Annotated in this window: 153 protein-coding genes and 1 pseudogene (1 of these 154 cut by a window edge); 78 read left to right on the top strand and 76 right to left on the bottom strand. The window is 68.3% G+C overall.

The window, feature by feature from the left end; genetic code table 11:
- From C9E82_RS04150 to C9E82_RS04125, 6 genes are all read right to left on the bottom strand, one after another.
- Positions 1 to 123: thiamine pyrophosphate-binding protein (locus C9E82_RS04150; protein ID WP_147393056.1), on the bottom strand; the 123-nt coding region annotated here is incomplete at its 3' end.
- A gap of 12 nt (positions 124 to 135) precedes the next feature.
- A complete protein-coding gene (locus tag C9E82_RS04145) occupies positions 136 to 1527 on the bottom strand; it encodes an NAD(P)/FAD-dependent oxidoreductase (protein WP_119897518.1) in 1392 nt (463 codons plus the stop codon).
- Between the two features lie 8 nt (positions 1528 to 1535).
- Positions 1536 to 1961 carry a nuclear transport factor 2 family protein gene (locus C9E82_RS04140; protein WP_119897517.1) on the bottom strand — a complete coding sequence of 142 codons (426 nt, stop codon included), beginning with the start codon at positions 1959 to 1961 and terminating at the stop codon, positions 1536 to 1538.
- A gap of 15 nt (positions 1962 to 1976) precedes the next feature.
- On the bottom strand, positions 1977 to 3317 hold the full coding sequence (locus C9E82_RS04135; RefSeq protein WP_119897516.1) for a TRAP transporter large permease: 1341 nt from the start codon (positions 3315 to 3317) through the stop codon (positions 1977 to 1979).
- On the bottom strand, positions 3314 to 3874 hold the full coding sequence (locus C9E82_RS04130; RefSeq protein ID WP_119897515.1) for a TRAP transporter small permease: 561 nt from the start codon (positions 3872 to 3874) through the stop codon (positions 3314 to 3316). The genes C9E82_RS04135 and C9E82_RS04130 overlap by 4 nt, the downstream gene beginning before the upstream one ends.
- 89 nt (positions 3875 to 3963) lie before the next feature.
- A complete protein-coding gene (locus C9E82_RS04125) occupies positions 3964 to 4974 on the bottom strand; it encodes a TRAP transporter substrate-binding protein (protein ID WP_119897514.1) in 1011 nt (336 codons plus the stop codon).
- Between the two features lie 114 nt (positions 4975 to 5088).
- On the opposite strand from C9E82_RS04125, the gene pdxR reads away from it, so the two are divergent.
- The 15 genes from pdxR to C9E82_RS04050 all read left to right on the top strand — a co-directional run bounded on the left by pdxR (position 5089) and on the right by C9E82_RS04050 (position 23671).
- Positions 5089 to 6558, top strand: coding sequence for a MocR-like pyridoxine biosynthesis transcription factor PdxR (gene pdxR, locus C9E82_RS04120; protein WP_119897513.1), 1470 nt, complete (start codon positions 5089 to 5091; stop codon positions 6556 to 6558).
- 92 nt (positions 6559 to 6650) lie between these two features.
- Positions 6651 to 7778: an extracellular solute-binding protein gene (locus C9E82_RS04115; RefSeq protein WP_119897512.1), complete on the top strand. Its 1128-nt coding sequence runs from the start codon at positions 6651 to 6653 to the stop codon at positions 7776 to 7778.
- A gap of 56 nt (positions 7779 to 7834) precedes the next feature.
- A complete protein-coding gene (locus tag C9E82_RS04110) occupies positions 7835 to 8902 on the top strand; it encodes an ABC transporter ATP-binding protein (RefSeq protein ID WP_119897511.1) in 1068 nt (355 codons plus the stop codon).
- Positions 8895 to 9776, top strand: a complete 882-nt coding sequence (locus C9E82_RS04105) for an ABC transporter permease (protein ID WP_119897510.1) — start codon at positions 8895 to 8897, stop codon at positions 9774 to 9776. The genes C9E82_RS04110 and C9E82_RS04105 overlap by 8 nt, the downstream gene beginning before the upstream one ends.
- Entirely contained in the window at positions 9773 to 10591 is an 819-nt protein-coding gene (locus C9E82_RS04100) for an ABC transporter permease (RefSeq protein ID WP_119897509.1), read from the top strand. The genes C9E82_RS04105 and C9E82_RS04100 overlap by 4 nt, the downstream gene beginning before the upstream one ends.
- A 96-nt stretch (positions 10592 to 10687) precedes the next feature.
- Positions 10688 to 11608, top strand: coding sequence for a LysR family transcriptional regulator (locus C9E82_RS04095; protein ID WP_119897508.1), 921 nt, complete (start codon positions 10688 to 10690; stop codon positions 11606 to 11608).
- A 277-nt stretch (positions 11609 to 11885) separates the two neighbouring features.
- Positions 11886 to 13514, top strand: coding sequence for an amidohydrolase (locus C9E82_RS04090; RefSeq protein ID WP_119897507.1), 1629 nt, complete (start codon positions 11886 to 11888; stop codon positions 13512 to 13514).
- The gene (locus C9E82_RS04085) at positions 13511 to 14452 is read left to right on the top strand and encodes an ABC transporter permease (RefSeq protein ID WP_119897506.1); all 942 of its coding nucleotides are present in this window, start codon (positions 13511 to 13513) and stop codon (positions 14450 to 14452) included. The genes C9E82_RS04090 and C9E82_RS04085 overlap by 4 nt, the downstream gene beginning before the upstream one ends.
- Positions 14449 to 15363 carry an ABC transporter permease gene (locus C9E82_RS04080; RefSeq protein WP_119897505.1) on the top strand — a complete coding sequence of 305 codons (915 nt, stop codon included), beginning with the start codon at positions 14449 to 14451 and terminating at the stop codon, positions 15361 to 15363. The genes C9E82_RS04085 and C9E82_RS04080 overlap by 4 nt, the downstream gene beginning before the upstream one ends.
- A 41-nt stretch (positions 15364 to 15404) precedes the next feature.
- Positions 15405 to 16976, top strand: coding sequence for an ABC transporter substrate-binding protein (locus tag C9E82_RS04075; protein WP_119897504.1), 1572 nt, complete (start codon positions 15405 to 15407; stop codon positions 16974 to 16976).
- A 67-nt stretch (positions 16977 to 17043) separates the two neighbouring features.
- The gene (locus C9E82_RS04070; protein WP_119897503.1) at positions 17044 to 18495 is read left to right on the top strand and encodes an amidohydrolase family protein; all 1452 of its coding nucleotides are present in this window, start codon (positions 17044 to 17046) and stop codon (positions 18493 to 18495) included.
- A complete protein-coding gene (locus tag C9E82_RS04065) occupies positions 18488 to 19474 on the top strand; it encodes an ABC transporter ATP-binding protein (protein WP_119897502.1) in 987 nt (328 codons plus the stop codon). The genes C9E82_RS04070 and C9E82_RS04065 overlap by 8 nt, the downstream gene beginning before the upstream one ends.
- The gene (locus tag C9E82_RS04060; protein ID WP_119897501.1) at positions 19471 to 20532 is read left to right on the top strand and encodes an ABC transporter ATP-binding protein; all 1062 of its coding nucleotides are present in this window, start codon (positions 19471 to 19473) and stop codon (positions 20530 to 20532) included. Before C9E82_RS04065 ends, C9E82_RS04060 begins: the two co-directional genes overlap by 4 nt.
- Positions 20529 to 22082: an acetolactate synthase large subunit gene (locus C9E82_RS04055; protein ID WP_240643484.1), complete on the top strand. Its 1554-nt coding sequence runs from the start codon at positions 20529 to 20531 to the stop codon at positions 22080 to 22082. The genes C9E82_RS04060 and C9E82_RS04055 overlap by 4 nt, the downstream gene beginning before the upstream one ends.
- On the top strand, positions 22079 to 23671 hold the full coding sequence (locus C9E82_RS04050) for a gamma-glutamyltransferase family protein (protein ID WP_205962152.1): 1593 nt from the start codon (positions 22079 to 22081) through the stop codon (positions 23669 to 23671). Before C9E82_RS04055 ends, C9E82_RS04050 begins: the two co-directional genes overlap by 4 nt.
- A gap of 35 nt (positions 23672 to 23706) precedes the next feature.
- Here the strand turns inward: C9E82_RS04050 and C9E82_RS04045 are convergent, their stop codons facing one another.
- From C9E82_RS04045 to C9E82_RS04035, 3 genes are read right to left on the bottom strand one after another with little or no spacing between them, the layout of a single operon-like run.
- Positions 23707 to 24417 carry a sulfite exporter TauE/SafE family protein gene (locus C9E82_RS04045; RefSeq protein ID WP_119897500.1) on the bottom strand — a complete coding sequence of 237 codons (711 nt, stop codon included), beginning with the start codon at positions 24415 to 24417 and terminating at the stop codon, positions 23707 to 23709.
- On the bottom strand, positions 24414 to 25814 hold the full coding sequence (locus C9E82_RS04040; protein WP_119897499.1) for an amidohydrolase: 1401 nt from the start codon (positions 25812 to 25814) through the stop codon (positions 24414 to 24416). Before C9E82_RS04040 ends, C9E82_RS04045 begins: the two co-directional genes overlap by 4 nt.
- A complete protein-coding gene (locus C9E82_RS04035; protein WP_119897498.1) occupies positions 25814 to 27163 on the bottom strand; it encodes a uracil-xanthine permease family protein in 1350 nt (449 codons plus the stop codon). The genes C9E82_RS04040 and C9E82_RS04035 overlap by 1 nt, the downstream gene beginning before the upstream one ends.
- A 217-nt stretch (positions 27164 to 27380) precedes the next feature.
- Between C9E82_RS04035 and C9E82_RS04030 the strand changes: the two genes are divergently transcribed.
- Complete coding sequence (locus C9E82_RS04030) at positions 27381 to 28391, top strand: substrate-binding domain-containing protein (protein ID WP_119897497.1); 1011 nt, start codon at positions 27381 to 27383, stop codon at positions 28389 to 28391.
- A 39-nt stretch (positions 28392 to 28430) separates the two neighbouring features.
- On the opposite strand, the gene C9E82_RS04025 is transcribed toward C9E82_RS04030, so the two are convergent.
- From C9E82_RS04025 to C9E82_RS03995, 8 genes are all read right to left on the bottom strand, one after another.
- Positions 28431 to 29612 (bottom strand): OpgC domain-containing protein, encoded by a 1182-nt coding sequence (locus C9E82_RS04025; RefSeq protein WP_205962150.1) that lies wholly within the window; start codon positions 29610 to 29612, stop codon positions 28431 to 28433.
- A gap of 212 nt (positions 29613 to 29824) precedes the next feature.
- Complete coding sequence (locus tag C9E82_RS04020) at positions 29825 to 30340, bottom strand: hypothetical protein (RefSeq protein ID WP_119897495.1); 516 nt, start codon at positions 30338 to 30340, stop codon at positions 29825 to 29827.
- Between the two features lie 136 nt (positions 30341 to 30476).
- Complete coding sequence (locus C9E82_RS24370; protein ID WP_170162034.1) at positions 30477 to 30641, bottom strand: hypothetical protein; 165 nt, start codon at positions 30639 to 30641, stop codon at positions 30477 to 30479.
- A gap of 266 nt (positions 30642 to 30907) precedes the next feature.
- Positions 30908 to 32530, bottom strand: coding sequence for an ABC transporter ATP-binding protein (locus C9E82_RS04015; RefSeq protein ID WP_119897494.1), 1623 nt, complete (start codon positions 32528 to 32530; stop codon positions 30908 to 30910).
- Entirely contained in the window at positions 32523 to 33437 is a 915-nt protein-coding gene (locus C9E82_RS04010) for an ABC transporter permease (RefSeq protein WP_119897493.1), read from the bottom strand. Before C9E82_RS04010 ends, C9E82_RS04015 begins: the two co-directional genes overlap by 8 nt.
- Positions 33438 to 33440: 3 nt before the next feature.
- Positions 33441 to 34355, bottom strand: a complete 915-nt coding sequence (locus C9E82_RS04005) for an ABC transporter permease (protein ID WP_119897492.1) — start codon at positions 34353 to 34355, stop codon at positions 33441 to 33443.
- A gap of 53 nt (positions 34356 to 34408) precedes the next feature.
- Positions 34409 to 35911 carry an ABC transporter substrate-binding protein gene (locus C9E82_RS04000; RefSeq protein ID WP_119897491.1) on the bottom strand — a complete coding sequence of 501 codons (1503 nt, stop codon included), beginning with the start codon at positions 35909 to 35911 and terminating at the stop codon, positions 34409 to 34411.
- 28 nt (positions 35912 to 35939) lie between these two features.
- Positions 35940 to 36821, bottom strand: coding sequence for a DMT family transporter (locus tag C9E82_RS03995; RefSeq protein ID WP_240643483.1), 882 nt, complete (start codon positions 36819 to 36821; stop codon positions 35940 to 35942).
- A gap of 245 nt (positions 36822 to 37066) precedes the next feature.
- Here C9E82_RS03995 and C9E82_RS03990 point away from each other — a divergent pair, with 245 nt between their 5' ends.
- The 6 genes from C9E82_RS03990 to C9E82_RS03965 are packed head-to-tail and all read left to right on the top strand — an operon-like array spanning position 37067 to position 43001.
- A complete protein-coding gene (locus tag C9E82_RS03990; RefSeq protein WP_119897489.1) occupies positions 37067 to 38254 on the top strand; it encodes a sialidase family protein in 1188 nt (395 codons plus the stop codon).
- Complete coding sequence (gene pdxA / locus C9E82_RS03985; protein WP_119897488.1) at positions 38251 to 39201, top strand: 4-hydroxythreonine-4-phosphate dehydrogenase PdxA; 951 nt, start codon at positions 38251 to 38253, stop codon at positions 39199 to 39201. The genes C9E82_RS03990 and pdxA overlap by 4 nt, the downstream gene beginning before the upstream one ends.
- The gene (locus C9E82_RS03980) at positions 39198 to 40109 is read left to right on the top strand and encodes a dihydrodipicolinate synthase family protein (protein WP_119897487.1); all 912 of its coding nucleotides are present in this window, start codon (positions 39198 to 39200) and stop codon (positions 40107 to 40109) included. Before pdxA ends, C9E82_RS03980 begins: the two co-directional genes overlap by 4 nt.
- A complete protein-coding gene (locus C9E82_RS03975; protein ID WP_170162033.1) occupies positions 40106 to 41215 on the top strand; it encodes an iron-containing alcohol dehydrogenase in 1110 nt (369 codons plus the stop codon). Before C9E82_RS03980 ends, C9E82_RS03975 begins: the two co-directional genes overlap by 4 nt.
- An 11-nt stretch (positions 41216 to 41226) precedes the next feature.
- Positions 41227 to 42243, top strand: coding sequence for a four-carbon acid sugar kinase family protein (locus C9E82_RS25235; protein ID WP_119897485.1), 1017 nt, complete (start codon positions 41227 to 41229; stop codon positions 42241 to 42243).
- The gene (locus C9E82_RS03965; protein WP_119897484.1) at positions 42243 to 43001 is read left to right on the top strand and encodes a FadR/GntR family transcriptional regulator; all 759 of its coding nucleotides are present in this window, start codon (positions 42243 to 42245) and stop codon (positions 42999 to 43001) included. Before C9E82_RS25235 ends, C9E82_RS03965 begins: the two co-directional genes overlap by 1 nt.
- A 43-nt stretch (positions 43002 to 43044) precedes the next feature.
- Here the strand turns inward: C9E82_RS03965 and ubiV are convergent, their stop codons facing one another.
- Genes ubiV through ubiT form a run of 3 tightly spaced genes read right to left on the bottom strand, consistent with a single transcriptional unit; the run spans position 43045 to position 45460 of the window.
- Entirely contained in the window at positions 43045 to 43935 is an 891-nt protein-coding gene (gene ubiV / locus C9E82_RS03960; RefSeq protein WP_119897483.1) for a ubiquinone anaerobic biosynthesis protein UbiV, read from the bottom strand.
- 2 nt (positions 43936 to 43937) lie between these two features.
- Positions 43938 to 44933 (bottom strand): ubiquinone anaerobic biosynthesis protein UbiU, encoded by a 996-nt coding sequence (ubiU, locus tag C9E82_RS03955; protein ID WP_119897519.1) that lies wholly within the window; start codon positions 44931 to 44933, stop codon positions 43938 to 43940.
- Positions 44933 to 45460: a ubiquinone anaerobic biosynthesis accessory factor UbiT gene (gene ubiT, locus C9E82_RS03950; protein WP_119897482.1), complete on the bottom strand. Its 528-nt coding sequence runs from the start codon at positions 45458 to 45460 to the stop codon at positions 44933 to 44935. The genes ubiU and ubiT overlap by 1 nt, the downstream gene beginning before the upstream one ends.
- A 101-nt stretch (positions 45461 to 45561) precedes the next feature.
- On the opposite strand from ubiT, the gene C9E82_RS03945 reads away from it, so the two are divergent.
- Both C9E82_RS03945 and C9E82_RS03940 read left to right on the top strand, forming a co-directional pair.
- Positions 45562 to 47031 carry a UbiD family decarboxylase gene (locus tag C9E82_RS03945; protein WP_119897481.1) on the top strand — a complete coding sequence of 490 codons (1470 nt, stop codon included), beginning with the start codon at positions 45562 to 45564 and terminating at the stop codon, positions 47029 to 47031.
- On the top strand, positions 47028 to 47606 hold the full coding sequence (locus tag C9E82_RS03940) for a UbiX family flavin prenyltransferase (protein WP_119897480.1): 579 nt from the start codon (positions 47028 to 47030) through the stop codon (positions 47604 to 47606). Before C9E82_RS03945 ends, C9E82_RS03940 begins: the two co-directional genes overlap by 4 nt.
- 369 nt (positions 47607 to 47975) lie before the next feature.
- On the opposite strand, the gene C9E82_RS03935 is transcribed toward C9E82_RS03940, so the two are convergent.
- Both C9E82_RS03935 and C9E82_RS03930 read right to left on the bottom strand, forming a co-directional pair.
- Positions 47976 to 49085 (bottom strand): ParB/RepB/Spo0J family partition protein, encoded by a 1110-nt coding sequence (locus C9E82_RS03935; protein ID WP_119897479.1) that lies wholly within the window; start codon positions 49083 to 49085, stop codon positions 47976 to 47978.
- The gene (locus tag C9E82_RS03930; protein WP_119897478.1) at positions 49078 to 50487 is read right to left on the bottom strand and encodes an AAA family ATPase; all 1410 of its coding nucleotides are present in this window, start codon (positions 50485 to 50487) and stop codon (positions 49078 to 49080) included. Before C9E82_RS03930 ends, C9E82_RS03935 begins: the two co-directional genes overlap by 8 nt.
- Before the next feature lie 517 nt (positions 50488 to 51004).
- On the opposite strand from C9E82_RS03930, the gene C9E82_RS03925 reads away from it, so the two are divergent.
- Complete coding sequence (locus C9E82_RS03925; protein WP_119897477.1) at positions 51005 to 52198, top strand: replication initiation protein; 1194 nt, start codon at positions 51005 to 51007, stop codon at positions 52196 to 52198.
- Between the two features lie 18 nt (positions 52199 to 52216).
- Here C9E82_RS03925 and C9E82_RS03920 read toward each other — a convergent pair whose 3' ends face one another.
- The 5 genes from C9E82_RS03920 to C9E82_RS03900 are packed head-to-tail and all read right to left on the bottom strand — an operon-like array spanning position 52217 to position 58384.
- Positions 52217 to 53989, bottom strand: a complete 1773-nt coding sequence (locus C9E82_RS03920; RefSeq protein ID WP_221035969.1) for an acetyl/propionyl/methylcrotonyl-CoA carboxylase subunit alpha — start codon at positions 53987 to 53989, stop codon at positions 52217 to 52219.
- Positions 53986 to 55569, bottom strand: coding sequence for an urea amidolyase family protein (locus C9E82_RS03915; protein ID WP_119899060.1), 1584 nt, complete (start codon positions 55567 to 55569; stop codon positions 53986 to 53988). Before C9E82_RS03915 ends, C9E82_RS03920 begins: the two co-directional genes overlap by 4 nt.
- A 2-nt stretch (positions 55570 to 55571) precedes the next feature.
- A complete protein-coding gene (locus tag C9E82_RS03910) occupies positions 55572 to 56363 on the bottom strand; it encodes a putative hydro-lyase (RefSeq protein WP_119899062.1) in 792 nt (263 codons plus the stop codon).
- Positions 56360 to 57133 carry a LamB/YcsF family protein gene (locus C9E82_RS03905; RefSeq protein ID WP_119899064.1) on the bottom strand — a complete coding sequence of 258 codons (774 nt, stop codon included), beginning with the start codon at positions 57131 to 57133 and terminating at the stop codon, positions 56360 to 56362. Before C9E82_RS03905 ends, C9E82_RS03910 begins: the two co-directional genes overlap by 4 nt.
- A gap of 15 nt (positions 57134 to 57148) precedes the next feature.
- Positions 57149 to 58384 carry an NRAMP family divalent metal transporter gene (locus C9E82_RS03900; RefSeq protein WP_119899066.1) on the bottom strand — a complete coding sequence of 412 codons (1236 nt, stop codon included), beginning with the start codon at positions 58382 to 58384 and terminating at the stop codon, positions 57149 to 57151.
- 298 nt (positions 58385 to 58682) lie between these two features.
- On the opposite strand from C9E82_RS03900, the gene C9E82_RS03895 reads away from it, so the two are divergent.
- Positions 58683 to 59336, top strand: coding sequence for a GntR family transcriptional regulator (locus C9E82_RS03895; protein WP_119899069.1), 654 nt, complete (start codon positions 58683 to 58685; stop codon positions 59334 to 59336).
- A 9-nt stretch (positions 59337 to 59345) separates the two neighbouring features.
- On the opposite strand, the gene C9E82_RS03890 is transcribed toward C9E82_RS03895, so the two are convergent.
- The 11 genes from C9E82_RS03890 to C9E82_RS03840 all read right to left on the bottom strand — a co-directional run bounded on the left by C9E82_RS03890 (position 59346) and on the right by C9E82_RS03840 (position 72384).
- The gene (locus tag C9E82_RS03890) at positions 59346 to 60146 is read right to left on the bottom strand and encodes an ABC transporter permease (RefSeq protein WP_119899072.1); all 801 of its coding nucleotides are present in this window, start codon (positions 60144 to 60146) and stop codon (positions 59346 to 59348) included.
- Positions 60139 to 60906, bottom strand: coding sequence for an ABC transporter ATP-binding protein (locus C9E82_RS03885; RefSeq protein ID WP_119899074.1), 768 nt, complete (start codon positions 60904 to 60906; stop codon positions 60139 to 60141). Before C9E82_RS03885 ends, C9E82_RS03890 begins: the two co-directional genes overlap by 8 nt.
- A gap of 13 nt (positions 60907 to 60919) precedes the next feature.
- Positions 60920 to 61942, bottom strand: a complete 1023-nt coding sequence (locus tag C9E82_RS03880; protein ID WP_119899076.1) for an ABC transporter substrate-binding protein — start codon at positions 61940 to 61942, stop codon at positions 60920 to 60922.
- A 129-nt stretch (positions 61943 to 62071) separates the two neighbouring features.
- Positions 62072 to 63169 carry an AbrB family transcriptional regulator gene (locus C9E82_RS03875; protein ID WP_170162115.1) on the bottom strand — a complete coding sequence of 366 codons (1098 nt, stop codon included), beginning with the start codon at positions 63167 to 63169 and terminating at the stop codon, positions 62072 to 62074.
- 109 nt (positions 63170 to 63278) lie between these two features.
- Positions 63279 to 64355 (bottom strand): tricarballylate utilization 4Fe-4S protein TcuB, encoded by a 1077-nt coding sequence (gene tcuB, locus C9E82_RS03870; RefSeq protein ID WP_119899080.1) that lies wholly within the window; start codon positions 64353 to 64355, stop codon positions 63279 to 63281.
- On the bottom strand, positions 64345 to 65760 hold the full coding sequence (gene tcuA, locus C9E82_RS03865; RefSeq protein WP_119899082.1) for an FAD-dependent tricarballylate dehydrogenase TcuA: 1416 nt from the start codon (positions 65758 to 65760) through the stop codon (positions 64345 to 64347). The genes tcuB and tcuA overlap by 11 nt, the downstream gene beginning before the upstream one ends.
- Positions 65757 to 66857, bottom strand: a complete 1101-nt coding sequence (locus tag C9E82_RS03860; RefSeq protein ID WP_170162116.1) for a 4-oxalomesaconate tautomerase — start codon at positions 66855 to 66857, stop codon at positions 65757 to 65759. The genes tcuA and C9E82_RS03860 overlap by 4 nt, the downstream gene beginning before the upstream one ends.
- Before the next feature lie 61 nt (positions 66858 to 66918).
- Positions 66919 to 68913 carry a tripartite tricarboxylate transporter permease gene (locus C9E82_RS03855; RefSeq protein ID WP_119899086.1) on the bottom strand — a complete coding sequence of 665 codons (1995 nt, stop codon included), beginning with the start codon at positions 68911 to 68913 and terminating at the stop codon, positions 66919 to 66921.
- Between the two features lie 191 nt (positions 68914 to 69104).
- Positions 69105 to 70205: a Bug family tripartite tricarboxylate transporter substrate binding protein gene (locus tag C9E82_RS03850; protein WP_119899089.1), complete on the bottom strand. Its 1101-nt coding sequence runs from the start codon at positions 70203 to 70205 to the stop codon at positions 69105 to 69107.
- A gap of 56 nt (positions 70206 to 70261) precedes the next feature.
- The gene (locus C9E82_RS03845) at positions 70262 to 71713 is read right to left on the bottom strand and encodes a sensor histidine kinase (RefSeq protein WP_119899091.1); all 1452 of its coding nucleotides are present in this window, start codon (positions 71711 to 71713) and stop codon (positions 70262 to 70264) included.
- Complete coding sequence (locus C9E82_RS03840) at positions 71710 to 72384, bottom strand: response regulator transcription factor (RefSeq protein WP_119899094.1); 675 nt, start codon at positions 72382 to 72384, stop codon at positions 71710 to 71712. Before C9E82_RS03840 ends, C9E82_RS03845 begins: the two co-directional genes overlap by 4 nt.
- Positions 72385 to 72550: 166 nt before the next feature.
- On the opposite strand from C9E82_RS03840, the gene C9E82_RS03835 reads away from it, so the two are divergent.
- Positions 72551 to 73660, top strand: coding sequence for a Bug family tripartite tricarboxylate transporter substrate binding protein (locus C9E82_RS03835; protein WP_119899096.1), 1110 nt, complete (start codon positions 72551 to 72553; stop codon positions 73658 to 73660).
- Here the strand turns inward: C9E82_RS03835 and C9E82_RS03830 are convergent.
- The 3 genes from C9E82_RS03830 to C9E82_RS03820 all read right to left on the bottom strand — a co-directional run bounded on the left by C9E82_RS03830 (position 73627) and on the right by C9E82_RS03820 (position 76803).
- A complete protein-coding gene (locus C9E82_RS03830) occupies positions 73627 to 74580 on the bottom strand; it encodes a LysR family transcriptional regulator (protein ID WP_170162117.1) in 954 nt (317 codons plus the stop codon). The two genes, C9E82_RS03835 and C9E82_RS03830, sit on opposite strands and share 34 nt — an antisense overlap.
- A gap of 94 nt (positions 74581 to 74674) precedes the next feature.
- Complete coding sequence (gene argE / locus C9E82_RS03825) at positions 74675 to 75835, bottom strand: acetylornithine deacetylase (protein WP_119899100.1); 1161 nt, start codon at positions 75833 to 75835, stop codon at positions 74675 to 74677.
- A gap of 2 nt (positions 75836 to 75837) precedes the next feature.
- A complete protein-coding gene (locus C9E82_RS03820; RefSeq protein WP_119899102.1) occupies positions 75838 to 76803 on the bottom strand; it encodes a LysR substrate-binding domain-containing protein in 966 nt (321 codons plus the stop codon).
- A 180-nt stretch (positions 76804 to 76983) separates the two neighbouring features.
- Between C9E82_RS03820 and C9E82_RS03815 the strand changes: the two genes are divergently transcribed.
- The 7 genes from C9E82_RS03815 (at position 76984) to C9E82_RS03785 (ending at position 84896) form a co-directional block, all read left to right on the top strand.
- The gene (locus C9E82_RS03815) at positions 76984 to 78597 is read left to right on the top strand and encodes an ABC transporter substrate-binding protein (protein WP_221035968.1); all 1614 of its coding nucleotides are present in this window, start codon (positions 76984 to 76986) and stop codon (positions 78595 to 78597) included.
- A gap of 69 nt (positions 78598 to 78666) precedes the next feature.
- A complete protein-coding gene (locus C9E82_RS03810; protein ID WP_119899104.1) occupies positions 78667 to 79644 on the top strand; it encodes an ABC transporter permease in 978 nt (325 codons plus the stop codon).
- Complete coding sequence (locus C9E82_RS03805; protein WP_122449199.1) at positions 79641 to 80567, top strand: ABC transporter permease; 927 nt, start codon at positions 79641 to 79643, stop codon at positions 80565 to 80567. The genes C9E82_RS03810 and C9E82_RS03805 overlap by 4 nt, the downstream gene beginning before the upstream one ends.
- Complete coding sequence (locus tag C9E82_RS03800; protein WP_119899889.1) at positions 80564 to 81562, top strand: ABC transporter ATP-binding protein; 999 nt, start codon at positions 80564 to 80566, stop codon at positions 81560 to 81562. The genes C9E82_RS03805 and C9E82_RS03800 overlap by 4 nt, the downstream gene beginning before the upstream one ends.
- Positions 81559 to 82554, top strand: coding sequence for an ABC transporter ATP-binding protein (locus C9E82_RS03795; RefSeq protein WP_240643626.1), 996 nt, complete (start codon positions 81559 to 81561; stop codon positions 82552 to 82554). The genes C9E82_RS03800 and C9E82_RS03795 overlap by 4 nt, the downstream gene beginning before the upstream one ends.
- 58 nt (positions 82555 to 82612) lie before the next feature.
- Positions 82613 to 84040 (top strand): M20 family metallopeptidase, encoded by a 1428-nt coding sequence (locus tag C9E82_RS03790; protein WP_119899885.1) that lies wholly within the window; start codon positions 82613 to 82615, stop codon positions 84038 to 84040.
- A gap of 76 nt (positions 84041 to 84116) precedes the next feature.
- The gene (locus C9E82_RS03785) at positions 84117 to 84896 is read left to right on the top strand and encodes a YggS family pyridoxal phosphate-dependent enzyme (RefSeq protein WP_205962207.1); all 780 of its coding nucleotides are present in this window, start codon (positions 84117 to 84119) and stop codon (positions 84894 to 84896) included.
- Here the strand turns inward: C9E82_RS03785 and C9E82_RS03780 are convergent.
- From C9E82_RS03780 to C9E82_RS03770, 3 genes are all read right to left on the bottom strand, one after another.
- Positions 84863 to 85999 (bottom strand): alcohol dehydrogenase family protein, encoded by a 1137-nt coding sequence (locus C9E82_RS03780; RefSeq protein ID WP_119899881.1) that lies wholly within the window; start codon positions 85997 to 85999, stop codon positions 84863 to 84865. The genes C9E82_RS03785 and C9E82_RS03780 overlap by 34 nt on opposite strands.
- 31 nt (positions 86000 to 86030) lie before the next feature.
- The gene (locus C9E82_RS03775; protein WP_119899879.1) at positions 86031 to 87419 is read right to left on the bottom strand and encodes an L-cystine transporter; all 1389 of its coding nucleotides are present in this window, start codon (positions 87417 to 87419) and stop codon (positions 86031 to 86033) included.
- 123 nt (positions 87420 to 87542) lie between these two features.
- Positions 87543 to 88592: a LacI family DNA-binding transcriptional regulator gene (locus C9E82_RS03770; RefSeq protein WP_221035967.1), complete on the bottom strand. Its 1050-nt coding sequence runs from the start codon at positions 88590 to 88592 to the stop codon at positions 87543 to 87545.
- Between the two features lie 175 nt (positions 88593 to 88767).
- On the opposite strand from C9E82_RS03770, the gene C9E82_RS03765 reads away from it, so the two are divergent.
- The 5 genes from C9E82_RS03765 to C9E82_RS24365 all read left to right on the top strand — a co-directional run bounded on the left by C9E82_RS03765 (position 88768) and on the right by C9E82_RS24365 (position 94200).
- Positions 88768 to 89793, top strand: a complete 1026-nt coding sequence (locus C9E82_RS03765; RefSeq protein ID WP_119899874.1) for an ABC transporter substrate-binding protein — start codon at positions 88768 to 88770, stop codon at positions 89791 to 89793.
- Between the two features lie 67 nt (positions 89794 to 89860).
- Entirely contained in the window at positions 89861 to 92047 is a 2187-nt protein-coding gene (locus C9E82_RS03760) for an ABC transporter permease (protein ID WP_170162137.1), read from the top strand.
- Positions 92044 to 93111 (top strand): ABC transporter ATP-binding protein, encoded by a 1068-nt coding sequence (locus tag C9E82_RS03755; protein ID WP_119899872.1) that lies wholly within the window; start codon positions 92044 to 92046, stop codon positions 93109 to 93111. The genes C9E82_RS03760 and C9E82_RS03755 overlap by 4 nt, the downstream gene beginning before the upstream one ends.
- Positions 93112 to 93122: 11 nt before the next feature.
- A complete protein-coding gene (locus C9E82_RS03750) occupies positions 93123 to 93950 on the top strand; it encodes an inositol monophosphatase family protein (RefSeq protein ID WP_119899870.1) in 828 nt (275 codons plus the stop codon).
- Positions 93951 to 94041: 91 nt separating this feature from the next.
- Positions 94042 to 94200 carry a hypothetical protein gene (locus tag C9E82_RS24365; protein ID WP_170162136.1) on the top strand — a complete coding sequence of 53 codons (159 nt, stop codon included), beginning with the start codon at positions 94042 to 94044 and terminating at the stop codon, positions 94198 to 94200.
- A 10-nt stretch (positions 94201 to 94210) separates the two neighbouring features.
- Here C9E82_RS24365 and C9E82_RS03740 read toward each other — a convergent pair whose 3' ends face one another.
- Positions 94211 to 95827 carry a Na/Pi cotransporter family protein gene (locus C9E82_RS03740; RefSeq protein WP_170162135.1) on the bottom strand — a complete coding sequence of 539 codons (1617 nt, stop codon included), beginning with the start codon at positions 95825 to 95827 and terminating at the stop codon, positions 94211 to 94213.
- 194 nt (positions 95828 to 96021) lie between these two features.
- Between C9E82_RS03740 and C9E82_RS03735 the strand changes: the two genes are divergently transcribed.
- From C9E82_RS03735 to C9E82_RS03720, 4 genes are all read left to right on the top strand, one after another.
- Positions 96022 to 97506 carry an alkaline phosphatase gene (locus C9E82_RS03735; RefSeq protein ID WP_119899863.1) on the top strand — a complete coding sequence of 495 codons (1485 nt, stop codon included), beginning with the start codon at positions 96022 to 96024 and terminating at the stop codon, positions 97504 to 97506.
- Positions 97507 to 97577: 71 nt separating this feature from the next.
- Positions 97578 to 98003, top strand: a complete 426-nt coding sequence (locus tag C9E82_RS03730) for a hypothetical protein (protein ID WP_119899861.1) — start codon at positions 97578 to 97580, stop codon at positions 98001 to 98003.
- A gap of 2 nt (positions 98004 to 98005) precedes the next feature.
- Positions 98006 to 98686, top strand: coding sequence for an ABC transporter ATP-binding protein (locus C9E82_RS03725; RefSeq protein WP_119899859.1), 681 nt, complete (start codon positions 98006 to 98008; stop codon positions 98684 to 98686).
- Entirely contained in the window at positions 98683 to 99978 is a 1296-nt protein-coding gene (locus tag C9E82_RS03720; RefSeq protein ID WP_119899857.1) for an ABC transporter permease, read from the top strand. The genes C9E82_RS03725 and C9E82_RS03720 overlap by 4 nt, the downstream gene beginning before the upstream one ends.
- 12 nt (positions 99979 to 99990) lie before the next feature.
- Here C9E82_RS03720 and C9E82_RS03715 read toward each other — a convergent pair whose 3' ends face one another.
- Genes C9E82_RS03715 through C9E82_RS03685 form a run of 7 tightly spaced genes read right to left on the bottom strand, consistent with a single transcriptional unit; the run spans position 99991 to position 107085 of the window.
- Positions 99991 to 101349: an FGGY-family carbohydrate kinase gene (locus tag C9E82_RS03715; RefSeq protein WP_122449198.1), complete on the bottom strand. Its 1359-nt coding sequence runs from the start codon at positions 101347 to 101349 to the stop codon at positions 99991 to 99993.
- Positions 101346 to 101660, bottom strand: a complete 315-nt coding sequence (locus C9E82_RS03710; protein WP_119896144.1) for an L-rhamnose mutarotase — start codon at positions 101658 to 101660, stop codon at positions 101346 to 101348. The genes C9E82_RS03715 and C9E82_RS03710 overlap by 4 nt, the downstream gene beginning before the upstream one ends.
- Position 101661: 1 nt before the next feature.
- Positions 101662 to 102681, bottom strand: coding sequence for an ABC transporter permease (locus C9E82_RS03705; RefSeq protein WP_119896145.1), 1020 nt, complete (start codon positions 102679 to 102681; stop codon positions 101662 to 101664).
- Positions 102678 to 103667, bottom strand: coding sequence for an ABC transporter permease (locus C9E82_RS03700; protein ID WP_119896146.1), 990 nt, complete (start codon positions 103665 to 103667; stop codon positions 102678 to 102680). Before C9E82_RS03700 ends, C9E82_RS03705 begins: the two co-directional genes overlap by 4 nt.
- Complete coding sequence (locus tag C9E82_RS03695) at positions 103664 to 105190, bottom strand: sugar ABC transporter ATP-binding protein (protein WP_119896147.1); 1527 nt, start codon at positions 105188 to 105190, stop codon at positions 103664 to 103666. Before C9E82_RS03695 ends, C9E82_RS03700 begins: the two co-directional genes overlap by 4 nt.
- A gap of 60 nt (positions 105191 to 105250) precedes the next feature.
- A complete protein-coding gene (gene rhaS / locus C9E82_RS03690; protein WP_119896148.1) occupies positions 105251 to 106243 on the bottom strand; it encodes a rhamnose ABC transporter substrate-binding protein in 993 nt (330 codons plus the stop codon).
- A 35-nt stretch (positions 106244 to 106278) separates the two neighbouring features.
- Entirely contained in the window at positions 106279 to 107085 is an 807-nt protein-coding gene (locus C9E82_RS03685) for a DeoR/GlpR family DNA-binding transcription regulator (RefSeq protein WP_119896149.1), read from the bottom strand.
- A gap of 186 nt (positions 107086 to 107271) precedes the next feature.
- On the opposite strand from C9E82_RS03685, the gene C9E82_RS03680 reads away from it, so the two are divergent.
- The 3 genes from C9E82_RS03680 to C9E82_RS03670 all read left to right on the top strand — a co-directional run bounded on the left by C9E82_RS03680 (position 107272) and on the right by C9E82_RS03670 (position 112055).
- Positions 107272 to 109374: a bifunctional rhamnulose-1-phosphate aldolase/short-chain dehydrogenase gene (locus tag C9E82_RS03680; protein ID WP_119896150.1), complete on the top strand. Its 2103-nt coding sequence runs from the start codon at positions 107272 to 107274 to the stop codon at positions 109372 to 109374.
- Positions 109374 to 110648 (top strand): L-rhamnose catabolism isomerase, encoded by a 1275-nt coding sequence (gene rhaI / locus C9E82_RS03675; protein ID WP_119896151.1) that lies wholly within the window; start codon positions 109374 to 109376, stop codon positions 110646 to 110648. The genes C9E82_RS03680 and rhaI overlap by 1 nt, the downstream gene beginning before the upstream one ends.
- A gap of 93 nt (positions 110649 to 110741) precedes the next feature.
- Entirely contained in the window at positions 110742 to 112055 is a 1314-nt protein-coding gene (locus tag C9E82_RS03670; protein ID WP_119896152.1) for a hypothetical protein, read from the top strand.
- A 118-nt stretch (positions 112056 to 112173) separates the two neighbouring features.
- Here the strand turns inward: C9E82_RS03670 and C9E82_RS03665 are convergent, their stop codons facing one another.
- On the bottom strand, positions 112174 to 112449 hold the full coding sequence (locus tag C9E82_RS03665; RefSeq protein WP_119896153.1) for a hypothetical protein: 276 nt from the start codon (positions 112447 to 112449) through the stop codon (positions 112174 to 112176).
- Between the two features lie 416 nt (positions 112450 to 112865).
- Between C9E82_RS03665 and C9E82_RS03660 the strand changes: the two genes are divergently transcribed.
- Positions 112866 to 113426 (top strand): hypothetical protein, encoded by a 561-nt coding sequence (locus C9E82_RS03660; protein WP_183154034.1) that lies wholly within the window; start codon positions 112866 to 112868, stop codon positions 113424 to 113426.
- Between the two features lie 155 nt (positions 113427 to 113581).
- Here the strand turns inward: C9E82_RS03660 and C9E82_RS03655 are convergent, their stop codons facing one another.
- Positions 113582 to 114787, bottom strand: a complete 1206-nt coding sequence (locus C9E82_RS03655) for an MFS transporter (RefSeq protein ID WP_119896155.1) — start codon at positions 114785 to 114787, stop codon at positions 113582 to 113584.
- A 78-nt stretch (positions 114788 to 114865) separates the two neighbouring features.
- On the opposite strand from C9E82_RS03655, the gene C9E82_RS03650 reads away from it, so the two are divergent.
- On the top strand, positions 114866 to 115828 hold the full coding sequence (locus tag C9E82_RS03650; RefSeq protein WP_119896220.1) for an AraC family transcriptional regulator: 963 nt from the start codon (positions 114866 to 114868) through the stop codon (positions 115826 to 115828).
- A gap of 224 nt (positions 115829 to 116052) precedes the next feature.
- Here the strand turns inward: C9E82_RS03650 and C9E82_RS03645 are convergent, their stop codons facing one another.
- The gene (locus C9E82_RS03645) at positions 116053 to 116598 is read right to left on the bottom strand and encodes a cupin domain-containing protein (RefSeq protein ID WP_119896156.1); all 546 of its coding nucleotides are present in this window, start codon (positions 116596 to 116598) and stop codon (positions 116053 to 116055) included.
- Between the two features lie 203 nt (positions 116599 to 116801).
- Here C9E82_RS03645 and hisD (C9E82_RS03640) point away from each other — a divergent pair, with 203 nt between their 5' ends.
- Positions 116802 to 118079 carry a histidinol dehydrogenase gene (hisD, locus tag C9E82_RS03640; protein WP_244935992.1) on the top strand — a complete coding sequence of 426 codons (1278 nt, stop codon included), beginning with the start codon at positions 116802 to 116804 and terminating at the stop codon, positions 118077 to 118079.
- A 59-nt stretch (positions 118080 to 118138) separates the two neighbouring features.
- Here the strand turns inward: hisD (C9E82_RS03640) and C9E82_RS03635 are convergent, their stop codons facing one another.
- Genes C9E82_RS03635 through C9E82_RS03620 form a run of 5 tightly spaced genes read right to left on the bottom strand, consistent with a single transcriptional unit; the run spans position 118139 to position 121988 of the window.
- The gene (locus tag C9E82_RS03635; RefSeq protein WP_240643365.1) at positions 118139 to 119476 is read right to left on the bottom strand and encodes an amidase; all 1338 of its coding nucleotides are present in this window, start codon (positions 119474 to 119476) and stop codon (positions 118139 to 118141) included.
- The gene (locus C9E82_RS24360) at positions 119469 to 119630 is read right to left on the bottom strand and encodes a hypothetical protein (RefSeq protein ID WP_170161951.1); all 162 of its coding nucleotides are present in this window, start codon (positions 119628 to 119630) and stop codon (positions 119469 to 119471) included. The genes C9E82_RS03635 and C9E82_RS24360 overlap by 8 nt, the downstream gene beginning before the upstream one ends.
- Positions 119627 to 120322, bottom strand: coding sequence for an RraA family protein (locus C9E82_RS03630; protein WP_119896159.1), 696 nt, complete (start codon positions 120320 to 120322; stop codon positions 119627 to 119629). Before C9E82_RS03630 ends, C9E82_RS24360 begins: the two co-directional genes overlap by 4 nt.
- Positions 120319 to 121020 carry an alpha/beta fold hydrolase gene (locus C9E82_RS03625; protein ID WP_240643366.1) on the bottom strand — a complete coding sequence of 234 codons (702 nt, stop codon included), beginning with the start codon at positions 121018 to 121020 and terminating at the stop codon, positions 120319 to 120321. The genes C9E82_RS03630 and C9E82_RS03625 overlap by 4 nt, the downstream gene beginning before the upstream one ends.
- A complete protein-coding gene (locus C9E82_RS03620) occupies positions 121017 to 121988 on the bottom strand; it encodes a cupin domain-containing protein (protein ID WP_119896160.1) in 972 nt (323 codons plus the stop codon). Before C9E82_RS03620 ends, C9E82_RS03625 begins: the two co-directional genes overlap by 4 nt.
- Positions 121989 to 122371: 383 nt before the next feature.
- On the opposite strand from C9E82_RS03620, the gene C9E82_RS03615 reads away from it, so the two are divergent.
- The 6 genes from C9E82_RS03615 (at position 122372) to C9E82_RS03590 (ending at position 129040) form a co-directional block, all read left to right on the top strand.
- Entirely contained in the window at positions 122372 to 123553 is a 1182-nt protein-coding gene (locus C9E82_RS03615) for a nuclear transport factor 2 family protein (RefSeq protein WP_119896222.1), read from the top strand.
- Positions 123554 to 123642: 89 nt separating this feature from the next.
- On the top strand, positions 123643 to 124884 hold the full coding sequence (locus C9E82_RS03610) for an extracellular solute-binding protein (protein ID WP_205962105.1): 1242 nt from the start codon (positions 123643 to 123645) through the stop codon (positions 124882 to 124884).
- Positions 124885 to 124978: 94 nt separating this feature from the next.
- Positions 124979 to 126007, top strand: a complete 1029-nt coding sequence (locus C9E82_RS03605; RefSeq protein WP_119896161.1) for a carbohydrate ABC transporter permease — start codon at positions 124979 to 124981, stop codon at positions 126005 to 126007.
- 10 nt (positions 126008 to 126017) lie between these two features.
- Complete coding sequence (locus C9E82_RS03600) at positions 126018 to 126899, top strand: carbohydrate ABC transporter permease (RefSeq protein ID WP_119896162.1); 882 nt, start codon at positions 126018 to 126020, stop codon at positions 126897 to 126899.
- 3 nt (positions 126900 to 126902) lie between these two features.
- Complete coding sequence (locus C9E82_RS03595; protein WP_119896163.1) at positions 126903 to 127961, top strand: ABC transporter ATP-binding protein; 1059 nt, start codon at positions 126903 to 126905, stop codon at positions 127959 to 127961.
- Between the two features lie 65 nt (positions 127962 to 128026).
- Positions 128027 to 129040, top strand: a complete 1014-nt coding sequence (locus C9E82_RS03590; protein WP_119896164.1) for a LacI family DNA-binding transcriptional regulator — start codon at positions 128027 to 128029, stop codon at positions 129038 to 129040.
- A gap of 66 nt (positions 129041 to 129106) precedes the next feature.
- On the opposite strand, the gene C9E82_RS03585 is transcribed toward C9E82_RS03590, so the two are convergent.
- Complete coding sequence (locus tag C9E82_RS03585) at positions 129107 to 129862, bottom strand: SDR family NAD(P)-dependent oxidoreductase (protein WP_119896165.1); 756 nt, start codon at positions 129860 to 129862, stop codon at positions 129107 to 129109.
- Positions 129859 to 131169 carry a histidinol dehydrogenase gene (hisD, locus tag C9E82_RS03580; protein ID WP_119896166.1) on the bottom strand — a complete coding sequence of 437 codons (1311 nt, stop codon included), beginning with the start codon at positions 131167 to 131169 and terminating at the stop codon, positions 129859 to 129861. The genes C9E82_RS03585 and hisD (C9E82_RS03580) overlap by 4 nt, the downstream gene beginning before the upstream one ends.
- Before the next feature lie 162 nt (positions 131170 to 131331).
- Between hisD (C9E82_RS03580) and C9E82_RS03575 the strand changes: the two genes are divergently transcribed.
- Complete coding sequence (locus tag C9E82_RS03575) at positions 131332 to 132315, top strand: LacI family DNA-binding transcriptional regulator (protein ID WP_119896167.1); 984 nt, start codon at positions 131332 to 131334, stop codon at positions 132313 to 132315.
- Between the two features lie 107 nt (positions 132316 to 132422).
- Here the strand turns inward: C9E82_RS03575 and C9E82_RS03570 are convergent, their stop codons facing one another.
- Positions 132423 to 133469, bottom strand: coding sequence for a LacI family DNA-binding transcriptional regulator (locus C9E82_RS03570; RefSeq protein ID WP_119896168.1), 1047 nt, complete (start codon positions 133467 to 133469; stop codon positions 132423 to 132425).
- A 158-nt stretch (positions 133470 to 133627) separates the two neighbouring features.
- Between C9E82_RS03570 and C9E82_RS03565 the strand changes: the two genes are divergently transcribed.
- The 17 genes and pseudogenes from C9E82_RS03565 (at position 133628) to C9E82_RS03485 (ending at position 149523) form a co-directional block, all read left to right on the top strand.
- Positions 133628 to 134923 (top strand): ABC transporter substrate-binding protein, encoded by a 1296-nt coding sequence (locus tag C9E82_RS03565; protein ID WP_119896169.1) that lies wholly within the window; start codon positions 133628 to 133630, stop codon positions 134921 to 134923.
- A gap of 82 nt (positions 134924 to 135005) precedes the next feature.
- On the top strand, positions 135006 to 135743 hold the full coding sequence (locus tag C9E82_RS03560; protein WP_240643368.1) for an SDR family NAD(P)-dependent oxidoreductase: 738 nt from the start codon (positions 135006 to 135008) through the stop codon (positions 135741 to 135743).
- 50 nt (positions 135744 to 135793) lie between these two features.
- Positions 135794 to 136624 (top strand): carbohydrate ABC transporter permease, encoded by an 831-nt coding sequence (locus C9E82_RS03555; protein ID WP_244935991.1) that lies wholly within the window; start codon positions 135794 to 135796, stop codon positions 136622 to 136624.
- A 1-nt stretch (position 136625) separates the two neighbouring features.
- Complete coding sequence (locus C9E82_RS03550; protein ID WP_119896172.1) at positions 136626 to 137453, top strand: carbohydrate ABC transporter permease; 828 nt, start codon at positions 136626 to 136628, stop codon at positions 137451 to 137453.
- Positions 137454 to 137455: 2 nt separating this feature from the next.
- The gene (locus C9E82_RS03545) at positions 137456 to 138457 is read left to right on the top strand and encodes an alcohol dehydrogenase catalytic domain-containing protein (RefSeq protein ID WP_205962107.1); all 1002 of its coding nucleotides are present in this window, start codon (positions 137456 to 137458) and stop codon (positions 138455 to 138457) included.
- Complete coding sequence (locus C9E82_RS03540) at positions 138457 to 139545, top strand: ABC transporter ATP-binding protein (protein ID WP_119896174.1); 1089 nt, start codon at positions 138457 to 138459, stop codon at positions 139543 to 139545. The genes C9E82_RS03545 and C9E82_RS03540 overlap by 1 nt, the downstream gene beginning before the upstream one ends.
- Positions 139542 to 140990: an NAD-dependent succinate-semialdehyde dehydrogenase gene (locus C9E82_RS03535; RefSeq protein ID WP_119896175.1), complete on the top strand. Its 1449-nt coding sequence runs from the start codon at positions 139542 to 139544 to the stop codon at positions 140988 to 140990. The genes C9E82_RS03540 and C9E82_RS03535 overlap by 4 nt, the downstream gene beginning before the upstream one ends.
- On the top strand, positions 140987 to 141919 hold the full coding sequence (locus C9E82_RS03530; protein WP_119896176.1) for a PfkB family carbohydrate kinase: 933 nt from the start codon (positions 140987 to 140989) through the stop codon (positions 141917 to 141919). The genes C9E82_RS03535 and C9E82_RS03530 overlap by 4 nt, the downstream gene beginning before the upstream one ends.
- Complete coding sequence (locus C9E82_RS03525) at positions 141916 to 142953, top strand: tagatose 1,6-diphosphate aldolase (RefSeq protein ID WP_119896177.1); 1038 nt, start codon at positions 141916 to 141918, stop codon at positions 142951 to 142953. The genes C9E82_RS03530 and C9E82_RS03525 overlap by 4 nt, the downstream gene beginning before the upstream one ends.
- On the top strand, positions 142946 to 144094 hold the full coding sequence (locus tag C9E82_RS03520; protein WP_119896178.1) for a mandelate racemase/muconate lactonizing enzyme family protein: 1149 nt from the start codon (positions 142946 to 142948) through the stop codon (positions 144092 to 144094). The genes C9E82_RS03525 and C9E82_RS03520 overlap by 8 nt, the downstream gene beginning before the upstream one ends.
- A 284-nt stretch (positions 144095 to 144378) precedes the next feature.
- Complete coding sequence (locus C9E82_RS03515; RefSeq protein WP_119896179.1) at positions 144379 to 145098, top strand: succinate dehydrogenase/fumarate reductase iron-sulfur subunit; 720 nt, start codon at positions 144379 to 144381, stop codon at positions 145096 to 145098.
- On the top strand, positions 145092 to 145424 hold the full coding sequence (locus C9E82_RS03510; RefSeq protein WP_119896180.1) for a succinate dehydrogenase: 333 nt from the start codon (positions 145092 to 145094) through the stop codon (positions 145422 to 145424). The genes C9E82_RS03515 and C9E82_RS03510 overlap by 7 nt, the downstream gene beginning before the upstream one ends.
- The gene (gene sdhC, locus C9E82_RS03505; RefSeq protein ID WP_119896181.1) at positions 145424 to 145765 is read left to right on the top strand and encodes a succinate dehydrogenase, cytochrome b556 subunit; all 342 of its coding nucleotides are present in this window, start codon (positions 145424 to 145426) and stop codon (positions 145763 to 145765) included. The genes C9E82_RS03510 and sdhC overlap by 1 nt, the downstream gene beginning before the upstream one ends.
- A gap of 2 nt (positions 145766 to 145767) precedes the next feature.
- Positions 145768 to 147531 carry an L-aspartate oxidase gene (locus C9E82_RS03500; RefSeq protein WP_170161952.1) on the top strand — a complete coding sequence of 588 codons (1764 nt, stop codon included), beginning with the start codon at positions 145768 to 145770 and terminating at the stop codon, positions 147529 to 147531.
- Between the two features lie 35 nt (positions 147532 to 147566).
- Positions 147567 to 148523 (top strand): fumarate hydratase, encoded by a 957-nt coding sequence (locus tag C9E82_RS03495; RefSeq protein WP_119896182.1) that lies wholly within the window; start codon positions 147567 to 147569, stop codon positions 148521 to 148523.
- On the top strand, positions 148520 to 149188 hold the full coding sequence (locus C9E82_RS03490; protein ID WP_119896183.1) for a fumarate hydratase C-terminal domain-containing protein: 669 nt from the start codon (positions 148520 to 148522) through the stop codon (positions 149186 to 149188). Before C9E82_RS03495 ends, C9E82_RS03490 begins: the two co-directional genes overlap by 4 nt.
- A gap of 20 nt (positions 149189 to 149208) precedes the next feature.
- Positions 149209 to 149523: pseudogene (locus C9E82_RS03485) on the top strand (NIPSNAP family protein).
- Positions 149524 to 149556: 33 nt separating this feature from the next.
- Here C9E82_RS03485 and C9E82_RS03480 read toward each other — a convergent pair.
- From C9E82_RS03480 to hisD (C9E82_RS03445), 8 genes are all read right to left on the bottom strand, one after another.
- Entirely contained in the window at positions 149557 to 150300 is a 744-nt protein-coding gene (locus C9E82_RS03480; protein WP_119896184.1) for a sulfite exporter TauE/SafE family protein, read from the bottom strand.
- Position 150301: 1 nt separating this feature from the next.
- Positions 150302 to 151201: a LysR family transcriptional regulator gene (locus C9E82_RS03475; RefSeq protein WP_280524933.1), complete on the bottom strand. Its 900-nt coding sequence runs from the start codon at positions 151199 to 151201 to the stop codon at positions 150302 to 150304.
- Between the two features lie 216 nt (positions 151202 to 151417).
- Positions 151418 to 152422, bottom strand: coding sequence for an ABC transporter substrate-binding protein (locus C9E82_RS03470; RefSeq protein WP_119896186.1), 1005 nt, complete (start codon positions 152420 to 152422; stop codon positions 151418 to 151420).
- A 72-nt stretch (positions 152423 to 152494) separates the two neighbouring features.
- Complete coding sequence (locus C9E82_RS03465) at positions 152495 to 153397, bottom strand: ABC transporter permease (RefSeq protein ID WP_119896187.1); 903 nt, start codon at positions 153395 to 153397, stop codon at positions 152495 to 152497.
- The gene (locus C9E82_RS03460; RefSeq protein ID WP_119896188.1) at positions 153390 to 154160 is read right to left on the bottom strand and encodes an ABC transporter ATP-binding protein; all 771 of its coding nucleotides are present in this window, start codon (positions 154158 to 154160) and stop codon (positions 153390 to 153392) included. The genes C9E82_RS03465 and C9E82_RS03460 overlap by 8 nt, the downstream gene beginning before the upstream one ends.
- A 300-nt stretch (positions 154161 to 154460) precedes the next feature.
- Positions 154461 to 155438, bottom strand: a complete 978-nt coding sequence (locus C9E82_RS03455; RefSeq protein ID WP_119896189.1) for a zinc-dependent alcohol dehydrogenase — start codon at positions 155436 to 155438, stop codon at positions 154461 to 154463.
- Complete coding sequence (locus C9E82_RS03450; protein WP_119896190.1) at positions 155435 to 156199, bottom strand: SDR family NAD(P)-dependent oxidoreductase; 765 nt, start codon at positions 156197 to 156199, stop codon at positions 155435 to 155437. The genes C9E82_RS03455 and C9E82_RS03450 overlap by 4 nt, the downstream gene beginning before the upstream one ends.
- Positions 156192 to 157499 carry a histidinol dehydrogenase gene (gene hisD / locus C9E82_RS03445; protein WP_119896191.1) on the bottom strand — a complete coding sequence of 436 codons (1308 nt, stop codon included), beginning with the start codon at positions 157497 to 157499 and terminating at the stop codon, positions 156192 to 156194. The genes C9E82_RS03450 and hisD (C9E82_RS03445) overlap by 8 nt, the downstream gene beginning before the upstream one ends.
- Before the next feature lie 201 nt (positions 157500 to 157700).
- Between hisD (C9E82_RS03445) and C9E82_RS03440 the strand changes: the two genes are divergently transcribed.
- From C9E82_RS03440 to C9E82_RS03420, 5 genes are all read left to right on the top strand, one after another.
- Positions 157701 to 158726 (top strand): LacI family DNA-binding transcriptional regulator, encoded by a 1026-nt coding sequence (locus C9E82_RS03440; RefSeq protein ID WP_240643370.1) that lies wholly within the window; start codon positions 157701 to 157703, stop codon positions 158724 to 158726.
- A gap of 195 nt (positions 158727 to 158921) precedes the next feature.
- On the top strand, positions 158922 to 159701 hold the full coding sequence (locus C9E82_RS03435; protein ID WP_119896192.1) for an ABC transporter permease: 780 nt from the start codon (positions 158922 to 158924) through the stop codon (positions 159699 to 159701).
- A 4-nt stretch (positions 159702 to 159705) separates the two neighbouring features.
- On the top strand, positions 159706 to 160488 hold the full coding sequence (locus C9E82_RS03430; RefSeq protein ID WP_119896193.1) for an ABC transporter permease: 783 nt from the start codon (positions 159706 to 159708) through the stop codon (positions 160486 to 160488).
- An 18-nt stretch (positions 160489 to 160506) separates the two neighbouring features.
- Positions 160507 to 161304, top strand: coding sequence for an ABC transporter ATP-binding protein (locus C9E82_RS03425; RefSeq protein ID WP_119896194.1), 798 nt, complete (start codon positions 160507 to 160509; stop codon positions 161302 to 161304).
- 61 nt (positions 161305 to 161365) lie between these two features.
- Positions 161366 to 162385, top strand: coding sequence for an ABC transporter substrate-binding protein (locus C9E82_RS03420; protein ID WP_119896195.1), 1020 nt, complete (start codon positions 161366 to 161368; stop codon positions 162383 to 162385).
- A gap of 4 nt (positions 162386 to 162389) precedes the next feature.
- On the opposite strand, the gene C9E82_RS24025 is transcribed toward C9E82_RS03420, so the two are convergent.
- The 5 genes from C9E82_RS24025 to C9E82_RS03400 form a co-directional block, all read right to left on the bottom strand.
- Complete coding sequence (locus C9E82_RS24025) at positions 162390 to 162548, bottom strand: transposase (RefSeq protein WP_147393014.1); 159 nt, start codon at positions 162546 to 162548, stop codon at positions 162390 to 162392.
- A 98-nt stretch (positions 162549 to 162646) separates the two neighbouring features.
- On the bottom strand, positions 162647 to 163198 hold the full coding sequence (locus tag C9E82_RS03415) for a hypothetical protein (RefSeq protein ID WP_119896196.1): 552 nt from the start codon (positions 163196 to 163198) through the stop codon (positions 162647 to 162649).
- Positions 163195 to 163740 carry a hypothetical protein gene (locus C9E82_RS03410; RefSeq protein WP_119896197.1) on the bottom strand — a complete coding sequence of 182 codons (546 nt, stop codon included), beginning with the start codon at positions 163738 to 163740 and terminating at the stop codon, positions 163195 to 163197. The genes C9E82_RS03415 and C9E82_RS03410 overlap by 4 nt, the downstream gene beginning before the upstream one ends.
- Positions 163741 to 163832: 92 nt before the next feature.
- Positions 163833 to 164306, bottom strand: coding sequence for a hypothetical protein (locus C9E82_RS03405; protein ID WP_119896198.1), 474 nt, complete (start codon positions 164304 to 164306; stop codon positions 163833 to 163835).
- A gap of 150 nt (positions 164307 to 164456) precedes the next feature.
- Positions 164457 to 164621: the 3' portion of a hypothetical protein gene (locus tag C9E82_RS03400; protein ID WP_119896199.1), read on the bottom strand. Its footprint extends 51 nt past the window's final position; 165 of the gene's 216 nt are visible here — the last part of the coding sequence; its start codon lies off the right edge, out of view; its stop codon occupies positions 164457 to 164459.

The raw sequence follows: 164621 nt of genomic DNA, 5'->3' as shown, positions 1-164621 counted from the left end.
GATCCCCGCCTTCGGAAAAAGATCGCTTACAGGCATCATCGCAGATCCGATGATCCCAAAGGCATGCTCGATCCCGTGCTGCTGCAAAACCTTCACAAAGGCTTCCTCAGTGGTCATTTTCATCGGCGTCGCTCCTTATCTGCGCTCGTCGCGGAAGTGGTAGAATTTGTAGAGGCCCCATTGGCCAAGCCGCCGGAACGGCGTCTTCCAGCCCTCATGCGGCAATTCGCTGTTGAAGATCGGCAGGTCGGGCAGGGTTTCCCCCGCGACAAGCTGCGCCATGCGGCGCCCGGCCATCGCGGAATACATCACGCCGTTGCCGCCATAGCCAAGCGCGTAGAACGCGCCCGGCAGGTCGGGCAGGCCGGTGATCCGGGGCATCATGTCGTGGCTGACATCCACCCAGCCCCACCAGCTGTAATCCAGCTCGATCCCGCGCAGGGCGGGGAACTTGCGGGCCATTCCTTCGCGCAGCGCCTCCAGATGCGCCGGATTGGCGGCATCGCGGCCGGTGATCGCGGCACGAGAGCCGATCTGCAGCCGGTTGTCCGGCAGCAGGCGGTAATAGTGCCGCAGCGTCCGCGAATCGGTCAGCGGCGAGAGCTTCCGGATGCCCACGGCCTCCAGTTCGGCCGGCGTCAGCTGGCGGGTGACGACGCTGTTCGACATGATCGGCATCAGCCGGTCCTTCAGCCGCGGATGCAGGTCGCGCGGCGCATAGGCCGCCGTCGCCACCGCCACCCGCCGCGCGCGGACGGTGCCGCCCGGCGTGCGCAGGTGATGCACGCCGTCGCGATATTCCCAGCCCTGGACCGGGCTGTCGGGATGCACCTTCGCGCCCAGTTCGCGGGCCACCCGCAGATAGCCGAAGGCCAGCTTCGCGGCATGGATGCCGATGCCGTCCGCCTCCCACATGGCGCCATGCGCCTCCTGGTCGCGCACCACGGTCTCGTGCAACTCGTCGCGCGAGATCATGCGGGCATCGTAGCCGAAGGTGTCGCGCAGCAGCGCGGCCTCGGATTCCAGCGCGGGCAGGACCGACGCCTTGTGGGCGATGTAGTAATGCCCGCCATCCTGCGGATCGCAGTCGATCGCATGGTCGCGGATCAGGCCGCGGAACAGCTCGAACCCCTCGCAGACCTCGGCATGAAGCCGCCGCGCCACGTCGAGGCCCCAGCGCTGGATCCACTGGCTGCGCTTCAGCCGGCCGGAGCTGACCTGCGCCTGCCCGCCATTGCGGGTCGAGCAGCCATAGGCGACGCCGTTCGCCTCCAGCACCACGGGCTTGATGCCGTGCATCTTGGCCAGGTGGATGGCGCAGGAGAGGCCGGTATAGCCCGAGCCGATCACCACCACATCCGCGTCCATGTCGCCCGTCACCGGGCCGTCGTCGTCGGGTGCGGGACCGGCGGTGCCGATCCAGTAGGTCGGCGCATAATCGCTGCGCGGACCCAGCGCGGGCGCGGTCATCGGGTCGTAGAAGGGATCGAACGCGACCGAGCCGGCGCGTTTCCGGATTGCCTGCATGGCGGTCCTCACTTGGCCGAAGCGACCGGGGCCGAAGCAGCCGGGGCGGGGATCGCCGGGCGCTGCTTGCGGATCGCCTGTTTCTCGACGATCCGGCCGTCGCGGATGCGGAACAGGTCCACGCCCTCCACCTCGGTCCGGCTGCCGTCGGGATTGGTGGCGCGGAAGGTCCACTGGCTGACGCCGCGGCTGCCGTCCTCGGACAGGAAATGGCTGTGATCGGCCCATTCCACGTCCGGCATCGCGGTCCAGACGCCCTCGAAGGCCTTGGCGATGGCGTCCCTGCCCTCGATCCGGTTGCCGTATTCGTGGTCGCCCGCGACGGTGAAGAACACGCAATCCTCGGCGAAATGGGTCATCACGCCGTCGATGTCGTGGCGGTTGAAGGCGTCGAAGGTGGCCTTCAGGTCCTCGGCGGTCAGCTTGCGGGTCATGGAATTCTCCTTTGGTCAGTAGCCCAGCACCCGTGGCAACCACAGGGCGATCTGGGGGAAGCAGGCGATGATGAAGATCGAAAGGGTCGAGGCCAGGGCGAAGGGCAGCGCGCGCATGCTGAGCCGCTCGATCGAGGCCCCCGATATGCCCGAGGCGATGAACAGGTTTTCCCCCAGGGGCGGGGTCTGGAACCCGACCGACAGCGTGCAGATCATGACGATGCCGAAATGGATCGGGTCGATGCCGACCATGTAGGCCACCGGCAGCATCACCGGGACCAGGATCATGATCGCGGCCAGCGTCTCCATGAACATGCCGATGAACAGCAGCAGCCCGATGATCAGCAGCCAGATCAGATAGATGTTGGTCGTCAGGTTCAGCACGCTTTCGGCGATCACGTCGGGGATGCCGTTCTCGACCAGGATCCGGCCGAAGATCGTCGCCGAGAACAGCACCAGGAGCACGCGGCCCGACAGCCAGGTGGTGGCCTCCAGCGCCTTGACGATCTCGGCCAGGTCCAGCTCGCGATAGATCACCGCGCCGACGAACAGCGTGTAGAAGATGGCGATGATCGCGGCCTCGGTCGGGGTGAAGAAGCCGCCATAGATGCCGCCCAGGATGATCACCGGGGCCAGCAGCGCCCAGAAGCCCTGATAGCAGGCGCAGAAGAACTTGCGCGGCGACAACGGTTCCGCCGAGCCGCGGAAGCCCTGCATCCGGCAGCGGACATAGTTCATGATCAGCAGCCCGCCGGCCATCACCACGCCGGGCAGGAAGCCGGCGATGAACAGCTTCGAGATCGAGACCGACTGGAAGGTCCCATGCGCCTCGATCGCCTCGGGGGCGGGCATGATGCCCATGGCCGAGATGCCGAAGATGACCATCGGGATCGAGGGCGGGATGACGATGCCCAGCCCGCCCGCCGCCGCGGTGACGGAGCCCGCATATTCCTTGCTGTAGCCCGAGCGCACCATGGCCGGGATCATCAGCAGCCCGACCGCGGCCGTCGTCGCCGGACCCGAGCCGGAAATCGCGCCGAAGAACAGGCAGGCCAGCACCGCGGCGGCGGAAAGCCCGCCGGTGAACGGCCCCGCAAGGCTTTCGGCCACGTTGATCAGCCGGCGCGAGAGGCCCGCGGCCTCCATCAGCGCGCCCGCCAGAATGAACGACGGCAGCGCCATCAGCGGGAAGGTCCCGACCGAGGACCAGGCCATCTGCACCATCTTGATCGGGTTGTCGCCCAGATAGAGCATGGCGGCCAGCGCGGCGACGCCCAGGGCCACGGTGATCGGCGCGCCAAGCGCCATCAGCAGGATGAAGGCGCCGAACAGGACCTCTACGAGATAATCGTTCATTTCCTGTGCTCCCGCTCATAGGCGCGCTGTTCGTCGGCGGCCAGTTCAAGCATTTCCTCGACCTCGACCTTGTCCGGGTCCTGCGGGTCCATGCCCTTGACGAGTTTGAGATAATTCACCTGCAGGATGCGGATGGTCATCAGCGCGAAGGCGATGGGCAGCACCAGGTAGACATAGCGCATCTCCCATCCCAGGGTCTGGGCCTTCACGAAGGGCCGCAGCCGGCTGATGAAGATCGTGGCCTGCCAGATGAAGACGATGTTGAAGCCGATCCAGAACAGGTCGCCGATGGCCTCGATGATCCGGGCGGTCCGGCGCGGCATGGCCTTCAGGTGGAACAGCACCCGGTTATGCGCCGACATCCGCGCGGCATAGGAGGCGCCGAAATAGGCGAACCAGACGAACAGGATGACCGACAGTTCCTCGATCCAGGTGATCGAGAAGCCGAACAGCTGCCGGGCCACGATCTGCACGAACAGCAGCGTCACGAAGACCGCCAGCAACACGCGGCAGATATAGCTTTCCAGCTTGTCGAGATGGGTCCAGAGCGCAGACATGACTGGGGACTGACCTCCGCTTGAGGGTCACGGGATTGACGGACGGCGGCGGCGGGCGGCAGGACGCCCGGCCCGCCGCGGGGGCCGGCCTATTCGACCGGATCGCGACCCAGCGCGGCCAGCGCGCCGTTCAGCACCTCCTTGCCGCCGATCTGGTCATAGAATTTCGGCCAGACATTCGCGGTGGCCAGTTCGATGAATTCCTGTTCGTCATCCGCCGGCTGGGTGATCTCCATGCCGCGCTCGACCAGTTCCGCCCGGATCTTGTCCTCTTCCTCGCGCAGGAAGGCGGCCGAGGCCTGCGTCGCCTCCTGCCCGGCCTCCAGCACCTGCTGCTGCTCGTCTGGCGACAGGCTCTGGAACAGGCTTTCCGAGACGATCAGCGGCTCGATCGAGAAGATGTAGCGCAGGTCGGTGATGTGCTTCTGAACCTCGTCGAATTTCATCGCATAGATGGTCATGTAGGGGTTGTCCTGGCCGTCCACGACGCCCTGTTGCAGCGCCGCAAAGGTCTCGCCCCAGGCCATCGGGGTGGGGTTGATGCCCCAGGACTTGTAGCTTTCGATCATGATCTCGTTGCGCGGCACACGCACCACCAGCCCCTGCAGGTCGGCCACCGTGGCCACCGGGCGCTTGGAATTGGTCAGCACGCGAAAGCCGGAATAGCCCCAGCCGATGATGCGCACGCCGGCATCCTCGACGGTCTGGTCGATCATCTGCTGGCCGATCTCGCCCTGGGTCAGGGTCTCGGCATCCTCCTGGCTGAGGATGACATAGGGCAGGGTCAGCGTGCCGACGCTGGGGGAAAACGGCGTGATGTTGTTGATCGCCAGGATCGAGAAATCCAGCGTGCCGGTCGCGGCGGCGGTGACGGTGTCCTGCTCGTCGCCCAACTGGCCGTTCAGGAACAGCCGGCCGGTGATCGCGCCGCCGGATTTTTCCTCCAGCGCGGCGACGAAGGCCTTGCCAAGCGCCTCTTGCGTGCCGCCCGCGCCGTCGCCCACGGCGATGCGGTATTCGGTGGCGGCGGCGGGCAGGGCAAGCGCGCCCAAAGACAGCGCAAGCGCGGTGCCGCCGAGGATGCGGGTAAGGAATGACATGGGGAACCTCCGTGTTGTGTATCGCGCCGCATTGTTCGCGGTCGCCGGTGTGACAAGATGTTGCAGGTGACGCCGCGTCACGATAGGTCCAGTTGAAAGCAAAGTTAGGTCCAGATGAGCAGCCGCATCCCCGTCGAGATGATCTTCCTGCGCGATCAGGATGCGCCGACGCTGCAGGGCCGGCTGGCCGCGGCGATCGTGCGGGCGATCCTGGAAACCCGCGCCCGACCCGGCATGCGCCTGCCCTCCAGCCGCGGGCTGGCCAGCGCGCTTGGCCTGTCGCGGATGACCGTCACGCTGGTCTATCAAGAGCTTGTCAGCCAGGGCTATCTGGAAACCCGGTCCCGCTCGGGGATCATGGTGGCGGGCACGGTGCCGCATCGCCGGCTGCGGGTCCAGCAGCCGCAGCAGGGCGGCGCGACGCTGGACTGGGAAAGCTGGCTGGCCGATCACCGCCCGCCGCGACGGGTCATCCGCAAGCCGCCGGACTGGCGCGACTATCGCTATCCGTTCATCTACGGCCAGCCCGACCCGGATCTGTTCGACCACAATGCCTGGCGCGACTGCGCGCGCCGCGCCTGGGGCACGCGGGATTTCGCCGCGCTGGCGGCGGATCAATACGGCGCCGACGATCCGCTGCTGATCGATTTCATCTGCTCGAACACCTTGCCGCGCCGGGGCATCCATGCCCAGCCCGACGAGGTGCTGGTGACGATGGGGGCGCAGAACGCGCTGTTCCTGGCCATCGAGCTTCTGGCCCGCCGCGACCGGCTGGCCGTCACCGAGGAACCCGGCTATCCCGATTTCGCCGAGACCCTGCGCCGGGCGCAAAGCCCGACCACCTTCCTCCAGGTGGACGAGGGCGGCCTGAACCCGGCGCTGCTGCCCGAAGGCACCCGGCTGGTCATCGTCACCCCCAGCCACAACATCCCGACCGGCGCCACCATGCCGCTGCATCGCCGGCACGAGCTGCTGGCCCGCGCCGCCGCCCATGACTTCCTGATCGTCGAGGACGATTACGATTTCGAGATGTCCTATCTGGCGCCGCCCGCCCCGGCGCTGAAGTCGCTGGATCAGGCCGGGCGGGTGATCTATATCGGCAGCTTCTCGAAATCGCTGTTTCCGGGGCTGCGCATCGGCTACATGGTCGCCCCCGCGCCGCTGATCGCGCGGGCGCGCAGCCTGCGCGCGATCATGCTGCGCCATCCGCCGAACCACCTGCAGCGCATCACCGCCTATTTCCTGGCGCTGGGGCATTACGACGCGCATATCGTCCGGTTGCGCGGCACGCTGAAGCGGCGGCGCGAGCTGATGGAGGCCGCCCTGGCGCGCACCCCGCTCAGGATCGCCGGGGCGGCGCGGTCCGGCGGCTCCAGCATGTGGATCGAGGCCCCCTCGGGCATCGACAGCCGCCGCCTGGCCCTGCGCCTGCAAGCGGACGGCGTGCTGATCGAGCCGGGGGAAGTGTTCTTCGAGACCCCGCCCGACCCCTGCCCCTTCTTCCGCCTGGGCTATTCCTCGATCCGCGATGCCGAGATCGATCCGGGCATCGCGATCATCGCCCGCCGCGCGCTGGAATCGTAAGACCCGCGCCGGGCCTTGCCGCGACTGTCGCCATATTGACTTGCGAAGCGTCTAGAGGCTGAATTCTGGTTATCCAACAAGGAGTCTCTTCCATGAACAGAATCCATCGGCGCGGGCTTCTGAAAGGCGCCGCGGCCACGACCGGCCTGTCGCTGCTGGCCACGCCCTACCTGTCCCGCCGGGCAATGGCGCAGGGCGCGGGCACGGTGAACATCTTCGCCTGGGCCGGCTATCTGAACGACGAGATCCTGAACGCCTTCCGCGAGGCCACCGGGATCACCCCGAATTACACGCCCTATGGCACCAATGACGAATTGCTGAACCAGCTGCGCGCCAACAATGGCGGCGGCTTCGACCTGATCTGGCCGACCGTGGACCGGGTGCCGAACTATGTCGAGTTCGGGCTGGTCCAGGAGCTGGACGAATCGAAGATCGAGGTCGCCAAGGTCCTGCCGAGCGCCTGGGAGAACTCGACCAATCTGGGCGCGGTGGTCGAGGGCAAGCGCTATCAGGTGCCGACCGACTGGGGCACCGAGGCGGTGGCCTTCGACCGCGACCAGATGCCGCTGGAATATGGCAGCGCCTCCTATGGCGACATCTGGGGCGAGGCGGCCGAGGGGCTGGCCACCGTGCGCGCCCATTCCGCGCTGGTGGGCCTTGGCCTGTGGCTGGAGGCCGAGGGCCGGCTGCCGCGCCCGCTGCTGGACGCCTTCACCGATCCCGATGCGCAGGTCGAGATCTTCGACGCGATCCTGGCCGAGGCCGTCGCCCGCAAGGGCAACATCATCCAGTTCTGGAACAACGAGAACGAGGCGCAGGGCGCCTTCCGCGTCAACGGCGCCGCCATCGGCCAGACCTGGGATTCCACCGCCGCCGCGCTGTCGCGCGAGGGCCTGCCGGTTGGCTTCGTCGCGCCGAAGGAAGGCGCGCTGGCCTGGATGGAAGGGCTGGCGATCCCCTCGGGCGCCGAGAACCTGGACGAGGCCTATGCCTTCATCAACTGGTTCCTGACGCCCGAGGCCGGGGCGATGTATACCAACGCCACCTCGATCAACTCGACCGCCGTGGGTTCCGCCGAGCTGCTGTCGGACGAGGCCAAGGCCTTCTTCGCCGCCGCCTATCCGGGTGACGCGCTGGACAAGCTGTGGTGGTGGCCGATCCAGGAAAACTGGTACATCACCAAGCGCAACGAATATCAGGACCGCTTCCTGTCGGCCTGACATGAACAAAGGGGCGGGACACGCATCCCGCCCCGCACATCAGCAACGGGGGAACAATGTCGCATTCGGTGGAACTGTCCGGCATCGGCATGAGCTTCGGGACGACGCGCGCGGTCAGCGACGTGTCCTTCAAGGTCGAGGCCGGGGAATTCTTCTCGATCCTCGGGCCGTCGGGCTGCGGCAAGACCACGATCCTGCGGATGATCGCGGGCTTCATCCAGCCGACCGAGGGCCGGGTGCTGATCGGCGGGCGCGACATGAAGGGGTTGGGCCCGAACCAGCGCCCCACCGCGATGATCTTCCAGTCGCTGGCGCTGTTCCCGCTGATGCCGGTCTGGGAAAACATCGCCTTCGGGCTGGAGGCGCGCGGCATCAGCCGGGCCGAGCGCCGCCGCAAGGCCGACGAGCTTCTGAAGCTGATCGCGCTGGAGGGCTACGGCGAGCGGATGCCGGGCGAATTGTCGGGCGGCCAGCGCCAGCGCGTCGCCATCGCCCGCGCGCTGGCGGTGGAACCGGGCGTCCTGCTGCTGGACGAGCCGCTGTCGGCGCTGGACCTGAAGCTGCGCCAGCACATGCGGGCCGAGCTGCGGGCCCTGCAGCGGCGCACCGGCGTCACCTTCATCTACATCACCCACGACCAGTCCGAGGCGCTGGCCATGTCCGACCGCGTCGCGGTGATGAGCGCGGGCCTGCTGCAGCAGGTCGCCACCCCGCGCCAGCTCTACGACGACCCCGCCACCCCCTTCGTCGCCCGTTTCGTGGGCGAAACCAACGCCATCCCCGGCCGGATCACCGCCATCGACGGCGGCACCGCGACGCTGGAAACCGGGCTTGGCGCGCTACGCGGCCGCGCGGGTCCGGGCGCGCAGGTCGGCGGGCAGGCGACGCTCTATGTCCGCCCCGAGGCGCTGATCCCCGGCACGGACGACGCCAACAACCTGCCCGCCACCATCGACCGGGTGGATTTCGAGGGCGCCTTCGCGCTGGTCCATGGCCGCTTCGACGACGGCGCGGCGCTGGCCGCCTCGGTTCCCAGCACGCGGCTGGCCGACGCGCCCGAGCCGGGGGCGCGGGCCAGCTTCTCGTTCCAGCCCCGGCATGGCGTGGTGCTGGCCGATGCGTGAGCTGTTCCAGCGTTTCGGGGGCTGGCTGGCCTCGTTCTTCCTGATCCTGGTGGCGATCTGGCTGGTCGGCATGGTGCTGGCGCCGAACCTGATGACGCTGGACTATGCGCTGCGCCCGAACCTGCCCCCCGCCCGGATCGGCGGCCCCGAGGACAGCTATTCGCTGGCGAATTTCGCCTATCTGGCGAACGAGGCCGTCCACCGGACCATCTTCTTCAAGACCGTCTGGGCCAGCGCGCTGGTCACGCTGACCACCTTCGTCGTCTGCTATCCGATCGCCTTCTGGATGGCGCAGCGCGCCACCCGCGCGCAGCTCTCCATCGCGCTGATGGCGCTGATCGTGCCCTTCTTCGTCAACGAGGTGCTGCGCACGCTTGGCTGGTACATCATCCTGGCCTATCGCGGCCCGCTGAACGCGGTCCTTCTGGGCCTGGGCATCATCGAGCGGCCGGTGCGCTGGCAGGGCGACCTGGGCGTGCTGGCGGGGATGGTCTATGCCTATATCCTGTTCATGCTGCTGCCGATCTACAACGCCATCGAAAGCCTGGAAAAGGCGCAGATCGAAGCGGCGCGCGACCTGGGCGCGCCGGTCTGGCGGATCCACTGGCGGGTGGTGATCCCCCATGCCAAGGCGGGCATCGCCACCGGCTGCGTCTTCACCTTCATGCTGGCGGCGGGATCATATGTCGCGCCTGCCCTGCTGGGCTCTCCGGGCAGCCGCTGGTTCACCGAGATCATCTACAACTGGTTCTTCGAGGGCGGCGACTGGAACCGCGGCGCCGCCTATGCGCTGGTGCTGCTGGCACTGTGCCTGCTGGTGGTGCTGGTCACGCTGCGGATCTTCCGCGTCAACCTGGCGGATGTCGCGAAATGAGCGGGGCGGATCGCATCTTCCGGGCGCTGTTCGTCTTCTACCTGGCCGGCTTCGCCTTCTACCTGTTCGCGCCGCTGGTCATCATGAGCGCGGCATCCTTCAACGAAAGCCGCTTTCCGACGGTGATCCCCTGGCAGGGCACGACGCTGGACTGGTTCCGCGCCATGTGGGCCGACCGTGCCATGTGGGAGGCGCTGTGGACCTCGGCCGTGGTGGCCTTCTTCGTGGTGGTCATCTCGATCCCGGCCGGCACGGCGGCGGCGCTGGTGCTGACCACGCTGCACGCCCGTGCGCGCAGCTTCGCCTATGCGCTGATGGTCTCGCCGCTGCTGACGCCGGGGGTGGTGATCGGCATCGCCACGCTGATCCTGTGGCGGCAGGTGGGCGTCGGCGGCGGCCTGCTGCTGATCGTGATAGCGCAGGCCAGCTTCATCATCTGCTATGTCATGCTGATGGTCGTCGCGCGCCTGCAACGCTTCGACCGCACGCAAGAGGAAGCCGCGCTCGGCCTCGGCGCCTCGCGTTTCATGGTGTTCCGCCGGGTGCTGCTGCCGTTCCTGCGCCCGGCGCTGCTGGCCTCGGCGGGGCTGGCCGTGCTGCAATCCTTCGAGAACTACAACACCACCCTGTTCGTGCGCGGCTTCGAGACGCCGCTGACGGTGTTCATCGCCACCAAGGTGCGCACCGGGCTGACCCCGGCGGTGAACGCGCTGGCGCTGATCATGATCGCCGTCACCGTCATCGGCGCCGTCGCCTATGAACTGGCCCGCCGCCGCCGCCTTCGCGACAACCGGGCCGCCGACCTGCCGCACTGACCATGACGGCAGCCATCGGGCGGCGGCCATCGCTGGACAAGCCGCGGATCGGGCGCGATCCTTGCCGCCGCAACCCATCCGGACCGGAGCAGCGCCATGCGTCTCGATCGCCGAAACGACCTCGACCTGCGCCTTGTCGAGGCCTTCGCGGCGGTGATCGAACGCGGCACGACCCCGGCGGCGGCCGAACATCTGGGCCTGTCGCAATCGGCGGTCTGGAACGCGATCCGCAGCTTCGAGGCGCAGCTGGGGGTCAGCCTGTTCCGGCGCAGGGGCCGCCGGCTGGAGCCCACCGACGAAGGCCGGCTGGTCTATGAGGACATCCGGCCGCTGCTGGGCCTGCTGGGCCATCTTGCCGGCCGGCTGCAGGCGCTGAAGCACGGCCGGCGCGGCCAGCTGCGCATCGTCGCCACGCCGCCCATCGGGCACGCGATCCTGCCCCCCGCGCTGCAGCCGCTGCTGGGCGAACGGCAGGGGCTGGAGATCGGCGTCGCCGTCCACGAACCCGAACAGGTGCGGCGAGCGGTCGAACTGGGGCAGGCGGATCTGGGCCTTGCGATGGGCCCGGTCGACAATCCCGGCGTGCGCACGATCCGGCTGGGCGAGGCGGAACTGGTCTCGATCCTGCCGCGCGACCACCTGCTGACCATGCGCGCCGTGGTCGGGCCCTCGGACCTGGCGCGGCACCCGGTCATCGGCACCGGGCCGGTGCTGGCGACGCTGGTGGCCGGGGCCTTCGCCCAGCAGGGCATCCGCTACCGACCGCGGCTGGAGACCCAGCAGGCGCAGACCGCCTGCGCGATGGTCAATGCCGGGCTTGGGGTCTCGGTGGTCGATCCCTATACGGCGGCGCTGTCCGCCGGGCTGGGGATCGTGACGCGCAAATTCGCCCCGGTCACCCGGATCGCCGCCGTCGCGATGCTGCCCGAGGATGCCGAACCCGACGAAACCATGTCGGCGCTGCTGGAGAATCTGGCGCGGGTCGTGGCCGAGATGGGGCCGGTCGGCTGGGGATGACCGGAACATGAAATCTGCATAATGATTTATCGTCCCGAAAAATAATACATCGGCGGCGTTGCCCGATTGCCTGCCTTGCGGGCAGGAGGCGGTGAAAATTCCCTTAAGACAATGACTTGATCGACCCGCCGCGGCAGTCCGGGCGCCTGCCCCGGCCCTTGCCCTTTCCGTTGACGCAAGCCCGACCTCGCCGGTTACGATGATGTCGTGCAAGCGACACGACCGGACAGGAGGGCGGGATGACCCCATCGGATGTTGCCAGCCAGCGGTGCGCGCGATGAGCCGCCACGCTGATATCGTTCTGACCAACGGCAGGATCTGGCGGGGCAAGGGCCTGGGCTTCGCCGAGGCGCTGGCCATCGCCGAGGGCAAGGTCCTGGCGACCGGCCCCTCGGACCGGATCGCCGCGCTGGCCGGGCCCGAGACCGCGATGCTGGACCTGCGGGGGCGGCTGGCGACGCCGGGGCTGAACGACGCGCATATGCACCTGCATCTCTACGGGCTGGCCATGGCCGAGGTCGACCTGCGCCCGCGGGCCGCGCCCACGCTGGACGCGCTGCTGGAGGCGCTGAAGGCGCGGGCCGCGCGCACGCCGAAGGGCGAATGGGTGACCGGGCGCGGCTATGACCATTTCCAGCTGGACACCGGCCGCCATCCCTGGCGCGAGGAGCTGGACCGGGCCTGCCCCGACCATCCGGTCTATATCGTGCGCACCTGCGGCCACCTGGCCGTCGCCAACAGCGCCGCGCTGCACCTGGCCGGCATCACCGAGGACACGCCCTCGCCGGAAGGCGGGCTGATCGAGCGCCAGAACGGCCGGCTGACCGGCCTTCTGGCCGAGACCGGGCGCGAGCCGGTGATCGCCGTGCTGCCGCAGTTGACCGTGGCGTCGCTGGCCGATGCCATCGAGCGCGCCGGGCGGGACCTGCTGTCCTATGGCATCACCTCCTGCATGGAAGCCGCCATCGGCATCCGCGCCGGCTGGCCCGAGATGGAGGCCTATCTGGCCGCGAAGGAACAGGGGCGGCTGCCCCTGCGGGTCTATGGCTGCATCATGGGCGACAAGACGCGCTCGATCCTGGATCGGGCGATGGCGGCGGGGATGGTCACCGGGACCGGCGACCAGATGTTCCGGCACGGCCCGGTCAAGATCTTCACCGATGGCAGCGCGGGCGGGCGGACGGCGGCGATGACCCGGCCCTATCTGGGCGGCGATCCCGAGGACCGGGGCCTGCTGTGCATCCCCGACCAGGCCGAGCTGACCGCGATGGTCGGGGCGGCGCATCGGGCGGGCTTCCAGATGGCCATCCACGCCATCGGCGACGCGGCCATCGACCAGGTGCTGGACGCCTACGAGGCCGCGCTGGCCGAGACGCCCGCCCCGGACCGCCGCCACCGGATCGAGCATTGCGGCTGGCTGCGGCCCGACCAGATGCAGCGCATGATTCGCATGAAGGTCATCCCGGTGCCGCAGCCTTCGTTCCTCTACTGGTTCGGCGATCTCTATTGCACGGTGGCCGAGAAGGATCGCGTCGAGGCCTCGCATCCGATGCGGACCTGGATCGAGGCCGGGCTGAACCCCTCGGCCTCGACCGACTGCCCGGTGACCGAGATCGACCCGATGCCGGTGATCTACAACATGGTCACGCGCAAGACCGCGCAGGGCACCCTGCTTGGGGCGGATCAGCGGATGACCATGGAAGAGGCGCTGCACGCCTATGGCTGGGCCTCGGCCTATGCCGCGCATGAGGAAGGGATCAAGGGCCGGCTGGAGCCCGGCCAGCTTGGCGATGTCGCGGTCTGGGACCGCGACCTGTTCGCCATCGATGCCGAAGAAATCACCGCCACCCGCTGCGACCTGACCATCCTTGGCGGCCGCATCGTCCACGAACGGGCGGGATCATGATCGAGACGATCCTCAACCGGATCGTCGTCTCTGTCCCGGTCCTGTTCGGGGTGCTGTTCCTGGGCTTCGCGCTGGTCCAGCTGGCGCCGGGCGATCCGGCGCGGGTGCAGGCCGGGCCGACCGCGCCGCCCGAGGTGGTCGAGCGGATCCGGCAGGAAATGGGCCTGGACCAGCCGGTCATCGTGCAGTTCGGCAAATACATGGAGCGGCTGGCGCAGGGCGACCTGGGCCGCTCGCTGATCTCGAACAAGACCGTCACCAGCGAGCTTGCGGCGGCGATCGTGCCGACGATCGAGCTGATGTTCGCCAGCCTGATCTGGTCGATCCCGCTTGGCATCGCGATGGGCACGCTGGCGGCGGTCTGGCGGGGATCGCTGCTTGACCGGATCATCATGGCGATCTCGGTCGCGGGGGTGTCGCTGCCGATCTTCTTCATCTGCCTGCTGCTGATCCAGCTTCTGGGCGTCAAGTATCCGGTCTTTCCCTTCATCGGCCGCGGCGGGCCGATCTGGACGGCCGAGGGCCTGCGCCATCTTGTCCTGCCCGCGCTGTCGCTGGGGCTGATCTTCATCGGCCCGGTCTCGCGCATGACCCGATCCTCGGTGCTGGAGGTGCTGCGGCTGGACCATGTCCGCACCGCCCGCGCCAAGGGGCTGACCGAGCCGCAGGTGATCCTGCGCCACGGGCTGCGCAACGCGCTGATTCCGGTGGTGACGCTGGTCGGGCTGCAGATCGGCTATCTTCTGGGCGGCGCGGTGGTGACCGAGACGATCTTCTCCTATCCCGGCATCGGGCGGCTGGCGGTGGGGGCGATCCTGTCCTCGGACTTCCCGCTGGCGCAGGGGACGATCCTGGTGCTGGCGCTGGGGTTCATCCTGGTGAACCTGATCGTGGACATCCTCTATGCCCGGCTTGACCCCAGGGTGCAGAAGAAATGAGCGCGACCGACATCCCGCCGGCCGAGATGCCCCCGCCGGTTCCCGATCCGCAGGCGACCGTCCCGGCGCGCCGCAGGTGGTGGCGGGCGCTGCTGGCCGACCCGACGGCGGCGCTGGCGATGCTGGTGCTGGCGGCGATCGCGCTGGCGGCGGTCCTTGCGCCGCTGATCGCCCCGCACGATCCCAACGCCAATACCCGCACCGTCATGCTGCCCCCCGCCTGGTCGGAACGCGGGACCTGGGAGCATCTTCTGGGCACCGACGGGCAGGGCCGCGATATCCTGTCGCGGGTGCTGCACGGCACCCGGCTGACGCTGCTGATCGGGCTGGTCGCGGTGGGGATCGGCGGCCTGGTCGGATCGGTGCTGGGCCTTCTGTCGGCGATGTATCCGCGGATCGACCCCTGGGTGATGCGCATCAACGACATGCTGCTGTCCTTCCCGGCGATCCTTCTGGGCCTGGCGCTGGTGGCGATCTCGGGGCCCGGCGTCCTGCCGGTCATCGTCGCGCTCGGCATCGCCTCGATCCCCGATTGCGCGCGGATCGCGCGATCCATCGGCATCGGCGTGATGGGACAGGAATATATTGAGGCCGGCCGCGCCGTTGGCCTGTCCGACTGGGCGATCCTCCGGCGCTATCTGCTGCGCAACTCGATCTCGTCGATCATGATCTTTCTCAGCCTGCGCTTCGGCCAGATCATCCTGATCGGCGCGGCGCTGAGCTTTCTGGGCCTGGGCGCGCGGCCCCCGGCATCGGAACTGGGCATGATGGCGGCGCAGGGGCGCGACTTCCTGCTGTTCGCCCCGCATATCGCCGCCATCCCCTCGGTGGTGATCTTCGTGATCGTGCTTTGCGCCAACATCACCGGCGACGCGCTGCGCGACGTGCTGGACCCCCGCCTTCAAAGCTGACCGACAAGAAGAAGAACCGACCAATGACAGGGAAACCCACCATGAAGAAATCGCTGCTTTACGGCGCCGCCCTGGCCATGCTGGCATCATCGGCCCTTGCCCAGGAGATCAACATCGTCCGCGAGGTGGACAGCAACAATTACGACCCGCACAAGTCCACCGCCCGCGCCGCGGCCGAGGTGCTGTTCATGCTGGGCGACACGCTGGTGTCGCTGGAACCGGACATGAGCACCATCACCGACGGGCTGGCCCGCGAATGGGAAATGTCCGAGGACGGGCTGGTCTATACCTTCCACCTGAAGGAGGGGATCAGGTTCTGCGACGGCAAGGAGATGACCGCCGAAGACGTGGTCTATTCGCTGAAGCGCTGGATCGATCCCGAAACCGCCTCTCCGGTCGCCTGGCGGGCGGGCGAGGTCAAGGACATCACCGCCCCCGACCCCCATACGGTGGTCTACGAGCTGGAGGCCCCCTTCTCGGAACTGCTCTACCAGCTGACGCAAAGCTTCGCGACGGTGATCGACCGGCAGCAGGTCGAGGCCCTGGGCGCGGATTTCGGCGTCACCGGCTTCAACGGCACCGGCCCCTTCTGCTGGCAGCAATGGCTGCCGCGCGACCGGCTGACCATGACCCGGCACGAGGATTACGCCTGGGGTCCCGCCTTCTACCAGAACCAGGGACCGGCCCATATAGCCAGCATCGTCTGGCAGATCGTCCCCGAGGAAAACACCCGCACCGTGGCGCTGATGACCGATCAGAGCCAGATCACCCAGTATATCCCGCAGATCGCCTTCGAGCAGATGCGCCAGGCCCCCAATGTCGAGCTGGTCCGCTCGGACGAGGCGTTCTGGACCTATTTCATCGGCTTCAAGATCGACAAGCCCACGGTGTCCGACCCCGCGGTGCGCAAGGCCATCAACCTTGCGGTGGACCAGGAGGCGCTGGCCCGCGACATCATGTTCGGCGAGGTGACGCCCGCCTATGGCTATATCTCGGAGAACGCGCTGGACTGGGATCCCGCGCTGAACGACAGGCTGCTGCGCTATGACCCCGAGGAAGCCGCGCGGCTGCTGGACGAGGCCGGCTGGACCCCCGGCCCGGACGGCATCCGCCAGAAGGATGGCGTGCGGCTGGCGCCGCTGGCCTATATCCAGGGCGGGTCCAGCTGGCAGAAGCTTGCGGAATTCGTGCAGGCCGAGCTGCTGAAGGTCGGCATCGGCATGGAGATCCAGACCTTCGACGCCACGGTGTTCTGGGGCAAGGTCTCGACCCAGGAATTCGACATGTTCGGGATGAGCTATCCCTACATCTCGGCCGGGGACGCGCTGAACCTCTATTTCCTGTCGCAGAACATCCCGACGCCGAACCGGATGAACTGGAACGACCCGGATACCGACACCTGGCTGGCCGAAGGCCGCCACGCGACCGACGACGCCACCCGCGCGGAAGCCTATGCCAGGGTGCTGGACCAGGTGCACGAGGCGGCGGTCTGGCTGCCGCTGTATCACGAGCCGATGACCATCGCGCAGTCGCCGAAGCTGGAGCCGGTGGTGCCGCACAACAACTATGGCGCCGGGCTCTACAAGGGTCTGGACCTGAAGCTGCGCGAATGACCGCCGCGGGCGGGGTGGCGCGCCGCCCTGCCCGTCCCGACCCACAAGCCAAGGACAGGGGAATGCGATGGAAGACCACAGCGGCGTCACCGTGATCCGCAATGCCGACTGGATCGTCGGCTGGGACCCGGCCTCGGGCAGCCACCGCTTCCTGCGCGGCCAGGACGTGGCCTTCGCCGGCGACCGGATCCTGCAGGTCGGTGGGCGCCATGACGGCCCCGCCGCGCGCGAGATCGACGGCACCGGGCGGCTGGTCGCGCCGGGGTTGGTGAACATCCATTCGCATCCCCTGTCCGAACCCCTGAACAAGGGCTTCCTGGACGAGCTGGGCAGCCCCGGCCTCTATCAAAGCTCGCTCTATGAATTCATGGCGCTGTTCGGCCCCGACGACGAGGGCCGCATCGCCTGCACCGAGGTCGCCCTGGCCGAGCTGATGCTGTCGGGCGTCACCACGCTGGTGGACCTGTCGGTGCCCTATGACGGCTGGCTGCGGCTTCTGTCCCGCTCGGGGCTGCGGGCGGTGGCGGCGCCGATGTATCGCTCGGCCCGCTGGTTCACCCGCAACGGCCATGTGACGGAATACGAATGGGATGCGGCGGCGGGCGAGGCCGCGATGGCGGCGGCGCTGGAGGTCGTCGACCGGGCCGAGGCCGATCCCAGCGGCCGCCTGTCGGGGATGATCGCGCCCGCGCAGATCGACACCTGCACGCCCGAGCTGATCCGCGCCAGCCATGCCGAGGCCGCCCGCCGCGGCCGGAAGATGCAGATCCACGCCGCCCAGTCGGTGGTCGAGTTCCACGAGATCACCCGCCGCCACGGCCGCACGCCGGTAGAATGGCTGGACGAGCTGGGCGTCCTGGACGCCACCACCATCATCGGCCACGGCATCTTCCTGAACGATCATCCCTGGCTGCACTGGCCGCAGGCCGACGACCTGGCGCGCCTTGCCGCATCGGGCGCGGCGGTGGCGCATTGCCCGACCGTCTTCCAGCGCCGCGGCATCGCGCTGCGCAGCTTCGGGCGCTATCTGCGCGCGGGCGTGGCCCTGGGGATCGGCACCGACACCTATCCCCACAACATGCTGGAGGAAATGCGCCACGCCCTGATCAATTCGCGGCTGATGAGCGGCGATGTCTTCGACCTGCGCACCTCGGACGTGTTCGACGCCGCCACCATCGGCGGCGCGGCGATCCTGGGGCGCGACGATATCGGGCGGCTGGCGCCCGGCGCCAAGGCGGACCTTCTGGTCGCCGACGTCACCCATCCGGCGATGCGCCCGGTCCGCGACCCGCTGCGGTCGCTGGTCTATGTCGCGGCGGAACGCGCCGTCACCGATGTCTTCATCGACGGCCGCCAGGTGGTGACGGCCGGCCGCGTCGCCGCCTTCGACCTGCCCGACGCGCTGGAGCGGCTGGAGGCCGCACAACGCCGCGCCGAAACCGCCTTCGCGGACCGCGACCATGCGGGCCGGTCGCATCTTGCCGCCTCTCCGCTGAGCTACGGGATCGCCGATGCCTGAGCCCGTCCTGTCGCTTGGCGATCTTCAGGTCCGCTTCCGCTCGAACCGGCATGTGCTGCGGGCCGTGGACGGGGTGGGGTTCGACCTGATGGCGGGGCAGACGCTGGGGCTGGTCGGCGAATCCGGCTGCGGCAAGAGCGTGACCTCGCTGGCGATCATGCGGCTGCTGCCCACGCCCCCGGCCGAGATCGCCGGCGGGCGGATCATCTTCGAGGGCAAGGACCTGCTGCAATTGTCCGAAAGGCGGATGCGGCAGTTGCGCGGCGGCCGCATCGGCATGATCTTCCAGGAACCGATGACCAGCCTGAACCCGGTCTATACCTGCGGCGACCAGATCATCGAGAGCCTGCGCCGCCATTCCGGCCTGTCGGGAAAACCGGCCCGCGACCGCGCCATCGAACTGCTGGACCTGGTCGGCCTGCCCTCGCCCGAAAGGCGGGTGGACGACTATCCGCACCAGCTGTCGGGCGGGCAGCGGCAGCGGGTGATGATCGCGCTGGCGCTGGCCAACGACCCCGCCGTGCTGATCGCGGATGAACCCACCACGGCGCTGGACGTGACCATCCAGTCGCAGATCCTGGACCTGCTGCGCGAATTGCAGGAACGCACCGGCACCGCGATCCTGATGATCACCCACGACCTGGGCGTGGTGGCCGAGACCTGCCAGGCGGTGGCGGTGATGTATGCCGGAACGGTGGTCGAGCGCGGCGAGGTCGGCGCCCTCTTCGCCGATCCGCAGCACCCCTACACGATCGGGCTGATGGCCGCCGTCCCGCGCATGGATACCGATCGCGGGCGGCTGGTTGCCATTCCCGGATCGGTGCCCCCGCCCTGGCAGCCGATTGCGGGCTGCCGCTTCGCTTCTCGCTGCCCGCTGGCCGACGACCGCTGCCGCCGCGACCGCCCGCCCCTCGACGCCATCGCGCCGGGGCACGAGGTCGCCTGCTGGAAGGCCCCCATCGACGGAGACCGGCCATGACGACGCCCCTGCTGACGGTCGAGGGTCTGACCAAGCATTTCCCGGTCCGCCGCGGCATCCTGCGCCGCCAGGTCGGCACGGTGCAGGCGGTCACCGACGTCTCCTTCGCACTGCAACCCGGCGAGACGCTGGCCGTGGTCGGCGAATCCGGCTGCGGCAAGTCCACGCTCGGCCGGGCGATCCTGCGCCTGCACGAACCCAGCGCCGGCCGGGTGCGGCTGCGCGACACCGACATCACCGCGCTTGACCGCCCGCAGCTGCGCGCGGCGCGACGGCACATGCAGATCATCTTCCAGGACCCGTTCGGATCGCTGAACCCGCGCATGACGGTGCGCGAGACGCTGGCCGAGCCGCTGCTGCTGCACGGCCTTGCCACCCCCCGCAGCGTCCGGGCCGAGGTCGACCGGCTGATCGAGCTGTGCGAGCTGTCGCGCTGGCACGCGGAACGCTATCCGCATGAATTTTCCGGCGGGCAGCGGCAGCGGGTCGGCATCGCGCGGGCGCTGGCCACGCGCCCGGCGCTGATCGTCTGCGACGAGCCGGTCTCGGCGCTGGATGTCTCGGTCCAGGCGCAGATCGTGAACCTGCTGCAGGACCTGCAGCGCGAGCTGGGCATCGCCTATGTCTTCATCAGCCACGACCTGGGCGTGGTGCGCCATATCGCCACGCGGGTGGCGGTGATGTATCTGGGCCGCATCGTCGAGGAGGCCGCGACCGAGGCGCTGTTCGCCCGCCCCCGCCATCCCTACACGCGCACGCTGATCGCCTCGGCGCCGCGCCCCGACCCCACTGCCGCGCGGCACAGGGTCCCGGTCCGCGGCGGCACCCCAAGCGCGATGGCCCTGCCCTCGGGCTGCGCCTTCCACCCGCGCTGCCCGCTGGCCATCGACCGCTGCCGGACCGAACGGCCCGAGCTGCGCCGGGTCGGCCAGTCCCGCGCCGCTTGCCATCTGGCCGAGACGGTGGAAGACAACGCTATCTCCGCCGTCAGCGCGGACAGCCCGGCCCTGCTGCGCCGGCTGGCGATTCTGGAACAGGCAAGGGCGGCCGCGACATGAAGGATCAGGAACGGATGAACGGCGCGGAAAGCCTCGTGCGCAGCCTCAGCACCGGGGGTGTCGAGGTCTGCTTCGCCAATCCCGGCACCTCCGAGATGCAGTTCGTCGACGCGCTGGACCGCACCCGGCTGATGCGCTGCGTGCTGGGCCTGTTCGAGGGGGTCGTGTCGGGCGCGGCGGACGGCTATGCGCGGATGGCCGGCAAGCCCGCGATGACGCTGCTGCACCTGGCGCCGGGGCTGGCGAATGCGGGGGCGAACCTGCACAACGCCAAGAAGGCGCGCTCGCCGATGCTGAACATCGTCGGCAACCACGCGCTGCGGCACCTGCGATACGATGCGCCGCTGACCGCCGATGTCCCGGCGACGGCCGCGGTCTTCTCGGACTGGGTGCGCACGGCGCAGGCCGCCGACAGCATCGCGCGCGACGCCATCGAGGGGCTGGCCGTCGCGACCAGCCATCCCGGCCGCATCGCCACGCTGATCGCCCCGGCCGATATCGGCTGGGACGAGGGCGGGGTGATCGCCCGCCCGATCCCGCCGCACGGCCCCCGGCCGCTGGACCCGCAGGTCATCCGCCACGCGGTCGCGGCGCTGGGATCCGGGGCGCTGATCCTGTGCGGCGGGACGGTGCTCGAGGACCCGGCCTCGACCCGGCTGCTGGCCGGCATCGCCAAGCGCACCGGCGCCCAGCTGATGGCCCCCGGCTCGAACCGCCGGATCGAGCGCGGCGCCGGGCGCGCCGTCATCCCGCGCGTCCCCTACCCCATCGACATGGCGATCGAGCGGCTGGCCCCGTTCCGCCGCGCCATCCTGATCGAGGCGCAGCCCCCGGTCGCCTTCTTCGCCTATCCCGAGCGGCCCAGCCTGCTGCTGCCCGAAGCCTGCGAGGTGATCCAGCTGGCCGAGTTCGACCAGGACGGCCGCGCCGCGGTGCGGGCCCTGGCCGATGCCGTGGGCGCAAGGCCCGCGCGCATGACCGACGCGCCGCGCCCCGAAAAACCGCAGGCCGGCCCGCTGGAGGACCTGGCCCTGTCGGCGGCCATCGCCTCGGCCCTGCCCGAGGGCGCGATCATCATCGACGAAAGCCTGACCAGCGCCAACGAGATGGAGCGGCTCTCCTCGGGCGCGCCGCCGCATTCCTGGCTGTCGATCACCGGCGGCGCAATCGGGATCGGCCCGCCGCTGTCGACCGGCGCCGCCGTCGCCTGCCCCGACCGCCCCGTCGTCGTGCTGCAGGCCGACGGATCGGCCATGTACACGATACAGGCGCTGTGGACGCAGGCCCGCGAATCGCTGAACGTCACCACCATCGTCTTCGCCAACAAGAGCTATGACCTGCTGAAGCAGGAACTGTTCAAGGTCGGCGCCAATCCCGGCCCCGACGCGCTGAACATGCTGGACCTGCGCCGCCCGGAACTGGATTTCGTCGCCCTGGCCCGCGGCATGGGGGTGCCCGGCCAGCGGGTCGATTGCGCGGCCGAACTGCATCGCGTGCTGTCCGCCGCCATCCACGAGCCCGGCCCCTTCGTGATCGAGGCCATACTATGAGCGGGTTCGACTTCCTCTCGGGGCGCCGGCCGCCGACCTATGCCAGCCGCGCGATGATCGCCTGTTCGCATCCGCTGGCGACCTCGGCCGGGCTTGCGGTGCTGGCCGAGGGCGGCAATGCCGTCGATGCCGCGATCTGCGCCAGCGCCGTGCAATGCGTCACCGACACGCACATGACCGGCATCGGCGGCGACTGCTTCGCGCTCTACGCCCCGGCCGGGCAGCCGGTGCGGGCGCTGAACGGCTCGGGCCGGGCCCCCGCCGCCGCGACGCCCGAGGCGCTGCAGGCCCGCGGCGTCACCCAGCTGACCCAGGCCAGCCCGCATTCGGTCACCATTCCCGGCGCGATTTCGGCTTGGTGCCTGCTGCATGGCGACTATGGCACCCTGCCGCTGGAGCGGCTGTTCGCCCCGGCGATCCGCTATGCCGAGGAAGGCTTTCCCATCACCGCGCGCGTCGCCCGCGACTGGGCCGTCTTTGGCAGCAGCCTCGCCCCCGATGGCCCCGCCGCGCGGCTGTTCCTGCCCGCGGGCCGCGCCCCCCGCGCCGGCGATGTCCTGCGCCAGCCCCTGCTGGGCGCCCGCCTGCGCGAGATCGCGGCCAGGGGCGCGGCGGGCTTCTACGAGGGCCAGACCGCCGCCCGCATGTGCCGCCATCTGCAATCGCTTGGCGGGCTGCACAGCGAGGAGGATTTCCACGACGGCGCCACCACGGCCCGCTGGGAACAGCCGATCCGGGCCGGCTATCGCGGCCACGAGGTGCTGGAATGCGGCCCGAACGGACAGGGGCTGGCGGCGCTGATGATCCTGCGCATCCTGGAAGGCTTCGACATGGGCCCGCAGGTGGCGCAGGCCGACCGCATCCATCTGCTGGCCGAAGCGACGAAGCTGGCCTATCACCACCGCGACGCGCTGATCGCCGATCCCGACCATTGCCGGGGCGTGACCGAGGAACTGCTGTCCGACCAGGTGATCGCGCGGCTGCGCGCCCGCATCGATCCCGCTCGCGCCGGCACGCCCGCGCTGTGGTCGGAACCCGAGCACAAGGACACGATCTATCTTGGCGTGGTCGATGCGGCGGGCAATGCAATCTCGTTCATCAATTCGATCTTCCACGCCTTCGGCTCGACCCTCCTGGACCCCGAGACCGGGGTGCTGTTCCACAGCCGGGGCTCCTCGTTCCGGCTGGAGCCCGCGCATCCCAACGCGATCGGGCCGGGCAAGCGCCCGCTGCACACGATCATTCCGGGGATGCTGTGCAAGGGCGGGCGGGCGGTCATGCCCTTCGGCGTCATGGGCGGGCATTATCAGGCGGCGGGCCATGCGGCCTTCCTGTCGGCGGTCCTGGACCGCGGGCTGGACATCCAGGCGGCCATGGAGGAGCCGCGCGTCTTCGCCTTCAACGGCGAATTGCAGGTGGAACCGACCCTGCCATCCGATGTCGTGGACGCGCTGGCCGCCCGTGGCCACCGGATCGCGCCCGTCGCAGGGCCGATGGGCGGCGCGCAGGCGATCCGCCTGGATCCGGCGACCGGGGTCCTGACCGGCGCCTCGGACAGCCGCAAGGACGGCATGGCGGCGGGGTTCTAGCGCCGCCGCCCGCGCGATCCGCCGGCCGGTCTGGCTCAGGGCTTCAGGATCAGGAACAGCCCGCTGACGATGGCGAAGGCCAGCACCGCGAAGCGCAGGAACGGGCCGTTGACCCGCGAATGCGCCATCTGCGACAGGGCGCTGCCCAGCAGCACGGCCGGCACCAGGATCAGCGCCGCCAGCAGCTGCTCGGCATGCAGCCGGCCCGCGATCGCCAGGATGACCAGCGAGATCACCTCGCCCACCAGGAAGCAGGCGGCGACGGTCGAGCGCAGGACCGGCCCCGCCGCGTGCTGATAGAGCAGCGCCAGGGGCGGGCCGCCGATGCCGGTCGCGGTCTCGGTCACGCCGGTGAACAGCCCGACCCCCAGCGCCGAGCCCTTGCCCGGCGAGAAGGGCGGCGCGACCAGCGCCGCCAGCGCGGCCAGCACGGTGAACAGCCCGACCGCCAGCTCCAGCTGCTCGATCGTCAGTGCGACCAGAACGCCAAGGCCCAGGAAGGTGCCGAAGAACCGGCCGATGGTGATCCAGCCCGCGCCGCGGCGGTCGATCCAGTGGCGCTCGCGCCAGGCGACGTGGAAGTTCAGCGGCAGCATCAGCAGCAGCAGCGTGACCGGCAGGTAGCTGGCATCGATCAGCCCCAGGACCGGCGCGACGATCAGCGCGAAGCCGATGCCGACCGCGCCCTGGACGAAGGCCGCCGCGCCGACCACCGCCGACAGCAGAAGGAAGGTGACGACGGTCACGATGCGCCCATCATCGCGCGATGGCGGTCGGCGACCGGGTGGATGCGCTGGATCGGCGCGCTGGCGATGGCCTCGGCCGTCACCTCGCGGATCTCGGCCAGCAGCGCCCTTGCGTCCCAGTCGACCGGCCAGCCCTGCCACAGCCGCAGCCGGCCATTGGTGAACACCGCGTCGATCTGGTCGCGGTTGCCGTAGCGCACCAATTCCCATGTCAGGTCGTGCGAGGGGGTGAATTCCGGCAGGTCCAGATCGACCAGCAGGAAATCGGCGGCAAGGCCGGGCGCGATCCGCCCCGTCACCCCACCCAGCCCGCTGGCATCCGCCGCCATCCGCGTGGCCGCCTCCAGCCACAGCCAGCCGCCGCCGCAGGAACTGTCGCCCGAGGCCAGACCATAGCCGGCCCGCTGCAGCGCCTCGGCCGCGTCCATCAGCCGGAAACCGTCGGCGCGGGTGCCATCGGTGCCCAGCCCGAAGCGCACCCCCGAGGCCTGCATCTGCAAGGCCGGCGCGATGGCATTGCCCTTCCAGACCGAGGCGACCGGGTTATAGGCGACGGCGGTGCCGGTATCGCGCAGGATGTTCAGCTCGGACGGCGTCACCAGCGTCGCATGGGCGATCAGCACATGCGGCCCCAGCGCGCCGATATGGGCCAGGTGCTCCAGCGGGCGGCGGCCATTGGCGACCAGCGAGCGTTCGACCGCCACCAGATGCTCGTTCACATGGGTCTGGAAGATCGCCCCCGCCTCGCCCGCCATGGCCGAGATCCGGCGCAGCATCGCGTCGCTGCCGACCTCGGGGATCGAGACCGCCAGCGACGGGTGGATCAGCGGATCGCCGTCATGGGCGGCAAGGTGGCCTTCGGCGATGGCCACGATCTGGTCCGGGTCGGGCAGCAGCGCCGCCCCGCCCAGGTCGTTGCAGATCTGCGCGACCACCAGCCGCAGCCCGCTTTCGCGCGCCGCATCCACCAGCCGGCCGATATGCCCGGCCGAACGCGTCCCGGCATCGACCGCCGTGGTGAACCCGCCGCGCAGGCATTCCAGCGCCGCCAGCCGCGAGGACAGATGCACCATATGCTCGTCCAGGCTGCCCTCCAGCGGCACCCAGATGCGGCGGAAGATCTCGGACGGCTCGCCAAAGACCAGCGACTTGCCAAGCGACTGCGTCAGATGGGTGTGGCTGTCGATGAAGCCGGGCATCAGCAGGTGCTGCGGCAGCTCGATCCGGCGCAGGTCCGGGTGGCGGGCGGCCAGTTCGCCCGCCGGCCCCACTTCGGCAAAGCGCCCGTCGCGCAGCAGCACCGCCATGCCGGGCCGGGTGCCCTCGTCCAGCAGCATCTGTCCGGGCAGGATCAGAAGGTCCTGCGTGTCGTCGAATACCTGCGGCTTGTCGGTCATCAGGCCTTCCCTTCATTGGTTTCGGCGGCGTGGTGGTTCTGCGCGCCGAAGTGGAACATCGCATTGACCACGGCGGCGGTGATCGTGCCCATGGCCAGCCCGTTGCCCAGGATCATCTGCGACCATTGCGGGAACTGGCTGTAGATGCCCGGCACCAGGATCGGCAGCATCCCCATCGCCAGCCCCGAGGCCAGGGTGAACATCGCGCCATGTTCGCGCAGGTCGGCGCGGCGCAGCAGGTCGATGCCGATCACCCCGATGATCGAGAAGACGATCACCGCCGTGCCGCCCACGACCGGCCCCGGCAGCGCCGTCGCCAGCCGCGACACCGGCGCCAGCAGCGCGATCACCACCAGGATCACCCCGGCCATCGCCGTGACATAGCGCGACTTGACGTTGGTCGCGCGGACGATGCCGACATTCTCGCCCGAGGTGATGATCAGCGAGGTGCCGAACACGCCGCCGACCAGCGAGGCCGCGGCATCGCCGCGGATGGTGCGCGGCACGATGGCCAGCGGATCGCCCTTGCGGCCGGCGATCTCGGCGGTGGCGATGGTCTGGCCGGTGGCCTCGGCCATCGAGATCACCGAGAAGACGATCAGCGGCAGCGAGGCGATGATGTCGAATTTCGGCATCCCGAAGGGAAACAGCTGCGGCATCGTCAGGACCGAGCCCTGCAGCACCCCCGACATGTCGATCCGGCCCAGGGCCGCCGCCAGCAGCGTGCCGCCGATCAGCCCCAGCATGACCGAGATGCGCTGCAGCGTGCCGGTGAAGATCCGCGCGAACAGCACGGTCAGCGCGATGGTGGCCAGCGCCAGCCCGACATTCACCGGATCGGCGAAATTCTCGCTGCCCGGCTTGCCGGTGATCGTGCCGCCATAGATGCGCACCAGGTTGACCGCCACCAGCAGCAGCATCGTCCCCACCACGATCGGCGGAAAGAACCGCAGCAGCCGCTGGAAGACCGGCAGCGCCAGCAGGTAAAAGACCGAGGTCAGCAGCACCGCGCCCACCGCCGTCTGCAGGTCGGTCTGCACCGCGATGGCCAGGAAGATCGCGATGGGCGCACCGCCCGGCACCATGATGAAGGGCAGCTTCGCGCCGAAGCCGCCCGGCCCGAAGCTTTGCAGGATCGAGCCGAGCCCGCAGATCAGGAAGGTCGCGCTGATCAGCGAAACGGTCAGCGCCGTGTCGAAATTCAGCGTCTGCGCCACCAGGAACACGGCGGTGATCGGCGATGCCGCCATCACCAGCACATGCTGGAACCCGAAGAGAAGCAGGCTGCGCGGCGGCAGCCGCTCGTCAGCCGGATCGCCTGGACTTGCGAGTCGAGTTGTCGTCGTCATTCGTTCATTCCCCGTTGAGCTTGCCACGTTCGGGCCATGCGGCCGCTGCGTGATCGTTCCGATTGGCGTGTCGTCCGGTTAGCAAAACGTTTTGCTAAAGTCCTGCATATCACTTCCGGCGATTCTCGCAAAACGTTTTGTGATCCTCTTGCGATTTTCCCCCCGAATGTGTTTCCATCCGGGCCATGACGCTCGTATCGCGGGCAAGGGAAATGGCTTGAGCAAACCCACGATCATCGACCTGGCCAAGGCCGCCGGCGTCTCGCCGACGACGATCTCGCATGCCTTCAGCGGCCGCCGCCCGGTGGATACCGAGACCAAGGAGCGGATCCTGAAGCTGGCGCGCGAGATCGGCTATCATCCCAGCAGCATGGCCCGCGGCCTGCGCAGCGGGCGGACCGGCACCATCGCCATCGCCTCGTCCATGCCCTTCTCGGTCGCCGCCGGCCCCTCGCGGCTGGGCTTTCTGATGGAGATCGCGGCCTCGGCGGCGATGTCGGCGCTGACCCGCAATATCGCGCTGTGCCTGATCCCGCCGCTGGCGCCGGAATCGAACCTCGCCTCGCTCGGCTTCGACGGCGTCATCCTGGTCGAGCCGACCTCGAAGGACCCGCTGATCGCGCATTTCGAGGCACGGCACACGCCCATCGTCTCGATCGGCAAGGTCGCCGGGCGCACGGATATTCCCGCGGTCGACCTGCGCTCGCACGAGACGGCCCGGATGATGCTGGACCACCTGCGCGACATGGGCAGCCGGCAGGTCGCGCTGATCGTCGGCGCGGCCGACCGGACCTCGCAGCTGGAGACCGAGGCCGCCTATGTCGCCTTCTGCGACGAAGGCGGCATGTCCCCGCGGATCGTCCGGCTGGACGAGGACGGCGGCGAACAGGCCGCGCAGGACGCGACGCGGGACCTGCTGGCGGCGTCTCCGCATCTGGACGGGCTCTTGGTGCCGGTCGACGCCTTCGCCAGCGGCGCGCTGGCCGCCGCCCATGCGGCGGGCCGCAGGGTGCCGCAGGACCTGCGCCTGGCGACCCGATATGACGGGCTGCGCGCCAAGCTGGCCAGGCCCGGCCTGACGGCGGTCGACCTGGGCCTGGCCGAGGTCGCCAGCCTGGCGGTGGAACTGCTGCTGGCGCGGCTGGACGGCACGCCCGCCAATGTCATGGCGCCACGGCCCCGGCTGGTCGTCCGCCGATCCTCGGACCCGACGGCACCGGCCGGCTGACCGCAAGGCTACCCGCCGGCATTGCTCCCATCGCGTCGCTCACCTGCGCCTGGCCGAGGCGTCGGCACCGCGTTGCAGGAAGCCGAACGGGCCCGCCCGTTCCCGGTAGAGCGCGGGGATGGCCAGCGAGGCGATCGCCAGAAGCGCGATCGCCGTCTTGGTCCATTCGTTGAAGGGGCCATAGTGATGCTCGACGCCCTTCAGCAGATAGATGACGATCACGTGCCAGGCATAGACCTGAAGCGAATGCCGGCCGATCAGGCGCAGGAAGGACAGGCTGAAGATCCAGCGCAACCCCTGGCCCAGGGCCCGCACGATCCGGTGCCGCGCCTCGGCGCCGGCGATCACCGTCCAGGCGACCAGATAGCCCGTGGCCATGAAGTTCACCAGGTAGATGAAGCTGAACTCGACCCGGCTGTCGAGGCTTCTGATCTGTTCGGCCATGTCCTCGGGCATCAGCTTGAAGGTGAAGCCCAGCCGGATGCCCATGAAGCACAAGACCAGGACCAGCGCCGCCCATGCCAGGACCGCCGCGCCTTGCCGCGCGAAGGCCTTCTTCCAGTCGATCTGCCCGGTCACGGTCAACGCGCCCAGCACCAGGCCGGTCATGAAGACGATCTGCCAGCCCAGCACGTTGAAGGCGGTGCGCAGCATCCGGCCTTCGTGGACCTGGTCCAGCAGCGCGCGGATCCCGCCGGCCAGCGGATAGTGCAGCCCAAGCTGGACCGTCACCCACAGCACGGCCGAGAAGGCGACCACCCACCTCCAGCGCCCGGTCACGCACAGCCAGACCAGCGGCGGCGCCACCAGCATGTAGATGATGTATTGCGGCAGGATATCCATGTAGGTGGGCTGGTAGACCAGCAGCAGCGAGGCCACCGCATAGAAGGGATCATGGCTTGCAAGCTGCCACAGCCAGGGTTCCCAATAGGTGGCGGATTCCGTCAGCACCAGGCCCAGGGCCATGATGACCAGCAGCGATCCGGCGGCATAGCGGTAGATGTCCATCGCCCGCTTGCGGATCTGCCGGGCGCCCACCGCATAGCCCTCTTTCAGCATGCGCCGCGCATAGACCATGCCCACCAGCATCCCCGACAGGAACACGAAGCCCTGCGCGTCCTGCACATAGCCCAGCTCGCCATGGTTGAACTTGACCAGCAGATAGCCGCCGGTGAATGTCAGGTGGTTCAGCATCATGAAGACGAGGAAATATCCTCGCATGCCATCCAGTATCTCCAGCCGCTGCATCGGGTCCCTTCGGCTCTGTGGTTTCGCTCTGTGGTTTCGCGGTCACGAGGGGCAACGCGCGGGCCTGCCGCCGGCTTCATCACAATCCGTTCAGGTCCCCTGCGCGGCGGTCGTGGCGCGGTTCTTCGCCTGCCGCGATGGGCAGTTCCACGGCAGGTCCCGCGCGCGGGCGGACCGGCCCGGTCTCAGCCGCAGCCGTCGCGCCGCCATTCATGGCGGGCCAGGTCGCGGCAGAAGCCCGCCGCCGTCATCGCGTCATGGATGGTGAACAGGGGCGCGATCACGGTCCCCGGCCCGCCCCCGCAGGACAGCGAGGCCAGGAAGGACTCGCCCCGCAGGATCGTCACGCCGGCCTCCGGCAGGGGATCCTCCTGCAGCCGGTCGACGCTGTGCCATGCCTCGTAGACATGGCCACCGCTGCGAAAGGCAACGCCCTCCCAGATCGCCCTGCCGACGCCGCTCCAGGGGATGGCGGTGCCGGCCGCGAATTCCTCGCGCAGGGTCAGTTCCGGCCGGCCCCTGGGGCCGAAGGCATAGGTGAAGGCGCCTTCGCCGGGCGAATTCCCCCGCTCGATGCAGACCTCCAGATGCCGGCCATCGCCGATGTCGCAGGAAATCAGCGTCTCGTCCCGGCAATCGGCCAGGGCAGCGCCTGACAGGGCCAGCAGCGCAAGGGCCGGAAGGCAGGGGAAGGAATGCATGGCGGTTTTCCCGGTTCTGGCCCGCCCATCTTGCCTTGCGCGCCCGCGCCGGCAAGCCCGAAACGACCCGGCTGCGGCTGGTGCAGGGCGTTCCCGCGTGACGGTGGCCGCAGCTGCGGCCCCTCTCCCGGCACGGTCAGTCGGCAGCGACGCGCGCCTGCGCCACGATCACCTGCCGCTGCAATTCGGTCATCTCGATCGCCAGGCGGCGGGCATCATGGTCGATCCTCGACCACAGCAGGCCGAAGCCGATATCGGCGACAAGGGCGAAGGCGATCAGGACTTTCAGGGCGTCATCCATCTGCGGGTCTTCTCCGATGAGGTCAGGCGCGGAACTGCCCGGATCGGGTCCGGGCACAGGCTCAACCAAAGCGCATCCCCGCAGTTTTTCAACCACCGCCCCCGATCCCCGTGAAGGGAACCCGCTGAAAACGCGCGCCCGCCCAATTGCCGGGCAACTCGCGGCAGGGACAATGCCGCCATGTGCGGATCCTCGCCAGGGCGGCAGCACAGCGGCAAGCAGGACCCCGCCTGTCACGCGGCAGCCGGGCAGTTCCCGGCGACCTTTCAGCCTGCCGCCATCGCCAGGCGCGCGGCCCGGCGTTCGGCCTGCACGTCCGGGTCGGGGTCCAGTCCCGCCGCCAGCAGCGCCTGCGTATAGGGTTGGCGCGGGTTGTCGAAGATCTGGCGCACGGTGCCTGCCTCGACCACCCTGCCCTTCCGCATGACCATGACGTGATCGGCGAAGTCGCGCACCACCGGCAGGTCGTGGGCAATGAAGATGAAGGCGATGCCCAGGGACTTGCGCAGCCCGTCCAGAAGCTCGATCACCTGCGCCTGGACCGACACGTCCAGCGCCGAGACCGCCTCGTCGCAGATGATCAGTTCCGGCTCCAGCGCCAACGCGCGGGCGATGGCGATGCGCTGGCGCTGCCCGCCCGAGAACTGATGCGGGTATCGCCCGGCCATCTCGGGCTTCAGCCCGACCTGGTGCAGCAATTCGGCCGCGCGAGCCTTCCATTTCGACCGGGGCAGGATGCCGGGATGGATGACCCAACCCTCGGTGATCAGCTGCCAGACGGTCATGCGCGGATTGAGGCTTTGCGTCGGATCCTGGAACACCATCTGCAAGTCGCGGCGCAGGGCGAACAGCTGGCGTTCCGGCATGGCGAACAGGTCCTGTCCCTTCCACAGGGCCTGGCCGCCGGTCGGTTCCTCCAGCCGCAAGAGCATCTTGGCCACGGTCGATTTGCCCGAGCCGCTTTCGCCGACGATGGCCAGGGTCTCGCCCGCCATCAGGTCGAAGGAGACATCCTCGACGGCGGCGAAATCGCCATAGACCTTGCGCGCACCCCGCACCGACAGCACCGGCTCGGCCGACGGCAGAGGGTCGTGCATCGCGCCCTTGCCGGGCGCCGCGCCGATCAGCTTGCGGGTATAGGGATGGGCGGGGTTGCGATAGACCTGCCGCGTATCGCCGGTCTCGACCACCTCGCCCGCATTCATCACCACCACGCGGTCGGCGATCTCGGCCACGACGCCAAGATCGTGGGTGATGATCAGCACGCCCATGCCGGTTTCCTGCTGCAATTCCTCCAGCAGGGCCAGGACCTCGGCCTGAACGGTCACGTCCAGCGCGGTCGTCGGTTCGTCCGCGATCAGCAGGTCGGGCTTCAGCGCCAAGGCCATCGCGATCATCAGCCGCTGGCGCTGCCCGCCCGAGAACTGGTGCGGATATTTCCCCATCGAGCCCTCGGGGTCCGGGATGCCGACGCGGCCCAACAGCCGCAGCGCCTCGGCCCGCGCCTGCGGGCGGGACATGCCATGGGCGGTCATCGTCTCGACGATCTGCCAGCCGACGGTATAGACCGGGTTCAGATGGCTCAGCGGGTCCTGGAAGATCATCGCGATCTTGTGGCCGTTGACCTTGCGGCGTTCCGAGGCGCTCAGCTTCAGCAGGTCGCGGCCCTCGAAGATGATCTGGCCGCTGGTGATCCGGCCCGGCGGCATGTCGATCAGGTCCATGATCGCCGAGGACGACACCGACTTGCCCGAGCCGCTTTCGCCAAGGATCGCCAGCGTCTCGCCCCGGTCCAGATCGAAGCTGACATTCTTCACCGCCCGGACGGTGCCCGCCGCCGTGTGAAACTCGACCGACAGGTTTTTCACCTGCAACATCGGCTCAGCCATTCCTGCGCCCCCTCATTTCAAGCCGCCAGCGTTGGGTCGGGTCCAGCGCGATGCGCATCCAGCCGGACAGCAGGTTCAGGGACAGCGTGGTCAGGATGATCGCAAGGCCGGGCCAGAAGGACAGCCACCACGCAGTCGTCAGATATTGCCGCCCCTGGCTGATCATCAGCCCCCAGGTGATTTCCGGCGGCTGGATGCCGATGCCCAGGAAGGACAGAGAGCTTTCGGCCAGCATCACGAAGGCGAAGTCCAGCGTGGCGATGGTCATCAGCGTCGGCAGCACCACCGGCAGGATATGGCGGAAGACGATCCGCCGGGGCGAGGCGCCCATCACCCTGGCGGCCTGGACGAACATGCGTTCCCGCACCTCCAGCACCTCGGCGCGGGCGGTGCGCAGATAGACCGGGATGCGGGTGATCGCCAGGACGATCACCAGGTTCAGGATCGACGGCCCCAGGATATACAGCACCACCACCGCCAGAAGCAGCGAGGGGAAGGACATGATCACATCGGCCAGCCGCATGATCGCCTGCCCCGTGCGCGGCCCGGCATAGCCCGCGACCAGCCCCAGCACCGTCCCGATCAGGGCCGAGAAGAACACCGCGCCCCCTGCCACCATCATCGTGTTCTGGGTCGCGACGACGATCCGCGCCAGCAGCGGGCGGCCAAGCGCATCCGCGCCCAGGATCCACAGCCAGCCGCGTTCCCACTCGAACGGCGGCGCGTTGCGCCCGCGCAGGTTCTGCTTTTGCGCCACCTCGCCCAGCCATGTCGGCCCGATCACCGCAAGGACCAGCACCAGCGTCAGGAACAGCACCGCCGCCAGCGCGAACTTGTCGGCCCAGAGCATGCGGGCGAAACGGACCAGCGGCTTCGGCTCGTCGGGGATGATGTCGATGCTGGTCATGGCTCAGTACCGGATGCGCGGATCGAGCAGCGCATAGGCCAGGTCGATCAGCAGGTTCATGATAAAGATGGCGATGGCAGTGATCATGATCGCCGCCAGCACGACGTTGAAATCGCGTTGCAGGATGGAATCGATCATCAGCTTGCCGACACCGGGAAAGCCGAAGATCGTCTCGATCACCACCGCGCCGTTCAGAAGCGCCGCCGCCTGGTCGCCGATCACGGTGATGACCGGCAGCATGGCGTTGCGCAGCGCGTGGACGAAGATGATCGGGCGCGTCCTCACGCCCTTGGCCCGCGCGGTCTTCACATAGGCCGAGGACAGCGCGTTGATCATCGAGCCGCGCACCACCTGCACGATCAGCCCGAAGGGGCGGATGAACAGCACGCCGATGGGCAGGATCCAGTGCCAGACGCTGCCCGTCCCCGAGGTCGGCAGCCAGCCCAGCCCCACGGAAAAGACCACGATGGCGACGATGGCCACCCAGAAATCCGGCGCCGAAGCCCCGATCAGCGAGGTCAGCGAGGCGATGCGGTCGAAGAACCCGCCCACCCGGAACGCCGCCAGAGAGCCGACGACGATGGCCGCCGCCGTCACCAGCGTCATGGTGATGACGGCCAGCTGCAGCGTCCACAGGAAGGCTTCGCTGACCACCTCGAAGGCCGGGCGCGCGCGGCGCACGGAATCGCCGAAATCCAGATGCAGCAGGTCCCAGACATAGCGGCCGAACTGCACCAGGATCGGATCGTTCAGCCCGTGTATCTCGCGAAACTGCCGGCGCATCTCCTCGGAGGCTTCCGAGGGCAGGTAAAGCGCCGCCGGATCGCCCGTCAGCCGCGACAGGAAGAAAACGGCGACGACCAGCAGGATCAGCGAGATCAGGCTGGCGAATGCGCGTTTGCGTATGAAACTCATCATGGCCGAAGGCTCCGGTCGGTTTGGGCGGGGATGGCCCCCGCCCGGCTGTCAGGTCACTTGAAGGCGATATCCGCCAGCGGAAGCTGCGAATTCGTCGCCATCGTCGGCGTCCAGTCCAGGCGCTCGTTCACGCGGCTGAAGCCGACCATGTGGAACAGCAGCAGGTCGGCCACCACATCGTCGTGCAGATAGGCGTGCAGCTCTTTCCACAGCGCCTCGCGCTCGTCCCCGGTCGCGGCCTGCGCGCGGTTGATCAGGTCGTCGACCTTGGGATCGCTGATCCCCGACTGCCGCCCGTCCGAGGCATATTTGAAATACATCGAGAAGGACGGATCGCCGCGCGAATTGTCATGCATGGCGACGACCACCATCGGCCCGCGCCCCTCGGGATAGGGCTTGGAATACAGGTCCTCGAACTCGGCCACTTCGTAGAATTGCAGCTGGACGGTGAAACCCGCCTCTTGCAGCATCTGCTGGACCGCTTCCAGGATCTCGACGTTGTTGGGGAAGTTCGCGGTGCGGCCGATCAGCGTGATCGGCGTATCGACGGCGACGCCATCGGCCCTGGCTTCCTCCAGCAGGCGCGCGGCCTCCTCGGGGTCATAGGGCCAGACCTCGACGGCCTCGTTCCAGCCAAGCGTGGGGGGCGGATAGACGGCACTGGCCAGCAGCGCGCCCTCGGGGACCAGCGTGCCGATGAAGGCCTCGCGGTCGATGGCCAGGTTCAGCGCCTTGCGCACCCGCAGGTCGTCGAAGGGCGCGACCGAGTGATCCAGCCGGCCATAGACCGTCTCGCTGTCCAGGTATGAAAAATCGGTCGCCGGATTGGTCGCGTCCAGCGCCGCGATCGAGGGCGAGATGTCGGCCTCGCCCGTCGCCACCATCGCCGCGCGGACCGCAGGATCGGCCCGGAACAGATAGGTCGCCCCGGTCACCGCGGGCGTCTCGCCCCAGTAATCGTCGCGCTGGCTCAGCACGATGCGCTGGCCCGGCGTCCATTCGGTCAGGGTATAGGGGCCGGTGCCGATGGGCTCGCGCACGAATTCGACCGGGGTTTCCTCGGGCACGATCGAGATCAGGGTCAGCAGCAGGGGCAGGATCGGCTGCTGGGGATCGGCCTTGAAGTCGATGGTATGGTCGTCCACCACCTCGGCCTCGATGGTCATACCGCCGAAATAGCGCGGCACCTCGCAGGTGATCGAGGGGTCCATCGCCCGGTCGAAGGAATGCTTCACGTCGCGCGCGTCGAAACCCGTCCCATCGGAGAAGGTCACGCCCTGCCGCAGGTGGAAGCGCCAGGAGCCATCCTCCAGCTGTTCCCAGCTTTCGGCCAGCTTCGGCTGCAACCCGCCGCCCTGGCGCAGGTCCAGGAAGGCCAGCGTCTCGTTGATGTTCTGAAGCGTCACCCGCCCGATATTCGAGCGCGTGGACATGCAGGGCTCCAGCAGGTCCACCTCTTCGTTCAGCACGATGCGGACGGTGCTGTCCTGCGCGAAAGCGGGGGTCAGCATCGTCGCGGCGGCAAGCGTCCCCCATATCAAGGATCTTCTGATCATTCGTTCCTCCCGTGGATATCGGATCAATTCATTCGACGGTTCTTGCGCGGCGCGAGGCGCGGGACGCGATCAGGGCCGCAAGGCAGATCAGCACGCCGCCGATCCAGACCGAGGGCTTCGCCACTTCCGAAAACAGCAGATAGCCCAGCACGGCGACCAGCGGCAGCCGCAGGAAATCGACCGGCGCGACGATGGACGCATCGGCCAGGCTGAAGGCATGGGTCATCAGCGCCATGCAGCCCGCGCCCAGAACGCCTTGCAACGCCAGCAGGCCCAGCTGTCCGGCGCTCGGCATGGTCAGGAATGGCAGCGCCAGCAGGAAGGCCAGCGGGACGGTCAGCAGCAGGTTCCAGATCACCAGCGTCGCCGTCCGGTCGCCCGAGGACATGCTTTTCAGCATCAGCTGGATCACCGCCTGCACCACGGCCCCGATCAGCGCGAAGCCGATCGCCGGCGTCAGGCCGGCACCGGCCGGCCCGGCCACCAGGAACGCCCCGCAAAAGCCGGTGGCGACAGCCAGGATCTTCATCCCGCCCAGCCTTTCGCCCAGCATCAGCGAGGCGCCAAGCACCACGAAGATCGGCGAGGTGAAGGCGATGGCCGTCACATCCGTCAGCGGTCCCCGCGCGAAGGCGGCAAAGAATGCGACCAGCGCAACCAGCTTCAGCGCCGCACGGATCAGATGCTGGCGCAGCGGATAGGCCGATTCCAGCACCGAGGGCCGCATCACCGCCATCGGCAGAACCACCAGCGCGCCGAACAGGGCGCGGGTGAAGGCAATCATCATCGGATGAACGCCGCCGTCCAGCTGCCGCACGATGGCGGCATCGACGGCAGAAAGCGCGGCACCCATCGCCGCCAGCCCGACCGCCAGCATCGCTGTCCCGCCTCGTGCAACCGTCCAGGCCATGCCCCCTCCGAAAACCCGCGCCGACACTCCTCCAGCACGGTTGCCGAACCATCGGACAGGTCATCAATTTTGTCAATAAAAAATCTCCAGAAGATCATGATCTCAGGATGCTTGCATTTATATATCTGTTTTTACTATATTAATTTACATCACGCGCAACGTATCCGTTCAGTTTTTTATCTTTCAACTTGACAACTGCTTTCGTTATGCGCTGTCTTCCCGTCAATTCGACGCAGGAGAAGCATATGCGACCAGAGGATATCGCGCAGCGCATGGACGGGCGCCTGACCAGCGCAACGGAGGGGATGCAGCAGGCATTCCTGCCCTCGCCCATGGTGCAGAATCATGCCGCCTTCCTGTCGCTGGCCGATGACGGCGCGCTGATCTGCGCCTGGTTCGGCGGCACGCTGGAGGGCAAGTCGGACATCTCGATCCATGCCTCGGTGCTGCTGCCCGGCGCGGATGCCTGGGGACCCGCGCAAAGGCTCAGCCACGATCCCGGCCATTCCGAGCAGAACCCGGTGATCTTCGCCGCGCCCAATGGCGGGCTGTGGCTGTTTCACACCTCGCAGCCCTCGGGCAATCAGGACCAGTGCCGCATCCGCATGGCGGCGCTCAGCCGCGACGGGGTGGCGATCACCGCCAAGGAGGGGCGCTTCCTGGACCTGCCGCGCGGCTGTTTCGTGCGCGCCCCGGTCCGGCTGCGCGGTGACGGCGCCTGGCTGCTGCCGATTTTCCGCTGCGTCCAGCGCCCCGGCCAGAAATGGAACGGCAGCCACGACACCGCCGCGATGGGCGTCTCGATGGATGGCGGGCAAAGCTGGCGGTTGCAGGACGTGCCGGACTCTGTCGGCTCGGTCCATATGAGCCCGGTCGATCTGGGCGAAGGGCGCATGGCCGCCTTCTATCGCCGCCGCCAGTCCGATTTCGTCCACCGCTCGGACAGCGCGGATGGCGGGCACAGCTGGGCCGCGCCGGTGGCGACGGACGTGCCGAACAACAATTCCTCGATCGCCGCCATCACCCTGCGCGACGGGCGGATCGCGATGATCTGCAACCCGGTCAATGCCGCGATGTCGCCCGACCGCCGCGCCTCGCTGTATGACGAGCTGGGCGAGGACGACGACCGCCCCGACGCCGATCCCGCAGGCGGCTGCGTGCCCGTCTGGGGTGTGCGGCGCGCGCCGGTGGCGATCTGCATATCCAGCGACGGCGGGCGAACCTTCCCGCGGCGTTACCTGGTCGAGGACGGGCCGGGCACATGCACCTCGAACGATTCCACCGACGGGCGCAACAAGGAGATGTCCTATCCCTGGCTGCTGGAAGGCCCGGACGGCACCCTGCACCTCGCCTATACCTACCACCGCCGCGCCATCAAATACCTGCAACTGCAACCCGGCTGGGAAAGCCGCCTTTCGGAGGCTCTGGCATGAGCGACATCATCGGCATCACCATGGGCGACCCCGCCGGCGTCGGCCCCGAGATCAGCGTCAGGGCGCTGGCCGACATGCCGCCCGAGGACCGGGCGCGGACGCTGATCTATGGAAACCGCGCCACGTTGGAGGCCGCGAAGGCGGTCGCAGGCATCGAGCTGGACCTGGCCGACCGGGTGGTGAACATCGACTATGACGGCGCCCCCCTGCCCTGGGGACAACTGTCCCCGGTCGCGGGCGACGCAGCCTTCCGCTTCATCCAGCGCGCCGTCCAGGACGCGCAGGCCGGCCGGATCGGCTGCATCGTCACCGCGCCCATCAACAAGGAGGCGCTGAACGCCGCCGGCCATCACTATGACGGCCATACCGGCATGTTGCGCAGCCTGACCGGGGCGAAGGCCGCCTATATGCTGCTGGCATCGGACCGGCTGAAGGTCATCCATGTCTCGACCCATGTTTCGCTGAAGGACGCCATCGCCCGCGCCACGACCGAGCGGGTGCTGGCGACGATCCGCGCAGGCAACGCCCATCTGAAGCGCATCGGCGTCAGTGCGCCACGCATCGCGGTGGCGGGCATCAACCCCCATTGCGGCGAGAACGGGCTGTTCGGGACCGAGGACGGCGACCAGATCGCCCCCGCCGTCGCCGCCGCCCGCGCCGAGGGGATCGACGCCCACGGCCCGATTTCCGCCGATACCGTGTTCCACCGCGCCTATTCCGGCGGCTTTGATCTGGTGGTCGCGCAATATCACGATCAGGGCCATATCCCGATCAAGCTGGTGGCTTTCGACACGGCGGTGAACGTCTCGGTCGAACTGCCCATCGACCGCACTTCGGTCGATCACGGCACGGCGTTTGATATCGCGGGCAAGGGCGTCGCCGATCACGGCAACATGAATTCCGCCATCGCCTATGCCCGCAAACTGGTTTCCGGAGGATCGAGATGAGCTTCGCCATCGAGGGCGTCTATTGCGCCGCAGCCACGCCCCTGAAAGCCGACGGCACCCCCGACCTGCCCCTGTTCGGCGCCCATGCCAGGGCACTGATCGAGGAAGGCTGCCACGGCATCGCCATGCTGGGCTCGACCGGCGAGGCGAACAGCTTTTCCGTGCGCGAGCGCATGGACCTGCTGGAAGCCGCGATCGCGGGCGGCACCCGGCCCGACCAGCTGCTGCCCGGCACCTCGTCCTGCGCGGTGACGGATGCGGTCGAACTGACCCGCCACGCGGTGCAGGCGGGCGTCAAGGGCGTGGTGCTGCTGCCGCCCTTCTATTACACCGCCTTCAGCGACGAGAGCCTGTTCCGCTTCTATGCCTCGATCATCGAAAAGGTCGCGGATGATCGGCTGAAGGTGATCCTCTATCACATCCCGATGCTGACCGGCGTGCCGATCAGCCACGAATTGATCGCGATGCTGGTCGAAGCCTTCCCTGACACCGTGGTCGGCATCAAGGACAGCGACGGCAAGATCGAGAACATGCACGCGATGTCCGCCCGCTTCCCCGGTTTCGCCGTGCTGGCCGGGGCCGATCCGCTGCTGCTGCCGGTCCTGCAGGGCGGCGGCGCGGGCTGCATCACCGCCAGCTCGAACCTCGTCGCACGGGAATTGCGGGTGGTTTACGACCATTGGAACGACCCGGCGAAGGCCGCCGAGGTGAAGGCCGCGCAGGACGTGATCGTCGCGTGGCGCAACCTGACCAACAGCTACACCCAGCTTCCCACCGTCAAGACCATGCTGGCCAGGCGCCGCGGCGACATGGGCTGGATGAACGTGCATCCGCCCTTCTCGCCCCTGTCCGAAGGCGAGGCCGCGAAGGTCTGGGCCGTCATGGACGAATTGGAGGGCAAGGCATGAGCATGAGCCGCACCATCACCCTGCATCAGCCGAAACGGCTGGAAATCGGGGCGGGCGCCTCGGCCCGCGTCGGCGCATGGGCGCATGACGCGCGGAATGTTCTGGTCATCGCCAGCCCGCATACCGCCGGTTTCGCGGACAGGCTGGGGCTTGCGGGCCGGGTCTCGGTCTTCGACGCCATTCCGGGCGAGCCCGACATCACCACGCTTGACGCCGCCATTGCTACAGCGCGCGAGGCCCGGCCCGACCTGGTGATCGGGCTTGGCGGCGGCTCGGTCATGGACGTGGCCAAGCTGGTCGCGGCGATGTGGGACGGCGAGCAATCGCTGGCCGACGTCGCCGGGCCGAACCGGGTCTCGGGTCGCCGCTCCGGCCTTGTGCAGATCGCGACCACGGCGGGCACCGGGTCCGAGGCGGGCATCCGCGCGCTGATCACCGATCCCGGCAAGGGCAACAAGATCGCGGTGGAAAGCCCGCATCTGATCGCCGACCTGGCGGTGCTGGACCCCGAGCTGACCTTCTCGGTCCCGCCTGCGGTGACGGCGGCGACCGGGATCGACGCGATGGCCCATTGCGTCGAGGCCTTCACCAACAAGAATGCCCATCCGGTGATCGACGGCTTTGCGCGCATGGGGATCGACCTCGTCGGCCGCTACCTTGCACGCGCCGTCCGCGACGGCTCGGATACCGAGGCGCGAGAGGGGATGATGCTGGCATCCTTCTACGGCGGCATCTGCCTTGGCCCGGTCAATACGGCTGCGGGGCATGCGCTGGCCTATCCGCTTGGCACGCTGCTGCACCTGCCGCACGGACTGGCCAATGCGATCATCTTCCCGCATGTGCTGGCCTTCAACGAACCCGTGGCCCAGGCCAAGACCGCCGAGATCGTGGCCGCTCTGGGCCTTGGCGAAGGCGATCTGCTGGCCCGCGCCCATGCCTTCTGCGCGGATCTGGGGGTCGAGATGCGGCTGTCCGCGCATGGCGCGACCGAGGACCAGCTGCCGCGTTTCGCCCAGGACGCCCATGCCATCCGCCGCCTGATGGACAACAACCCCCGCGACATGACGCCCGAGGAGGTTCTGGCCATCTACCGCGCCGCTTTCTGAGGCGCGAACCGATGAAGCTGTGCATCATCGCCGACGACCTGACCGGCGCGCTGGACAGCGCCGCGCCCTTCGCCGGGCGCGGGCTGGCGGTTCAGGTCGCGCTGTCGCCCGAGGCGGTAGCGTCAGTCGCGGCAAGCGGCGCGCAGGTGATGGCGGTCAGCACCCGCTCGCGCGACGGCAATGAGGACGCGGCACGGGCGGCAATGGCGCAGGTCGTGGCGGCGCTGCCCGCGGGCGTGCCGATCCTGAAGAAGATCGACTCGCGGCTGAAGGGGCATGTCGCCGCCGAACTCGCGGTGCTGGACCCGGCGCGGATGCTGGTCGCCCCCGCCATTCCCGATTTCGGGCGTCTCACGCAGGACGGCCATGTCCGGGGCCACGGCGTCGCCCGGCCCCTTTCCATCGCCGAAGCCCTTGGGCCGCTGGCCGGCCGCGCCATCATCCCCGACGTGACCAGCGCCGCGGAAATGACTGCCGCGCTGGACAGGATGCAACCGGGCGACCTGCTGGTCGGCGCGCGCGGGCTGGCCGAGGCGCTGGCGATCCGCATGACCGGACAACCCGCAGCCACGCCGGTCACCCCGCGCGCCGCGCGCAGCCTGCTGGTCATCGGCTCTCGCGATCCGATCACGGTGGAACAGGCGCGGCGGGTGCAGGCCTCGGGGCTGGCGGCGGTCCTGCCCGCCCCCCTGGGCGAGGCGGCGCCGGACACCACCGCACCGCATCTGCTGGTGCAGGCGGTGGCGGGGCAGGCCACGCGAACCGGATCGCAGGTCGCCGAAGCCTTGGCCCGCAGCGTCCATCCCCGGCTGACCGCCGGCCGGCAGGCGCTGCTTCTGTCGGGCGGCGCGACTGCCGAGGCGGTGCTGGCGCATATGGGCATCACCTCGCTGCGGCTTGCGGGCGAATGCCTGCCTGGGTTAGCTGTGGCATATGGGGGCGAAATCAGCATCATCGCCAAATCCGGGGGCTTCGGCGCGGCCGATACCCTCGTCACCTTGCTGGAGATGTTTCAGGGGCAGAACTGATGGCGGAGCCGGAAAAGCGGGCGCGGAAATCCCTCAGCGAGATCGTCTTCGAACGGATGGAACGGGCGATCAAGTCGGGCTCTTATCGCCCCGACGAAAGACTGCCGACCGAACATGACCTGGCCGCCGAATTCGAGGTCTCGCGCCCCGTGATCCGCGATGCGCTGAAAAAGCTGCGCGAGCGCGGGCTGATCTATTCGCGCCAGGGCGCGGGCAGTTTCGTGCGCACCATCGGGTTGAAGCAGCCGCTCGGCTTCGGGCCGCTGGAAAACGTCTCGGACCTGCTCAGCTGCTATGAGTTCCGCCTGACGCTGGAACCCGCCGCCGCCGCCTGCGCCGCCGAGCGGCGCGACGATGACGCGCTGGAACGGATCGGCGCCGCGCTGGAGCTGATGCGCGACGCCACCAACCGCCAGAGCCATCGCGAGGATGCCGATTTCCAGTTCCACCTGGCGATCGCGATCGCTTCCGAGAACAGCTATTTCTCGATCGCGATGGAGGCGCTGAAGGACCATATCGCCGTCGGAATGCGCTTCCACGGCGCCTCGGTCAAGCGCGAGGCCAGCGGGCTGGCGCGGGTCTTCGACGAACATGCGGAGATCTTCGAGGCGATCCGGCTGCAGGACGGTGCCCGCGCGCGCGACCTGATGCGCGATCACCTGACCCATTCGCGCGACCGGCTGTTCACAAGGCGCAAGCCCGCCCTCGTGTCCGACGCCGGCAACGGCCCGCCACTGGCCACCCGAGGCCAGCCCTGACCTTTCCGCCGGCCTGCTACCCTGCCGCGACGCCGCCGGGCGCTCAGCCCGCGCGGCGCAGCCCCGGCGCGGCGGCCAGGAAACCGTCCGCGAAACCCGCGCCCGGCATCAGCTCGCGCAGCCGCGCCAGCGCCTCGGCCTTGCCGGTGGGGTTCTGGGTGATCCGGTCGTAGAACGCGACGATGGCGGCGAAATCGCCGATCTGCGGCGACAGGCGCAGCGCGCCCGTGCCGATGGCCGTCAGTTCCGCGACCTGGCCCGCCACCGTCGTATGGGCCTGCCCCAGCACCTGCACGCCGTTCACCGCCAAGAAGCCGTCGCCGTCCAGCGTCTGCACCTCGCGCCCGTCGGGATCCTGTTCGCAGACGAACTGGCAGCTGTCCTTGGCCCGGTCGTGCAGCCGAGCGTGATAGCAGCGCCCCGAGATCGCCAGCGGCACGCGGCCATGGCCCCAGACCTCGATGGCGACCCCGGCACCCCGGCCCGCCCGCACCAGCGTGGCGACCGAGGCCAGCGGCAGCTCCGGCGGCAGGCAGATCCGGGTCGCGCCCTTTCTTGCCAGCCATTCCAGCGTGCCCTCGTTATAGACATTCACCATCGGGCCGACCTGGAAGGCCGTGCCCTCGGGCAGGTGCCGCAGCGCGCCCAGATCCGCGATCTCGACCGGCAGGCCGGCGGCGAACAGCTCCTCGGTTAACTTGCGCTCGCGCGCCAGCGTGATCAGCGCCAGCGAGGACAGCGCGACCTCCTTGCCCGCGGCCAGCAGATGCGCGACCGCGCCGGGGATCTCTTGCTGCCAGAAGGGCAGCCGCTTCGAGCAGACCCATTCGCCGATCACCACCCGCCGCACCGGCGTGGCCGCGATCATGCGATAGAAGGCGCGCACCCGTTTGGCGGGCCAGAAGAAGGCGATGGGGCCGATGGTCAGGTCCATGGCTACCTCCAGGTCTTGGCATAGGCGCCGGTGGTGGCGGCCTGGCCCTCGGTCAGCTTCGCCAGCAGCCCGGCGGGCATGGGGGCGCCGGCATCGGCCGCCTCGACGGCGGCGCGGAAGGCGCGCACCACCTGCGCCACATAGGCGCGCGAGCGTTGCCGCCCCTCGATCTTCAGCGCGGTGACCCCGGCCTTTTGCAGCTTCGGGATCAGCTCGGTCGCATCCAGGCTGACCGGGTCCTCGAAAAGGTGGCCGGTCTGGGCCGGGCCGCTCGGCGTGGCGGGCGCGGTGAAGCAGCCCTTGCACAGCGTCGGATAGGGCACGGGAGCCCCCTTCGGCGTGCGGTGGATCAGCAGCCCGCCAAGCCGCGCCTCGTTATGGCCGCCGACCTCGGCATAGGCGACATGGCTGGCGGGGGAACAGACGCCGTTCATGTTCGGCGACAGGCCAGTCGCCCAGGACGACAGCGAGCAGCGCCCCTCGGCCATCACGCAGAGCCCGCCGAAGACGAAGACCTCGGTTTCCACCTCGATCTCGCGGTTGGTGGCGGCAATTTCGTCAACGGTCAGCACGCGGGGCAGGACCACGCGGCGGATGCCGAAGGCCTCGGCATAGAGGTTGATCGCATCCGGGTTGGCCGCCGCGGCCTGCACCGACAGATGCAGGCGCAGGCCGGGATGGGCCTCGGCCGCATGGGCGATCAGGCCCAGATCGGCCAGGATCACCGCATGGGCGCCCGCCGCATGGGCATCCGCGACCGCCCGATGCCAGATCGCCTGATCGCCCGCGCGGGGAAAGGTGTTGATCGCGACCAGCACCCTGACACCCCGCGCCGCGGCATAGGCGATCCCCTCGGCCAGTTCGGGGCGCGAGAAGTTCAGCCCCGGAAAGTTGCGGGCGTTGGTCTCGTCCGCAAAGCCGCAATAGACCGCATGGGCGCCCGCATCCACCGCCGCGCGCAGGGCGGCGGGCGTGCCCGCGGGGCAGACCAGTTCCATCATCGCATCGCCTCCTGCCTGCTCAGCGCCAGCCCGCTCTGCCGCGCCGCGAAGCCCGAGGCCCGGCGCAGCCAGCCATCGAAAGGCCGGCCGGGGATGGCGGCCAGTTCCTCGGTCAGGTCAAGCTCGGCATCGTCCAGCGCATTGCGCAGCGCCAGCACCGCCGAGGTATCGCCGGCGATCTCCAGCTCGCCCGAGAAGAACAGCGCATCCCCGTCCTCGACCCCGTGCAGCATCGCCAGGAAGGCCGGCAGCCGCCCGCGGATCGCGGCGTCATGCCGCGGCACGGCGCGGCGCGGATGCGCGGTGATGCGGCGCGCGCCCGGTTCCATCAGCAGCAGCAGCGGCGAATCCCGCAGGTCGATCAGGAAGCGGGCGCCGCCATGCGGGCCAAGCCGCGACAGGATCGCGGGCTTGCGCCGCGCGATCCGGCGCAGCAGCCGGGTCAGCGCGAAGCCCGCCGCCTGCGCGGCAAGCGGCGGAAGGGGCAGGCGCGACGGCGCGGAAGGGCGGCGAAACCGGGTCATGCGGCAAGCCTAGGCCGAAAAACCCGCCGCCGATTTGACCAAAGTCAAGTCGGGCGCGCCAAGGCGCCCTAGATTGCCCCCTGCCCTGACCGGAGCCGACGATGCGCCGCCTTCCCCCCTTTCCCGACCTGCGCGCCTTCCTGGATCATGCGACGGCGCAGGGCGACCTGGCGCGGATCGCAGATCCGGTCTCGCTGCGCCACGAGATGACGGCGGTGCAGCTGGCCGCCCTGCGCCGCAAGGGGCCGGTGCTGCGTTTTGATACCCATGACGGGCCGGCGATGCCGGTGATCGCCAATCTCTTCGGCACGCGCGGGCGGGTCGCTGCGGGGCTGGGACTGCTGCCCGACCAGATCCCGGCCTTCGGCGAATTCCTCGCCAGCCTGCGCAGCCCCGCCCCGCCCGAGGGGATGCGCGACGCATTGTCGCGCTGGCCGGTGCTGCGGGCGGCCCTGGCCGCGCGGCCCAGGGTGATGACCCGCGCGCCGGTCCAGCAGGACGACCTGCCCGGCCTCGACGCCCTGCCGGTGCAGACGCCCTGGCCCGAGGATGGCGGGCCGCTGATCACCTGGCCGGTGGTGATGACCCGCCCGCATGGCTCGCAGGCGGGCGAGACCGCGCGCTACAACCTCGGCGTCTATCGCGCGCAGGTGCTGGGGCCGGACCGGCTGATCCTGCGATGGCTGGCCCATCGCGGCGGCGCCGCCCATCATCGCGGCTGGATGCGCGCGGGCCAGCCGATGCCGGTCGCCGTCGCGCTTGGCGCCGATCCGGCGCTGCTGCTGGCCGCCGCCCTGCCCCTGCCCGAAACCGTCTCCGAACTCGGCTTCTCGGGCGTGCTGCGCGGCCAGCGCACCGACCTGGCCAGCTGCCGGACGGTGCCGATGCTGGCCCCCGCGCGCGCCGAGATCCTGGTCGAGGGCTGGGTCCATCCCGGCGACACCGCCCCCGAGGGCCCGTTCGGCGACCATACCGGCTATTACAACGCCGTCGAGCCCTTCCCGGTGATGCGCGTCACCGCCATCACCTGCCGCGAGGCGCCCCTCTACCTGTCCACCGTGACCGGCCGCCCGCCCGACGAGCCCTCGGTGATCGGCGAGGTGTTCAACGAGCTTGCCCTGCCGGTGATCCGCGCCCAGATCCCCGAGCTGCTGGACCTGTGGCTGCCGCCCGCCGCCTGTTCCTATCGCATGGCGGTGGTCAGGATCGACAAGCGCTATCCGGGCCAGGCGCGGCGGGTGATGATGGCGCTGTGGGGGATGCTGCCGCAGTTCAGCTATACCAAGATCATCGTCGTGGTGGACGGCGACCTGGACATCCGCGACTGGGACGACATCGCCTGGGCCATGGCCACGCGCATGGACCCGGCGCGCGACGTGATGCTGGTCGACGGCACACCAATGGATTACCTGGACTTCGCCTCGCCGCTGGAGGGGCTGGCGGGCAAGATCGGCGTCGACGCCACCACCAAGATCGGACCCGAGACCGCGCGCGCATGGGGCCGCGAGATGCGCCTGGACCCCGCGCATCTGGCACGGGCCGAGGCGCTGCTGGCCGGGATCCTGCCATGAGGGTGGTGCTGGGCGTCTCGGGTGCCTCGGGCGCCGCGCTGGCGCTGGATTGCGCCGCCGCCCTGCGCCGCGCCGGGGCCAGGCTGGACCTGGTGCTCTCGGCCATGGCCGAGCGCACGCTGGCAGATGAAGTGGGGCCGGATGCGCAGGCGCGGCTCTGCGCCATGGCGGCGCGGGTCCATCCGCGCGGCGATCTGGGGGCGGCGATCGCTTCGGGCTCTTGCCCGGTGGCGGGGATGATCGTCGCGCCCTGCTCGATGCGCAGCCTGGCCGCCATCGCCCAGGGTTTCGACGACAACCTGCTGACCCGCGCCGCCGGAGTGCAGCTGAAGGAACGCCGCCCGCTGGTCCTCCTGGCGCGCGAGGCGCCGCTGACGCTGGCGCATCTGAGAAACATGCAGGCGGCCACGGAAATGGGCGCCGTGATCCTGCCGCCGGTTCCCGCCTTCTACCTGCGCCCGGCAAGCCTTGCCGAGGCCACCGCCCAGATCGCGGCCCGCGCCGTCGACATGCTGCGCCTCGCGCCACCCCAGGCGCGGGCCTGGTCGCCCGACCGGACCGCCGGAACCCCCTGACCGGCACGCCTCCCGGCCTTTCGCGGCCCCGGACGTTTTGACATGCGAGCCGGGATCGCAGGTCGGTCTCACCAGGCCCGAGGGGGGTGCAAGGCGGGGGTGACGCGCCGGGGAAAGGGCACCTGGCGAGGTCCCCAGCCGCCACCTTCGATTGAAACCCGCGACCGGATACGGCGTTCAGGACGAACGGCTTGCCCATTCAATCCGCAATATAATCAGTTAATGCGGATAACCCTGACAGCCGGCATTTCGGGGGCTTGCCATGACGGCATCGGATCTGCCGGCCATGGCGCCACCAACCCAGCTGCCCCTTGCCCTTTCGCCGCCCAGGATGCGGCCCGGATGGAGGTTTCGCGGCGAAACCTGTCGCTACCTTTCCAGCAGTGCCTGGATCTCCGCCATCAGGCTGTCCATCAGTTCCGCGGTCATCGCGGGGCCCTCGAAGCGCAGGATATAGCCCCGGCTGTCGGTCGCCCGGCGAATGGTGATGCCGCCCGAGGTGCGGATCGTCTGGCTGTCGATCCAGCCATAGCCCGCCGGGCTGGATTTCGGCCGCCCGCCGCGGCTGGCATCGCGCGGCCCCTGCTCGATCGCCCGGATTTCGGGCTCGATCACCAGCCATTCCTGTTCGGCATCCGCGGGCGGCCGGTCCGACAGGACCTTGCGCAAGCGCCCCTCGGCCCCGCGACGCAAGGCCGCCGCAAGGCGCAAGCCGCGGCGCTCGGTCAGGGCCTCGGGGAATTGCAGCATGTCGCCCAGTTCCTCGAAGATCAGCGCGAAGGACCGGACCTTCGACCGCTTGGCCTTGGAGCCGGTCGCGAACAGCTTGTCCACCGCATCCTCGGTATTGGCGAACGCCCCCTGGTTGGCGGCGATGACGGCGATCCTGCCGCGCTCGAAATGGCTCAGCTCCTCGCGGACCTCGTTCTCCTCGATCATCGAGACGAAAGCCGCATCGGCGTCGGAACGCGGCCGGATCAGCGCCCGGATATGGGTGTATTTCGGCGCCTCGGTCAGCTCCAGCAGCCCGCGCACCGCCAGCAGGCGGCGATAGCCCGACAGCAGGCCATAGCGCTGCCCCTCCCTGCCCGGCTTCTCCAGCTCGAAGACCTCGATCGGCAGCCGCAAGCCATGCGCCGCGATCGACTGGCGCAGCTCCTGCAGATCCTCCTCGCTCATCACCATGCGGTCGCGGATCATCGCGCCTTCGTCGATCTCCTCGACCGGCAGTTCGACCATCAGCAGCCCCTGCTCCTGCGCCTCGTGCAGCCGCGCCGCATCGGCCTCCAGCCGCGCCCGCGCCGCCCGCGCATCGGCGCTTTCGGTCTGCACCTGCGCGGCGCTGTCCGCCGCCACCTGCGCGATCGGCGCGATGCCGCGGGCGATCGCCGGCCGGTCCGAGGTTTCGCTGCGAAACTGCTGCTCGATCCTGTCCAGATCCGCGCTGCTCGGGGTCTCCAGACGCCTCCGTTTAACCATATTTCTGCTCCTCGGTCCGGCTTGCCTTTTCGGCCTGTTCCATCTGCAGATCGCGCCACCAGGTGCCAAGCACCAGTTCCTTCACCTCGGCCCAGGTGCGGTCGAAGGTCTCGCGGCCGCGGACATAGGTGTCGCGGTTGAATTCGCGGTAATCCGCCTCATAGATGCCGTTCACCTGCTCGCCCGCCTGGCCGACCATCGCGGTCATTTCCTGGCGATAGGTGGTCATGAAATCGCCGAAATAGGCCTGGATGACATTGGCCAGGTCCGTCTGCTGCGCCGCGTCGAAGCGGGTGATGATCGCCCGGACCGCGTCCCATTCGAAGCGCATCTCGGGCAGGCCGTCGCGGCGGCGGGCGGTATTCTCGCCGTCCTCGACGCTGGCGAAGGTCGAATAGAGCATGTCGAAGAACCGCCCCGTCGAATCGAATTCCAGGAAGCTGGCGCCAAGCGGCACCAGCAGGATATCCGCCGCCGCCAGCGCATTGATCGTCAGATAGCCAAGCGCGGGGGGGGTATCGAGGATGATGATGTCGTATTCGTCGACGATGCGGTCGTTCACCAGGCTGTTGCCGAGCGCATCCCAGAGCGGCCAGCCGCGCAGGCCCATCCGCCATACCGGCACCTGGAATTCCGCCCAGTAGAGGTTCAACTGCGCGCCCAGCAGGTCGATATTCGGCCAATGCGTCGGCTGGATCACGTCGCGGGCCGAGATCTTCAGCGCCTCGGTCAGGGTCTCGTCGAAGGGCAGGGGGGGCTGGCCGGCGGCCTCGCGCACCCGGTTCTCGTCCTGCAGCGCCAGGGCGTAGTCCTTGGCCAGAAGCGGGAAGGCGGTGGACCATTCGTCAGGCACCTGCCCACCCATGATCGAGGTCATGCTGCCCTGGCTGTCCAGGTCGACCACCAGCACCTTGTAGCCGTCCAGCGCGGCGGACATGGCAAGATGCGCGGCGGTCGAGGTCTTGCCGACGCCGCCCTTGAAATTCGCGACGGCGATGGTCTTGGCCGGCAGCCCCTCGGGGCGCCAGGGGCGGTATTCGCGATCCGCCGCGCCCTCGGTCGCGAAATGGTCGCGCAGGCGCAGCACGTCCTCCAGCGTGAACCACTTGGAATTCCCTTCGCCCATGCCCTGCGGCAGGTCGGGATACTTGCGCAGCACGCGGCGGAAATGCGCGGGCGCCACGGGGATCAGGTAACGGCAGATCTCCCAGGTGGAAAAACGGCGCAGCCGCTTGCGGCCGTCCGGGGCATAGCCGCGCTCGGCCAGGTCCTGGCGGCCGCGCGCCGCGAAGGCGGCGGCTTTCGCGAATCGGGCGGTGCCGATAGGTTCGGACAGGCGCTGCGCGGCGCGGGCCGGGTCGATGTTGAAATAGGGGGGAAGGGGTTCCTTGCCTGATGACATCTCGCTACCTCTGCGATGTGCTGCTTCGTTATGTGTTTTGGCGAAACTATTGCACATGTTTCGCCCCAAGAGAATCACCTTTGCCGGTTTCGCCGCGAAACTCCCCTCATTCCGAGGAAAGGCAGCGGCATAAAGCTTGTAGAATGTTTAAGGACTTTAGAATCTTTGGGTCCAGAAAATCATTTTTTGGCAATGCCTTGTCGGAACAATGGCACCCGGATACGGGGAATGGGGGACCCGGATACGGGATGAAGGGGACCCGGACACGGGACGAGCGGCACCGATTCGCAGGCAGAGGGGTATTCCTTTGCGGGATGGCCTGAAAACGCCGCTTTCGGGCCGGAAAAGCGGTCTTGGGTGCTGTTCGCGGTCCTGTAGACGGGTACCCATGACCGGGGTTTTCGCGGCGGGTACCCGTTTACGGGAATCCCGATCCGCCCGGATAAGGACCCAGGGAAATGTTGCGCCAAGGTACCTGATGGGTCATACTGCCGGCAACGATAAGACGGGCAGGGCAATGGACGAGATTCCTCGCGATCAGCTGACGGGCGCCTTGCGCCGCGGCGCGGTCAAGAAACATGTGGCGGCGATCCATGTCTCGGGCAAGCTGACGCTGCTGCAGCGCAAGCTGTCGAACGTGCTGCTGCTGAACGCCTATGACACGCTGACCAGCCGCACCCGCCACCAGATCGACGCGCGGACGCTGTGCCTGATGATCGGCTACAACTCGAACGACATGGAGACGCTGAAACAGTCGCTGCGCGGGCTGGCCGAGACGGTGGCGGAATGGGACATGCTGGACGAGAAGGGCCAGCAGGAATGGGGCGTGTCCAGCCTGCTCAGCTATGCCAAGCTGAAGGGCGGGATCTGCGAATACGCCTATTCGCCGGCGCTGGCCGAGAAGCTGCACGACCCGAAGGTCTTCGCGCTGATCAACCTGAACATCCAGCGGCGCTTCACCTCGGGCCATGCGCTGGCGCTGTACGAGAACTGCTATCGCTTCGTCAGGACCGGATCGACCGGCTGGTGGCCGCTGGACCTGTTCCGCCGGCTGATGGGCGTCGACGGATCAAGCTATTACGAGACCTTCAAGCACCTGAACGCCAAGGTCATCAAGCCGGCCGTGGCCGAGGTCAACAAGACCAGCAACATCCTGCTGACGCCCGAGACGCGCAAGCAGGGCAGGGTGGTCACCGACCTGCGCTTTCGCATCAAGGAGAACCCGCAGCTGGCGATCCTGGACATCGACGATGGCGAGGGGATGCGCCACGGGCCGGTCTATGCCCGGCTGCGGGGCCTGGGCGTCAGCGACCGGCTGGCGCGGCAATGGCTGTCGTCGCATGGCGAGGACCAGGTGACGGCCAAGCTGGACTATGTGGAATCGCGCAAGAACGTGAAAAGCAAGGTCGGCTATCTGAGCGCGGCGCTGGACGGCGATTTCGGCGCGGCCGCGGATGGGGAGGCGGCGACGGATGCCGTTCCCAACCTGCGGGCCGAGCGGCTGCGCCGCATCCTGGAGGCGGTCAAGGCGCGCACGCCGACGCAGCGCGATGCCGACCGGCGGCTGTTCCTGAGCCAGTTGCCCGACGGCAAGGCGCGCGAGGACTTCACCCGCCATGGCTGGATGTCGCCCCTGAACGCCGCGCGGATCGCCGCCTTCTGGGAGGAGATGTCGCCGGGGCTGCTGGCGGGGCTGGAAGAGGTTTCCTGAACGCCCCGCCGGGTCTGCCTATTCGATGCGCGCCAGGGGGGCGTCATGGGCCAGCACCTGGCCGGCATCCGCCAGGCGCGACAGGCGGCCGGCGCGATGGGCCTCGATGCGGGTTTCCATCTTCATCGCCTCGATCACCGCTACGACCTGGCCGGCTTCGACCTGGTCGCCGTCATGGGCCTGCCACAGCGTCAGCGTGCCTGCGACCGGGGCGCGCAGCAGGGCGTCGTCATGGGTGGGCGCGTCGGGCAGGGCAGGGGGGTGGTCGCCCGAGGGCCGCGCGGCCAGCAGCCCGGCGGGCAGGCCCAGCTCGTGCCGCCGGCCGTCGATCTCGATCGCGACGCGCAGCATCGGGGGCGCGGCGGCGGGCTCGACGCGGGCATGGGGGGCGACCGCGTCGGCCAGGACTTCGGCGAAATCGGTCTCGATCCAGCGGGTATGGACGCCGAAGGCGCCGTCCTCGGCGCGGAAATCGGGGGCGGCCAGCACTGCGCGGTGGAAGGGCAGGACCGAGGCCACGCCCTCGATGCGGAATTCGGACAGGGCGCGGGCGGCGCGCTGAAGCGCCTCGGCGCGGGTGGCGCCGGTCACGATCAGCTTGGCCATCATCGAATCGTAATGGCCGGGCACGGTCGAGCCGGTCTGAACCCCGCTGTCGATGCGGATGCCGGGACCCGAGGGCGGCTGCCACAGCTCGACCGGGCCGGGGGTGGGCAGGAAGCCGCGGCCCGGATCCTCGGCATTGATGCGGAATTCGATGGAATGGCCGCGCGGCGCGGGCACCTCGCCCTCGGCCAGCCGCGCGCCCCGGGCCACGCGGATCATCGCGCGGACAAGGTCGATGCCGGTGGTTTCCTCGGTCACGGGATGTTCGACCTGCAGGCGCGTGTTCACCTCGAGGAAAGAGATCGTGCCATTGGCCGACAGCAGGAATTCCACCGTGCCCGCGCCGCTATAGCCGGCATGGGCGCAGATCGCGCGGGCCGATTCGTGGATGCGGGCGCGCTGGTCGTCCGTCAGGAACGGGGCAGGGGCCTCTTCCACCAGCTTCTGGTTGCGGCGCTGCAGCGAGCAGTCGCGGGTGCCCAGCACCCGGACCGTGCCGTGGCGGTCGGCCAGCACCTGCGCCTCGATATGGCGGGGGCGGTCCAGGAACTGCTCGATGAAGCATTCGCCGCGGCCGAAGGCGACCTCGGCCTCGCGGGTGGCGCTGTCGAAAAGCTCCTCGACCTCGTCCAGCTGCCAGGCGACCTTCATGCCGCGCCCGCCGCCGCCGAAGGCGGCCTTGATGGCGATGGGCAACCCGTGCTGCTTCGCGAATTCCAGCGCCTCGGCCGGGCTGGCGACCGGGCCGGGCGTGCCGGCGACCAGCGGCGCGCCGACGGTTTCGGCGATACGGCGGGCCTCGATCTTGTCGCCGAGCGCCTCGATCACCTTCGGGTCGGGGCCGATCCAGATCAGGCCGGCATCCTGCACGGCCTGGGCAAATTCGGCGCGCTCGGACAGGAAGCCATAGCCCGGATGGATCGCATCCGCCCCGGATTTGCGGGCGATGGCGATGATCTTGTCCGCATCCAGATAGGTTTCCGCGGGCCGGTCGCCCCCCAGCGCATAGGCGTGGTCGGCCATGCGCACGAAGATCGCGTCGCGGTCGGCGTCGGAATGGATGGCGACGGTCTCGATCCCCTCGTCGCGGCAGGCGCGGATCACGCGGACGGCGATTTCCCCGCGATTGGCGATCAGCAGGCGGCGGATCGGGCGCAGCTCGCCCTGGTCGATGAAAAGCGTCATGGTTGCCTCGCGGGGGTGATGGGGGCGAAGGGGCCGGCGGCGGCGAAGCGGATGCGGGCGCCGGGCGGGATCTGGCCGGCAAGGTCCAGCGCCTGCGGCATCAGCGTCGCGATCACCGGATAGCCGCCGGTCAGCGGGTGGTCGGCCAGGAACAGCACCGGCTGGCCGGAATGGGGGATCTGGATGGCGCCGGTCTCGGTCCCCTCGGACGGCAGCTCGCGCGCGTCGTCGCGGGTCAGCGGCTGTTCGCCCTTCAGGCGGATGCCGACGCGAGAGCTTTCCGGCGTCACCAGCCATTCCTGGTCCAGGAAATGCCGGATCATGTCATCGCTGAACCAGTCCGTGCGCGGGCCAAGCGTGACCGGCAGCGTGACCAGGTCGCCCGCCACCGGCAGTTCCGGCGCGGGTTCCGGCAGGGCGAGGACGGCCCCGGCCGGACGGTTCGCGGGCTCCAGCACCGTGCCGGGCCGGGCGGCGGGCGGGCCGATGAAGGCCAGCGTGTCGGTCGCGGCAGAGCCCAGCACCGGCGCCACCCGGAACCCGCCGCGCAGCGCCAGATAGCTGCGCATGCCGCGGGCGGGGGGCGCAATCAGCAGCGTGTCGCCGGCATCCATCGCGAAAGCCAGGCCCGGCGTGACGGGCACTTCGCGGCCGTCGCGGGCGATTCGCGCGGCGTCAACGGCGCCGGTCAGCGCCAGGGTCAGGGCGCGACTGGCATGGAAGCGCACCGGGCCGAGGGTGATTTCCAGCACCGCCTCGCCCGCTGGGTTGCCAAGGGCGCGGTTGGCGCGATGCGCCGCGGACCGGTCGAGCGCGCCGGAACCCGAGACGCCCTGGCCGCCCTGGCCGGGCCGCCCGTCGTCCTGGAACAGCACCGGAAAGGCGCTGGCCTGCAATTCCAGCCCGCCATTGGGGGCCGGTGCGGGCGCGGCCTCGGGCAGCGCGGTCGAGGGGTAGGACTGCGCCTCGCCCCGCAGGAAACGCGCGCGCAGGCCGGGGCGCAGCAGCGCGGGCGGGTCGCGGTCGAGGTCCCACATGGGGACGCGGGTGCGGCCGATCAGCTGCCAGCCGCCGGGGGTTTCCTGCGGATAGACGCCGCAGAACCGCCCCGCCAGCGCCACCGAACCCGCCGGGATGCGGGTGCGCGGCGCGGGCCGGCGCGGCAGCTCGAAGCGCGGATCGTCGCAGGTCATATAGGCGAAGCCCGGCGCGAAGCCGCAGAAGGCGACCTGCCAGGTGGCCTGCTGGTGGGCGGCGATCACCTCGGCCGTGGACAGGTCCAGATGCGCGGCGACATCGTCCAGGTCCTCGCCGTCATAGATGGTGGGGATCTCGACGATCTCGGCCGGGCTGTCGCGGCGGGCGGCCGCGCCGGCGCCGCGCGACAGGATCCGCGCGGCCAGCGCCGCATCGGCCGGGATGCCCGGCGCGGTGCGGATCATCAGCGTGCGGGCGGCGGGGATGATCTCGGCCAGGCCGGGCAGGGGGTCGACTAGTAACGCGTCGAACAGCGCCAGGGTGTGGTCCAGGTCGGCCAGCTCGACCAGCAATGTGCGGGGCCCGATGGGCAGGAAGCGCATGGTCACACCTGCCAATGCGTGTCGGGGATGTCGGTGATGAACATGTGGCCCGGCGCATGGGTGATGGCGAAGGGCGGTTTCGATTCCATCAGCGCCGCCTGCGGGGTGACGCCGCAGGCCCAGAAAACCGGCAGCTCGCCCGCGCGGATCGTGACCGGGTCGCCGAAATCGGGGCGGGACAGGTCGGCGATCCCCAGGGCCTCGGGCGCGCCGACATGGACCGGGGCGCCATGGACGGCGGGCGTGCGGCCCGAGATCATCGCCGCCTCGGCCACGCGCCCGGCGGGGATCGGGCGCATGGACACGACCAGCTTGCCGCGCAGCCGGCCCGCCGGGCGGCAGTCGCGGTCGGTCAGGAACATCGGCACGTTGCAGCCCTGCGCGATATGGCGGATCTCGATCCCGGCCTGTTGCAGCGGCGTCTCGAAGGTGAAGGAACAGCCGATCAGGAAGGTCACGAGGTCGGGATGCTCGGCCCAGGCGGCGGTGGCGTCCGGGGTTTCCTCGGTCAGCACCCCGTCGCGCCAGACACGATAGAGCGGGATGTCCCGGCGCAGGTCGGCATCCGGCGCCAGCTGGCTCCGGTGGCTGCCGGGGTCGGTCACGTCCAGCACCGGGCAGGGCCTGGGATTGCGCTGCGCGTAAAGCAGGAAATCCCAGGCCCAGTCGCGGGGCAGCGCGATCATGTTGCATTGGGTGAAGCCCGGCGCCATGCCCGAGGTCGGCCGGGGCGCGTCGGTCCGGCAGGCAAGCCGGGCGGCGCGGGCGATGGCGGGATCGGGCAGGCGGCTCATGCCGGAACCCCCGCGAAGGGCGCAATGGCGACGCCGCCCGCCACCAGCGCCTCGCGGATGCGGCGGGCCATGGCCACCGCCCCGGCGCTGTCGCCATGCACGCAGATGCTGTCGGCATCAAGGCTGAGGGTCGAGCCGTCGATGGCCTCGATCCGGCCCTCGGTCGCCAGCCGCAGCATCCGCGCGGCGACCTGGTCAGGGTCATGCAGCACCGCCCCGGCCTCGCGGCGCGAGACCAGCTGGCCGTCGGGCGCATAGGCGCGGTCGCCGAAAGCCTCGGCCACGGTGGCCAGCCCGGCATCGCGGGCGCGGTCCAGGATCGGCGTGCCGGCCAGCCCCATCAGCACCAGCGTGGGGTCGATTTCGCGGATGGCGGCGATCACCGCCTCGCCCTGCCGCGCGTCATGGGCGATGGTGTTGTAGAGCGCGCCATGCGGCTTGACATAGGTGACGTGGGTGCCTGCCGCGCGGGCCAGTCCCTGAAGCGCGCCGATCTGGTAGATGACGTCGGCGGTCAGTTCCGCCTGGGTGACGTCCATCGGCCGGCGCCCGAAGCCCACCCGGTCGGGATAGGAGACATGCGCCCCCACCGCCACCCCGCGCGCGGCGGCCTCGCGCAGGGTCGCGAGGATCGCCAGCGGATCGCCGGCATGGAAGCCGCAGGCGACATTGGCCGAGCTGACGATCTGCAGCATCGCCGCGTCGTCGCCCATGGTCCAGGCGCCATAGCCCTCGCCCAGGTCGCTGTTCAGGTCGATATTGCGGGTCATGTCATCCTCCTGGGGTCAGGTGCCGAGAAAGGCGAAGATCGGGCCGATCGAGCGATAGCCCATGTACCAGGTCATGATGCAGACAATGGCACTGGCCGCCAGCAGCGGGCGGTTGTAGCGGTGCCCGCCCATCAGGTCGGACCGGGCGAAGCCGACATAGGTGAAGATGGTCAGGCCGATGGGCAGGATCAGCCCGTTGAAGCCGCCGACGAAGACCAGGATCGCCGCGGGCGCGGTCCCCAGCGACAGGTAGACCGCCAGCGAGATGGCGATGAAGACCACCGTCGCGATATTGCGGCTGCGGGTGGTCATGGGGCTGAAGACGGTCAGGAAGCTGACCGAGGTATAGGCCGCGCCGATCACCGAGGTCAGCGCCGCCGCCCACAGCACCAGGCCGAAGATGCGCATCCCCCAGTCGCCCAGCACGGCGGCGAAGGCCTGCGCGGCGGGGTTGGCGGCCTGGCTGGCCAGGTCCAGCGTCACGCCCGAGGCGACGACGCCCAGGATCGCCAGGAACAGCACATAGCGCATCACCCCCGTGACCAGGATCCCGGTCAGCGAGGCGCGGGTGACGGCGGCAAGGTTCCGCTCGCCCACCAGCCCCTTGTCCAGCAGGCGATGCGCCCCGGAATAGGTGATGTAGCCGCCCACCGTGCCGCCGACGATGGTGGTGATGGTGGCGAAGTCGATGACCTCGGGCATGACGGTCTGGCGCAGCGCCTCGCCCACCGGCGGGTTCGAGGACAGCGCGACGACCGTCACCATGCCGATCATCAGCAGGCCCAGCCCGATGATCGCCCGGTCCAGCAGCAGCCCGGCGCGGTGCGACAGGAAGATGCCGATGGCCAGAAGCGCCGACAGGCCGCCGCCGATCTTGGGGTCCAGGCCGAACATCGCGTTCATGCCCAGCCCGGCGCCGGCGATATTGCCGACATTGAAGGCCAGCCCGCCGATCAGCACCAGCACCGCCAGCAGATAGCCCGCGCCGGGGATCGCCGCATTCGCCGTGTCCGAGGCGTTGCGCCCGGTCAGCGCGGTGATGCGCCAGATGTTCAGCTGCACCACGAAGTCGATGATGATCGAGGCGAGGATCGCGAAGGCGAAGGCCGCCCCCAGCGTCGCCGTGAAGGTCGCGGTCTGGGTGATGAAGCCCGGCCCGATGGCCGAGGTGGCCATCAGGAAGATCGCCGCCATGAAACCGCCGCGTGCGGTGGCTTGGGCGGCCGAGGGGGATGGGGCGGTTCCGGCCATCAGTCATGCTCCTGCTGCAAAGGGGATATGCGTCTGCGAGATGACCCGATTGTGACGAAATGTCGCCGGATACGTCAACGATAATGTGACGAACATATCCATATTGTTCTACAATCAAGGTAATAACAGGCGGCAATCTGCCGTTTGTGCGGGCAGAACATGTCCGGAATGCCCCTTCAGGGGTCATCTCCTGTCCGGCATGGCGGGAAATTTCGGCGAATCACCCCGGCAGTTCCTTGCCCGCGCCGGCCGGCTTCGCCATGATCCCGGCAGGTGCAACGGGGGTGGGTATTCGGTGATGGATGACGCGCAGACGGTTCCGGGCCTGGCCGAGCAGACCGCGGCGAGGCTGCGCGACGAGATCACCGGCGGCGCCGTGGTTCCCGGCCAGCGGCTGTCCGAGGCGCAGCTGGCCAAGCGGCTGGACGTGTCGCGCAACACGCTGCGCGAGGTCTTCCGGCTGCTGACGCGCGAGGGGCTGCTGCGGCACGAGCCGAACCGGGGGGTTTTCGTGGCCACGCCCTCGATGGCCTCGATCCTGGACATCTATCGCGTCCGCCGCCTGATCGAGGTCCCCGCGCTGGCCCAGGCCTGGCCCCGGCACGAGGCGGTGGCGCGGATGCACGCGGCGGTCGATCATGCCGAACGGATGGCGGCTCTGCCCGACTGGCAGGCCGTCGGCAGCGCCAACATGGATTTCCACAGCGCCATCGTCGCCCTGACCGACAGCCCGCGGCTGATGGGGTTCTTCGCGCAGATCTCGGCCGAATTGCGGCTGGCCTTCGGGCTGCTGGACAGCCCCGAGTTGCTGCACGAACCCTTCATCCGGCTGAACCGCGCCATCGTGGACCGGATCGAGGCGGGCGATGCGAAGGCCGCCTCCGAGATGCTGGAGGAATACCTGACCCGATCCGAGCGCACGATCATGGCGGCCTTCGCCCGGCTGGGCTAGGCGTCGCGCCTAGCGCCAGGTGATGAAGGCGCGCTCGATCCAGCCGATCACGGCATTCACGACCAGGCCCATCAGCGACAGGATCGTCACCCCCGCGAACAGCTTTTCCAGGTCGTAGAGCGAGCCGGCTTCCAGGATGTAGGAGCCGACGCCATAGCGCGCGCCCAGCATCTCGGCCGCGACCAGCAGGATGATGGCGATGGAAATCGACACCCGCAGGCCCGACAGGATGGCGGGGAAGGCGCCGGGCAGGACGATCTTGCGCACGATGGAAAACCAGCCCAGCCCGAAGCTCTGGCCCATGCGGATCAGGGTGCGGTCCACGTTGTCCACCGCGCCATAGGTCGCCACGACCGTGGGCGTGAAGGTGCCGAAGGCGATCAGGGCGTATTTCGACGCCTCGTCGATGCCGAACCAGATCACGAACAGCGGCAGCAGCGCGATCTTCGGGATCGGGAACAGCGCCGCGACCAGAGGCACCAAGCCGGCGCGGACATGGCTGAACAGCCCGATCATCACCCCCAGCCCGATCCCCGCCGCAAGCCCCAGGCTGCCGCCGACCAGCAGCCGCTGCAGCGAGGGCAGCAGATGCGTCCACAGAAGCCCGGTATCCCACAGCCGGTAAAGCGTCAGGAAGACCGCCGAGGGGCGGGGCAGGGTCAGCGCCGAGATCCAGCCGCTGCGGGTGCCGATTTCCGCGACGATCAGCAGCAGGGCGAACAGCGCGATGGCCACGCCGCGCACCGGCACGGGCTCGAACCCGCCGCCCCGGAAGGGGACGGGGCGGGCGGTTTGCGAAGGATTATCCATCAAGCAGTTCCTGATCGGCGGCGCGCGCCTCGTCCCGCATCAGGTCCCACAGATGGGCCTGCCGGTCCTCCAGCGCGGGATGGCCGGGGCGGCGTTCGGCAAGGGGGATGTCGATGTCGACGATCTCGCGGATCCGGCCGGGGCGGCGCGACAGCACCACGACCCGGTGGCCGAGGCGGACGGCCTCGTTCAGGTTGTGGGTGACATAGACCGAGGTGAAGGGCTTGCGCAGCCACAGCCCGACCAGGTCGTCCATCAGCAATTCGCGGGTCTGGCTGTCCAGCGCCGAGAGCGGCTCGTCCATCAGCATGACGGCGGGGCGCACCGCCAGGGCCCGGCTGATCGCCACCCGCTGCCGCATCCCGCCCGACAGCTGCTTGGGCAGGGTCTTGCGGAATTCGGACAGGCGCGTGCGCTCCAGCACATCGGCGACGATCCGGTCCATCTCGCGGCGCGGCAGGCGGTGATCCTCCAGCACCAGGCGGATATTGCCCTCGACGCTGCGCCAGGGCAGCAGGGCGAAATGCTGGAACACATAGGTCAGCGGGTTCAGCGAATCCGCGGGCGGGGCGCCCAGTTGCAGCACCTGGCCCGAGGAGGGCTGCTCCAGCCCGCCCAGAAAGCGCAGCAGCGTCGATTTCCCGCAGCCCGAGGGGCCGATCAGGCAGACGATCTGCCCCTGCGGAATCTCCAGCGAGATGTCGCGCAGGACCTCGACCGGGCCATAGGAATGGCTGACGTTCCGAAGCTGCAGATCCATGGCCCGGCGCCGCTCAGACGGTCTCGACGAAGGAGCTGTCCAGCAGCTGTTCCGCCGTCACGCTGGCATCGACCATGCCTTCGGACTTGTACCATTCCAGCTGCTCGATGATGCTGTCCTGGGCCAGCGCCAGCCCCTCGTTGATGCGCTGCGCGCCGTTGATCAGGTTGTCCCTGGCGACATCGGCGGGGCTGTCGGTTTCCACGTATTTGTGGACGATGGCGGCCAGTTCGTCGATCTCCTCGGCGGGGGCCGTGCGGTCGATGAAGGCGGCGTTGTAATCGGCGATGGCGCGGGAATAGGCGGCGACGAAGGCGGCGACCAGCTCGCGTTCACTGGCGGCATTGCCGGTCGAGGTGAAGGCGGTCGTCACCTGGTAGTTCGGCGCGTAATCGGCCACGGTGCCGATCTGCTGCGCGGCGCCGTCGGCCAGAAGCTTGCCGGCGATGCTGGGCTGGATCGCCCAGGCGTCGATCTGCCCCGTCGACAGCGCGCCGACCAGCGTGCCCAGCTTCTGCAGCGGGCGCAGGTCCACCTCGGCCAGGTCGATGCCGGTGGCCTGGGCGATCTTGTGGGCCATGAAATGGAAGGACGACCCGGCGGTGGTGATGCCGAAGGACCGGCCCGCCAGCTGCGAGGGATCGGTCAGCCCGTCCGCATGGGCCTTGTTCGAGGCCAGGACCAGCGATCCGGGCGAGCCGGGCTTTTCGATCAGCGCGCCGCCGATCACCTTCACCGCGTCCTTCTGCGCCAGGCTGATCAGCCCGCCGGTCATGGCGGTGACGCCGAAATCCGCGTCGCCCGAGGCGATGGCCACGGCCATGGGCTGCGCCGCCTCGAAGAACCGCAGGTTGAGGTCGATGCCGGCATCCCTGAAATAGCCGCGTTCCCAGGCGATGAAGCTGGGCGCATGGCTGCCCAGATGCAGCACCGCCAGGTTGCGGCTGGAGGCCAAAGCCGGCGTGCCGAGCGCGGCGGCGGCGCCCATGGCGCCCATGCCCAGCAGGGTTTGACGACGGTTCAGAGCGATGGTCATGCGGGGTCTCCTGCGGATGGCGGCCCGGTGGCGGCGCCGGATCTGATCGCGTCATATAACCGCGACCGGGCGGGGCATGCCACCGTCCCGTGCCAAAAATTTCGCCATGAGGGGACGCGAGGCGGCGGGTTATGCCTGCGGATGGGGCTTCGGCTTGCCCTGGGGCGCGGGGCTGCCGCCCAGCCGCACCAGCACCGGCAGCGCGATCAGCACCAGCACCACGCGGAACAGGTGATGGGTGCTGACGAAGGCCGCGTCCAGCCCCAGCGCGATCGACACGAGGCTCATTTCCGGCAGCCCGCCGGGGACCAGCGCGATCATCGCCGTGGCGAAGGGCACGTCCAGCCAATGGGCGAAACCCGCGGCGAAGCCGGCGGCAAGCGCAAGGTTCACCAGCGTCAGCCCGCCGCCGATGGCCAGGCAGCCCAGCAGCATCCGCCAGGTGGTATGGGCGAAGAACTGCGCGACCGAGGTGCCGATCACCACCTGCGCGGCGATGATCAGCAGTTGCGGCGGATGGGCGGCGGTCAGCCCGCTGGCATGGGTGATGGCCGACAGGATCAGCGGCCCGGTCAGATGCGCGGCGGGCAGCCGGATCGCGCGGCCAAGCCGCATGCCCACCAGCAGGCAGGCGGCCAGGATCGCCACGTCCCTGGGCGGCATCGACAGCGACAGGTCGATTACCCGCCTTGCGGCGGTGACATCGACCGCGCCCGCCCCCGCCACTCCTGCCGCCATCGAGGTCGCGACAAGCGGGGTCAGCGCAAGGATGACCGCGATGCGCATGCCGTGGACCAGCGACAGGGTGCGCGGATCGGCGCCGCAGGACGGCCCCAGCGCCAGGATCTCGCTGAGCCCGCCCGGCGCGGCCGAGAACATCGCCGTGGTCCGGTCCTGCCCGCCGATCCGCCGGCAGACCGCGATCCCGATCGCGAAGACCAGCGCGCAATAGACCGCGACGCCGATCAGCGTGACGCTCCAGTCCCGCGCATGGGACAGGATGTCGGGCGTGAAGGCGCTGCCCGCCATCAGCCCGATCACCCCGATCATGACCGAGCGCAGCGACCACGACATCGGCACCCTGGCCCCCGCCATCGCACAGGCGCTGGTCGTCAGCATCGCGCCCACCAGCCATCCGAGCGGGAGGTTCAGCAGATGGCCGGTCAGGCCGCCGAGGCCGCCGATCAGCAGGGTGCGCAGGAACAGGAATGCGGAACTGGTGGTCATCTTCGATCGTTCAGGATGCGGTCGCCCATGCAGCATAGGGGTGGCACGCCGGGCTGCCCATTGCCGAAATGCAACGAGGGCTTCGCGCGTCGCGAAGCCCTGGCGCGGATCACTCGCCGCGGCGCCGCTGTTCCTCGACCACCAGCGCGGCCAGGCGGAAGAAGCCATGCACCATCTTGGTGAAGGGCAGCAGCAGGAACAGCGCCATGACCGAGCCCAGATGCAGCGCCAGAAGCGGGCCGACCAGCGCGGTCCCGGTCGCCGCGTAAAGCGCCAGCCCCGAGGCCGCGACGAAGCCCAGAAGCAGGATGAAGGCCATCTCGCCGCCCCAGGCATGGGCCGCGCCAAGCGCGGGGTCGGCCCTCAGCTTGCCCGCCGCCAGCCCGGCCGCGCCGATCACCATCAGGATGCCGCCCGGCACGCCCAGCAGCTTGGGCAGCGAGAAGAACCCGTAGGGCGCCTGGATCCCGAAGCCGTAATGCAGGACCGTCCCCGAGGCGGTCGCGCCGAAGCACAGCAGGAAGCCGTACATCATCGCCTGGTGGAACCAGCGGCGGCTGTTGGAATAGCGGTCCTCGGCCTCGAAATTGCAGCCCTGTCCCTGGCCGCCGGACAGGTTGCGCATCCCCGCCGCCTGCCGCAGCGCGCCGGTCAGATGGGCGAGCCGCGGCCGTCCGGCCCCGACCTCGTGCCAATAGCGGCGCAGGCCCCAGGCGACCGAGGCCAGTGGCAGAAGGAAGGCGGGCAGGAACAGCGCGACCATCGCGTCATGTGCCAGATGGGCATAGAAGCCGGCCCCCTGTTCGGGGCGCAGCGCCGCCAGCAGCCAGAAGAAGGCGGCCAGGCACAAAACCAGCGCCGCCGCCATCGCCCCGCCGCTGCGCTGGAACAGCGCGCCCAGCCGCGAGGGCCAGACCAGCCGTTCCCAGCTGTCGTTGCGGATCAAGGCCAGCGCGGCGGGCAGGTTCAGCGCGAATTCATGCGGCGGGGTATATTGGCAGGAATAATAGCAGCCGCGGCAGTTGTGGCACAGGTTGGCCAGCTGCGTGATGTCGCCATCCGCGAAGGCGCGCTGCCGGGTCATCGCCGGAAAGACCGAGCAGAACCCCTCGCAATAGCGGCAGGCGTTGCAGATCTCGATCTGGCGGCGGGCCTCGGCGGTCGGGGTGGTGCGTTCATCCAACATGTTTCGCGGCCTCCTGTCCCGCGATGCGGCCGAAGACGGTGCCGATGGTCATGCCGAAGCCGGCCAGATAGCCCTGTCCCAGGATCGAGCCGGCCATGATCTCGCCCGCCGCCCAGACGTTTCGCAGCGGTCCCTGGGGCGTCTGGACCTGCGCGGTTTCCGACACCTTCAGCCCCAGATAGGTGAAGGTGACGCCCGGCCGCAGCTGGTAGCCGTAGAAGGGCGGCGTATCGATGGGCCGCGCCCAGTTGGTCTTGGGGGGCGTCAGGCCCGTGGTCGCCAGCCCGTCCAGTTCGGTCGGGTGGAAGGGGCCCTCGCGGCAGCTGGCGTTGAAGTCGTCGATCGTGCGCCGCAGGGCGGCCGGGTCCAGCCCCATCTGCCGGGCCAGATCCTCGATGCTGTCGGCCTTGCCGGGCGGAAAGACCGAGGGCATGAACAGTTCGGACGATTTCGCGTCGATGATCGCATAGGCCACCTGGTCGGGCTGCGCGGCGACCAGCCGCCCCCAGATCGCATAGCGCTTGGGCCAGACATCCTCGCCCTCGTCATGGAAGCGCCGCGCGTCGCGGTTCACCACCACCGAGAAGGGCACGCAGTCCAGCCGGGTGACGATGCCGCCGTCGAATTTCGGCGCGCGCCCGTCGATGGCGACGGCGTGGCACTGGGTCGGATCGCCGACCGGCTCGCAGCCCTGGTCCAGCATGTCGCGCAGCACCACGCCGCGATTGTAGGGCGTGCCCCGGATCAGGAAATTCGCCGCCGCCGGCCCCCAGGCCTGGGTCAGCCACTCGATGTTCGACTGGAACCCGCCCGAGGCCAGCACGGCCGCGCCCGCCTCGACCTGGCGCGGCGGCCCGCCCCGGATCGAGACCTCCAGCCCGGTGAAGCGGTCGCCCTCCAGATGCACATGGCCGACCTGCGCGTCATAGAGGACCGTCACGCCCAGGTCCCGGGCGGTGTTGTAATAGGCGTTGACCAGCGCCTTGCCGCCGCCCAGGAAGAAGGCGTTGGTGCGCGACAGCGACAGCGTGCCCGACAGCGAGGGCTGGAAGCGCACGCCATGCGCCTCCATCCAGGGCAGGCAGTCCTCGGACATGCGGATGGCCATGCGGGCCAGCGATTCGTCGGTGCGGCCCTGCGTCACCAGCATCAGGTCGTCGAGATATTCGTCCTCGGCGTAGCTGCCGGTCAGCACCGACAGCGGGCCGCGATGCATGCAGCGGAAGTTGCGCGTGTGCCGGCTGTTGCCGCCCCGATAGGGCTTCGGCGCGCCCTCCAGCAGCAGCACGCGGCAGCCCGCCTCGGCTGCCGTGATGGCGGCGCAGAGCGCGGCATTGCCGCCGCCGACCACGATCAGGTCCCAGGGGCCGCCGAGATCCTCGCCATCGGGGGCCAGCGTGGTCATGCGCCGCCCCCGTCCAGCAGGTGGCCGGGCACGAAGACCTCGCCCTGCATCAGCTTGCGCGCGGTGCGGATGACGCCGCCCGAGACGATCTCCATGTTGGCGCCGCCGCCGCGGGTCTTCAGCGCCACGTCGATCAGGCCGGCGGGATGCTCGATCAGGATCAGCCGGTCGTCGCCCTCGGGTCGCCGCGCCAGCCCGTCCGAGACCGAGCCCGCCAGCATCGCGCAGCTGGATACGCAGAGCGCGCCGGTCACGGCGAAGGCGCCATGGGTCTTGTGGGGCACGAAATAGCGGGCGGCGACATGGCCCTGGCCGCGCGGCGCGGCCAGCATCGCCACCTTGGGGATCACCCGCCCGGCCACGTCGCCAAGGCCCATCCGTTCCCCCGCGATCCGCCGCATGGCCTCCATCAGCGCGAAGAAGTCGCGATCCGCGTCCAGTTCCGCCGGGCTCTCGTGGCCGGTCTTGCCCAGGTCCTGGGCGCGGAAGATCATCATCGGCACGGCGACGTCGATCAGCGTGACCTCGACGCCCTCGATGGTTTCGGTCAGGCGGCCGGTGGGCAGAAGCCGCCCGGTCTTCGATCCGACGATGTCCATGAAGTTCAGCCGCACCGGCGCGGCGGTGCCCGGCACGCCGTCGATCGCGGTGTCGCCGTCATAGACGACGCCCCGGCCGTCGGTCCTGACGACCGCCTCGATGCGGCTGTCGGTATTGGTGTTGTAGATCGTCACCAGCGTCTCCTCGCCGGTGACGGGGACCATGCCGCGCTCGATGGCGAAGGGGCCGACGCCGGCCAGCACGTTGCCGCAGGAGGGCGAGGTGTCGACCACCGCATCCGCCACCGAGACCTGCGCAAACAGATAGTCCACGTCGATGCCCTCGCGGGCCGAGCGGTTGACCATCGCGACCTTCGAGGTCAGCGGGTCCGCGCCGCCCAGCCCGTCGATCTGGCGGGCATCGGGCGAGCCCATCGCGGCCAGCAGCACCCGGTCGCGGGCGGCGGGGTCCGGGGGCAGGTCGCCGGTGACGAAATAGGGGCCCTTCGAGGTGCCGCCCCGCATCAGGATGCAGGGAATCGCGCTTTGTCTGCTCATGGAAACTCCTCCTCGCATGGATGGGAAAAGGCGCCCCCGGCCGGCCGGGGGCGCGGCCGGCTCAGCGCAGCGGCCAGATCAGGTAGTTGTGGAAATGGTCCTGCAGCAGGCCCGAAGGCATCACCATGTTCAGCGCCGAGGCCAGCAGCAGCACCAGCCCGGCGGCCGCGCCGGTCAGGACCAGCGTCTGCCCCCAGCTTGACTTCGCGACGATGCGCAGGAAGGCCACGAAGAAGGCGACCAGCGCCAGGAAATAGCCCACCAGCCCGATCGCGCCGACGAAGGCGGCCAGCCAGGCCACATAGAACAGCGGGCCGACCGGACCGTCGTCGTCGATCCTGCGGGCATCCTCGCCGTCGAAGACCTCGCGGCTGGCGCGGTTGCCGCGCCATTGCGGCCAGATGATCAGCAGCGCCGCCAGCAGGCCGACCAGCGCCACGCCGATCGGGAAGACCTTGCCCAGAAGGCTGAGGCCCACGGTTTCATAGAGCGTGAAGACGAAGACGCAGATCACCCCCGCGGTGAAAGCCACCTGCGGCCACATATGGGTGCTGTCCGAGATCGCACCGCTGCCCTCGGTCTGGACCGAGCCGCCGCCCTTGTTGGCGCGCGCGCCAAGCCAGACCGACAGGATGATGATCAGGCCGATGACGATCACGATGGGACGGCCGAAGAAGCTCCAGCCCGAGAATTGCAGCGCCTGGTACAGGTAGCGCTCGCCCTGCGTGGCCAGCACGAAGCCGATCAGGAAGGCCGGGCGCGGCCAGCCGAAGCGGCGCAGCAGGATGCCGACCACGCCAAGGACCAGCAGCGTCACCAGGTCCAGGTAGGAGCGGCTGGGCTGGAAGGCCGCGAAAGAGATCACCAGGATCATGAAGGGCGCGACCAGCGCATAGCGGATCGTGGTGATGCGGGCGATGTTCGGCGCCAGCACGATGCACAAGACGGTGCCGATCACGTTGGCGATCGCCAGCGACCAGACGATGGTATAGGTCACGCCCAGGTTCTGGCCGACCATCGCCGGGCCCGGCTGCAGCCCGATCAGGATCATCCCCGCCAGGAAGATCGCCATCGAGCCCGAGCCGGGAATGCCGAACAGCAGCGTCGGCACCAGCCCGCCGCCCTCCTTGGCGCTGGTGGTCGATTCGGGGGCGATGACGCCGCGCACGTCGCCCTTGCCGAACTGGCTGCGGTCCTTCGAGGTCTGTACGACATGGCCGTAGGCGATCCAGTCCACGACGCTGCCGCCAAGGCCGGGGATCATCCCCAGGATCGCGCCCAGCCCCGAACAGCGCAGCGTCAGCCAGCGATAGGCCCAGGTGTCCCTGATCCCCTGCAGCCAGCCGGTGCCGAGGCTGGATTTCCGCTCGGCGATGGTGCTGTTCTTGCGCAACAGGTCGCCGATCTCCGGCACGGCGAACAGCGCCAGGCCGACGATGACCAGCGGCACCCCGTCCATCAGGTAGAGCGTGCCGAAATCCATCCGGTATTCGCCCGTCGCCGGCGCCGCGCCGACCGCCCCCAGCGCCAGGCCAAGCGCGCAGGCGGCGATGCCCTTCAGCAGGCTCTGGCCCGACAGCACGCCGACCATCGACAGGCCGAACAGCGTCAGCATGAACAGCTCGGCCGCGCCGAAGGACAGGATCAGCGGCCGCGCCGCCAGCACGCAGACGGTCAGCACCGCCGCGCCGAACAGCCCGCCGAACAGCGAGGCGGTGAAGGCCGCGCTCAGCGCCCGCGCCGCCTGGCCCTTCTTGGCCATGGGAAAGCCGTCCAGGATCGTCGCCTGCGAGGCGCTGGAGCCGGGAATGCCCATCAGCACCGACGCGAAGGTGTCGGCGATGGCAAGCACCGGCAGCATCCCGATCAGCATGGCCAGCGCCGAGGTGGCGTCCATGCCGTAGACGAAGGGCAGAAGCAGCGACATGCCGACGATGCCGCCCAGACCGGGCAGGATGCCCACGACCAGGCCGACCAGAACGCCGACCATCAGATAGGTGAAATGTTGAAGCGTCAGCACATTGCCGAGCGCCTCGAACAGCGCGTCGATGACCATGATGCACCTGTGACCTTCCGTGACGCCCGCAGGCCGCCGGTCGCGACCGGGGGGTCGCGCTGCGAAAAGCGGGCCGGGTTGAGGGTGGAGAACCGCAAGCGGCGCGCGGCAGCGGGCCGGCCGCAGGGGTTCTTCGCAAGGATCGCCGATGCGGGCCGCGCGACGCCGCGCCGCCCGCAGGGCCGGGCGTGTCAGTCCAGCGTCACGCGATGATTGTCGCGCAGATAGCCGCGCACCCATTCGCGCGCCTCGGGGTCGATGCTGGTCGCCACCTGGTAGAGCGGGACGGTATCCTCGCCGACGGCCTGGTCGTATTCGCCCAGCACCTCGCCCTTGGCGGCCTGCAGGGCGGGATCGGCGACCGCCTCGGCGAAGGCCTGGCGATAGGCCTCGACGATCTCGGGCGCCGTGCCCCTGGGCAGCATCGCGGGCTTCTGCGCGGCGAAGCCGGCGCTGAAGAAGGCCATGTAGGCGTCGAAGGCCACGCCCGAGGGCGGTTCCCCGTGCATCATCTCGTAGGCTTCCAGGAAATGCGGGATGTCGGGGAAGGACGGATCGCGCTGCACGTTGCCCTCGGCGTCCAGCACGCCATAGGAAAACAGCGGCACGGCATCGCCTGCCTCGACCAGCGGCACCACATTGGTCAGATAGGCCGACGAGGTCTGGTAGTCGATCGTGGCCTCGCCGCGCTCGAAGGCCAGCCGCCCGTCGCCGCGCCCGGTCATGCCGAAGACATGGCGCACGTTCAGCCCCAGGACCTCGAAGGCCAGCATCGGCACCAGGTCCAGCGAGGTCGCGCCCTGGCTGGCATAGACCAGTTCCCGGTCGGCGATCTGGCCCAGCTCGGAGGCATCCGTGATGCCGAAGCTGGCCGGGATATAGACCACGCCGCCGGTGGGCGAGACCAGCACCGGCTCGAAATCGGCCATCTCATAGCGCACGCGGGTATCGCCCAGCAGATAGGGGAACTGGGTCGAGCCCGAAGTCCCCAGCAGCGACAGCCCGTCCGGGCGTGCCCGCGCGGCGAATTCGTTGGTGCCGGTGATCGAGCCGCCGCCCGGCACATTGCGGATGATGACATTGGGCTGGCCGGGCAGATGGCGGGCCAGGTAGGGCGCGAAGAAGCGCGCCCAGACGTCCGAGCCGCCGCCCTCGGAGAAGGGGATCCACCATTCGACGGTTTTCCCGGAAAAATCCACGGCCGCGGCGGGGCCGGGCGTGGCAAGGGCGAGGCCGGCGGCGGCGATGACGGCCGCGACCGCGCCGCGCGCAAGGCGCATCGGTGATTTCATTGCTGTGTCCTCCCAGACATGGCGCGCGCATCGCGCCAACACGTCCGGGCAATCTGTCACATGAACCTGTCCGCAAACTGTCGGGACGAATCTTTCCCGCCGGAACCGGCCGCTGCTTGCGGCGCGGCGCGCAGCGGCAGGCTGAAGCGCAGCGTGCAGCCGCGTTCCGCCGGCAGGATCCGGGCCGAGCCGCCGACCCCCTTCGCGATGGCGCGCACGATCGACAGGCCAAGCCCGCAGCCGCCATCCTCGACGGGCGACAGGCGCACGAACCGCTCGAACACCTTTTCCGAGGATTCGGCCGGGATGCCGGGGCCTTCATCGGCGACCGTCAGGACCCCCATGCCGAAGCGGCTCTCGACCCGCAATTGCAGGTGGCTGTCTGGCGGGCAGCCATAGCGCAGCGCATTGTCGATCAGGTTGTCGATGGCCTCCTCGATCAGCACCGGATCGCCCTGGACGTAAAGCGGGCCGTCGGGGCCGTCATATTCGATCTCGACGCGGGCCCGCAGCGCGGCGGGCACATGGCGGCGGGCGACATCCGCCACCAGCCGCACCAGATCGGCGGGCGGCGTGTCGCGGTCCGCGCGGCCTTCATTCGCCGCATCGAAGCGCAGCAGCTGCTGGCTCATCCGCGACAGGCGGCGGGTCGCCTCGGTCAGGTCCTGCAGGCGCTCGGCCCGGTCGGTCAGGGCATGGGAATCGCGCGCGGCCTCGGCCTGCGCCTGGATGGCGGCGACCGGGTTGCGCAGCTGATGCGCGGCGTTCGAGATGAAGCTGTTGCGCCGCTCCAGCTCGGCCGTCAGGCGCTGGAACAGGTTGTTGATGGTCCGCACCAAGGGCTCGGCCTCGCGCGGGACGGGGCGGCGGATCGGGCGCAGGTCGTTGGTGTGGCGCAGCGCCATCGCCGCGCGCAGGTCGGTCAGCGGCGCAAGCCCGCGCCGGATGCCGAACCAGACCAGCGCCGCGGCGGCGATCAGCAGCAGCATCAGCACCGTGGCCGACTGCGCCAGCATCGTCATGCTGAGCGCCTGCCGCTGGGTCACGGTCTGCCAGACCTGCACCGTGGTCCAGCCGTCGAAATCGGGGTCCGAGATGAATTCGCGCAGGACCACCGCGCGGACCGGTTCCCCGTGATAGTCGGCGTCGAAGAAGACCGGCACCCCGCCCGGCAGGTCCAGGTCCCGGTCCGGCTGGGGGGCGTCGGAATGGCCGACCAGGAAATAGCCCTCGTCGGCATGGACCCGGTAATAGATCGGATCGCCCAGGGCGCCGACCAGCGAATCCAGCAGCGAATCGGTGACCAGGTCGCCCTTGGTCAGCACCGCCTCGCGCGCGACGGTATGGGCGACGACCTTCAGCGTGTCGTCATAGAGCGATCGCGACATGTCCCGCGCCAGCCAGTGCAGCACCACGCTGGAGGCGGCGGCGACCACGATCAGCGGCAGCAGGATCATGACGAACAGCCGCGTGCGCAGGCTGCGGGCGCGGATCAGGCCCGCGATCACGCGGCCTCGTCCTCTTGCAGGATATAGCCGAGGCCCCGGATCGCCCGGATGGTCACGCCGCAGCCCCTCAGCTTGCGCCGCAGCCGCGAGACCAGAAGCTCGACGGCGTTCATCTCGACATCGGCGCCGGTGCCGTAGATGCTGTCGCAGATCCCGCTTTTCGGCACGACCCGGCCGGCATTGTCGAACAGCACCTCCCACAGCGCCATTTCGCGCCGGGGCAGGTCCAGCGCCCCCTGCGGGCCGACCAGCCTGCGCCCCGGCCGTTCATAGCTGAGCGCGCCGAAGGTCTCGGTCATCTGCGGCTTGCGGCCCCGGCGCCGTCCCAGCGCGCGGACGCGGGCGCACAGCTCGGCCATCTCGAAGGGCTTGGCGACATAGTCGTCGGCGCCCGCGTCCAGCCCGGCGATGCGGTCGTCCAGCCCGTCGCGCGCGGTCAGCATCAGGACCGGGATGTCGGCGCCGCCCACCACCATGTCGCGCACCACCTGCAGCCCGCTGCGCCGGGGCAGGTTGATGTCCACGATGGCCAGATCGGCGCCCTGGCTGGACAGGAAGGCCGCGCCGTCCAGGCCATCCTCCAGCCAGTCGACCGAATGCCCCTCCTGCCGCAGCGACTGGCTGACCGCGCGGGCCAGCATCCGGTTGTCCTCGATCAGTACGATGCGCATGTCGGATGCGCCCTCCCTATCGACATGCGGGCCGCGCGGGCCCGTCGGCGCGAACATTATAGACAGCAAAGCGGCCCGCAAGGGTAGCGGCCAATGCGCCGAATGCCTAGAAACTTCGGCAGGGACGGCGCGGGCCGGGGGAGGTCGGGCGCCGGAGGGAGGATGGATGCGGATGGAGATCCGGGGCAGGCGCATCGCGCATTGCGTGTCGATAGGGGTGGCGGCGGTCCTTCTGGGCGGGGCCGCCGGGGCGCAGCCGGACCTGTCGGGACAGACCGTCGAATGGTTCATCCCGTTTTCCGAAACCGGCGGCTCGGATACCTGGGCGCGCTTCAACGCGCCCTATCTGCAGCGCCACCTGCCCGGCAATCCCCAGATCCTGATCGTGAACGAACCCGGCGGCGGCAGCACCCGCGGCGCCAACCAGTTCGCGCAGCGGCGGCAGACCGACGGGCTTGCCATCCTGGGCACCTCGGGCTCGACCCAGTTTCCCTATCTGCTGGGCGACCTGCGGGTGCGCTATGACTATGACGACTGGGCGCCGGTGATGATCGCGCCGACCGGCGGGGCGGTCTATGTCTCGCCCGAGCTTGGCATCCGCGACTGGCGGGATGTCGCGGCATTGCGGGACCGGACGCTGATCTTCGCCAGCCAGGGGCCGACCTCGCTGGACCTGGTGCCGATGCTGGCCTTCAAGCTGCTGGGTTTCGACGTGCGCTATGTCTTCGGCTATACCGGGCGCGGCGACGGGCTGGTCGCGATGCAGCGCGACGAGGTGAACATCGACTATCAGACGACGCCCTCCTACCTGCGCAACGTCGCGCCGATGGTCGCGGCGGGCGAGGCGGTCCCGGTCATGAGCTGGGGCGTGCTGGACGCCGAGGGGCGGGTGCAGCGGGATCCGACCTTCCCCGACCTGCCCACCGTCGAGGAAGTCCATCAGCTGATCCACGGCGCCCCGCCGCAGGGGCCGCTCTATGACGCCTATCACGTCTTTTCCACCGCCGGCTTCGCGGCGCAGAAGATGGTGGTCGTCCCGAAGGACACGCCCGAGGAAATCCAGCAGATGTGGCGCGAGACCTGGCAGCGGGTCTTCGACGACCCGGAGTATCAGGCCGAGCGGCAGCAGGTCCTGGGCGCCTATGAGCAGGTGACGGGCGAGGCGGCGCGGAAGCTGTATGAGGCGGGCACGAACATCGCGCCCGAGGTGCTGGCCCATGTGCTGCAGATGCTGGCCGACGACTATTCGGTGCGGCTGCAGGATCCCGACCGCTGAGACCCGGCGGGCGGGTCCTTGGCCCGCCTGCGCCGCATCAGGTCCAGGAAGGCCGCCACCGCGCCGGGGACCTGGCTGCGCCGGCGCCGCGCGACCAGCAGCTTGCGCGCCGCCCAGTCCTCGGCCAGGGGCGCGCAGACCAGCGCCGTGCCCGCGATCAGGTGCAGCGAGGACAGGCGCAGGAAGCCGATGCCGAACCCCGCCTCGACCATGCGCACCAGTGAGGGGAAGGTCTCGACCTGCACGCGGGTGCCCAGGCTGCGGCCGATCCGGCGCGCGGCGGTGCTGACCAGCCGGTCCAGCGCGCCGGCGTGATGCACGCCGACCATCTCGAAATTCAGCGTCTCCTCGAAGCGGATCGGGCTGCGGCCGTCCAGCCGGTCGGCCAGCGCATGGTCGGGCGCGGCGATGACCCAGACGTCGTCGGCCTCGAAGACCTCGATCTCGAAGGCGCCGAAATCGTAGTTGTCGGCGACGATGGCCAGGTCGACCTGCGCGTCGGTCACCGCCAGCAGGGTCGCCGGGCCGGACATCTCGCGGATGTCCAGCACGACATCGGGGTGGTGGCGCGCATATTCGGCCAGCAGTTCCGGCAGCCTGCCCGACAGGGCCGAGCTGGAGGCCGCGATGCGCAGCTGCCCCGCCGCCCCTTGGGCGAATTCCGCCATCGCGTCGCCCAGGTCCGAGATCTCGCGGAAGACCCGCCGGCAGCCCTCGGCATAGGTGGTCCCGGCGCTGGTCAGCGTGACGCCGGTGGGCACGCGGTCGAACAGCACCACGCCCAGCCGCGCCTCCAGGTCGGCAAGGCGGCGGCTGATGGCCGAGGCGGCGATGTTCTCGCGCTCGGCGGTGCGCCCGATCGAGCCGTCGCGGGCAAGCGCAAGCACGAGGCGCGCCGTCACGGCGTCGAAATTCTGCATCATCCCCACCCATCTTCCGCCGGGCACAGCCTTAGGCGCTTTGGCGGCGGGATCAAGCCCGTGGCGGTCAGGCGCGGGAGGCAGGCGCGGGGGGTCAGGCGCGGCGGCTCCAGTCGATCAGCCGGTCGATGAACTGGTCGCAGCGCGCCAGCTGTTCCGCGTCGACGAATTCGTCGGGCTTGTGGGCATGGTCGATCGAGCCCGGCCCGCAGATGATCGTCGGCACCCCCAGCTGCTGGGCGAAACGCCCGCCTTCGGTGCCATAGGCGACCTTCACGCTGCGGTTGGTGTCGGCGAAATTCATCGCCAGCCGCGCGATCTCGGCCTCGGGCGGGGTGTCGAGGCCGGGGAAGGCGGCATAGACCTCGACGTCGATCCCGGCGGCGGGGTCGCGGGCCTGCATCCCGGCCTGCAATTCCTCGGCGCGGGCGCGCAGTTCCGCGACCAGCGCGTCCGGGTCCTCGTCCGGCAGGACGCGGAATTCGCACAGGAAATGCGCCTCGTCGGGGACGATGTTCAGCGCTGTTCCGCCGTGGAAGGTGCCGACATGGGCGGTCGAATGGCCGACGTCATAGGCCGGGTCGCAGCGGCCCGTGGCCGCCAGCCGCGCCGCGATCCGGTGCATCTCCGCCACCATCAGCGCGCCGTATTCCACCGCGTTCACCCCCTGCGGGGCCAGCGAGGAATGACACGACCGGCCGCGAATGCCGACCCGCACCGAGCGCTTGGCCTTGTGGCCCAGCCCGACCGCCATCATCGTCGGTTCTCCGACCACGCAGAAATCGGGGCGGATGGCGCGGGCATTCAGCCAGTCCAGCAGCCCGACCACGCCGACGCAGCCGATCTCCTCGTCATGAGAGAAGGCCAGGTGGATCGGCCGCGCCAGGCCGGCGCCGACCATGCGCGGCACCGCGGCCAGCACGCAGGCCAGGAATCCCTTCATGTCGCAGGCGCCGCGGGCATGAAGCCGCCCGTCGCGTTCCGTCAGCGCGAAGGGGTCCGAGGACCAGTCCTGGCCATCGACCGGCACCGTGTCGGTATGTCCCGACAGGATCGTCCCGCCGCCGGTCGCGGGCCCGATCGTCGCCCACAGATTGGCCTTCTGGCCGGTCCGGTCGGGGATGCGGTGGCTTTCGACGCCGAACGAGGCCAGGTAGCCCTCGACGAAGTCGATCAGGGGCAGGTTCGAGTTGCGGCTGGTCGTGTCGAAGGCGACAAGCCGGGCAAGCAGGTCGGTGCTGGGCGTCGGGGCCATGGTCATTTCCTGTCGGTGGAGGCAAGCGTGCCGTATCGCTCGGCCAGTTCGGAACGGATCATCGCCGCGAAATCGGCGGCGGCGGGGCTTGGCGGGCGGCTGGAGGGCGTCAGCAGCACCGAGCGGTAGCGGATCGCCGGCTGGAACGGCCGGATGGCGACGCCCTTGCCGACCTGCCGCGCGATGGGAAACGGGTTCAGCAGGGCGACGCCCAGCCCCTCGGCCACGAATTCGGCGGCGGAAACGGCGGTCGCGGCCTCCAGCACCAGCTTCGGCGACATGCCGGCGCGCTCGAAGACGCGGTCGATGGCGATGCGGCCGGAATGGCGGCGGGTCAGGGCGATGAAGGGCTCGCCCTCCAGGTCGGCGGGGCGGATCAGGTCGCGCGCCGCCAGGCGATGGCGCGAGGGCAGGGCGCAGACCGCCTCGGTCGCCAGCACGATTTCGGAACGGACGCCCTCATGGGCGGGGGTGCTGTCGGTCAGCGCCAGGTCGATGCGGCCCTCGGCCACGCTGGTGATCAGCGCGTCCGAGGCCAGCACGTCGAACACCACCTCCAGCGCCGGGTTGGCTTTGGTGAAGCGGGCGACCAGCGGCGGCATGAAGCGATGCGCGATGGTCGGGGGCGCGCCGACATGCAGCCGGCCGCTGTGCGAATCGCGCGGCCCGTCCAGGTCGTCGGGCTGCACCAGCCGCTCGATGGCGGCGAAGATCGGGCCGATCTCGGCGTTCAGCACCAGGCAGTCGGTCGTCGGCACCAGCCGGCCCCCGGACCGGTCGAACAGCGCCCGACCCAGCGTCGCCTCGAATTCGGCCACGGCGCGGCTGATCGCCGGCTGGGTCAGCCCCAGGCGGCGCGCGGCGGCCGTCGCCGTGCCGGTCTCGACCAGCGCGCGCAGCACTTCCAGTTCGCGCAGCGTCACCGCCAGGCGGCGGATCGGCTGGGTCGCCTGATCGTTTTCCGACATCTGCTGTCCTATAACATTTACTCATGAAATTTTTGCTTTGACATTCGAATAGCGCATAATATCCTTTTCGCCAAGAGATGTTTCGGCACCCACAAGACCGGACGCGCATCGCCGATGCGACGGCAGACATCCCTTCAGGTCCAACAGAAGCTGCGAATTGCAGAGACGAGGTAACGAACCATGCAGATGAACTTGCGACGCCTTGCCGGAGCCGTGCTGATTTCCTCGACCGCGCTGGCATCAGCCGCGGCGGCCCAGGAATTGCGCGTCGGACTGGCCTCCGAGCCGACCTCGATGGACCCGCAGTTCCACAACCTGGCGACCAATACGCAGGTCCGCCTGAACATCTTCGAATCGCTGATCGAGCAGGATCCGCTGCAGAACCTGGAACCCTCGCTGGCGACCGAATGGGAGGCGCTGGACGACACCACCTGGCGCTTCCGGCTGCGCGAGGGGGTGGCGTTCCACGACGGCACGCCCTTCACCGCGCGCGACGTGATCTACAGCGTCTGCCGGATCCCGCTGGTCGAGAATTCGCCCTCGTCCTTCTCGATCTACACGCAGTCGATTTCCGGGATGGAGGCCGAGGACGATCATACCGTCATCATCACCACCAACGGCCCGAACCCGCTGCTGCCGGTCGAAAGCTCGACCTGGGCGATCATGTCGGCGGATGCCAGCGGCGCCGAAGCCGAAGTCACCTTCGCCGACGGCACCTGCGAGGGGCTGGGCGAGGTGCCCCAGCAGCAGGCCTTCAACTCGCCCGAGCTGGTGATCGGCACCGGCCCCTACAAGCTGCAGGAATCCACCCGCGGGGCGCAGATCGTGCTGACCCGCAACGACGATTACTGGGGCGAGGCGCCGGACTGGGAGACCATCCGGCTGCGTCCGATCACCAGCGCCGGGCCGCGCGTCGCGGCGCTGCTGTCGGGCGACGTGGACATCATCGAATCGCCCCCGATCCAGGACCTGCCGCGGCTGGAGCGCGAGGGTTTCTCGGTCGTCGATACGCTGTCGAACCGGGTGATCTATATCGCGCTGCACCAGGAAGGCCCGCACAGCGGCATTACCGGCACCGACGGGGAAAACCCGCTGCTGGATGCCCGCGTGCGCGAGGCGATCTCGCTTTCGATCAACCGCGACGCCATCGTGGAGCGGATCATGAGCGGCTATGCCACCTCGGCGGGCGAATTGCTGCCGCCGCCGATGTTCGGCACCTCGGGCCGTCCGGCGGACCCCTATGACCCGGACCGCGCGAAGGAACTGCTGGCCGAGGCGGGCTATGCCGACGGTTTCGGGCTGGTGCTGGGCACGCCCAACGACCGCTATATCAATGACGAGCAGGTGGCGCAGGCCGTCGCGCAGATGCTGAACCGCGTCGGCATCCGCGTCACCGTCGACGCGGCCACCGCCAGCCAGTTCTTCTCGCGCCGCAACAACCAGGAATATCCCGCCTTCCTGGCCGGCTGGGGCGCATCCTCGGGCGAGATGTCCTCGCCGCTGAAATCGCTGGTCGCCAGCTTCGATCCCGATGCGGGGATGGGCGTGACCAATGCCGGGCGCTACTCGAATGCCGAGATGGACGAGCTTTTGCAGAAGGCGATGGTCACCATCGACGACGAGGAACGCTCGCAACTGCTGCAGCAGGCGGAAACCATCGTGCTGGACGAACACGGCATCGTCCCGCTGCATTACGAACGCTCGGCCTGGGCGATGTCGCCGAAGATCAGCTACGAGCCGCGGGTGGACCAGTACACGCTGGCCTATGCGGTCAGGAATGCCGAGGCGGACTGATCCGTCCCTGACGCTCCGGGCCGCGGCATCGCGCGGCCCGGACCATTCCCCCAGCCGTCAGAGAACCCCATGATCGTCTATCTTCTGCGCCGCGTGGGCCAGAGCATCCTTGCCGTCGTCACGATGGCGGTGCTGGTCTTCATCGGCGTCTATGCCATCGGCAACCCGGTCGACATCCTGGTCAGCCCCGAGGCCAGCCAGGCCGAGATCCGCGCCACCATCGAGCGGCTGGGCCTGGACAAGCCGCTGTGGGAACAGTTCCTGACCTTCGCGGGCAATGCGCTGCGCGGCGATCTGGGCACCTCCTTCGTCTATGGCCGCCCGGCGGTCGAGATCATCCTGCAACGCCTGCCCGCGACCTTCGAGCTGGCCTTCGTGGCGCTGCTGATCTCGGTGCTGATCGGCATCCCGCTTGGCGTCTATGCCGGGCTGAAGCCCGACAGCCTCGGCGGCCGGTCGGTCATGGCGGGCTCGATCCTGGGCTTCTCGCTGCCGAATTTCTGGCAGGGGATGATCCTGATCCTGATCTTCGCGGTCTGGCTGGGCTGGCTTCCGGCGGGCGGGCGCGGCCCCACGGTCGAGCTGCTGGGCATCCCGGTCAGCTTCCTGACGCCGCAGGGCTGGGCCTATCTGCTGCTGCCGGCGCTGAACCTCGCGCTGTTCAAGATGGCGCTGGTGATCCGCCTGGCCCGCGCCAACACGCGCGAGGTCTGCCTGCAGGATTACATCAAGTTCGCCAGGGCCAAGGGCCTGTCGCCGCGCCGCATTGTCTTCGTCCATGTGATGAAGAACATCATGATCCCCATCGTCACCGTTCTGGGGCTGGAGCTTGGCTCGATGATCGCCTTCGCCATCGTGACCGAAACCGTCTTCGCCTGGCCCGGCATGGGCAAGCTGCTGATCGATTCGATCAACCTGCTGGACCGGCCGGTGATCGTCGCCTACCTGATGCTGACCGTGGTCATCATCGTGACGATCAACCTGGCGGTCGACATCCTCTATTCGATCCTGGATCCCCGCGTCCGGCTGTCGGAGGTCAAGGGATGACCGACACGACCCCGACCCCGGCCCCCCTTCCAGCCCCGGCCCCGGCCCGCGCGCAATCGCCGCTGCTGCGCATCGCCCGGAACTTCGCCGAGGACCGGCTGGCCGTCCTGGGGCTGCTGCTGTTCCTGGCGGTGGTGGTGCTGGCCTTCGCGGCGCCCTGGATCGCGCCGCAGAACCCCTATGACCTGGCGCAGCTGGACATCATGGATGGCGGCCTGCCGCCGGGCGAGGCCAGTTTCTCCGGCATGACCTACTGGCTGGGCACCGACCAGCAGGGGCGCGACATGCTGTCGGCGATCCTCTACGGGCTCAGGATCTCGCTGGTCGTGGCGCTGGTGTCGCTGGCCTGCGCGATCACCATCGGCGTCGTGGCGGGCATGGCGGCGGCGTGGTTCGGCGGCCGCGTGGACAGCCTGATCATGCGCGTCGTGGACCTGCAGCTGTCCTTCCCCTCGATCCTGGTGGCGCTGATCCTGCTGGCGCTGTTCGGGCGCGGCGTGGACAAGGTCATCATCGCGCTGGTGATCGTGCAATGGGCCTATTACGCGCGCACCGTGCGCTCCTCGGCCATCGTCGAGCGGCGCAAGGACTATATCGAGGCCGCCCGCTGCCTGGCGCTGTCGCACCGGCGGATCATGTTCCGCCACCTGCTGCCGAACTGCGTCCCGCCGCTGATCGTGGTCGCCACCGTGCAGATCGCGCAGGCCATCGCGCTGGAGGCGACGTTGTCCTTCCTGGGCGTCGGCGTGCCGATCACCGAGCCTTCGCTGGGGCTGCTGATCGCGAACGGCTACGACTACCTGCTGTCGGGCCGCTACTGGGTCAGCGTGTTTCCGGGCATCGCGCTGCTGATCACCATCGTCGCGATCAACCTTGTCGGCGACAGGTTGCGCGACATCTTCAATCCGAGGCTGCAGAAATGACCCCGCTTCTTCAGGTCGAGGATCTGCGCACCCATTTCTTCACCCGCGACGGCGTGGCCCGCGCGGTGGATGGCGTCAGCTTCACCCTGAACCGGGGCGAGGTGCTGGGCCTGGTCGGCGAATCCGGTTCCGGCAAGACCGTCACCGGCTTTTCGCTGCTGGGCCTGGTCGATCCGCCGGGCCGGGTCGTGGGCGGGCGGATCCTGTTCGACGGCACCGACCTGGCCGGCGCGGACGAGGCGCGGCTGCGCAAGCTGCGCGGCAAGCGGATCGCGATGATCTTCCAGGACCCGATGATGACGCTGAATCCGGTCCTGCGCATCGACACCCAGATGGTGGAAACCGTGCTGGCCCATGACCGCGTTTCCCGCGCCGAGGCGCTGGCCCGTGCCCGCGCGGCGCTGGTGCAGGTCGGGATTTCCGCCCCCGACGAACGGCTTGCCAGCTATCCGCACCAGTTTTCCGGCGGGATGCGGCAGCGCGTGGCGATCGCGATCGCGCTTCTGCACAAGCCCGACCTGATCATCGCGGACGAGCCGACCACGGCGCTGGACGTGACCATCCAGGCGCAGATCCTGGCCGAGATCCAGAAGCTGTGCCGCGAGACGGGGACGGCGCTGATCTGGATCACCCATGATCTTGCGGTGGTCTCGGGCCTGGCCGACAAGCTGGCGGTGATGTATGCCGGCCGGGTCGTCGAGACGGGCGAGACCTCGGCCGTCATCACCGCCCCGGTCCATCCCTATACGCGCGGGCTGATCGGTTCGGTCCCGCATGGCAAGCCGCATCGGTCGATGCTGCAGCAGATCGGGGGCATGACGCCCTCGCTTCTGAACCTGCCCAAAGGATGCATGTTCCGGCCGCGCTGCCCGCGCGGCGACGATGAATGCCTGGCCGAGCCGGCGCTGCGCGAATGGCTGCCCGGCCGCTTCGCGCGCTGCGTCCACCCCCATCTCGACCCCCATCTCGACGACGCGAAGGAGCGGGTTTCGTGACCACCGTTCTTGAAATCGACGGCGTTTCCAAGCGCTTCACGCGGGACCTGGACATCGCCGAAAAGACCGCCCGGATGCTGGGCGCGAAGATCGAGCCGGCGACCGTCCATGCCGTCGATGGCGTCGACCTGTCGATCCGGCGCGGCGAGGTCCTGGGGCTGGTCGGCGAATCCGGCTGCGGCAAGTCCACGCTTGGCCGGATGGTGGCGGGGCTGATGAAGCCCTCGGAGGGTGCGATCCGCTTCCGGGGCCGCGACCTGGCAAGCCTGCGCGGCGCGGATGCCCGCGAGGCGGCGCTGAAGGTCCAGCTGGTGTTCCAGGACCCGATGTCCTCATTGAACCCCCGGCTGCGGGTCGAGGAACTGGTGGGCGAGGCGCCGCGCGTCCACGGCCTGGTCAGCCGCCGCGAGACCAGCGCCTATGTCGACGAGATGCTGCAGCGCGTGGGGCTGGACCCGACCACGCGGCGGCGCTTTCCGCATCAGTTCTCGGGCGGGCAGCGGGCGCGGATCGGCATCGCGCGGGCGCTGGCGGTCCGGCCCGATTTCATCGTCTGCGACGAATCCGTGGCGGCGCTGGACGTGTCGATCCAGGCGCAGATCCTGAACCTGTTCATGCGCCTGCGCGAGGAGCTGGACCTGACCTACCTGTTCATCAGCCACGACCTGGGCGTGGTCGAGCATATCTCGGACCGGATCGCGGTGATGTATCTGGGCCGGCTGATCGAGCTGGGCGAGGCGCAGGACCTGTTTCGGCGCCCGAACCACCCCTATACCCAGGCGCTGATCGCCGAGATCCCGACCTTCGAGCCGAAGCGGCGCACCTATTCCACCATCAAGGGAGAGATCCCCTCGCCGCTGGCGCCGCCGCCGGGCTGCCATTTCCACCCGCGCTGCCCCATGGCGATGGATCGCTGCCGCGCCGAACGGCCGCTGCTGAAGGAGATCGCGCCGGGCCGCCATTCGGCCTGCCATCTGAACGACCAGGGCTGACACCCAAGACCGGGGCCGCCCGCGCGCGCGCCTCGCAAAGACCACTGACGGAGGCAACATGCAGAATACCGATCGCATCTGGAACATCATCGACGAACGCGGCCCGGACTATACCGCGCTGAGCGACCGGATCTGGGAGATGCCCGAGCTGGCCTATACCGAGTTCCGCTCGGCCGCCGAACATCGCGCCATGCTGGAGCGCGAGGGTTTTCGCATCACCGACGATCCGGCGGGCATCCCCACCGCGGTGATCGGCGAGGCGGGGCAGGGCGGTCCGGTGATCGCCTTTCTGGGCGAATACGACGCGCTGCCCGGCCTGTCGCAAGAGGCCGGGGCCGACCGTCACAAGCCGCTGCCGGGCAACGGCTTCGGCCATGGCTGCGGGCACAACATGCTGGGCTCGGCCGCACTGCTGGCCGCGGTCGCGATGAAGACCTGGCTTGAGGAAACCGGCCAGCCCGGCACGGTGCGCTATTACGGCTGCCCGGCCGAGGAGGGCGGCGCGGCCAAGGCCTTCATGGTGCGCGACGGGCTGTTTGGCGATGTCGATGCCGCGATCACCTGGCATCCGGCCTCGATCACGCGGGTCGACGATGCGCTGAGCCTGGCCAATACCCGCATCGACTTCACCTTCAGCGGCCGGGCCTCGCATGCGGCCGCGGCGCCGCATCTGGGCCGCTCGGCGCTGGACGCGGTCGAGCTGATGAATGTCGGCGTGAACTACATGCGCGAACATGTGCCCGACGGATCGCGCATCCATTACGCGATGATCGACGGCGGCGGGATCGCGCCCAACGTGGTGCAGGCCAGGGCCACGGTGCGCTATGCGGTGCGGGCCCGCGACATCCACGGCATGAAGGCGCTGAACGAGCGCGTCGTCAAGGTCGCGCAGGGCGCGGCGATGATGACCGAGACCGAGGTATCGGTGAAGATCCTCTCGGCGGTCTCGAACCTCCTGGGCAATACCCCGATGGAGGAGATCATGTTCGCCAACATGCAGCGCCTGGGCCCGGTGCAGTTCGACGATGCCGACCGCGACTATGCGCGCCGGATCCAGGCCACGGTCGGGCAGGAGGCCATCGAGAGCGACTATCGCCGCGCCGGGACGCCCTTGCGCGCGGACACGCCGCTCTGCGATTTCCTGGTGCCGCTGGACGCGGTGGGCGAGGCGCTGATCGGCTCGACCGACGTGGGCGACGTGTCCTGGGTGGTGCCGACCGTGCAGGCGCGGGTGGCGACCCATGCGATCGGCTCTCCGGGGCATTCCTGGCAGATCACCGCGCAGGGCAAGTCGGGCGCGGCGCACAAGGGGCTGGTCTATGCCGCGAAGGTGATGGCCGGGACCGGCGTCGATTTGCTGACCGACCCCGCGAAGCTGGAGCGCGCCAAGGCCGACCTTCGCGACCGGACCCGGCGGACGCCCTACCGCTCGCCGATCCCCGCCGAGGTGGCCGCCCCGATCCAGCCCCGGCCGGTCGATCTGTAAGCGGCTGATCGCTTGCCCATCCGGCAGCGGCGTCCTATTGCTGCGCCATGATGCGATCTTGCGGGGGAACATGCGCATGGCTGCCGACCTGACGCCCGAGGACATCGCCCGTTTCGGCCCCGACCCGCGGGCGGCCTTCGCCGCCAACCTGCGCGATGTCGAGGCGCGGATCTGCGCCGCCTGCGCGCGGGCCGGGCGGGATCGGGCCTCGGTGCGGCTGCTGCCGGTGAGCAAGACCGTGCCGGCCCATGTGCTGCGGCTGGCTTATGCCGCCGGGATCCGCGATTTCGGCGAGAACAAGCTGCAGGAGGCGCGCGACAAGCACGCCGCGCTGGCTGACCTGGACGCGCGCTGGTGCATCATCGGCCATCTGCAGACGAACAAGGCGAAATACCTGGCCCGCTTCGCCGCCGAGTTCCACGCCCTGGACAGCCTGAAGCTGGCGGCCGAACTGAACCGCCGGATGGAGGCCGAGGGCCGCGACCTGCCGGTCTTCGTGCAGGTCAACACCTCGGGCGAGGATACCAAGTTCGGCCTTGCGCCCGATGCGCTGCCCGCCTTCCTGGATGCCCTGCCGGACTATCCGCGCCTGCGCCCGCAGGGGCTGATGACGCTGGCCGTCTTCAGCGCCGATGCGGACCGTGTGCGCGACTGCTTCCGGCTGCTGCGCGGCCTGCGCGACCAGGTGGCGCCCGACCATCCTGCGGTGACGGGGCTGTCGATGGGCATGTCGGGCGATTACGAGCTGGCCATCGAGGAAGGCGCCACCGTCATCCGCGTTGGCCAGTCGCTGTTCGGCGCCCGGCCGGGCAGCGACGCGCATTACTGGCCCGGACTGATCCCCGAATCGCCCTGATCCGGGCAGATCACCAGCTTGCCGATGAAGTCGCGGCCCCGGTCGGCGAAGCGCCGTTCGGCCTCGTGCAGCCTGGACAGCGGCATGGTTTCGGCCAGGACCGGCTTCAGCCGGCCCTCGCGGATCCAGGCCACCAGCTGCTCGGCCTCGGCGCGGGTCCCGTGCGAGACGCCGAAGATCCGCACCTGGTTCAGGTAGATCAGCGTCCAGGGCAGCGCCGTGACATTGCCGCCGCTGGCCCCGGCGATCGACAGGCGCGGGGGCGAGTTCCGGCGCCTGAGGTCCTGGCACATGACCTCGATCAGCGGCAGCACCATCTCGCCGCCGACCAGGTCCATGACCGCGTCGATGGTGACGCCGCCGGTCACCTGCGCGATGGCGGCGGGCCAGTCGGTGACGGTCGTGCGGTCGATCACCGTCTCGGCCCCCAGCGCCTTCAGCGCCTCGGCCTTGCCGCTGCTGGCGATGGCGTGGGGCACCGCGCCGATCACCCGGCAAAGCTGGATCAGCGCCGTGCCGACCCCGCCCGAGGCGCCGGTGACAAGGACATGCTCGCCCGCCGCGACCCCGGCCGAGGTCAGCATGTGATAGCCCGTCTGCCAGGAACACATGCCAAGCGTCGCCAGCTCGGCATCGGACAGGCGGGGGTCGGGGATGGCGTGGAACTGGTCCGAGGGAAAGGCGCCGTATTCGGCGAAGCCGCCATCCGCGCCGTGGCCGTAATAGTCCGGGGCGAGGTTCAGGTCGCGGCGGGCGTCGGGATAGATGTTGAAATCCAGCAGGCCCCGCTCGCCGATCCGTTTGGGCGACACGCCCTCGCCCACCGCGACCACATGGCCCACCACGTCCGCCCCCTGGATGCGCGGGAAGCGCAGCGTCGGCCCGGCCATCGCGAAACTGGCCACCCGCCCGTCATCGGCGGTCGAATACAGCCCCTCGCGCACCTTGCGGTCGGTATTGTTCTTGGCGCAGGCGGTGATGCGGACCAGCACCTCGCCCGGACCGGGGCGGGGCACCGGCCAGTCCCTGCGCCATTCCAGGCACTCGATTCCGCCATGGCCGGTCAGGACCATGGCGCACATCGTTTCGGGAATATCGGTCATCGCGTTCCTTTCGTCCGGTGATCCGGGCCGCCTAGGCGCCCTGCAGATCGGCGTCCTCGGGGCTGTTCAGCACCTCGCGGTCGGTCTGGCCCAGCAATTGCGACGTCACCGTCCCCGCCGTCATCGAGCCGCTGACATTCAGCGCGGTGCGGCCCATGTCGATCAGCGGCTCGACCGAGATCAAGAGCGCGACCAGCTCGATCGGCAGGCCCATGGCGGGCAGCACGATCAGCGCCGCCAGCGTGGCGCCGCCGCCGACCCCGGCCACGCCCGCCGAACTGATGGTGATGATCGCGATCAGCGTGACGATCCAGCCCGGATCCAGCGGGTTGATCCCCACCGTCGGCGCCACCATCACCGCCAGCATCGCCGGATAGAGCCCGGCGCAGCCGTTCTGGCCGATGGTCGCCCCGAAGGATGCCGAGAACGAGGCGATGGTCGCCGGGACGCCCAGCCGCCGGGTCTGGGTCTCGACGTTCAGCGGGATCGTCGCGGCGCTGGAGCGGCTGGAGAAGGCGAAGCTCAGCGCCGGAAGCGCCTTGCGGAAGAAGGTCAGCGGGTTCACCCCGGTCAGGGTCAGGAAACCCGCATGGACGCCGAACATGATCGCCAGCCCGATATAGGAGGCGATGACGAATTTCCCCAGGTTCAGGATGTCCGCCGCGTTCGAGGTCGCCGCCATCCTGGTCATCAGCGCCATGACGCCATAAGGGGTCAGCCCGATGATCAGCCGCACCAGCTGCATGATCCAGCCCTGCAGCAGGTCGATCAGCGACAGCAGGTTCTCGCCCTTCTCGGGCTTGCGGCGGACCATGCGGATCGCCGCGACGCCCAGGAAGGCCGCGAAGATCACCACCGAGATGATCGAGGTCGGATTGGCCCCGGTCAGGTCGGCGAAGGGATTGCGCGGGATGAAGGACAGGATCAGCTGCGGCACCGACAGGTCGGCCACGCGCGGCGCATAGGTGGTCTCGATGGCGGTCATCCTTGCCGCTTCCGCCGCGCCCTGCACCAGCCCCTCGGCCGTCAGCCCGAAGGCCAGCGCCATCACGACGCCGACAAGCCCTGCGATCGCGGTCAGCAGAAGCAGCGTCCCCAGCGTCAGCACCGAGATGCTGCCAAGCGCCGAGGCGTCGTGCAGCTTCGAGACCGCGCCCAGGATCGCCACGAAGACCAGCGGCATGACGATCATCTGCAGCAGCCGGACATAGCCGCTGCCGACGATGTCGATCCAGTTGACCGCGACCTGCACGGCCTGGGATTCGGGGCCGTAGACCAGCTGCAGGGCGATGCCGAACAGCGTGCCCAGGACCAGGCCGACAAAGACCCGCAGGGAAAGGGAAAGAGAGCCGTTCTGAAGCCGGAACAGCCCGAACAGAAGCACGGCGAATATGGCAAGGTTGACGATGACGAGCATCATTGCGCTTCTCCTTTGTCAGGGGGCACTGGGGTTGGTTTGGGCCGGAATCCGGCATGTTGCGCGGCCAGACTGATCCTTTCCGCGCCGAATGTCACGGCCAGGTGGAAAGCTTTTCCCGCCGTTCTACCGCCGGCCGTCATCCGAAGGCCGGATTCCGCCGGGATCGGGCGGCGCGATCCGGGCGACCGAGCCGCGCATCACCAGGGCGGGCTCGAACAGGGTCTCGGCCGGGTCTTCGGGCGCGGCGGTCGCGGACAGCCAGGCGACGGCGCGGGCGGCGATCCGGTCGATGGGCTGGCGGAAGGTGGTCAGCGCATAGCTGTCCCAATGGGCCTGGGCGATGTCGTCGAAGCCGATCAGCGACACATCCTGCGGGATGCGGAGGCCCAGCCGCCAGCGCGCGGCGTCCATGACGCCGCAGGCCATCAGGTCGGTGGTGCAGAAGATCCCGTCGGGCCGGTCGGGCCGGGCCAGCAGCGACAGGCCCAGCTCTTGCCCGGTCTCGTAGCAGGTCGCCCCGCGCCGTTCCTCGATCCAGTCGATCCCGGCGGCGCGGGCGGCCTCGCGGAAGCCGCTCGCGCGTTCGGTCAGGCTGGGCGTGTCCGCCGCCGAACTGGCCAGCGCCAGCCGCCGGCAGCCCGCCGCGATCAGGATCGCCACCGCGCGCCGCCCGGCCTCGGCATCCTGCAGGCGCAGCCGCAACGAACCGGGGCGTTCCTCGTCGCGGTTGATCAGCACCAGGCGCATCCCGTTCTTCAGGCAGGTCTCGGCCAGCGAGCGCGCGGGCATCCCCGACAGGAAGACCGCCGCGTCGGTGCGATAGCTGATCGCCTGGCGCAGCGCATGTTCGACGCTGTCGTCCGAGCGGTCGGTATTGATGACCAGCGCCACCTTGCCCGCCTGCTGCAATGCCTCGGTCAGCGCCGCCAGCAGCTCCGAGCGATAGGGGGTCGCGATGTCCGAGGCGATCAGCGCGACAAGGCCGGTCTCGTTGCGGATCAGCCCGCTGGCCAGCCGGTTGACCTGATAGCCAAGCTGGTCGGCCGCCTTCAGGATCTTCGCCCGCGTCTCGGCCGAGATGCTGGCGCCGGGCGTGAAGCAGCGCGACACCGCCGCCCGCGACACCCCGGCAAGCGCGGCCACATCCCTGGCGCTGACGGCGTTCTTGGCCAAACCGGATCCTCGCGTTCGGATTTCGTTGCACAGGTTTGCAGAATGTATAGCGGCGATTTCATCCATTGAAAGCCTCTAAATTCAGAAATTCTGTTGACAGGGTGCCGATTCGTGACCCAGCCTTGTGAACAGCTTTGCAAGAAGCCGCCCCGCAGGGGGCGAGGGGAGGGAAACGATGAAGATCACAACGACCGCCGCCGTGGCGGGCACGGCGCTGCTGCCCGCCTTCGCGGCCGGCGCCGCCGAGCTGAACCTGATCTGTTCCGCCGATGTCGTCATCTGCGAAAAGCTGGTCACGGAATTCGAGCGGGCGCATTCCGATATCGGGGTGAACATGGTGCGCCTGTCCTCGGGCGAGGCCTATGCCAAGATCCGGGCCGAGGCGCGCAACCCGCAGACCGACCTGTGGTGGGGCGGTACCGGCGATCCGCATTTGCAGGCCGCCGCCGACGGGCTGACGGTGGAATACCAGTCGCCGCGCCTGTCGGAACTGCATGACTGGGCGGTCGCCCAGGCCGAGACATCGGGCCATCGCACCGTCGGCGTCTATAGCGGCGCGCTCGGCTGGGGCTACAACACCCGGATCTTCGAGGCCAAGGGGCTGGAGGAACCCGCCTGCTGGGCCGACCTGCTGAACCCGGATTTGCAGGGCGAGATCCAGATGGCCGACCCGAATTCCTCGGGCACCGCCTATACCGCGCTGGCCACGCTGGTGCAGCTGATGGGCGAGGACGAGGCCTTCGACTATCTCAAGCAGCTGAACGCCAATGTCGCGCAATATACCAAGTCCGGCTCAGCCCCGGTTCGGGCCGCCGGGCGGGGCGAGGCGGGGCTGGGCATCGTCTTCATGCATGACGCGGTCGCCCAGACGGTCGAGGGCTTCCCGATCAGGACCATCGCCCCCTGCGAGGGCACCGGCTACGAGGTCGGCTCGATGTCGCTGGTCGAGGGCGGGCCGAATCCCGACGAGGCGGTGGTCTTCTACGACTGGGTGCTGGGCGCCGAGGTGCAGGACCTGATGCCCGAGGCGGGATCCTATCAGCTGCCCTCGAACAAGGCGGCGGTCGCCTCGGAACATGCGCCGGATCTGGGCCAGGTGAAGCTGATCGACTACGACTTTGCCGAATATGGCTCTTCCGACCGCCGCAGGGCGCTGCTGGCGCGCTGGGACAGCGAGATCGGCGGGCGGGCCACCGACTAGGCGGCGGCGCCGGGACGGCCCCGATGCCGCCCCGGTGCGTTTCGGATGACGCGACGGATTGGCCCGCATGAATGCTGACAACAGGCGGCTGGACCTGATTCTGGCGGGCGCGGTCCTGTGCCTGCTGGTCCTGCCCTGGTACAAGATACGCAGCGGTTTCTTCGGCTTCGGCTGGATCGGCGACATGCTGGCTCGGCCGGACCTGTGGCCGGGGGCGTTCCAGGCGGCGGCGGGCCGCTGGCAATTGTGGCCGGTGCTGCTGCTTGTCGCGGCGGTGGCGGGGTTGCGGCTGACCGCGCCCTCGGGGGCGGCGCGCGGCCGCTGGCTGGTGCGGCTGGGCGTGCTGGGCCTGGCCTGGCTGGTGGTCGAGGGGCTGTCGGTCGGCACGCGCGGCTGGAACTGGGGCCTTCTGGAGCGCCTGCTGGGCGAGGTCGCGGGCCAGCCCGCCTTCGGCGCCGGCGCGGTCATGCTGGGGCTGTTCTTCGCCTGCCTGATCTCTTTCGGCGCGGCCGAGCGGGGGGCGCTGAAGGGCGACGCCTTCGTGCTGACCGCCATCGTGCTGCTGATCCTGCTGGTCGCGGTCTTCGTCTTCTATCCGATCCTGTCGATCTTCACCGGCGCCTTCCAGGATTTCGACGGCTCGTTCACCGCCCAGGGCGTGCGCCGCAACATCGGCGACCCGAAGATCTGGAGCCTGTCCTGCCTGACCGGCGGCGGGCCATGCGGTGTGGCCTGGCGGACGCTGTTCCTGGCGCTGTGCACCGCCAGCGCGACGACGGTGCTGGGGCTGGCCTTCGCGCTGGTGGCGACGCGCACCCGCTTTCCCTTCAAGCGGGGGCTGCGGCTGCTGACCGTCCTGCCGATCATCACCCCGCCCTTCGTGGTCGGCCTTGCGCTGACCATGCTGCTGGGCCGGTCCGGCACGCTGACCCAGCTGATCGAGGCCGCGACGGGGCTGGAGCTTGGCCGCTGGCTCTATGGTCTGACCGGCATCTGGCTGGCGCAGGTGCTCAGCTTCACGCCGATCGCCTTCCTGGTGCTGATCGGCGTGGTCGAGGGCGTCAGCCCGGCGATGGAGGAGGCCAGCCAGACGCTGCGCGCCGGGCGCTGGCGGACCTTCCGCAAGGTGTCGCTGCCGCTGATGGCGCCGGGGCTGGCCAATGCCTTCCTGATCGGCTTCATCGAGAGCATGGCCGATTTCGGCAATCCGCTGGTGCTGGGCGGCTCGGGCGGGGTGCTGTCGACCGAGATCTTCTTTTCCGTGGTCGGCGCGCAGAACGATCCCTCGCGCGCGGCGGTGCTGGCGGCGGTCTTGCTGTTCTTCACGCTCTCGGCCTTCCTGGCGCAGCGGCTGTGGCTGTCGGGGCGCAGTTTCGCGACCGTCGGCGGCAAGGGCGACGGCGGCCGCCATGCGCTGCTGCCCGCCCGCGTCGCCGCCCCGGTCATCGGCCTGGTGGCGCTGTGGAGCCTGTTCACGGTGATCGTCTATGCGATGATCCTGTTCGGCGGCTTCGTGAAGCTGTGGGGGCTGGATCACACGCTGACGCTGGACCATTACATCCGCGCCTTCGGCATCAGCCTGGACGGCGGCTTGCGCTGGACCGGCGTGGCCTGGAACAGCTTCTGGACGACGATGACGATCGCGCTGATCGCCGCGCCGCTGACCGCCGGGGTGGGGTTGCTGACCGGCTGGCTGATCGCCCGGCAGCGCTTCCCCGGCAAGGCCGCCTTCGAATTCGCCCTGATGATGAGCTTCGCCATCCCCGGCACGGTGATCGGCATCAGCTATATCATGGCCTTCAACCTGCCGCCGATCCAGATGACCGGCACCGCGCTGATCCTGGTCGCCTGCTTCGTCTTCCGCAACATGCCGGTGGGCGTGCGCGGCGGCGTGGCGGCCATGGCGCAGCTCGACACCAGCCTGGACGAGGCCTCGCTGACCCTGGGCGCGAATTCCGGCCGCACGCTGCGCCGCGTGATCCTGCCCTTGCTGCGCCCGGCGATCCTGGCGGCGCTGGTCTACAGCTTCGTGCGGGCGATCACCTCGATCTCGGCGGTGATCTTCCTGGTCTCGGCCAAGTACAACATGGCGACCGCCTATATCGTCGGGCTGGTCGAGAACGGCCAATACGGCGTGGCCATCGCCTATTCCTCGGTGCTGATCGTGGTGATGGTCGCCGTGATCGGCATCTTCCAGCTTCTGGTCGGCGAACGCAGGCTGCGCCGGCCCGCCGCATCGGAGGCAGCAGCATGACATCGGAACGGGGCGCGGTCGAGTTCCGCGCGGTGCGCAAGAATTACGGGGGCTTTACCGCCGTCCCGCATCTGGACCTGAAGATCGCGCCGGGCCAGCTGGTGACGCTGCTGGGGCCGTCGGGCTGCGGCAAGACCACGACGCTGCGGATGCTGGCGGGGCTGGAAACCCCCAGCGCGGGCGCGATCCTGATCGGCGGGCAGGACGTGACGCGCCTGCCCGCGAACCGCCGCGACGTGACCATGGTCTTCCAGAGCTATGCGCTGTTTCCGCATATGAGCGTCATCGACAATATCGCCTATGGGCTTGAATCGGGCGGCATGAAGCCCGCGGCATCGCGCCTGGCGGCCGGGCAGGGGTTGGAGCTTGTGGGCCTGTCGGGGCTGGGCGACCGGCTGCCGTCCGAGCTGTCGGGCGGCCAGCAGCAGCGCGTCGCGGTGGCCCGCGCGCTGGTGCTGGAGCCGCAGGTGCTGCTGCTGGACGAACCGCTGTCCAATCTGGACGCCCGGCTGCGGCGGCGGGTGCGGACCGAGATCCGCGAATTGCAGCAGCGGCTGGGCTTCACGGCGGTCTATGTCACCCATGACCAGGACGAGGCGCTGGCCGTCTCGGACCGGATCGTGGTGATGAAGGACGGCCGGATCGCCCAGGACGGCACCCCCCGAGAGCTTTACGAGGCGCCGGCCTCGGAATTCATCGCGGATTTCATCGGCGAGGCGAATGTCGTGGATTGCGAGGTGCTTGGCCTGGCCGAGGACCAGGCGCTGGTCGTGGTGGGCGGGGCGCGGCTGACCCTGCCCTCGCGCGGGATCCGCCCCGGTCCCGCCCGGCTGGCGGTGCGCCCCAATGCCTTCCGCGTCGAGCCCGGCAACGGCGAGGAGGGCGATGGCGGGCTTGAGGGCCGCGTGGCCAGCGCCGCCTATCAGGGCGACCGCATCGAATACGAGATCGACGGACCCGCGGGCCGGCTGTTCGTGATCGACGGCCGCAGCTCGGTCCCGCTTGGGGTGGGGTCGCCGGTGCGCCTGCAGTTCCGTGGCGGCGGCGTGGCGCTGATCGCATGAGGGAGGTGGTGATGGCGAGTGACACCGAGCTGGCCGCCCGGCTGGCCCATCTGGAGCCGCTGGCCCGGCAGGCGGGCGCGCTGGCCCTGCGCCATTTCCACACCCGCGACCGGCTGGGGATCGAGACCAAGCGGTCGCTGACCGACATGGTGTCCGCCGCCGACCGCGAGGTCGAGCAGCTGATCCGCGACTCGCTGCGGCGGGCCTTTCCCGGCGACGCGATCCTGGGCGAGGAATATGGCCTTGATCCGGGCTCCAGCGGGCTGACCTGGGTGATCGATCCGATCGACGGCACGGCGCCCTTCCTGGCCGGGCTGCCGGGCTGGTGCGTCTCGATCGGGTTGACGGATGGCAGCGCCCCGCTGCTGGGTGCGATCCATGCGCCGGTGCTGGATCAGATGTTCCTTGGCGGGCGCGGGTATGGCGCGGCGCTGAACGGCCGGCCGGTCCGGGTGACCGAGCGGTTCGACCTGTCCACCGGCCTTCTGGGGCTGGGCGCCAATGACCGGGTGCGGCCCGAAAGGCTGGGCGCGCTGCATGGCGAGCTGGCGGCGGCAGGCGTGGCCTGGGTGCGCTATGGCTCGGGCGCGCTGATGCTGGCCTATGTCGCGGCGGGGCGGCTGGTCGGCTATGCCGAACCGCGCATGTCGCTGTGGGACTGCCTTGCCGCCTATGCGCTGATCGAGGCGGCGGGCGGGCGCGTCGCGCCGCTTGGCGCAGGGGCCGCGGGGGGCAGGCCGTTCCCGGTCCTTGGCGCGACGCGGGCGGATTTCGACCGGCTGGCCGCGCTGACCCGCTTCGACGAGGAAAGCTGGGACCTGCCGGGCGATCCGTCCTGAGCTGTGCCGATACGGGAACGAATGCCGGTCCCGTCGGTTGATGCTGGGTGGCGGCAGAAGCCGCGATCCCCGTTTCTGGAAAGGCGAAGGCATGGCAAGCGACAGCAAGACCCCGGAAAAGGATACCCCGGCCCGCCCCATCGTGGTCGAGAACGACGAGCAGGGCACGAACGACGGCTCGGGCAAGGAGAAGGCGCCCGAACCCGCGAAGCCCATCGTCGAGGAGAACAAGGAGACGCGGGGTTCCTGAGCCGGCCGTCTCAGGCGGCGGTGGCCTCGGGTGCCGGCGCCTCGGTCTCGGCCTGGTCGGTCACCCGCCACGGCGCCAGCCGCCGCTGCGCCTTGCGGCCCATCGCGCCCAGGTCGCGGATCTCCCTGGCATAGTTCAGGGCGTGGTCGGCGGCGGCCATGGGCAGCCTGCCGCTGGCCGCGCCGCGCAGCAGGCCCGCCTTGATCGTCTCGTAGATGGTTTCGCTGTCGGCGCCGATGCTTTCCAGCCGCGCCGCCACGTCCTCGCCATCCAGCTGGGTGCAGCTTTGCATCGCGGTCTCGATCAGCCGGGCCAGGTCGGGCGCGGTGGCGCTGGCCACCGGCTCGCCCGGCGGGTCGGGCAGGGCGCGGGCGGCCTGGGCCAGCTCCTCCAGGTGCTGCAGCGCGCGCAGCGTGTCGGACAGCGCATCCACGGCGGCGGGCGACAGCTGGCCCAGGTTGATCCGACCCAGATAGTCGCGGATCGCATCGCCCAGGGCCAGCACCCGCGCCGCGCTCTCACTCGGGACCGGGCGCCCGGCCAGCCGGTCATGGGCCAGGGCGAAGCTGGCATCGACCAGCCGGTCCATCTCCATCGCCAGCGCGCGCAGCGCCAGCTCGGGCAGGTCGACCAGCGTCGCGTCCAGATAGCGGGTCGGCGGCGCGGCCTTGTCCAGCCGCCGGAAGCGGGCCGACAGGAAGCGGATCAGCCAGGGCGTCAGCGGCGCCATCAGCGCAAGGCCCAGCAGGCAATAGCTGGTCTGGAACAGCGCCAGCATCAGCGCCACGTTGCCGGTGCCCCCGGCGATGGCGGCCGAAAGCCACAGCATCGGCGGCAGCAGGGCGAAGGCCGCCAATCCCGCGACCAGGTTGAAGCCGATATGGGTCGCCGCCACGCGCCTGGCGGTGCTGGTCGCGCCCATCGCCGCGAAAAGCGCGGTCGAGGTGGTGCCGATGCTGGCCCCGACGACGGCCGCCGCCGCCTGTTCCAGGTTCAGCGATCCGCCCGCGGCGGCGGTCAGGACGATGGCGATGGTGGCGCTGGAGGATTGCGTCAGCAGCGTGACGACGATGCCCAGCAGCAGGAAGGCGGGCCGTTGCCAGACGGTGTCCGCCAGCCCGCCGGTCAGCGCGACGACCTGCGGGGCAAGGCCGGCGAAGCTGGCCTGCAGGATGTCGATGCCCAGGAAGAAGGCGCCAAAGCCCGCCAGCGCCTCGCCCGCGCCGGCGATCCGGGGGCGGCTTCGCGCCAGCACCCAGGCGCCCATGCCCAGGCCCAGCAGCGGCAGGGCCAGGACGCCGATGCTGACCCGGACGCCGATCAGCGCGACCAGCCAGCCGGTCATGACGTTGCCGACATTGGTGCCATAGATCAGCCAGACGGTGCTGGGAAAGGTCATCAGCCCGGCATTGACGAAGCCGATGGTCGCCACCGTCACCGCGCTGGAGGACTGGACCAGCGCGGTGATGACGAAGCCCGTGGTCAGGGCGCGCGACCGCGACCGGGTCGCGGCGGCAAGGCCGGATTTCAGGGTCTCGCCGGCGGCGAGGGTCGCGCCCTCGGTCATCAGGCGCATCCCCAGCAGGAACAGCCCGATGCCGCCAAGAAGTCCCGTCCAGATATCCATCGTCCCGCCCGGCAAGCCTGTGTGCGACCTGAATTCGCCGAAGCCCCGCGGGAATGCAAGCGCAGCGCGCGCCCTTCGGGCGTCGCGACATCGACACGGGACGGACAGAAAGCTGTTACATTGCCGCATTAAGCATTCCGCATCGCCGCCCGAGCCATCCGGCGCGGCCGAACCCAGATGCAGGATGATCCGACATGAAAGTCACCCTTCTCGGCAGCGCCTCGCTGCTTGCCCTCGCCCTGCCCGCCATGGCCCAGCAGGCCGTCCCGCAGGCCGAGGATTCCTATTTCGTCGAAGGGCGCGAGCAGCTTGCCCTGCAGATCGAGCGCCAGCCGAACACCAACCAGGCCAAGAACGTGATCCTGTTCGTGGTCGACGGGCTGTCGATCCCGACCATCACCGCCTCGCGCATCCTGGAAGGCCAGCTGCAGGGCGTGGACGGCGAATCGAACCGGCTGTCCTTCGAGGAGCTGCTGCCCTGGTCGGCGCTGTCGCGCACCTATACCCATGACGCGCAGGTCGCGGATTCGGCGCCGACGGCGACGGCGATGGTCTCGGGCGTGAAATCGGTCAACGGCACCATCGGCGTCACCCAGGGCATCGAGGTCGATGTCTGCGCCAGCCAGGCCGGCAACGAGGTCACCACGATCTTCGAGCAGGCCGAGGAGGCCGGGCTGGCCACCGGCATCGTCTCGACCGCGCGCATCACCCATGCCACCCCCGCCGCGACCTTCGCCAAGGTCGCCGGGCGCGACTGGGAAAACGACACCAACCTGACCGACGAGGCGCGCGAGAACGGCTGCAAGGACATCGCCGCCCAGCTGATCGACTGGCCGGCGGGCGACGGTTTCGAGGTCGTCTTCGGCGGCGGCCGCGGCAATTTCATGCTGGCCGACCAGACCGACCCCGAGGACGAGACCCAGACCGGCTCGCGCGAGGATGGCCGCGACCTGATCGGCGAATGGCAGGCCAGGCACAATGACGGCGTCTATGTCTGGAACCAGGAGGGTTTCGACGCCATCGACCCGGCCAATGTCAACCGCGCCTTCGGCCTGTTCAACCGCAGCCACATGCAATACGAGGCCGACCGCGAGACGGATGCGGGCGGAGAGCCCTCGATCGCCGAGATGACGGTGAAGGCCATCGAACTGCTGCAGAAGAACGACAACGGCTTCGTGCTGATGGTCGAGGGCGGGCGCGTCGATCACGCCCATCACGCCGGCAATGCCTATCGCGCGCTGACCGACACCATCGCCGTGGCCGAAGCGGTCGAGGCGGCGCTGGCCGCCGTCGATCCCGAGGAAACGCTGGTCGTGCTGACCGCCGACCACAGCCATGTCTTCACCATCGCCGGCTATCCCGAGCGGGGCAACGACATCCTGGGCATCGCCGGCGTGGCCGATGACGGCAAGCCCTACACGACGCTTGGCTACATGAACGGGCCGGGCGCGCGGCTGGACGAGCCCCGCGCCGACCTGAGCGAGGTGGACACGACCGACCCGGACTTCCTGCAGCAGGCGCTGGTGCCGCTGGGGGAAAGCGAGACCCATGCCGGCGACGACGTGGCGATCCTGGCGCAGGGCCCCTGGGCGCATCTGTTCCACGGCATCCTGGACCAGCAGGTGATCTATCACGTCATCGATCACGCGCTGGCCCTGAACGACCGCGCCGCGAACTGACCGTTCCCGACAGGGACGCGGCCGCCGGAACCCTCCGGCGGCCTGCCCCGTTCCCCCAGCCCGAGACCGCCATGGACCGCCGCGCCTTCGCCGCCACCGCCGCCGCACTGCTGCTTCAGCCGCGCCTTGCGCTGGCCGAGGCGGTGCCGTTGCGCTTCGCGGATCTCTATGTCCGGGGGCGCGAACTGACGCCCGCCGCCGCCGCGCTGGACGGGCAGCTGGTCCAGATGACCGGCTACATGGCGCCGCCGCTGAAGCCCCAGATCGACTTCTTCGTGCTGACCCGGCGGCCGATGTCGGTCTGCCCCTTCTGCGAGACCGAGGCCGAATGGCCCATCGACATCGTGCTGGCCTATTCCGAAAGGCCGGTCGAGGTGGTCCGCTATACCGACCTGATCCGCGTCACCGGCCGGTTCGAGACCGGCTTCGAGACCGACGAGGAAACCGGCTTCGTCAGTTTCCTGCGGCTGCGCGACATCACCTACAGAAGGCTGTGACCATGCCCCGCGCGACCCTGTCGGTAAATGGTCTGCGCTTCCAGGCGGGCCGGGGCGCGGACCGGCGCACGATCATCGCCGTGGACCGGCTGGAGCTTGCATCGGGCGGGCTGGCGACGATCTCCGGGGCCTCGGGGTCGGGGAAATCGACGCTGCTCTACCTGCTGTCCGGCCTGCTGTCGCCCGGCGCCGGCAGGATCCTGTGGGACGGCACCGATCACGCGCTTCTGACCGAGGCCGCGCGCGACCGATGGCGCCGGCGCAATGCGGGCTTTGTCTTCCAGGGCTTCCACCTGATCGAGGAACTGTCGCCGCTGGAGAACGTGCTGGCCCCGGTCTGGTTCGGCAGCTTCCGCGCCGGCGACCGGCGCGACCGGGCCCAGGCGCTGCTGGACCGCCTGGGCGTGCCCATGGGGCGCAAGACCGCCGCCGTGCTGTCGCGCGGCGAACAGCAGCGCGTGGCGCTGGCGCGGGCGCTGATCTTCGACCCGGCGGTGATCTTCGCGGACGAACCCACCGCCAGCCTGGATGCCGCCGCCGGGGCGGAGGTGGCGCGGCTGCTGGCGGACCTGGCCCGGACCGAGGACCGGCTGGTCATCGTGGCCAGCCATGACGACCGGCTCCACGCCCTGGCCGACCACCGCCTGCAGGTCGCGCAAGGCGCGCTGGAGAGACTGTCGTGAACCCCTTTCCCATCATCCTCGCCGCCCTGCGCCGCAGCTGGCTGACGGCGCTGCTGTTTATCTGCATCATCGCCGCCACCGTCGCGCTGGGGATCGCCATTTCCGCGCAGGAACGCGCGCTGCGGCAGGGCAGCGGCACGGCGGCGGACGCTTTCGACCTGATCGTCGCCGCGCCGGGCAGCCAGACGGATGTGCTGTTCTCGGTCGTCTATCTGGACCCGACCGCGGGCGGCTTGCTGTCGCCCGAGCTGCTGGCGGCGCTGATGGCCGAGGAACGGGCGGATTTCATCGCGCCCATCGGCTTCGGCGACAGCTATCTGGGCCGGCAGGTGGTGGGCACGACGGCCGAATTCGTGGATCACCTGGGCGGCGGGTTGGCCGAGGGCCGCCTCTTTGCGGCAAGGCAAGAGGCGGTGGTCGGCGCGGCGGCGGGTATCCCGCTTGGCACCACCATCGACATCGCCCATGGCGACGCCGGAGAGGTGGGCGATGCGGATCATGCCGGGGACGCGCATGACCACGACCATGACGACGATCACGGCCATGCGCATGACGACGACCATGCCGAGGAGGCGCAGCAGCCGCATCAGCATCTGCATGACCCGGTGACGGTGGTGGGGCGGATGCAACCGACCGGCACGTCCTGGGACCGGGCGGTGATCGTGCCAATCGAATATACCTGGCACGCCCATTCCCTGCCGCTGGGACACGCCCCCGAGGAGGGCGAGCGCATCGGCCCGCCCTTCGCGGCCCAGCATCTGCCCGGCGTCCCGGCGGTCGTGGTCAAGCCCCAAAACTATGCCGCCGCCTATGACCTGCGCTCGCGCTGGCGCGGCGAGGGCAGCACGGCCTTCTTCCCGGCCGAGGTGCTGGCCGAGCTTTACGGCCTTCTGGGCGACGTGGCGCGGATCATGTCGGCGCTGACGCTGGCGGCGCAGCTTCTGGTGGTGGCGGCGATCCTGGCGGGGCTGCTGGCGGTCCTGGACCTGCAGCGGCAGCGCTTTGCCGTGCTGCGGGCCCTGGGCGCGCCGGGGCGGTTCATCTTCCTGACGGTCTGGCTCTATGTCGCGCTGCTGATCTGGGCGGGCACGCTGATCGGGCTGCCGCTGGGACTGCTGGTGGCGGGCGGCGTCTCGTCGGTGATTTCTGCCGAAACCGGCATCGCCATGACGCCCCGGATCGGGCTGGTCGAGCTGCGCCTGATCGGGCTGCTGCTGGCGCTGAGCCTGATCCTGTCGCTGGTCCCCGCGCGGCTGATCTATCGCCGGCCGGTGGCCGAGGCGCTGCGGTAGGGCGATCCGGCGTCAGGCCAGCGCCGCCTGCCAGGCATCGCCATAGGCGCGCAGGGCCGCGGCATCGGCGGGGGGCGCGACGGGCCGGGTCTGCACCGGCATCGCGCGGTCCAGCGCCAGCATCGCCGCCCCGGCCGAGGTCCCGGTCGCGGAGGCGGAGGCGGCGCAGCGCACGCCCTGGGGGTGGCGCGCGGCCAGCATCGCCAGGAAATCGCGGTTGCGGGCAAAGGGGCCCTCGACGATCACCGGCCCGCATGCCCCGACCAGCCCGAGGCAGGTTTCGGTCATCAGCGCTAGATACCAGGACAGCGCGACCATCCGCTCGCCATCGCTGTGCGCATCAGTGCTCCAGCGCATCGCGCGGCCCCGGAACGGCCCCGATTCCGGCTCGATCGCGGGCAGGATCGCCAGCCCGTCGCGCAGCACCCGCGCGCGGTCGGCATCGCCGGGGACGGCGTTTGATCCCGCGCGGATCACCTCGAATTCCCGCCCGCCCATGAAGCGCCCCGAGGGCACCGGCTGGCCAAGCGCGTTCACGTTCACCAAGACGTCGCGCGCCGGGTCCAGCGCGACCGGGTCCCCGCCCACCGCCATCGCCACCACCCATGTCCCGGTCGAGACCACCGCGAAAGGCGCCGCCTGGCCAAGCACATAGGGGTAGAGCGAGGCATTGCTGTCATGGATGCCGACCATCACCGGCGTTCCGGCGCGCAGCCCGGTCCGCGCCGCGACAGAGGGGCGCAGCCGGCCCAGCACCTCGGCCGGGCGGCGGGCGGGCGCGATCCGATCCGCCAGCCCCAGCCGCGCCGGCAGCTCCGAGAATTCGCCCCGCCACGGGTCCCACAGATCGGTATGGCATCCCAGCGAGGTCACGTCGCTGGCCAGCTCTCCGGTCAGGCGCCAGCCCCAGTATTGCGGATAGGTGACGATATGGGCGATGCGGTCGCGCAGGTCCGGCTGCGTATGCAGCAGCCAGTGCAGCTGCGCGCCCAGGTTCAGCCCGGCGGGCAGGCGCGGAGAACCGCTGCGCGCGAAATCGGGCCGGATCGCGTCATAGGCGGCGGCCAGCGCATCGGGGCCGGGATGTTCGTAATCCAGCATCGGCAGCGCGCCTCCGCTCGCGTCCAGCAGCACCGCCGAGGCGCCATGCGTGGTGACCGAGATCGCGTCGATGCCGTGGCGCTGGTGGAAGCCCGCCAGGTGGTGCAGGAAGAACCGCCAGTGCCCGTCCAGATCGGCATGCGGCCAGGGCGGGCCGGGCAGGGGGCGGTTCGGGCGGGTGACCACCTCGATCTCGGACAGGGTGGCGGCATCGACCAGCGCCAGCTTGGCATTGGTCTTGCCGATGTCGATGACGGCGATGCGCGTCATGGCAGATGGAACATCGGGATCAGCGGGACGGCGACGGGCTGGCCGTCCGGGTGGGTCTGCATCAGGTCGGCCATATGCGCCCACCAGCGCCGCATCACCGGATGGCCGGGCAGATCGTCCATGCCGTGATCGTCGCGCCGCCACAGCACCGCGAACAGCGCATCCGTTTCCGGGTCCAGGTGGATCGAGTAGTCCCGGATCCCCGCCGCGCGCAGCAATTCGGCCAGTTCCGGCCAGATCGCGTCGTGGCGGCGGCGGTATTCCTGGGCCATGCCGGGCTTCAGCATCATGCGGAAGGCGTATTTCTGCATCCTAGCGCCCCCTGGCCATGGCCAGCAGGCGCGGCAGGGCGATGACGCCGATCAGCAGCGCGCCGACGACGATCGACATGACGATGCCCGGCACGTTCATCAGCCCCAGCCCGAAGGTCACCAGCCCCATGACCAGCGCCGCCAGCACCACGCCGGGGATCGTCCCCGACCCGCCGAGGATGCTGACCCCGCCCAGCACGACGATGGTGACCACCTCCAGCTCGAATCCCGAGGCGATCGAGGGCCGGGTGGAGCCCAGCCGCGAGGTCAGGCAGATCGCGGCGACCCCGCTCATCAGCCCGGTCAGCAGGAACAGGATGAAGCGGATGCGGTCCACGCGGATGCCGGAAAACCGCGCGGCGGTGGCGTTGTTGCCGATGGCATAGACCATGCGCCCGAAATTCGTGCGGTGCAGCAGGATGCCGAATGCCAGCGCGGCAAGGGCGAAGATCACCAGTTCCACCGTGACGACCCAGAAGACATAGCCCTGCCCGAACCAGGCGAAGCCGGCCGGATAGCCGGTAAAGGCGCCGTCGCCCAGCACGATATAGCTGATGCCGCGAAACAGGCTCATCGTGCCGATGGTGACGACGATCGAGGGCAGGCCGAAGCGCGCCACCAGAAGCCCGTTGAAGGCGCCGCAGGCCAGCCCGGTGCCCAGCCCCAGCAGAACCAGCACCGGCACCGGCGCCCCCGCCGACATCGCCACCCCCATCACCGTCGAGGCCAGCGCGATGATCGCGCCGACCGACAGGTCGATTTCCCCCGCCACGATCAGCATCGCCATGGCGAAGGCGATCATCGCCTTTTCGGTGAAGTTGAAGGTGGCGTCCGACAGGCTCCACGGATCGAGGAACCAGGGCGAGGCCATCGCGTTCATGATGAAGATGGCGATGGCCACGACCAGCAGCAGCGCCTCCCAGCTTTTCAGCGCGCGGGCGGCGGGGCTGGTCAGGCGATCGGGGATGTGGCGGCCGGCGGTCGTCGGGTGGTCGGGAAGGCGGGAATCATGCGGGCTCATTGGCCGGCCTCCTGCAGCTGGCGGGCTTCGGCCTTCTTCAGGATGATCCGGCCCGGCTCGCGCCGGCTGGCGGCGTTGAAGGCGATGGCGATCAGGATCGCGCTGCCCGAGATCGCCATCTGCCAGAAGGGCGAGATGCCGACCACCGGCAGGGCGTTCTTGATGATCCCCAGGAACAGCGCCCCCATCACGCAGCCCGCGACGGTGCCCGCGCCCCCGGCGATGGCGATGCCTCCGATCACGCAGGCGGCGACCACGTCCAGCTCGAACCCGCCGGCGATGTCGACATAGGCGACCGCATAGCGCGCCACCCACAGATAGCCGGTCAGCCCGGCCAGCGCCCCGGCCAGCACGAAGGCCAGGAACTGCGTCCGCCCGACCGAGATCCCGGTATAGACCGCCGCATGGGGATTGCCGCCCGCCGCGTAGAAGGCGCGCCCCAGCGGCGTGCGGGTCATCAGCAGCGCGAAGCCCGCCGTCACCGCGACGGCGATCCAGGCCATGACCGGCAGGCCGGCGATGACCGTGCGCGGGAAGGCCTTGAAGGCCGCGCTCATCTGGTGGGCGTTGACCCATGCGCCGCCGGTCAGCAAAAAGATCGTGCCGCGATAGATGGTCATTGTTCCCAGCGTCACCACGATCGAGGGGATGCCCAGCTTCCAGACCAGCACCCCGTTGAAGGCGCCAAGCGCCGCGCCAAGCGCGATCACCGCCAGCAGGATCAGCGGCAGCGGCACGCCCGCCCCGTTCAGCAGCGCCGCGACCATGCCGCAGAGCGCCAGGTTGGCCGCCACCGACAGGTCGATGCACTTGGTCAGGATCACCGCCATCTGGCCAAGCGCCAGCAGGATCAGCGGCGAGGTGTCGGTCAGCACCCGCGCCAGGCTGCGCGGGCTGACGAAGGAGGGAAAGCGGCTGGCGATCAGCCCCAGCAGCGCCAGGATGGCCAGCGCCAGGATCGCCTCGCGTGATTTCAGCAGGCTCATGCGGCGGCTCCTTCGATGCCCACGGCGGCGCGGACCAGGTTTTCGGGCGTCATGTCATCGCCGGTGAATTCGGCGGCGATGCGGCCTTCGCGCATGACGATGACGCGGTCGGACATGCCCAGCACCTCGGGGATCTCGCTGCTGACCATGATGACGGCCAGCCCCTGGGCGGCCAGTTCCGACATGAAGTCGTGGACGGCGGCCTTCGAGCCGATGTCGATGCCCTTGGTCGGCTCGTCCAGGATGATGATGCGCGGCTTCGTGGCCAGCCATTTGGCGATCACCACCTTCTGCTGGTTGCCCCCCGACAGCAGGCCCACGTCCTGGTCCAGGCTGGCGGCGCGCAGATCCAGCCTCTGCGTGTATTCGCGGGCCAGCGCGAATTCCTCGGCCAGCCGCAGGAAACCCGCCCGGCTGGTCCGCGCCAGCGAGGGCAGGGTGACGTTCTGGAAGATCGGCAGGCCCTTGACCGTGCCCTGCCGGCCGCGATCCTCGGGGACATAGACGATGCCCGCCGCCACCGCCTGGGCGGTCGAGCGGATGACGCGCACCTGATCGCCCAGGCGGCAGGCGCCCTTCGAGGGCCGGGTGATGCCGAACAGCGCCTGCATCACCTCGGAGCGCCCGGCGCCCACAAGGCCGTAGAAGCCGAGGATCTCGCCCTGGTGCAGGGTGAAGGTGATGTCCTCGAATTCGGTGGGGTGGCAGTAGCCGGCGACGGTCAGGGCCGGCGGGCCGATCCGGGCGGGGCGCTTGGGATAGATCTGGTCGACGGACCGGCCGACCATCATCCGCACCAGCCCGGCTTCGGTCGCCTCGGCCATCAGCCCCTCGGCCACGAAGGCGCCGTCGCGGAAGACGGTCCAGCGGTCGGCGATGCGGAAGATCTCGTCGAACTTGTGGCTGATGAACAGGATCGCCTTGCCCTGCGCCTTCAGCTTCTCGACCAGCTCGTAAAGCTCGGCGATCTCCTTGTGGGACAGGGCCGCGGTGGGTTCGTCCATGATGACCACGCGGGCGTCGATGGACAGCGCGCGGGCGATGGCGACCAGGTGCTTGCTGGCGATGCCCAGGTCGCGCAGCCGCGCAGCCGGGTTCAGGTCGGCGCCGATGCCGGCCAGGATTTCCTTCGCGCGCCGGCGCATGGCGCGGCGGTCGATCAGGCCCCAGCGCGTGCGCGGGGCGTGGCCGATGAAGATGTTCTCGGCCACGGTCATCTCGTCGAACAGCACGGTTTCCTGGTGGATCGCCGTCACCCCGGCCGCCCCTGCCGCCTGCGCGGTCGGGAAGCGGGTTTCCGTGCCATCGACGATGATCCGCCCCTCGTCGGGCTGATGGATGCCGGTCAGGATCTTGACGATGGTCGATTTTCCCGCGCCGTTCTCGCCGATCAGCGCGGTGACCTGGCCGGGGAACAGGTCCAGCCGCACGCCGTTCAGCGCCCTGACGCCGGGAAATGTCTTGACGATGTCGCGCAGCGACAGCACCGGGGCGCCGTCTGCGGCCGGGGGCGTGGCTTGCATGGGACTGGTCCTTCGGGATGGGTCGGCCCGGCGAAGCGGCCGCCGGGCCGGGGACAGGGCTCAGAAGACGCTGCTGAACTCGTCGATATTCGTTTCGTCATAGACGAAGGGATCGGCCATCGCCGCCTCGGCATTGTCGTCCAGCACCACCTCGCCCATCCGGCCGATGGGGATCGTCGCGCCCGGCTCGGCGGTGGCGTGGTCCTTGGCCAGGTGATAGGCGATCATGGTCGCCGAATAGCCCAGGTCGATCGGGTTCCAGATCGCGAAGCTTTTCGAGGCGCCCGATTTCACATGCCCGGCCATTTCCGAGGGCAGGCCAAGCCCGGTCACGTTCACCTGGCCCACCTTGCCGGCATCGGTGACGGCCTGCGCGGCGGCGACGATGCCCACCGAGGTCGGGGCGATGATCGCCTTCAGGTCCGGATGCGACTGCATCAGCCCCTGCGCCTCGCGATAGGACTTGTCGGCCAGGTCGTCGCCATAGACCGTCGCCACGACATTGATGTCGGGATAGTCGCCCTTGATCTTGTCCATCTCGGCGATCCAGGTGTTCTGGTTGGTCGAGGTGGTGGTGGCCGACAGGACCGCGACATCGCCGCCCTCGGGCAGCTCGTCCGCGGCCAGCTTGATGATCATGTTGCCGATCAGCGGTGCCGAGGACGGGTTCAGGTGCATCTGCCGCCCCTCGGGCGCGACGCCGCTGTCCCAGCTGATGACGGTGATGCCGCGATCCATCGCGCGCTTCAGCGTCGGCACCAGCGCGTCGGTGTCGTTGGCGCTGACGGCGATCGCGTCCACCCGCTGCGCGATCAGGCTGTTGATGACCTCGATCTGGCCTTCGGCGGTGGTGTCGGTCGGGCCGGTATAGATGATCTCGACATCGCCCAGCTCGGCCGCCGCCTCTTGCGCGCCCTTGTTGGCGGCCTCGAAGAAGCCGATGCCAAGCGCCTTGGCGACGAGCGCGATCCGCAGCTGTTCGGCCTGCGCCGCCCCCGCCATCAGGGCCGAGGCCATCGCGGCCGTGGCCAGCGCCTTTCTCAGAATGCTCATGTGTTCCTCCCCTCTGAGCCTTGTCTTGTCGCGCGTCACTCCTCGGCGCGCTTCCTGCGGTCCGACGCGGCCGGTTCGACCACGATCAGACGGATTTCGGCCGCTTCCAGCATCCGGGCGGCGCGATCCTCGATCCCGTCATCGGTGATGACGGTGTGAATGCGGTTCAGCGGGCACAGCAGCAGGCTGGAGCGCTGCGCGAATTTCGAGCTGTCGGCCAGCACGATCAGCTCGTCCGCCTGCCCGATCAGCTTCTGCTCGGCCTGCACCAGCAGCGGGTCGCCCTCCATCAGCCCCAGCGGGCCAAGGCCGCGGCAGCCCATGAACATGCGCCGCGCATAGAAATGGTTGCTGCCGTCGGCGTCGAAGGGCGACAGGATGATGTTCTGTTCGCGATAGATCGCACCCGCCGGCAGCAGCACGGTGTTCTTCGACTGCTTCAGCAGATGCTCGGCGATGGGAAAGCTGTTGGTGAAGACCTGGAGCCGCTTCGTGGTCAGCGGATGGACCATCTGGAAGGTGGTCGTGCCGCCGTTGATGATGATCGCGTCGCCATCCTCGCACAGGTCCACGGCGGCCTGCGCGATGGCGCGCTTCTGGGCGATGTGCAGGGTCTCGTTCACCGCGAAGGGCCGGGCGTTGATGCCCACGAATTGCGGCGGCGCGATCGCCTCGGCCCCGCCGCGCACCCGGCGCAGCTTCTTGGCCACATGCAGCTGCGCGATGTCGCGCCGCACCGTCGCCTCGGACACGCCGGTCAGCGCGCAGAGATCGGCCACCGTGACCACCGGCCGTTCCTGGACCGCCGACAGGATGATGCGATGACGTTCGGTTTCCAGCATGAGCCCCTCCGTTCGGCCACCAGTCTCCATCATTTTCGATCACTGTCAATCATTTTCAGTCGCAGAAACGGTTTCTGCAGCTGCACAATGATTGAATATGATCGAAATTGATTGACATTTGGCGATTCCCGGACCTATTTCAGGGGTCGAAGGCGCGGCGTCCTGCCGGCTGCAAGGGAGGCAACCATGACCACGACCATCGCCGCCAACCGGCTTGAAAACCTGTGGGACGACGCCCGCGCCGCGTCGATGAGCGAATCGGAAAAGCTGCTCTACCGGTCGAACCTGCTGGGCTCGGACAAGCGGGTGACGAATTACGGCGGCGGCAATACCAGCGCCAAGGTCCAGGAGGTCGATCCGCTGACCGGCGCGCCGGTCGAGGTGCTGTGGGTCAAGGGTTCGGGCGGCGATATCGGCTCGATGAAGATGGACGGTTTCGCGACGCTCTACATGGACCGGCTGCGGGCGCTGAAGGGCAAGTATCGCGGCCCGGCCTTCGAGGACGAGATGGTCGGCTATCTGCCGCATTGCACCTTCGGGCTGAACCCGCGCGCCGCCAGCATCGACACGCCGCTGCATGCCTATGTGCCCCGCCGCCATGTCGATCACGTCCATTCCGACGCGATCATCGCCATCGCGGCCTCGACCAATTCGCGCGAACTGACGGCCGAGATCTTCGGCGACGAGATCGGCTGGCTGCCCTGGAAGAAGCCCGGCTACGAACTGGGCCTGTGGCTGGAGAAATTCGCGACCAAGAACCCGCGGGCCAGGGGCTGCGTGCTGGAAAGCCACGGGCTGTTCACCTGGGCGGATGACGCGAAGGACTGCTATCTGACCACGCTGGAGATCATCAACAAGGCCGCCGCCTGGCTGGAGGTGAAGACCGCCGGCAAGCCCGCCTTCGGCGGCGCGAAGCGGGTCACGCTGGAGGCGGATCAGCGCCGCGCGATAGCCGCGCGGCTGATGCCGGTGATCCGGGGCCTGATCTCGGGCGATCGTCACAAGGTCGGCCATTTCGACGACCAGCCCGCCGTCCTGGAATTCGTCGGATCGCAGATGCTGGAGGCGCTGGCGCCGCTTGGCACCTCTTGCCCCGACCATTTCCTGCGCACCAAGATCCGGCCGCTGGTGGTGGATTTCGACCCGGCCAATCCCGACCTGGACGCGACCATCGCCGGGCTGGACAAGGCCGTCGCCGATTACCGCGCGGATTACACCGCCTATTACGAACGCTGCAAGCATCCCGACAGCCCGGCTTTGCGCGATCCGAACGCGGTCGTCTACCTGGTGCCCGGCGTCGGCATGATCACCTTCGCGCTGGACAAGGCGACGGCGCGGATCTCGGGTGAGTTCTACGTGAACGCGATCAACGTGATGCGCGGGGCCAGCGCGGTGTCGACCTATCAGGGCCTGCCGGAACAGGAAGCCTTCGACATCGAATACTGGCTGCTGGAAGAGGCGAAGCTGCAGCGGATGCCCAGGCCGAAATCGCTGGCGGGGCGGGTGGCGCTGGTCACTGGCGGGGCGGGCGGCATCGGCGCGGCCACGGCCGAGCGTTTCCTGCGCGAAGGCGCCTGCGTGATGCTGGCCGATATCGACGCCGAGGCGCTGGCGGCGACGGTAGAAAATCTTTCCATCCGCTACGGAAAGGACGTCCTGCGCGGCGTGCCGATGAACGTGACCAGCGAGGCGCAGGTGGGTGATGCCTATGCCGCGATGGGGGTCGAGTTCGGCGGCATCGACATCCTGGTCTCGAATGCCGGGATCGCCTCCTCGGCGCCCGTCGAGGAGACCTCGCTGGCCTTGTGGAACCGGAACATGGACATCCTGTCCACCGGCTATTTCCTGGTCAGCCGCGAGGCGTTCCGCATGATGCGGGTGCAGGGCATCGGCGGCTCGGTCGTCTTCGTGGCCTCGAAGAACGGGCTGGCGGCCAGCCCCAATGCCAGCGCCTATTGCACCGCCAAGGCGGCCGAGATCCACCTGGCTCGCTGCCTGGCGCTGGAAGGGGCCGAGGCGGGGATCCGCGTCAACGTGGTCAATCCCGACGCGGTGCTGCGCGGCTCGAAGATCTGGGAAGGCGAATGGCTGGACCAGCGCGCCTCGACCTATGGCACCGACAAGCAGGGGCTGGAGGAGATGTATCGCCAGCGGTCGCTGCTGAAACGCTCGGTCCTGCCCGAGGACATCGCCGAGGGGGTGTATTTCTTCGCCGCCGACCTGTCGGCCAAATCGACCGGGAACATCCTGAATGTCGATGCCGGCAACGTCCAGGCCTTCACGCGGTGATGGCCATGAAATCGGTGATCGAACAGGAAAACGCCGCCCGCGAAGCCGACCTTGCCGCCGATTACGACGCGCTTGGCGCCCAGCTGGCGCGGCGCGGCGTGGAGATCGAGGCGCTGACCGCCCGCGCGATGGCCTTTGGCGTCGCGGTCCCCAGCTGGGGCACCGGCACCGGCGGCACCCGCTTCGCCCGCTTTCCGGGCGACGGAGAGCCGCGCGGCATCATGGACAAGCTGGAGGATTGCGGCGTGATCCACCAGCTTGGCGGCGCGACGCCGCGCGTCAGCCTGCATGTCCCCTGGGACAGGGCCGACCCGGCCCTGCTGCGCGAAAAGGCCGCGGCGCTGGGGCTGGGCTTCGATGCGATGAATTCCAACACCTTCCAGGACCAGCCGGACCAGGCGCTCAGCTACAAGTTCGGGTCGCTGTCCCATACCGATGCGGGCGTGCGGCGGCAGGCCGTCGAGCACAACCTGGAATGCATCGAGATCGGCCGCGCCATCGGCGCGAAGGCGCTGACGGTCTGGATCGGCGACGGCTCGAACTTTCCCGGCCAGACCTCGCTGTCGCGGCAGTTCGATCGCTATCTGGATTCGATGAAGGCGATCTATGCCGGGCTGCCCGAGGATTGGCGGATCTTTTCCGAACACAAGATCTATGAGCCGGCCTTCTATTCGACCGTGGTGCAGGACTGGGGCACCAGCCTGATGACCGCGCAGGAGCTGGGCCCGCAGGCGCAATGCCTGGTCGATCTGGGCCATCACGCGCCCAATGTGAATATCGAGATGATCGTGGCGCGGCTGATCCGGGCGGGCAAGCTGGGCGGCTTCCACTTCAACGACAGCAAATATGGCGACGACGACCTGGACGCCGGCACGATCGAGCCCTTCCGGCTGTTCCTGGTCTTCAACGAGCTGGTCGAGCTGGAGGATACGCCCGGCCTGGACCTGGCCCACATGATCGACCAGAGCCACAATGTCACCGATCCGATCGAAAGCCTGATCGTCTCGGCCGCCGCGATCCAGCGCGCCTTCGTGCAGGCCAGCCTGGTCGACCGGGCGGCGCTGGAGGGCTATCGGCAGGATAACGATGCGCTGATGGCGGCGGCGGTGCTGCGGCAGGCGTTCCGCACCGATGTCGAGCCGATCCTGCAAATGGCGCGGCTGCGCAAGGGGGCCGCGATCGATCCGGTCGCGACCTTCCGCGCATCCGGCTATCGGGCGCGGGTCGCGGCGGAACGGCCCCGGATCGCCGGCGGCGGGGGCGGCATCGTCTGAACCGGCGGGCGTTTCGCGCCGCATCGGCGGGACTTTTCCGGTCGGCGGGCCAACGGCTTGCCGTCGGGCGGATCCGTTGCGATCCTGCGGCCCATGCCCGATCCCCTGCGCCCCGATCCGCTGCGGCTTGTCGGCCGGCATGTCGCGCTCAGCGCAAGCCTGCTGCGCAGCTACGGGGCCGCGCTGGCGGCGCTGTGGATGGGCGGGACGCTGTTCAAGCTGATCCTGATGCGGGCGGCGGTCGAGATCGGCTTTCTCAGCCGCGTCGCCGGGCTGATCGCGCTGGTGCCGGTGATCCTGCTGCAGCTGGTGGTCTTCGTCGCCATGTTCGTCATCCTGCGCGACGGGCTGCCCAATATCCGCCTGCGCCGCCGCCGCAGGCAGGCGCGCGAGGCCATGGCCGCGCCGGAACCGGAGGGGCGCGCGCCCCGCGCCGGCCTCCTTGCCGGGGCGCTGCTGGCGGTGCTGATCCCCTTCTATGCCTATTACGCGGGCTGGGGCCTTCTGGGGAACACGCTGCGCGACTATTCGCAGATCTTCCTTGCCGCGCAGATGGAGCGGATCGACTTTGCCGATCCCGAGATGGGCCCGGCCGCGCTGGAGGTCGGCGGCACCCTCTGGGTGGCCGTGGCGGTGGCGGTGACATGGGCGATCCGCCGCGCCGCCAAGGCGCTGCACAAGCGGACCGGCGCGGGGTTCTGGCCTCTGCTGGTCGTCGCCTGCGAGGCCAGCTGGGTGCTGCTGGGCCTCTATGTCGTCTCGGGCTGGGAGGCGCAGCTGGTCGACTGGCTGGCCGGGCTGCCGCCGCCGGGCGAATGGCTGCGGCAGCTGTTGCCGGCGGCCTGGGCGCAGATCGCCGATGCCTCGGTCCGGCCGGTCGACTGGGCGCCGGAATTCCGGCCCTGGCCGTTCCTGACATCGCTGTTCTGGTATGCGCTGCTGCCGCTGGTCTGGTTCAACCTGGGCGCCATCGTCTATGGCCACGACCTGGACATGATGAGCGACGCCACCCGCCGCCTGGCCGGCCGCGCGCTGGAACGCTGGCAGGCGCTGCCCCGGCCGGTCACGGATTTCCTGGGCCATTTCTGGACCGGGCTGGTCAAGCGCTGGCACGCGGTGGTCAATGGCGTGCTGCTGGCCGGGTCGGCCGGCGTCGCGCTGTCGGTCTCGGTCATCGTGCTGTGGCGGCTGGCGGACTGGCTGGGCCGGTGGGCCTGGCTCGGCGTGGCGGAACTGATCGGGCCGCAGGATCACTTGACCTGGCAGGTGCTGGTCACGCCGCTCAGCCTGCTGTTCGGCGCGCCGGGTCAGCCCCAGGACGGGCTGGTCGTCAGCGTGGTGCAGTTCTGCATCCTTGCCGCCGGGCTGGAGCTGGCCGGCCGGGCGCAGCAGGCGCGCGCCGCCTGACATTGCCTTGGCAGATCTCTGGCGGAGCGAATCTTGCCGCCTCGGCCAGCAGCACCGCGGGTTTCAGCAGGTGATCGGCAGCTGCGGCCGATGGGTCGAGGCGGCCGCCGGCCATGGCTCAATCCTCTCGCTCCACCGCCGCCTTTACCCTTTCAGCCCATGTCTCGCTCATCAGGCGGCAGCGCTGCCGCAGTGCCTTCGCGACCGCCGCCGCCATCTCGGCAATCACGGGATCCGGGTCTGCGGCGGCCTTGTCAAAGACCTTTGCCGCCTGCTCGCGGTCCTCCGGGGTCTTCGCAATCGCCAGCCCCATGTCGATCATCATGTCGGTCGCCGCCCGCCTGGTCGCGGTGAGGTTCGCCTCCAGCTCGGCGATGCGTTGTTCCGGCGTCATGCCCTCAACTGCTCCTCCCGGTTTCTCGGCAATTGCGCTGCACCTTCATTCCCTTGTCGCCGGCGACCGTCAACCGCGAACTCCAGAGACCGCGGGGTTCTTTCACGGTCCGCTTTCGCCGCCTTTCCGCTGCGCATGATACATGATGGCCAACAGCCTGTCCTCAGTGCAGCGGTGCGGGTTTGCGTGCGGGGAAGGGAGGCTGCTGCCTTTCTAGCGCGGGCCAGCCAGCGGATGTTTCGGCCCCGGTCGAAATGTCGGAGACTGGGCAGGTGATGGCTTGCGAGTATTGTGGCATCCGGATGGGGCCTTTGAAGATGTGGTCGAGGGCGACACGCGCCCGAGAACCCATCCGGAAGGATGCGTTTCGTAGCGGAAGAAAGTGAATGAAAATGAGATGGCGTCGCGTTGGGCTGGTGGCCGCGCTTCTGGTCGGTCTGACATGGGTAGGTCTCGAAAGGATCCTCATGGAATTATCCTGGAGGCCAGTCGATCTTGGCGCCGATCTCGATGCCGAATATGGCGAGCCGCTGCGGCGAGGCGATACCGGTGTGCAGGTCCGGGATCAGCCCTGCATGGAACAGCTGGTCTTCAAGGACATGGACGTTTCCATTTCGGGACCGATGCCGTCGCCGAAGGATGGTGAAATCGTCATGGCCATATATCTAAGCGCCCCGGAAGCTCTCGCAGGGCAGCTATATCTGGGGCCGCCAGCGCGTGATCTTCGCGTTCATGGCATCCCCCTCTGCCGCGCGTCCGCCGATCTGCCAAGTGTCGGCGATACCGACGGCTGGGGGTATCTGTGGGTCGATTTCGTCGACGTGAAGAACCGGCGCTTCATGACATTCCAGAGCGAAGATCCCGCCCGGATCCTTGCCTGGCGGAGCGTCCGGGTGGACCTGCATCCGATCGCCCGGAAAACGGCAAGCGGCGGGTTTGCGGGTATCACCGTCTCGGAAAAGGCATCGAGGCAATGAGCGCAAGCCGGACACCGGCCGGCATCCTGCGCGGTTCGCGGAGCCGAAGGGCGGCCGTCACTGCGGGGCCGGGTTCGGAAGCCTACCGCCCGGCGGGGGGCTGACGCAGATGCCAGTTGGTCATCCGCGAAACCGCCCCGCAAGCGCCACGGTCGCTATCTGGCTCTGATCCGTGTCAGGATGATCGCCGTTGCCGCGGCAAGGATCAGGCCGCTGATCAGGAACACGCCGCGCGGACCAAAGATTTCCAGCGCGACACCGCCGAGGCCGGCGCCGGACGCGATGGCAAAGTTGATCGCCGCCACGATCAGGCTGCCGCCGGCTTCCGCCTGGTCGGGAATGGTGCGGGTGATCCAGGTGGACCAGGCCACCGGCACGCCCGCGAAGACCAGCCCCCACAGCGCGATCATGCCCGCGTCCAGCGGTGCCGCGCCGCCGAAGGACGTCAGCAGCAGCGCCAGAGCCGCCATGACCAGCGGCATCAGCAGCAATGCAAGCCACAGTGAACGCTCGATGACGTAGGCGATCAGGTAGGTGCCGGCGAAATTCGCCAGGCCGAAGGCGAAGAGGATCGCGGTCACGCCCTCCACGCCGACGCCGGTCACGTTTTCGAGGAACGGGCGGATATAGGTGAAGAAGGTGAAATGGCCGGCAAAGACCAGCAGGACGGCGATCATGCCGATGCCCATGCCGGGGCGGCGAAGCACCTCCAGCAATATGCCGGGGCGGCCGTTGCCCTGGGCGGGAAGCGCGGGCAGGGTCAGGAACTGGACCAGCAAGGCCAGCACGCCCAGCCCGGTTGCGGCCAGAAAGACGCCGCGCCATCCGACCAGCGCGCCCAGATAGCTGCCGACCGGAACCGCAAGGACGGTCGCGGCCGACACGCCCATGAACATGATCGCCAGCGCGCGGGGGATGGCGTTCTCCGGCACCAGCCGCATGACGGTCGCCACGGACAGGCTCCAGAAACCGCCGAGGGCGACGCCCATCAGGATCCGGCCAAGCAGCAGCGTTGCCAGGCCCGGCGCGGCGGCAACGATCAGGTTGGAGACGATGAGCAGCATGGACAGCCCCATCAGCACGATCCGCCGGTCCAGCCCGCGGGCGAGCGTCGAGATGAGCAGGCTGGTGATCAGCGCCACGAAGGCCGTCGCCGTGACGGCCTGCCCGGCCGCGCCCTTGCTGATCTGCAGGCCTTCGGCCAGGGGGGTCAGCAGGCTGGCGGGCAGGAACTCGGCCGTGACCAGCGCGAAGACGCCAAGCGACATGGACAGGACCGCGCCCCAGGCAGGCCGGTCGGGGCGGGCAGCGTCGAGTGAAAGATCGGCGATATCCGTCGGGGTCGAAATATCTGTCGGCATGTGCAGTCCTTGAGAAGAAGGAGGGTATTCGTAGAATCTGGCTGGAAATCCCGGATGATCCATGCCAGTTTATCCGTCATGCTTGATCGAAAAGCCGAACCTGCCGACCGCAGCGATGCGGTGACCGAGGTGCTTCTGGGGATGCGCCTGCGCGGGGCACGCTATTGGCGGCTGCGGTTGTCGCCGCCGTTCGGGGTGAATTTCGACGCGGGCGGCGGCGCGCGCTTCCATTTCGTCGGGCAGGGCGAGGCATTGGTGACGGTCTCGGGCCTGCCGCCTCGACGGGTCAGGGCGGGGGGCGCGGTGCTGATCCCCCGCGGTCATCCGCACCAGATCCTGTCGGCGCCGCGCGTCGCCGCCCGTGATTTCGGAAGCTATACGCCCGAGCCCCGCTGCCAGGCCTTCGCCGAGATCCGGGACTGCAATGCCTTGGCTTGCCGCAGCACGGACACCACCATCCTGACCGGCGTGATGGAGCTTGACCTGGTCACCATGCATCCCCTGGTCGCGCTGATGCCCGAGGCGATGGCGGTCGACGACCTGATGGAGCGCCAGCCCGAGATGCACGCCATCCTTGCCGCGATGGAGATCGAAATGGCCGAGGACCGTCCCGGCTCGGCGGGCATCCTGGCACGGCTGGCGGATGTGGTCGCCGCCCTGATCGTGCGGGGCTGGATCGAATGCGGCTGCGACAACGCATCCGGCGTGATCACCGCCCTTCGCGATCCGCGCCTGGCCCGCGTCCTGGTCGCGCTGCACAAGGATCCGGGCCGTGAATGGAACATCCCGGCGATGGCCGACCTGATGGGCGCCTCGCGATCGGTGTTTTCCGAGCGTTTCACATCGATCGTCGGGGTCAGCCCGCTGCGCTATGTCACGGATCTGCGGATGCGGATCGCTGCGGGATGGCTGGCGCAAGAGGGCAGCTCGGTCGCCTCGGTCGCGCATCGGCTGGGATACGGCTCGCAGGCGGCATTCACCCGCGCCTTCAAGCGCGTGATCGGCACCTCGCCCGGCAATCTGCGGCGGAACGCAAGGTAGGGAACCGGCGCCATGCATGTCGGCGATGGGGACCCGGAAGGCGCCGCAGGGCGAAGCGGCCGACCGGCATCGTCGCCGGTTTCTGGGCACGACCCAGGCTGCGGGCATCTCGCATGGGATTTCGCGCGGCGACAGGTCTCATCCGTTCGGCCTGGTTCAAACCGGGTGAGCGCCGGCACGGGTTCATCGACGCAAAGATCACGTTGCCGAACCCGCATTCGCGATCAGTAAGATGGGGGCGAAACCGCGCTGACGATCTGGGCGACCGTCGTGCCGACATTGCGGAAGCGGTGCGGTTCGCGGCTGTCGAAGTAATAGCCGTCGCCCCGGACCAGGGTCCGGGTCTGCTGGCCCACCGTCAACTCGATGCTGCCCGACACCACGCAGCCCGCCTCTTGCGCCGTATGGGTCAGCATCTCGCCCGTATCGGCGCCGATGGCATAGGTTTCCTTCAGGAACTGGAAGGTCCGGTAGGGATGGTTCAAGCCGATCAGCCGGTAGGAGATGCTGTCCGGGTTGCCGATCTCGGGCAGGTCGTCGGCGGGATAGAACGGGCTGCGGCTGCCTTCGGTCAGCCCGCCCAGGAACTCGGCCAGCCGGCTGCCAAGCGCATCCAGCACCGCTTGCAGCGTGTCGATGCTGGGGCTGATCCGGTCCCGCTCGATCAGCGAGATCGTCGTATGCGACACGCCCGAACGCGCCGCCAATTCGCGGGTGCTGAGCTGGCGGCGCATGCGCAAGGCGCGCAGGCGATTTCCAATCTTGGCCATTAAACTGTCCTGATCTGCGCATATTCCGCCAGAATCTCTGCCATTATTGAGAAAGATCTGCAAACAATACTTTCCATCCTGCCGGGCCCGGCTGTCGCGAAGGTGGATATCGGGTAAGATCCGGGGCGATGAAGGCTGCGGCCTGTCGCCGGCCGCGCCGCTCTTGCAACGTCTCCAACCATGGACCCGATCAGATGAAAGACATGCCCGAATTTTCCGGAGTCACCTATGTCAAGCAGCCCTCGCGCAGCGCGGCGGGCGACAATGCCCCGGTCGAGGAGCTGGTGGCCCAGATACTGGCGGCGGTGCGCAAGGACGGCGATGCCGCCGTGCGCGCGTATTCGCGCCAGTTCGACAAGGCCGATCTCGAGATGTTCGAGGTGAGCGATGCCGAGCGCCACGCGGCGCTTGAGGCGCTGGACCCGCAGAGCCGCGCCGATACCGAATTCGCCATCGCCAATGTCCGCGCCTTCGCGCAGGCGCAGCTGTCGACGATCCAGCCGCTGGAGGTCGAGCCCTTGCCCGGCGTGCATATGGGCCATCGGGTGATTCCGGTCCAGCGCGTCGGCTGCTATGTTCCCGGAGGGCGCTATCCGCTGCTGTCGGCGCCGGTGATGACCATCGTCCCGGCCAAGGTGGCGGGGGTCGACGAGGTCGTTGCCTGCCTGCCGCCCAACGCCCATCCGGCGATGATCGCGGGCTGCCACCTGTCCGGCGCCGACCGCATCTTCCGCATCGGTGGCGCGCAGGCGATTGCGGCCATGGCATTCGGCACCGAAACCGTTCCCGCGGTCGACAAGATCGTCGGGCCCGGCAATGCCTTCGTGAACGAGGCCAAGCGGCAGGTCTTCGGCCCGATCGGCATCGACCAGCTTGCCGGCCCGTCCGAGATCTTCATCCTTGCCGATGAAACCGGCGATGCCGCGATGATCGCCACCGACCTGCTGGCGCAGGCCGAACATGACGTGCGCACGCGGGTCGGGCTGATCACCACGCACGAGCCGCTGGCCCGTGCCGTCCTGGCCGAGATGGATCGCCAGCTGGCCGACCTGTCCACGGCCGAAACCGCCGGCGCGGCCTGGCGCGACTATGGCGAGATCGCCCTGTGCGCGGACGAGGCGGCGATGATCGCCTATTCCGACCACATCGCGGCCGAGCATCTGCAGGTCCACACCGCCGATGCCCGCGAATTCGCGACCCGGTTGCGCAATTACGGATCGCTTTTCATCGGAGAGCTTGCCTCGGTCGTCTATTCCGACAAGTGCTCGGGCACGAACCACACGCTGCCGACGATGGCGGCTGGCCGTTATACCGGCGGGCTCTGGGTCGGGACCTATGTCAAGATCGCCACCCATCAGTGGCTGACCGAGGAAGGCGTCCGGCATGTCGCGCCTCCTGCCGCCCGTCAAAGCGCGAATGAGGGCCTGGAAGGCCATCGCCGGGCCGCGCAACTGCGGCTGGACCGCTTGTCGGAACGCTGAGGCAGGCAGCTTCTGCCGCGGGAAAAGGGGCCTGACGGCCCCTTTTTTCATTGGAACGGTCAGCGGGGCGGGCGGATCAGTGAATGCGCGGTCAGTCCTTCGAAGGCCCCGGCGATCCGGCACAGCATGGCGTCCTGCCCGCGCCTTGCGATGATCTGCAGGCCGATGGGCAGCCCCTCGGCGAATCCGCAGGGCAGGCTGATCGCCGGGTGGCCAGTGACGTTGAAGGGAAGGGTCCGCATCGGCGTCCAGGCGGCACCATCGCCGAAATCGTCGAAGGCGGGGGCGGTCTGCAGCGTGGTGGCGGTGATGATCGCGTCGCATCCGCCCAATATGTCGTCGACGTCGCGGGCAAGCCGCGCCGCCAGCCTGTGCGCCGCCGCCAGGTCCTCGGGCTGCAATACCGCGCCGGTCAGAAGATTGCGCCGGGCATCGATGCCGTATCGGTCATAGTGCGAGGCCAGGCGGTCCAGATGTTCCGACAGGGCTTCCGCCTGCAGGATGACGCAGCCCGCCGCCTCGAACAGGTCGTAATCCGGCATCTCGATCACGCTGATCGACGCCCCGGCCAGCGAGAATTGCGAGGCGGCGTCGTCCAGCGCCGCGACGACGGTGGGCTGCGCGCCGGCCAGCCAGCCCCGCGCGAAGCCGATGCGCATTCCCCTGACGGGCTGCCCAGGGCGGGGTGGCGCGTCGTTTCCGGCCAGAACCCCAAACAGCATGGCGGCTTCGGCCGCGCTTGCCGCCAGCGGCCCGGCATGATCCAGGGTGACGGACAGCGGATGGATGCCGCCGGTCGGAACCAGCCCTGCGGTCGGCTTCAGCCCGACGATGCCGCAATAGCTGGCAGGACTGCGGATCGAGCCGCCGGTATCGGTGCCGATCGCCACCCGCACCATGCCGCCCGCCACCGCCGCCGCCGAGCCCGAGGAGGAGCCGCCCGTGATATGGGCCGGGTTCCAGGGATTGCGGGCGGGCGGATAGGGCTGGTCCCATGCCGGGCCGGTCAACGCGAATTCATAGGTCGCGACCTTGCCGATGATGATCGCGCCCGCCCGTCTCAGCTGCGCGACGATTCTGGCATCACTGGTCGCGGGAACGGGATCGAGGGCCTTCGAGCCGCACCATCCTGGCATCCCCCGAACGTCGATCAGGTCCTTGACCGCGATGGGAATTCCTGCCAGCGGACCCGGATCCTCGCCGCGTTGCAGGGCGTCGTCGACCATTCTTGCGGCGTGACGGGCGCCGTCGGCATCGACATGCACGAAGGCGTTCAGCGCCGGGTTTCGCTGCCCGATCCGCGCCAGCGTCGCCTCGATCAGATCGATCGCCCGCAATTGCCCGCCACGCAGCGCCGCGCCCTGATCGGCGATGTCCCGGTCCAGAAACTCAGTCATGGTCATCGTCGTCGGCCTCGTTGATGGCCCGGCGGACGAGCTGCGCCTGAAGCGCCAGCCTTTCGGCCGCCGGTCGCGCCGCGACAAGGTCGTCGCGGGGAATCGCGTCCAGCCCTGATCGCTTCAGCCGGGAAGCGAAATCCCTTTCGTTCATGTCCGTGCCGCCTCGAACGCGGCCCAGGCGGCGGCAAATGCCTCGAAATCGAAACCGGTCCGGCGCGCGGGGTCCAGCACCAGCCGTTCCGTCGCCAGAAGCCGCGAGATGGCATCGGCAAGCGCGGGGACCACCTCGGCCGGGATCGCCAGCGCGCCATGCCGGTCGGCATGGACCAGGTCGCCGTCCCGGACCTTCATTCCGAAGATCTCGACCGGTTGGCCGATGCTTTCGACGCGGACGAAGCCGTGGCTGGGGCCGATTCGGCCGGCGATGACGGGAAAGCCGTCGGGCAGGTCGCCCAGATCCCGCATCACCCCGTTCGTCACCACGCCGGACAAGCCGAAGCCCTTGTGGACATTGGCGTTGATCTCGCCCCAGAAGGCACCCACGGCATCGTCGCCATCCAGGTCCTCGATCACCGCCAGCGACGGGGCAGGGGCCTCGGCCATGTGGCGGTAATAGGCCATGCGGCGTTCCCGCAGCACGGCGGGATCCTCGGCGGAGGGCGCCAGGGCTGCAATCGTCGCGGTGCGGGCATGGCCGACCAGGGCGCCGGCTTCCGGGGCCGAACTCAGCATCGTCCGCCGGGTGAAGTTCGCGAATCCGCGCCTGCCCTGTGCCACCTCGATCGCATTGCAGACCGTCGGCGTGTCTACCCGGCGCAGCATTTCCAGAAGTTCGGGACTCATAGCTCCTCCAGCCAGTCTTTCAGCGCGGCGCAGGTCTCGTCCGCCCGCTCCAGTGTGGTCAGATGCGCCGCGTCGTCCAGCATGACCAGCCGGGCATGGGGCATTAGCGCGGCCATGAAGTGATGCCGCTCGGGCGGGCACAGCCGGTCCTGCATTCCGCCCAGGATCAGCGTCGGCAGACGGCTTTCCCGCAAGGTCCGGCTGCGATCCTGGCGGTCGCGCAGGGCAAGGGACTGCCGGACGAACACATCCGGCCCCAGGTCGCGGGCCATCCGGGCGGCGATGTCCGTGATCCCGGCGTCGGGACCGCGGGAATAGAGCGGAAACATCCGCTCGGCCATCAATGCCATCATCCCGCCCCGGCGCGCGGCGTCGATCTGCGCCTGCCGCCCCTCTCTCACCTCGGGCAGCTCGGCGCGGGGATTGGTGTTCATCAGCGCCAGCCCGGCGATCCGGTCCGGCTGCTGGTGCAGCATCTCCATCGCGACGATGCCGCCCATGGACAACCCCGCCAGCGCGAAACGCGGCGGGGCCTGATCCAGCGCCTGCGCGGCAAGGGCAGCGATGCTGTCCTTGCCGCTGATCTCGGGCACCATGACGCTGCGCCCGGCGGAAAGCGCGCCGATCTGCGGCAGAAACAGCCGCGCGTCGCACATCATGCCCGGAAGCATCAGCAGGGGCGTGTTCGCCGGGCTCATCCCTGCCACGTCGCGCCGGCCGGATCGCCGGTCGAGCGGACCCGATAGAGGCTGGCCTCGCCCGTCATCGAGGGTGCCAGCGCATGGCGCAGGCCGGGCGGGACCGCGCAGGTATCGCCGGGTGCCAGGACCTTCTGGCCGCCATCCCAGCGCAGCGTCCAATGGCCGCGCATCACCATCAGCACCTCGTGCCGGTCGGTGGCATAGGGGTCCGCGGGGATCGAGCCGCGGGTCAGCAGCTCGACCTCGAAGCCCGGCTTGTCGCGCAGCACGCCGTTTTCGCCGATGACCTTCGCCGGCTCTGTGGCGGCCATCGCCATCAGGTCCCAGTAGCGGGCGACGTAATGCGGCACCACGTCCCGCGCGGTCGGTTCGGGAAAGGCCTTCAGTTCCTCGTCCGTCAGCAGCGGCATGGGCTTCACGCCCTCGGGCAGCGCCTGGCCCTTCTTGCTGTCGTAGAGCTTGCCGTTCTCGCCCAGCACCAGGCCATGGTCGCGCGCATCCTCGATCACCTGCGGCGCCCAGATGACGCCGCCGCCGGCGTCGTCGCCGCCCAGAATGGCCATGATCATGCCGTAATCCGTGCCGATATTCTCGAAGCCGCGGAAGATGCCGGTCGGGATGTTGAAGATGTCCCCTTCTTCCAGCACGACCTCGCCGGCATTGCCCCAGCGCCCCCAGAAGAACCGCCAGCGCCCCTTGAGGACGAAGAACACCTCGGCCGTTCGGTGCGAATGCAGGCTGTTGCGGCATTTCGGCGGCTGGCCGGCGGCGCCGATATTGAAGCCGGGCGTGTCGGTGATGTGGACATGCTGGTCCGCGCTTTCGCTGACGCCGCCGCCGATGATCGTGAAGTTTTCCTTCTGGTCCGATCCGGGCGTATGGGCATCGATGAAAGCAGTCCGGCAGGGTTGCAGATCGCCATAGCGGACAATGCGGGATTCCATCTCTTGGAGAGAGAGCGACATCGGAAAATCCTCTTGTTTCGGTTGCGATCGGGCCCGCGGGCCTGATGCAGGGCAGAGTTATTGCATACGAATTCAATTTTGCAACCGTTTTGTGCCGGATGCTGCGCGTTCTGGCGATTCGGGGCGGCGATTCCGCGGGGGAGGGGCTGCTCAATCAATTGTTATTCATTGATTAATTATGATGCGGCAAAGACGATGCTTTTGGCTGTCCTGGCGCGGGATCGTCAGAAAAGGTGTCTCACTAGAAGGAATTCCTCCCAACGATTCAACGGCATAACCTTGCTTCACATGGCTGACCACAGATTTGTATTGCATACGTATTCATTCTGATGCAGGATGCCCTGACAGATGCGTGTAAACTCCGAGATGCAGGAATGGACGATATGGCCAAACAGGATGACGCGATTGCCACGGTGTCGAAAGAGGCTCCTCAGCGCGCCCGTGCCGGATCGGCGGAAGACGTGCTTCAGAGCGAACGGCTGGATTTCGTCGACCTGGTGCCCGAGAACCGGCCCCGGTCGCAATCGCTGAAGGGCTTCGATGACTGCTATACCGACATCGTCGATTACATCATCCGCTGCACCCACAAGATCTGGGACGAACGCGATGTCGGCCTGATCTATACGCATTACACCAACAATTGCGTGCTCTACGGCACGATGGGCACGATGTATAACCGCGAGGACGTGGTGCGCGACACGATCCAGCGGCTGGTCAGCTTCCCGGAACGTCGCGGCATGGCGACCCAGGTGATCTGGAATGGCAACGATCGCGACGGCTTCTATACCTCGCATCTGGTGACCGGGTCGGGACGCTATACCCAGAACGGCCATTTCGGCCGCGCCAATGGCCGTCCCTTCGTGTCGCGGACCGTTGCCGACTGCATGATCTTCGAAAACAAGATCTATCGCGAATGGGTCGTCGCCGACCAGATGGCCATCGCGCAGCAGCTTGGGCTGGACGTGCAGGCCTATGCCGAGAAGATCGCCCGGACCAAGCTGGCACAAGGCCTGAAAAGCCTGGATATCGGCGAAACCGGCCTGATGCTGGGACAGTATCCGCCCGCGGAACAGGCCGATCTGTCCATCGCTCATAACGATATCGAGCGCGAGACCCTGCAATGGTTGCACGATGTCTGGAACCGCAAGATGTTCGGCAGGATCCGTCAGGTCTATGCGCCGACCGTCATGTATCACGGCCCGCTGATGAAGGAACTCTACGGCACCAGCGCGGTGACGCATCAGGTGATCGGGCTGGTCGGCTCCTTGCCCGACGCGAAATTCGCGCCGCAGCATGTCTGCTCGGTTCCCTGTGTCGAAGGCGGCACCAAGGTCGCGGTCCGCTGGGTGATGGAGGGCCACCATCTGGGCTATGGCGGGATCGAAAGCTTTGGCGATCCCACCGGCAAGCGGGTCCAGGTGATGGGCATGTCGCACTACCACTACAAGGATGGCAGGATCGTCGACGAATGGACGGTCTATGACGAATTGTCGATGCTGGTGCAGATCAAGCTGGCACAGCTTGCGGACGCCCCCGCCGCATGCGAGGCGCTTGCCGCCGAATGACCCCAGGGGCCGGGTCCAAGACCCGGCCTGACGCAACCAGACCAGACCTGCCGGCAAAGGCGGGCATGTATCCAACGGAGATCCCAGTCATGACCACTTTCCGGATGTCTTCTGCTGCCTGCCTGCTGTCGCTTCTGCTTGGATCGGGCGCGGCATGGGCGGATTGCGGGATCGAGCGAGGCTCGGTCCGTATACTGTCGAACGATTTCGACGCGCTCGGCACCGTGCTGCGCGAGGCCCGGTCCTGCGCCTCGGAAACGGTAAGGGTCGCCATCAACATGACGACCGAACACAAGAGCCTGCAGGTTCCGGCTTTGACCGTGAACCCGGCGCAATACACGGTGGCGCTGGTTTCGAACAACACGATCATGCCCCTGCTGAACGCCGACCTGGTCCGCCCGCTGGACGAATATGTCGAGAAATACGGCCAGGATCTGGCGCCCAACCAGCTGATCCGCGTGGACGGCAAGGTCATGGCCATCGCCTTCATGGGCAATTCCCAGCATCTGTTCATGCGCGGCGACGTGCTGGAACAGGCGGGGATCGAGCCGCCGACCAGCTACGAGGAAATCCTCGCCGCCGCCAAGAAGCTGCGCGACGACGGGATCATGCGCTATCCGCTGGCCGCCGCGAACCAGGGCGGCTGGTATCTGGCCAACGAATTCGTCAACACCTACCTGGGCATGGACGGCCAGTTCTTCGAACCCGGCAGCGCCGAGCCCGCGATCAACAACGAGGCGGGGCTGGAGACCTTGCGGGTCATGAAGGAGATGACCGAATACATGGCGCCCGAATATCTGACCTTCACCGCCGACGAGCTGAAGAAGATGTATCTGGGCGGCGATGTGGCCATCATCAATCAATGGGGGTCGATGGTGAACGGCCATGTCGATCCGGACGGCCCCGCGCCCGAGATCGGCGAGGCGACGATCCTTGCCGCAGCCCCGACCGTCGGCGACAAGGGCATTCCCGCCGCCGCCCTGTGGTGGGACGGCTTCACCATCGCCAGGAACATCTCGGACGAGGATGCCGAGGCCAGCTTCCGGGCGATGGTCCATGGCGCCCGTCCCGATGTCGCGAACGAAAATCCCGCCGCCGCGACCTGGCTGACCAAGGATTTCAACCCGCCGGCAAGCGCGCAGGGCGTCATGGCCACGGCCAATGGCGGCGCTCGGCCCTATCCGATGTCGCCCTATATGGGGCTGATGCACGCGGCGCTGGGATCGGAACTGACCGATTTCATGCAAGGCAAGGAAAGCGCCGAGCAGGCGCTGGCCGATACCGAGGCCGCCTATCGCACCGCCGCGCGCGAGGCCGGTTTCCTCAACTGACGCCGCGGGGAAGGCTGCCGGTCCTTCACGGCCCGGCGCCCGCCCGCCCTCTGCTCAGCCCGTTCCCGCCCCGCCGCCAGCCAAGAGGCGCGTCATGACGCATCGCAGTTTCTTCGCCTTCATCCTGCCGTCCCTCGTCGCGATGTTCCTGTTCATCGTGCTGCCGGTCGGTTCGGTCATCGTGCAGTCGTTCTATGTCGAACATGACCGCGTCCTTGTCACCGTCGAGAATTGCGGTCCCTTCGGCTGTCAGCAGGAAATCCGCGTCGACACCGCCGCCACCCAGGAATTGAAGCGCGAACAGCCTCTGGGCAAGTTCAACGGTTTCGGCACCTACCTGAACCGCGCCCATCTGGCCGTCGACGAGGTCGCCGAGATCGTTCGCAGCAGCGGCGGCCTGGGCGAGATGATCGCCCGGATCTACAACCTGCCATTCTACAAGGCGCTGTCCTTCACGCTGGCCTATACGTTCGTTGTCACGCCGCTGGCGATGCTGCTTGGCTTCGGCGTCGCGCTGGCGGTGAACACGCTGCCGCGCATCGCCAAGGGGCCGGTGATCTTCCTGTCGCTGCTGCCCTATATCGTCACGCCGCTGATCGGATCGCTGATCCTGTTCTGGATGATCAATCCCAACGGTGTCCTGGGCGCGACCCTGCAGCTGATCTTCGACGATCCCGACCTGTCGCTGAAGGCGTCGCCCACGCTGACCTGGATCACGCTGTTCGTCTATGGCGTCTGGCACATGGCGCCGTTTCCCTTCGTCGTCTTCTATGCCGGGTTGCAGACCCTGCCCAAGGACACGCTGGAAAGCGCGATGATCGACGGGGCGAACCGCTGGGAACGCATCCGCTTCGTCGTCGTCCCGCATCTGGTCCCGCTGGCGACCTTTGTCGGCCTCGTGCTGATGATGGACAATTTCCGCGTCTTCGAGCCGATCGTCGGCTTCTCGGCCGAGGCGAACGCGACCTCGCTGTCATGGGCGATCTACAACGACCTGAACGGGCAGGTGGACAAGCTGTTCGGCTCGGCCGCGGCCACGTCGGTGCTGACCGTCATCGGCGTTGTCATTCTGCTGATCCCGGTGCTGATCCGCACCTGGCGCGATTTCAACCGCAAACGCTAAGGAGACGGGCATGGATTTCTCGCCGCATTCCCGCAGCCGCACGCAGGCCATCGTCGCCTCGGTCCTGCTGCTCGCCTGGCTCGTCATCGCGGCCTTCCCGTTCTTCTGGACGGTCTGGGGCTCGTTCAAGGTCGAGGCGGATTTCTTCAGCCGCGAAAGCTGGGGCAACGCGCTTCTGGGCACCAGCACGGTGCGGCAGACCGGATCGGCCTTTACGCTGGACGGCTATCGCGGCGCCTGGATCGAGCGGGAATTCTGGCGCTCGGTCATCAACACCGCCATCGTCACGGTCAGCGTGACCACGATCAGCCTGATCTTCGGCACCCTGGGCGGCTATGCCCTGTCGCGCTCGGGCTATCGCTACACGTTCTGGATCCTGATCGCCGCGCTGGTGTTCCGCGCCATGCCGCATATCACGCTGGTCTCGGGCTATCTGCTGCCGTTCTTCGAGATGAACATCTGGGGCGTGCTGCCCACCGCGATCATCGTGCTGGTGGCGATCAACCAGCCGTTCACGCTGTGGATGCTGCACAGCTTCTTTCTGTCGATCCCCAAGGACCTGGACGAAAGCGCGATGGTCGATGGCTGTACGCGGTTCCAGGCCTTCCGGCTGGCGATCATGCCGGTGATGTGGCCGGGCGTCATCACCACCGGCCTGTTCAGCTTCCTGCTGGCCTATAACGACTTCGCCGTGACCTCGATGCTGCTGAACCAGGACAACCAGACCATGGTGCCCAAGATCAATTCCTTCCTCGGCACCGTCCAGACCGAAGGCACGATCATGTATGCCGTCGCCGCCGTGGTGTCCGCCACCGTGCCGCTGTTCATGCTCGTGATGTTCTTCCAACGCCAGATCGTCAGCGGCCTGACCGCCGGCGCCGTGAAAGGGTAACAGATGGCCCAGATCAACCTGAAGAATGTGTGCAAGCGGTGGGGCCCGGTGGTGGGCGTGGACAATTTCGACCTGCAGATCGCCGACCAGGAATTCATCGTCCTGCTGGGGCCCTCGGGCTGCGGCAAGACCACCACGATGCGGATGATCGCCGGGCTGGAAAGCGTGACCGACGGCGAGATCTGGATCGGCGACCGGATCGTGAACCGGCTGGAACCGAAGGACCGCGACATCTCGATGGTGTTCCAGAGCTACGGGCTTTATCCGAACCTGTCGGTCTATGAAAATATCCGCTTTCCGCTGAAGGTCCGCAAGATCCCCAGGGATCAGCACCATGAACGGGTGATGAAGGCCGCCGAGATGGTCGACCTGACCGAGCTTCTGGAGCGCCGTCCGGCCGAGCTTTCGGGCGGCCAGCGCCAGCGCGTGGCCCTGGGCCGCGCCATCGTCCGCGAGCCCACGGTGTTCCTGATGGACGAGCCGCTGTCGAACCTTGACGCCAAGCTGCGCGTCTCGACGCGGGCCGAGATCAAGAACCTGCAGCACCGGCTGAAGACGACCACGATCTATGTCACCCATGACCAGATCGAGGCGATGACGCTGGCGGATCGTGTGGTGGTGATGAATCGCGGCGTCATCCAGCAGGTCGCGACACCTACCGAGATCTATGACCGTCCCGCCAATATCTTCGTGGCGGGTTTCATCGGCTCTCCGGCGATGAACCTGGTCGAGGGCGAATTGTCAAACGGCGTGTTCACCTGCCGCAACATGCGCATCGAGGGGCTGGCGGATGTCGCCCGCGGCAAGGTCACGCTGGGTTTCCGCGCCGAGGATGTGGAGCTTGTGCCGTCGGGCGGCCAGCTGGAGGCGCCGATCTATGCGCTGGAATTGCTGGGCGACGCGTCGATGATCGCGGTGAAGGCGGGCGGGGCGCTGGTTAACCTGAAGGCGGCCAAGGATTACCGCGCCGAGATCGGCACACGGGTTTCGGCTCGCATCCCGCCGGCGATGTGTCACCTTTTCGACCATGGGACGGGGCAGCGCCTGTCCCAGGCCGGCTGAGGCTGGTCTTGCGGCGGCCGGTTCGCCATAAGCGGGCTGGCGCGGGGCATGAACGGAGAGCCGGGATGGCAGGCAAGAACATAACTTCCGTCGATGTGGCGCGCCATGCCGGCGTCAGCCAATCCGCGGTCTCGCGCTATTTCACCCCCGGCGCGTCGGTTTCGGCGAAGATGGCGGACAAGATCCGCGCGGCGGCGGACGAGCTTGGCTATCGTCCGAACGTGCTGGCGCGGTCGCTGATCACCGGGAAAAGCCGCATCATCGGTCTGGTGGTCTATTACCTGGAAAACCAGTTCTATCCCGAAGCGGTCGAGAAACTGTCCGTCGCCCTGCAGGAAAGCGGCTATCACGTCCTGCTGTTCATGGCCTCGCATACGGTGGGGGATGTCGAGCCGGTCATGCAGCAGATCCTCGACTATCAGGTCGATGGCATCATCATGGTGTCGGTATCGATCTCCTCGGTGCTGGCGCAGCGCTGCGCCGAGCTGTCGATTCCGGTGATGCTGTTCAACCGCGATCAGCCTGACCTGGACCTGATGGCGGTGACGACCGACAATATGCGCGGCGGCACGCTGGCGGCGCAGACGCTGCTTGAGGCGAAGCCGCGCCGGATCGCCCATCTGGCGGGCTTCGAGGGCGCCTCGACCCAGATCGACCGCGAGGCCGGGTTCCTGCGCCGGCTCGCGGCGGAAGGCTATGACCTGCACGCCCGCGCCGTGGGGAATTTCCACTATGCCGAAGCGGTCGAGGCGACGCATGAACTGTTCGACCGCCCGGACCCGCCGGATGCGCTGTTCGTGACCGACGACCACATGGCCTTTGCCGCGATGGACGTGATCCGGCACGAATTCCGCCTGCGCATCCCCGAGGACGTGGCGGTCATCGGCTTTGACGACGTGCCGCTGGCCTCCTGGCCCAGCTTCAACCTGACGACGATGCGCCAGCATGTGAACCAGATGGTGTCCAAGGCCGTCAGCGAGTTGCTGACGGCGATCGAGGAGCCCGAGGTCCTGCAGCCGGTGAAGCTTCGGATTCCGCCGACCCTGATCCGCCGCGGCACGACGCGCCCGCCGGCGTGACCGGGGCGGGGCTTTCGCTGCCGCCGCCACGCCCGGCGCAGGGTGCGTTGCGGTGGCGCCGGGCGCCTAGTCCGCCGTCCAGCCGCCGTCCAGCATCAGCGCCGATCCGGTCATCATCGCCGCGGCGTCCGAGGCCAGGAAGACCGCCGCCGCGGCGACATCCTCGATCTGTCCCAGCCGCCCCAGCTTGATCTTGCCCAGCACCTGCCGGCGGAAGGCGGGGTCCTCGAAGAAGGGGCGCGTCATCGGCGTCTCGATGAAGGTGGGGCAGATCGTGTTCACCCGGATGTTTCGGGGCCCAAGCTCGACCGCCAGCGCCTTGGTAAAGCCCTCGAGCGCCCATTTCGATGCGCAATAGAGCGTCCGGTTCGCCGCCCCGACATGGCCCATCTGCGAGGACATGTTGATGATCGCCCCGCCCTTGCCGGCCCGGACCATGCCCCGCGCCACCGCCTGCGCCGTGAACACCGCCGCCCGCAGGTTCAGCCCGATCACCGCGTCGAAGTCTTCCCCGGTCACCTCGTCCAGCGGCTTGGGGCGATTGGTGCCGGCGTTGTTGACGAAGATGTCGAAGGCCGGCCGCCGCTCCAGCGCGGCGGCGAAGCCCGCGGCATCGGTGACGTCGAGGACCAGCGTCTCGGCCGTGCCGCCCGCCGCGGCGATCCCCGCCGCCACCTCGTCGAGATCCGCGGCAGAGCGCGCGCACAGCGTCACGGATGCGCCGGCCGATGCGAGGGCCTCGGCCACGCCGCGCCCGATCCCCCGTCCGGCGCCGGTGACGAGCGCGCGCCTGCCGCCCAGCCCGAACCGCGCGGCGATCATTCCGCCGCCGTCCCGTAGGCCACCTTCACCCCGCCATGGCGGCGCACCCGGAGATTGGCCTGCTCGGCATGGCCCACGAAGCCCTCCAGCATGCACAGGCGCGAGCAATAGGCGCCGATCTCGGCCGCGGCCGCATCGGTGGTGATCTTCTGATAGCTGTGCGTCTTCAGGAACTTGCCGACCCACAGCCCGCCGGTATAGCGTCCCGCCTTGCGGGTCGGCAGCGTGTGGTTGGTGCCGATCACCTTGTCGCCATTGGCGACATTGGTGCGCGGCCCGAGGAACAGCGCGCCATAGCAGGTCATGTTCTGCAGATACCAGTCGTCGCGATCCGTCATCACCTGCACATGCTCGGACGCGATCCGGTCGGCCACCTGCAGCATTTCCTCATGGCTGTCGCAGAGGATCACCTCGCCATGGTCGCGCCAGCTGGCGCCTGCGGTGTCCGCGGTGGGCAGGATCGTCAGCAGCCGCTCGATCTCGGCCATCGTGTCTTCCGCCAGCCGCCGCGAGGTGGTGACCAGAACGGCGGGGCTGTCATAGCCATGCTCGGCCTGCCCCAGAAGATCGGTCGCGCAAAGCTCGGCATCGACGGTTTCATCGGCGATCACCATGGTTTCGGTCGGTCCGGCGAACAGGTCGATCCCGACGCGCCCGTAAAGCTGGCGCTTGGCCTCGGCGACGAAGGCGTTTCCCGGCCCGACCAGCATGTGCACCGGCTCGATCGTCTCGGTTCCCAGCGCCATCGCGCCGATCGCCTGGATGCCGCCCAGCACATGGATCTCGTGCGCGCCGCCCAGATGCATGGCCGCGATCACCGCCGGGTTCGGCTTGCCCTTGAAGGGCGGGGTGCAGGCGACGATCCGCGGCACCCCGGCGACGCTGGCCGTCGCCACCGACATATGGGCCGAGGCCACCATGGGAAACTTGCCGCCGGGCACATAGCAACCCACGGATTGCACCGGAATGTTCCTGTGGCCCAGGATCACGCCCGGCAGGGTTTCGATCTCGATATCCAGCATCGAATCCCGCTGCGCCCGGGCGAATTTGCGCACCTGTTCCTGCGCGAACCTGATGTCGTCCAGCTCGCGCGGCGACAGTTGCGCGATCAGCTCGTCGATCTCGGCCTGCGACAGCCGGAAACGGGCGGGCGAATAGCCGTCGAACTTCGCGCTCAGGTCGCGCACGGCGGCGTCGCCGCGCGTCTCGATATCCTTCAGCGTGCTTTCCACGATGGCCCGCGTCTGCGCGTCGTCCCGGCTCTTCTCGGCCTCGGACTTGCCGCGCTTGAGATAGGTGATGGTCATGGTCGAGATCCTCCGAATCCTGCCGGAAGGTGTCGCATATGGGCGGAAGCAGGCAAGTTTTCCGGTAATTGTTTGAAAATATTTCATTAGATTATTGCGCCCTGGACTGGTGATCGGATGCCGATCTGCTATCGTCGCGTGAATATTTTTCGAAGGCTGGCCATGGCGAAGGTAACGGCAAGGATCGTGGCGCAGGAGGCCGGGGTCTCGATGGCCGCGGTGACGCGGGCCTTTCAGCCCGGCAGTTCCCTGTCCGACGACAAGCGCCGGCGCGTGCTGCAGGTCGCGGCGAAACTGGGCTACAAGACGCCGTCGGGGCGGACGCTTGGCCGGATCGCGACGGGCACCATCAGCCTCGTGGCGGGCGACCTGTCCAATCCCTTCTATCCGGCCGTGCTGGAGGAGTTGTCGCAGCGCCTGCACGAGCGCGGCCGCAAGCTGGTGCTGCACGCGATCCCTCCGGGCGGATCGATCGACCTGGTGATGCAGCAGGTGATCGACTATCGCGCCGACGCCGCCATCGTCACCTCGGCCACCATGTCGTCGCGGCTGGCAAGCGAATGTCGCCGGCAGAACCTGCCCGTCGTGCTGTTCAACCGGGTTCAGCCGGACGCCCGGATGACCGCGGTGACCTGCGACAATTACGGCGGAGGCCGGATGGTGGCCGAGTATCTTCTGGCCCGAGGCCGGAGCCGCATCGGCTATGTCACCGGTCTGCGCAACACCTCGACGCATCTGGAACGGGCGCGCGGCTTCCTGGACGTGCTGCAGGAAAACGGCGTGACCCCGGAGTGCACGGCCTCGGGCGAGTTTTCCTATGTCCGGGCGAAGGACGCCGTCCGTCCGCTGCTGGACGCGGCCAGCCCGCCGGACGCGCTGTTCTGCGAGAATGACGTGATGGCCTTGGCGGCCATCGATTCGGCACGGGAACTGGGTATCCGGGTGCCCGAGGACCTGGCGATCATCGGTTTCGACGACATTCCGCAGGCGGATTGGGCGGCCTACCGGCTGACCACCGTGCGCCAGCCCGTGCGCCGCATGGTCGGCGAGACGCTGGAACTGATCGAGCTGAGCCTGTCGGGGGAGGCCGTGGACGGCACCATCCGCATCCTGCCGGTCAGCCTCATCGAGCGGAATAGCGGATAGCGCGTCCCCAGGCGGGGGTGGAATTCACCCCCGCCGATTTGAGCGCAGGGCAGCATGACAGATGTCGAAGCGCGTCATTGCGGATCCGGGCGCAAGGGGCGATCGGGTCACGGCCCTGGCGGAGCGGTGGATTCGCGCACGATCAGCGAGAAATCCATCTTCTGGTGCTTCAGGGGCTGCTGACCGGCCAGCAGGTCGACAAGATAGCGGCCGGCGCGGACCCAGATTTCATTCGTGGGCATGTGGATCGTGGTCAGGCTGGGCTGCAGATGGCGGCTCCATTCCAGATCGTCGAAACCCGCCACCGACAATTGCGCCGGGACAGCGACGCCCAGCCGGATCGCCGCCAGCATGACCCCGTAGGCGATCACGTCATTGCCGCAGATCACGGCACTGGGCCGGTCGTCCGAACGCAGCAGCAGGCGCGCCGCGTCGGCCGCATCATCCAGGACATAGTTCACGTTCAGCTGCCAGTCCGGCCGGGGCGTGCAGCCTGCATCACCCAGGACCTCCAGCACGCCGCGCATCCGGGCCCGCGCCCGGTCGTTGTTGCGCTGATGGGCGCCGACCACGGCAACCCGGCGATGGCCCAGTCCGGTGATGTAGCGCGCCAGGGTCCGGCCGGCCTCGGCATTGTCGACGCCGACCGACGGATAGGGCTTTTCGGGCTCGTATACCCCGACATTCACGAAGGGGATCTTCTGGGTGTCCAGCAGGCGGCGGAGATCGGGATGGCGTTCGTCGCCGCGCAGGATCAGCGCGTCGATGCCGCGTTCGACAAGGTTGCGGGCCTGTTTCAGTTCGACGTCCAGATCATATTCGTTCGTTGCCAGCAGCAGCAGATAGTCCTTTCCGGCCAGGAAGCTCTGCAGCGCCTGCAGCCCCTGGGCGAACATCGCATTGTCCACGGTCGGCACGATCGCCCCGATCGTGCGGGTCCGTCGCGAGGACAGGGCCCGTGCTGAAGCATCAGGAATGTAACCGATTTCGTCTATGACCCGGCGGATTTTCTCGCGCAGTTCGGCGCTGACCGACTCGGGCCTGTTCAGTGCGCGCGACACGGTCGCCGTCGAGACGCCGGCGTGACGCGCCACGTCGCGGATGCCTATCTGCCTGACAGTAGCTCTGTTTTTCTGTGGAACCGAGTCGGACATGTTCTGATTTCTTCCCTCTTTCATCCTTTTAACGGTGCTTTGCCCGGTTGCACAAGGCTTTCGATCCCTGCCGCGCCCGAATCGGGTTGACGCTGGGAAACCGGCATGATATGTAACCGGTTACAAGCCTTTGGGGAGAAGGCGGGAGGAGAAAACCGATGGCCAATGAATCTGCAGGATCGATGGGTCTGACCTCGGCACTGCTTGTCGCGATGGCCCTGCCGGCCGCCGCGCAGGATTTCGACTGGAGGGCGCATGAGGGCGAGACCGTGACCTTCCTGGCGAACAGCAATCCGCTTGGGCAGTTGCTGATCGCGCACAAGGACGAGTTCGAGGCGCTGACGGGCATCAACCTGGTCGTCGACAGCTATCAGGAGCAGCAGATGCGCCAGCGCCTGATGACGGTGATGAACGCGCGCAGCGACGAGGTGGATGTCTTCATGACCTTGCCGTCGCGCGAGGGGATGCAGTTCGCCACGGCGGGCTGGTACAAGGATCTGAACCCCTATCTGGAAGGCGCGGTGGCGCCGGACTATGACGCGGGCGGGCTTGCCGAGGCCTTGGTGGATGCCGCGACCTTCGACGGCCAGTTCATCGGCGTGCCGCTGAACATCGAGGGCCCGCTGCTCTATTATCGCACCGATGTGTTCGAGGAATGCGGGCTTCAGCCGCCCTCGGCGCTGCAGGAACTGCCCGAGATTTCGGCCGCGCTTAAGGAATGCTCGGATCTGACGCCTTTCGCCTCGCGCGGGCTGGCCGCGGCGGTGCCCTACACCTTCGCGGGGTTCATGCACAACATGGGCGGCAGCTACATGGTGGACGGCCAGTCGGCCATGTGTTCCGAACCGGTCAAGGCGGCCATCACGCTCTATTCCGACCTGCTGAAGGAACATGGCCCGCCGGGCGTGGTCAATTACAGCTTCCAGCAGCTGACGGCGCTGTATCGTGCCGGCCGGTCGGCCATGTCCTTCGAATCCTCGAACGAGTTTTCGGGCATCATGGAGGGTGGCGAGCGGATGGAGGATACCGCGATCATGCCGCTGCCCCCCGGTCCCGGCGGTTCTCATCCCACGGTGATCGGCTGGGCGCTGTCGATCTCGGCCCATTCGCGCAATCCCGATGCGGCCTGGTATTTCCTGCAATGGGCCTCCAGCCCCCAGATGCAGGCGAAATTCGCGCTGGAGGGCATTGCGCCGCCCCGCGAAGCCGTCGCGGAATCGGCGGAATACAACGCCTGGCTTGGCGAAAGCCCGGTGCGCCAGCAATGGCACGATGCCCTGGCCGAACTGGCCCGGACCGGCACCTCGGAGATCGGCTTTCCGATCGTCGGCAACCCGGAATCGCGCCAGTATATCGGCGATGCGGTGGGCAGCGTGCTTCTGGGCACCGCCACGGTCGATCAGGCCTGCGCCACGGCCGATGCGGCTCTGAACGAGCTGATCGCGCGCGACTGACGCCCTCGCTTCGGGTGGCCGGTGCCGCAACCATCGGCCGCCCGTTTCGCCGGAACCCTTCATGGATCAGGAAACCCGTCCCGTGTCACCACGCTCATTCCGCCTGTCCGAGGATTTTCGCGCCGTCGTGATCGGCGGCACCGGCGGCATCGGTGCAGCGATCACCCAAGAATTCCTGGATCTCGGCGCCAGCGTCATTGCGACTGCGGCGACGGCGGCCGAGACCGAGGCAAGCCCGCTGGCCGGCGCGCCGGGGCTGGGGCTGGCGGCACTGGACATCACCGATGACGCGGCGGTCGATGCCCTGGCGCGCGAGGTCGGGGAACTGGACGCGCTGGTCAATTGCGCGGGGATCCTGCGCCGCGACGACGAATTCGACCTGGAGGTGTTCCGCCAGGTCATCGAGGTGAACCTGACCGGCACGATGCGTTGCTGCACCGCCTTTCGCGCCGGGCTGGCGGCACGCAGGGGATCGATCGTCAACATCGCCTCGATGAACGCCTTCGCCGCGCTGCCGCGGCTGCCGGCCTATTGCGCCTCGAAGGGCGGGGTGGTGATGCTGACCCGCGCGCTGGCCCATGCCTGGGCGGATCAGGGCATCCGCGTCAACGCGGTGGCGCCCGGCTATATCGAGACGCCGCTGAATGCCGAGGGGCGCAAGGATGCCGCGCATTACGACCGGATCGCCGCGCGCACCGCGCTGAAGCGCTGGGGACAGCCCGAGGAGGTGGCCGGGACCGTCGCCTATCTGTGCATGCCCGCCGCGCAATATGTGACCGGCAGCATCGCGATGGTCGATGGCGGCTTTCTGGCGGGCTGAGGGGGAAAGCCATGAATGTCAACAGGGAACACCGGGGACAGATGGCGGCCATGTCGATGCCCGCCCTGGTCTTCACGGTGGCGATGATCGCCTTTCCGATCATCTACACGATCTGGATGAGCTTTCAGACCTATTCCTCGACCGGGCAGGTGATCGGCTGGGGCGGCGACAATTATTCCCGGATGGTCGCCGACGACCGGTTCTGGAACGGCATCTGGGTGACGATCTATCTTTATGTGCTGTCCCTGGTGATGCAGCTGGTGCTGGGCACGGGGCTGGCGCTGCTGCTGTTCCGGGCCAGGCGGCTGCCGGGCATCATGCGGTCGCTGTTCATCTCGCCCTTCATGATGCCGCCGGTGGTGGCGGGGATGATGTGGCTGGTGATCCTGGACCCCTCGCTGGGGGCGGCGAACTGGATCCTGACCTCGCTGGGGCTGCCGCCCTCGTCCTGGCTGGCCTCGCCGGCGATCGTGGTGCCGGTACTGGCGATGATCGACACATGGCAATGGACGCCCTATGTGGCCCTGATCGTGCTGGGCGGGCTGCAATCGCTGCCGCCCTCGGTCTACGAGGCCGCCGAGATCGACGGCGCGCCCCGCCACAAGGTCTTCTGGCGCATCACCCTGCCGCTGCTGCTGCCGACGCTGGTGACGGCGATGGTGCTGCGCTCGGTCGATCTGCTGCGCTTTTTCGACCTGATCTACATCACCACGCAGGGCGGCCCCTCGGACCGGTCGATGACGCTGAACATCTATGGCTTCCGCATCGGCTTCGAGTTCTTCCAGCTGGGCTATGCCAGCGCCCTGATGATCACGCTGTCGATCATGGTGCTGGGCGCCGTGATCGCCCTCAATCGGCTGCGCGCCGCGGTGGAGTGGTAGGATGACGACGAGACCTTCGGATTCGCGCTGGCTGGACGGGCTGAACCTGGTGCTTCTGGTGCTGGCGGGCGTGATCGTGATGACGCCGACGGCCTGGATGGTGCTGTCCTCGTTCAAGCCCTCCTACGAGGTGACGGCCTATCCGCCGACGCTGGTCTTCCAGCCCACGCTGGAGAATTACGCGACGCTGAACAGCCAGACGCCGTTCCTGCGCTATACGATGAACTCGCTGATCGTGACCGTGGGCTCCACGCTTTTCGGGCTGCTGCTGGGCGCGCCGGCGGCCTTCGTCGCATCCTGGACGCGGATCACCTGGCCCGCCGTGGTGACGCTGATGGCGCGGATGGCGCCGGGCACGCTGTTCCTGCTGCCCTGGTACGTGATGTTCCGGCAGGTGGACATGATCGGCAGCTATACGGCGCTGATCCTGACCCATGCGGTCATCACCCTGCCGGTGGTGATCTGGGTGCTGCTGCCCTATTTCGACAATATCCCGCGCTCGATCTACGAGGCCGCGCAGGTCGATGGCTGTTCGCCCTTCCGCATCTTCCGCCGCATCGCGCTGCCCCTGGTGTCGTCGGGGCTGGCGGTCTCGGCGATCCTCGCCTTCGTCTTCTCGTGGAATTTCTTCCTCTTCGCGCTGGTGCTGAGCAATTCGCAGACGAAGACGCTGATCGCGGCCTCGTTCAATTTCATCGGCGAGGGCTCGACCAATTGGGGCGGGCTGATGGCCGCGGCGACGATCATCGCGCTGCCGCCGCTGATCCTGGCCGCCGTCGTGCAACGCTGGCTGATCTCGGGCCTGACGCTCGGGGCCGTGAAAGGATGACCATGACGAACCAGTCTCCGCCGATGCGCGCCGCCGATTTCCGGGGCGGCGAGGTGATCGAAATCACCACCGTCCCGCGCCCCGTGCCGGGCGAGGCCGAGGTCCTGCTGCGCGTCACCCGCACCGCGCTTTGCGGCTCGGACTTCAAGCTGTGGCACAATGGGGCCGAACATATCGCCGGGCACGAGATCTCGGGCCGGGTCGAGCAGCCGGGGCATCCGCTGCACGACCGGCTTTGCGCGGTCTACATCCCCCAGCATTGCGGGCATTGCGCCGCTTGCGCTGCGGGGCGCACGCAAAGCTGCCTGACGGTGTCGTCGCTGATCGGCTGGAACCGCGACGGCGGCTATGCCGAATATGTCGCCGTGCCGGAAAACTGCCTGCTGCCGGTGCCCGAGGATATCGGCGAGGATCTGGCGCCCTTGCTGCTGGACACGATCGGAACCTCGGCCCATGCCCTGCGCGAGGCGGCGCGGCACCTGCCTGACACCCGCCCCTCGGTCCTTGTCACCGGGGCCGGGCCGGTGGGCCTGGGCGTCGTGCTGGCCGCGCGCGCCCTGGGCCATGACGCCATCGACCTGGCCGAGCCGAACCCGGCCCGCGCCGCGCTTGCGCAGGAATTCGGTGCGCGGCTCGTCCCGGTCGGCGCCCGCGACCGCCGCTATGACCTGATCGTCGAATGTTCGGGCGCCCATGTCGCGCGCGATCTGGCCATCGAGCTGGTCATGCCCGGCGGCGTGATCGCGCTGGTGGGCGAAAACGCCGCCCCCTGGACGATCGCCGAGGACAAGGTCTTCCGCCGCAAGGACTTTGCGCTGCTGCGCACCTTCTATTTCCCGAAGGGGGATTTCGACGCCAATGTCGAGCTGTTGCGGGCCAATCGCGACAGCTATGCGCGGCTGGTGGATGACGCCTTCCCCCTGGACGCGCTGCCCCGGAAATTCGCCGAGTTCGCGCGCGGCCAGTCGATCAAACCTGTTCTGTCATTCGGGAGGACCTGCTGATGGCCTCGATCACCATGCGCAATCTCGTCAAGAAATATGGCGGGGTCACGGTCATTCCCGACCTGAACCTTCGGATCGAGGACGAGGAATTCATCGTGCTTGTCGGTCCCTCGGGCTGCGGCAAGTCCACGCTGCTGCGGGTTCTGGCGGGGCTTGAGGCCATCGACGGCGGCGAATTGCTGATCGGCGACACCCGCGTCAACGACGTGCCCGCCGCTCGCCGCGACATCGCGATGGTGTTTCAGGATTACGCGCTCTATCCGCATATGACGGTGCGCCAGAACATGAGCTTCGCGCTGGAGATGCGCGGCATGACGCCCGCCGAGACCGCCCCGCGCGTCGAGGATGCCGCGCGGCTTCTGGACATTCACCCCTATCTGGACCGCCGCCCCAAGGCGCTGTCGGGCGGGCAGCGCCAGCGGGTCGCGATGGGCCGCGCGATCGTGCGCGACCCCAAGGTCTTCCTGTTCGACGAGCCGCTTTCGAACCTGGATGCCAAGCTGCGCGGACAGGTCCGCGCCGAGATCAAGACCCTGTCGAGGAAGCTGAAGACCACGATGGTCTTCGTCACCCACGATCAGGTCGAGGCCATGACCATGGCCGACCGCATCGTGGTGATGAAATCGGGCCAGATCCAGCAGGTCGGCACCCCCGAGGAGGTCTATGACAACCCGGTCAACGTCTTCGTCGCCAGCTTCATCGGGGCGCCCTCGATGAATTTCCTGCCCGCCCGGATCGAGGGCGACCGGCTGGCGCTGGCGGATGGCGGCGAGACGCTGCCGCTGGCGCTGATGGCCGAGGCCGCGCCGGCGGCGGGCGAGGTTCTGCTGGGCATCCGCCCCGAACATTTCCAGATCGTGCCCGAGGGGCAGGGCCTGTCCGCGGTGATCGACCTGGTCGAGCCCCTGGGCTCGGACACGCTGATCCATTGCGCGCTGGCGGGGCAGCGGGTGATCGCGCGCGTTTCGCCCGATATCCGCCCGGTCGCGGGGCAGCGCATCAGCCTGACCTCGATCGCGGGCAAGGCGCATCTTTTCGACCCGGACAGCCAGACCCGGATCGGCCAGACGGAAGGGCAGGCGACATGAATCTGACGGATCCGACACTGTTTTGCGACAGGGCCTGGCTTGGCGGCGAGTGGATCGCCGCGTCAGGGGCCGCGATCGACGTGACCGATCCCGCCGACGGCCGGGTCATCGCACGGGTGCCCTCGCTGGACGGGGGGGCGATAGAACGGGCCATCGCGGCGGCCGATGCGGCCCGCGCGGACTGGGCCGCGCGCCCCGCCAAGGAACGCGGCGCGCTGCTGCGCAAGTGGCACGACCTGATCCTGGCCAATGCCGACGACCTGGCCCGGATCCTGACCGCCGAGCAGGGCAAGCCCCTGGCCGAGGCGAAGGGCGAGATCGTCGCCAATGCCGCCTATCTGGAATGGTTCGCCGAAGAGGCCAAGCGGGTCTATGGCGAGGTGATCCCCGCGCCCGCGGCCGACCGCCGCGTCATCGTGCTGAAGCAGCCCGTGGGCGTCTGCGCCGCGATCACGCCATGGAATTTCCCCAATGGCATGATCACCCGCAAGGCCGGGCCCGCATTGGCGGCGGGTTGTCCGATCATCGTCAAGCCCGCCTCGCAGACCCCGCTTTCGGCGCTGGCCCTGGCGGTCCTGGCCGACCGCGCCGGGATTCCGGGTGGCGTGTTCCAGGTCGTGACCGGCAAGGCCAGCATGATCGGCGGGATCTTCTGCAAAAGCCCGAAACTTGCCAAGATCAGCTTCACCGGCTCGACCGAGGTGGGGCGCTGGCTGATCCGCGAAAGCGCGGAGGGCATCAAGAAACTGTCGCTGGAACTGGGCGGCAACGCGCCCTTCCTGGTTTTCGAGGATGCCGACCTGGACGCCGCGGTCGAAGGCGCGATGATCGCCAAGTTCCGCAATTCCGGCCAGACCTGCGTCTGCGCCAACCGGATCTATGTCCATGAAAGCATCGCTGAGGAATTCGCCCGCCGCCTGGGCCGGGCGGCGGACGCGCTGCGGGTCGGGCGCGGCGACCAGCCCGGCACCGAGCAAGGCCCGCTGATCGACATGGCCGCCGTCGAGAAGATCGAGGCGCATCTGCAGGACGCGCTGGATCGCGGGGCCAGGCTGGTCGCGGGCGGCGGACGGCACGCGCTTGGCGGGACATGGTTCCAGCCGACCGTGCTGTCCGGGGTCAGCCCCGACGCGCTGCTGGCGCGCGAGGAAACCTTCGCGCCGCTGGCCGCGATCATCCCCTTTCGCAGCGAGGCCGAGGCGATCGACATGGCCAATGCCAGCGAGTTCGGTCTGGCGGCCTATTTCTACAGCCGCGATCTGGCCCGCGTCTTTCGCGTGGCCGAGCGCCTGGAAAGCGGCATGGTCGGCATCAATACCGGCCTGATCGCCAACGAGGCCGCGCCCTTCGGCGGCGTCAAGCAATCGGGACTTGGTCGCGAAGGCTCGCGCCACGGTATCGAGGAGTATGTGGAGATGAAATATCTCTGCATGGCCGGGCTATGAGCGGACCGGTTTCGCTGCCTTCGGGCTGGCGCTCCAGGGATCCGGTGGTGATCTGTCTTGGCCTGACCGCGCTGGACCATATCTGGACGCTGGACAGCCTGCCGGGCAGCGCTGGCAAGCATCGCGCCGCCAGCTTCGAATCCGCCGGCGGCGGCATGGCCGCGACGGCCGCCGTCGCCGTGGCGCTTCTGGGCGGGCGGGCGCGGTTCTGGGGCCGCGCGGGCGAGGATGCGGCCGGCCTTGCGATGCGGCGCGAGATGGCGCTGGAAGGCGTCGACGTGACGCAGTTCCGGCTGTTCAAGGGCGCGCAATCCTCGGTTTCGGGGGTGTTGGTGGATACGCAGGGCGAAAGGCTGATCGTCAATTTCCGCGGCGCCGATCTGCCCGCCGATCCCGGCTGGCTGCCGGTCGAGGACATCGCCGGGGCAGGGGCCGTGCTGGCCGACCCGCGCTGGCCCGAGGGCGCGGCCCATGCCTTCGCGGCCGCCCGCAGGCTGGGCGTGCCCACCATCCTGGATGCCGATGTGGCCGAGCCCGAGGTGTTCGAACGGCTGCTGCCGCTGACCGATCACGCGATCTTTTCCACCCAGGCGCTGGCGGGTTTCGCGGGCAGCGACCGGCCGCTTGAAACCGTCGCCCGATATGGCTGCGCCATTGCCGCCGTGACCTGCGGCGGCGACGGCGTGCGCTGGTTCGAACGCGGTCGCCACCATCACCAGCCGGCCTTCCAGGTGCCGGTGGTCGATACGACCGGGGCCGGCGACGTGTTCCACGGCGCCTGGGCGATGGCGGTGGCGGCCGGTGCCGGCGCGGCGGACGCGGCGGGCTTTGCGGCGGCGGCGGCGGCGCTGAAATGCACGCGGCCCAACGGCCGGGCGGGCATCCCCGATTTCAACGAGACAATGACCCTATGGAGACCGGATAGATGACAAGCATTGGCAAACAGCGTGGCCTGGCCCGGCTGGCGGACGAGGACGGATATTTCACCATGGTCGCGCTGGACCAGCGCCCGCCGCTGGTTCAGGCCATCGCGAAGGCGCGCGGAACCGCACCCGATCAGGTCAGCTTCGCCGACATGCTGGCCGCCAAGCGGCTGCTGGTCCAGGCCTTGGCCGATGACGCCTCGTCCATGCTGTTCGACCCGAATTTCGCCATGCCCGCGGCCATCGACGTGCTGCCCGCCCGCACCGGCCTGATCGTGACGCTGGAGGAACACCGCTTCCAGGAAACGCCGCGCGGCCGCAAGTCGCGCTCGATCGACAACTGGAGCGTCGAGAAGATCCGCCGGATGGGCGGGGACGCGGTCAAGGTGCTGGCATGGTATCGCCCCGATGCCTCCGACGAGGTCCTGGCCCATCAGCGCGACTATGTCCGCACTGTCGGCGCCGAATGCCGCCGCCACGACATTCCCTATGTGCTGGAACTGCTGGTCTATCCCTTCCCCGACAGCGTGGGCCATACGACCGATTACGTCGAAAGCGCCGACAAGCGGGCGGACCTGGTCATCGACAGCGTGCGCGAATTCGCCAAGCCCGAATATGGCGTCGATCTCTACAAGCTGGAAACGCCGCTGCCCGCCGCGTCGCTGCCCCCCCGCGACGGCAGCCCGGAATCGCGGGCCGCAGCGGCGCAGTTCGACGAGATCGGGCGTATCTGCGCCGATGCGGGCATTCCCTGGGTGCTGCTGTCGGGCGGTGCCGCGCCCGAGCAGTTCCAGCGCGTGCTCAGCTATTCCTATGCCGCCGGGGCGCCGGGTTTCCTTGCCGGCCGCACCATCTGGCTGGATGCCGTGCAGTCGCATTTCCCCGACGAGGCCGCCGTCCTGGAGGCCCTGAAGGGCGACGGGTTGCAGATCCTGCGCAAGCTTGGCGCGCTGACCCGCGCCGAGGCGAAACCCTGGCGGCCGGATTATGCGATCGGCACGCTGGATCGCGAAGGTGCCTTCGCCTGCGCCTATGCCTGAGGTCCGGGCCTTCCGCATCACCCGGCTTCAGGTCTGGGCCCTGCGCGCCCCGGTGGCGGTTCCGGTCGCCACCTCTTTCGGGGTGATGCGCAACCGTCCGGCGGTGTTCTTGCGCATCGAGGACGGATCGGGCGCCTTCGGCTGGGGCGAGGCCTTCGCGAACTGGCCCGCGGCGGGCGCCGAGCATCGCGCGAACCTGCTGATCGACGACATGGCGGACCTGGTTCTGGGCAAGTCCTGGGACGGCCCCGCCACGATGTTCCGGGCGCTCGAGGCGGCCACCCGGATCCGAGCCTTGCAATGCGGCGAGCCGGGGCCGTTCCGGCAGGTCACCGCGGCGCTGGATATCGCGGCATGGGATCTGGTTGCCCGCCGCGCGGGCCTGCCGCTGGCCCGCGCCCTGTCGCCCGACGCCGCCCTTGCCGTGCCCGCCTATGCCAGCGGCATCCATGTCGATGCCGCCGCTTCGGAAATCGCCCGCGCCCGCGCGGCGGGCTTTGCCGCCTTCAAGGTCAAGGTGGGCTTCGACAGCCCGGCCGAGCCCGGCAAGCTGCATGATCTGGCCTCGGGTTTGAAGGCCGGCGAAAGATTGTTCGCCGATGCCAATCAGGCCTGGGACGTCGCAACCGCCGAGGCTTTTCTGCAGGCGGCGCCGAAGGGGCTGGGCTGGATGGAGGAGCCGATTCCGGCCGATTCCGTCGATGCCGACTGGCAGCGCCTGGCAAGCGGCCCGGTGCCGCTGGCCGGGGGCGAGAACATCGCGGGAATGGCGGGCTTCGACCGCGCCATCGGCCTGGGCGCCCTTCGTTTCCTGCAGCCCGACGTGGCGAAATGGGGCGGGATCACTGGTTGCCTGGCCGTGGCCAGGCAGGCGCTGGCGGCGGGCCTGACCTATTGCCCGCATTTCCTTGGCGGTGGGATAGGGTTGCTGGCGTCCGCCCATGTGCTGGCGGCTGCGGGCGGAGAGGGGTTGCTGGAGGTGGACCTCAATCCCAATCCCCTGCGCGACGCGATCTGTCCGCTTGGGGCTGGCACCGTGACGGGCGGGATCTGGAAGCTGTCGCAGGACCCCGGCCTTGGAGTGACCGACCTGCCCGAGGAATTGCACCGTTACGTGACCCTGGTTCGCGACATCGGATGACTGGCATGCAGGGTGCTTGCCACGGATCTTGACCGGACCTTCTTGCGCAAATCCTCGCCCGGTGCCGATCCGAACTTGCCGGTCGGCATGACAGGAGCGAGCTACGCTGCCGAGGCAAGGCCGGTCCGCCGGGAACGGGATGCGATGACGCAGATCGGCCCGGCAGTTGCGAAATATTTGCTTACATAAAACATAAATATTACTCGTTTTTTGTTAGAGCATCTGTCGGTTACATCTGGTTGGCAACGAAAGCCAACGGGTGTGCTGTGAGCGAAATGACAGGAATGCTGGAGGTTTCCGTCTGGCGAGGCTCTGGCGAAGAAGGCGCTTACGAATCCTATCAGGTGCCTGCTCGGGAAAACCAGACGGTCCTGGACGTGGTCAGCTGGATCCAGCAATCCGTGGATCCCTCGCTGACCTATCGCTATGCCTGCCGGGTGGGGATGTGCGGATCCTGCGCGATGATGGTCAACGGTCAGCCGCGCTGGACCTGCCGGACCCATGTGAAACGGGTTCTGGAGCGCGGCGGGCTGCGGGTGGGGCCGCTGCGCAACCTGCCGGTGATCAAGGATCTGGCAGCGGACATGGATCCGTTCTTCGACAAATGGGTAAAGGCGGGCGGTGTTCACCCACCCAGCCGCACGCGCTACCAGCCGATCCAGCCGGTGCGGCCTGACGATCCGGGCAGGGTCGAGGCCAACAAGGCGATCGAATGCATCAATTGCTCGGTCTGCTATGCGGCTTGCGATACGGTGACCGGCAATCCCGATTATCTGGGCCCCGCCGCCCTGCAGCGGGCCTGGACGCTTTTCAATGACGCGAAGGTTCAGGACCGGCAGGCCATTCTGGACGGCGTTTCGGGGGCCGGGGGCTGTCACAACTGTCATTCGCAGGGCAGCTGCACCCGCTTCTGTCCCAACGAACTGGACCCGCTCAGCGCGATCGCCGGACTGAAACGCGCCAGCGCGCGGTCGTTCCTGAAGCAGCGGAGGCAGGAATGCTGACCCTCGGGCTTTACATGGCGCAACGGCTGAGCGCGATGGCGCTGGCGCCGCTGGTGCTGGGGCATCTGGCGGTGATGGTCTATGCGATCCAGGGCGGGCTGAGCACCGCCGAGATCCTGGGCCGCACCCAGGGCAGCATCTGGTGGTTCCTGTTCTATGGCAGCTTCGTCGTCGCGGTCTCGATCCATGCCGCCATCGGGCTGCGGGTGATCGTGCACGAGGTAACCCGGTTGCGCGGGCCGTGGCTGGAGATTTTTACCTATGGGACAGGGATCGTGCTGCTGTTCATGGGGGCGCGGGCCGTTTCGGCCGTGACGATGCTGTGATGCTGAAACCGCACCGCCACCACCCGCTCTGGCTGGCCTATATGCTGCACCGGCTGTCCGGCCTGGCGCTGGCACTGTTCCTGCCCGTGCATTTCCATGTGCTGTCGATGGCGATCACAAGGCCGGAAAGCCTCGACCATTTTCTCAGCCTTGCCGCCAACCCGATGGTGAAGCTGATGGAATTCGGCCTCGTGTTCCTGCTGGCGGTGCATTTCTTCGGCGGCCTGCGCCTGCTGGTGCTGGAGTTCCTGCCCTGGTCGCCCGGTCAGAAAAGCCTGGCTGCCGCGTCGGTCGCCGGGGCTTTCCTGATCTCGGGCACCTTCCTGTTACGCGCGGTGTGATCATGTCCGTGAAGATCGATATCGAACGCGAGGATACCGACATCCTGATCCTCGGCTCTGGCGGGGCGGGGCTGTTCGCCGCGCTTCATGCCCAGCAGACCGCGCCCGCCGGCACGCGGATCACGCTGGCGGTGAAGGGGCTGGTCGGCAAATGTGGCTGCACCCGGATGGTGCAGGGCGGCTATAACGTCGCGCTGGGGGGCGGCGACACGGTCGAGCGGCATTTCATGGACACCATCCAGGGCGGCAAATGGCTGCCCAACCAGGACATGGCCTGGCGGCTGTCCGAACAGGCCGTGATCCGCATTCACGAGCTTGAAAACGAGATCGGCTGTTTCTTCGACCGCAACCCCGACGGGTCGCTGCACCAGAAGGCCTTCGCGGGCCAGACCGCCGACCGCACCGTCCACAAGGGCGACCTGACCGGGATCGAGATCATCAGCCGCCTGATGGAACATGTCCTGGCCCGCCCGATCCGCAGGTTGCAGGAACACCGCGCCATCGGCCTGGTGCCGACGAGGGACGGGGCCTCGCTGGCCGGGGTGCTGTTCATCGACATGCGCACGGGCGGGTTCCGTTTCATCCGCGCGAAATGCGTGATGATGGGCACCGGGGGCGGGCCGACGATGTACAAGTATCACACCCCCTCGGGCGACAAGACCATGGACGGGTTGGCCATGGCGTTGCGCGTCGGGCTGCCCTTGCGCGACATGGAGATGGTGCAGTTCCACCCGACGGGGCTTCTGGCCGGGGATCATACCCGGATGACCGGCACCGTGCTGGAAGAGGGTCTGCGCGGCGCCGGTGGCCAGCTTCTGAACGCGCGGGGCGAGCGGTTCATGTTCGATTACGACCAGCGGGGCGAACGCGCGACCCGCGACGTGGTCAGCCGCGGCATCTATGCCGAGATGCGCAAGATGAACGATCCCAGCCAGATCGGGATGTTCATCTCGATGGCCCATCTGGGACCCGAAAACGTGCGCCGGAAATTCGCCGGCATGGTCAGGCGCTGCGCGGATTCGGGTTTCGACCTGGCGGCCGGCAAGGTCGAGGTGGTGCCGACCGCGCATTACTTCATGGGCGGCGTGGTCGTCGATCCCGACACCCGCACTGCGATGGAGGGGCTCTATGTCGCGGGCGAGGACGCCGGGGGCGCGCATGGCTCGAACCGGCTGGGGGGCAACGGGGTGGCGAATTCCACCGTTTTCGGCGGCGTCGCGGGCGATGTCATGGGCATGGACATCCGCGGCATGGGGGGGCTGCGCGATCCCGACGAGCAGGTTCTGGCGGCCGAGATCGAGCGCGCGATCCGCCCGCTATCGCGCAGACCCGGTCACATTCAGGAGCTGCGCCACAAGCTGCAGGAGGCCATGTGGGAGGATGTCGGCGTCATGCGCACCGGCGCCGGCCTGCAGCGCGGCCAGAAGCGGATCGCGGAAATCCATGCCGAACTGATGGAGACCGGGGTTGATCCGTCGAACCTGGCCTTCAACCTGACCTGGCACGACTGGCTGAACATGGCCTCGCTGACCGAGATCTCGGACGTGATCGCGAAGGCCGGCGAGCTGCGCGAGAACTCTCGCGGGGCGCATTTCCGCGAGGATTTCCCCGAGCCGGGCGCCATGGAAAGCTCTTACTTCACCGTCGCGCGGCAGCAGGGCGAGGATCTCGTCCTGGCGCGCGAGGAGGTGCAATTCACCATCGTCCGCCCCGGCGAGACCATCCTGCCGGCGGGCGAACCCGAAACCCTTGTTGCCGCCCAGTGACATGCGCCGGGTCGCGACCGTGAAAGGAGGCAGACATGATCCCGATCCGCGTGATCCAGTCCACCGCCGAGGACCTGATGGCCAGGGCCGCCATCGAGATCCCCGAGGACTATCTTGACGGGCTGAAGGCCGCCGCGAAGACCGAGGACGGCGATCTCAGCTCATTCGTTCTGCAGGCCATGCTGGACAACTACGAGGCGGCCAAGCAGGACCGCCGCGCCATGTGCGGCGATACCGGCACGCCGCGCTGGTATGTGAAGATGGGCAACGACACCCGCATCGAGGGCGGGCCGGTCGCGCTCGAGGCCGCGCTGCGCCGCGCCACCGCCAATGCCACGCGCCAGGTGCCCTTGCGGCCGAACCGCGTGCATCCGCTGTGGCGCACCGACCACGACAACAATGTCGGCATCGGCGCGCCCGAGATCGAATATGGCTATGAGCCGGGCGGCGAATGGATCGACCTGATCACCGTCCACAAGGGCGGGCTGTTCGGCACCGATTACCGGATGCTGTTTCCTTCGGATGGGATCCAGGGGATCAAGCGGTTCTACCTGGACAGCCTCGTCGCCTTCGGCAAGCGCGGCCTGGCCTGTCAGCCGGCGATCATCGGCATCGGCCTGGGGGGCTGCAAGGACAGCTGCATGGTGCTGGGCAAGCGCGCCGCCTGCCTGCGCGTGGTCGGCGACCGCAACCCCGATCCGAAGATCGCCGCGCTGGAGGAAGAGCTGAAGGAGCTGGGCAATTCCATCGGCATGGGCGCGATGGGTTTCGTGGGCAAGAACATGGTGATCGATGCCCATGTCGAGGTGGGCTATTGCCATACCGGCGGGATGCAGATGTCGGTCCATGCCTTCTGCCTGTCCTCGCGCCGGGCGGTGGCGCGGATCTTTCCCGATGGCCGCATCGAACACCGCACCGATCCCGGATGGTTCACCCCCTATCAGCGGCGCGACAGCGTCGAATGGGAACCGGCGCTGGAGGCCGCGGAATGAAACTGCGCGAGGTGATCCTGTCCACGACCCCGAAACCAGAGGACATCGCGGCGTTGCGGCTGGGCGATGTCGTCTATCTGGACGGGCTGATGTATACCGCCCGCGAAGGCGTCTATATGCGCGCGCTGGAGGACAAGGCGAACATCCCGATGGAACTGCCCTCGCAAAGCGCGGCGAATTTCCATTGCTCGCCCGCCGCCACCATCCGCGACGACGGCAGTTTCGACATGGGCGCGGTGACGGCGACCGCCAGCTTCCGTTTCGCCAGGTGGCTGCCCGAATGGATGGCGAAGACCGGCGCGCGGCTGATCGTGGGCAAGGGGGGCATGTCCTCGCGCGACTACAAGGATTATTTCGTCCCGAACGGCGCGGTCTACCTGTCCACCGTAGGTTACGGGACCGGCGCCTTGCTGGGCCGGGGCGTCGAAAATGTCGAGGCCGTCCACTGGCACGGGGAACTGGGCCTTGCCCAGGCCATGTGGGTGCTGAAATGCAACCGGATGGGGCCGTTCCTGGTCGCCTCGGACCTCGAGGGAAACTGCCTGTTCGAGCGCGAGAACGCCCGCATCGCCGAAAACCTGGGGCGGGTCTATGACGGCACCAGGCCCGCGGTGCTGAGGCGCTTCGGCGAAACCGACGACCGCAGCGACGAACTGATCGGCTGAGCGCGTCTAAGGAGCCCGTCATGTTCGTGGATATGCGCATCTATACGCTGAAGAACGGCAACGTGCCGAAATTCCTGAAGCTTTACGAAGAAGAGGGTCTTGCCGTCCAGACCCGCATCCTTGGCCGGATGGTCGGCTACTACTTCACCGATATCGGGCCGCTGAACTAGGTCGTCCATATGTGGGGCTATGACAGCATGGATGACCGCTGGGAACGGCGCAAGGCGCTGCAGGCATCCGATGAATGGCAGGCCTATGCGGTCCAGATGCGCCCGCTGGTCGACCGCATCGAGAACAGGATCCTGATCCCCGCGCCATTCTTCCGCCACGGCTGAAGCGGCGGGGGGCGAAGCCCATCGTTTCCGCGTCTAGATCATCTCGCGCAGGGCGATCAGCAGGCCCGAGGCAAACATCAGCAGGATCAGCAGGCGCCGGAACTGGTCGTCGTCCAGCCGGTGGAACAGCGCGATGCCGATCTGGGCGCCGATCAGCGTGGTGGGCAGCGAAAGCAGGATCAGCATCAGGGTTTCGGGCGTGTAATGCCCCTGCCATACAAGAAGCAGCATGGTCAGCCCCAGGACGGCGACGTTGTATGGTTGCAGCACCGCGCGCGTCTCTCCCTTCGTCCAGGGCCGCATGGCGCACCACATCGTGGGCAATGCGCCCGACAGCGATGCCGCCCCGCCCAGGATGCCGCCCAGAAAACCGACGGTGGAATCCGCGACCGGGGTCGAACGCGAAAAGCGCGGCAGCGAACGACGCAGGGTGAAGAAGCCGCCGTAGAGCATCATGAAGCCGGCGATGGTCAGTTTCAGCGCGAAGGCGCTGACCACCGACAGAAGCATCACGCCAAGGGGAACGCCGATCACGGCCGGGACCAGAAAGCGACCCAGCCGCCGCGGGTTGTCGCGAATATTGCCGCGCACGATCCAGATGCCCTGCAGGCCGCTGACCACCGACATCACCACCACGATCGCCACGGCCTGCGGCGGCGGCAGGATCTGCAGCCAGATCCCAAGGGCCAGAAGGGCCGTGCCGAACCCGGCCAAGCCGTTGATGAAGCCTCCGGCCAGCGCGCCGGTCAGCAATGCGGCGATGAATTCCGTGGTCACGTTACAAGGCTCCGGCGATCGTTTCGGATGAGAACTTGCCGATCGCGGTCGCACGTCTCATGGCAGCCGCCACCTCTTCGATGACGCGGCTTTTCGTCGTGTCGCGCGGGTGGACCAGGCCAAGCTCTCGGTGGGGGGGATTGTCGGCGGCCAGCGAAAAGCGGCGCAAGGGCAACGGGTTGAAGACCTGCACGCAGGGTTCGGGGATGATCGAGACGCCCAGATCGGCCATCACCAGGCTGGAGATCGCCTCCAGCCCGACCATCTCCATGCTGTCATGGACATCGATGCCGTTGGCCTGCAGCCAGCTTTCGATGATGCTGCCGACGACCGCGTCGCGGGAAAAGCGTATGAACGGATTGGTGCGCAGGATCCGGACCGGGTCGGTGCAGGTGACGCGCCGAGAGGTTATGAGCACCAGTTCCTCGCTGGCGATCGGGCACCAGGCCAGCCCGCGCGGCACGACCGGGGGTTTCGATACCAGCGCGGCATCCAGGCTGTTGCGCTCGACCTGGTGGATCAGATTGGTGGTCAGACCGGGAAAGAGGGCGACATGCAGATCGCCGTAGCGCGCCTTGAGGATAGCCGTCGCGAAGGGCACCAGCGCGGTCAGCGCGGTCGGGGCCGAACCCAGCGTGAATCTGCCGCTCAGCCCGTCGTCTCCCATCACCGAGGGCACGATATCGTCATAGGCCCGTACCACCTCGCGCGCCTTGGCCAGAATCGCGCGGCCGATCGGCGTCAATTCCGGGGTGCGGGTCGAACGGTCGAAAATCGCGACCTGCCATTGCTCCTCGAGTGCCCGCATCTGCTGGCTTACAGCCGCATGGGTCACGAAAACCGCATCGGCGGCGGCGCTGAACGTCCCATGATCGGCCACGGCGATCAGCGTTCTCAGCATTCTGATGGACATTGGACCGGCCTTTCCTTCGGCAGCGCAGGAGAACCGCCCGCGCGGAAATGGATGATCCCGTAGCGTCGCATTCTGAAAGCATCGTTTACAGGGTTTCCGCGTTCCGGGTGCGACCGTGCAGATTTTCTTACGATCTGACAAGCGGATGCAACCCGCAGGGCCCCGCCGGCTCTGGCGGTGGGGCAGCCTGCGGGAAAGGCGCGGTCAACTGCCCTCGGTGTCGTGAACCATGTCGAAGAACACGTCGCGCCAGTCATCCGTCGAGGCAGAGATCAGGCCGACGCGCGACATGTATTCGACATAGGGCAGGATGCCTTGCGGCGCCGTCGTCCAGTTCACCCGCTCATCGGTTATCAGGTCCACCACTTCGTCATGGCTGAGATTGGTCGCCTCGACCTCGGCCCAGATCCGCGCCGCCTTATCGGGGTTGTCCCTGATGAAGCCGATGCTTTCCTCCAGCGCGGCCATCAGCGCGGCCATCACCGTGGGGTTGTTCTCGACAAATTCGTTCTTCGCCCAGATCACGTTGAACGTGTGCGGGCCGCCAAGGACCTCGTAGCTGTCCAGCACCTTGTGCGCGCGCTCGTCCTTCAGCTCCTGGTTCTGGAAGGGCGGCGCGCCGAAATGGGCGTTGATTTCGGACCGGCCGCCCATCATGGCAAGCTGTGCGTCCGGATGGCCCATCGAGACGGTGAAGGCGTCCAGCGCGTCGTGGCGACCTTCGCCCAGGTATTTCTCGGCGGCCATCTGCAGCGTAATCGCCTGAATCGATGTCTTGACCGCCGGCAGGGCGATCTTGTGGGACCGGTTGAAATCCGCCAGCGACTGCACCTCGGGGTCGGTCGTGACCAGATAGAGCGGCATGGATTCCAGCGCCGCGATTCCCTTGACCTGGAGATTGTTCTGCGTGCGCGCCCAGATCGTCAGCATCGGCCCCACGCCGCCGGCGGCAATGTCGAGATTGCCCGACAGCAGGGCCTCGTTCATGCCCGAACCGCCGGTGAAGCGCAGCCATTCGGTCCTGAGTTCAAGCCCCGCTTCCTGCGCGTGCTTTTCCAGCAGCCCCTGTTCCTCGATCAGGGTCAGCGGCAGGTAGCCGATGCCGAACTGCTTGGCGAGGCGCACGGTCGCCACCTCGGCAAGGGCGGGCGTGACGGTGCCGATGGCCATTCCCAGCACGAGCGCTGCGGTCAGTCTGAAGTGTTTCATGTGGTTTCTCCCTGGTGCCGCGCGACGGCGGACGTCATGGCGCCCTCGCATCGTTGGCGGGGGCATTTCGATTCAGTGCTGGACGCCCCAGCGCTCAATGGTGCGGCGCTCGATGGTGCGGAAGATCAGATTCTCGACGACGAGGCCGATGATGATGACCGTCAGAAGGCCGGCGAATACCTTGGGAATGTCCAGCATGTTCTTGTTTTCGAAGATGAACCAGCCCAGACCGCCGGAACCCGAACTGACGCCGAAGACAAGCTCGGCCGCGATCAGGGTGCGCCATGCGAAGGCCCAGCCGATCTTCAGCCCGGTAAGAATGCTTGGAAAGGCAGCGGGGATCAGGATCTTCATGATGAAGGCCGGGCCGCGCAGCCCATAGTTTCGCCCGACCATCTTCAATGTCCTGCTGACGCCGAGAAATCCCGAATGGGTGTTCAGCGCGATGGCCCAGGTCACCGAATGGACCAGGACGAAGACCAGGCTGGCATTGCCCAGGCCGAACCAGATCAACGCCAGCGGCAACAGCGCGATGGCCGGCAGCGGGTTGAACATCGAGGTCATGGTTTCCAGGAAATCCGTCCCGATCCGCGAGGCCATGGCCAGTGCCGTCAGCGTCGCCGCCAGAACGATGCCAAGCCCGTAGCCCATCAGCAGCACCTTGCCCGACGACCAGGCAGCCGCAGGCAGCGTGCCGTCCATTAACCCCGTGAAGAAGGCCAGGATCGTCGCCGAAAAGGTCGGGAACAGAAGGTCGTTGTTCAACGTGCGACCATAGATTTCCCAGATCAGGGCAAGAACCGCCAGGATGACCAGCTTGCGCAGCCATGCCTCGCGATACAGGATTTCGAAACCGGACAGGCGCTGTTCGATGATCGTCAGTTCGCCGGCTTCGGTGTCGTCGTGATGGATTTCCGGGCGATCGTCATCCATGCGCCTGCGGATGTCCTTCAGCCTTGCGACAGCTTCAGGCATGTTCAACCTCCTCGGGTTCGTGGGAGAAGAGCATCTGGTGGATGTGCTGTTCCAGTTCGATGGCCTGTTGCGCGTCGGTGGTGCTGTTCAATTCGGCCTTGACCCGGCCGGGATGGGGCGACAGCAGCAGGATGCGGTTGCCGATCTTGATCGCCTCGGCGATGGAATGGGTTACGAACAATACGGTAAACTTCGTCTCGTCCCAAAGTTTCAGCAGTTCGTCCTGCATCTTGCGGCGCGTCAGCGCGTCCAGCGCGGCGAAGGGTTCGTCCATCAGCAGGATGTCCGGCTCCATCGCCATGCCGCGCGCGATCGCCACGCGCTGCTTCATGCCGCCCGACAGCATGTGCGGATGGCTGTCGGCGAAACTGGCCAGCCCGACCTTGCTGACATATTCCATGGCCTTTTCTTCGGCCTCGCGTCGCGACATCCGTTTCGAGGCATGCAGCGCGAAGGCCACGTTCTGCTTGACCGTCTTCCAGGGCAGAAGCTGGTCGAATTCCTGGAAGACCATCATCCGGTCGGGGCCGGGCTGGGTGATCTTGCGCCCCTTCAGGCGCATCTCGCCCTCGGTCGGGGTCATGTATCCGCCCACGGCTTTCTGCAGGGTGGACTTGCCGCAGCCCGAGGGGCCAAGCAGGATGAAGCGGTCGCCCTGCATGACGTCGAAGCTGACGCGATAGGTCGCGGTGATCAGGTGGTGGGGTGTCTTGTATTGCAAGGTTACGCCCTGCACGGTCAGCAGTGGTTGCCGTGACTGCATGTCTCCTCCCTGGATATGTCTGGCTGGCGCTCCGCCTCCCAACGCAGCGCTGTTGATGCTGGTCCTGCTTCCTTTCGTTTCGAGGAAATCAGAGGGTGGAAGCCGGCAGGTTCGGGGAACGCCCCGTCAGAATTGTCCCGATCCGGGCCTCCGGGCGGTGCGGATCCTGTGCGGATGGTTCTCGATCAGATTGAATGTATTTGAAAACTTTGCTGCCAGAAAAGGATTAATTCTTATATATACTGTAAGTTATTCTTACGATTCCGGCGCCCGCCTGGTCCCGGCGGGGCGCCAGATCAATCACGGCAAAAGGATGACCTTGGGGGCGGCGACAAGATTTTCCCGGATGTCGGCGAAGGCTGCCGCTCCGTCCGCCAGCGCCCGGCCCTGGGACCAGTCGCATCTGCCCAGGCGCCCGTCGAAGATCGCCTCGGCACAGTCGCGAAAATCCTGCCGCGTATAGGTATAGGTGCCGATGAAGGTGATTTCCTGCAAGGTCATGCGGCGGATGTTCAGCCCGTCCGTGGCCTGTCCCAACCCGATATGCAGGATCAGCCCGCCCGGCCTGACCAGATCCGAAGCCACCTGACGGGTCGCCGCAAAACCTGCCGCGTCGATCACCAGGTCGGGCGGTTGGTCGTCCGGGGCCCGTTCCAGAACGGGGAAACCCTCGATCTGCGCCAGGTGCTGGCGGCGGGCCGGGTTCGGCTCGACGATGGCGATGTCCTGGCTGCCCATCGCCCGCGCCGCCAGGGCCGCGCCGAAGCCGATCGCCCCTCCGCCCAGGATCAGCACCCGTCGGGGCGGGCGGAACAGGGTGCGATGCGCCAGCTTCAGGGCATGCCAGCTGCAGGCCAGCGGTTCGGCCAGGCAGGCGACCGCGGCGGGCACGTCGTCCGGCAGCGCGACAAGGTTACGCTCGGGCGAGCGGATCAGTTCGGCAAATCCGCCCTCTCGCGGCGGCATCGAGATGATCTGCCGGTCGGGGCAAAGATTGTCACGCCCCTCGCGGCAGGCCGGGCAGGTGCCGCAGGTCGCCAGGGGGTTGACGGTGACGCGCTGGCCCCTGCGCGGTCCGCTGGCGATGGTGCCTGCAACCTCGTGGCCTAGGATCAGCGGCGCGGGGCGGCGTTCGTCATGGCCCAGCCATGCGTGCATGTCCGACCCGCAGATGCCCGCGGCCTCGACGCGGACCAGGACCTCGTCCTCGCCGGGGATCGGGTCCGGCACCTCGCGCATCTCCAGGGTCTTGATGCCGGTATAGACAAGCGCCTTCATTTCGCGGTGAACCCCCCGTCGACCATGAGGATCTGCCCCGTCACATAGGCCGAGGCGTCCGAGCACAGGAACAGCAGCGGCCCGTCCATGTCCTCGGGCGCGCCGTTGCGGCCGATGCAGGTCTGCGCGGCATTGCGCGCGGCAAGGGCCTGGTCCGCGAAGACCGCCGCCGTCAGTTCCGTGCGGAAGAAACCCGGACCCAGCGCGTTCGCGGTGATGCCCGAACCCGACCAGGCCTCGGCCATGGCGCGGGTCATCTGGGCGATCGCACCCTTCGAGGCGCCATAGGCGATGCCGGCGGCAAAGGCGCGATAGGATTGCAACGAGGCGAAGTTGACGATCCTGCCCCAGCCTTTCCCCTTCATCGCCGGCACCATGGCCTGCGCCAGGAAGAAGGGCGCGCCGAGGTTCAGCGTCAGGGTCAGATCCCAGCCCTGCGGTGTCACCTCGTCCGCATGTTCGCGCGTATTCACGCCGGCCGCGTTGACCAGGATGTCCGGCTCGCCGAACGCCCTTGCCGCGTCCTGGGCGATATGGGCAAGACGGCCGCGATCGGCCAGGTCGGCGGCGAGGGGGTGGATGCGCCCTGCGCCCTCGCTGGCCAGTTCGGCCAGTTCGGCCTCGCGCCGGGCGATGGCCACCACCTTCGCCCCGCGTCGCGCCAGCGTCAGGGCAGCCTGGCGCCCCAGCCCGCTGCTGGCCCCGGTCACGCAGGCCACGCGGCCGGCGACGGAAAACAGATCCCGTTCCATGTCAGCCATTCGCGCCCAGATCGAATTTCGTGTCAGGGAAATATTTCCTCAGCCGGATGTCCGCGGTGCGGGCATGCCCTTCCATCCCTTCAAGCCGCGAGATGCGCGCGGTCGCTTCGGCAATGAGGCGGGCGCCATCGCGGGTGGCGCGCTGCCAGGTCGCCACCTTCATGTATTTGTGCACCGACAGCCCGCCCGTATAGCGCGCCGCCCCCGAAGTCGGCAGGACGTGGTTCGGACCCGCCGCCTTGTCCCCGAAGGCGACGGTCGTTTCCTCGCCCAGAAACAGCGACCCGTAGCATTGCAGGCGGTTCAGCCACCAATCCAGGTCGGCGGCCTGCACGGTCAGGTGTTCGGGGGCGTAATCGTCAGAGGTCGCGGCCATTTCCTCGCGGTCGGCACAGAGGATCACCTCGGCATAGTCGCGCCATGCGGCCTCGGCATTCTTGCGATTGAGCTCGGGCAGCGCGGCGATCAGCTCGGGGACCAGATCCATCACGGCGCGGGCAAGCGGCTCATCGTCGGTGACCAGCCAGACGGGCGAGTTGTAGCCATGTTCGGCCTGACCGACCAGATCGGCGGCAACCACCATCGGGTCGGCGCCCGCATCGGCAAGGATCAGGCTGTCGGTCGGCCCGGCAAACATGTCGATCCCCACCCGCCCGAACAGGATCCGCTTGGCCTCGGCCACGAACTGATTGCCGGGGCCGACCAGAATATCGGCGGGCGGGCTGCCGAAGAGGCCGAAGGCCATCGCCGCGATCCCCTGCACGCCGCCAAGCGCCAGAATCCGATCCGCGCCGCACAGGTCCGCCGTATAGACGATGGCGGGGTTCATCCCCACGCCGGGGCGGGGGGGCGAGCAGGCGGTGACGTTCCGGCAGCCCGCGACCCTGGCGGTCGTCACCGTCATGATCGCCGATGCGACATGGCTGTAGCGCCCGCCGGGGACATAGCACCCGACCGAACGACAAGGGATCGAGCGCTGCCCCGTCGTCAGCCCCGGCACCAGCTCGACCGAGAAATCGCGCAGCGAATCCTTCTGCGCCTCGGCGAAGCGACGCACGTTGTCATGGGCGAAGCGGATGTCGTCCTGCAGTTTTTGCGGAACCTGGGCCTTGGCGGCGTCGATCTCGTCGCGGGTCATGACGATATTGCCATCGTATCTGTCCAGTTCCAGCGCATATTTGCGGGCGGCTTCATCCCGGCCCTTTTCGATGTCGTCGAGGATGTTCTGGACGATCGCGCGCGTTTCGCCGGCATCGCTGGTCGCCGTCTTGGGCGCTTTCTTCAGGTAGTGCAGAGCCATGATTCTCCGGTCCTCTCTGGTCGGCCTCCGGTCTGCCCCCGCGCGGATCAGCCTGCTGCGGTGCGGTTCCCCTCTCGGCCGTGAGGGCATGTAAGCGCTTTCATGCACATGGCGCAAGCCCCTTCGGGATCGGTTCTGGCCAAACCATCCGCTTGCTGCGAAATTGAGCGGCAGGCCTGGCGGTTGAACGAGGATGCCGGTTTGAGCGAAAGAACGACCCATGCGACCGTGGATGACGTGGCTGCGCTTGCGGGCGTGTCCACGGCGACCGTCTCGCGCTGCCTGAACGCGCCCGAGCGGGTGATTCCGGCGACCCGCGAAAAGGTCATGGCGGCGATTCGCAAGTTGAACTACACGCCGAATTTCGGGGCGCGGGCGCTGGCCTCTCGCAAGACCGGGATCATCGGCGCGGTGGTGCCTACCCTGGAGAACGCGGTCTTCGCCCATGGGATCGAGGCGTTCGAGCAAGCCCTTCCGCCCGGAAAATTCGCGCTGCTGATCGCATCCTCGGGCTATGACCCGCAGCGCGAGAGGGAACAGATCGAGGCGCTGGTCGCGCGTGGGGCAAGCGGGCTGATGCTGGTCGGCTTCGACCGTGATCCGACGGTCTATGAATGGCTGGGCCACCGCAGGGTGCCCTATGTGCTGGCATGGGCCAGCGGCGATTCGCAGCCCCATGCGGGTTTCGACAACGAGGCGGGCATCGCCCAGATGGTCGGCCTGGTGCTGGAACTGGGGCATACCGACATCGCCATGATCTCGGGCATGACCGAGGGCAACGACCGGGCGCGGGGGCGCCTGGAGGGCGCGCGCCGCGAACTGGCGCGGGCCGGGCTGGAGTTCCGGGGCGTGGCCGAGGTGCCCTATGGGATCGAGACCGGCGCCCGCGCCTTCGAGAAGCTGATCGCAAGCCATCCGGTCACGGCGGTCATCTGTGGCAATGACGTGCTGGCGGCCGGCGCTCTGCGCGCGGCCCATCGCATGGGACTGCGCGTGCCCGAGGACGTGACGATCACCGGATTCGACGATATCGACATCGCCTCGATCACCTATCCCGAATTGACGACCGTGCGGGTCCCGCATCGCCGCATGGGCAGCGAAGCCGCGCGGCTGCTGCAGCAGCTCATCGACGGGAAGGAGGGGCAGAGCGTGCAGTTGCCGACCCGCGTCGTGGCGCGCGGCACCCATGCACCGCCCCGCCGGAAGGACCTTCCCGCCAGCGCCTGATTCTGCCTTCGGAACAGGACCTTGGCCGGGACAGGAGCGCGGCCGACGGGGTGGCGTCAGGGTAACGCGCTGAATTCAATCAGAATTATGAAGGCGCGGCTCTGGGTCCGCCCTGTGTTTCCGCTTGGCGGGTGAAAAAGGATTGACTGCCTCGACCACCTATGTAATCGCTTACATTTCGATGGGAGGAGAAGAATGTCACGCAAGACAATGGTTGGTGGCGCGACGATCGTCACGGCCCTTGCCCTTTGGTATCTGGCGACCTCGGTCACGCAGATGATCTCGCCGGGGCGCTTTCCCTCGCCCGCCGATACCTGGGATGCGTTCCGCCAGATCACCGGCGCAGGCTATGCGAACGGGCTGTTGCTGGATCATGTCCTGCGCTCGGTCATGCTGGTCAGCTTCGGCTTTCTGGTCGCGGTCTGCACCGGCGTTCCGCTGGGTCTGTGGATGGGGTGGAGCCGCAGGGCCGAGGCGCTGATCAACCCGGTCTTTCTCATCATCCGCCCGATCCCGCCGCTGGCCTGGATCCCGCTGGCGATCCTGTGGCTGGGGCTGGGGGATGCGGCGAAGATACTGGTGATCTGGTTCGCGGCCTTCGTTCCCTCGGTCATCAATGCCTATACCGGGGTGCGCAACCTCGACCGGACGCTGGTCGAGGCGGCGCGGATGCTGGGCACGCCCTTGCTGACCTTCGTGCGCGAGGTGCTGCTGCCCGGCGCAAGCCCGATGATCTTCACCGGCCTGCGCCTGTCCCTGCAGGCTTCCTGGACGACGCTGGTCGCGGCGGAACTGGTCGGCGCGATGACCGGGCTGGGGCGCGTGCTGAACGCGGCGCAGCAGGACCTGTATCCGGGCATGATCCTTGTGGGGATGATCGCCGTCACGCTTTGCGGCTGGCTGATGACCGCCGCCCTTGGCATGGCCGAGCGCCGCGCGCTGTCCTGGAACATCGCAACCCAGGCGAGGGACTGAGCCGATGCGGATCCTCTGCGCGACCAACAGCCTGCTGCTGGGCCTGATCGGATTTTCCGCCTTTCTGGGGATCTGGGCGCTGCTCAGCATCTCGGGCCTGGTCCCCAGCCTGTTTTTGCCCTCGCCGCTGGCGGTGGTCGAGCGCTTCATCTACCTGCTGGACCACCGCTTCGCGGGGGGCACGCTGCTCGACCATCTCTGGGCCAGCATGTTGCGGTTCGCGGGCGGTTTCGGGCTGGCGGTGGCGGTGGGCGTGCCGCTGGGGCTGCTGATGGGCTGGTTCCGGCTGCTGGACGATATCGTGACGCCGCTTTTCGACGCGGTGCGCTTCATCGCGCCGATCGCTTGGGTGCCCTTCGCCGCGCTGTGGTTCGGCACCGGCATCGGCGGGCCGATCATGATCATCTTTGCCGGGGCCTTCCCGCCCTGCCTGATCAACGCCTATCGCGGCGCGAAATTCGCCGATCCGCGGCTGATCGAAGCCGCGCGGATGCTGGGGACCCCCGACCGGCGCGTGATTACCGAGGTGCTGCTGCCCTCGGCGGTGCCCTCGATCATCGCGGGGCTGCGCATTTCGGCGGGGCTGGGCTGGCAGTCGCTGGTGGGGGCCGAGCTGATCGTGGCATCGACCGGGATCGGCTACATGATGGTGCAGGGACAGGGCAATGTCTCGACCACCACGGTGATGGCCGGGATGATCGGCATCGGCATCATCGGCCTGATCATCGACGTGGTGCTGCGGCAGGCCGAGAATGCGATCCTGCGCCGCCGGGGCCTGTCGGCATGAAACGAAAGGAATGACCGGATGGGAGAGATCCGCTTCGACGATGTCGGCCGCATCTATGGCGACAGGAATGGCGGCTTCGAGGCGCTGAAGGGCGTGAACCTCGCAATCGCGGACAAGGAGTTCATGGCCGTCGTCGGCCCCTCGGGCTGCGGCAAGACGACCTGTTTGCGCTTCGTCGCGGGCTTCGACCGGCCCACCTCGGGCACGGTCAGCGTCGATGGCGTCAGGGTCGCCAGCCCCGGCCCCGACCGCGCGGTCGTGTTCCAGCAATTCGCCCTGATGCCGTGGAAGACCGTGCGCGAGAATATCGAGCTGGGCCTGCGCAACAAGCGCCTGCCCCGGCCCGAGCGCGCCGAGCGCATCGAACGCATCCTGGCGCTGATGAACCTGACCGCCTATGCCGACGCCTTTCCCCATCAGCTTTCGGGCGGGATGCAGCAGCGTGTCTCGATTGCGCGGGCCTATGTGCTGGACCCCGAGGTCCTGCTGATGGACGAACCCTTCGGCGCGCTGGACGCCCAGACCCGCGTGGTCATGCAGGAGGAACTGGTCCGCCTTGCCCGCCGCAATCCGCGCACCGTCATGTTCATCACCCATGCCGTCGAGGAGGCCGTCTATCTGGCCGATCGCGTCGCCATCATGGCCCGACAGCCGGGCCGGGTGAAGGAGATCGTCGACATCCGCACCATCCGCGAGGCCGAGCGCTGGGACGATCACGAAAAGATCGAGGACGTGATGGACCTGGAAAGCTTCGTCCACCTGCGCACGCAGATCTGGCGCAGCCTGCGCGAGGAGAAGGCGATGGAGATCGCCTGAAGCCGCGCCGCAAAGCGACGACTGTCGAGACAACCCGCATTCAATTCCTGGGAGGAAGAAGATGAAGACCGGAATTTCCGCAGCCGTCGCGCTGGCGCTTGCCGGCGGGATCGCCCATGCCGAGGCGATCACCGTCAGCTATCAGCCCTCGCTCTACTGGGCCCTGCCGTTCCATGTCGCGACCGAGAAGGGCTGGTGGGCCCAGGTCGGGCTCGAGCCGTCCTTTGTCACCTTCCCCGCCGGCGCGCCGCAGATCGCGGCGGCGCAGGCGCGGGACTGGGATGTGGGCGGGACCGGGTCGGTTCCCGCGATCCTGGGGGCCTCGCGCTTCGGGTTGAAGACCATCGGCCTGACCAATGACGAATCGCGCACCAATGCGATCATGGCCCCGGCGGATGAGATCGAGGCGGTGAAGGCCGATCCGGGCCAGGTCACCAGCCTGCTGCTGACGACCAACTCGACCGTGGACTATACCGCGCGGGCCTGTCTGGACAGCTGGGGGGTGGATCCCGGCTCGGTCGAGTTCGTCAACCTGGCGCAGGCACAGATCATTTCCGCGGTCATCAGCGGCAACGGCCGTTTCGCCGGCGTCTGGGCGCCGAACACCTATACGCTGCAGGAACGCGCGGATTACGATTACCTCTGCTCGGGTGTCGATGCCGACGCGATCGTTCCGGGCGCGCTGGTCGCGCGCGAGGATTTCGCCGCCGAAAACCCCCAGGCGGTCCGGAAATTCCTGGCCGTCTATCTGAAGAGCATCCGCTGGATCAGGGCGAACCCGGACGAGGCCATGGAGATGCTGGTCGATTTCTATTCGGAAGGCGGGGTCGAGATATCGCAAGCCGGTGCCGCCGCCGAATTCGAATTGCGCCCGACCTTCACGCTGGACGAACAGGTCGGGTTGATGGCGCGCGATGCGGGGCCCTCGGATGTCGATGGCTGGATGACCCGCATTGCCGAGTTCATGACCAGCGTCGGCACCATTCCAGAGGCGCCGGACGCGGTAAGCTATATCGATCCGACCCATATGCAGGGCGTCGCCGAAGACCAGGCGCTGGCCGATTTCGTCAATGCCGACTGATGGATCACCCTCGGATGGCAAAGCGGTCGGCAGTCGCGCCGGCCGCCTGTGTCAGCGAGACATGATGGATGGGGCTGTTGGTGTTCTTGCCGAGCACCAAGACATATTGCGGCGCAATGCCGACCGAGTGGCTCCCCTTCCTGGGAAACGCAGTGTCAGCCACGCATCGTTCCCGCCGATTGGCCTGCCGACGTGTCAATCCATGACCGACCTTGGGAATCCTCAAGACGCTCTCAGGACCGGACATCTGCCACAGGGGTGCTAGGGTATGGCGACAAGCTGGGCGGCGATCGGCAGGGCCAGCGCGCGCGGCCTTGTGCCCTGCGCCGAGACATGCAGGCGCAGCCCGTCCAGCGCCTCGACCGGGACCAGGAAGACCTGGTCCGACAGGATCGGGCCGGCATCGGCGGGGGCATCGAAGGGCTGCGGGTTGCAGCGCCCCATGTTCTGCCCGTCGGGGGCGATCGTCCTGATCGCGGCGTCGGTATTCGCGGTTTCCAGCGGGCGCCACAGGCGGTCCTGACCGTGGCGCAGCGTCACGCGGCAATCGACCCAGGCGGCGCGGGCTGCGGGCGGGCCGTCCAGGGCCAGCCGGACCAGCAGCAGCGCGCGGTCGGGCCGCTGCGGCGCGGTGGCCGCTCGGGTCAGCTCGACCCGCAGCGCCACGCCCTCCAATGCGCCCCCGGCCGGCCCGGTATCGGTCAGGTCCCATTCGCGTTCCCCGCGCAGGTCAAGGATCGCGGTCTTCGCGCCGATCCCGGCGGTCAGGGCGAAGAACAGCGCGGTCAGCGCCAGCCAGCCGATCCGTCTCATGGCGCGATCCTGGCCAGCGGCTGCGGGCCGGGCAGGGGCGGCGCCGGCAGGTGCAGCGCGCTGTCCAGGATCGTGACCCCCGGCGCGGTCAGGACCAGCCGCCCGCCGGGCACCTCGTCCGCGGGCAGTTCGAACACCGCGAAGGCGCGATCGGTCAGCCCCGGCTGGAACCAGCGCGCCTCCAGCCCGCCCGGCGCGCCCTCGACGCGCCCCGTGGCGGCATAGTCGCGCCCGCTGGCCCCGCGCCAGGTGGCGGCGATCCGGGTCGAGGCGGTGACATGCGAGACCTCGAAATCCGCGATCAGGAACAGCGCGGCGCTGTCGCGGATGATCGGCGTGCCGTAGCGCTCGAAGGCGACCTGTCGGGCCAGCCGCCCGCCCAGGAAACGCGCGTCGAACAGCCGCCCATCGGCGGCCTCTCCGGGCGCGGCATGGGCGGGAAAGGGCTGGAAGACGCTGTTGTAATCGGGCGCGCTGGCCATCATCGCCCCCAGCAGCGCGGCGCCGGCCAGCACGGTGGCCATGTCCGCCGCCCGGATCACGCCGGCCTCTCGGGGATCGCGGTCAGCCTGGCCGCGGGGTCGAAGCCCAGCCAGTTCGACTGGCCATAGAGATTGTCGCGCAGCTTGAAATTCTACCGGAAGAAGGTCAGCGAGATCTCTTGCGGCTGCCAGCCGGCGGGGATGTCCCAGGTGATCGTGACCTCTTCGGGGATGCGCGGCTGCACATGGCGCAGATATTCGCCGTCGCGGTCCAGGAAGATCTCGGGCTGAGGGAAGTCGGCCTGGCCCGCGTCGACCAGCGGCGGGCGCGGGGGAAAGCCGAAGACCGCGCCCTCGGTCCGGCCGGTAAGGTTTTCCAGCCGCGCCCGCAGGACCAGCTGCGGCGGCCCGTCCCCCTCGGGCGCGACGGCCAGCGACAGCGGCGTCAGCATGACCCGCCCCAGATCGACCGGCTGGCCGAAGGCGATCCGGGGCGGGGTGTCGGCCGTGCGGGCATCCTCGATGCGCATCCACCAGCTGAGCAGGACCGCCGCCACAAGCCCAAGGGCGGCGACGACGCGCGGCAGGACGCGGCGCGGCAGGGAACGTTGCTTGGCGGGCGTCATGCCCTCATGAGGCCCGCTTCGGGTCGCGAAATCAAGCGGGTGGCGTCAGGAGCGGCGGCATGTCGCCCGGCGGCTCAGGTGCGGCTGGTTTATGGTTTTTGTTCAATGGACTGAAGCGGTAATTTCACAAATCACTGGAAGACTTGATGTTCAGCCCGCCCGGCGACCAGTCTTTGCAACATATGGAAGGAAAAACAGGTATATACCAGTGAAAATCAGAAGGAACAGAGGCGGAAGCGGCAGGAAATACAACCATTCCGGCGGCTGCTGGCCCAGGCCCATCGCGACGAAGATAAGCAGCACGACCAGCGTGAA

Origin of the sequence: Paracoccus sigandri (assembly GCF_003709565.1) — a bacterium.
GTDB classification, from domain to species: domain Bacteria; phylum Pseudomonadota; class Alphaproteobacteria; order Rhodobacterales; family Rhodobacteraceae; genus Paracoccus; species Paracoccus siganidrum.
This window is presented reverse-complemented; position numbering and strand designations above follow the sequence as displayed.

Coding starts and splice junctions, on each gene's coding strand:
- C9E82_RS04145 (WP_119897518.1), bottom strand. CDS start 1,527: ATGCAGGCAATCCGGAAACGCGCCGGCTCGGTCGCGTTCGATCCCTTC.
- C9E82_RS04140 (WP_119897517.1), bottom strand. CDS start 1,961: ATGACCCGCAAGCTGACCGCCGAGGACCTGAAGGCCACCTTCGACGCC.
- C9E82_RS04135 (WP_119897516.1), bottom strand. CDS start 3,317: ATGAACGATTATCTCGTAGAGGTCCTGTTCGGCGCCTTCATCCTGCTG.
- C9E82_RS04130 (WP_119897515.1), bottom strand. CDS start 3,874: ATGTCTGCGCTCTGGACCCATCTCGACAAGCTGGAAAGCTATATCTGC.
- C9E82_RS04125 (WP_119897514.1), bottom strand. CDS start 4,974: ATGTCATTCCTTACCCGCATCCTCGGCGGCACCGCGCTTGCGCTGTCT.
- pdxR (WP_119897513.1), top strand. CDS start 5,089: ATGAGCAGCCGCATCCCCGTCGAGATGATCTTCCTGCGCGATCAGGAT.
- C9E82_RS04115 (WP_119897512.1), top strand. CDS start 6,651: ATGAACAGAATCCATCGGCGCGGGCTTCTGAAAGGCGCCGCGGCCACG.
- C9E82_RS04110 (WP_119897511.1), top strand. CDS start 7,835: ATGTCGCATTCGGTGGAACTGTCCGGCATCGGCATGAGCTTCGGGACG.
- C9E82_RS04105 (WP_119897510.1), top strand. CDS start 8,895: ATGCGTGAGCTGTTCCAGCGTTTCGGGGGCTGGCTGGCCTCGTTCTTC.
- C9E82_RS04100 (WP_119897509.1), top strand. CDS start 9,773: ATGAGCGGGGCGGATCGCATCTTCCGGGCGCTGTTCGTCTTCTACCTG.
- C9E82_RS04095 (WP_119897508.1), top strand. CDS start 10,688: ATGCGTCTCGATCGCCGAAACGACCTCGACCTGCGCCTTGTCGAGGCC.
- C9E82_RS04090 (WP_119897507.1), top strand. CDS start 11,886: ATGAGCCGCCACGCTGATATCGTTCTGACCAACGGCAGGATCTGGCGG.
- C9E82_RS04085 (WP_119897506.1), top strand. CDS start 13,511: ATGATCGAGACGATCCTCAACCGGATCGTCGTCTCTGTCCCGGTCCTG.
- C9E82_RS04080 (WP_119897505.1), top strand. CDS start 14,449: ATGAGCGCGACCGACATCCCGCCGGCCGAGATGCCCCCGCCGGTTCCC.
- C9E82_RS04075 (WP_119897504.1), top strand. CDS start 15,405: ATGAAGAAATCGCTGCTTTACGGCGCCGCCCTGGCCATGCTGGCATCA.
- C9E82_RS04070 (WP_119897503.1), top strand. CDS start 17,044: ATGGAAGACCACAGCGGCGTCACCGTGATCCGCAATGCCGACTGGATC.
- C9E82_RS04065 (WP_119897502.1), top strand. CDS start 18,488: ATGCCTGAGCCCGTCCTGTCGCTTGGCGATCTTCAGGTCCGCTTCCGC.
- C9E82_RS04060 (WP_119897501.1), top strand. CDS start 19,471: ATGACGACGCCCCTGCTGACGGTCGAGGGTCTGACCAAGCATTTCCCG.
- C9E82_RS04055 (WP_240643484.1), top strand. CDS start 20,529: ATGAAGGATCAGGAACGGATGAACGGCGCGGAAAGCCTCGTGCGCAGC.
- C9E82_RS04050 (WP_205962152.1), top strand. CDS start 22,079: ATGAGCGGGTTCGACTTCCTCTCGGGGCGCCGGCCGCCGACCTATGCC.
- C9E82_RS04040 (WP_119897499.1), bottom strand. CDS start 25,814: ATGACCGACAAGCCGCAGGTATTCGACGACACGCAGGACCTTCTGATC.
- C9E82_RS04035 (WP_119897498.1), bottom strand. CDS start 27,163: ATGACGACGACAACTCGACTCGCAAGTCCAGGCGATCCGGCTGACGAG.
- C9E82_RS04025 (WP_205962150.1), bottom strand. CDS start 29,612: ATGCGAGGATATTTCCTCGTCTTCATGATGCTGAACCACCTGACATTC.
- C9E82_RS04020 (WP_119897495.1), bottom strand. CDS start 30,340: ATGCATTCCTTCCCCTGCCTTCCGGCCCTTGCGCTGCTGGCCCTGTCA.
- C9E82_RS24370 (WP_170162034.1), bottom strand. CDS start 30,641: ATGGATGACGCCCTGAAAGTCCTGATCGCCTTCGCCCTTGTCGCCGAT.
- C9E82_RS04015 (WP_119897494.1), bottom strand. CDS start 32,530: ATGGCTGAGCCGATGTTGCAGGTGAAAAACCTGTCGGTCGAGTTTCAC.
- C9E82_RS04010 (WP_119897493.1), bottom strand. CDS start 33,437: ATGACCAGCATCGACATCATCCCCGACGAGCCGAAGCCGCTGGTCCGT.
- C9E82_RS04005 (WP_119897492.1), bottom strand. CDS start 34,355: ATGATGAGTTTCATACGCAAACGCGCATTCGCCAGCCTGATCTCGCTG.
- C9E82_RS04000 (WP_119897491.1), bottom strand. CDS start 35,911: ATGATCAGAAGATCCTTGATATGGGGGACGCTTGCCGCCGCGACGATG.
- C9E82_RS03995 (WP_240643483.1), bottom strand. CDS start 36,821: ATGGCCTGGACGGTTGCACGAGGCGGGACAGCGATGCTGGCGGTCGGG.
- C9E82_RS03990 (WP_119897489.1), top strand. CDS start 37,067: ATGCGACCAGAGGATATCGCGCAGCGCATGGACGGGCGCCTGACCAGC.
- pdxA (WP_119897488.1), top strand. CDS start 38,251: ATGAGCGACATCATCGGCATCACCATGGGCGACCCCGCCGGCGTCGGC.
- C9E82_RS03980 (WP_119897487.1), top strand. CDS start 39,198: ATGAGCTTCGCCATCGAGGGCGTCTATTGCGCCGCAGCCACGCCCCTG.
- C9E82_RS03975 (WP_170162033.1), top strand. CDS start 40,106: ATGAGCATGAGCCGCACCATCACCCTGCATCAGCCGAAACGGCTGGAA.
- C9E82_RS25235 (WP_119897485.1), top strand. CDS start 41,227: ATGAAGCTGTGCATCATCGCCGACGACCTGACCGGCGCGCTGGACAGC.
- C9E82_RS03965 (WP_119897484.1), top strand. CDS start 42,243: ATGGCGGAGCCGGAAAAGCGGGCGCGGAAATCCCTCAGCGAGATCGTC.
- ubiV (WP_119897483.1), bottom strand. CDS start 43,935: ATGGACCTGACCATCGGCCCCATCGCCTTCTTCTGGCCCGCCAAACGG.
- ubiU (WP_119897519.1), bottom strand. CDS start 44,933: ATGGAACTGGTCTGCCCCGCGGGCACGCCCGCCGCCCTGCGCGCGGCG.
- ubiT (WP_119897482.1), bottom strand. CDS start 45,460: ATGACCCGGTTTCGCCGCCCTTCCGCGCCGTCGCGCCTGCCCCTTCCG.
- C9E82_RS03945 (WP_119897481.1), top strand. CDS start 45,562: ATGCGCCGCCTTCCCCCCTTTCCCGACCTGCGCGCCTTCCTGGATCAT.
- C9E82_RS03940 (WP_119897480.1), top strand. CDS start 47,028: ATGAGGGTGGTGCTGGGCGTCTCGGGTGCCTCGGGCGCCGCGCTGGCG.
- C9E82_RS03935 (WP_119897479.1), bottom strand. CDS start 49,085: ATGGTTAAACGGAGGCGTCTGGAGACCCCGAGCAGCGCGGATCTGGAC.
- C9E82_RS03930 (WP_119897478.1), bottom strand. CDS start 50,487: ATGTCATCAGGCAAGGAACCCCTTCCCCCCTATTTCAACATCGACCCG.
- C9E82_RS03925 (WP_119897477.1), top strand. CDS start 51,005: ATGGACGAGATTCCTCGCGATCAGCTGACGGGCGCCTTGCGCCGCGGC.
- C9E82_RS03920 (WP_221035969.1), bottom strand. CDS start 53,989: ATGACGCTTTTCATCGACCAGGGCGAGCTGCGCCCGATCCGCCGCCTG.
- C9E82_RS03915 (WP_119899060.1), bottom strand. CDS start 55,569: ATGCGCTTCCTGCCCATCGGGCCCCGCACATTGCTGGTCGAGCTGGCC.
- C9E82_RS03910 (WP_119899062.1), bottom strand. CDS start 56,363: ATGAGCCGCCTGCCCGATCCCGCCATCGCCCGCGCCGCCCGGCTTGCC.
- C9E82_RS03905 (WP_119899064.1), bottom strand. CDS start 57,133: ATGACCCGCAATATCGACCTGAACAGCGACCTGGGCGAGGGCTATGGC.
- C9E82_RS03900 (WP_119899066.1), bottom strand. CDS start 58,384: ATGGCCGGAACCGCCCCATCCCCCTCGGCCGCCCAAGCCACCGCACGC.
- C9E82_RS03895 (WP_119899069.1), top strand. CDS start 58,683: ATGGATGACGCGCAGACGGTTCCGGGCCTGGCCGAGCAGACCGCGGCG.
- C9E82_RS03890 (WP_119899072.1), bottom strand. CDS start 60,146: ATGGATAATCCTTCGCAAACCGCCCGCCCCGTCCCCTTCCGGGGCGGC.
- C9E82_RS03885 (WP_119899074.1), bottom strand. CDS start 60,906: ATGGATCTGCAGCTTCGGAACGTCAGCCATTCCTATGGCCCGGTCGAG.
- C9E82_RS03880 (WP_119899076.1), bottom strand. CDS start 61,942: ATGACCATCGCTCTGAACCGTCGTCAAACCCTGCTGGGCATGGGCGCC.
- C9E82_RS03875 (WP_170162115.1), bottom strand. CDS start 63,169: ATGACCACCAGTTCCGCATTCCTGTTCCTGCGCACCCTGCTGATCGGC.
- tcuB (WP_119899080.1), bottom strand. CDS start 64,355: ATGTTGGATGAACGCACCACCCCGACCGCCGAGGCCCGCCGCCAGATC.
- tcuA (WP_119899082.1), bottom strand. CDS start 65,760: ATGACCACGCTGGCCCCCGATGGCGAGGATCTCGGCGGCCCCTGGGAC.
- C9E82_RS03860 (WP_170162116.1), bottom strand. CDS start 66,857: ATGAGCAGACAAAGCGCGATTCCCTGCATCCTGATGCGGGGCGGCACC.
- C9E82_RS03855 (WP_119899086.1), bottom strand. CDS start 68,913: ATGGTCATCGACGCGCTGTTCGAGGCGCTCGGCAATGTGCTGACGCTT.
- C9E82_RS03850 (WP_119899089.1), bottom strand. CDS start 70,205: ATGAAATCACCGATGCGCCTTGCGCGCGGCGCGGTCGCGGCCGTCATC.
- C9E82_RS03840 (WP_119899094.1), bottom strand. CDS start 72,384: ATGCGCATCGTACTGATCGAGGACAACCGGATGCTGGCCCGCGCGGTC.
- C9E82_RS03835 (WP_119899096.1), top strand. CDS start 72,551: ATGCGGATGGAGATCCGGGGCAGGCGCATCGCGCATTGCGTGTCGATA.
- C9E82_RS03830 (WP_170162117.1), bottom strand. CDS start 74,580: ATGCAGAATTTCGACGCCGTGACGGCGCGCCTCGTGCTTGCGCTTGCC.
- argE (WP_119899100.1), bottom strand. CDS start 75,835: ATGGCCCCGACGCCCAGCACCGACCTGCTTGCCCGGCTTGTCGCCTTC.
- C9E82_RS03820 (WP_119899102.1), bottom strand. CDS start 76,803: ATGTCGGAAAACGATCAGGCGACCCAGCCGATCCGCCGCCTGGCGGTG.
- C9E82_RS03815 (WP_221035968.1), top strand. CDS start 76,984: ATGCAGATGAACTTGCGACGCCTTGCCGGAGCCGTGCTGATTTCCTCG.
- C9E82_RS03810 (WP_119899104.1), top strand. CDS start 78,667: ATGATCGTCTATCTTCTGCGCCGCGTGGGCCAGAGCATCCTTGCCGTC.
- C9E82_RS03805 (WP_122449199.1), top strand. CDS start 79,641: ATGACCGACACGACCCCGACCCCGGCCCCCCTTCCAGCCCCGGCCCCG.
- C9E82_RS03800 (WP_119899889.1), top strand. CDS start 80,564: ATGACCCCGCTTCTTCAGGTCGAGGATCTGCGCACCCATTTCTTCACC.
- C9E82_RS03790 (WP_119899885.1), top strand. CDS start 82,613: ATGCAGAATACCGATCGCATCTGGAACATCATCGACGAACGCGGCCCG.
- C9E82_RS03785 (WP_205962207.1), top strand. CDS start 84,117: ATGGCTGCCGACCTGACGCCCGAGGACATCGCCCGTTTCGGCCCCGAC.
- C9E82_RS03780 (WP_119899881.1), bottom strand. CDS start 85,999: ATGACCGATATTCCCGAAACGATGTGCGCCATGGTCCTGACCGGCCAT.
- C9E82_RS03775 (WP_119899879.1), bottom strand. CDS start 87,419: ATGATGCTCGTCATCGTCAACCTTGCCATATTCGCCGTGCTTCTGTTC.
- C9E82_RS03765 (WP_119899874.1), top strand. CDS start 88,768: ATGAAGATCACAACGACCGCCGCCGTGGCGGGCACGGCGCTGCTGCCC.
- C9E82_RS03760 (WP_170162137.1), top strand. CDS start 89,861: ATGAATGCTGACAACAGGCGGCTGGACCTGATTCTGGCGGGCGCGGTC.
- C9E82_RS03755 (WP_119899872.1), top strand. CDS start 92,044: ATGACATCGGAACGGGGCGCGGTCGAGTTCCGCGCGGTGCGCAAGAAT.
- C9E82_RS03750 (WP_119899870.1), top strand. CDS start 93,123: ATGGCGAGTGACACCGAGCTGGCCGCCCGGCTGGCCCATCTGGAGCCG.
- C9E82_RS24365 (WP_170162136.1), top strand. CDS start 94,042: ATGGCAAGCGACAGCAAGACCCCGGAAAAGGATACCCCGGCCCGCCCC.
- C9E82_RS03740 (WP_170162135.1), bottom strand. CDS start 95,827: ATGGATATCTGGACGGGACTTCTTGGCGGCATCGGGCTGTTCCTGCTG.
- C9E82_RS03735 (WP_119899863.1), top strand. CDS start 96,022: ATGAAAGTCACCCTTCTCGGCAGCGCCTCGCTGCTTGCCCTCGCCCTG.
- C9E82_RS03730 (WP_119899861.1), top strand. CDS start 97,578: ATGGACCGCCGCGCCTTCGCCGCCACCGCCGCCGCACTGCTGCTTCAG.
- C9E82_RS03725 (WP_119899859.1), top strand. CDS start 98,006: ATGCCCCGCGCGACCCTGTCGGTAAATGGTCTGCGCTTCCAGGCGGGC.
- C9E82_RS03715 (WP_122449198.1), bottom strand. CDS start 101,349: ATGACGCGCATCGCCGTCATCGACATCGGCAAGACCAATGCCAAGCTG.
- C9E82_RS03710 (WP_119896144.1), bottom strand. CDS start 101,660: ATGCAGAAATACGCCTTCCGCATGATGCTGAAGCCCGGCATGGCCCAG.
- C9E82_RS03705 (WP_119896145.1), bottom strand. CDS start 102,681: ATGAGCCCGCATGATTCCCGCCTTCCCGACCACCCGACGACCGCCGGC.
- C9E82_RS03700 (WP_119896146.1), bottom strand. CDS start 103,667: ATGAGCCTGCTGAAATCACGCGAGGCGATCCTGGCGCTGGCCATCCTG.
- C9E82_RS03695 (WP_119896147.1), bottom strand. CDS start 105,190: ATGCAAGCCACGCCCCCGGCCGCAGACGGCGCCCCGGTGCTGTCGCTG.
- rhaS (WP_119896148.1), bottom strand. CDS start 106,243: ATGAGCATTCTGAGAAAGGCGCTGGCCACGGCCGCGATGGCCTCGGCC.
- C9E82_RS03685 (WP_119896149.1), bottom strand. CDS start 107,085: ATGCTGGAAACCGAACGTCATCGCATCATCCTGTCGGCGGTCCAGGAA.
- C9E82_RS03680 (WP_119896150.1), top strand. CDS start 107,272: ATGACCACGACCATCGCCGCCAACCGGCTTGAAAACCTGTGGGACGAC.
- rhaI (WP_119896151.1), top strand. CDS start 109,374: ATGGCCATGAAATCGGTGATCGAACAGGAAAACGCCGCCCGCGAAGCC.
- C9E82_RS03670 (WP_119896152.1), top strand. CDS start 110,742: ATGCCCGATCCCCTGCGCCCCGATCCGCTGCGGCTTGTCGGCCGGCAT.
- C9E82_RS03665 (WP_119896153.1), bottom strand. CDS start 112,449: ATGACGCCGGAACAACGCATCGCCGAGCTGGAGGCGAACCTCACCGCG.
- C9E82_RS03655 (WP_119896155.1), bottom strand. CDS start 114,787: ATGCCGACAGATATTTCGACCCCGACGGATATCGCCGATCTTTCACTC.
- C9E82_RS03650 (WP_119896220.1), top strand. CDS start 114,866: ATGCTTGATCGAAAAGCCGAACCTGCCGACCGCAGCGATGCGGTGACC.
- C9E82_RS03645 (WP_119896156.1), bottom strand. CDS start 116,598: ATGGCCAAGATTGGAAATCGCCTGCGCGCCTTGCGCATGCGCCGCCAG.
- hisD (WP_244935992.1), top strand. CDS start 116,802: ATGCCCGAATTTTCCGGAGTCACCTATGTCAAGCAGCCCTCGCGCAGC.
- C9E82_RS03635 (WP_240643365.1), bottom strand. CDS start 119,476: ATGACTGAGTTTCTGGACCGGGACATCGCCGATCAGGGCGCGGCGCTG.
- C9E82_RS24360 (WP_170161951.1), bottom strand. CDS start 119,630: ATGAACGAAAGGGATTTCGCTTCCCGGCTGAAGCGATCAGGGCTGGAC.
- C9E82_RS03630 (WP_119896159.1), bottom strand. CDS start 120,322: ATGAGTCCCGAACTTCTGGAAATGCTGCGCCGGGTAGACACGCCGACG.
- C9E82_RS03625 (WP_240643366.1), bottom strand. CDS start 121,020: ATGAGCCCGGCGAACACGCCCCTGCTGATGCTTCCGGGCATGATGTGC.
- C9E82_RS03620 (WP_119896160.1), bottom strand. CDS start 121,988: ATGTCGCTCTCTCTCCAAGAGATGGAATCCCGCATTGTCCGCTATGGC.
- C9E82_RS03615 (WP_119896222.1), top strand. CDS start 122,372: ATGGCCAAACAGGATGACGCGATTGCCACGGTGTCGAAAGAGGCTCCT.
- C9E82_RS03610 (WP_205962105.1), top strand. CDS start 123,643: ATGACCACTTTCCGGATGTCTTCTGCTGCCTGCCTGCTGTCGCTTCTG.
- C9E82_RS03605 (WP_119896161.1), top strand. CDS start 124,979: ATGACGCATCGCAGTTTCTTCGCCTTCATCCTGCCGTCCCTCGTCGCG.
- C9E82_RS03600 (WP_119896162.1), top strand. CDS start 126,018: ATGGATTTCTCGCCGCATTCCCGCAGCCGCACGCAGGCCATCGTCGCC.
- C9E82_RS03595 (WP_119896163.1), top strand. CDS start 126,903: ATGGCCCAGATCAACCTGAAGAATGTGTGCAAGCGGTGGGGCCCGGTG.
- C9E82_RS03590 (WP_119896164.1), top strand. CDS start 128,027: ATGGCAGGCAAGAACATAACTTCCGTCGATGTGGCGCGCCATGCCGGC.
- C9E82_RS03585 (WP_119896165.1), bottom strand. CDS start 129,862: ATGATCGCCGCGCGGTTCGGGCTGGGCGGCAGGCGCGCGCTCGTCACC.
- hisD (WP_119896166.1), bottom strand. CDS start 131,169: ATGACCATCACCTATCTCAAGCGCGGCAAGTCCGAGGCCGAGAAGAGC.
- C9E82_RS03575 (WP_119896167.1), top strand. CDS start 131,332: ATGGCGAAGGTAACGGCAAGGATCGTGGCGCAGGAGGCCGGGGTCTCG.
- C9E82_RS03570 (WP_119896168.1), bottom strand. CDS start 133,469: ATGTCCGACTCGGTTCCACAGAAAAACAGAGCTACTGTCAGGCAGATA.
- C9E82_RS03565 (WP_119896169.1), top strand. CDS start 133,628: ATGGCCAATGAATCTGCAGGATCGATGGGTCTGACCTCGGCACTGCTT.
- C9E82_RS03555 (WP_244935991.1), top strand. CDS start 135,794: ATGTCGATGCCCGCCCTGGTCTTCACGGTGGCGATGATCGCCTTTCCG.
- C9E82_RS03550 (WP_119896172.1), top strand. CDS start 136,626: ATGACGACGAGACCTTCGGATTCGCGCTGGCTGGACGGGCTGAACCTG.
- C9E82_RS03545 (WP_205962107.1), top strand. CDS start 137,456: ATGACGAACCAGTCTCCGCCGATGCGCGCCGCCGATTTCCGGGGCGGC.
- C9E82_RS03540 (WP_119896174.1), top strand. CDS start 138,457: ATGGCCTCGATCACCATGCGCAATCTCGTCAAGAAATATGGCGGGGTC.
- C9E82_RS03535 (WP_119896175.1), top strand. CDS start 139,542: ATGAATCTGACGGATCCGACACTGTTTTGCGACAGGGCCTGGCTTGGC.
- C9E82_RS03530 (WP_119896176.1), top strand. CDS start 140,987: ATGAGCGGACCGGTTTCGCTGCCTTCGGGCTGGCGCTCCAGGGATCCG.
- C9E82_RS03525 (WP_119896177.1), top strand. CDS start 141,916: ATGACAAGCATTGGCAAACAGCGTGGCCTGGCCCGGCTGGCGGACGAG.
- C9E82_RS03520 (WP_119896178.1), top strand. CDS start 142,946: ATGCCTGAGGTCCGGGCCTTCCGCATCACCCGGCTTCAGGTCTGGGCC.
- C9E82_RS03515 (WP_119896179.1), top strand. CDS start 144,379: ATGCTGGAGGTTTCCGTCTGGCGAGGCTCTGGCGAAGAAGGCGCTTAC.
- C9E82_RS03510 (WP_119896180.1), top strand. CDS start 145,092: ATGCTGACCCTCGGGCTTTACATGGCGCAACGGCTGAGCGCGATGGCG.
- sdhC (WP_119896181.1), top strand. CDS start 145,424: ATGCTGAAACCGCACCGCCACCACCCGCTCTGGCTGGCCTATATGCTG.
- C9E82_RS03500 (WP_170161952.1), top strand. CDS start 145,768: ATGTCCGTGAAGATCGATATCGAACGCGAGGATACCGACATCCTGATC.
- C9E82_RS03495 (WP_119896182.1), top strand. CDS start 147,567: ATGATCCCGATCCGCGTGATCCAGTCCACCGCCGAGGACCTGATGGCC.
- C9E82_RS03490 (WP_119896183.1), top strand. CDS start 148,520: ATGAAACTGCGCGAGGTGATCCTGTCCACGACCCCGAAACCAGAGGAC.
- C9E82_RS03475 (WP_280524933.1), bottom strand. CDS start 151,201: ATGCTGAGAACGCTGATCGCCGTGGCCGATCATGGGACGTTCAGCGCC.
- C9E82_RS03470 (WP_119896186.1), bottom strand. CDS start 152,422: ATGAAACACTTCAGACTGACCGCAGCGCTCGTGCTGGGAATGGCCATC.
- C9E82_RS03465 (WP_119896187.1), bottom strand. CDS start 153,397: ATGCCTGAAGCTGTCGCAAGGCTGAAGGACATCCGCAGGCGCATGGAT.
- C9E82_RS03460 (WP_119896188.1), bottom strand. CDS start 154,160: ATGCAGTCACGGCAACCACTGCTGACCGTGCAGGGCGTAACCTTGCAA.
- C9E82_RS03455 (WP_119896189.1), bottom strand. CDS start 155,438: ATGAAGGCGCTTGTCTATACCGGCATCAAGACCCTGGAGATGCGCGAG.
- C9E82_RS03450 (WP_119896190.1), bottom strand. CDS start 156,199: ATGGCTGACATGGAACGGGATCTGTTTTCCGTCGCCGGCCGCGTGGCC.
- hisD (WP_119896191.1), bottom strand. CDS start 157,499: ATGGCTCTGCACTACCTGAAGAAAGCGCCCAAGACGGCGACCAGCGAT.
- C9E82_RS03435 (WP_119896192.1), top strand. CDS start 158,922: ATGTCACGCAAGACAATGGTTGGTGGCGCGACGATCGTCACGGCCCTT.
- C9E82_RS03430 (WP_119896193.1), top strand. CDS start 159,706: ATGCGGATCCTCTGCGCGACCAACAGCCTGCTGCTGGGCCTGATCGGA.
- C9E82_RS03425 (WP_119896194.1), top strand. CDS start 160,507: ATGGGAGAGATCCGCTTCGACGATGTCGGCCGCATCTATGGCGACAGG.
- C9E82_RS03420 (WP_119896195.1), top strand. CDS start 161,366: ATGAAGACCGGAATTTCCGCAGCCGTCGCGCTGGCGCTTGCCGGCGGG.
- C9E82_RS03415 (WP_119896196.1), bottom strand. CDS start 163,198: ATGAGACGGATCGGCTGGCTGGCGCTGACCGCGCTGTTCTTCGCCCTG.
- C9E82_RS03405 (WP_119896198.1), bottom strand. CDS start 164,306: ATGACGCCCGCCAAGCAACGTTCCCTGCCGCGCCGCGTCCTGCCGCGC.